A 230,009-nucleotide genomic window follows, 5' to 3' on the forward strand; every position below is an offset into this window, starting at 1 on the left:
ATCCATCTCTTTTCCTACTCAGGACAGCCCCTGCAGATCTTCGCCGGGAGGTTCTCCCAATCGAAGATCGGGGTGGAGGATGTAGCGATCCATGGGCGTCAGGGCCAGATACTTCCCCGCGCTCGTGAGCTATCGATGTCTCGGTAGACCACCGCCGTCGCAGCATCCAATGCGGGCAGTGCCGCTCTGTAGAGGGAAGCAAGGTCGACGTTCGAGCAATTTTCCGTTCGTTACGCGAAGCACTCGCTCTCGGGCGCGCGCGCTCCAGTCACGATGTCGATTGGCAATCTCTGACTATAATGAACGGGCCAAAGGACACCGGCGCTGGAGAAGCACCGCTGGTTAACGGTTGCTCCAGGATGTGTCGCCCGGCCTCCACAACGGCGCGCCGCGGCTTTCACGCAGCGAGGGGATAGTCCGCCCGTTCCTATCGGTCACGCCATATTCGGCGGCGAGTTCGGCATTTATGAAAGTTCCGCCCGATTTCGACCTGCTCGCCGGATCCATCGCCAGTGCCGCAATCACCCGTCCCGGGAACTCGGGGAGGAGCCGACCGCGCTGTTGAGCTGGTTCGCCATGCCCGGAACCGACTTGAGGTTCTCGGTGGCGCGCTCGGTATAGGTGAATCCCTGCCAGAGGGAGATCGCGCTGACGCCCGTGTCGCGAAGCTCGTGGGCCATGTCGCGCATCATCCGGTCGGTCGCGGTCTTGGTCGTCCCGAAGACCACGTCGTACGTGTAGGTCACGCCTACGTAGCCGGATAGCGCGGCGATCAGCCCGGAGCCCTGCGGCACCATGATTCGTGCCGCATGCCATGCCGCGACGTAGGCGGCACGCAGGCCGGTGTTCCAGATCTGCCATTCCTCATCGAGCGGCTTGTCCCAGAATCCGGTGCGTTGGGTCATGCTCTCGGGAATGGCCATGGCGTTGTTCACCAGCAGGTCGAGGCGCCCTTCGTCGCGCGCGACCTGTTCGAACACCGTGCGGATCTGCGCATCATCGAGCAAGTCCAGCGCGAGAGCGACGCCGCGTCCGCCGCGCGCGTTCACTTCGGCGACCGTTTCCTCCAGCGAACCGGGCAAGGCGTGCCCCCGGCGGATCGGGTACGGCCAGTAACGTAGACCGTCGCCCCTTGCTCCGCGAGCGCGCAGGCCACGCCCTTGCCGATGCCGCGCGTGGCCCCGGTGACGAGTGCGACCTTGCCCGAAAGCCCGCTCATGACGATTTGGCGGGATTGGCCGGCTGGCGCAGGTTGACGAGTGGACGGCGATAGGACGGATCGCTGCCGTTGCGGGCCGATACGCCGTTCAGCGCAATGTCGGGCACGTCGGCGAACGGGATTGGCATCGGCGGCGGCATGAAGCCCCACTCGATCACGTTCGTGCGCAGGGCGATCCTCCATTCGCCGTCCCGCCGCTCCAGCCGGTCGACATAGCGCCCGCCCGCGACCCAAAGGCTTTCATCGCGGTTGCGGCCGACGAACTGGTAGTAGGTCTCGGCATGGGCGATGTCGCCATCGAGATCGATGTTGGATTGCAGCAGCGCATGGTGCGTGACGATCTGCCCAGCCTCGTGCATCGGGATCGCCCAGTCCCAGCAGTCTGCGGCGCTGCCCACGAAAGGCCCCGCCGCCGTTTCGGCATCGTCCCAGAAGGCCGACAGGTAGATGGCGCGGTCGAACCGGTCCATGCCCCGGGAGAAGCGCTCCAGGCATTCGCGGATCTCGTGCTTGTCGAGCATCGCGGCGATGCGCCCGTCACGATCATTTGCCACGATAGTCAACCTCCGAGATGGGCTTCCATATCGGCGATCCCCGGGTCGCGCGTGCCGATGCGATGACGCTGCCGTCCACGTCGGTCAGGCCGTATTCCTGCGCCAGCTCTGCGGTGATGAATTCGCCCCCGGAGCGCTTCATGACCTCTGGATCGGCGGCGAGCGCGGCGACCACGCGCCCCGGATGCTCGACGGAACTGCCCTGCATCGAAGTGATGGACGTGGTCATCCTGTCCCCCATCTTTGCGAGGTTGTCCCGCGCCTTCTCGGTCAGGGTCAGCCCTTGCCACAGGGTCAGCGAGGCGACGCCGTGGGGTTCCAGTTCGATCGCCATGTCACGCGCCATGCGGTCCACTGCGGACTTGGAGGTGCCGAAGATCACGCCATATGTATAAGTCACTGCCGCAAAGCCCGAGATCGCGACGATGAGCCCCGACTTCTGCGGCGTCATGATCTTCGCCGCGTGCCAGGCCGCTACGTAGTTCGACTTTACCCCGACATCCCACATCTCCAGATTGGAGAGCGGCTTTTCCCAGAAGCCCTTGGGCTCCAGCAGGTCGTCGGAAAGCGTGAAGGCGTTGTTGACCAGAATGTCGAGGCGGCCCTGTTCCGATGCGATCCGGGCGAACAGCGCGGCCACGGCCTCGTCGTCGCCATGGTCGCAGGCGACGGCTATGCCGCCGCCGCCGCTCTTGCGTCCGCGCGCGTCGCATTCGGCGGCGGTCCCGCCGACCGTGCCGGGCAGGTAGTAGTCACCCTCGTTGACGGTGCGGCCGGTGACGTAGACCGTGGCGCCCTGCTCGGCGAGCACGAGCGCTATGCCCTTGCCGATGCCCCGGCTGGCGCCGGTGACCAGCGCGACCTTGCCCGCAAGCGGGGCGCTCATGCTGCAGTTCCCGCGAACCAGCTTTCGCTGTAGTCGGCTTTTGCGCGGCCGGGGAAATGGTCGGCAGTGAAGGGGTAGCCCATCACGCCCCTGGACCAGTCCGCAGCGGCGCCCCAGTCCTGTTCCCAGTCATAGAGCATCACGCGGTCGGCAATGCGCCACTCGGGCTCGCCCGATGCGCCGGGCCGCTTCTCGAAGGTGTCGAGGTAACGACCGCCGATGCAGGTGTCGCGATCGCCTTCGCCCATGTCGATCCGGTGGTACGAGAACACATGGGTCTCAGCCCGTGCCGTCGCCCCCGCCAATTCGATGTGCGACTGGCCGAGCATATGCTGGGTGTCCTTGATCGCGTCGGCACCGGGCACCACCCATGCCAGGTAGGCGTCGAAGGAGCCGTTGTGCACGCCGTAGTCGAAGCGCGCGTCAGGCCACCAGCATGAACGGATCAGTTCCGCGCTGCGCCGGTCCTCGCCGCGCGCCAACCGCGCCACGCAGGTTCGGATCGCCTCCCGGTCGATCATCTCGCGCAAAGCCTGCTCCATCCTCGTTCCCTTCCGGCGAGCCTTTGCGGCCCTTGGTTGCCAAGTATCACGGAAGAGGCCGACGTGATCGACCGGATCGTCTCTTCCAACCCCGGTTCAATGCCGCAAAAGCCCCGCCGCGACTTGACCAATGTGGCCAATCAGGGCGCCGAAGCGCCCTGGTCCAAGGCGGATATGGACCGGAAAGCCCGGATAGCCGGGCTTCACGTCCAGAGCTCAGGCTTTGCGTGACGGTATTGATCGCCTATGCGGAGTTTGGATGAACCTGGTATCTGCCGCTGCATCGTTCGTTGCCGCGGGTTCCTTCAGGCGCCGAACCCGCCGTCTATGGTATGGAGCGCGCCGGTGACGACACCTGCTTCGGGGCCGGCCAGATAGGCGACCATGCCGGCGATTTCTTCGGGCCGGGCGTGGCGCTTGATGGCCATGAACGTGTGCATGAAATCCTTCATGGGGCCGTCGCCGGGGTTCATGTCCGTATCGGTCGGGCCAGGCTGGACGGCGTTGACGGTGATGCCCCTCGCGCCGAAGTCACGGGCCAGGCCGCGCGTCAGCCCCTGGATCGCGGACTTGGTGAGCGCATAGGCCGCGCCGCCCGCGAACGGAATGCGATCTCCGTTGGTCGATCCGATGAAGATGATCCGGCCGTTGTCCGGCATGCGCCGGGCTGCTTCCACCGCGGCATGGTAGGGCGCACGGATATTCACGTCCAACATGCGGTCGACGGCATCCGCATCCTGTTCCAGCGGATCGCCGAGCACGAGAACGCCGGCGTTGACGACAAGGATGTCGAGCGGTCCTGCCTCCGCGACGAGATCGATCACCGCATCGCGGTCTGCCGCGTCCGACCGGACTGCCTTTCCGCCGGTTTCGGCCGCAAGTGCCTGGGCGGCCTCCGCTGCTCCGGCGTAGGAGAAGGTCACGGCGGCCCCGCCGGCGGCCAGGCGCCGGACGATCGCGGCGCCGATGCCCCGGCTGCCGCCGATGACGAGTGCTGTTTTGGCTGAGAAGTCGGTCATTTGTACTGCTCCGTCTTGTGTCGGACTTGCCTGCTTCCGATAGTTCGAACAGGCATCTGCCGCTTGCTTCCTCCCGCACGCTGCGGGCTGTCGACCGCAAGATGAATTCAGGCCATCGTGCGCACTAGCCGCCAAATTCCGGAATAGGCTTTCGGGAATGCCGAACGATGATGAAACTTGAAGGAGTGGCCGCGTTCGTTGCCGTGGCCGAAGCAGGATCGATAAGTGAGGCGGCGCGACGCCTGGGCCTCGCCAAATCGGTCGTGAGCGAGCGCGTCGCGGAACTCGAAAGACTGCTGGGGGCCAGCCTGATGCAGCGCACGACCCGCAAGTTGTCCCTCACCGGCGAGGGTGAAATGTTTCTTGAACGGGCGCGCCGGATCATCCGCGAAACGGTCGAGGCACAGGCGGAGATAGCGGAGAGGCGAGGCTCCCTGTCCGGACCACTGCGCCTGGCCGGGCCGATTGGGTTCGGTACGCTGCACCTCGGGCGAATGCTGAATGCATTCCTGGCCGTACATCCGGACATCGACCTCAGCATCGATCTCGACGACAAGTTCGTGGACGTCGCCGCCGACGGGTATGACGCGGTGATCCGTCACGGTCCGATCCAGGACACACGCCTGATCGCAAAGCGCCTGGCCTCAAGCAGACGCCTCCTGGTCGCCGCACCATCCTATCTGGAAAAGCACGGTATGCCCGCCTCGCTGGAGGAACTGGATCGGGCCCGCGCGATCCTCTACTCCAACCGCTCCGCAGACTGGCGGTTCAATGCCGGTGAACGCGAAACCATCCTGCGGCCGCGCGCCTGCCTGCGCGTCAACAACGGCATCGTGATGCGCGACGCCGCACTCGCGGGTCTCGGCATCGCACTGCTCCCTACGTTTTTCACGTATCGACAACTGGAAGATGGCACGCTGCGGCAAATCGACGTGGGGGCGCAAGCAGAGGGAGCGGAACTCTACATCGCCTATACGCGCAACCGCAGCGCCTCGGCGAAGCTGGCGGCACTGACGGAATGGCTGCGGGCGGAGATTGGGACGCCTGCGTATTGGGAGAAGCAAGAAACCTGAATCTTGTCCCGCGCCCAAGTATGCGTGGAATAAGCCGGGGAGCGGGAGAGAACTTCCCGGCGGAAAGGTTGACCGCTCATTCGGCGGCCTCGCGTAGCGGAGCTTCCGCCCTCCTTGCCAGTTCTTCGGGCGCGAAGTCGTCCACGGCGATTACTTCGGCCACGGCAGCATCGGCCTCGCGCAACTGCTTGCGTTCTTCGGCGGAGATCAGCCCCGCCGTCAGCGCCTCGTCGGCGTTGAGGACATGGGCCTGTTTCATCCGGTCATGAATCGGCTGGGTGGTTACGGTCTTGCGGAATGCTTCGGTCAGCCGGGCAACCGCTTCGTCCTGGCCGCCGATATAGACATTTTCGACCAGCCGGTCGCGCGCGGGGCAAGGCTCGAGCAGGATCGCGGCAGCACGGCGGACGGTGCGATCGGTGGGACCGTTGCGGCGTCTACCATAAGGCATGATGAACAGGCGCAGCATCCAGCCGACTGGACGCACAGGGAAATTCTCGATGATTTGCGCGAAACTCTGCTCAATGCTTGCGAAACCGCTCTGCACGCACCAGTCGAGGAGAGGCAGATCGTCGTCCTGCCGGCCTTCGTCCTCCCAGCGCTTGAGTGCGCCCGAGAGCATGTAGAGTTCGGACAGGACGTCACCGAGCCGCGCCGAGAGCAGTTCACGCCGCTTGAGTTCGCCGCCCAGCGTCAGGAACGCGATGTCCGAGCAAAACGCGAAGGCGGCGGCGTAGCGGCTCATCTGGCGGTAGTATCGCGTGGCTTTCCCCGCCTTGGGCGCAGGCGCGAAGACGCCGCCACTCCAACTTCGCACGAAGGCGCGGATCGCGGTCTTGAGCGCGTGGCCGACATGCTTCCATAGCACTTTGTCGAAATCTGCCAGCGCCTGCGTGCGATCGGTGCCGCCCACCGCGCGGATCTCGTCGAGCAGGTAGGGATGCGAGCGGATCGCGCCCTGCCCGAAGACCATCAGGCTGCGCGTCAGGATGTTCGCGCCTTCGACGGTGATGCCGACCGGGATCGCGCGATAATGGCTGGCCATGTAGTTGCGCGGCCCATCGATTACCGCCTTGCCGCCGTGGACGTCCATCGCATCGTTGATGACCACGCGCATCCGCTCCGTTGCGTGCAGCTTGAGGATGGAGGAGATCACGGCGGGATGGTTGCCCTGGTCGAGCCCCGCGCATGTCAGCCGCCGCGCTCCGTCGAGCAGGTAGGCGTTGCCCGCTATCCGGGCGAGGCGTTCCTGGATGCCTTCGAACTTGCCGATCGGCAGGTTGAACTGCGAGCGCACCCGCGCATAGGCGCCGGTCGTGTGCGCGGCGAAGGCGCCTGCCGCCGCAGAGAGCGAAGGCAGAGAGATGCCGCGTCCGGCGGCCAGCGCGCTCATCAGCATCTTCCAGCCATGGCCGACACGCTCGGGGCCGCCGATTACGTTATCGAGCGGGATGAAGACATCCTTGCCTTCGTTGGGACCGTTCTGGAAGGTCTGCATCGAGGGGATATGTCGCCGCCCGATGGTGACGCCGGGCAGATCGGTGGGCACCAGCGCCACGGTGATGCCGATCTCGTCCTGCCCTCCAAGCAGGTGCTCGGGATCGCGCAGCTTGAACGCGAGGCCGAGGATTGTCGCGACAGGGCCTAGCGTAATGTACCGCTTGTGCCAGTTGAGCCGGATGCCGAGCACGTCTTCGCCCTGCCAATCGCCCCGGCAAACCACGCCTTCATCGATCATTGCGGCGGCATCCGATCCCGCCTCCGGGCTGGTGAGGCCGAAGGCGGGAATCTCGCGCCCGTCGGCGAGGCGGGGAGCCAATGCTCCTGCTGCGTCTCGGTGCCGAAGCGCAGGATCAGTTCGCCCGGTCCCAAAGAGTTGGGGACCATTGCCGTCACCGCCCCGGAGACCGAGCGGGTGGCGATCTTCCTCACGATCTCGCTATGCGCGAAATTCGAGAAGCCGAGGCCGCCATGTTCCTTTGGAATGATGATGCCGAAGAATTTCTCGGACTTGAGGTACGCCCATGCTTCGGGCGACAGGTCGTGGGTTTCCCAGGTCATGCGCCAATCATCGATCATCTCGCACAACGTCTCGACCGGCCCTGTCATGAAGGCCTGCTCTTCCGCATTGAGCGTGGCAGGCGGGAATGCGAGCAAAGCTTCCCAATCGGGATTGCCGGTGAACAGGGCGGCATCCCACCAGGTGTTACCCGCATCGATCGCTTCGTTCTCGGTGGCGGATAATGCTGGCAGCGCGGACTGCACGAGCGACAGCACAGGGCGCGTCAGGACTTTGCGGCGGGCGGCAGTAACAAACGACATCATCAGGTTCCTTCTCCGCAAGATCAACGCATGGGCGGGGCGCATGATCCTGATGTCGTTCAGGCAATTAACCGGGATGCGTATGCCTTACGGTTCGTCAGCGCCAAGGTCGCTGCGCATCTGGCCATGCGCGAGTACCGCGAACAGGCCGGTGCCGCCTATGATGTTGCCAGCCAGCGCTGGAAGCGTGAATTCGATCCAGGCTTCGCCGAAACCGATGGAGCCGCTCAGCCATAGAAAGCTCGCCTGCGACGATCCGGTGACGACATGCGCGAAGCCGCCCAGTGCAATGACGTAGGTAAGGGCGAAGATCACCCAGAATTCGCTGCCGCGTGCATTCGGGAGGACCCAGGCGATGGCTGCCATGATGAATCCGGCTGGAATCCCGAGCGTCAGCGTGCGCGTCCAGTGCTGGAGTTCTAGTTTGCCCAGAATGTCGAGCGCGACCATCCGTTGCTCGTGCGTAATGATGATCTCGCCCGCCATCAGCGCACTGACGAGCGTGACGCCGACAAGGTTTCCTACAAGGACGCATGCCCATAGGCGGGCCAGCCGCCTGAAGCTGTGGAGGGAAGGAGAAGTCGCGACGGGCAGCACTGCAGTTACCGTACTTTCGGTGAAGAGCTGAAGGCGGCCCATGACGACGATCAGGTAACCGATGGGATAGCCCAGGAAATAGACGAGGGGTGCCCAGTCTGTGTCGGGGAGGTGACTGCGCAGGAACAGCTCGCACAGCAGCGATAGCGCGATCGCCAGCCCGGCCGCGATGCCGGACAGGATCAGGGCAAGGGCGGGGCGCCGCAGTTCCTCCTCGCCCTGCAGGCGCACGACCTCGTGCACGATCTTGGAAGAACCTGCCCGCCGCTCCTCCACCTCCTGCACTTCGGCGGTGTCGAGCGCTTTGTCCGGCTGCTCTTCGGTCTCGTCATCGATGGTCTCTCCCCGCGCGCGGTATCCAGCTTTGCGTCGGCAGCATGGGCATCGGGAAAGGTCATCGCGCGGCTCCTTTGACTGTCCACAACCCGCGAACGGGTCAGGAGTTCATCTCGGTGCGCTGGCCAGGTTCGCGTCCGACCGGGCCGAATTGCAAGATAGTGCGAAACGAAGCGCTGCAGCGTGCATTGATGCTGATATTATCCCTGTCAGGAATGCGCGATGGCCGATTTCGATTTGTATTACTGGCCGGTTCCGTTCCGGGGGCAGTTCCTTCGCGGTATCCTTGCCTATGCGGGCGCGAATTGGGCAGAGCATGGCAGTGACGAGATCGGGGAGATCATGGGGCGACATCCATCGGGTCAGCCTATTCCCTTCATGGGGCCGCCGGTACTCGTCGATAATGCCAACGGCTTTTCCATCGCGCAGATGCCTGCGATAGCATGGTATCTGGGTGAAAAACTCGACCTTCTGCCGCAGTCGCTAGAAGCGCGGGCGCAGACTATGAAGGTCGTCAACGATGCCAACGACGTTCTCGATGAAATCACCCTCGACGGCGGCCGGGAAATGTGGACCGGTGAAAAATGGCGCGGGTTCATGCCACGTCTGAGACGGTGGATGGAAATATGGGAGGCGACTGGTCGCGCCGGTGGCCTCGTGTCTGATGGGGGCACCTTGTTCGGCACCCGGGATCCGGGCTTGGCAGATATCGTGACCGCCACTCTCTGGTCTACGATAAGCGAACGCTTTGCCGTGATTGCTACGGTTTTGGCCGAGACTGCGCCGCAAGTCGACGCGCTTGTCAGGCGAATGCAGGCGACACCTGGTCTGGCACTATTGGCGCAAGTGTCCCGCACCAGATACGGGGATGCCTATTGCGGGGGCGAGATCGAAAAGTCCCTGCGCGCGGTGGCGTCGTAGTAATCGTGAGAACGCATCCGCTGGATCGTCGTTCGCTCGCCCTCGCGGCGCTGTCCACCGTAGTCGAATGGTATGATTTCACCTTGTTCCTCTACATGGCAACAGTGCTTTCGCGCGTGTTCTTTCCGGGCGAGACACCAGACGCGGCGATTCTTACTGCGCTTCTGGGCTTTGCCGTGGCCTATCTCATGCGGCCGGCTGGTGCGCTGGTATTCGGCCATTTCGGGGATCGCCATGGGCGCCGCGCGACATTGCTCGCCTCCATGGGCCTGATGACCGGCGCAATGCTGCTGACCGCCATGCTGCCCACTGCCGCGCAGGCCGGGCCGCTGGCTGGCGCGGCGCTGCTGGGTCTCCGCTGCGTCATGGGGTTCGCTGTCGGCGGCGAATATACCGGGGTCGTCGCTTATCTTCTCGAGGGCGCGCCAAGGCATCGGCGTGGTCTGGTCACTTCGCTCGCTGCCGCGACGAGCGAGGTTGGCGGGCTGCTGGCAGCCGGTGTCGCGGCGCTGACGGTCAGCCTGCTACCAGCAGCGCAGCTGGACGGCTGGGGCTGGCGCATTCCGTTCTTTGTCGGCGCGGCGCTGGCCGGACTGATCCTTCTGGCCCGCTCGGCCATGGCGGAATCGCCTGAATTCGCTGCGAACCGCGATGCCGGAACCTTGCCGCGCCGACCCCTCGTTCACGCGTTGACGCACCATCGGGCGGGTGTGTTGCGTGGTTTCGCAATCTCGGCGCTGGGTTCGATCACATATTATGTCGGCATAACCTATGTGCCGGTATTCCTGACTTCGTCCGGACGGCTCAGCGAAGCCCAGTCGCTGCAACTGGCGACGATCGCCGCGCTAGCGGTCATCGTGGTGACTCCTTTCGTTGGCCTTGTCTCTGATCGCTTTGGACGCCGCGCGGTACTGGTGTCGCTCGCAATACTGGGCGCGACGGTGCCTTATTTCCTCTTCGGTCTTCTCGCCGGAGCGTCGCGAAGCGAGGCGATGATGGCTGCGGTGCTGTTGGCTGTGCTGGCAGGCGGCGTAAGTGCAGTGGGGGCCGTCGCCACTGCTGAGCAGGTGCCTGCCGAGGGGCGTCTCAGCGGCCTGGCGTTGGGCGCCACCAGCGCCACAGCGCTGTTTGGCGGCCTCACCCCGTGGCTGGCACAGGTCTTGATTGCGAGGACCGGCGCGGAAACGGCTCCCGGCATCATGATCGCTGTGGTGGCGCTTTGCGTTCTGCCAATCCTGGCAGCGATGCGCGATGTGCCCGAAGAGACCTAGATCCAGCCTCGCTTCTTGAACCAGACGTAGGGTAGGACCCCGGACAAGACGCATAGGCCAAGGGCCAGCGGGTAGCCAAAAGGCCAATTCAGTTCGGGCATGACGTGGAAGTTCATTCCGTACACGCCGACCACAAGTACAGGCGGGATGCCGACCACCGACGCTACGGTGAGCACTTTCACCACGTCGTTCTGTTCGATGTTGAGGAACGCGCTTGCCGCGTCCTGGAGAAGTTGAATGCGTCCTTCGAGGCTCGTCTCGAATTCGTCGAGTGACGTGATGTCGTGGCGGACGGCTTCCAGTCTGTCCTGCATCTCCTGATCCAGCTTGGGCGTGCACCGATCGAGGATGAAGTTCACCAGCCGCCCGATACTCAGGAACGTGTAGCGCACGCGCGACGCCCGGTCGCTTGCCTGGCCCATATTCCGCATGATCTCGCGGATCTTGCGGGTTTCCGTATTAAGTCCCGGCCGGGATGTCTCTTCGAAGAACAGTGATTGGGAAGCTCCGGCAACGATTTCCGAGGCATGCTCGAGGTGATCCGCCGCGCGGTCCACGACGTCTTCAAGTAAAGTTGCAAGCACGGAAACGGGTGTCATTTGCGCCGGGTTGGTAAAGGTGCCAGCGACAGCCTCGAAGGACGCGATTTCGGTATATCGCACCGTAAGGAGCACGTCCGGCGTAAGAATGAAGCCGGTCGGCGAAAATCGCCAACGATCAGTGCCGGCACCGGTAATCAAGGGAGCGCTCATATAAAGCACGTTTCCATCCATGCGCAGCCGGCTTGACGTCTCAATCTCGCGCAGGGCGTCGATATCGGGAATGTGCACGCCATAGCGCTTCTCGATCGTTGCCTTTTCGGCGTCATCGGGCGAACATAGATCGAGCCATAGCGTTTTTGTTCCATCCGGCTGTGAAGGGAACGATCTCAACATGATGGCCTCTTTTCCGTTCTGCCGACGTTTTGGCCAAGGTGTAACGGTGGCAGGGAGCTGGTGGTTGCTAAGCGCCGTGGACGAATTTGAGCCGGTATCTGACGGTGGCGATATGGATCATGCTCATGAAGTTGCTTGCAAGCTGATCATAGCGGGCGGCGCTGGCCCGGTTGATTTTTAAACGGCTAACCATGCGCTCGATGCAGTTGCGTTGCCTGTAGAGCGTACGGTCATGTTCAATCTTTACGCGGCGGTTGATCAGAATACGTCATTCCGCTTCGCTCAGATCACCTCGGCGCCAACCTGCCTTCAAAGGGCAGCTTTGGATCAACCGGTACGCCCTACGTCGACCAATTCGTCCACGCCGCCTAGAATCCGAGGTCGCCCAGGCCCGTATGCTCGTCGGGACGCCGGCCGAGCGGCCAGTGAAAGCGCCGGTCTTCCACCGCGATCGGCGTGTCGTTGATCGAGGCGAGGCGCCTTTGCATCAGTCCGTTCTCGTCGAACTCCCAGTTCTCGTTGCCATAGGAGCGGAACCAGTTGCCGCTGTCGTCATGCCATTCGTATGCGAAGCGCACGGCGATGCGGTTGTCCCGAAAGGCCCACAGTTCCTTGATCAGCCGGTAATCCAGTTCCCGCTGCCACTTGCGCGTCAGGAACGCGATGATGGCGGGGCGGCCGTTCAGGAATTCGCCGCGATTGCGCCACTGGCTGTCCGGCGTATAAGCCAGCGCGACCTTCTCGGGATCGCGGCTGTTCCAGCCATCCTCGGCAAGGCGGACCTTCTCGGCCGCCGTCTCCAGCGTGAAGGGCGGCAAAGGCGGGCGCGGACTTTCCATCATGCTTCTCCTCGTTTTTCGAGTCGGAGGCGCAGGGCTGCGTTCTCCGCTTCCAGTTCGGCCATTCGTTCGTGCAGCGGACGCACCGCCTGTTCGATCTCCCGCTCGGTGAAGCGGGGGTGATGTGCTGGGGGCAGTTCCAGTCGAACGCCTTCAACCGGAACCGGAAGATGCGCTCGGGCCGCGCCTTGTAGCCCTTGTCCATGACGCGTTCGGTCAGTGCCGGGTCCTCGTCAAGCGGCAGCTTGTCGACATGGGCATAGATCTTGAGCCGCATGCGACGCGGATAGTCCATCAGGAACAGCGAGGCCCGGTCGTTCGCGGCCAGATTGCCGGTGCTGATGTACTGGCGGTTGCCGCGATAGTCGGCGAAGGCCAGCGTGCGCTCGTCGACCATCTTGAGGAACCCGGCGGGGCCGCCGCGGTGCTGGACATAAGGCCAGCCGTCTTCCGAGACGGACCCCATGTAGAAGCTGTCGCGCGCGGCGATGAAGGCGGCCTCGTTCGCGGTGAACCGGTCGAATGCGCGGTCCCCCTCGAAATGGGCCCACTGCCTGTCCGCGCCCATCTCCGCCTGCGCCGCGCGGACGCTGGGGGTCATGGCGATATCGAGAAATCCGTAAGACATAGCGTATCTTCCGATTTGAGGCGGGGGCAGTTCGCGACTGCCCCCGCCCTCGTTCAGCGCGGCGCGACCTTGCGATCGAGGAAATCCCGGATCAGCGGCGCCATCTCGTCCAGCTTGTCCTCGAGCGCGAAATGCCCGGTATCGAGGATGTGGAGTTCGGCCTCGGGCAGATCCCGCAGGTACGGGTGCGCGCCGGGCTCGGGGAAGATCGTGTCGTTCTTGCCCCACAGGATGATCGTCGGCGGCTTGCGCTCGCGGAAGAACTGCTGGAACTGCGGGTAGAGCGGCACATTGGTGCGATAGTCGTAGAACAGGTCGAGCTGGATCTCGCTGTTGCCCGGCCGGTCGAGCAGCGCCTGGTCGTGGACCCAGTTGTCCGGGCTGATCCGCGATACGTCACGGACGCCGTCGGTGTACTGGAACTTGGTCGCCTTTGGCGTCACCAGCCAAGCCTGCGCTGCCCGGTCCTTGGCCGATCCGCTCTTCCAGTAGGTCTTGATCGGGTCCCAGAACGCGCCGAGCCCTTCGTCATAGGCGTTGCCGTTCTGGACGATCAGCCCGCTCACCCGCTCGGGGTGCTTGAGCGCCAGCCGGTAGCCCACGGGCGCGCCGTAATCCATGACGTACATCGCATAGCGCTGGGCACCGATCTGGCCCATCAGCGCATCGACCATGTCGGCATAGTGCGCGAAGCTGTAAGCGAACTGCTTGTGATCGGGCGCATCGCTCTCGCCGAAGCCGGGATAGTCCGGCGCGATCACGTGATAGCGATCTGCCAGCAGCGGGATCAGGTTGCGGAACATGTGCGAGGATGTGGGAAAGCCGTGCAGCAACAGCACCACCGGGCCATCGGCCGGGCCGGCTTCGCGGTAGGCCATCTTCACGCCCTCGATGGTCGCGGTGCGGTAGTGAACGGTCGCCGGCGCCGTGCTGGACGCGGTGATCTGCTGCGTAGGAGCCGCCATCGCACCGCTAGGAGCCGCGATGGCCGCGCCCGCGAGCATCAGGGACAGGATCAGTTGCTTGGTCATTTTTTCCACCCTCGTCGAAACCGCTGAGCGATCTGCGTCAGCTTCTGGAGGGAGATATAATTCTTACCGATCGAAGCGATAATTCGGCAATTTTGAAAGTCATTGTTCCGATAATTGGAATTATCGCGCGATGGTCGCTATTGAAGAAGGGGATTGTTTCGCAGCGTTTCAACGGCGAGATCGACGAACGCGCGTACTTTGGCGGTCGCCCGTCGGCCCTCGCCATGGACCACGTGTATCGGCATCGGGCTTTCCGCATGATCGTCGAGCACGGACTGGAGGCGGCCCTGCGCCAGTGCCGGATCGATCTGGTAGGACAGCACGCGGGTGATGCCCCAGCCCTGTTCGGCTGCGGCTATGGCGGCCTGGTTGGTGTTGCACAGCAGGCGCGGGTGAACGGTGACGCTGCTGCGCGAATCCGGGCCGAAATGCCACTCGGGCGAAACCCAGGCGCCGGTCGGCATGATGACGCGGTGCTCCGCAAGATCGGCAGGGGACCGGGGAACGCCATGCTCGGCAAAATAGGAAGGCGCGCCGCAGATCATCCGGCGCACCCAGCCCACGCGCGTGGCGGTCAGGCCCGACGGCGGCAGGTTGCCGATCCTGATCGCGACATCGATCCCTTCCTCGATGATGTTCACGCTGCGGTCGAGGAACAGGCTTCGACCGGTCACGCGCGGGTAGAGATCGAGATATTCCAGCAGGATGGGAAGCACGTGCATCTGCCCGAACATGACCGGCGCGGTGACGACGAGCGTGCCTGCGGGGTTGCCGTGCGATCCCGCCGCCGAAGCCTCGGCCTCCGCGATATCGGCCAGGATGCGCCTGCAGTCGTCGAAATAGCGCTGCCCGGCCTCGGTCATCTTCACCGACCGGGTGGTGCGAGCAAGGAGCCGCACGCCGATCTCGTCTTCCAGACAGGATATCGCGCGCGTGACGGCCGGTGGACTGATGTGCATTTGCCTTGCCGTCTCGGCGAAGCTTGCGGTCTCTGCCACCCGGACGAAAATCCTCATGGCTTGCCACCGATCCAAGTCCACGTCCCCCGTCAGCACAGTGTTCCTGCTGGAGATGCGCGGAAACAGTGGTTTAGGTCAATGATTGCGATCCGATGCCACAACCGGCATCAATCGTTAATTGGCGACGAGATTGGCAAAGGCACGGAAACCTGAAGCTGGCTGTCTCCCGGTGACAGCGGGGAGACAGAACCTTTCGGCAACCGCTACGCGCCCATTTCAGCCACTCGAAAGCTCCAATCGCCGTCCTGAAACGTGGCGTTCGCTGATGAATAATCTCTGGCTGGATGGTGATTGAGCCGAGCCACGACCATGTTGGCATTCAAACATAGAATGCCGATTGCGCTTCCTCCCGTTCAATTGTTCTGGGGGCTGATGACCAGGTTCTGTTCGCGTGCCTGGAACACGCGGCTGAACGGTGGCACGTCGTGGGTCAGCCAGACGTTGCCGCCGATTTCCGATCCCGTGCCGACCGTGACCCGGCCCAGGATCGTGGCTCCTGCATAGATCACCACGTCGTTCTCGATGATCGGATGGCGCGGGATGGCCTTGATGAGCATTCCCGTATCCCCCACCGGAAAGTTCTTCGCTCCGAGCGTGACGCCTTGGTAGAGCCGCACGTTGTCGCCGATGATCGCGGTTTCGCCGATCACGACGCCGGTGCCGTGGTCTATGAAGAAGCCTCGGCCGACCTGTGCACCGGGGTGGATGTCGATCCCGGTGCGGCTATGCGAGATTTCCGAGATGATACGCGCGATCAGCGGGGCGCCTTCCAGATGCAGCGTATGGGCCAGCCGGTGATGGATAATGGCCAGCAGCCCGGGATAGCAGATCAGCACTTCATCCAGGCTGCGCGCGGACGGGTCGCCGCTGAATGCAGCTTCGATGTCGATATCCAGCAGCCGGCGGATTTCCGGCAACTGGTGCGAGAGCGCAAGGACGATGCGGGTGGCGCCGTCGTCGATGGCCTGTCCGTCACTCGGTTCGAGAGTATAGGTCAGTTCCAGCCGCAGCTGCGCGTGAAGGCGGCTCAGCGCGATCTGGAGCGTCTGCGTGACGAAGACGTCCTCGTTGTGCAGGCGCACGAAGTCCGGGCCAAGGCGCAAGGGGAACAGCGCGCCGCACAATTCGTCCATCACTTTGGCCATGCGGACCCGGGAGGGAAGCTCTCCACGCCGTATTCGGCATGGTGCGTATTCGTCTGCCGCCAGTTGTGCCGGATCTGCGCGAGTTCCTGCACCACGCCGGCCACATCCCAGAAGTCGGCGGCATTGCCGACTGCAGCGAGGTTCGTGGAAGAGGTCGGCTCTGTGGTCATGAGGATACTTGCCCGGTAACTGCCACGCTCTCCGGATGAAGAACGCTTTCGCGAGCAGGATGCCTCTCGCGGATAATCTCAACTAAAATTGTAGATAAACGGGGTCAAGGTGTGCCGCGGCGGCGGCGTCCAAGAAAACATGCTCGGCAGTGAAGATCGTCTTCGCGGTGAATACGGTGTCCTCGGCACAACATGAAGGGGGTGCTTTCCCCGATGCTGCAATGGCAGCAGCCTATCGATTTTTGCGCAGGTTCCATGGTTGAGTATAAGCAAAATTTCTCCGCAAATCACGGAAATCCAAGAAGAAATCGTACTGGCACGGTTCTTGTTAATGGATTTCCCCGAGCAACCTGCAGGGGGATCAATGACCAAGTTTCTGAGTGCCGTAGCCGCTGTCACGCTGGGCAGCTTTCTCGTTCCCGGTTTCGCGGCGCCTGCTCTTGCGGCGGACGATGCCGCTGCCGATACGGCTTCCGGGTCCGAGATCGTCGTCACTTCGCTCAAGCGCGAAGTCCGGTTGCAGGATGCACCGGCCAGCATCACCTCGATCTCGGACGATACGCTGCGTGCGGCGAGCCTCGATTCCGCCAACGACCTCGCGCGCGCGGTGCCCAGCCTGACGATCACCGATGCCGGGCCGGGCCAGCGGCGCATTACCCTTCGCGGCATCCGCAGTGCCGGGGATGCGCAAGTCGGCATCTATTATGACGAGACGCCGGTAGCCGGGCCGCCGGGAACCACCAGCGATCCGGGCGGCAGCCAGTCCGACTTCAAGCTGTTCGACCTCGAGCGCGTCGAGGTGCTGCGCGGGCCGCAGGGCACCCTCTACGGTGCGGGCGCGGTCGGCGGCACGATCCGCCTCGTCACCCGCAAGCCCGATTTTGAGTTCGGTGGCCGGATCGACGTCGGAGCCACCACCACCGAGGGCGGCGGCGAGGGCTACCAGATCAACGCCGCCGTGAACGTGCCGATCGTGAAGGACGTGCTGGCCGTGCGCGGCGTCTACTTCCGGCGGCAGAACGACGGCTGGGTGGACAATCCGGGGCTGGGGCTGACCGGCATCAATTCCGAACGCAGCGACGGAGGGCGCATCCTGGTGCGCTTTATCCCGGCGTCGTGGCTCACCATCGATGGTGCGGCGCACTTCCTCTACACCGAGGGCGGAGCCAGCACCTGGTCGCCGAGCGCGGGCAAATACAATGCCGTCAACGCCTCGCAGGTGCCCTACGAGGACAAGCAGCGGCTCTACAGCCTGTCCGCCCACGCCGAACTGGGCTTTGCCGACCTTGTCGCGACGACCAGCTATCAGGACCGCGACACGCTGGTGACGCGCGATCCGACCCCGCTGTTCAACAGCTTCCGCACCGCCTCCGGCTGCGCGACGCACTTCACCGCAGCGACTTGCGCCACGCCCGCGGGGTTCGCGGCCTACAACAGCTATGTCGATAGCCTTACGCCGGTGATCTACTACCAGCCGCAGTCGGTGACGGACTGGACCAGCGAACTGCGTCTGCAGTCGAACAATTCGTCGTGGTTCCAGTGGACCGTCGGCGGTTTCTACGAGGACCGCGATGCCAAGGTGCTTTCGGAAGCGCGCCGCACCAATGCCTCCGACGGGTCGCAGGTCGTCGGCGCGACGCCGCTGCTGCAGCGCCACGTGGTCGATTACCTCAAGCAGAAGGCAGCCTTCGGCGAGATCGCCGTCACCCCGGTTGAGGGGCTGACGGTCACCGGTGGCCTGCGCTACTACAGCTACGACAAGACCGTGGGCGGCGACACCACCATCGGTCTCGACATCCTGCGCACGCGCGTCACGCCCTGGGCGCTGTACAAGACGAAGAACACCGGCTGGCTCTACAAGGCCAATGTCAGTTGGAAGGCGGCCGACAACGTGCTCGTCTACGGGCAGGTGGCGACCGGCTACCGTCCGGGCGGCGTCAATCAGGTGCTCGGACTGGCGCAGGCGCTCGCCTATAGCCCGGACAAGCTGACGACTTACGAAGGCGGCATCAAGACCTCGTTCGGCGGCGATGCGTTGATCCTCAATCTGGGCGGCTACATCACCGACTGGTCCGACATGCAGGTCAGCATCAACAGCGGCAGCTTCGTCTATCTCGGCAATGCGGGCGCGGCGCGCATCAAGGGTGTGGAGGCCGAAGCCACGCTCAACCCGGCGCGCGGCCTGACCTTCACCGTCAACGCCGCCTTCACCGATGCAAAGCTGACCCAGGATCAGGTGCCGGACGGGGTGACCCCGCTCGCCACGACGGCGCGCAAGGGCGACAAGATCCCGTTCATCGCGCCGCAGACCATCGGCATTGCGGGGCAGTACGAATGGGCGCTCGGTTCGGGCGGGTGGAGCGCGCTGTTGCGCGGCGATCTCGGCTACGTCGGCGGATCGCGCGCGGACTTCCGGCCCAATGCGTTGGGCTATCGCAAGGTGGGCGACTACACGCTCGCCAATGCGCGGATCGGCGTGAAGAACGATCGCTACGGCATCTACTTCTACGTCAACAACCTGACGAACACCGTCGCGCGCCAGTCCGCCGGCAACACGCTGGGCGGCACCACCGAGACCGTCACCACGCTGCCGCCGCGCACTTACGGCATCAACCTGACCGGCTCGTTCTGATCGACATGAAAGGCCTCCCCATGAAGCATGACCACCTGATCCACGCCGCCCTGGGCGTTCTGGCACTCGCCCTGGCCCCCTCGGCGCGGGCCGAGACCCTGTCGGACAAGGACAGCGCCGTGATCCTCGCGGGGATCGACGCGCGTAAACCCCAGCTGACCGCCAACGCCCGCAAGATCTGGGAGTGGGCCGAAGTCGGCTTCCACGAGGACCAGAGTTCGGCGCTGCTTCAGCAGCAGCTCAAGGCCGCAGGCTTCCGTGTCGAGGCTGGGACGGATGGCATTCCTACCGCCTTTACCGCGACTTACGGCAATTCCGGGCCGGTCCTCGCGCTCCTTTCGGAATACGACGCGCTGCCCGGTCTCTCGCAGGTGGACCAGCCGGTCGAACAATCGCGCGGCGGGCTGGCGGGCCATGCCTGCGGCCACAACCTGCTCGGCACCGCCTCGGTGGAGGCGGCGATCGCGCTGGCCAAGTGGCTCAAGGCGAGCGGCACGCCGGGTACCGTGCGCCTTTACGGCACGCCGGCCGAGGAGGGCGGCTTCGCCAAGGCCTATCTCGTGCGCGACGGGTTCTTCAAGGACGTGGACGCGGTGCTGAGCTGGCACCCGAGCAGTTCCAACGGCGCTTCCCAGGGGCAACTTTTGTCGATGGTGACGGCCAAGTTCCGCTTTACCGGCATCGCCTCGCACGCGGCAGCGGCGCCCGAACGGGGGCGGTCGGCGCTCGATGGCGTGGAGATCCAGAACGTCGCGGTGAACTACTTGCGCGAGCATATCCCTTCCGATGCGCGGGTGCATTACACGATCACCGACGGCGGCGACCAGCCCAACATCGTGCCCGCGCATGCGGAGAGCTTCTACTACGTGCGCCACTACGATCCCGAAGTCGTGCGCGACGTGTTCGACCGTGTGGTCAAGGCGGGCGAGGGCGCCGCGCTCGCGACCGACACCAAGTTCGAATACGAGATCATCGGCGGCAGCTTCGGCACGCTGCCGAACGACACGCTTGGCCGGGTGGTGGACGCCAGCCTGCGCAAGGTCGGCGGTTACAGCTACACGCCCGAGCAGCAGCGCTTCGCCGACGAGATCGCCAGGACGCTGCCCAAGGGTGCTGCCAAGGGCGGGCCTTCGGCGATCGGTACCTATGATTTCGGGCGCAAGGGTTCGGCGTCGTCGGACGTCGGCGACATCAGCTGGGTCGTGCCGACCGCCAGCCTCGGCACCGCGACCTGGGTGCCCGGCACCGCGCCGCACAGCTGGCAGGCGGCGGCCGCCAGCGGCACCTCGATCGGTGTCGAGGGCGCGGAAGTGGCAGCCAAGACGCTGGCGCTGTCCGGCGCGCAACTGTTCCTCCAGCCCGACAAGCTGCGGGACGCCAAAGCCGAACTGCAGCGCAGCCAGGGCGCGGGGTTCAAGTACGAACCGCTGGTTGGCAATCGCAAGCCGCCGCTGGATTACGCGCGCAGCAGCCTGCCGCGGGGGCGCAAGTAACGGCTGGTTTCCCGCCACCTCGAAAAGGTGGCGGGAATTGCAAGGACGAGCCGGTCAGCCGCGGCCCAACCGGTCGTAAGCGGCCGCGAGCGGGCGCGGATCGACCCAGTCGGCCAGCGGGAAATCGCGCTCCAGGAAGCCGAACAGGCCCAGCGCCTTCTTCTGCTGGTCGAACAGGGCAAGGCGCTCGGCATCCAGCGTGGGATGCAGCGTCTTGTGGAAGTCCGCGCCATAAGCCTGCGTCACCGCTTCCACGCTGCCGCGCGTTTCGAACTGCAGGATCTCGTGCACTTTCGCGATATTCTGCGCGGCCCAGTCGGCGGCGCGCAGGGTCACTTCGAGGAAGCGGACGAGATGGTCGAAGTGATCGTCGATCAGGCTCTGGTGGACCGTGATCGGACGCGGCGTGCCGTTGTTCACGCGCGAGGCCTTGTTCGGCAGTGCATCGAGGTCGATGCCGACGACGACGCCAGCCTCGCGCGCGCCGTCGAGAGCCGAGGCGCCCTTGACGTAGACTGCGTCCACATCGCCGTTCGCCAGCGCATCGATGGCCCAGAGCCGGTTAATGGTGCCGCGCCCCGGCTGACTGTCGCGTCCGGCGCCGCCGATGTTGCGGATGGTGCCGTCCACTTCGATGAGATCGACGTCGTCGAAAGTCAGGCCGCCCGCGTGCAGCGCGCCCTTGTAGCCGAGCAGCGACATGCCTCGCCCGATGCTGGTGCCGCGCAAGTGGCTGGGAATCTCGTGGTCGGTCCAGCTGGGCAGGGCAAGGCGCTTGCCCTTGAGGTGCGCGGGCTGGGTGATGCCGGAATCGGGGCGGACGAGGATGACCTGGCTTTCCTCGATCCAGGTCAGGCCGACGAGCTTGGTCGGCTCGCCCTGTGCGCGTGCGGCGAAAGCGAGGATGTTGCCGCCCTCGCGGATCAGCGTGGGCAGGCGGTGGTCGTAGTGCCGCAGCGCGATCTCGGGCGTCGATTCCTGAAGCGTGCGCACCGGGATGCCTTCGCTTGCGAATTCCTCGGTCAGCCAGCCCAGCTTGTAGGCGAGCCCGGTCGCTGTCGGCACCGGGCAGCGGGTGAACCAGATTTCATCGGGCGCGGTGGATGCATGCGTAGCAGTCTGCGTGGCCATGTCGGTTTCCTTTTATGGGAGCGCGGGATCAGAAGGTCACCGAAACGGCGCCGCCCCACACGCGGGGCTCGATGATGTATTTGATGTAGCCAAAGTTCGCCGAAGGGATGATCGTCGAGGCTGCGTGGCTGTTGGTCACGTTGCGCGCGAAGACGGAGACCCTGATGTCGCTCGGCAGCTGCCAGGCCAGCGAGGCATTTCCCAGCCACTTGGGATCCTGCTCCAGCGGCGCGGCCTGCGTGCCGGCGTTGAAGTAGAGGTGCGAGCGATAGGACCAGTTGGTCTCCGCGACGATCCTATGGCCGCCGCCTACATCGAAGGTGTATTCGCCGCTGACGCTGGCGGTCACGTGCGGCGCGCGGACGAACTGGTTGCCCGAGCAATCGACGCCCGCCTTGCAGTTCGGGAACTCGGTGTACTTGGTGTCGAGCAGGCCGAGCGTGCCAGACAGGCGCAGCGCATCGAACGGCCGCGCGGTCAGGACCGCTTCGGCGCCCTTCGACCAGCCCTTGCCCGCGTTCGACAGCTGGCTGAGCGGCAACTGGATCACCGTGACCTGGATGTTGCTGTAGTCGTTGTAGAACGCCGCGAGATTGGCGGTCAGGCGACCGCCCAGCCATTCGGACTTCAGGCCGACCTCATAGCTCTTGACGTATTCGGGGTTCACCGTCGCCACCTGCGTCTGCAGCGTCGCGCCCGGGTTGAACCCGCCCGAGCGGAAGCCCTTGGCGTAGCGGGCATAGACGTTGAGGCCCGGCGTGAAGTTGTACTTCGCGGTGGCATCATACGTGAACGCGCGCCAGTTGCGCTTTTCGTCCTGCACCGCGCGGGTGGCGATGCGGGTGCCGGTCACCGAATTGCGCGACCAGAACGCCACGGTGTCGAGGAAGGTCAGCGTGCCGGCGCCGCCGGTCGCGGTGCCGATGGTGTCGAGGTCGATCGCCTTGTCTTCCCAAGTGTAACGCCCGCCCAGGATGATCTCGAGATTGTCGAGCGGCTCGTACGTGACATTGGCGAAGAGGCCGTAGCTGTTATTGCTCTGGGTGAACTGCGTGTTCGTCCAGGCTGGGGCGAGGCCAACGGTGTTGGGAAGCACTGCGGTGACCGCCTCGGAATCCAGCTTCTCGTAATAGTAGTGCGCGCCGACGATCCACTTCAGGCGGCCCTCGTCCGGTGAAGCAAGGCGCAGTTCCTGATTGAAGATCTTCGCGTTCAGGCTGCTGTAGGTGTGTGTGCCTTCGTGCGGCACCTGCGTGCCGAGTTCGGAGCGGTGCTTGAACTCGTTGTAGCCGGTGATCGAGGTCAGGTGCAGATCGCCCACGTCCCAGTCGAGGTTGAGCTGGGTGCCGCGCTGGCGCAGATCCTGCCCGCTGTTCCCGAACGAGGAGTTGTTCCTGTAGCCCTGCGCGATCGGGAAACCGGCAGGGTCGGTGGTGCCGAGGCCCTGGTAGATGATGTCGCCGACGTTCTTGTAGTCGCGGTACTGCACGCGCAGCAGGGCCTCGAACGTATCGGTCGGCTTGACGAGCACGGAGAAACGGGCCGCGGCCTCGCGGTTCTTGCCCATCGGGGTGCCGTCGTGCCGGTTCTTCGCGAAGCCGTCGTCATCGCGGAAGTGACCGGCGAAACGCACCGCCACCTTGTCGCTGAGCGGGCCGCCCCATGCCCCTTCGAGCAGCGTGGAGCCATAGCTGCCATATTCGGCGCGGGCATAGCCGCTGGCATCGAAGGCGGGCTTGCGCGAGATGAAGTTGACCGCGCCCGCCGTGGTGTTCTTGCCCCATAGCGTGCCTTGCGGGCCGCTCAGCACCTCTACGCGCTCGAGGTCGAAGATCGGGAAGGCCTGCGCGACGGGAATGCCGACGTAGACTTCGTCCTGATAGATACCGACCGGGCTGGTCTGGCCGTTTCCGGGCACCGAATTGCCGATGCCGCGCAGATACCAGCGCGGCGTCAGGTTGCCGACCGAGGTGTCCGCACTGAAGCTGGGCACGAAGCGCGAGATGTCGCTGGCGCGGGTGATGAGCCGGTCGCGCAGGGCATCGCCGCCCAGTGCCACCACCGATGCGGGCACGTCCTGCACGCTCTGGCTGCGCTTCTGCGCGGTGACGAGGATGACGTCGCTGCCGGATCCGCCCGCGTCCGCTTCCTCGGCATGGGCCGCGCCGGAAAGCGACAGGGCCAGCGAGAGGGCAAGGGCCGATGCACCGGCGCTGCCGGTGCCGCGCGGGGAAGTGAAGGTCTTGGGGCCCCTGGATGCCATGGCGTGCATTGTCCTTGTCTGCGAACCGGAAACGATGTGTTCGCGGACAGGCAGAGCAAACGGCGTGCCAAGGACGCAAAATGCCGTTCTGTCAGGGGTTTGATACGGCCGGACGGCAGCCGATGTTCAGATCGACGCACCGGCTGCGCGAATTTCGATGCGGGAATGCGCCATTGGGCGCAGGTTTCAGATGAGGCCGAAGTTCTTCAGGTGCGTGCGCAGCACGCTGCGGGTCACGCCCAGCGCGGCGGCGGTGCGGATCTGGTTGCCCTCGTACCGCGAGAAGGCGGTGCGCACGACGCTCTCGATCGTGCGGTCGAGCAGGGCGCCCTGCTTCTCCTCGAGAAAGCGCGCGACCAGCGGGGTAAGGCGATCTTCCATGATGGCCTGGTCGGCCGCCGCCGCAGGCAATTCTGCGGACGGTTCCTCAGGGGCGACGCGGATCGTCTGCGGCCGGGCATCGAGGGCATGGAGCGCGAGGTCATCGGCGGTGATCTGGCCGTCGATGCAGGTCAGGGTCGCGCGCAGGATCGCGTTTTCCAGCTCGCGGATGTTACCGGGCCAGGGATGGGAGAACAGTGCTTCCTCTGCCCCGGCGGTCAGTTCCAGTCGCCCCGCGCCGATCTTTGTCCCGTACAGTTCGAGGAAGTGCCGGGCCAGTGGCAGGATGTCCGCCCGCCGTTCACGCAAGGGCAGGATCGGCAGGGCGACGACGTTGAGACGATAGAACAGGTCTTCGCGGAAACGCCCTTCGGAGACGGCGCGGGCGAGGTCCAGGTTGGTCGCCGCGATCAGCCGCACGTCGAGCGCGACGGGTTTGCGCGAGCCGAGCCGGACCACCTCGCGCTCCTGCAGGATGCGCAGCAGCTTGACCTGCAGCGACTGCGGCAGGTCGCCTACTTCGTCGAGGAACAGGGTGCCGCCGTTCGCCGCCTCGAACCAGCCGGGGCGGGCGTCCATGGCGCCGGTGAAGGCGCCGCGTTCATGCCCGAACAGTTCCGATCTCGATCAGGCTTTCGGAGAAGGCGCCGCAATTGACGGCGATGAAAGGGCCGCTGCGGCGATCGCTCAGCGCATGAACGTAGCGGGCGACCAGTTCCTTGCCGGTGCCGGTTTCCCCGGTGACGAGCACGGTGGCCTCGCTGGGCGCGGTGCGCTCGATCAGCGGCACCATCGCCCGCGAGCGAGGATCGGAAAACACGAAAGCCCGCGCGCGGATCGCCGGGATCGCAGGATTCGCGGAGTCGAGCGACAGGATCGTCCTGCCGCTGCCTCGCCCTGCCGGAGCTTCCGACCGGTGTTTCGCTAACGCCATGGTTCGTGCCTCCTCGCCGCGCACTGTGCCATCGACTCATTGTCTATAGAAATAGTAGAGAATACGACCGACTGGCAAGCGTTACCTTCAGGCGGCGCGGTCGAGCGCCCTCAGCGCCAGTGCGGCGGCGAGCGGGCGGGCGTCCACCCAGGCATCGACGTCCACCGAATTTTCGAGGAAGCCGTGCAGTCGCAGGAAGCGCTCCTGCACGCGCAGCATGTCGATCCGCTCGGCGGAAAGGTCGGGGTGCAGCGCGCGGTGGAAGCCGTCGCGATAGGCGGCCTCGACGCCGACCGGCCCCGCGAAAGTCTCGCGCTCCAGGATGTGCTTCAGTTCCACCGGATGCCCGGCGGCCCAGTCGGCGGCGCGCAGCGTCTGGTGAAGGAAGCGCACCACGAGGTCGAAATGCGCCTCGATCATGTGGCGATGGGTGACGATCGGACGCGGGGTGCCGTTGTTCACCCGCGTCATGCGGCTGGGATAGGCGTCGAGGTCGATGCCCACTTCGAGCCCTAGCGCCATCGCGGCTTCGGCGGCGGCGGCGCCCTTGACGTAGACCGCGTCCACCCGCCCTTCGGCCAGCGCCTGAAGGCCCGACCACATGCGCTGCATCATCTGCGGTTCGGAGAAGTCCACTTGCGGCGTCGGCACGTCCACCAGCGTCACGTCCTCCAGTTCGAGCCCGGCCAGCCGCAGCGCGTTCTTGATCCCGTGCAGCGACATGCCGCGCACGACCGAGGCGCCCCGCGTCGAGACGTAGCCCGGCAGGGCGAAACGCAGCCCCTTGAGGTGCGCGGGATCGAGCACCTGTTCGCCGGGGCGCACCATGATCGCCTGTCGCTCGTCGATCCAGGTCAGGCCGATCACCCGCGTTTCCGCGCCCAGCGCCCGCGCCGCGAGGGCGGGGATGTTGCCGCCCTCGCGAAACAGCGCCCGCGTCATGTCGTGATGGTCATGCTCGACCACGCGCAGACGGTCCTCGCGCAGCCAGTTCACGGCGATGCCGTCCCGTCCGAAATCGGCGTCGAGCCAGCCCAGCGACCAGGCGATGCTCGATGCGGCGGGCACCGGCGAGCGCACCAGCCAGATCCGATTGAGTTCCCCAGTCCCCGTCACGCTCACCGCACCGCATCTCCGTTCGTTCGCCGGCCTGAAAGCAAAGGCCGTGCCAGCGCCGGGCCATGGCGCGATTGAGCGGTTCCGGCCGCTCGCGTGTCCAGATCGCGACGCTGCGCTGCGCAGAATTGCGCAGCAGGGCGGCACGCAGGAACCGAGGCGCGGGAAGCGCCGTGGTTTGCCGAGCATGGCACGGTCCATGCTTCGGAGAAACCGCAATATCTCGATCGAAGGGAGCCACCGATGGCACTGCGTTTCTACTGGCACTTGTCGAGCACTGCGGCGGCCGACCGCCGCCGCGCCGAATGGGGCGATGGTGACCGGCCCTGGGTTCCGGCCCGTGATGCCGGCAGCCGCCGCCTCCAGATCAATCACTACGACTATCTCACGCAGGTTGCGCGCGCGGCGGAGCTGACCGGCTTCGACGGTATCGTCATCCCCGACGAGCCCGAGGGCGAAGAGCCGTGGATCGTCACCGGCAACCTGCTGCGGGAGACGCGGCGGGTGCAACTGGTCACTGCCGTCGCGCCGGGGTCTGCCTCGGGTGTCTACCACGCCAAGATGGCGGCGAGCGTGCAGCGCTTCTCGGGCGACCGGCAGGGCTGGCTGATCGACCCGCGCCAGGGGCCGGAAGCCGGGGACGCCATCGACGAGGCCGAAGTGCCCGCGCGCGCCGGCGAACTGTTGACGCTGCTGGACGGCGTCTGGGGCGACGGCCCGTTCGATCAGGAGGGCCGCCACTTCGTCGTCGAGAAGGGTGGTTTCGGCGATCTCGTACGAGGGCGGCGGCGCCCACCGGTATGGCTGCGCGCATCGCAGGCGCCCGATGCGGACCTGCTCGCCCATGCCGAAGTGCTGCTGCTCGATACACGCCTGTCGATCGAGGCACTTGGCGATTTCGTGTCGGGCGCGCGTGATGCCTACCCGAACTTGCGCATCGCCGCGCGGATACCGCTGCTCGCCCGCGCTGAAGCGGCCGACGTCGCGGTGGAGCGCGGGCGGACGGCGCCCTCGGCCGATACGCTGGTCGGCACGTACGATGAGGTCGCCGCGACGCTCGCGGACCTCGAACGGGCGGGCCTCGATATCGCCGTGCTGTCGGCCACCAACCAGATTCACGAAGTCCACGTCGCGGGCGAGCAGGTCATCGGCCGCGTGCGGGCAGCGGCGATCGCCGCCTGAAGGAAAGGGCAACGACATGAGCATCGATTTCTACTGGCGCATCCCCACGCATGGATGCAGCAGCTCGATCCGCGAGCGCAGCTTCAACCGGGGAGACTGGTCGCCGCTGGCCCCCGGCAACCAGACGCCGGGGCTGGTGGACGGCGGGCCCGACGGGACCAGCTACCTCGACCACATGGCCGAGATCGCGCGCGCGGCGGAGATTTCCGGTTTCGTCGGCGGGCTGCTGCCCTCGTTCCCGATGACCGACGACCCCTGGGTGATCTCAGCCGCGCTTGCGCGGGCGACCAAGGCCTTCCGCTTCATGATCGCGTTCCAGCCGGGATTCCTCAGCCCCGTGCGCGCCGCGCGCATGTCCGCCAGCCTGCAACGGGCGACCAATGGGCGGGTGGTCTACAACATCATCACCGGTGGCGGCGGTCCGGCGCAGCGCTGGTGGGGCGACCCCTTCGACCACGACGATCGCTACGGCCGCACCACCGAGTTCCTCGACGTGATGAAGGGCGTGTGGAAGGACGGCCCCTATACGCACAAGGGCCGCTTCTACGAGGTCGACAACGGCGCCCTGCCGCCGGCGCTGGCGCAGGAGGATCTGCCGACGATCTACTTCTCCGGTTCGTCCGAGGCGGCGTTGCAGTCGGCCGCGCGCCACGCCGATTATTACCTCTCGTGGCTGGAGCCGTTCGGGCAACTGGCGCAGAAGTTCGATCAGGTGAAGGCGCGCACCGCCGAACTCGGCCGCGCCATCAAGTGCGCGATCCGCGTCGAAGTCGTCGCCCGGCCCACCGAAGAGGAAGCCTGGCGCGAGATCGAACTGGGCTTCGCCAATGTAAAGGCCGCCAGCCGTAACGAGTTCGGCGAGCGGCGCGGGGACTCGGTGGGCGTGCAGCGCCTGGCCGGGCTGGGCGTGGCCGACGCGCGGGACTGGCGCGACCTTATCGTCTCGCCCAATGTCTGGGGCGGGTTCAGCCTGCTGCGCCCCGGTCCGGCGCTGGGCATCGTCGGCAGTTACGAGAACGTCGCGGCGCGGCTGGACGAACTGATCGGGCTGGGCGCGGATTCCTTCATCCTCGCCGCCACGCCGCATCTGGAAGAGGCTTACCGGGTGGGCGAGGAAGTGCTGCCGTTGCTGGGGCACCGGGCGGTGCAGCGGCTGGAGGCGGCGGAGTAGGCGAAAAAGAGCCCGGCGATTTTCGCCGGGCCTTGTTGTGTGTCACCCTCGTCATTGCGAGCGAAGCAATCCAGGGCGGTTTAATGCTGCCTTGGATTGCTTCGCTTCGCTCGCAATGACGAACGGGGCCTCAGCGCGGCTCGGTCCACCAGCCTTCGAGCTTCAGGTCGCGGATCGCCTTGTCGACATAGCTACGGTCGATCAGGTGCGAGACGTCCACCTTGCTGCGCGTCAGCCCGGTCTGCGCGGCGTAGTCAGCCACGAAGTCGAAGTGATCCTGTATTTCGCGGCCCGGCAGCGGGGAATAGCGCTGGCGCCACGGAAGCTGGTTGTTTTCGGCGTCCCGGATGACCGCTTTGAGCGGTGTGCCGCCCAGCGTTCCCCACGACAGCACGGTATCGCGGTGCTTCTCCTCGCTCGACCAGCGTGCCTGCCGCACGAAGGCATTGACGACGATCTGGACGATGTCGGGGTGCGCGTCGATGAAGTCCTTTCGCGCGAACGTTCCGGCGACCATCTTCCAGCTTTCCGGTGCATCCTTGGTGGACCACAGGACGCGGGCGAGGCCCTTTTCCTCCAGCACGTAGGGTTCGGCCTGAATCAGCACGATGGCATCGACTTTGCCGCCGGTCAGCGCGGCCTGTCCGGCGACGGCATTGACGTTGATGATCTTGAAGTCATCCAGCGTCATGCCCTGCGACTGGACGTAGCGCGCGAAGCCCGCCTCCCATGGCCGTCCGCGATGGAGCGCGATGCGCTTGCCCTTGAGGTCACGCAAGGTGCGTGCGGGCGAGTCCCGGCCCACCGCGAGGTAGATGTTCGAACCCGCGCGGCTGGGGACCACCAGCTTGAGGTTCACGCCGCCCGCCATCGCGATCACCGAGGGTAGGTCGCCATAGGCCGCCATGTCGATGGTCCTCGCCGCGAAGCCCTCGTTCACCACCGGCCCGCCGACGGAAGGCGGCACCGGCACCCAGCGGGCCTTCCAGCCCTTCTTCGCCAGTTCGGCGTCGAGCCAGCCGTCCTTCTGGATCTGGGCGAGGCCGCCGATGAATTCGTTCGCGCCGTTCTTCGGCGAGACGATTCCGGCGATGTCGACGACTTTTTCCGCCGGCTCGCCGCTTTCGGAGGAGCAGGCGCCCAGCAATGCGAGGGCGGGTAGCAGCAGGGCCAGGAACGTGCGGCCTTTGGTCATGGATAACTCCGGGTCAGGGTGGTGCGGGATCCTTCGACAAGCTCAGGATGAGCGGAGGTGGGGTAAACTTCCCAATTCCGCTCAGGCTGAGCTTGTCGAAGCCCAATGGCCATCAGCTACGGGTTCGCGCCGGGAACGAGACGAGCGTGCCGTCCTCCTCGCGCGGTTCGCGGGTGAGTTCGCCGAGGATCTCGTCCTTGAGGCGGTGCAGCAGGGGCGAGGCGCGGTCGCGCGGGTGGGGCAGGTCGACGTCCACCACGCGGGCGATGCGGCCCGGGCGCGGCGACATGACGACCACCCGGTCGCCGAGGAACAGCGCCTCGTCGACGTCGTGCGTCACCATGATCATGGTGGTGCCCGCCTCCATCCAGATGCGCTGAAGTTCGGCCTGGACCTTGACGCGGGTGAGTGCGTCGAGCGCGCCCAGCGGCTCGTCCAGCGCCAGCACCCTGGGTTCGTTGACCAGCGCGCGGGCGATCGCGGCGCGCTGGGCCATGCCGCCCGAAAGCTGGTGCGGATAGGCCTCGCCGAAGTCGGACAGGCCGACCAGCGCGAGGTGCTCGGCGATCAGGCGCTCGCGCCGTTCCTTCGGCAGTTTCTGCTTGAGCAGCGCCACCTCAACGTTCTTTGACACCGTCATCCACGGGAACAGGCGGTGGTCCTGGAACACGAGGCCGCGTTCCAGCCCGGTGCCCGCGACGCGGGTGTCGTCCAGCCGGATTTCGCCGTCGTAGTCGGTGTCGAGGCCGACGATCAGGCGCAGCAGCGTGGACTTGCCGCAGCCGGAGGGGCCGACGATGCTGACGAATTCGCCGGGCCGGATCGACAGGTTGATATCGTCCAGCACGGTCATCGATTTGCCTGACATCGCGTAGCGCTTGGACAGGCCGGTGATGCGCACGGCGCCGGTGCGGGATGGTCCGGTGGTCCCGGCTGGTTCGCGCAAGTGTCGAGGGTCGGTCATGGCTTGTCCTAGTTTCCGGGGCGGGCTGCCAGCGCAGCAGGCGGGCGCGCAGCAGGGCGAACAGCTGGTTGAGGGCAAAGCCCATCACGCCGACACAGGCGACGCAGACGAGCACCACGTCGGTCCGCGCGGCGACCTGCGCGGCCATCATCTCGGTGCCGAGGCCAGCGGTGGCGCTGAACAGCAACTCGACGCCGATCGTGGCGATCCACGCGAAGGCCAGCGCCTGCGAAATGCCGGTGAAGACCAGCGGCAGCGCGCTGGGCCAGGCGATCAGGCGCAGCGACTGCAGGCGGGTGAAGCCGTAGAGGCGGCCCACTTCGGCCAGCTTGCCCTCGACCGCCTGCATGCCCTTCTGGGTGTTGAGGACGGTCGGATAGAAGGCCGAGAGCGAGACGAGCAGCAGTTTGGCGCCGTCGCCGTTGCCGAACCACAGCGCCACCAGCGGCAGCCAGCCGAGGATCGGCACCTGCCGCATGGTCGTCACGATCGGCCCGGCGGTTCGGTCGAACGGCCGCCACAGGCCCATGGCTATCCCGGTGGCGATGCCGATCGAGCCGCCGATCAGCAGCGCCGTCAGCGCGCGCTGGAGGCTGGCCCCGGCGTGAAGCAGCAACCGCCCATCGAGCAGCATCTCCACCAAGCTGCGCGCGACCTGTTCCAGCGGTGCGAAGGCATAAGCATGGCCCGCGCCCTGCCGCGATTCCCACTCCCACCAGCCGAGCACCAGCGCCGGGAACAGCAGGGCGAGCGAAACGGATCGCAGGCGCAGGCTCATGTCGCGGTTCTCCAGCGGCTCAGGTGGCGTTCGAGCCGGACCATCGAAGCGTCGAGCAGGAAGCCGATCAGCCCGGCGACGATGACGCCGCACAGCACGACGTCGATCTGGAACAGCTGGCGGCCCATCTCCATCATCTGGCCGAGCCCGCTGTCGGCCGCGAGCAGTTCGGCGGCGACCAGCGAAAGCCAGCCGCGCGTCAGGCCCAGTCGCAGTCCGGTAAGTACTTGCGGCATCGTCGCGGGCAGGATCACCCGGGCGAGGAAGGGGGCCAGCGGCATGCGATAGAGCCGGGCGACTTCGCGGTGGCTGGCGGGAATGTCGCGCACCGCGTCATGCGTGGCGAGGGCGGAGGGGAAGAAGCTCGCCACCGCGACGATGACGATCTTGAAGCTGTCCTCCACGTCGAAGAACAGGATCAGCAGCGGGATGAAGGCGATCGTCGGCACCTGCCGAATGCAGGTGAACGTGGGCCAGAGCAGGCGGTGCACATTGCGCGAAAGCGCCATCGCGACGCCGGTGGAAACGCCGACGACGCTACCCGTCAGGAACCCGCAGCCGAGGCGGTAGAGGCTGGCCGAAAGGTGGCGTTCCAGCTCGCCGCTGGATGCCATCGCCAGCAGGGTGGCGCCGATCTGTTCGAGCGGGACGAGCACTTGCCTGGGCCAGATGCCGGTCAACGCGGCGATTTCCCATAGAACCAGCAGGCCGAGCACCGGCGCCAGTCTGATTGCGGCTTTCCCTGGGCTTGGTCTGTGCACTGCGAAAGGTACTCCCGGTGCCGGTGCGGCGCTTGTTCACTTCCGGTCCCATTCAGCAAGGTCCATGCCAGACACCGCAAACCGGCTGTGCGGGCGGACCTGAATGGTGGAGCACGGCCATGCTGTCGAAATCTGCGCAGCGGCTGCATCGAAACCGCCAGAGCCGGGGCAATCAGGTTGTCAGCACGCGCCGGGGGCATAGGCCCGCAGGCATGAACTGGCTCTACCTTGTCGGCGCCATCGGCTTCGAAATCATCGCCACGTCCGCGCTCAAGGCGACGGATGGCTTCACCCGCGTGGTGCCCACCGCCGTGACGGTGGCATGCTACGTCGCGGCGTTCTTCTGTCTTTCGGTGGCGCTGCGCACGATCCCGATGGGGGTGGCCTATGCGATCTGGTCGGGCGTGGGGATCGTCGCGATCTCGGTGATCGGGCTGGTGGTCTACCGCCAGCAGCTGGACGCCCCGGCGCTGGCGGGGATCGCGCTGATCCTGGCGGGCACGCTCGTCATCAACCTGTTTTCAAAAGCGGCCGGGCACTGAAAGTTTGATCGACTGACGTGGATGCGGCACCGGCCGCTGCTTCTGCGGGGCAGAAGCAAGCCCGCACCCGCGCAAGTCTGCGCGGGTGCGGCGGAACGCATCGCTCAATCCTCGATCCGCCCGTGCGAGTCCGCTTCGCCCTTGCGCCAGTAGCCGGCGGCCTTCGACCATTCGCGCGGGTGGCCGCGTTCGGTGACGAGGTGGTCGCGCACCGCGCGCGCCACGGTGGTTTCCCCTGCGATCCAGACGAAGCCATCGCCCTCGGGCAGCGCGATGTTGCGCAGCACGGCGAGCAGCGCGGCGGGATCATCGGCGCTTCGTGCGGGACGGTGAGCCCAGATCGGCACGAGCCGGGCGGCGGTCTCGAAGTGCTGTTCCTCCTCGGGGCCGGTCACCGCGACGACGCTGATGACGTGCGCGCCTTCGGGCAGTTCCTCGATCCGGCGGCCGATCGCCGGAAGCGCCGTCTCGTCGCCGACGAGAAGCCACCAGTCGAAAGTGGGCGACATCACGGCCGAACCGCGCGGCCCGCCGATTTCGAGGGCATCGCCGGGTTCCGCGTCGATCGCCCAGCGGGTTGCCGGGCCGGCGTCGTGGACGGCGAAATCGAGTGTGAGGGTGCGTGCCTCGCGATCGTAGGCGCGCGGGGTGTAGTCGCGCCGCTGCTCGCCGCCGTCTCCGGCAGGGAGGAACAGCTTGACGTGGTCGTCTGCGCCGAGGCTGACGAAATCGGCGAGGTCCTCGCCTTCCACGACGATCCGGATCATGTTCGGCGTGATGCTGGTCTTGTCGCGCACGGTGAGGTGGCGACGGCGCGTTTCGTGCCGGTGGCGGGTGATTTCATGCTTCATCGGGATAGCTCCTGGATTCAGGCGGGCGCATAGCGGCTGACTTCGATCCCGGTGCCCACGGGCAGCAGGATGCTCGTCACGCCGGGTTTGGCGCGCACGGCCTCGACATAGGCGCGGGCGTTATCGCCGCCCGGCCGGATGATGTTGTCGGCGACGATCACCGCGCCCGGCGCCAGCCTGGGATAGAAGGCGTCGAGGGCGGGTACGTAGAGGTCTTTCCACAAGTCGAGCAGGACGAAGTCGATCGGTTCGTCGATCGCCGCGATCAGTTGCAGTGCGTCGCCGACGCGGAAGTCGATGTATTCGGCAAGTCCCGCCGCCGCCGCCTGCTCGCGGGCGTGGGCGGACTTGTAGTCCTGCAGTTCCAGCGTGATGACCTTGCCGCCCGAGGCGCGCGCCGCCTCGGCCAGCCAGATGCCGGAATAGCCGTAGGACGTGCCGATCTCCAGGATCGTGGGCGCATCGAGGCTGCGCGCGATCAGGTTGATGAGCCGCCCGGTGTCCGGCCCGACGGCGAGAAGCCGGTCGTCCCTGGACCCGGGCGTGAAGGGCTGCGTGCGTTCGTGCGCGATGCGGGCGTGATAGCCTTCCAGCACCGCGCTGACTTTATCGTCCATGTCCTGTCCTTGATCGACGGCGTCCCGTTTCATGTCCGGGGACTCGGTGAGTGCCTTGCCGTCTCAGGATAAGGATGGATAAGCGTCAATCAAGATATATCTTAAAAGTAATTTGTATCGCTTGGTATCACGCCCGTCCCGCTACCGGGACGGGGCGTTTCGCCGTCAGAAGTTGAAGCCGAACTGCGCCGTGATCGAGCGCCCGCGCGTGGGCTGCAGGAAGGTGTTGGTCGAGCCTGTCAGGCCGCTCACGAAGTTCAGCTGGTCGGTCAGGTTCTGCACCTGGATCTGCGCGTTCCAGCGCGGCTGGCGGTAGAACAGGCCAAGGTCGAGGTTGTAGCTGGTGGGGATGCGCACCGTCTTGCTGAGGTTGAGATACCACGGGCTCGTCAGCCAGCCCGACAGTTCCGCGCCGAAGCCCGAAGGGTGGCGCCAGTCGAGGTAGCCGCTGAGGTTGTACTTGGGGATCTGCACCGCGTCGAAGCGGCCCGCCGGCAGTTGGTTGAGGACGTTGCTGTCGCTGAACACCGTTCCGTTGTCCGCCACGAAGCCGCGTGGGGCGAAACCGGCCTGCGAGGTGTATTCGTTGTAGGCGGACAGGTAGTTGAAGTTCAGCCCGGTGCGCCAGGCTTCGCTCGGCTGGTAGCGCAGGGTGGTCTCGATGCCCTTCACCTTGAGGCGGGCGATGTTGTTGAACTGGTCGGGGCTCTGGTCGCGCGCCTGCTTGAAGCCGGAGAGGGTCACGAACAGCTGGCCCGCGATCGGCTCGGCCTTGATGCCGACTTCGTAAAGTTCGCTCAGGCTTTTGAACTGCAACGGGTTGAGCAGGTTCGCCGCCGCGCCGCTGCCCCAGGTGAGCCCGTTGGAGAACAGGCCGGTGTTGATCGCGATCGAGCGGTCGTACGTGAAGTAGATCGTCGAGCTTGCGGTCGGCTTGACGTAAGGGCTGACCTGCACCGAATAGAGCGTGTAGTCGCCGTCGTCCTTGCGCTCGCTGGCGCCGGGCAGCGGGAAGGGGTTCCTGATCGAGGCATCGACCCAGCTGCGGCTGCCGCCCACGTTCAGCCCCGCGAAGTCGCCGAACTTGAGGTTGTGCTGGGTGAAGGCGGTGATCGTCGTCCAGGCCGTCTGCGAGGTATAGGCGGCGACCGATTCCGCGTAGAGACCGTTGCCTGCGTAATACATCGGCGGCAGGCTCAGCCAGCCGAAGTAGTTGGAATACTGCGGCTGGCCCGCCGTGCCGATCCACGCCGCGTTGCCGCCGTTGGGATTGGCGGTGGTTATGCCCAGCAGGTCGCCCGGGTTCTTGGTCGAGGGATCGAGCGTCAGGTCGTAGGCGTAGATGCTCGTGCCGAAGCTGTTGTTCGCCGAGATCGAGCGGTTGGTCTCGCGCCGGTAGATCACGCCGGTATTGCTGTCGTCGACGATGCCGCCGCCGAACTCGAAGCTGTGGCGCACCTCGAGGCGGTTGTCGAAGATTCGGTCGCGCGACTGCACCTGGAACGATCCGGTGGCGTCGGTGGTGTCGCTGGAGCGCTCGTAGAACGTGCTGTTGACCAAGCTGGTGTGCTCGCCGACGTCCCAGTTCAGCTTGAGCTGCGCGGTAAAGCGCCTGGAGGTGTTCTGGTCCTCCGCGCGCTGCGAGCGCTGGCGGGAGATCTTCGTCAGTTCGTTGCCTTCCAGCGTCGGGTCGTAGACCCAGCCGCGCACGGTGCCGGGGCTCGTCTGGGTGTTGGGCGAGGCGGTCTGGAACGTGCCATCGACGACCACGTACTGGCCCGCGGAATTGCGCGCGCGCTGCACCCAGCCGGTGGTGGCGGAATTCGCGTCACCCGAGGCGAAGACCGGCGACCAATAGGTCGAGCCGTTCTGGATGATCGGCGTCGCCCGGCCCGCGTAATAGAGGCCGTCGTCCACCAGCGACTGCGTCGCGCGGTTCCAGCCGTGCGTGACGTTCCAGTCGTAATAGTTGTCGTAAGAGGCGTTGAGGTCGGCGCGGAAGTTGCTGGCGGGCTTCCATGCCAGCGCGCCGTAAAAGGCGTAGAAGTTGTTCTTCACTTTGTCGTAGTAGTCGTCCTGCTTCTGCACCGTGATGCTGGTGCGGTAAGCCAGGGTGTCGCTGATCGGTGCGGTATCGTCGCCGGTCACGGTGAAGCCGAACTTCGACTTGCCGTCCGGAATGATCGAGCCGATGCGCGTCGTCAGGCTGGAGCGGCGCTGGTCGAAGTCCGGCTTCTTGGTCAGGTAGTTGATATAGCCGCCGCTGCCCGTCACCGAACCGAAGATCACCGAAGAGGGACCGGCGACGATGTCCGCGCCTTCGTAGGCGTTGAAGTTCGCCGGGTGGCGTACAGCATAGCCGCGCTGGCCGTCCTGGAACACTTCGGAGCCTTGCGCGCGCAAGGTCGGAACGATCCCTGCGTTCTGCCCGCCGCCGCGCGTGATGCCCGGCGCGTACTTGGCGAGATCGTCGGAGCTGGTGATGATGTCCTTGGTGAGCTGCTCGGTATTGATCTGGGTGACCGAGCGCGGCGTGTTCAGCAGCGTCTCGCCGGTGCCGTAGATCGAAGTCGGCGCGCGGCTCGAAAGGATCGAGGTTTCCTTGTTCAGGCGCTCGCCGTTGACGGTGATCGCGTCCCCGTCCCTGTCTGCGGTTTCGGCGGCCGCCTCCTCGGCGGTCTCGGCATGGGCGGTGGCGGTGAACGCCAGCGACAGGGCGCTGGCGGCGATAAGGTACTTGGTGACGCGCATGGGATGCTCCTGCTTCGACCCGGCAATTCGGTCTCTTGCGGCCGGTGTCTTCAAGGCGGAGCCGAAACCCTCATGCGGACCCCCGGTGCGGCCGCTCCACCCTTACAGGCTGCTAAGCAAAGCGCGTGCCATTGATATTTATGCAGATATTTCAATGTTATAGTATTGTCGGGTGGTGGTGGAATTTGTGCAGCGTTGTGGGGCTTTGAACAGTCCGGAACACTGCTGTCGGCGTGGGATGCAGGGGCTTCGACAAGCTCAGCCTGAGCGGGTTCCGGGGGAAATCCTCTCGACACCGCTCAGGCTGAGCTTATCGAAGCCCCTGCCGCTCAAGCACCACCGCCGGTAATGGTGATTTCGCAGCATGGCATTACCGCACACCCAGAATATATCGCTGAAATACCACAATAACCCGCGATGGCCCGAAACTTGCTTCCTCGCTTCAAGCACAACAGCGAAAGGTCGAGGCATATGGCAGTCAAGCTACTCTGGTATCTCACCGCACCGGACGGCGTGGTCCCTTGGGAGGAAAAGGGCCGCTGGGACACCGGCTTCGACCACCTTCAGCAACTGGCCGCGACGATCGATAAGCTGGGCTTCTACGGCGCCCTCCTGGCGACCGGCTATGGCGGTAATGACGTCCTGACTGTGGCCGCCGCGACGCTTTCGGTGACGAAGCGCATGACGTTCCTGGGCGCGATCCATCCGGGCCTGCTCTCGCCCGCCAAGCTGGCGCAGATCGCGCTGACTATCAACAATTTCTCGGGCGGACGTCTGGCGCTGAACGCGGTGAACGGCAACGATGCGACGCAGCAGGCTTACGGCATGTTCCTCGAACATGACGAGCGCTACGACTACAGCCTCGAATACTGGCGCGCCTTCAAGCATGCCTATTCGGGCGATCCGGAGGGCTTCCACGGCAAGTATATCCAGCTTACCCCGCCGCCCGCGCGCGGCTATCGCCCGGCCCACGAAGGGGCGGAGCGTCCGTCCGTCCCGCTGTGGGGCGCGGGCACGTCCGCGCCCGGGGTGGCCCATTCGGTGCAGCTGCTCGATACGTACCTGAGCTTCGCCGACACCCCGCCGCGCCTCGGCGACAAGTTCCGCCGGGTCGGCGCGGAGGCCGCGAAGCTGGGCCGCACGCTGGATTACGGCACCCGCCTCCAGATCATCGTGCGCGAGACCGAGGAAGAGGCCTGGGACTACGCGCAGTGGCTGATCGACCAGACCTCGCTCGATTATGCATACCAGGGCCTCAAGCGCTTCCTGCCGCCGGGCGAGACGCTGGAGACCTACCGCAGCGCCGATCCGCAAGTGAACCGCAACCTCGACACCTTGCGCAGCGGGCGGTGGCCCAAGGCCCGCGACTTCGAGATATACCCGAACATCTGGACCGGCCCAGCGCTGCACGGCTTCGGCATCCTCGGCCCGGGCGCGGGCACCACGCTGGTCGGCAGCGCCGAGAACGTCGCCGCCCGCATCCGCGAGTTCGAGGCACGGGGGCGAAATCGTTCATCCTGTCGGGCTGGCCGCTGATCGAGGAAGCGCACCGCGTGGCGCACCTGCTGTTCCCGCTGCTCGACCTCGACCACGGGTTCGAGGTGCCGCTGCTCAATGCCCGGCGCACCCGGCCGCTGCTGTCGGTCGCCTGAGGAGATAGCGCATGACCACCACGATTTTGCCCGTAACATCGCTCGACCAGATCTTCGGCAATGCCCGCAGCAACCACCGCTACCAGCCGCGCGCCGTCGGGGAGGAGACGGTGCGCGAACTCTACGAATTGACCAAGCTGGCGCCCACCGGCTTCAATTCGCAGCCCGCGCGCTTCGTCTTCATCCGGTCGGCCGAGGCGCGTGAGCGGCTGGGCGCGGTGCTGTCCAGCAGCAACCGCGACAAGGCGCTGGCGGCGCCGCTCAACGCTATCGTCGCATGGGACAGCGCGTTTCCCGAGCGCCTGCCGCAGATCCATCCGGGCCGCGATCTCAGTGGCTTCTTCACCGATCCTGCGAAGCGGGAGTCGGCGGGCGTGTTCAACACCGCGCTGCAGGCGGGCTTCCTGATCGTGGCGGCGCGCTCGCTGGGTCTGGATGCGGGGCCGATGACCGGCTTCGACGCGGCGGCGCTGGACCGCGCGTTCTTCCCCGACGGGCGTTATCGCTCGCTACTGGTGCTCAACCTTGGCTACGGTGATCGCAGCCAGATTTCCGAACGCGGCGTGCGGCTGTCGTTCGAGGATGCGGTGCAGGTGCTCTGAGCTCCTTCGTCATTGCGAGCGCAGCGAAGCAATCCAGGGCCGCGTAAACCGCCCTGGATTGCTTCGCTGCGCTCGCAATGACGGAATTTGGTGATGAACCGAGTTTAACCGACAGGAAGGGCCGCCGGGGTCGCAAGCGGCGGCCCTTCCTGCGGGCACCGGCCGTTGCCCCCTCAGGCCGGTGCGAATTCGCGGGTGAACGAGCGGCCCTTTTCGAGCAGCCCGGTGCGCTTCCACTGCAGGTCGAGCGCACCTTCGGTATAGACCTGCGCCCCGCCGATCTGCGCGGCGATGGCCTGAAGGCGGGCGGATTCCTCGATCAGCAGGACAAGCTGCGCTGTATCGACGATGCCCTTGCCCCAGAAGTTCGCGCCGCCGTTGCTTTCCAGCAGGCCCGGTGGCGGTGCGAGGTCGGGGTAGGTGTCCAGCCGCTCGCGGATCGTCTCCAGCACGCTGACACGGCGCTCCAGATGGTTGGGAATCTCGCGCGCGAGCAGGTGGCGCTGGGCCGCGACGTAGAGGATCGGGAACGGCTTGTGCGCCAGCGACCATGCGGCAAGGTGCGGCGTATGGGCGTGGATCAGCGTATCCGCGCCCAGCCGTGCCTCGTTCAGCACGGAGTCCTTCGCGTCCGAGAAGCGCGAGACGGTGACTTTCACCTCCCTGTCGCGCGACCACGGCGAGGGAAAGCGGAACGCGAGCAGGACGTCGCGATCGGGCACCTTGTGCGCGACGTTGAAGATCAGGCTGGCGGTCAGCGTGCCGCTGTCCTTGAGGAACCGGAAGGCGTGCGCTGCCTCGTCGCGGGCCCTGGCGATATAGTCGGCCAGTTCGATGTCGATGCTGTCGGTCATGGCTTGCTCTCCTTATTCGGCGGCGACACGGCTTTCGGCGGCGATCAGGGTGCGCGCCTCGATCAGCGGGCCGCGATCGATCCACGCGGCGACGTCGAAGTCCGCCTCCAGAAAGCCCCAGTCGCGCAGGAAGTCCTTCTGCGCCGAGAGGCCCGCCACATAGTCCTCGGTCAGGCGCGGGTGGAGGCTGGTGGCGTAGCGCGGGAAGGTGGCGGCGATCGTCTCGCGGTCCGAACGGCCGTCTTCGGCGGTCAGGGCATCGAGCGCGGCTTCCGGATTGGCCTCGGCCCATTCGGCTGCGCGCAGCAGCGCGGCGATGTAGCGCACCACGAGGTTGCGGTTCTGCTCCAGGAAGCTGCGGTGGACGGTCAGCGGACGCGGGGTGCCGTTGTTGATGCGGTGGAGCGGATTGGGCTCGTCGGTCAGGCGCACGAGTTCGTGCAGGGCCGTGCCATGTTCGCGCAGCAGGCGCAGGCCGGAGGACTGGCGCAGGAACACGGCGTCCACGCGCCCGTCGAACAGCGCGTCCAGTTCCGCCGCCCCCGATCCCCGCCCGTTGGCGCCGTAGACGTTGCGCTCCACCGGCACGTCCACGAAAGTCACGTCGTCGCGGGTGAGGCCCGCGACCGCCAGCCCGTTGGCGAGCCCGTGGAAGTTGGCGCCGCGCTGGAAGTCGATCGAGATGCCGGCATAGAGCGGCACCGCCAGCCGCTTGCCCCTGAGGTCCGCCAGCGTGCGGATGTCGCTGTCGGCGCGGGTGACGATGGACTGGAATTCGTCCACCCAGCTGATCGCCAGCACCACCGTGTCCGCGCCCTTCGCGCGGGCCCAGATGGGAGGAATGTTGCCGCCTTCGCGGAACATCGAGGGGATCGAGTGATCGAAGTGGCTCTCGCGCACCGCCGCGTCGCCCGATTCCTGCAGCGAGCGCAAGGTGACGTCATCGCCGAACTCGTCGTGCAGGAAGCCCTGCTGGATCGCGATGGTGGAGGCAGTGGCGCCGCCGCAGCGGGTGAACAGGATTTCCGTATCGCTCATGATCGTATCCTTTACGGGGTCTGAAGTGGATGGCCTCGGTTCCTTCCTTTCGTCATTGCGAGCGGCGCAGCCGCGCGGCAATCAACAGCGGCGTCAACTGCCCTGGATTGCTTCGCTTCGCTCGCAATGACGGACGGGTAGGGGCAAAGTGGAGTGCTCCGTAGAGTGATGGTCAGGTCAGGCGCGCCGCCAAAGCGCGTCGGTGCGCCAGGCGGAAAAGGCGGTGCGGTCGGGCGTGACGCCGCCGATGGCATTGGCGGCGGCGTCCTGGTTGTTGGAAAAGCCCCAGATCAGCAGACCGCCCTTGTCGTGCTGGATGCGCTGCGCCGCGCTGACGAGGGCCTTGCGCTTCTCGACATCGGGCTGGGCTGCGGCCTGCGTGACGAGGCGGGTGAACTGTGCATCGTCGAAATGCGTTTTGTTGCCCGCCGAGCGCGGCCCGTCATGCTGCTGCAGCGTGAGCAGGAACGGGCGGGACACGCCCGACACGGTGCTGAAGGTCCAGTGGTTCTTGTCCGGCCCGGCGAAGATGGAATCGTCCACCAACCTGATCTTCACCGTGACGCCGGCTTCTCGGGCCTGCTCGGCGAACACGATCGCGGCATTGCCGCCCGCACCTGCCGTCGTCACCAGTTCCACCGTCAGCCTGCTGCCATGTCCAGCCGAGCGCAGCAGGCTGCGCGCTTCGGCGATGTCGCGCCGGCGCTGCGGGATGGTGTGGTCGAACGTCGGGTCGCTGGGCGAATAGAGGTCGTTCGCCACGCGGCCCTGGCCGTGCAGCACGCGCTTCACCAGTTCCTCGCGGTCGGCGATCAGACGGAAGGCCTTCGCCACGCGCGGATCGTCGAATGGCGCTTTGCTCAGGTTCATCGCGAAGCCCTGCCAGCCATCGGTCTCGGAGGAGACGAGCTGGAACTGGTCGGAGGACTTGAAGAAGGCGAGTTGCTCGAAGCCGATCGTCGGCGCCACGTCCACCTGCCCGGTCTGCATCGCCTGCAGCCGCGCGATCGGGTCCTTGAAGTCGATGATCTCGACCTCGTCCAGCCAGGGCTGTTCCGGCTTGTAGTAGTTCTCGAACCGGCTGAAGACCGAACGCTGGCCGGGCGTGAAGCTCTTGAGGCGGTAAGGCCCGGCGCCGACCGGGTTCTTCACCGGATCGTAGTCGGTCGGCACGATGCCGCCCCAGCTCATCCACAGTTCGGGCAGGGCGGCAAGGCCGTGGCCCGGTTCGAACGGGATGGTGACGGTCAGCGGATCGAGCGCCCTGATCCCGTCGCGCTGCAATCCGGGGATGTAGGAACCGTAGGGCGACGCCAGCGCCGGGTCGGTCAGGCGGCGCAGGGAGTAGATGACGTCTTCGGCGCGGATCGATTTGCCGTGGTGGAATTCCAGCCCTTTCCTGAGGCGGATGGTCCACTGCGTCGCGTCGTCATTGACATCGGCGAACTCGGCGAGCGCCAGTTCGGGGTTGGCCTGGCGGTTCCATTCCCACAGCTTGCTGTAAAGCGCCCAGCCCCGGAACGAGCCGGTGCCGAGCGGCTTGTGCGCGTCGAGATTGCCGGTCTGCGCGCCCGAGATGATGGCGATGCGGGCCTTGCCGCCGCGCTGCGGCCTGCCGCGGGCGGCGGTAGCGGGCGCGTCCTTGCCGCAGGCTGACAGCAGCCCGGTCCCCAGCGCCAGTCCCCCCGACAGCAAGGCGCCCCGGGCAAGAAATGCGCGGCGCGACCGGTCAGTCATGTCGCGCGGTCCTTGCGGAAACGGATCGGCCGGAGGGGTGGGACTGGGGCACGCATGCTCTCCTTGCGGGAATGGGCAAGCCGTTCAGCAAGGCGCATGCCAACCGCGCGATTCCGGGGAAGCGAGGCATGGGGAGGCCGGATGGCTGCACAGTTCGCAGCGCTGCTGTGGGATTTGAAGCAGACGGCATCTTGACATTTATAACCACATGGGTTATATGGTCCAGCATCCGATCCGGCGATGATCACGCCGGAAAGGTGTATCGGGTCGGCGTCGTGGGCCGGGATGCGGTTTCAGCCGCGATCGTGCAACCCACGCGCCCAACGAAGACCCGGACCGTCCTCTCGGCTCTGGAAACGTCCTTCGAACCGCTTTGTCCTTCTGGACAGACAACGCGCAGGCTATCCCGGATGACCCATGACCGCCAACGACGCGAACCCTAACGTCGGTCATACGGGACGGCTCCGATGGAATACTCAGGTCGAGCCGGGCTGACCACCGCTACCCGGCCGCTCGTCAGAGCAGGTGGAACACAAACCCCCGCGTCCCAGCTTGGACGCTCCCGGCGCCGACCCGATGTTCTCGGATGCGTTGATCTTCCCCCGGCGTTAGGCCCGCACTCGCCAGCGGGTATTTTCGTATGACCTCACCGCACCTCGTCATTGCGAGCGTAGCGAAGCAATGACGAATGAGGGGCCCCTGAGGCAAAAGTGGCGCGCGCCGCACGGGCTTCGACAAGCTCAGCCTGAGCGGGGCTGAGAGGTTTACGCTACCTCCGCTCACCCTGAGCTTGTCGAAGGGTCAGGCCCAGATCGTCGAAGCCCCCGCGACCACGGATGCGCAGAACCCGTCATCGGCGGTGCTGTTTTCTCCACACTTGCGGGAGCGCGCGCCCGGCTTCTCCCGCGCTTTCCCCCATTGGCACGGATGCTGCTTTGCGGTTCCCACATCTGTGGAGCACTGCCCATGACCATCGAGTTCTTCGCCCGCCTGCCGCTGCACGGCGAGACCCAGTATATCCCCGGAGACAACCGCAATCGCGGCGACTGGAACCGCCAGCCTCACGCCAGCACCGGCGCGGTATCGTCGGGCGAGGACGGCGACTTCGCCTACATCGACTATCTCTCGCAGGTCGCCCGCGCCGCCGAGATCAACGGGTTCTCCGGCGCGCTGCTGGTCAATGCGCCGTTCGGGGACGAGCCGTGGATCGTCTCCGCCGCCCTTGCGCGCGAGACGAAGCGGCTGCGCTTCGTCGATGCCTTCCATCCCGGCCACTTCAGCCCCTGGCAGGCGACGCAGATGGCGGCGAGCTTCCAGCGCGTCAGCGGCGGGCGCCTCGTCTGGAATATCATTCAGGGCGGCTCCGACGGTCTGCTGCGCGCCAATGGAGAGCCGCTGCCGCATGACGAGCGCTATGCCCGCGCGATCGAGTTCCTCGATCTGGTCAAGGGCTTCTGGAGCAACGAGAGCTTCCATTACGAGGGCCGATACTACCGCGCCGACGGCGGCGGCTTGCGCGGCCCGCTGGCGCGTGCGCCGATCCCGACGATCTGCTCGGCGGGCACTTCCGAAGGCGCCAAGGAACTGGCCGCGAAGCATTCGGACTATTATCTCGTCCTCGCGGAATCGCCCGAGCATGTCGCCCGCAACATCGCCGACGTGAAGGCGCGCGCGGCGAAGTACGGCCGCGCCGACCACATCCGCTTCGGCGTCTCGGTGGACGCCATCGCCCGCGAGACCGACGAACTCGCTTATGCCGAGGCCAGGCGCTTCTTCGACGAAGGCGTGCGCGCGGGCACCGTGAAGGCCGCCGCCGAACGCTCTGCCCACATGTCCGACACCAACCGCGAGCGGTTCGAGCGCTACAACGGGCGCCCGGTCAATGACTTCGACGACCTGTTCGTGGAGCCGCACTTGTGGGGCGGCTTCGGCTACATCGGCATCCCGCCGGGCTTCGCCTTCGTCGGCAGCTACGAGAATGTCGCCGCCAAGATCCGCCAGTTCGCCGACCTCGGCCTCTCGTGGTTCTTCATCAACGGTTACCCGCATCTGGAGGAAATCTACCGTCTCGGGGAGCATGTGCTGCCCCGCTTCCGCGCGCCGCGACTGGCGGCAGTAGAGGACGAGCAACCGGTGCCGCTCGTCTCGGGCGGTGGCCTTGCCGCGCGCGGGAACGGCTGATGGCGGCGGACCTTTCCCGGCGCGGCCTGATCGGCGGCGCGGCCGGTGCGGCGCTGCTGCTCTCGGGCTGCGGCAAGAGCGGCGAGGCGGGCAGCACCGCGCCAGCCAAGCCCCGGCGCGGCGGCACGCTGAAGCTGGGCATCGTCGATGGCGAGCGCTCGGGCAACCTCGACGCGCACAAGCCGCTCGGCCTTGGCAGCACGATCCGCGGCTTCGCGATGTACGCGAAGCTGTGGGAGTGGGACGACACCATGCAGCCCAAGCTGGCGCTGGCGGAATCGGTGGAGCCCAACGCCAATGCCAGCGCCTGGGACATCCGCCTGAAGCCCGGGCTGGAGTTCCACAACGGCAAGAGCATCACGGCGGACGACGTGCTGTTCTCGATCCGGCGCATCACCGATCCGAAGCTGGCCTCGCCTTATGGAGCGCTGGTTTCGCCGGTGGACCGCGACGGGGTGCGCAAGCTCGATGAGCGCACCGTGCGCATCCCGATCCGCGAAGGGCGCGGCTTCGTGGCGCTGCCCGAGACTTGGACCAACTTCGGCGGCATCGTCCCGGTGGACTACGATCCGGTGACCAACCCGGTCGGCGCCGGGCCTTACCGGATCGACAAGTTCGAGCCCGGTCAGCGCGCGACGTTCACGCGCTTCGACAATTACTTCAAGCCGAACCGCCCTTATCCCGATGCGCTCGAGATTCTCGAGTTCAAGGACCAGACCGCCCGCATCGGCGCGCTGCTGGCGGGGCAGATCGACCTTGCCAACGCGATCCTGCCCGAGCAGGCCGGGCTGATCCGCAGCGACCGCCGCGCGCGCATTCTCACCTCGCCGACCAACGGCTGGCAGTCCTTCGACATGAACACGAAGGACGGCCCCTTCGCCGACGTGCGGGTGCGGCAGGCCTTCCGCCTGCTCGTCGACCGCGACGAACTGGTGCGCCGCGCGCTGCAGGGCGAAGGGCGCATCGCCAACGACCTCTACGCGCCGCAGGACCCGACGTTCGACCGGAGCATCGCCCAGCGCCGTCAGGATCTCGATCAGGCGAAAAGCCTGCTGCGGCAGGCCGGGCAGGAGGGGCTCCGCACCGAACTGGTGGTCGGCCCGGCCAACGTCGCCGCCGCGCTGGTGCTGGTCGAGCAGGCGAAACAGGCCGGGGTGGAAGTAAAGCTGCGGCAGGTCGATGCGGCGACGTTCGCGGGACCGGCGCGGCGCGACTGGCAGGTCAGCACCGGCGGGACGCTGGGGGTGCCGTGGCTGTCCACCGCGCTGCATATCGACGCGCCGAGCGCGGTGGCGAACAAGACCAACTTCCACGACCCGCGCTTCACCGCGCTGTTCGATCAGGCGCTGGCCCAGCCCGATCTCGCCGCGCGCTCGGAGCTGGTCCACCGGATGCAGCGCATCCAGCACGACGAGGGCGGCCTGCTGATCTGGGGCTTCGCCAATACGCTCGACGGCGTCGGCCCGCGCGTCGGGGGGATCACGGCGGAGCGCTCGCACTTCCCGACCTGGCGCTTCGACCGGATGTGGGTGTGAGCATAACCGGGCAGCGGCGGGGCAGGGCGCTGGTGAAATCTGCGCACCTGCCTCTCAGCCATAGCTCGAAACGGCGCAAGTGCGCGGTTGGCACGGCCTTTGCTCTCATCGTCGGCATAGTGGAGTTCCAATGACCGACAATATTCACACCATCGGCGAGGCGACGGCGGCAGGGCGGCTGGACCGCATACTGTTCACCCGCTGCCCGGTGCCGACCGCCTCGGGCATCGCCCATTCTCTGGGCTGGCTGGGCGAGGAGTTCGGCCGCGACGGCCTGCGCGTCGAGGCGCTGCAGGACAAGCCCCGCGCCATGCGCGCGCATCACAATGAGCACGACCTTCCCGGCCTGTTCCGCGAGGGCGGCAACATCCCCGCGCTCGCCACCAAGGCGAAGGGCGCGCCGACGCGGGTGATCGGCCTGACCTGGATCGACGAGTGGCAGGCTGTGCTGGTCCGCCCCGAGACCGGCCCGATCGCACCCGCGCAGCTGGGGGCCTGCGCGTGGCGCTGCCCGCCTGGCGCGAGACGCGCGGGTCCAGCATCGCGCGCGGCATGTCGCTGGCGGGGATCAAGGGCGCGCTCGGCATCGCCGGGCTGACGCTGGAGGACGTGACTTTCGTGGACGTGGCGCTGGCTCCGGCCTCCGAGGATTCCGCCTTCAACCTCGACAACATGTGGTCGGGGATCGAGGCGCTGGCGGCAGGCACGGTCGATGCGGTCTACGTCAAGGGCGCATCGGCGGTGGACGCGGCGAAGCGTGCAGGCGTGGTCGTCGGCATCGATCTCGACGGCTATCCCAGCCGCCATACCCGCGTGAACAACGGCACCCCGCGCCCGATCACGGTGAGCCAGGACCTGCTCGACGATCATTTCGACCTCGTCGTGCGCTTCCTTGAACAGACCCTGCGCGCGGCCGACTGGGCGGTGCACAACCTGCCCGCCGTGCGTGCAATCCTGCAGACGGAAACCCATGCCGGTGCGGCCGGGGTGGAGGCGGCGTACCGCAACAACTTCCACCGCTCGCTCCATCCCGACTTGTCCGACGAGCGCATCGCGCTGCTCAGGCGGCAGGCCAATTTCCTGTGGCTCCACGGCTTCCTCGAGCACGACGTCGATGTCGACGCCTGGATCGATCCCCGCCCGCTGGCAGCCGCCATCGAACGTCGTGCGCAGAACCGCGCCGCCTGAATCACCCGCCTAATGAACTGAGGAGAACGACCATGGCTACCGCAGTCCAGACATCCGAGCTGAATTCCACCGTCCTCGACTTCGCGAACGACGTCGTGCGCCAGTCCGCCGAAATCTTCCGCGCCTACCGCGAGACCGGCACCATCACCGCCAACGGCACCGTCGGCTTCATCGAGCGCGTGCCCGGCGAGGACAAGATCGTCTCGGTCAATCTGCCGCACCCCTTCGACCGCAGCACCTACAGCAACGAGCCGCTGAACTTCACTGTCACCGGGCTGGACGGCACCGCCTTCAAGGGCCGGGCGAACGGGCGCTACCTCAAGGTGTTCAACGCCAATCCCACCGTCACCTCGCTCAGCCACGTCCACTCGCCCAACCTCGGCGCCTGGGCGCAGACGCACCGCACGCTGCCGATCAGCTACGTCCCCGTACAGCGCTTCCACCTCGCCCGCGAACTGCCGGTTTACATCGACCGCCGCCAGGACGAGGCCGAGTTCATCAACGAGAAGCTGGCCGAGAATCCCTTCACCCCGGCGATCATCGAGGCCAACGGCGGCGCCACCGTCTGGGGCTGGAAGGGCCTGCGCGACCTCGCCGAATTCATCCTGCTGCTGGAGGAAGGCGCCGACATCCAGATCAAGGCGCAGGCGCTCGGCGGCTCGCGCACCTATGGCCCCGGCGTCCTTCGCCAGCAGTGGAAGATGAGCAAGCGCTACGAAGAAGCGCTCGGCCTCGGCCTGCTGCCCGTCACCGACGTCGACTAACGCGGGAGCACGAACCCATGACCCGTCCCGTGAAGCTGCTGTGGTATCTGACCGCGCCTGACGGCCCTTATCCCTGGGCGCCGGAAGGGCGCTGGCAGACCGGCTTCGACCACCTCGAACAGCTTGCCCGCACCATCGACAAGCTGGGCTTCTACGGGGCGCTGCTGGGGTCGAGCGCATACGAGAGCCTCGCCGTCGCCGCCGCGATGATCCCGGCGACCGAGCGGATGAAATTCCTCGTCGCGCAGCACCCCGGCGAGCTTTCGCCGGCGGTGCTGGCGAAGTACGCGCAGACGTTCGACCATTTCTCGAACGGGCGGCTGCTGTTCAACGTGGTCAACGGCAACGATGCCGGCCTTGCGGCGCTGGGCGTGCATTACCCGCATGACGAGCGCTACGATTTCAGCTTCGAATACTGGGACGCCTTCCGCAAGGTCTACGGCGGCGACCGTAGCGGCTACGAAGGCGACTTCGTGAAGCTGGCGCCGCGCGGCGAGGGCGGCGCCCCCATGAGCGTATGGTCCGGGCCTTATCAGCCGGGCGGCGTTCCCTTGTGGGGCGCGGGCACTTCGGGGCCGGGCGTGGCGCATTCGGTGAAGCTGCTCGACGTCTATCTCAGCTTCGCCAACACTCCGCCGCTGCTGGGCGACAAGTTCCGCCGCGTCGGCGCGGAGGCGGCGAAGATCGGCCGCACGCTGGAATACGGCACCCGCCTGCAGGTCATCGTGCGCGAGACCGAGGAGGAAGCCTGGGCCTATGCCGACTGGCTGCTCGAACGTTCCTCGGTGGAACACGCCGAGCGCTCGATCCGGATGCGCCTGCCGCCCGGCGAGACGATCGAGAGCTATCGCAGCCCGGACCCGCAGATCCAGCGCAACATCGACACCGTCAAGTCCGGCCGCCTGCCCAGCGCGCGCGACCTTGAGGTCTATCCCAACGTCTGGGTCGGCCCGGCGTGGTTCGGCTTCGACATCATGGGGCCGTCAGCAGGCACCACGCTGGTCGGTTCGGCGCAGAATGTCGCCGCGCGCATCCGCGAATATGCGGAGCAGGGTGTGGGCGCCTTCATCCTGTCGGGCTTCCCGCTGATCTCCGAAGCGCACCGCGTAGCCGAACTGCTGTTCCCGCTGCTCGACCTCGACCACGGTTTCGACGTGCCCTCGCTGCGGGTGGGCGAGGCCCGCAAGGCGCCCGTGCGAGAGCCGGAGCGCGCGCTGGCCTGACGACCCACCTCGTCATTGCGAGCGAAGCGAAGCAATCCAGCGCGGTGCGGCGCCGCTCTGGCCACTATGCTCTGGATCGCCGCGGACCTGCGGTCCTCGCGATGACGAAACAGCTCCAATCTGCAACGGCAAGGATGCAAGATGGCGACGATCTATTCCGAGCAGAAACCCCCGGCGGCCAGCCCTCCGTGGGCCGACGAGAACGCGGCAGACGAGGGCGCACGGTCCGAACGCACGCGCCTGAGGCTGCCCGCTTGGCTGCCGTGGCTCGGCGGGCGCGTGCTGTCGGGGCTGGCGACGGCGTTCGTCATCTCGATCCTGGTCTTCGCCGCGACGCAGGCGCTGCCGTCCGATCCGGCGCGGGTGATCCTCGGCCCCGACGCGACCGAGGCGAGCATCCGTACGCTGCAGGCGCAACTGGGGCTCGATCAGCCGATCCTGGTCCAGTACGCGAAGTGGGCCGGACGCGCGCTGACCGGTGAGTTCGGCGTCTCGCTCGATTCCAGCGTTCCGGCCGGGCAGATCGTGGCGGATCGCTTCGGCAACTCGGCGGCGCTGATGGCGGTGGTGCTCGCGATCGCGGTGCCGCTGGCCTTCCTCGGCGGCGTGGCGCTGGCGATCCGTCGTGACAGCCGGGCCGACAACTGGGCGATGAACGCCATCATCCTGTTCAAGGCGCTCCCCGCCTTCGTGCTCGCGATCGGGCTGATCCTGCTGCTTTCGACCACGGTGTTTCCGATTCTGCCGGCGGTCTCGCTGCTCGATCCCGAAGTCTCGCCGCTGCTCCAGCCGGTCTATCTGGTGCTGCCCGCGCTGACCCTGATCCTTACCGTGGCGCCGTTCCTGCTGCGTCTGGTGCGCTCGGCGATGATCGAGACGCTGGAGGCGGACTATGTCGCCGCCGCGCGCCTTCGCGGCATCCCGGAGCGCCGGATCGTCTGGGCGCATGCCGTGCCCAATGCGCTGGTGCCGGTGATCCAGGGCATCGCGCTCACCAGCCGCCTGCTGCTGGGCGGCGGGCTGATCGTCGAGGTGGTGTTCAGCTACCCCGGCATCGGCAATGCGCTGAACGCCGCGATCGAGGTGCGCGACGTGCCGGTGATCCAGGCGATCACCCTGACGATGGCGGTGGGCGTGGTGCTCATCAACCTGCTCGCCGACGTGGCGACGGTGCTGGTGACGCCGAAGCTGCGCACCTCCTCGCGCCCCCGGCTGCGCAACGGCACGCGCGCCAAACTCAAGCTGAAGGCAGGCGGAGTATGACCACGAAACTGTCCGCATTGCGCCGCGATCCGCAGGCGCGCCTCGGCCTCGTCTTCGCCGGGAGCGTGCTGGCGATGGCTCTGCTCGGCCCCGCGATAGCGCCGCAATCGCCGCTGGCGCTGGTCGGGCCGACGTATGGGCTGCCGGGTGATCCGGGCGCCCTGCTGGGCTACGACTACCTCGGCCGCGACGTGCTTTCGCGGTTGCTGGCGGGCGGCCGCTCGGTGCTGTGGATGAGCTTCGCGGCCAGCGCCATCGCGCTGGCGCTGGGGGCGGTGATCGGCATCGCGGCGGGACTGTCGAAGCGCTGGATCGACCACGCGGTCGTCTGGGGCACCGACGTGCTGCTGGCCTTTCCGGACCTGATCCTGGTGCTGCTGGTCGTCTCGATGCTGGGGCGCGAGCCCTGGCTCATCGTGCTGACCGTGGCGGTATCCTTCGTGCCCGGCGTGATCCGGCTGGCGCGCGGCGTGACGCTGGGCGTCGTCTCGCAGGAATACGTCGAGGCGGCGCGGCTGATGGGCTATCCGTGGTGGCGCGTGGTGCTGCTGGAGATCCTGCCCAACATCGCGACGCCGCTGCTGGTCCATCTGGGCATCATGCTGACCTGGGCGGTCGGCGTGCTCTCGGGCCTCAGTTTCCTCGGCTACGGCGTGGCGCCGCCCGCCGCCGACTGGGGGCTGATGATAAACGAGAACCGCGCGGGCCTGATGATCCAGCCCTGGGCCGTACTCGCCCCGGTGGCGATGATCGGCCTGTTCGCTCTGGGCACCAACCTGCTGGCCGAGAGCATCTCGCGCGCGGGTTCCCGCATCGGCGTGCGGCGCGGCGTCAAGTCACGGGCGCGCACGCAGATGCGCGGCAAGAAGCGCCGCCAGCGGGAGAATCAGGCATGAGCGTCGTCCCCTTCGTCAACGCCCTGCTGCAGGTGCGCGACCTTTCCGTCGCGATCGAGGACGGGCCAGAGATCGTCGGCGAAGTCAGTTTCTCGGTGCTGCCCGGCGAGATCGTCGGCGTGGTGGGCGAGAGCGGCTGCGGCAAGACCAGCATCGCCACCGCGCTGCTCGGCGACAGCCGCGCCGGGGCGGTGATCTCCGGCGGATCGGTGTTCCTCGACGGGCGCGACATCCTCGCGCTGACCGAGGCAGAGCGGCAGAAAGTGCGCGGCGCGGTGATTTCCCACGTCGCGCAGGATCCGGCGCTTGCGCTCAACCCGATGCGGCGGATCGGCTCGCTGCTGGCCGAAGTGCTGCGCGTCCACCTGCCCGATCTGGGCAAGCCCGCCCGCGAAGCCCGCATCGCCGAGGCGGCCGCCGATGTCGGCCTGCCTGCGACGCGCGAATTCCTGCGCCGCTTTCCGCACCAGCTCTCGGGCGGCCAGCAGCAGCGCGTGCTCCTCGCCCTTGCGGTGCTGCTGCGTCCGCGCCTGATCGTGCTCGACGAGCCGACCACCGCGCTGGACGTGACCACGCAGGCGCGGGTGCTGGCGACCTTGCGCGACTTGTGCCGGACACGCGGCATCGGCGCGGTCTATGTCTCGCACGATCTGGCGGTGGTGCGCGAACTCGTCGACCGGGTGGTGGTGCTCTATGCCGGGCACATCGTCGAAAGCGGCGGGCGCGACCAGATCTTCGAAAGCCCCGCGCATCCCTACACGCGCGGCCTGCTCGATGCCGTGCCTGACATCGCCGGGCGCCACGCGGTTCGGCCCATCCGCGGCCATGCACCCGCCTTGCAGGACCGTCCGGACGGCTGCCGCTTCGCGCCGCGCTGCGCACTCGCCAGCGCCAGTTGTGCGCAGCGGCCCGGCCTGCGGGAAACGGGGCGCGACTTCGGCGACCGGCGCCTCGTTGCCTGCCATCATCCGATCCGGGACCGCCGCGACGACACACCGATCGCCTCGCGCCTCATCTCTGCCGCCGCCGTGCAGCCGCTTGCCGTGCTGGAGGGGTCTCGGCCAGCTACGGCGACAGTCAGGTGCTGTTCGACGTCGGGCTCGAACTGCCCAAGGGCTACTGCACCGCGCTGGTGGGCGAGAGCGGATCGGGCAAGACCACCTTCAGCCGCGCGCTGGTGGGCGCGGTGGAGGACGTGGAGGGCACGTTCGACTACGATGGCCGCCGCGTCCGGCTGTCGGGAGAGCGCGACATCGATCTGCGGCGGCGCATCCAGTACATCTTCCAGAACCCGTTCCGTGCGCTCAATCCCCGCCAGACGGTGGGGCAGATCCTGCGCACGGCGGCGCTGCATTTCTTCCCGATCCGCTCCGCCGATGCCGACAGGGAAGTCGCCGAGGTGCTGGAGCGGGTCGCGCTCGCGCCCGAACTGGCGCGGCGCTATCCGCGAGACTTGTCGGGCGGCGAACGCCAGCGCGTCGCCATCGCCCGCGCGCTCATCTGCAAGCCCGAACTGCTGATCTGCGACGAGATCACCTCGGCGCTCGACGTGTCGGTGCAGGCGGCGATCATCGACCTGCTCAGGCAGCTCCAGCGCGAGATCCGGGCTGACGATCCTGTTCGTCACGCATGACCTCGGCGTCGTGCGCGCGGTGGCGGATTTCGTGGCAGTGCTGCAGCATGGACGGATCGTCGAGCACGGCCCGGCCGATCGCCTGCTCGACCGTCCCGAACATCCCTACACCCGGGCGCCGATAGCGGATTCGCCGCGTCTGCGCGCTACCGCCGGGTGAGTTTGCGGCGCGCTTCAAAGCGCCGGGGATTTTACTCCGTTCGTCATTGCGAGCGCAGCGAAGCAATCCAGGGCAGTTTTGCGCCGCCCTGGATTGCTTCGCTGCGCTCGCAATGACGAAAACCATCGCGGCTAAAGGTCAGCTTCGCCGCCGCGAAGGATTCCCAACTGCATTGGTAGACAAATGGTGGTACAGTCGTTTTCGATAAGAGGAAGCGGACCACCGCACCGGCTGCAGGGCGCACCGGAATCATCCGGGGCGAATAAGGCACGGGGGCTTCACATGCGCGACACCATCCTGAAATTCGAGGTTTCGGCCCTGGCGATCCGGGCTCGGACTTTCATCTTCTCCGACCCGCGATCGAAGGCGCTGCTGCCGCTGATCGCGCGCACCGCGCCCAGCGACGCGACGGTGATGATTACCGGCGAGACCGGCACCGGCAAGGAACTGGTGGCGCGCTACGTCCATCAGCAGAGCGGCCGGGCGGACCGTCCGTTCGTGGCGGTCAACTGCGGCGCCTTTTCCGAGACGCTGGCGGAGAGCGAACTGTTCGGCCACGAGCGCGGCTCCTTCACCGGCGCCACCAACGCCCGCGAAGGCTGGTTCGAGGCGGCCAACGGCGGCACCCTGTTCCTCGACGAAGTGGGGGACCTGCCGCATTCGCTGCAGGTGAAGCTGCTGCGCGTGCTGCAGGAACGCGAGGTGGTGCGCATCGGCGCGCGGCGGCCGGTCAGCCTCGACTTCCGCCTGATCGCGGCGACCAACGTGGACTTGCGCGCGGCGGTCGAGGCGGGGAAGTTCCGCGAGGACCTGTTCTACCGCCTCGGCGTGGTCACCCTGCCGCTGCTGCCATTGCGCGAGCGACCGGCGGACATCCTCCCGCTCGCGCGGCATTTCCTTGGCGTCTACGGCGAGAAATCGGGCGCGTCGGCGATCTCGCTCAGCCCGGATGCCGAGGACGCGGTGTTCCACCATGCCTGGCCGGGCAATATCCGCGAGCTTGAGAACGTGATCCAGCGCGCCACGCTGGTGGCGCCGGGCAAGTTCATCGAGCCCGAGCATCTCGGTCTCGCAGCGGCTGTTCCGGGCGCGCGGACGGCGGGTCCGGCGCCCGTCGCGGATGCGCAAGGTCTCGATGATATTCGCTCGGCGCTGTCCAGGCTGATCTCGTTCGGAGAGCCGCAGTTGCTGGATCGCCTGATCGATCTGGCGGTGCGCGAGGCTTATGCGCTCTCCAACGAGAACCAGGTCCGCACCGCGCAGGCGCTGGGCGTGACCCGCAACGTGATCCGGACTTATCTCAAGAACGCGGGACTGATCGGGGACTGATGCCGCCCACCGTCTCGTCATTGCGAGCGTAGCGAAGCAATCCAGGGCCACGTAAACCGCCCTGGATTGCTTCGCTACGCTCGCAATGACGAGGATGGTGGGGTTACCGTCGGGGGTGTGTCAGCGGGCGGCGCGCAAGCTGCGGGATCGCTTTTACACACCGCCCGCCCTTTCACGCCGTCACGGCAGCCCGCTCACCCAGGCGGGCATAGGCGGCTTCCAGCGGGCGGCGGTCCACCCAGTCGGCCAGATCGAAGTCGCGGTCGAGCAGGTTGTGCACGAACATGAACCGCTTCTGCTGCTCGAACAGCGCGAGCCGTTCGTCCGAGAGGTCCGGGTGGAGATCGGCCAGCGTCTCGTCGCTGTAGGCGCGCGCCACGCCCTCGGCCCCGGCGCGGGTTTCGCCCTGCAGCACCTCGCGCACCTTCGACTGGTTCGTCTTCGCCCATTCGGCCGCCGCCAGCGTGCGCTCCAGGAAGCGGACGACGAGGTCGAAGTGATTGTCGATCAGATCCTGATGCACCGTGATCGGGCGCGGCGTGCCGTTGTTCACGCGCCAGCGCCGGTCGGGCAGGGCGTCGAGGTCGATGCCGACTTCGACGCCGAGGCGCTGCGCGGCGTCGATCGCCGAGGCCCCCTTGACGTAGGCGGCATCGACCCGGCCGTCGACGAGGTCGGGCAGCCCGGTCCACAGCGACTGGAGCTGCGCGCGCGGATCGCCCTCTTCGCGCGGGCGCTGGCCGACTTCCACGAACGTCACGTCGTCGAAGGTCAGCCCGGCATAGGCGAGCGCGCCCTTGATGCCGTGCTGGCTCATCCCGCGCGCGATGCTGGAGCCGCGCACATGCGCGGCGTCGGGCTTTTCGGACCAGCCCGGCAAGGCGATGCGCTTGCCCTTGAGGTGCTCCGGCCGGGTGATGCCCGAACCGGGGCGCACGAGGATCGCCTGCGCCTCGTCGATCCAGGTCAGGCCGATCAACCGGCTCGGCGCGCCCTGCGCCCGTGCGGCGATGGCGAGCAGGTTGCCGCCCTCGCGGATCAGCGAGGGCAGCTGGTGGTCGTAGTGGTGGCGGCCTAGATCCCGGTTGTCCTGCAGGGTGGCGACCTTGATGCCGTCGGGCGCGAATTCCTCGTCCAGCCAGCCCAGCTTGTAGGCAAGGCCGGTCGCGGTGGGCACAGGGCAGCGGGTGAACCAGATCGTGTCTATGGTATCGGTCATTGGAAAGTCTCCTGCGTTTACCAGCGGTAGGAAAGGGTGGCGGAGTAGAAGCCGCCGAGCGGATTGACGGGGCTGTCCTGCACGTAGGCGACCGAGGAGAACGGCCAGCGCGAGGTGGCGTTCTTCGGCACTTGCGCGGGCCTGGTGTCGAACAGGTTGTTGACGTTGAAGCGCAGGCCGAGCCGTTCGGTGAATTCGTAGCCCGCTTCGAGGTCGGCGATGAAGATCCTGCCGACATCGACCAGTTCGATGGTGTTCGGTCCGCTCGCATGCGTGAGCGTGTAGGATCGGTTGATCTTGCCGTAGTACGTCCCGCGCAGGCCCAGCGAGAACGGGCCGGATTCCCAGTTCACCGAAGCGATGCCCTTGAGGCGCGGGGCGCGGTAGAGCACTTGCGCCTGCGTGCTGGTGGAGATCATCACGATGTTGAACTGCTGCAGCACCGCCGGGCTCTCGGCCACGTTCAGGAACTTCGTCTTGTTGTAGTTGCCCGCAAGGCTCCAGCGCAGCGCGCCGGGGCCGACGTCGAACTTTCCGTCGAGCACCACGTCGACGCCGCGCGTGCGCGTAGTGCCGGCGTTGACGAGGTACGAGATGCTGTCGTCCGGGCCGAAGGTGGGTGAGGCGGCCTGTACCAGCACGCCCGAGCCGGGATGGGTGGATTCGCGAAACGCGCCGATCTGAGAGATACGGTCGCGCACGCGCACCTGATAGGCATCGACCGAGAGGTTCACGCCGCTCACCGGCTGCACCACGAAGCCCGCGCTGAAGTTGGTCGAACGTTCGGGCTTGAGCGGTTTCGCGCCCAGCGCCTGCGCCTCGGGCGAGTTGACCGCGAGGATGTGGTTGGTCTGGTTCACCGTCACCCCGGTCTGGCGGAAGGTCAGCGCGGCCAGCGCCGGGGCCTGGAAGCCGGTGCTGGCAGTGCCGCGCAGCGCGAATCCGGGGGCGATCTCGTAACGGCCGGAGATGCGCCCGGTGACGACGTCGCCCGCGCCCTGATACCGCTCGTAGCGGGCGGCGAGGTCGAGCGTCACCGCCGTGCCGGGCCGCAGCGAAAGCCCGGCGTAGAGCGCGTAGGAATTGCGGTCGTCGCTCGCCGCGTCTTCCGGGCGGACGCCGGTGTCGGCCTGCGATCCGGCGTCGGAGAGCGAGATCGGCTTACCCGCGTTCGGCCCGTCGAGGATGGGCTGGCCGCCGTAGCCCCACGACTGTTCGTCACCCTCGGTGCGGCGGTAGGTTTCGCGGCGGAACTCCGCGCCGAAAGACCAGTCGGTCCCGAAGCCCAGCAGTCCGTCCTCGGTGCTCCTGCGGATGTCGAGGTTGGAGGTCCAGGCGGTGTAGCGGTAATTGCCCAGGAAGAAGTCGGTCTGGCTCTGGAGCCCGTAGCTGGGGCTGATGGAATCATAGACGTAGGTGTCGATGTCGTCCTGTCCGTAGCCGCTGGACAAGTCCCAGTTCCAGCCCTCGCCGATCTCGCCGCGCAGGCCGAGCAGGGCGGAGAAGTTGTTCTCGACGATGCCGCTGTAGGGGGTGAACCCGTCGGGCCAGATCGCGCGCACGTTCTGGTCGCGCGAGGGGAAGCGGAAATGCTGCGGCGAGCGGCCCTTGCGCCACGAATAGTCGCCGAAGCCGTAAAGCTCCAGACCGTCGCCCAGCGGCACGCCGAGGTCGGCCGTGAACGAGGCGACCTGCGCGCGCGGCACGCCGCCTGCCGCGCCGAAGATCTTGTGGCGATCCACCGTCGCCTCGCGCGGGTCGGGCGTCGCTCCGGCGGGGAGCGTGGGGGCGGTGGAGGCGTTGCCCGCAGGCAGCACCGGGTTGCCGCTCGCGTCGCGCGGGAAGTAGAAGAGGATATTGTCGGGGACGTCGCCGTCGCCGAACAGCGCCTTCTGGTCGACGTACTGGCCCGAGACGTAGAGATGCCCGCCGTCGCCGATCCCGAGGCCCGCGCCCGCGTTGTACTGCTGCAGCCAGCCGCCGCCCTGATAATACTGCCCGGCCCGCGCGCTGACTTCGCCGCCTTCGGAGGACTTGCGGGTGATGACGTTGATGACCCCCGCGATCGCATCCGAGCCGTAGATCGCCGAGGCACCATCGCGCAGGACTTCGACCCGCTCGATGGTGCCCAGCGGGATCAGGCCGAGGTCCACCGCCGCCACGCCCACGTCATTGACGCCGAGGCGCGCGGTGACGTGGCGGCGCTTGCCGTTGACGAGGACCAGCGTGTGCCCGCTGCTCAGCCCGCGCAGCTGTCCGGCGCGGATGAAGGTGTTGATGCCGTAGCTGGGCATGTTGGGCACGTTGAACGAGGGGAGGGTGTCGTTCAGCGTCTGCAGCAGGCTGGCCTGGTTGGCTTGCTGTAGCGTCCTGGCGGGAAGGACGTCGATCGGTGTCGGGCTGTTCTCGACCGTGCGCCCGGCGCTGCGCGCGCCGGTGACGACGATGTTGTCCGCTGCCTCCGCTTCCGTGGCCGCGTCCGCCAGCGCTGCCGCTTCGGCCCGGGCGATGCCGGGGGAAAGCAGGGCGACGGCGGCGGCCCCCTGTGCGAGATAAGTCCTGAATGTCATGTGTCGTCGCTCCGAAACCGTTTGTCGCTATTCGTTTCGGCGGTCCGCCCCGGCATTGCCGTGCGCGGTTTGCCCCCGCAGGAGCATGGTTTGCAAAGACCGGGCCAAATGACGTTTCGATGAGATTTCGGGGCCTTTGTTGCACTCTGGAAATATAACTGCGCTGCGATCAGCAGGTGATGCTGGTTTGTCAGCAGAGTATTCAGAGTGCAGTCGGCTTATTTACTGACGTCATTGCGAGCGTAGCGAAGCAATCCAGGGCGCCGCTGAACTGCCCTGGATTGCTTCGCTACGCTCGCAATGACGATGTGGTGGGAAGTATCAGGCGGCCCCGCCGATCTCGACCAGACGCTCTACCGTGACTTCGGGCAGGGCACCGCTCTGGCGTTCGTAGGCTTCGTAAAGCGCAGCATAAGCGCCGCCGAGTGCGGTCAGTTCGCCGTGGCTGCCGAGTTCGATCACCTGCCCCTCGCGGATAACCGCGATCCGGTCGGCGTCGCGGATGGTGGCGAGGCGGTGGGCGATGATGATCGCGGTGCGCCCTTCACACAGTCGCCGCAGCGCGCGCTGGATCATCCGCTCGGTATGGACGTCGACTGCTGACGTGGCTTCGTCCAGCACCAGCACCGCCGGGTCGGTGAGGTAGGCGCGCACGAGGCACACGAGCTGGCGCTGCCCGTGGCTGAGGTTCGCGCCCAGCGGCCCGACCTGTGTGTGATAGCCTTGCGAGAGGCGCCCCAGCACTTCGTCGGCATCGAGCGCGCGGGCGGCCTCGATCAGTTCCTCGTCGCCGGCTTCGGGGCGGGCCTGCCGCAAGTTGTCGAGCACCGAGCCGCTGAACAGCACGTTGTCCTGCAGCACCACGCCAACCTGCCGCCGCAGGTCCGACTGGCGCATATGCTTGACGTCGATCCCGTCGATCAGCACGGCACCGCTCTGTGCCTCATAGAAGCGGGTGAGCAGCTGGACCAGCGTGGACTTGCCGTGCCCGGTGGCGCCCACCACCGCGACGACTTCGCCCGCATGGATGTGCAGCGAAAGGTCGTGCAGCACTTGCGGCAGCACGCCGGGCGCATAGGAGAAGCCGACCGACCGGAACTCCACCTCGCCGCGCAGCGCGAAGACGGGCACCGGCTCCTCGGCGTCGAGGATCTCCGGTCTGGTATCCAGCAGCAGGAACACCCGCTGGGCCGAGGCGGAGCCGGAGGCGTAGCGTTCGAACAGGTCGTTGAAATCCTGCAGCGGGCCGAGGAAGAGCATGACGTAGAACAGGCTCTGCGCTAGTTCGCCCAAGGTCAGCTGGCCTTGCGCAAGGCCATAGCTGCCGACCAGCAGGATCATCGCCATGCCCGCCGCGTTGAGCAGGCCGCTGAGCGGCGCGAACCAGCCCGAGCGCATGTTGCCGCGCACCAGCGCCCCGTCGAAGTCCTTGAGGAGTACACGGTAGCGCGCCCGGTTGGGCTCCTCGCGCACCAGTTGCTGGATCATCCGCACGCCCGACACCGTCTCGACGAGGTGCGAAGTGAAGCGGCTGCGGTTCTCGGCGACGACGGCCCAGCTTTTCTGCGACACCCGCTTGAACAGCCAGGTTCCGAGGATCAGGAACGGCACCACGGTGGCGAGCGCGCCGAGCAGCAGCGGCGAGAGCAGCCACAGCATCACCGCCGCCCCGGCGAAGCGCAGCACGGCCGAGAGGATGTCCGGCGGGCCTTGCACCAACAGCGCCTCCAGCGCATCGACGTCACGGTCGGCGCGGGAAAGGATGCGGCCCGCTTTGGTGCGATCGAAGTAGCCGACGCTGAGCGCCTGGATGTGTTCGAAGATGCGGATGCGCAGGTCGTTCAGCACGCGCAGTGCGGCGGCGCCCGCCAGATAGCTGGAGACGCCTGCGAACAGGAACCGCGCCAGCCAGGTCACGGCAAGGCCGAGGCCCAGCCAGGCCAGCAGCCGCTCGTCCAGCGTCCACCCGGCCGCGCCCTTGACCAGTCCGTGATCGAGCAACTGGCCGATGAACCATGGCCGGACGAAGACGATGCCGACCAGCAGCGTCTCCAGCGCGATGACCGCCGCCACCTGCCCGCGCACCGGGCCGAGCAGGGGCAGCAGGCGGCGGAACATGCTGCGGTCCAGCGCATGACGCGCCAGCATTTCCTCGATCTCGATGTCGCTGAGGACGCGCTTGTTGTCAGGCTGCGGCACGGTCGATTCCCAGAAGGTCGCGGTAAAGCGGATCGAGCAGGAGGTCCTCGTGCGCGCCGCTGGCGACGATGCGCCCCGCGCCGAGCACGAGGGTGCGGTCGGCAAGCAGCACGGACGAGAGCTTGCTGGTGATGAGCAGTACCGTCATGCGCCCGCCGTGCTGCGAGCGCAGGCCCCGGATGTTGCGCAGCACGGTGCGTTCGGTAACGGCGTCGAGCGCGCTGGTGGCATCGTCGAGGACGAGGATGTCGGGCGCGGCCAGCAGCGCGCGGGCAAGGCACAGGCGCTGGCGCTGGCCGCCGGAAAGAGTGACGCCCCGGTCCCCGATACGGGTTTCGAGGCCGTCGGGCAGGCGGGCCAGAACTTCCTCCGCCCCGGCTAGGCGCAATGCCTCGACCAGCGCGGCCTCGTCCGCATCGGGCGCGGCGGCGCGCAAGTTGGCGGCCAGCGTGTCGGAAAACAGGAAGATGTCCTGCGGCACGACATGGACGCGGCGGCGCAGTTCGCCGAGGCGCAGGCCGCGTACGTCGTGCCAGCCAGCCGCGTCGGAGCCGACCGCCACCGACCCGCCATCGACGTCGGCAAGGCGCGGCAGGAGCGAGGCGAGCGAGCTTTTGCCCGACCCTGTCGCACCCACCAGCGCGACGATGCCGCCGGGCTCGACGGTCAGGTTGCAGGCGTCCAGCACCAGCGTCTGCCCGCCCGGCGCGAGCAGGCGCACGGCATCGAGCCGCAGGCCGAGCGCGCCTGTGGGGAGGGCGCCGGTGCCCGAATGAATCTCGGGCTGTTCGTCCAGCAAGTCCCAGATGCGCGCGGCCGAGGCGCGGGCATCGGCGAAGATGCGCATCACGCGGCCCACCGTCTCGACACGGAACACCAGCGTCGTCGCGATCAGCAGGGCGGAGACCAGTTCGCCCACGCCCAGCTTTCCGGCGACGACGAGGTGCGCGCCGTAGACCATGATCCACACATGGCCGAGCGCCACCACCGCCTGCGGTATGGGAATGCGCGAACTGCACCAGGCCAGCGCATGGCGCGACTGGTCGAGGAAGAAGCCGACGTGGCCCCGGAACTTGCGGATGCGGCCCTGTTCCAGCCGGAACGACTTGATGACGCGCACGCCGCCGATGCCCTCGGCCAGATCCTGATTGACCTGATCGTAGGCGTCGCTGACGTTGCGGTCGAGCACCACCAGCGTGTTGGTCTGGCGTACGAAGATCCAGAAGCCCAGCAGCGTCAGCGCGAACGGCACCGCGCCCAGCGCCCGGTCGTACCAGAACAGCAGCCCCATCGCGGCGGTGACGACCAGCGCCGTCTCCACCGTCTGGCGCCAGAACGCGACGAGGGCATCGCGCAGCTTGTCGGCATCGCGGGTGGTGCGGGTTATCATCTCGCCCATGCCGTGCTGCCAGTGGTAGCCCAGATGCAGCGCCTGCACCTTGACGAGGATCTTCTCGCGCAGGGTCGAGAGCAGCGACTGGCTGGCCCGAATGCTGCACAGGCCCGAGAAGTACTGCAGCACGCCCCGCGTCGCGGCGAGGCTGACGAGCAGGATCGCCCAGTGCCCGGCGACGGTGAGGTCGATCGTGCCGTCGGCGAGGCGAGTAGCCGCCTTGCCCGAGTTCACCGCATCGAGCGCACGCCCGACCAGCCATTGTTGCAGGGCAAGGCTGAGGTGCACCACTGTGAACAGCGCGAAGGTCACGCTGAACAGCACCGGGATCGTGCGGTAGAGCGCAAGGCTGCGCAGCAGGGGATAGGCCTTGAGAGGCGAAGGGCGCTGTGCGCTCGCAGCGAGGGAAGCGTCGGTCATAAGCGCGCGGTCAGGCCTCGGCGGGGCGGCGGATCGCGGCTGCCGAGTATTCGTGCGGCGGCGTGCCGTTGAGGTAGTAGTCGCCTACGTGATGCAGGCGCCAGCGGATCGGATCATGCGTGGTGTGGACGCGAACGTCGGCCCAGAAGCGGTCGAGGTTGAACTTGCGGTACGAGGAACTGGCCCCCAGCAGCGAGAACATGTCGCTGGAGATCAGCAGCGCCGCCTCGTCGGTCTTCACGCGCGCGGCGGCGACGGCGAGGATGAGTTCGTCGTCGAGGTCGCTCGGGCGCCCTTTCGCGTTGTATGCATCGTAGAGTTCGGCCGCATCGCGCAGCAGCGATTCCGCCACGCGCAGCGCCACCGCATAGTCGCCGATGGCGGCGGCTTCGTGCGCGGCGGCGATGGCGTCGGCTTCGTCGGCGAAGCGCGGGGCGGGAAGCGGCTCGCGGTCGAGCAGTTCGGTGGCGGGCTCTATGCTCACAGCGCGTTCTCCTTGGTTGCGGCGTTCGTCGCGATGGCGATCTCTTGCTGGCGCAGCCTTGCCGCGCGGCCGTATTCGTCGGGCGGGACGCCGTTCAGGTAGTAGTTGCCGATGTGATAGATCCGCCAGCGGATCGGATCGTGCGTGGTGTGGACGCGGGCATCGGCCCAGTACCGCTGCAGGTTCCAGCGATCGAGCGTGGAGTTGGCCCCCGTCAGCGCGAACAGGTCACTGCCGATGAAGATCGAGGCTTCGTCCGACTGCGCGCGCGCGGTGGCGGTGGCGAGGATCAGTTCGTCCTCCAGCGCGCGATTGCCGGGATCGGCCTTGAACCGGTCGAAGGTGCGAGCCGCATACCGCAGCGCCGATTCCGCCGCGCGCACGGCGACGGCATATTCGCCGATCCGCTTGATCGTGTGCTGCTCGTCGGCGGCGCGGGCCAGACCGGATTCGGGCCAGGCCCGCATATTGTCGCGGATGTAGGCGGTCGCCGCTTCGAGCGCGCCGCGCGCGATGCCGGTGTCGATCGCGGCGTGGAGGATCTGCGGCCAGGTCAGGCCGGTGCGCGGCATGAAGTCCGGCGCGCCGCCGCCCACCTGAGCCTTGGGGGCGAAGCGGGGATCGACCTCGATGTTGTCGAAGCGGACGCTGCCGCTGACCGAATGCTGCTGGCCAAAGGCATGCCAGTCGTCCTCCAGCGTCAGCCCCGGCGCATCGCGGTGAAGCAGCACGCCGACCGGGCCTTGGTCGCTGGTGGCGGAGATCGAGATCCACTCGGCGAGGTAACACCCGGTGGCGAAGGTCTTGCGGCCGTTGAGACGCCAGATGCCCTGTTCGTCCAGCGTCAGCCGGGTGCCACCGCCCTTGCCCTTGCCTTTCCCTTCGGCCAGCGCGTTGCCGAAGCGCTTGCCGGCGAAGATGTCCGCCACCAGCCGGGCGCGGAACGCATCGTCGGGGCGCGAGAAAACGCCGCGGATCATCACGTTGTGGATCTGCAGGATCTGCCCGACCCCGCCGTCCGCCGCCGAGATGATCCGCACCGTCTCCACCACCGTCTCGATCGAGGCGCCGAGGCCGCCGAACTCGCGGGGTACGTAGATGCTGGTTACGCCCGAGGCGGAGAGGATCTCTGCGGCCTCATGCGGCACCTTGTCGTTCAGCGAGGCATCGCGGGCGAGCAGGGCGATCTTCGCTGCGGCGGCGTGCGCGGCGGCGATGGCTTCGGCCTCGGAGGCGAGCCGGGGGGCTTCGTGGTCATCCCTTGAGGCTCCGGTCAGGCGGTCTGGAGGGCGGGAGCGCCGGTCTTCGCAGCCGTTTCCTCGCGGCGGCGCACTTCCTCGCGCACGGCGGGGATGATGTAGCGGCCGTAGTCCACGGCGTCGTAGATCGGCTCGTAGCCGCGATTGAGGAAAGTGGTGACGCCGATGTCGTAGTAGTCGAGCAGCGCCTCCACGATCTGGTCGGGGGTGCCGACGAGCGAGGTGGAATCGTGCGTCGCGCCAACGGCGGTGGCGGTGCCGAACCAGAGGTACTTGTCATGGCGATCGCCGCGTTCGGCAGCAGCGAGGAGGCGCTTGGTGCCGGTGCCCTGGACGCCGTGGAACAGCGGGTTGGGGGCGGCGTTGCGGCGGTTGCTGGCGAGCTTCTCGGCGGTTTCATGCGCCTTCTCCCACGCCTGCGCCTCGGTCTTGCCGATGATGAGGCGAGCCGAGAGGCTGACGCGCGGGGTGGGCTTGCCGATCGCGGCGGCGGCGGCCTTCAGCTTGCCGATCTGTTCCTTGACGTCGGACAGAGGCTCGGCCCAGAGCGCGTAGAGATCGCAGTGCCGCGCGGCGACGTGATAGGCCGCGTCCGACGATCCACCGAAGGACACCGGCGGATGCGGCTGCTGATACGGCTTGATCGGCGAGTAGACGTTCCTGAGCTGGTAGTACTTGCCGTCATGGTCGAACGGCGCGTCCGAGGTCCAGGCCTGGCGCAGCACGTCGAGGTATTCGCTGGTGCGCGCGTAGCGTTCGTCCTTGTCGGTGAGGAAATCGCCGAGGCCCGGTTCGGCGGTGATGCCGGTGATGGCATGGACCCGGATGCGGCCCTTGGTTACGTGATCCAGCGCGGCGAGCGCCTTGGCACCGTGCAGCGGCGAGAGCGGGCCGGGCCGGAACGGGATCATGAAGCCGAGCCGCTCGGTGACCGAGGCGGCGAACCCGGTGGCGACGATGGACTCCCCGCCCGCCAGCATCAGCACCCGGTCGAAGCCGGCGTTTTCATGCACGCGGGCAAGGTCGCGCAAGTATTCAAGGTCGATATGCTGGCCGCCGCTCGGCGGGCCAAGGAACTGGTTCTGGGCGGCAAGTGCTCCGACGAATTCAACTGGCATAATCACCCCTGCAATGGCGCGCAGCGCGCTTATGCCGGGGCACTAATCAAGAGCCGTGCCAGTTTGCGCTGATCGCACGGTATGCGCGGGTTGAGCGGCTGCGTGCGAACGCTTGCCGGGGCGACCGTTCAAAATGCAGCAGCCGGGCGATGTTCGGATGGTCAAAAACGAACAGCTGCGGCGTGCCAAGCGCGGCTAGGGCGCAGGCAAAGAAATCTTGCCGTTGACTTGGACCCTGCCGGGCATAGTCTCGAGCTTGCCTGAACAGCTGATACCTCCGCTTTTCCAGGCCTCGACGGCGGGCCGCGCGCGCGGCGCTATTCTTTCGCGCCTCATCGCGCCGATGCCCGGACGACAGCGTCAGGCACCGCACTCTCTCCTCATCACGCCGCCTTGCGGGATGTCTCGCGGGGCGCCGCAACCCGATCCCGCAGGCCTCTGCGCGGCCCCGCTCCGAAAGGTTTCCACCGATGTCTCTCAAGCTCTCCGACACCGTGCCCGATTTCACCCAGGATCTCGACCGAGGGGTCGCTGGGCTTCTACGACTGGGCGGGTGACAGCTGGGTAGTCCTGTTCTCCCATCCGAAGGATTTCACCCCGGTCTGCACGACTGAACTGGGCACCGTCGCGCGCCTCAAGCCCGAGTTCGAGCGGCGCGGGGTGAAGGTCATCGGCCTCTCCGTCGACGGCGCCGACAGCCATGAGGAATGGTCGAAGGACATCGCCGAAACGCAGGGCACCGCGCTCAACTTCCCGCTGATCGCGGACCATGACCGCAAGGTGTCCGCACTGCTCGACCTGATCCATCCCAATGCCTCGGACACGACCACGGTGCGCACCGTGCTGGTCATCGACCCGGCGAAGAAGCTGCGCCTGACGCTGACCTATCCGGCCTCCACCGGCCGCAACTTCGCCGAGATCCTGCGTACGATCGACAGCCTGCAACTGACCGACAAGCACAAGGTCGCGACCCCGGCGGACTGGCAGCAGGGCGGCGAGGTCATCATCGTTCCCTCGCTGGGCGAAGCGGAGGCCAGGGCGCTGTTTCCTAACGGCTGGACGGAACAGAAGCCGTACCTGCGCCTCATCCCCCAGCCGGCCTGAAGCCGGCCTGCGAAGAAAGCCCGCCATGATCGACCTCTATTACTGGACTACCGCGAACGGTCACAAGATCACGATCTTCCTTGAGGAGACGGGGCTTCCTTACCAGATCACCCCGGTCGACATCGGCCGGGGCGAGCAGTTCCTGCCGTATTTCCTGTCCATCGCCCCGAACAACCGCATCCCCGCGATCGTGGACGACGATCCGGCGGATGGCGGGCCGCCGCTGTCGGTCTTCGAGATCCGGTGCGATCCTGCTCTACCTTGCGGAGAAGACCGGCAGGCTGATCCCGCAGGACCTGCGCGTTCGGAGCGAAGCAGTGCAATGGGTGTTCTGGCAGATGGGCGGTCTCGGCCCGATGGCGGGGCAGAACCACCATTTCCGCCATGCCGCCCCCGAGCAGATTGCCTATGCGGTCGAGCGCTACACCAACGAGACCAACCGGCTCTACGGTGTTCTGAACAAGCGCCTCGCCGACCGGGAGTACCTCGCCGGGCCGGACTATTCGATCGCCGACATCGCCAGCTATCCCCGGATCGTGCCATGGCAGCGGCATGGGCAGTCGCTCGACGACTTCCCCCACCTGCGCCGCTGGTTCGAGGCTATCGGCGAACGCGAAGCGGTGGCGCGCGCCTATGCGCTTGTCGCCGAGATCAACCCCGATGCCAACGCCCCTCAAGGCGAAGAAGCAAAGCGCATTCTCTACGGGCAGACGGCTTCGACGGTGAGCGCAAGGTAATGCCGTGGAGCCGGAAGGTAGGGAACAATGACGGCTTGACAGATATTCTCAATTAAATAACTTGAGAATTGTCGAGATCGACATCCGATCCATGCCAGGGATCGGTATGCCGATCGAAAATATGAGAAAGGGCGCCAGGATGACTCAGTCCCGCAACGATTTCCATGTTTTCCGCCGCGGTCTGGAATGGGCCGTGACGCTCCATGGAATTGCACTCGATGTCTTCGCCAGTCAGAAGGCGGCGCTGAACCGCGCCATCGACGCCGCGCATCAGATCGGCATGCAGGGCCGCGACGCGCAAGTCCTGCTGGTCGAGGACAATGCCGCGCCCCGCCTGCAGTGGGTCTTCGGTCATCATCCCTATCCCCCGACCGCCTGAGCGGGCGAGGTCAAACCGCATCTTGTTGTAACGAAAGACCTGCAGGAGGCTCGAATGCTGGGTGTACTCCATGCTGATAACGCTGCGACGAGCGATGCCGTCGCTGATTTTTCTGAGCGCAAGGGGCCGTCATTTCGCCGGGCCCGCGATATTCTACGGCAAAAGAGCCAACTCACCCTCGACCAGTTTCACGAACTGGATAAACTCTTTGCCGATATATCTCCCGCTCAGTTCACCAACTTGATGACAGATGATCAGCATCTGCAACAAATCCGACAATACGAAATCTTGGCGTGGCGCCATCCGCGGGCTGCAGGCCCCATTGTCGCAGTTCTGCTGCTGGCCATAGCCTTCTCCGCAGTTGTAGCACTATGGGGAATATGATGCGTTGATCTCAGACATGCTGATCACGCGATTATTATAATATTTCGCTGATTCCGTGTTGCCTCGTATCCGCGCGGTATTGTCGCTCCGTCCCGAAAATCCAGGCCGCTCCTGACCCGAGGGCGCTTGCGGTGATCGGATTTGCCCGATCCTCTACAGCGTCGATGATGTGACTGGAAGCGACGTCCTGGTGGACGATGGATGGCGTGCTAAGCGGCCCGCTTGTCGATCAGCGTGGCGGCGAGTGCCTTCCAGAACGTTTCGGGGATCGGTGTGGCGGCGAGGGTTACGGCGCTTGCCAGTTCGTCGGGAGAGGCGATGCCCGGGATCACCGCCTCGACCACCGGATGCCGGACGGGGAATTGCAACGCCGCGGCGGCAAGCGGTATGCCGTGTTGCGCGCAGAGGTCCTCGATCACCCCGACCCGTGCGACCACGTTCGGCGGGGGCGCTCCGTATTCGTACTGGGCGGGCGCATGATGCCGCACCCCGCGTGCGAGAATGCCCGAATTGAACGGCGCACCGGCGACCACTTGCACGCCGCGCCGCGCGCAGAGCGGGAACAGTCCGTCCAGCGGCGCTTGTTCCAGCAAGGTGTAGCGGCCTGCCAGCAGGATCACGTCGAGGTCGGCGTGGCCCAGCACCTCCTCGCACACCGCCGTTTCGTTGACGCCCAGCCCGATCGCGCGGACCGCGCCGCTCGTTCGCAATTCCTGCATCGCGCGCAGGCCGCCGCCGAGGAATTCGCGCATCCGATCCTCGTGTGCGTCCCCGTGGGCATAACGGCCGATGTCGTGTGCCAGCAGTATGTCGATGCGGTCGCGGCGCAGGCGCTTCAGGCTGGCTTCGTACGAGCGCATGACCGCGTCGTAGCCGTAGTCGAACACGCTCTCGAACGGCTCGGGGAGACGAAGCCCTGCCGGGCGGCGGAAAGATCGGCGTGGGGGCGGGATCGAGTTTTCGGCCGATCTTGGTCGAGATCACGGCCTCGCCTGCCGGGTCGAGCGCCGCCAGCGCTGCTCCCAGACGCTTTTCGCTGAGGCCGAAGCCGTAGTGAGGCGCGGTGTCGAAGTAGCGCAGCCCTGCAGCCCAGGCGGCTTCGATCACGGCGAAGGCCTCGGCGTCGGTGACGGGGCGATAGAGGTTGCCGATGGCGGCCGAGCCGAAGCCCAGCGCTCCGGCGAAAAGAGGGGTCATGCGTGCTCCAGTCCGTAGAATTCGCGGGCCGCGCCTTCGAACAGGCGGGGGAGATCGGTATCGTCGTCGAATGCGCCGACGAGCATTAGCGTGTCGCGCAGCCAGTCGGCATAACTGTCGGCCATGTGGCGCAAAACCGGCCAGTCGGAGCCCCACATCGTGCGTGGTCCGAAGCAGGCCAGCACATGCGCTGCGTAAGGCGCCAGCGCGGTGGCCTCCTGCCCCGGCGCCTGCTGCGTCCGCAGGCCCGAGAGTTTGCACCATACGTTCGGCAACTGGGCCAGGGCCGCAAGATCGTCGCGCCAGGGATCGAGGGCGTCGTTTGCCGCGTCGGGCTTTCCGGCATGGTCGATGACGATGGGCAGCGCCGGCCAGCGCCGCGCGAAGCGGGCCAGGGCGGGCAGGTGGCGCGGCTCCACCAGTGCGTCGAAGCGCAGGCCATGCGTGATCATCGCGGTGATGGCGGGTGCGACGGCGTCGCTCAGGATCCACTCGCTGTCGGCGATGCCCTGCAGCATCGGGCGCAGGCCCCGGCACTTGGGCTCGCGCCCGAGTTTGGCGACGCGCGCCGGTGCGTCCGCCGTGTCGAGCGCGGCCCAGGCGACGACGCCCAGTACCGTCGGTTCGGTCGCGGCAAGGGCGAGGAGCCAGTCAGTGTCGCGATTGTCGGGCTGCGACTGGACGAGGATGGTGCCCGTCAGCATGATGCCCGCCGTTTCCGCAGCGAGATCGGGCGGCAGGAAATCGCGATGGAGCAGGGGCCAGTCGGTATTCGGCCAGGCGCATTCCGGAGCATTCACGCGCCAGAAATGCTGATGGGAATCGAGGACGCGCAAATCCATCGGCGCACCTTGCGGCCTTGCATCGGAGCTAAACATACTACATCATACAACATGATATGCGGCTGTCCATGCCGCGTTGGGATGATGCAGAAAGGAAGTTCCGAATGAAACTGTGCCGCGTTGGGGAAGCCGGCCAAGAGCGCCCCGCGATGATCGATGCCGAGGGCGGCATCCGCGACCTTTCCGGCCATGTCGCCGACATCGGACCCGATGCGATCGGTGCCGAGGGGCTGGCGCGCCTTGCCGCGATCGATCCGGCCTCGCTGCCGCTGATCGACGGGGCGGTGCGCTATGGCCCCTGCGTCGGGGGCACGCGGCAGTTCGTGGCGATCGGCCTCAACTATGCCGACCACGCCGCCGAATCGAACCTGCCGATCCCCGAGGAGCCGGTGGTCTTCAACAAGTGGGTCAGTTGCATCCAGGGTCCGAACGATCCCGTCCCCGTCCCGCCCGGCTCGCGCAAGACCGACTGGGAAGTGGAACTGGGCGTCGTCATCGGCACCGAGGCCTATCAGGTGGATGAAGCCGCCGCGCTCGATCACGTCGCGGGCTACTGCGTCATCAACGACGTGTCGGAGCGCGAGTGGCAGCAGGAACGCGGCGCCACCTGGGACAAGGGCAAGGGCTTCCCCGGCTTCGGCCCGATCGGCCCCTGGCTGGTGACGGCCGACGAAGTGGGCGATCCGCAGGTGCTGGCGATGTGGCTGGAGGTCAACGGCAAGCGGGTGCAGGACGGTAGTTCCGCGACGATGATCTTCACCGTTGCGCAGATCGTCTCTTACCTCAGCCGGTTCATGCGTCTGCTGCCGGGCGACGTCATCACCACCGGCACGCCGCCGGGCGTCGGCCTCGGCCAGAAGCCGGAGCCCTGGTATCTGAAAAGCGGCGACCTGGTGACGCTCGGCATCGAGAAACTCGGCAGCCAGCGGCAGGAGTTCGTCTCCGCCGATTGACACCGCGCGCACCATGCGCTTAAATCATCATACGTATTATGTAATGATGGAGAGAGGGCATGGGGCGTTTGGCGGGCAAGACCGCGCTGGTCACGGCGGCCGGGCAGGGCATCGGCCGGGCCAGCGCGGAAGCGTTCCTGCGCGAAGGCGCGCGGGTGATCGCGACCGACATCCGCGAGGACGTGCTGGCGGACTTCGCCGGGGCCGAAACGCGGGTGCTCGACGTGACCGACCCTGCAGCGATCAGGGCGATCGCTGCCGCGCATCCCGAGATCGACGTGCTGTTCAACTGCGCGGGCTTCGTCCATGCGGGCACGATCCTCGACTGCGACGAGGAGGCGCTGGATTTCTCCACCGCGCTCAACGTCACCGCGCAGTACCGCATGATCCGCGCGCTGCTGCCGAACATGATCGCGCGGGGCGGCGGATCGATCATCAACATGTCCTCGGTCGCCTCCAGCGTGAAGGCGGTGCCCAACCGCTTCGCCTATTCGACGACCAAGGCCGCGGTGATCGGCCTGACCAAGTCGGTCGCAGTGGACTTCGTGACGCAGGGCGTGCGTTGCAATGCGATCTGCCCTGGAACGGTGGAGACGCCCTCGCTGATCCAGCGCCTGCACGACACCGGCGATTTCGAGCGGGCCTATGCCGATTTCACCGCGAGGCAGCCGATGGGCCGCTTCGGCAGCGCGGCGGAACTGGCGGCGCTGGCGGTCTACCTCGCATCCGACGAGTCCGCCTTCACCACCGGGGCGATCCACGTCATCGACGGTGGCTGGACGAGCTGAAAAAACGACGCTGAAAAAACGACAGGGAGAGTGATATGAACAAGGCCCGCCGCATCGCGCGCCATCTGGCCGTTCTGGCCGCGAGCGTCAGCGCCCTGCCGGCGATGGCGCAGGAGCGGGCCGTCGAGGTCCACGTCTCCCCCGCGGGTGACGATCGCAACCCCGGCACCCAGGCGCGGCCCGTGCGCTCGCTTACCCGTGCGCAGGCGCTGGTGAGACGCAGCAATGCCGGTGCCGACGTGACGGTCCTGCTGGGCGACGGCGCGTACCGGCTCGACGCGCCGCTGGCGTTCCGCCGCGCCGATGGCGGGCAGGGTGGCCACAGCGTGACGTGGAAGGCAGCGGCAGGCGCACATCCGGTGATCTCGGGCGGAATGACGGTGACGGGCTTTAAGCCCTACGACGCGGAGCGGCGCGTGTTCGTGGCGGACGTGCCCAAGGGCCTCGACAGCCGCCAGCTCTGGATCGACGGCACCTTGGGCGAACGGCCCTGGGTGGAACTGCGCGCCGCCGACGTGACCTTCGATGCGACCGGCTTCACGGTGGTGAACCCGAAGCTGGACTGGCTCTCCACACTGGCGCGGCCCGACCGGGTGGAACTGGAGGCGACCGGCTTCTTCACTGACCGTGTCTCTCCGGTGAAGGGTATTGCGGGAAGCAAGGTCACGATGCAGCAGCCCGCCTGGGACAACAACACCTGGGGCTACGACACGATATCGAAGCCGATCTTCCCCGACGACAGCCGCCTGTTCCTCGTCGGCGCGCCGGAGTTCATCGGCAAGGCGAACGACTGGCATTCGCGCCCCTACCAGTGGGCGATCGACCCGCAGGCGGGCAAGCTCTACCTGCGGGTCGGGCTGGACGAGGACATCGCAGGCCGTGAGGTCGTGGTGCCCCGGCTGGAGGCGCTCGTCTCCATTGCCGGCACGCCCGAGGCCCCGGTGGAGCACCTGCGGTTCGAGGGGCTGCGCTTCTCGCACACCAGCTGGCTCGGCCCTTCGCGCCCGACCGGCTACGCCAACCAGCAGAGCGGCGCGTTCCTCTACGAGACCTCGCCGATCCGTCCGGCGGACGCCTGGAAGACCTGCGGCTGGGGCTGCACCGAGTTCGAATCGATGCGCCAGAAGTGGCACCAGATGCCCGCCGCCGTGCAAGTGGCCGCCGCGCGCGACGTGACTTTCGCGGGCAATACCTTCTCGCAGTTGGGGCAGGTGGCGCTGGGCATCGGCAACGACGCCAACGCCAACCTTTCGGGCGTGGGGCTGGCGACACAGGGGGTGCGGGTGACGCACAACCGCTTCGCCGTGCTTTCGGGCAGCGCGATCATGGCGGGCGGCGTGCGGATCGAGGCGCACCATCCGGAGAACGCGAACCTCGTGAACCGCGACCTCGCGATCGAGGACAATACCGTCGCCACCGTTTCGCAGGACTACCGCGACAATGCCGCGATCCTGACGACCTACATCTCCGGTGCGCGCATCGCCCACAACGACATCACCGACGCGCCTTACGACGGCATCGCGGTGGGCTGGGGCTGGGGCTACAACGATGCGGGCGGCAACCCGAACTACGATGAGAACGCCAAGGGCTACGTCCACAACACCAGGTTCACCACGCCCACCACGCTGCGCGACACCGTGATCGAGGGCAACCGCATCCACGGCGTGAAGACCTGGTTCATGGACGGCGGGGCTATCTACAACCTCTCCGCCAATCCCGGCGCGGTGATCCGGGGCAACCATATCTTCGACATCGGCAACAAGATCGCGATCTATCTGGACGAGGGATCGAAGCACTTCCGCGTCACCGGCAACGTCGTCGAGACCGGGGGCAAGTGGCTGAACATCAACACGGCGGGCGCGATGTACAAGCGGCGCATCTCCACCGACAACGTGGCGAGCGGCAACTGGCACACCGTCAACACCACCGGCGGCCGCTGGCTGGAAGAGATCGGCAACACCGCGAAGGACAACACGCTGGTCCCCGATCGCAACTGGCCCGCAGCGGCGCAGGCGGTGATCGACAGCGCGGGAGTACGCAAGTGACGGCGTTGGACCGCCGCGCGCTGCTCAAGGGCGCGGGTGCGCTGGGGGCAACCGTAGGCGTGCCGCTGCATGGTGCGCTGGCGCAGGATGCGGCGGCCTTGCGCATCGTCGATCTGCGCGCCGAGGGGCTGGTCGATCCCATCGGCCTCGACATGCAGGACGTGCGCTTGTCGTGGCGGCTGGAAAGCGAACGGCGCGGGGTGGAGCAAGTCCGCTGCGAAGTGCAGGCCGCCTCCACCCGCGCGCTGCTGGAAGCGGGCACGCCGGACTTGTGGCACGCGGGCGAAGTGCTCACCCGGCGCAGCATGGACATGGGCTGGCTCGGCGCGTCGCTGAAGTCGCGCCAGAAGGTCTACTGGCGCGTGCTGGTGCGCGACGACGCGGGCAAGCGCGCCGCCAGCCCGGTCGCCAGCTTCGAGATGGGTCTTCTCGACAAGGCGGACTGGCAGGCGCAGTGGATCGAGGCGCAGACAGACCTCGAACGCGCCGACCGCGCCGCGGGGCTCGTCTGGATGCGCGGGGACCGCACTGCGGACGACAGCCCGCGCTTCTTCCGCATGGTCTTCGACCTCGGCAAGGCGGGGGAGGTGACGCTGTTCACCGGGGCCAACTTCAAGTCCACGCTCTGGCTCGACGGGGAGCAGGTGCAAGTGCCGCTGGGCTTCAAGCGCTTCGGCATCGACCCGGTGGAGGCGACCACGCGCCAGCTTGCGGCAGGCCGCCACGTCCTCGGCTTCCGGGTGGAGAACCCGCGCGGCTTCAACGGCCCGAAGATCCACGAGATCGCCGCCACCGCCATGATCCGCAGCCCCGCGCGCCGCATCACCAGCGAAGGCATGCGCACCGCGCTTCATGCGGGCGAGGGCTGGTCGACGGTCGGCTTCGACGACAGCCGCTGGGACAAGGCCGCCCGCTCGGCCCAGCAGCCGCAGGGTTTTCCGCGCAGCGGCGCGTACATGCTGCGCCGCGAGTTCAGGCTGGGTAAGCCGGTGCGGCAGGCGCGCCTGCGCATGACCGCGCTGGGTGCCTACGTGGCCGAGATCAACGGGCAGCGGATCAGCGACGTGTGCCTCGCACCCGAAAGCAGCGACTTCCGGTTCACCGCGCTCTACCGCACTTATGATGTCACCGCGCTGCTGCTCCCGGGCGCCAACGCCATCGGCGCGATGCTGGGCGAGGGGTGGTATGGCAGCTATCACGCCCCCGCCGGTCGCTATGCCTTCGGCGACCCGCCGCTCCGCCTCTTCGCGCAGATGGAGGTGGAGCACACCGACGGCACCCGCTCCATCGTGGCGACGGACAAGGATTGGCAACTGCGCCCCGAAAGCCCGGTGACGCAGGCCGAGATCTACTACGGCGAGGACTACGATGCGCGGCTCGAACAGCCGGGCTGGTCGAAGACAGGTTTCCGGGGTGCGGGCTGGGTGCCCGCGCGCATCGGCAGGACACCGCCCTGTGCGCTCGTCTCCCATGTCGGACCGCCGCTCAGGCCGATCGAGCGGATGGCGGCGAAGTCGATCACCAGCCCGGGCGGGGACCGGCACGTCGTCGATTTCGGGCAGAACTTCGCGGGCTGGGTGGAACTGAAGACCAGTGGCCGGGCGGGGCAGCAGATCTCGCTCAAGTTCGCGGAGATCCTCGGGGCCGATGGCGCGGTCGATCAGGCCAACTTGCGATCGGCGCGCTGTTCCTGCCTCTACACCCTGCGCGGCGATCCGGCGGGCGAGACTTATCAGCCGCATTTCACCTACTTCGGCTTCCGCTATGTCGAGGTCAGCGGCCTCGGCCGCGCGCCGACGGAGGAGGAGATCGCCGGGATCGTCGTCTCCAGCGCCTTGCCTGAAACCGGCCGCCCGCTGATCGGGAACCGGATCATCCAGGGCCTGTGGCAGAACAGCCGCTGGAGCCAGCGCTCCAACTTCTTCGGTGTCCCCACCGACTGCCCCCAGCGCGACGAGCGGCTGGGCTGGACCGGCGACGCCAACGTGTTCTGGGACGCGGCGGCCTTCACCATGGACGTAGGCCCCTTCACCCGCCGCTTCATGGGCGACATGCGCGATGCGCAGGGGCCGCGCGGGGAATTCCCGGACTATGCGCCCTCGGGCTGGCAGGACCAGTTGCTCGGCGCCTCGCCGGGCTGGGCGGATGCGGGGGTGATCCTGCCGTGGACGGTGTGGCAGCGCTATGGCGACACCGCGATCGTCGATCGCAACTGGTCGGCGATGACGCGCTACATGACGTTCATCGCGCAGAACAATCCCGACAAGGTCTGGCGGACCTTGCGCGGCTACGACTACGGCGACTGGGTGGCGCTCGACGCGAAGGAACCGGGCGACGAGACGACACCCAAGGATCTGATCGCCACCGCCATGTGGAAGCGCTCGGCGGACGCCATGGCGGACATGGCCAAAGGCTCGAAGCGCCAGCCGGAGGCTGAGCGCTACGTGCAGTTGTCGAAGGATATTGCTGCAGCATTCGGTGCAGCATTCGTCAGGCCGGACGGCAGCGTGGGCAACGGTTCGCAGTGCGGCTACATCCTTGCGCTGCGTTTCGGGCTGGTGCCGGAAGCCTTGCGCGTGGCGGCGACGGCCAGACTGGTGGCCGACATCCGGCGGCGCGGCACGCTGCTGTCCACGGGCTTCCTCGGCACCCCCTTCAGCCTCGACGCGCTGGCCGATCAGGGCGAGCATGCGCTGGTCTACGACCTGCTGCTACGCACCGCGTTCCCCTCGTGGGGCTATATGATCGCCAAGGGCGCGACGACGATCTGGGAGCGCTGGAACGCCGACATGGCGGACGCGTCGATGAATTCGTACAACCATTATGCGCTGGGGGCGGTGACGGGCTTCGTGTTCCGCCGTATCGCCGGGATTGACCCGCTGGATGCGGGCTTCCTCAAGTGGCGCTTCGACCCGGTGCTGGACCCGCGCCTGCCGCGCGGCGGAGCGAGCTACGACAGCGTGCTGGGGCGCATCGTGACGGACTGGACTTATGCGCCGGAGCGATCCGACGCGCGGTTCGAGGCGCGGATCGTGGTGCCTGCGAATTCGCGCGCCGAGGTATGTTTGCCCGCACGCTCGGTGGATGCCGTTCGCGAGGGCGGGCGGCCGGTTTCCGGGGTGCAGCGGGGGGACCGCGTGGTCGTGGAAGTGGGTTCGGGGAGTATCGCTTCACGGCGGCGTGATTCGTCGTCCCGGACCTGATCCGGGACCAAGTTGGACTCAAACCCTCTTCGTCATTGCGAGCGCAGCGAAGCAATCCAGGGCGTGCGTAAACCGCCCTGGATTGCTTCGCTGCGCTCGCAATGACGAAGGGCGAGGGCGTCCTAAGGCCGCGTATCCCAGCGCCACTCCACCGTATCCGCCAGCGCCCCCGACCGCGCCTCCACCCGGTTCGCACCCGGCGCGAGGTCCAGCGGCCACGCCGCGATGTGGTCCGTCACCGGCACTTTCGTCCAGGCGCCGCCGTTGAGGCGCATCTCCACCTCGCTCTGGTTGGTGAAGGCCTGCGCCGTCACCCGCTGCGTCCGCTTGTGCAGGTCGCGGCGGCTGGCGATGTGCAGCATCGGCGTGTCCGACCAGTTCGCCTGATACCAGTACCAGGCGTCCTTGCGCACCTTGCGGTCCTCGGTGACGAGGCCCTTGTCGTTGATCGCGGGGCGGTCGCCCTCGTTGCGCTTGAACGAGGGGAAGTCGATCCCCACCCACACGAAAGTGGACCACAGGAACGGCCGCTTCTTCATTTCGCGCCAGTGCTTGACGTGGAAGTCGGTCTGCCACTGCTCGGGGTGCCAGTAGCCGTTCGATTCCGGGCGCTTGAGCACCGGGTCTTCCTGCTGCAGCACGCTTGCCCCGGCGCCGTATTCGCTGACGCCGATGGGACGGCCGGGCAGTTTGGCGTGGAGTTCGTCGGCCCATGGCCCGATGTCTTCCGCCTGCGTCCAGTACCACCCGAAATAGCGGTTGTAGGACACCGTGTCGCTGTGCTGCGCGATGGGATCGTCGTCGGCGAGGCAGCAGTGCGCGTATGTCGTCGGCCGGGTGGGATCGAGCGTCTTGGCGGTTGCCTGCAGTTCGGCGAGGATGCGGTTGGAGGCCGCGTCCGACTTGCGGATTTCGTTGCCGATGCCCCACAGCGCTACAGAAGGGTGGTTGCCGGTCTGCGCGATCAGCTCGCGCATCTGCTGGACGAGGTTTTCGCGGAAGGCGTCGGAAGGATCGTGGTCGTCGATCAGCGGCACTTCGGTCAGCACCAGCAGGCCCAGTTCGTCGGCACGTTCGTATACCCGCTGCGGATGCTGCATATGCGCGAGCCGCAGGCCTGTCGCGCCCATCTCGGCGAAGAGGTTCAGATCCTCGTCGATCTGTGCCGAAGTCATCACCGGGCCGCGCCCGAAGCGGGTGGGCAGTTGCAGGTTCACCCCGCGCAAGGGATAAGGCGCGCCGTTGAGCAGGAACGTGCCGTCCGGCTTCACCGCGACCGTGCGAACGCCCAGCGGCGCGCTCTGGCTGTCGATGACATTGCCGCCCTCGGTGATTTCGGTGACGACGCGGTAGAGGTAGGGAGCCTTGATGCCCTGCCACAGCCGCGCATTGTGCAGGGCCAGCGACTGGTCGAGGTTCTGCCGCGAGCCTGCGCCGAGCGCCACCGCGCGCGATGCTTTCGCCACCACTTTGCCGCCCGCGTCGAGCACACGGCTGTTCAGGGTGAAGCGCGCGGGAGCGGTGCGGTCGTTGCGCAGCAGGACGGTGAGGCCGACGGTCGCCTCGCGGCCCTTCAGCGCGGTGGTGCGCACGGCAAGGCCCGGCCCTGCATGGTCGAGCCGGTCGAAGGCCAGCGCGTCGCTCTCGATCAGCGTGACCGGGCGGGCGAGGCCGCCGAAGACGTTGAAGTCGCCGTTCAGCGGCGCGATCGTGGTGTCTCGCGCGTTGTCCACGCGCACTGCCAGCACGTTGGCGCCGTCGCGCAGGGCCCCGGTCGCGTCGAGGCGGAAGGCGCCGTAGCCGCCCTTGTGCGCGCCCAGTCGCTTGCCGTTGAGCCAGACTTCGGCCTTGAGCGAAACGCCCGCGAACTCCAGCAGCGTGCGCTTGCCGGGCGCGGGCCGGGCCTCGAAGTTCAGGCGATACCAGGCGGGGCCGCGATAGTAGACGCCCTCGGGCTCGCCGCGCGCCTTGGCGCCGCCGATGCCGGAATCGCCCGCGTTGTAGGTGTGGGGGACGGAGACGGTCTGCCATGCGCGGTCGTCGAAGGCGGGCGCCTCGGCCCCGGCGGCGTCGGTCTTGAGGAAGTGCCAGCCCTCGGCCAACGGGCGCTCGCTGGCGGCGAGGACCGGCAATGGCGCGGAAGCGAGCAGGGCGGTGAGAAGAGGGCGCAGAAGCATCGTCAGTCCTTCAGGAGAGTTTCGCCACATCGCCGATCGCGATGTCACTGCTGGCGGCGCTGCGCACCGCGCGGGCGGACTCGTGCGGGGAGCGCAGGCCATCCACCAGCGCGCCCGCCACGTCGTCGAACACTACGGCGGGCCGCGCGTCGGGCGCGTCCACCGCGAAGGTCACGTCCTTGAGCATCACGTTGCGGGCATGGCGCACATAGAGGCCGTGCGCGGGGAACGTGCCCATGAAGCTGGGTTCCAGGCTGGAGGCGGGCCGCTCGGGAATGGTCCGGCCTGCATCCTCACCCGTGCCGCCGCCGGCCGAGCGGACGTGGACATCCACGAAAGTCACATCCTCTATCGGCGCGCCGGGATTGCCGACCACGCCGCAGGCGTAAGGACCAGGCGCGCCCGAGACGTTGATGCCGGAAAACCGCACGCGCCGCACTTTCGAGGGGCCATTGCCCAGAGGCGCGCGGTTGCGGGCGGCTAGGCGCACGAAGATCGGGTGGTTCACCGGATTGCGCAAGTTGATGTCGCGGAAGGTCACGTCCTCCAGAACGCCGCCGTCGATCGCGCCCAGTTGCAGTCCGCGCGTGTTCTCGCAGGTGCAGTCGGCGATCAGGATATTGCGGAAGCCCGTGGCGGAATCGGTGCCCAGCTTGATCCGCCCGAGCACGCCGACGTCGTCCACGGAACGGTAGGTGGAGGGCCGATAGCTGCCGTCCACCAGCGCGCCCAGGTCGTAGCCGCTGGTCTTGCAGCCGATCACGGATACCTCCTCGCAGAACACCGGCTCGTTCAGGGCATAGCTGCTCTTGAGGACGATGGCGTCGTCCTTGGGGGCGTTCACCACGCATTTAGTGACGCGCACGTCGCGGCAGCAGTCGATGTCGATGCCGTCGCGGTCGGTGTCGACGGTCAGGTTGTCGATGGTGACATTGCGCGATCCCAGCACGTAGCAGGCGAAGTGGCCGCCCTGCAGGATCGTGAAGTCGCGCAGCAGGACACCCCGGCAACGCTTGAGCGCCACCGCCTTGTTGCCGCGCCCTTCGTAGGCCATCTCGCGCGGGATGGCGCGGCGGGCGGCATCGGGCGAGAGGCCGAGTTCCTTCGGCGACTTCCACCCCTCGATCCCGTGCCAGCGCGGGGCGGGGCCCTCGCGGTCGAGGCCGAGGCCGTGGATCAGCCCGCGCCCGATGATCGCCACGTCGGTCAGGTCGATGCCCGAGATCAGCGCATTGCGGAAATGGGCGACGCCGTAATCGACATACTGTTCCTCGTAGACGCCCTCGGGCAAGTCGTAGGCGCCCTTGTGGCGGCGCGGGTCGGCGGCCTCGATCACGCTGCCGGGCATCAGCAGCAGGGTGACATGGCTGCGCAGGCGGATCGAGAAGCACAGGTAATGGCCCGGAGGGACGACCACGGTGCCGCCGCCCGCATCGCTCGCGGCGGCGATGGCGCGGTTGAAGGCATCGGAATCGATCGCGGCGCCGTCGCCCTTCGCGCCGTGGTTGCGAACGTCGTGGAAGCCGGTCAAGGCCCCTGTGGCGCGCACCGGCGCCGCGCTCATCGCGAAGGCCGCGCCCATGCCTAGCGTCACGGCGCGGCGGCTGAACTCCGCCCGTTCGATCACGCGGTCCACGTCCTGCTCCCTCAAAGTTATGTTGTATGATGTATTACATAATGGATGAGGGGTGCCAAGCCGTTGCGAAGGGAATTTACTCGCGGAAGGGCGCGCGAACCGCCGAATTTGAGATCAAAATCGTCCTGTCATTGCGAGCGCAGCGAAGCAATTCAGGGCAGTCTAGTGCGCCCTGGATTGCTTCGCTGCGCTCGCAATGACGAGGTGGGGGCTTATACCAGCATGTCGCGCCCGATCGCATCCACCGAGGTCACCCCGCTCAGCGCCATGGTCAGCTTCATGCCCTGCGCGATGAGGTCGAGCAGCTTGGCCACCCCGGCCTCTCCGCCTGCCGCCAGCGCGTAGATGTAGGCGCGGCCCAGCAGCACGCCGTCCGCGCCCAGCGCCAGCATCCGCACCACGTCGAGCCCGGTGCGCACGCCGCCGTCCACCAGCACGGTCAGCTTGTCGCCCACCGCGTCGGCGATGGCGGGCAGGGCTTCGGCGGTGGAGAGGGCGCCGTCGAGCTGGCGGCCGCCGTGGTTGGAGACGATCACCCCGTCCGCACCCAGCCGCACCGCGTCGCGCGCATCCTCGGGGTCGAGCACGCCCTTGACGATCATCTCGCCCTGCCAGAACTCGCGAATCCATTCGAGGTCGGACCAGGTGATCGACGGGTCGAAATTGGCGCCCAGCCAGCCGATGTAGTCGGCAAGGTCGGTCGGCTTGCCGCGATAGTCGGAGACGTTGCCGAGGTCATGCGGGCGGCCGAGCAGCCCCACGTCCCAGGCCCAGCGCGGGTGAGTGATGGCCTGCAGCATCCGCCGCAGCGGGGCGGCCGGGCCGCTCATGCCCGAGTGGGCATCACGGTAGCGCGCGCCGGGCAGCGGCATGTCGACGGTGAAGACCAGCTTGGTCACGCCCATCGCCTGCGCCCGCTCCAGCGCATGCCGCATGAAGCCCCGGTCCTTGAGCACGTAGAGCTGGAACCAGATCGGCGCGCCGCTGGCGGCGATCACGTCGGCCAGCGGGCAGACGCTGACGGTGGAGAGGATGTAGGGCACGTTCGCGGCGCGGGCGGCGCGCGCCACCTGCAACTCGCCGCGCCGCCGCATCATGCCGCCAAGGCCGATCGGCGCGAGCAGCACCGGCATCGCCAGCTTCTCGCCCAGCAGCGTGGTTTCGAGGCTGAGCGCGGACACATCGCGCAGCACGCGCTGGCGCGGGCGCACGGATTTCAGCGCGGTGCGGTTGGCCTCCATCGTCTCTTCCGAGAAGGCCCCGCCGTCGAGGTAGTGGAACAGGAACGGCGGCAGGCGGCGGCGCGCGGCCTCGCGGAAGTCGAGCGGGGAGGAGACGATCATGCGGGTTCCCTGAGGGTGCGGTCGGGTGCGAGGTGCAGCACGAGGTCAGCGCGGCCGGGCATCTCGGCAAGGATATGGCGGGTCAGGCGCTCGTAATGCTGCACGAAACGGTCGAGCTGCGGGGCGTCCATGACGCGGGCCGCGCTGTCGCAAGTGCGTGCGCGCAACGCGTCTTCCTGCTGGCCGCGCCAGCCGCGCACGACCTCGAAGCCCGGCGCGGCGAGCAGGACGAGGCGGTCGATCCGGGCGAACAGGTCTGCGTAGGGGCCGGACAGCGCGGCATTGACGGCGGTGCGCCAGACCGCCTGCGGGTCTTCCTCGCGTTCGAGGGCGTTGACCGGGGCGGCCAGCGCGGCGCTGTCCTGCGGGCGGGCGCCGACGCACCAGCCCTCGAAGATCAGCAGGTCGAGGGCGGCGGGCACGCTCTGGCCTTCGGGGGCAGGCTCGTCGTGCGCCTTGTCGAAGCGGGGAGGGTTACGGGTGCGGCGGCCAGCACCGCATCGAGCAGGGCGATCCCTTGCGCCACGTCATGCGTGCCGGGCACCCCGCGCGTCGCGAACAGCGGATGGACGTCGCGCGCCAATTGCGCGCGCGCCGCGCGGCCGAGGTAGAGATCGTCGAGCGAGAGGATCGCCACGCGATGTCCTTGCGCGTCCAGCGCGGCCTTGAGCGCCTCGGCCGCCGTTGATTTGCCCGAGCCTTGCGAACCGCACAGGCCGAGGATCAGCGGGCCGTCGCGGCGTTGCTCCAGCCATTCGCGGACGGCGGCCAGGATGCGCTCAGAGGACGGGGTCAAGCAGCGGTTCCCCGGCGAAGAAGCGGTCGAGGTTGTCGGCGACTTTCATGCCCATCGCCGTGCGCGCCTCGATCGTGGCGCTGCCCAGATGGGGCAGCAACACGACGTTGGGCAGGTCGACCAGCGCGGGATGCACGTTCGGCTCGGCCTCGTAGACGTCGAGCCCGGCGGCGGCGATGCGGCGCGCGGCCAGAGCCTCGGCCAGCGCCGCCTCGTCGATCAGGGTGCCGCGCCCGGTGTTCACCAGCACCGCATGGGCGGGCATCCGGGCGAGCAGCGCGGCATCGACCATATGCCGCGTCTCCGGCCCGCCGGGCGCATGGAGCGAGAGCATGTCGGCCTGCGCCGCAAGGTCGCCAAGGTCCGCGAAGTAGGCTTCGGGCGGCATGTCGGGGGCGGGGCGGCGGCTGTGGTAGGCGATGCGCATGCCGAACGCCTCGGCCCGCTTGGCAGTGGCGCGCGCGATCCGCCCGAAGCCGACGAGGCCGAGCAGCTTTCCCGAAAGCGATTGCCCGACAAGGTGCGTCGGCCGCCAGCCGGTCCATGCCCCGCTGCGCAATTCGCGCTCGCCTTCGCCCGCGCGGCGGCTGGCCATGAGGAGCAGGGTCAGGGCGATGTCGGCAGTGGCCTCGGTCAGCACGTCGGGGGTGTTGGTGACGGCGATGCCCTGCTCGCGCGCGGCGGCAAGGTCGATGTGTTCGAAGCCGGCGCCGTAGTTGCCGACGATCGCGGCGCGGCGTCCCTCGACGGTCAGCACCGCGCGCGTCACCTTGTCCGTCACGGTGGGGCATACCGCGTCGTAGTCGCGCATGGCCTGTGCCAGTTCGGCTTCGCTAAGGGGCGTGTCGGTGCCGTTGAGTGCCGTTGTGTACCGCGCCTGCAACCGTGCCTCGACGGCTTCGGGCCAGCGGCGGGTAAGCAGGATCCTGGGCCTGTCGCTCACAGCAGTCCGCGCCTCGCAAGATTGCGCATCAGCGCGCCGGGACCGAAAGTCCAGGGTTCGCAGGCACTTGTGGACGCCACGCGATTGACCAGCGTGCCCAGCTGCGCACAGCCGATCCGCACCACGTCGCCGGGCTTGTGCGTGAACCCGCGCCCCGGCTCGTCGCGGTCCTGAGTCGGCGCGAACAGGGTGCCGAGGAACAGCACCAGCCCGTCCGGATAGCGGTGGTGCGCGTTGAGCGCCTGCGCCGCGAGATCCGCCGGAGGGCGGCTGATCTCGCGCATTTCCGAGCGTCCCTGCATGTCGAAGCCGTCTTCTCCGATTACCGTGAGCGTGAGGCTTAGGGTCTCCACCGATGCGAGGTCAAACCCCCGTCGAACAGGCGCACGAAAGGCCCCAGCGCAGCGGCGGCGTTGTTGTCCTTGGCCTTGCCGAGCAGCAGCGCGGAGCGCCCCTCGACGTCGCGCAAGTTGACGTCGTTGCCCAGCGTAGCCCCCAGAATCCGGCCGTTCGAGGCGATAACGAGGACGACTTCGGGCTCGGGATTGTTCCAGGTGGAAGCGGGGTGGACGCCGATTTCCGACCCCGCGCCGACGCTGGCCATGGGCTGCGCCTTGGTGAAGATCTCGGCGTCCGGCCCGATGCCGACTTCGAGGTACTGGCTCCATGCCCCCGCCGCGATCAGCGCCTGCTTGAGCGTCTCGGCCTCGGCCGAACCGGGGCGCAGGGCGCGCAGGTCGTCGCCGACGAGGTCGCGGACTTGCGCGCGGATACCGGCGGCGGCCTCGGGATTTCCGCGGGCGCGCTCCTCGATCACCCGCTCCAGCATGGAGGTGACGAACGTGACGCCCGCCGCCTTCACGGCCTGCAGGTCGACCGGCGCGAGCAGCCAGGGCCGCGCGGGATCGCGCACCGCCGGGTCGGTGTTGGCGAGGATCGCGGCGAGGGGGCCGATGTCCTCGCCTTCGGCGGCGCGCAGGGCTGCTGCGGGATCAGGTGCCTCGCACAAGTCGCGGGCGGTGGGGAAGGCGCGGGTCACGTCGGTCAGGCGCTCGCCATCGACACGGACCAGCGAAGGGCCGCTCACATCGGGGCGCCAGACGCGGCCGAACAGCAGGGCTTCGGGATCGGCGGGAAGGATCCCGGCGGGGGAGAGGTCCATGGCTCAGCGCCTCCGGAACACGGGCGCGCGGCGCTCGGCGAAGGCGGCGCGGCCCTCTGCGGCGTCGGCGGTGGCGAAGCAGATGGCCTGCAGGTCGCGCTCGTACTCGATGGCCTTTTCGTAAGGCATCTGGTGCGCGGCGCGCAAGTTGAGCTTGGCGGTTTCTGCCGCGATCGGGGCGCGGGCGGCGATCTGTGAGGCGATCTCACGGGCGCGGGGAGCAGCGCGGCGGACTCGGTCACTTCGCTGACGAGGCCCCAGGCGGCGGCCTGCGCGGCGTCGATCATCTCGCCGGTGTAGAGCATCAGCGCGGCGTTCGACATGCCGATGGAATGCGACAGGCCCACCGCCATGCCGCCGCCGCCGATCCAGCCCAGCTTGATTTCGGGCGCCGCGAAGCGGGCGTTGGCGGAGGCGATGCGGATGTCGCAGGCCATTGCCGTCTCCAGCCCGCCGCCCAGCGCATAGCCGTTGATCGCGGCGATCACCGGCTTGCGGCAGGCGCGCAGGGCATCGCAATAGTCCTGCCGGTTGCGGAAGTCCCAGGGCGTCGCGTAGGCATCGAGCCCCGAGATGTCGGAGCCCGCGCTGAACGCCTTCTCGCCGGCGCCGGTGACGATGACCACGCGCACGTCGTCCGAGGTGTTGCAGGTGGCAACGGCGGCGACCAGCGCCTCGGCCATGTCCGGGGTCATGGCGTTGAGCTTTTCCGGGCGGTCCAGCACGATGGTGGCGACGTGGGCGGCGATGTCGAAGCGCAAGTTGGCGCTCATGTCTCGGTTCCTCGGGTGTGATGGCGGGTATAGGCGGCTTCGATCCCGGCGAGGACGGTGGCGGCGGCCTCTTGGGCCAGGAGACTTTCGCGCAGACGGGCGGAAGCCTCGGTCTGGAAGGCGATGGCGCCGTCGTGGCGCGGACGCAGCGAGGCCGCTTCCAGCGTGGCGCGGGTGCTGGAGTAGAACCCGTTCCATGCGGCATCGACTTGCCTGTCGGCCCAGGCTGCGCGCAGTGCGGGCTGGCCTTCGTGAGCGGGGATGAACGCCGTCTGGGCCTCCTCGCTCATGAGCCAAAGCAGATGCGCGCGCAGTTCGTCGGTCACCGCGCAGCGGCGCGAGACGGCGATGCCGGTGCCGCCGAGGATCGAGCCGATCGCTGCCGCTCCGCGCGGCGCATCGGCGAAGGCGACGCCGGACCTCGCATAGTTCACATAGCCGTAGACCAGCGGCACCAGCGCAATGTCTTCCCCGTTCGACAGTGCTTCGAGCAGCGCGATGGGGTTCTGGTCGATGCGGGCGCGCGTGGCATCGCCGGTCAGCCGGGCCATGAGTTCATAAGCCTCGCGGCCCGTGTGGGGATCGACGAAGCGTCCCTCCGGCCTGCCTCCCGCGTGCAGCGAGGCGACGATGGACTGGAAGGTCAGCGCCGCATGCGGGCCGGAGAGCGAAAGCGCCACCGGCTCGCGGGGGGCGAGGGCGGTCACTTCCTCCCAGGTCTGGGGCGGGGTTCCCACGCGCGCCGGGGCATAGGCCATGACCTGGCTGGCCGCGTCGAGCGGCAAGGCCCAGTGCTGGCCTCCATAGCGATAGCTGACCAATGATGGGCCGATGGCTGCCGGTTCCAGCGCCGCCACGGCATCGGTGCCGATCACCTGTTCCATCGGAAGCAGGCAATCGTGCGCCACTGCCTCGCCGACGTGGGGATGGTCTAGGACGATGAGGTCGTAGCGCTGCGCAAGATCAGCGATCGGGTGGGACTCGAAGCCTTCCAGCGGATGGCGATCCCACGCGATCGACAGGCCATGCGTGGGCGCGACGATAGCGGCAGCGGCCTCCAACGCGCGGTAGCCGCGCGGGTGGTCCCAGGTGAGGCCGCGATAGGCGGGCGTGCTCATGCGTGCTGGCGCACTACGCCGGATTCGATGAGCCGGGCGATGTCCTCTGCCCCGAGGCCGGCTTCGCGCAGGATGGCCTCGCTGTGCTCGCCAACCAGCGGTGCGCCGCGCGTGATGGCGCTGGGCGTGCGGGAGAAGCGGATCGGGAAGCCGGGCACTTTAACGCGGCCTTCGGTGGGGTGGTCGTACTCGACGAAGGTGCCGTTATGCTTGATCTGCGGGTCGTCGACGAGGTCGGCGTAGCCATAGACCGGCCCGCACCAGATGTCGGCGGCGCGGAACTTGCCCAGCCAGTGCGCGGTGGGCTGGCGGATCAGGTGTTCGCGCAGGCGGGCGAAGATCTCGTCGCGCCGGGTCCAGCCTTCGCGTTCCTCCTCCATGTCGGCAAAGAACGGGTCGTCGAGTTCGCGCGCCAGCGTGTCGAAGCGGGCCATCGCCAGCGTCATGTAGCCGTCCGCCGTCTGGAACACGCCGTAGGGCGAGCGGATGTAGCTGTGCGCGTGAGGCTCGGCCGAGCGGGCCTGCGGCTTGTTGCCCACGGTGAAGACCGACAGTTCCTGCATCTGGATGGTGGTTATCGCGTCGAGCATGTTGACTTGCACCAGCTGCCCCTCACCGGTGCGCTCGCGGTGGAACAGCGCGGCCAGTGCGCCCTCGAAGGCGCTGTAGGCGGCGATCGCATCGACGAGGTATTGCCCAGCGGGCGAGGGCGGCGTGCCTTCGCTTCCGGCCGAGAGCATTGCGCCCGACATGCCCTGCAGCAGCAGATCCTGCCCCGGCAGCATGCGGTACGGCCCGTCCTCTCCGTAGCCCGACATCGAGATGTAGACGAGGCGCGGGTTGATGGCGGAAAGCGTCGCGTAGTCCACGCCGAGGCGCTCGGCCACGCCCGGGCGGTAGTTCTGGAGGAAGACGTCCGCGTCCTTCACCAGATCGAGCAGCACCGCCTTCCCCTCGGGCGCCTTGAGGTCGATCGCCAGCGAGCGCTTGTTGCGGTTGAGCGAGAGGAACGAGACGTTGATCTTGTTGCCCGTCGCCCCGCCCGCGGAGGCATGGCGCTGCCATTCGCCGCTGGTGGGCTCCACCTTGACCACGTCGGCGCCCATGTCGCCGAGGCGCTGGGCGGCGAAGGGACCGGCCATGGCGATCGAGCAGTCGAGAACGCGGATACCTTTGAGGATTGTCATGTCGATCGTGTCCTTCAGGACATGGTCCAGCCGCCGTTGACGTGCAGCGTCTGTCCGGTGATGAAGCCCGCCTCGTCGGCGGCGAAGAAGGCGATGGCGTGGGCGATGTCGGACGCGGTGCCGCGCCGCTTGATCGCCTGGGCGTCCAGCACCATGCGGTTGTAGCCCTCGGGATCGGGGTGGATCGTCTCGGCGTCGGTGGGGAAGGCGCCGGGGGCGATGGCGTTGACGGTGACGCCCCATTCGCCGAACTCGCGCGCCCATGCCCGCGTCAGGCCGACCAGCGCGGCCTTGGAGGCGACGTAGGGAGACAGGTTCGCCCACCCGCCCGAGATCGTGATGCTCGATACGTTGACGATCCGGCCGAAGCCCTTCGCGCGCATCCCAGGCAGCGCCGCCTGCACCGCGACGATCCCGGCGTCGACGTTGATGCGCTGGACCCGCTGGTGCTCCTCGATGGTATAGTCCTCGAAGGGTTTGGAGGGGTAGATCGCGGCGTTGTTGATGACGACGTCGATGCCTCCGTGCTCCCGCGCCAGAGCGTCCAGGATGGTGCGCAGCGCGGCGAGATCGGACAGATCGGTGCGCGAGACCGTGAGCTGTCCCGGCCCCTTGCCGGCAGCGGCGGCGGAGAGGCGGGCGATCTTCGCATCGTCGTTGTCGAGCGCGATGACATGCGCGCCGCGCTCGATCAGCAGCAGCGTGGTATCGAGCCCGAGCCCGCCCGCCGCGCCGGTGTAGAGGACGGTGCGGCCTTTCATGCGCGGCCTCCGATCACGGGGTAATTGCCGGTGGGCGCGGGATATTCTTCCTGCGGCTGCAGCATGACGCCCTCGATCCGCGCCACGGCGGCGGAGACGGCGGCGCTGTCCGGCAAGACCTGCAGCACCGTGTCGTAGCGGCGCTCCTCGCCGTGTTCGAGCAGGATCAGCTCGCCGCGTTCGCGGGCGAAATCCTTGCCGAGGACGTGGTTGGTCGAGGGCTCGATCCCCACCGCATAGTGGCCCGCGTGGAGGTTCTGCCACTCGAACATGCAGGGGAACTGGTCCTTGCGGGTCGTTACGGAGAAGCCGAAGCCCAGCGCCTCGTTCACCAGCGCGACCTCGACGCGGCCCTTCGCATCGGGGGCCATGTCGTGCTGCCAGACCTGTTCGTGGAAGTTGACGATCGGCGCGGGCAGGGTGCGATAACCGACGCCCTGTTTCTGATAGTCGTCCGCGTGGGCGGCCCAGAGCACCTCGCGCACCGGGGCGACGTAGCGCGCGCCTTCCGCCACCACCGGATGCCCAACGTTGATGTGGTAGCAGTACATGTGCGGCGTCGTGTAGAAGCCGTGGTTCACCACCCGGTCGGTCATGCGGATTTCGTTGCCGCCGAGGTCCGCCTCGATGCGGCGGATGAGGTGCAGGTCTTCCCCGAAGACGGTGGACTGGCGCACGATGCCCTCGGCCCAGAAGATGCAGGCATCGCCCTCCCAGCGCTCGCCGTAGCCGGTCAGTTGCGCCGGGATCGTGCCGACGCGCCCGTGGAGCGAGGAGGAGACGACTTCGCGCGGGCCGTAGTTGTAGTGGCCCGCCGGGTCGTCATGCATGAACAGGATGTGGTCGAGGCCGCAGGTGATGTTCAGCCCCGACATCGAGCGGAACCAGCCGAGCCCGCCTTCGCCCTCGTAGTCGTGCAGCGCCGGGTTGCGGAAGCCGGACGGCGAGTGCCAGCCCACCGCACGCCCGGCGTGGTCGCACTCGGCGATGTCCATGGCGCGGTCCACCAGCACGGTAAAGCGCAGGCCCGAGCCGGTGCGGAATTCCAGCAGGCGCACGCCGCGCTCGACTCCGTCGCCCAGCGTCATCAGCCGGACCCCGGCGAACTGCGACAATGATCCGGTGCGCTCGGCGATGTGTCTTTTCGACCGCTCGGCGCCATACAGCAAGGCCATGCCTGCCCTCTCCATCTTGTAAGACGTATGATGAATACGTAAGGAGAGGATGGGCGTCAACCGGGAGAGTGGAATGACTGAAATCGTGCGCAGATGCTTCGCGGTGGACCTTGTCGATGAGCCGGAGATGATCGCGCGCTACCGGGAATGGCACGCGCCGGGCGGCCCTCCGGCGGCGGTGACCGAGGCGATCTCGCGCCGATGGTGTGCGCGATCTGCAGATCTGGCTGGTGGGCGACCGGATGTTCATGGTGATGGAGCAGGACGCCGCGCTGGCCGCCGATCCGCAAGGCAAGGCGGCGCGCGATGCGGCCAACCCGGACGTGCAGGCGTGGGACGCGCTGATGCGCACGTTCCAGCGCCCGCTACCCTTCGCGCCGGATACCACGTGGGTAGAGATGGAACGGATCTATGCGCTGTCGGAGCAGGACTAGGAGATACGCCCGTCGTCCCGGATCAAGTCCGGGATGGCGTCACTGCGCCCCGTTCGCCCTGCGCCGGGCCCACGACGACTCGATATGGTCGCGCATTGCCTTGGCCGCGGCTTCGGCATCGCCGTCGACGATGGCCTGATAGACCTTGCGATGCGCGGCGTGAGTCTCGCGCACGTGCTCGACGTTGAGCGTGCCCGAATAGCCGTGGGTGTTGAGCGCGCGCGACTGGATGCTGTCGATGATCGCCTTGCTCAGCCGTGCGCCCGACATGCGCATGATGACGTCGTGGAAGTTCACGTCCTCATGCACGTAAGCGGCAGGCATCTCGACCAGCGCCTCCAGCTTGTCGATCTGGGTCTTCAGTTCCGCGCGGGTTTCCGGCGTCGCGCGCCGGGCGGCCTTGGCGGCCATCGAGGCCTCCAGCGAGGAGCGGATTTCCAGCAGGTTGTCGAGATAGGCCAGCCCGTCCTCGCGCCGGAACAGCGCCGCCAGAATCATAGGGTCGAGAAGGTTCCAGTCACCCTGCTCGCGCACGATGGTGCCGCGCCCCTGCAGCGAGACGACGAGGCCCTTTTCGGTGAGTGCGGTAGTCGCCTCGCGCACGACGGTGCGGCTGACGCCGAAGTGGTCGCACAGCATGTTCTCGGGAGGAAGTGCGCTGCCGGCCGGATAGACTTCGGTGACGATGGCGTTGACCAGTTCCTCCACCACCGCTTCGGCCAGGCGCGGACGCCGCCGTGTCTTAGCGGGCGCTCCGAGGCCGACTACCTTGTCCTGCATGCTTTTTGACGCCTTGTGAAATCATGGTGACGCGCATCGTTCGCGCCTGATTCACGCTGAACCGACTTGACGGAGCACGTCAAGGCTTGTCAAACGACATAGATCATACATAATACGAATTACAAACAGGGCTTGGGGCAGAGGAAACCCGGATGAAGATCACAGGCTACCGCAGCCTTACCGCCTTTCACGACTGGCAGCGGCCTGTCGGCGACGTCAATGGGATCGTCGAATCGGGCATTACCGAAGTGCCGGTGTTGCTGCTGGAGACGGACGGCGGGCTCACCGGCATCGGCCTGGGCTTGCACCGCGAGATCGACCGGTTGTTCCCCGCCGTCGAGGGCGCGGACCCGCGCGGCGTTGCGACGCTCTATGACGCGATGCTCTCGCATGTGTTCAAGAGCGGCCATGCCGGGGCAACCTTCGGCACGATCGCGGCGGTCGACATGGCGCTGTGGGATCTGAAAGCGAAGATGGCCGAGGAACCGCTGTGGCGTACGCTGGGCGCGGGCGACCGGTTCGTATCGGGCTATGCCTCGGGCCTGTGCTACGGTCTCGACGATGCCGCCTTCGCTGCGCACTACGGACAGTGGGCGGAGCGCGGCTTTACCGCCGCCAAGATCAAGGGCGGGCGCGATCTCGACCGCGACATCGCGCGGCTGGAAACGGCGCGCGAGATTCTCTCGCGCAATACCAGCCGGCCCGCACTGATGCTCGACGTCAACGAGGCGTGGAACACCAAGCAGGCGATCCGCCACCTTGCCGAGATCGCGAAGCACGTGGACCTGACCTGGATCGAGGAACCGGTCCGTCGGTGGGATTCGGCGGGCCATGCCCGCATCGCCCGCGCCGCGAAGACAGCGGTGGCGACCGGCGAGAACCTGACCGGGCTGGAGCAGTACGCGCCGTTGTTCGATGCGGGCGCGGTCGATATCGTGCAGGCGGGTAGCGTCTGGGGGATCACCCATTTCCTGCGCGTGGCCATGGCCGCGCATTCGCGGGGCTGCCGGTCTCGCCGGTCGCCTACAACGCCAACCCGGTGGCGCACGCGGCGGCGGCGGTGCCGAACATGATCGGGATCGAGGTGCAGGACTTCGCCTTTCCCGCCGGGTTCGACGTGGACCAGCAGATCGCCGAGGGCGGCATCGTGCTGGGCGACCGTCCGGGTCTTGGCATAGAGATCGACGAGGCCGCGGTCGCCAGTGCAGTCGCCGCCATCGGCTGGGGTGAGCGCGGCGGGCCGCATCGCCGCCCGGCGGACGCGGGGCTGCGGCTGGTGCCGGAAATGCGGCGGGCTGCAGAGTGATGCACGGCGACGTTTCCGATCCTGCCTGGGTTGAGGGTCGCGCGCGCTGGCGCTTGCAACTCTCTCTGATGGTCAACTTCTTCCTGCTGATGGCGCTCTACAGCGGCGTTCTGGGGGTCTTGCTGCCCAACCAGATTGCCGAGCTTTCGCCGGGCTCGAAGGAGAACAACCTGGCGCTGCTCTTTGCGATCACTTCCATCTTCTCGACTCTGGCAACGCCCATCGCGGGAGCCCTGTCGGACCGTACGCGCAGCCGCTGGGGACGGCGCTCGCCGTGGATCGCGATCGGTTCGCTGGTCGGATCGGCGTGCCTGTTCGGGGTGTCGTGGACGACCGGGTTCTGGTCGCTGATGGTCCTGTGGGTCATGGCGGCGGTTGCCTACAATTCGATGCAGCCTGCGATGACGACGCTGATCGCCGACCGCTTCGCGCCCGAGACGCGCGGCGGTGTCTCCGGCATCGTCGGCGCGGGGATGACCGCCGGGCTGACTGCGGGCACTGTCGTCGCGGGCTACCTCGCGTCGGAGCGGCTGCTGGCCTATGGCCTGTTCGCAGGCGCCATCGCCGCCTCGTGCGTGGCTTTCGTGGCGCTCAACCGCGAGCCGCCCAGCGACACCCAGCCGCACCGTCCGGTGCACTGGGGCGCGTTCCTGAAGAGCTTCTGGATCAGTCCGCGCGAACATCCCGACTTCGCCTGGGCCTTCGCCAGCCGCTTCACGATCTACATGGGCTATCAGGCCGTCGCCGCCTACCTGCTCTACATCCTGCGCGATTACATCGGGCTGGCAGATGGCGCCTCCAACCTCGCGATCGCCAATATGGCGATGGTGACGCTGTTGTGCCTGGTGGTGTCCTCGCTCGTATCGGGCTGGCTTTCGGACCGCTGGCAGCGGCGCAAGCCCTTCGTCATCGGCGGCAGCCTCATCATGGGCGCGGCAATGGTGGCGCCGCTGGTCGCGCCCTCGATGGCGGGGATGTGGGTATACGCGGCCGTCATCGGCGTGGGCTACGGCATGTTCATGTCGATCGACATGGCCCTGATGACGCAAGTGTTGCCCAAGGCGGCGCTGGGTGACGAGGGCAAGGACCTCGGCGTGCTCACCACTGCCGTCAACATACCCCAGATCATCAGCCCGGTCATGGCGGCGGCGCTGCTCGGCGTGTTCGGCGGGGACTACCGCGCGATCTTCATCGCCGCCGTCGTCTTCGTGTTCGCCTCGGCGCTCTGCGTACTGCCGATCCGCTCGGTGCGATAATTCATAATACGTATGATGTAGTTTGACACATGATCTTTGGCAGGTCATAACGCCTGCAAAGAATTTCGAGGGAGAGTCGAAATGTCCAAGGAGGGAAGGCTTCGCAGCGCGGCCACGACGGCGCTGCTTTTTTCAGCTGCATCGGTGCTAGCGCTGGCAACCAGCGCGCAGGCTCAAGAAGCTGCGGCTGATACCGGGGCATCGGAGGCAGTCGATGCGGAGAACGTCATCATCGTCGCGGGCATCCGCGCCAGCCAGAAGGCTTCGATCGACATCAAGCGCGATTCCATTGCGGTGGTGGACTCGATCGTCGCCGAGGACCTGGGCAAGCTGCCGGACCAGAACGTCGCGGAATCGCTTCAGCGCATCGCCGGCGTCACCATCGAGCGCAACCGGGGCGAGGGACGCTACATCACCGTTCGCGGCTTCGGGCCGAAGTTCAACGCGGTGACCGTCAACGGCCGCACGCTGGCGACCGACAACAATGGCCGCGAGTTCTCGTTCGACGTCATGCCGTCCGAGATCATCGCCGGGGCCGACGTCTACAAATCACCGCAGGCCAACATCAACGGCGCCTCGATCGGCGCGACGGTGGACGTCAAGACCCTGCGCGCGATCGACCAGAAGGACGAATTCTCGTTCGCCGGATCGGCGGGGCAGATGTGGGCGGAGCTGGCCGACAAGTTCAATCCGGAAATCTCGGGCGTCGCCTCCTGGCGCAATGCGGAGAAGACGCTCGGCATCTCGCTCTCGGCGGTCTACACCGAGCGCCAGACCCGCAACGACGAATTCACCATCGGCGCGGGCCACGTCTATCGTTCCAGCACCGATTCCTACTACAATGCAGGCGGCGTTCCCGGCGCGCGCATCGGCCCGGACGTGGCACCGTTCACGCGGGTCTCGATGCCTTCGAACTTGTCGCCGTTCTTCTTCGAGCGCAACCTTAAGCGCTACGGCTTCTCTGGTTCGCTGCAGTTCCGCCCGACCGAGACGCTGACCGTCTCGCTCGACGGGCTCTATTCGAAGGCTGACTTTAAGGAGCAGCAGACCGGTCTCGCCTACGACTTCTCCGGCGGTACTCTGGTGGAGCAGGTGGTCGAAGGCCAGGAGGCGGTCTATCAGCGCTATCAGGGCGGCTTCGTCGACCAGATCCTGCAGTACGACCACCGCAAGGTCATGACCAACCAGTTCGGTGCCAACGTCGAATGGAAGCCGACCGAGACGCTCAAGATGCGCTTCGACGCCTCGCGCTCGAAGGCGGAACGGCGCGGCAAGGAAGACAACCTCTTCACCACGATCCGGCGCAAGAACATCGACCTCTGGTTCGATCGCCGCTCCGGCAGCCCGATCTACGAATATGGCTTCTCGAGTCCGAACTACCCCAACGCCGCGACCAGCCCCGACGGCATCACCGCGCACTATTACATCTGGGGCGGCGGCACCGATGTCGACGACAAGATCGAGGAATACCGCTTCGACAACGAATGGGAGGCGACGTCCAACCTGACGCTCTTCGCCGGCGGCATGTACTCGCGCCGCACCAAGACGCTGACCGGGGACGAGATGCCCTTCGGTGAGCAGTGCGCCTACTGCGGCTCTGACCGTGTGCTTCCGGGCTATCTGTTCCAGCCCACCAACCGCAACTTCTTCCAGGGTGGCGGCCCTTCGAACATCATTCGCGACTGGGTGATCTACAGCCCGCAGCAGCTGGTGAGCGTGATCGACCAGTTCGCGGCGGAGGACGGCATTGCGTTCAACCCGGCGGTCTTCTCGCCTTCAGCCTCTTCGGTGGTCGATGAGAAGGTGAAGATCGGCTACGTCATGGCCAACTTCCGCACCTCGCTGGGCTCGATGCCGCTGACGATCAACGCGGGTCTTCGCTATGAGGGGACGACGTATACCTCGACCGGCGCATCGCGCACGGTCCTCAGCGCGCAGCCGAACGGGCAGGGGCAGAACATCATCGTCGTCTCGCCGGTCGTTCCGGTGGGCTTCAAGGGCAAGTACAACGACTGGCTGCCCTCGGTGAACATCAAGCTGGAGGCGACCAACGACCTCATCCTGCGCCTCGCCGCCTCGAAGGTGATGACGCGCCCGACGCTGACGGACCTGTCGCCGCGCCAGTCGATCCAGACCAACCCCGGCAACGAGACGATCAGCCGCGGCAACCCCGACCTGCAGCCGTTCCGCGCCAAGCAGATCGAGGCCGGCGTGGAGTGGTACTTCAACGCGAGTTCGCTGCTGTCGGCGGCCGCGTTCTACAAGAAGATCGACTCCTTCGTGACCCTGGTGACGACGCCGCAACTGGTCGATCAGGTGACGTTCCAGGTCACCGTGCCCGACAACGGCAAGGGTGCGACGGTGAAGGGCTTCGAGCTTGGCTATCGTCAGGCCTTCACCGGCCTTCCCGCGCCGTTCGACGGTCTGGGTGTGCAGACCAGCTTCAACTACACCAAGTCGAATGCTAACTACACCAACCAGGTCGCGGGCGTGTCCTACGGGCTGGAGGGCCTGTCGAAGACCTCCTACAGCCTCGTCGGGTTCTACGAGAAGTACGGCCTGCAGGCGCGCGTGGCCTATACCTGGCGCGACAACTTCCTGCAGGTGGCCTCCGGCCGCAACGGCGAGCCGGAATACTTCGCCGCCTATGGCCAGCTCGATGCCGGGCTGTCCTATGAAGTGACGCCGCAGTTCACGATCTTCGCGGACGCGCTCAACCTCAATGACGCCAAGGAGTTCATCTACTCCGTCAGCGAGGACCGCACCAAGGAGTATCGCAGGACTGGCCGCCGCTTCTCCGGCGGTGTGCGCGTCCGCTTCTGACCATCGATGGAAGGGACCGGGTCGCGATACCCGGTCCCTTCCCGGCATTCGGGATGACATATGGTGATGAAGCGCCTTGCTCCGGTTCTGCTCGCAGCCGCAGCGCTCGGGTTGCCGGGGCTGGCAAAAGCCGCTCCGGTGTCCCGCGTCGCGGAAGCCGGAAAGCCGCGCGTGATCGTCCTGACGGACATCGGCTCGGACCCGGACGACATGGAATCGATGGTGCGGTTCCTGCTGTACACCAACGAATTCGAGGTCGAGGCGCTGGTGCCATCGACCTCGCGGCATCTGCAGGATTCGGTTCATCCCGAGCAGATCCTGAAGCGCATCGACGCTTACGAACAGGTGCTGCCCAACTTGCGTGCCCATGCGCAGGGTTGGCCCTCGGCCGCGCAATTGCGCGCGCGGGTGAGGCCGGGGCGGCCCGAATACGGGATGCTCGGCGTCGGCGCGGGGAAGGATACCGAGGGATCGCGCGCCATCGTCGCCGCGCTCGACAAGGCGGACCCGCGCCCGGTGTGGATCTGCGTCTGGGGCGGGGCGGTCGATCTGGCGCAGGCGCTGTGGTCGCTGCGCGAGACACGCCCGGCAGAGGACGTGGCGCGCCTTGCGGCGAAGCTGCGCGTCTACTCGATCTCCGATCAGGACAACGCGGGGCCATGGGTCCGGCGGCAGTTCCCGGACGTGTTCTGGATCGTCAGTCTCACGGCGCACCGGCACTACAACCTGTCGACCTGGGGCGGCATCTCGGGCGACCGGATGTACTATTTCGACGGACCGGACTTCACCACCGTCTCGAAGGAGTGGCTGCGCGAGAATGTGCAGATCGGCCCGCTCGGCTCGCTATATCCGAACTACGAGTTCATCATGGAGGGGACACGCCCAGCTTCCTCTACCTGGTTCCCAACGGCCTCGGCGATCCCGAGCATCCCGACTACGGGAACTGGGGCGGGCGTTACGGCAAGGTGTCCGAATGGGACGGCATCTGGACCGACACGAGCGACCTCGTCACCGGGGCCGACGGCAAAGTCCACCAGACCAATAAGGCGACGATCTGGCGCTGGCGCGAGGCGTTCCAGAACGACTTTGCGGCGCGCATCCAGTGGACGCTGCAGGGCGCGTTCAAGGGCGCAAATCACACACCAAGACTGGCACTCAACGGCACTCAGGGTGTCACAGCAGTGACAATGACTGCCCTTCCGGGCGAAACCGTGCGCCTTTCCGCAGCCAGTTCGCACGATCCGGACGGGGACCTGGTGGACTACACCTGGTGGCAGTATCGCGAGGCCGAGGCGGTCAACCGCAGCCCGCGCGTCGAACTCCAGCGCGGCGACCCTCTGGAGACCCGTTTCGTGGTGCCCGAGGTGACCGAGCCGACCCGCTTCCACATCATTCTGGAAGCGCGCGACCGGGGCACGCCGGCGCTGATCAGCTATCGCCGTGCGATCGTCTCGGTGGAGCCGCGGCGCTAATCGGGGAAATGGCGGGTACCTCTCGTCATGCGCCCGATCGTTCCTATCTGTCCGACGGTACGCCGATGCAGCCGATTGAAGGAACGCCTGAACATGCCGCAGCACCTCAAGATCGATTTCGTGTCCGATGTCGCCTGCCCCTGGTGCGTCATCGGTCTGAAGAGCTTGGAAGCAGCGCTTGAACGGCTTGAGGGAGATGTCTCGGCAGACATTCATTTCCAGCCGTTCGAACTGAACCCGAACATGCAGAACGAAGGGCAAAACCTGCGCGAGCACATTGCGCGGAAGTACGGCACCACGCCGGAACAGTCGGCCGCGAGCAGGGCGGCGATCCAGGAGCGGGCCGCAGGTGTCGGCTTCACGATTGCGATGAACGACGAGAGCCGTATCTACAATACGTTCGACGCACATAGGCTGTTGCATTGGGCGGGAGAACAGGGCCGCCAATCCGAACTCAAGCACGCGCTGTTCGAGGCGTATTTCACGCAAGGCGTCAATGTCTCGCTCCATGAGGTTCTGCTGGATGTGGTGGCAGCTGCGGGCCTCGATATGTCGCGTGCGGCGGAAGTCCTTGCCGGAGATGAGTACGCTGCGACAGTCCGTGATGACGAGGAAATCTGGCGTTCGCGAGGGATCTCGAGCGTCCCGGCGATCATCATCGACGAGAAGTACCTTGTGTCCGGTGGCCAGCCGGTCGAGGTGTTCGAGGACGTGCTGAAGAAAATTGCCGCCGAGCGGGCGGCATTGGCTCAATAGTTCTGACTGCGTCCCGCGACGGGCGCATGAGACCTCTGATGAAGTAAGGCAAAATGCGCTCGTCGTACAAAGCCTTGCCAACGCTTGCTGCAGAAGGTTGCTCCCTTCGATCAGCGGATGCGTTGAACGGACCAATCCTCGTTTTCAGGCAACCACTACCTCGATCCCAGCATCCTCCAACATTTCCAAAGCCTGTCGATCAACGCCCTTGTCAGTAATCACCACGTCGACTTCGCTAAGATCGCAGACGATGGAACCCGAGATCGAAACAAATTTGCTGCTGTCGATCAACAGGATGAGTGTCTCCGCGCGCTTGATGAAGCTGCGTTCGGCGGCGACAAGGATAATATCCTGCTGCATCACGCCTTGCGGGCCAATCGCGGCCGCTCCCATGAATAGCTTGGGAGCGTGAAAGCGCGGCATCGATTCTTCTCCTGCCGGCGCCAGGACAATGTTCTGTTCGCGAAATACGGTGCCTGAAGGAAGCAATACCCGCGTACCCTCCTGCGGCAAGAGCGCATCGACGATATGCAGCGAGTTGGTAAGCACTTGGCAATCGAGCCCAGCCAGATGCGGGCACATTTGCAAGGTCGTGGTTCCCCCGTCGATCATGATGCCTTCGCCGGGGAGGCACAGCGCTGCCGCAGCACGACCAATCGCCTGCTTGGCAGGCAGGTTTTGCAAGATCGACTGGGCGAACGGCGTACCTGAAAGCCCGCTTTCGCGTTCCTCCTTCTGATCTTGCGGCGCTTTTGCGCCGCCGTGTACGCGCACGATCAGGCCCTCTTCCTCCAAACGGGTGAGGTCACGCCGGATCGTCGCCGGCGAGGCTTCGAGAAGTGCCTCGAGTGCGCGATACGTCACGAACCCGGTGGCCGCCACCGCTTCGAGGATCAGGCTTTCACGCTGCGTAGAGTGCATTGGCTACCTTATGTCGCTTTATGTCGGTCCATGCGCGGGCTTATGACGGACTTTTCGATCATGAGCCATCATTTCTGCTCACGGGGTCATCCCCGCCTCGATCATGTTGCCCGCCCCGATGATCACCGTCGAGCCGACGAGCAGGCTTATCCCGGTCCAGACCAGCGTGCGCGTACGAAGGCTGGCGCCCTTCCACTCCTTCAGCGCAAAGCCCCAGAGCGTCGAGAACAGGATGATGGAAGCCATGTGCAGCGTCCACGAGGAGAAGCCGTAGCGTCCCATCTGGCTCTCGCCCATCGTGTAGAAGAAGAACTGGAAGTACCACAAGGTGCCGCCCAGCGCCGCCAGCAGGTAATTGACCAGAAGCCTGGGCTTTTCCCCGGTCGGCACTCGGCCGAGAAACTGGCCGAAGCTGCGGTTGCGGCGGATGAGGATCGCGCACCAGATCGCATTGGTGGTGAGGCCGCCCGCAAGCACCACGCACAGCACCGGAAGCCCCTGGCTCAACGGATCGGTCCCGGCCGCCAGCGTCAGGTCGCGGATCGGCTGTCCGGCATCGAGGCCCCAGGCGAAACAGCCCGACATGACGCCCGAGAACACCGCGATCAACAGGCCTTTGCGAAGGTCGAACTCGGCCACGCCCTCGGAAATCTTGCCGCCCAGGTCCTTGTCCTTGGCGCTGCCCGCCCGCGCGACGACGACGATCCCCGCCAGCGTCACCAGAATGCCCAGCAGCGTCAGTTGTCCGCTGGGGCGTGAGGCGATCTCGCCGATGGTGCCGTGGAAGATCGGCGGTCCCATCGTGCCGATCACCGTGGTCAGTCCTAGCGCCACGGCCATGCCCAGAGAGAGCCCGAGATAGCGCATCGTCAGCCCGAAGGTCAGCCCGCCGAAGCCCCACATCGCACCCCAGAACCAACACCACAGCAGGGTCCGCGAAGGCGTGGCGGCCAATACGCCGAGCAGGTCCTCGGTGCGCAGCGAGGCGAAGAGCCAGGGCGCGATGGCCCAGGAGAAGATGCCGCCCGCAAGCCAGAATATCTCCCACGACCACAGCTGGATGCGCTTGTAGGGGACGTAGAAGCTGGCGGAGGCGAAGCCGCCAAGCCAGTGAAACAGGACGCCCAGCGGCGGATTGCCTCCCATGATTTTCGTGATCCTCTCTTGATGTATGTTATCGGGTGGCCGCCAGGCAGTTGCGGTCGATCTGGTCGATGCGGGTGGTGCCGGTGAGCGCCATGGCAACGCGCATTTCGGCCTCGATCAGCTTGAGCATCTTCGTGACGCCTGCCTCGCCGCCGGCTGCGAGCGCCCAGGCCCAGGCGCGGCCCAGCAGCACGCCCTTGGCGCCCAGCGCCAGCATCCGCACCACGTCGAGGCCGGAGCGGATGCCGCCGTCGGCCAGCACGGTCAGGCGGTCTCCCACTGCATCGACGATCGGAGGCAGGGCGCGGGCGCTGGAAAGCACGCCGTCGAGCTGCCGCCCGCCGTGGTTGGAGACGACGATGCCGTCCGCGCCCAGCTCTGCGGCTTCGCGCGCGTCATCCGGGTCGAGAATACCCTTGATGATCAGCGGCCCCTTCCATTCGGAGCGAATGAAATCGAGATCGCGCCAGTTGATCGAGGGGTCGAAGTTGTTTCGCATCCAGGCGAAGAAGTCCTCGATCCCGGTCCTGCCCTGTAGCACCGGGGCGACGTTGCCGAGCGTGTGCGGGCGTCCGTTGATGCCGACATCCCATGCCCAGCCGGGCCGGGCGGCCGCCTGCGCGAAGCGCCAGAGCGCGCCCTTGATGCCGCCGGATCCGGCAAGGCCGGTGTGGTAATCGCGATAGCGGCTGCCGGGGACCGGCATGTCGACGGTGAAGACGAGGGTGGAGCAGCCCGCCTCGACCGCCTGCGCCAGCAGGTCCTTCATGAAGGCGCGGTCGCGGATCATGTAGAGCTGGAACCAGAACGGCCGGTCCGCAGCCCTGGCGACTTCGCCGATGGTGCAGGCGCCCACCGTGGAGAGCGTGAAGGGAACGCCGGCGTTCTGCGCCGCCCGCACCGCCTGCGTCTCGCCGCGCCGGGCGTAGAGGCCGGCCAGCCCGATCGGCGCCAATGCAAGGGGCAGGGCCAGCTTCTGGCCGAACAGCTGCGTCGACAGGTCCAGCGCCGAGACGTCGCGCAGCACGCGCTGGCGCAGGGCGAGTTCGGCAAGGTCGGAGACGTTGCGACGCAGCGTCGCCTCGGCATAGGAGCCGCCGTCGATGTATTCGAACAGGAAGCGTGGCAGCGTGCGGCGTGCGGCTTCGCGAAAGTCGGGGATCGAGGCGGTGATCATGCGGTCAGTCCTGCGGGAGCCTTCGCCACGGCTTCGCGCCAGGCGTCGCGATAGCCGAAGAGGTCGCCTTCCAGCGGTTCGACGCAGATAAGTTCGCCGCCCGCTTCGAGCGACGGGTCGATCAGGCGCAGCGCGCCGAACGAGACGTCGTTATGGGCATTGGCGAGGAAGACCCGGGTGTCCGGCCGCAGCGCGGCGAGCGCGCGCACGAAGACCTCGGCCTCGGAAAAGCGCCCCTCGATCAGCAGCCGGTCCTTCGAACCGATCAGGTCGAGCGCGGTATCCGCCACCAGCGCGGCATAAAGGCAGATTGCCGCGCGTCGGGCGTACCAGGTTCCCTGCCACTCGACCGGCGCGTTGACCCAGCGCGCCTCGCCGTCGGGATAGGGGCCGAAGCCGGGCGCGAGCGTGGGCATCATCATCGTGCGGCGGCGCAGCAGCGCCGGGACTTCGGCCATCAGGCGGGGCTGGTCGGGCTTGATGTCGATGCGGCGGGTGTCGAGCTGGATGACCGTCTCGATCTCGCGCCCGCCCATGAAACGGGCCGAGGGCACGGGCGCGCCATAGGCATCGACGTTGACCAGCGTGTCGCGCCCTTCGGGCAGCGAGGCGATGGCGAAAGGTCCGGCGGCAAGGCGCATGGCGATGAACCATGTGCCGGTGGAAAGGATCGTCGCCTCCTGCCGCGCGATCTGCGCGAAGCCGCGCGCGGCGAGCAGCGCGGCGTTGGAATCGTGAAGTCCGGCAAGCACTTGCGCACTCGCGGGCAAGCCCGTCTCGGCCGCGAGTTCGGGGCGCAGGGTGCCCACGACCTCGCCTGCGCCGACCACGGGGGCAAAGCGCTCGGCCCAGCCGAGGCGCTCGGCCATCGGGGAGAAGCGCGCTTCGCCGGGTGCCCAGAGGTCCGAGTGGCAGCCGAGGCTGGTCACTTCGCTGACCGCCCGGCCGGCGAGGAACCAGGCCCAGTACTGCGCCCAGGGCACCAGCGTCGCCCGCGCCATCGCCTCGGGGTGGCGCTGCGCCATCCACCAGATCTGCGCGCCCATGTTGAGGCCGTCGGGCAGGGCGGGGAGCCCGTCACGGCCAGCGCGTCGCGCTCGGCCCGGTAGGCGGCCATGACGTCGCCCGGGATCGGCTGTTCGTAGTCGAGCGGGGCGAATAGCAGCCCGTCTTCTCCGATCGCGGCGAAGGCGGCGCCATGGGCCACGGGGATGATCGCCTCGACCGGATGGCCTGCCCATTCACGCAAGGTGGCGCGCAGCCATTCGCCGATTCCCTCGGCGTCGAGGCGGCGAATCCCGTCGATTTCATGGGTCGGGTTGGGGCGCACCTGGCGGCACACAAGGGTACCATAACGGCACCACAGCGACACCTTGCTGAGGGTCTTGCCAATATCGACGACGATGTAAGCGCCTGTTCCTGCCATTCTCTCCGCCGCCATTTTCAACCAGGCAGCGATCTGCCTGAACATGGTGTTGATTGATTGCTTATGAGCGATTAGTATCGAGTCAGATTGAACATGAAAAGAGGAAATGTCAGAGGGTGCCCATGGATACGATCACTGCCCCCGCCGCCCCGTTGAAATCCGCCCCCGCGCTCACTTTCGCCGTGCCGACCAGCCGGTGGGACGACTCGGTCGCGGCGTCTCTTTCTCCTGCCCAACTGCTGCTCTACCGCTCCAACCTGCTGGGTTCCGACCTGACTGTCACCAACTTCGGCGGCGGCAACACCTCCGCCAAGCTGCAGGAGGTCGATCCGCTGACCGGAGAGACGGTGGAAGTGCTGTGGGTGAAGGGCTCGGGCGGCGACATCGGCTCGATGAAGCTCGATGGATTCGCGACGCTCTATCAGGACAAGCTGCTTGGCCTCGAACAGCACTACGGCGGCCCGGACGACGACGACAAGATGGTCGGCTACCTGCCGCACTGCACTTTCAACCTGAACGGCCGCGCGGCGTCGATCGACACGCCGCTCCATTCGCTGCTGCCTTTCGCGCATGTCGATCACGTCCACCCGGACGCGATCATCGCGCTTGCCGCCAGCTCCGGCGGGGAGGCGGCGACGCAGGCGATCTGGGGCGGCCGGATCGGCTGGCTGGCGTGGAAGCGCCCCGGCTATACGCTGGGCGTGCAACTGCGTGACTTCGTGGCGGCCAACCCCGGCGTCGAAGGCGTAATGCTCGCGGGCCACGGCATCATCTGCTGGGCGGACAGCGCGAAGGCCTGCTACGAACACACCGTCGAACTGATCGCCGACGCTGCCGCCTACCTCAATGCGGGCCTTGCCGGTAAGCCCGCGTTCGGCGGCGCGGCTTATGAAACCGCCGGGGACCGCGCGGCAATCGCGGCCGATCTCATGCCCCGCCTACGTGGCCTGATGACCGGAGCGCGGCGCAAGGTCGGCCACTATTCCGACGATGCCGAAGCGCTCGAGTTCGTGAATTCGGCCGACTTCCAGCGTCTCGCTGACCTCGGGACCTCGTGCCCCGATCACTTCCTGCGTACCAAGATCGCGCCATTGACGCTCGACCCGGCGCGGTTGCAGGATGACGCCTACCTGGCGCAGAAGATCGCCGATTACCGCGACCTCTATGCTGCCTATTACGAGCGCTGCAAGCGTCCGAACTCGCCCGCGATGCGCGATGCCAATCCGGTCGTGGTGCTGGTGCCGGGCGTCGGGCGCATCACGTTCGCCACCGACAAGACCACCGCGCGCCTCGCCGGCGAGTTCTACGGCAACGCCATCAATGTCATGCGCGGGGCCGAGGCGATCGGCGACTATATCGCGCTCGATGAACAGGAAGCCTTCGACATCGAGTACTGGTTGCTCGAGGAAGCCAAGCTGCAGCGCATGCCCGCGCTCAAGCCCCTGGTCGGCCGCGTCGTGCTGGTGACCGGCGGGGCGGGCGGCATCGGCGCGGCTAGCGCGGCGCGGCTGATGGCCGAGGGCGCCTGCGTGGTTCTCGCCGACCGCGACGGCGCCGTCGTCGAGGACGTGCGCGCCGGTTTCGCCAGGCAGTTCGGCAAGGACGTGGTGCGTTCGGTGGTGTGCGACGTGACGGATGAAGCGCAAGTCGCCGAGGCCTTCGCCGTCGCCGCGCGCGAGTTCGGCGGCCTCGACATCCTCGTCGCCAATGCGGGCATCGCCTCCTCGGCGCCGATCGAGGAGACCACCATCGCGCTATGGAACCGCAACTACGACGTTCTGGCGCAGGGCTATTTCCTGACCAGCCGGGCCGCGTGGCCGCTACTGAAGGCGATGAAGGAACAGGGCGGCACCAGCGTCGTGTTCATCGGCTCGAAGAACGGCGTCGCCGCTGCTACCAATGCCAGCGCCTATGCCTCGGCCAAGGCGGCGGCCAACCACCTTGCGCGCTGTCTGGCGCTGGAGGGGCGCCGCACGGCATCCGCGTCAACGTCGTCAACCCCGATGCCGTCATCAAGGGCAGCCGCATCTGGGACGGCGACTGGCGCAAGGAGCGCGCGGGCGCCCACGGTATCGACACCGGCAAGGAACTGGAGGAACATTACCGCCAGCGCTCCATGCTCAAGCGCGACGTGCTGCCCGGTGACATTGCCGAGGCGGTGTACTTCCTGGCGGGCGACCAGTCCGCCAAGTCCACCGGCAACATGATCAACGTCGATGCGGGCAATGCCCAGGCGTTCACGCGCTGATCACGACGGGAAGAGGATAAGAGACAATGACGAACCTGCCGATTTCCGCCGAACTGATCGCGGAAGCCAATGCCCGCGCCGCCGAGGCGCTGGAAGACGACTACGCCTCGCTGGGCCGCAAGCTGGAGCGTTCGGGCATCGCCATCGATGCGATCAGGGACAAGGTTGCGGGCTTCTCCGTGGCGGTGCCGACATGGGGCGCGGGGCGCGGCGGCACCCGTTTCGCCAAGTTCCCCATCCCCGGCGAGCCCACCAATATCCACGAGAAGCTGGAGGACTGCGCGGTCATCAACCAGCTCTCGCGCCTGACCCCGCGCGTCAGCCCGCATTTCCCGTGGGACAAGGTCAGCGACTACAAGGGGCTGCGCGAGGAGGCGGCGAGCCTCGGCCTGGGCTTCGATGCGGTGAACTCGAACACGTTCCAGGACCAGAAGGGGCAGGCGCAGACGTATGCCACCGGCTCGCTCTCCTCGACCATCGAGGCGACGCGGGCGCAGGCGGTGGAGCACAACATCGAGTGCATCGAGATCGGCCGCCAGCTCGGCTCCACCGACCTGACGGTCTGGGTGGGCGACGGCACCAACTTTCCCGGCCAGCAGGACCTCGGCCGCAGCCTCGACCGCTATCTCGACGCTGCGAGCGAGGTCTACGCCGCGCTGCCGGACGACTGGCGGATGTTGCTGGAGCACAAGATGTTCGAGCCCGCGTTCTACTCCACCGTCATCAGCGACTGGGGTTCCTCGATCCTTGCCGCGCAGGAGCTTGGCCCCAAGGCCAAGTGCCTCGTCGATCTTGGCCACCATGCGCCCAACGTCAACATCGAGCAGATCGTGGCGCGCCTGCACCGGTTCGGCAAGCTCGGCGGCTTCCACTTCAACGACAGCAAGTACGGCGACGACGACCTCGATTCCGGCTCGATCAATCCGCACCAGCTGTTCCTGGTGTTCAACGAACTGGTCGAGGCCGAACTGGCCCCGCGTGATGGCTTCAACCCCAGCTACATGATCGACCAGTCGCACAACGTCACCGACCCGATCGAATCCATGCTGTCTTCGGCCGAGGCGATCGGATCGTGCTACGCCAAGGCACTGCTGGTCGACCGAGAGGCGTTGCATCTGGCGCAGGAAGCGAACGACACGATGATGGCCTTCCAGGCCCTGCGTCGGGCCTACAACGTGGACGTTTCTCCGATTCTCGCGAAGGCACGCATCGATGCGGGCGGCGCGGCGGACGTGCTGGGCGTCTATCGCGAAAGCCGCTGGCGCGACCGCAAGGCGCAGGAACGCGCGGCGGTAGGGCTGGGGGCCGGAATTGTCTGAGAATTCGCAATGAATTCCGAGCAAATCGTCGGCCGCGCGGTGGGAAAGGCATCCTGCTCCTCAGACGCGCAAAGACGTTGATTATGAAGCAGGGCTCCGGCGGGGTTCGTGGTGATCGGGGTCTGTCGATCTGCCGGACCTGCCGGTTTCCGAAAGATGGACGCTTCGATGCCCCTCACCAAATCCCGCCGCTATCCCTCTATCAAATATGACAATTTCTGCCGGGCACGGTAGATGCGTGTCTCGACGGCCTTGCGGCTGATGCCGAGTATCGCAGCCGCTTCGTCCTGAGCCAGACCCTCGATCGCGCAGAGCAGCATCGGCTCTTTCAGGGTATCGGGGAGCGCGGCCAGGGCGGCATGAATGCGATCGACCTCGCGGCGCGACGCCAGCGCTGCTTCAGGTTCTTGTGCGGTATCGGCGACTGCCAGGGCATGCTCCATCGGCAGGGCGAGGGACAGGAACCGCCGTACCGCTCGCCGCCGTGCCCAGTCGCGGCACTTGTTGAGGGCGATCCGCAGTACCCATGCCCGGAACGACCGCGCCGGATCATAGCGGCGCAGCGCGAGGAAGGCTGCGACGAAGCTCTCCTGCGTGACGTCGAGGGCATCGGCATCATTGCCCACATGGCCACGCACCACGCGGAACACGGCGCTGCGGTGCGCAGCCATCAGCGTATCGAACCCGGCCTGCCCACCGGCAAGCGCGAGCGCGACGGCGCGGGACTCGTCTCCCTTCGCGTCGCCGCGTGCATCAATGCGGCTCTGTCGTGCGCCGGTCACTGGCAGATCAGTCCTGCGGCGGGGACGTCAGCGCCTCTGCCACTGCCGTATCGAAACGGCCGGTCTGGTCGGCGCGCAGGACGGCGCGCATCGCGAAGATGTGCTGCAATGTTGCCTTCTGAAGTTCGCCCATCGCCACGTGAGAGTGATCAACCGCTTTCTCGACATCCGGACCATAGGCGTGTTCGTGTGCGATAGCGGCCGCGAGATCGGAATTGGCCGCCAGCAATTCCGTTTCGAGGCGCGCCCGCCGGGAGGCGAAGCCCTTCTCCAGCAGTTCGATACGCTCCATCTGAGCTGGATCGAGATTCAGTTCGCGATGAAGAACCACATGAATCCGGCTCTCTTGCGGTTCCGGTTCCCGCAGCCGCTGCCCCAGCCAGAGCGCACCGAGTGCGACAAGGAATGCCAGCAACGCGACCAGACAATAGCGGGAGACGTTTCCCATCCCTCAGGACACCAGCAAGTGCGAAGGCGCCGCAGCGGGCAGGCCAAGCAGTGTGTCCGCGTGGACGTAGGCATGCTCACGCGCACCATCCGGTCCGGCACTGCCCGAAAGGCCGCCCCACAAACCGACTCCGCCGGCGACAACGCAGGCAAGCAGGAGGGATCTGTGAAGCGCCCATCGCTCGCGCCCTGCCGCCAGCCCGGCCATGACTTTGCCATCGAGCGTGCCAAGGGCCATTGGCACGGGTTCGTCGCGCAGTTGTGCAAACATGCGATCCAGATCGTCCAAGCCTTCGCTCCTTTCACACGTCCACACGCCGTCGGGCTCACTGCTCATACGCGGCAAATCGCCGCATCCCTCGCCCCGTAAAAATTTCGCGACGCATGAGAGGGATCGCGCCGGACCTTGCGTATGACCTCATGTAAATCCGGACAAGCTGGTTCGTCCGGATCGAATGAGGAAACCTTGCGATGCGCCTTGCTGTCCCTGCGGCCGCCATCGGCCTGTCCATGGCAGTCCTGCCCGCCGCGGCGTTCGCCCATCCCGAGCTGTTGAGCGCGACCCCGGCGGCGAAATCCGCCGTGACCAGGCCGACCTCGATCGTCCTCAACTTCTCCGAAGACCTCGTTGCGCCGCTGTCAGGGTTCGATCTTGTCATGACCGGTATGCCCGGAATGGCCGATCATAAACCGATGCCGATCAAAGGCATCGTCGCCAGGGCCAAGGGCAGGGCCGTGACGGCGGCACTGCCGCGCCCCCTTCCGACCGGCACATCCTGACCTGGCACGCGGCCGGCGCCGACCAGCACCGCATCGAGGGCAGCTACGGCTTCACCGTCCGCTGATGCATGAATGAGAGCGATTTCCGCTTCATTTCCATGGCGCCTGTGCCTGGATGATCGCTTTATGGCGCGCCGTGTGGCCTCGCTGCGTGCCTGAAGCACCGCGACCATAAGTGGTCACGGTGCTTGCATGGCTCAGGAACGGATGCCGGCTGCGATCATCGGGCTACGTCCCATGCGGATGCGTCGTGCCGTCAGGACCAGCCGTCCTGCGCTTCGAGGCTGGCGGCCAGTTCGCCGATCACGCGGTAGCAGTCGAGCACCTTGCCGACCGACGAGTTCGGCTCGCGCCCTTCGCGGATCGCGGCGATGAATTCGCGGTCCTGCAGTTCGATGCCGTTGTTCGAAACGGTGACGCCGGTCAGGTCGATCGGTTCTTCCTTGCCGTTCACGAGATCGTCGTAGCGCGCGATATACGTGCCGTTATCGCCGATGTAGCGGAAGAAGGTGCCCAGCGGGCCGTCGTTGTTGAACGACAGCGAAAGGGTGCAGATCGCACCGGTTTCCGCCTTGAGCTGGATCGACATGTCCAGAGCGATGCCCAGTTCGGGGTGCTTCGGCCCCTGCAGCACGTTGGCGGCGACGATCTTGCCCGACTGGTAGGCGAACAGGTCGATCGTGTGCGCGGCGTGGTGCCACAGCAGGTGGTCGGTCCAGGAACGCGGCTGGCCCTTGGCGTTGATGTTCTTGCGGCGGAAGAAGTAGGTCTGCACGTCAAGCTGCTGCAGCGTCAGTTCGCCGGCGGCGATCTTGTTGTGCACGTACTGGTGCGAAGGGTTGAAGCGGCGGGTATGGCCGACCATGCAGACTAGGCCGGTTTCCTGCTGCTTGGCGACGACCGCTTCGGCATCGGCCCAGCTGTCCGACAGCGGGATTTCCACCTGAACGTGCTTGCCCGCGTTCATGCAGGCAATCGCCTGTTCGGCGTGCATCTGGGTGGGAGTGCACAGGATCACCGCGTCCACATCGGGCAGGTCCAGTGCTTCGGCCAGATCGGTGCCGGAATGCGGCGCGCCGTACTTGGCGGCGACTTCGGCGGCCTGCTCGGCGGAGCGGCTGATGACCGAGGCGATTTCCACGCCGTCGATGTTCTTGAGGCCGTCGAGGTGCTTTTCACCGAAAGCACCGGCGCCCACGAGGGCTATGCGCATGGTATTCTCCCAAGGAATGGATGAAATGTAACGAACGAAATTCAGATCGCGGATTGGGCTGCCGCGTTGTTGCCTTCCAGCGTCGGGCTGGGCGGCACCGTGCCATCCACCGGTTCGAGCACGAGGTGCCCGATCGCGGTATTGGAGCACGGTACGTGGTAATGGCGGTGCAGCGCCCTGGTTTCGCGGCCCAGCGCGCCGCGCATGATCAGCCACATCACCATCTCGATACCTTCGGAGCCGGTTTCACGCAGGTATTCGATGTGCGGGATCGTGCGCAGCTTCTGCGTGGAGCCCACCATGCCGTCGAGGAACATGTTGTCCCATTCGGCATTGATCAGCCCGGCGCGCGGCCCCTGAAGCTGGTGGCTCATGCCGCCGGTGCCCCAGATCTGGACGTTGAGATCCTCACCCTCGAAAGACTGCACCGCGCGGGCGATCGCCTCGCCCAGTGCCCAGCAGCGGTTGCCCGAGGGCGGCGGATACGTAACCACGTTGACGGCCAGCGGGATGACCTTGGCGGGCCAGTTCTCGGGCGCGCCGTACATCATCGTCAGGGGCACGGTCAGGCCATGATCGACGTCCATCTCGTTGATGATCGTCATGTCGAATTCGTCGAGGATCAGGCTCTGCGCGATGTGCCAGGCGAGGTCCGGGTGGCCTTCGACGTCCGGCACCTTGCGCGGTCCCCAGCCTTCGTCGGCGGGCTTGTAGCGTTCGCCGCAGCCGATCGCGAAAGTCGGGATGATCTTCATGTCGAACGCCGATGCGTGGTCGTTGTAGACCAGGATCACGACGTCGGGCTTGTTCTCGGGCTTCGCGATCCACTCTCGCGTCCAGTCGTAGCCTGCGAAGATCGGGCCGAAATAGGCGTCCCGGTCCTTGCCGGTATCGGCGGCGACACCCAGAAGCGGCACATGGCTGGAGGCGATGCCTGCGGTTATGCGGGCCATTTCAACAGTTTCCTTTGATCGAGCGTACGCCTTCGGGCGAACGGCCGCCGGCATCCATCATGGCTTTGTATTCATCGACGCTCATACCGGTCATCGTCGAGACCGCCTGCAGGAAGCTGAGGCCGTCGGTCGAGAAGACCTTGGACAGGAAGTAGATGTTGCCGCCAAGATCGAGCAACCGGTTGTAGTCGCGGGCGAGCACGGCTTCCTTCTGGTCGTCGGTCATCGGCCATTCGTTCAGGTAGGCGCGCTCGTCCGCCAGCCAGCGGGTGCGGTTCTCTGCTTTCATCAGGCTCATCGCGAACTGGTTCAGATGGTAGCCCTGCCGGGCGCGCGCGGCAGTGTAGACGCGCGTACCGGGGATATCGTCGAACTCGCTAAGATATTCGTGAATGTCCCGTGGGCCGATCACAGCCTTTTCGGTCACAGGCCGCGTTCCTTCAGCTTCGCGTCGAGGCGCGGGAAGACCTTGCGGGTGTTGCCTTCGAAGATCGCGTGACGCTCCTCGTCGCTGATGTCGAGCGCATCGACATAGCGCTTGGTGTCGTCGAAATAGTGGCCCGTCTGCGGATCGATGCCGCGCACCGCGCCGACCATCTCCGAGCCGAACAGGATGTTCTTGTTGGCGATCACGTCGGCCAGCAGGTCGATGCCGGGCTGGTGGTAGACGCACGTGTCGAAGAACACGTTGTTCATGATGTACTCGTCAAGGCTGGGCTTCTTCAGCATGTCGGCCAGTCCGCGATAGCGGCCCCAGTGGTAGGGCACCGCGCCGCCGCCGTGCGGGATGATGAAGCGCAGCTTCGGGAACTTCGCGAAGAGGTCGCCCTGCATCAGCTGCATGAAGGCTACGGTGTCCGCCGCGATGTAGAAGCCGCCGGTCGCGTGCATCGCCGGGTTGCACGAACCCGAAACGTGGATCATCGCCGGTACATCCAGTTCCGACATGACCTCGTAGATCGGGAACCAGTATTCGTCGGTCAGCGGCGGGTGCTCGAAATGGCCGCCGCCCGGATCGGGGTTGAGATTGCAGCCGATGAAGCCCAGTTCCTCCACGCAGCGGCGCAGTTCCTTGATCGAGGCGGTGAGGTCCGCCTTGGGCGACTGAGGCAGCATGCAGACGCCCACGAACGTCTCGGGGAACATCGCGACCACGCGGGCGATCAGGTTGTTGCAGTGGAAGGCCCACTCCTCGGAAATCGCCTGATCGCCGACATGGTGCGCCATGGCCGATGCGCGGGGGAGAAGATCGTCAGATCCGCACCGCGTTCCTTGATCAGCTTCAGCTGGTTCTGCTCGATCGTCTCGCGGATTTCCTCGTCGGAAATCTCGGGGTAGGGCGGGATCGGCTCGCCGGCCTTGAACGCGGCGATCTGGGCCTCGCGCCAGGCGTCGTGCGCTTTGGGCAGGACGGTGTAGTGACCGTGACAGTCGATGACGAGCGACATGGCTCAGTTCTCTCCCTTAGGTGTGGCGGTAATGGCCGCAAGCTTCGCGGTGAAGCCTTCCGGCAGCGATTCGATGGTGAATTCAGCCCCGACGTCTCCCAGCGCCTGCTGGCGGGTGACGGTGCCCTGGGTCATGAGCGGATCGATGCCCAGATCGCGCAGCATCTGCGCGGCCTCGGCCATCTCTGCGGCGCGGCGGCGGCCGTGGACGAGCATGCGGTCGAGATTGTAGTCGGCGCGTGTCGCCCAGGAAATCGTCTTCTCGCTGGCGTCGAGCGAGGCGAGCACGGCCTCGGCCACATCCTCGGCATGGGCGGCCAGCATCATCTCGGCGGTGAGCGCTTCCAGCCCCTTGACCATGACCGAGCGCACCAGCTTGATCGCGGAGGCCCGGCCGATGGCATCGCCGACGACAGTGGTTCTGGTAAAGCCCGCGTCGCGCAAGCGGCTTTCAGCCTCCTGCGCATCGGGGCCGGAGATGTTCAGCGGCACGGCCATGCGGGCCGGGTCGACCGGGGCCATCACTGCGACATCGACATAGCGCCTGCCCGCGTCCGCGAAAGCGCGCGCGGCTTCCCGCTTGGTGCCGGGAGCGATGGAGTTCATGTCGCAGAAGAGAGCTTCTGGCGCGATGAGCCCGGCGCATTCCCGCGCGACTTGCAGCGCCTGGTCGGCGGTGACGAGTGAAAGGACGATGGCTGCCCCCGTCACGGCCTCGCCCATGTCCCGGCACGGCATGACGCCAAGCCCGGTCATGGTGGCCAATCGGGACTTAGCAATATCGAATACGCGCGCGCGTTCCTGCCATGACGCTGCTTTGGCGAACGTCGCCCCGGCTTCGCCAAACCCGATGATGCCTATGGTGCCTCTCATGGCGGCTTAAGTGCCGTTGAGTGCCGTTCGGTCGCAAATCGGAACTCGCGAAGAGTTATAACACTGCGCTAAGTCTGTGTAAGTCCGCAATCGCGTGCGGCGGCTTCGAGATCGGCAAAAAACTCCGACTGGACCTCGGTGGGAAGGAGGGAGGCGCGGGTCGTCATGCCGATTGTACGGGCGAATCGTTCGGGCAGGCGCGCCAGCGGGCGCAGCCATCCGGCCTCGACTTCCACGGATACCTGATCGGGGGAAAGCAGGGTGATGAAGTCGGTGCCCATCAGGACCTGCCGGATCATCATCACCGATCCCGATCTGATCGGAACCGGCGGCAGGGGCAGGCCGAGGTCCGTGAAATAGCCTTCGAAACTGTCGCGCAGCGGGGTTCCGCGCGGGGCCAGTGTGAAGGGGAACCGCGCCATGTCCGCGCCGGTCGGGTCGGTGTCCGCCAGGGGATGGCCGTGCCTTGCGTAGAAGGCCGGAACGTCGTCGAACAGGCGATGCTGGGCGAGGTCAGGCTCGGTCAGCGGTTCGCGCAGGGCGCCCACCATGAGGTCGATCACGCCGCTGCGCAGCGGTTCGACCAGTTCGGCGCGCGATCCTTCGACGATGGTGAGGCGAACCTGTGGCCTTCGCGCAAGAAAGCGGGCGACGGCGGCAGGCAGGATGCGCGCGCGGGACAGCGGCATGGCGCCGATGGCGATGCGCCGTGTTTCGTGCCCGCGCAGGGCCATGACTTCGGACAGTCCCGCTTCCAGTTCGACCTGAGCCAGGCGAAACTCGCGCGCCAGTTGATTGCCTGCATCGGTCGTGATCGCGAACTTGCCCCGGCGGCTCACCAGCGTGCGGCGCAGCGCCAGCGACAGATCGCTGACGGCGCGGTGGATCGATGGGATCGATAGCCCGGTCGCCTGGCTGGCGCCGGTGTAGCTGCCCGTCTCCGCCACTGCCAGCATCGCGCGCATCCGCGACATGGTGACGTGCGGGCTCCGTATATGAGCCAGCGCGGCGGCGATGCGGGGGCAAGGATCTCGCCCGCGCGGGTCGGGATCATGCCGTCATGGCGACGCTCGAACAGTGGCAGGCCCAGCGTGTCCTCCAGCCGGCCCAGCGCCTGTGTTATTGCGGGCTGGCTTAGGTTGACCGCGCTGGCGGCGGCATTGACCGTTCCCAACCGGGCAATTCGCTCCACCGCATGAAGGTGCCGAAGGTTCAGCGTCCAGATGTCCATGCGGTCACTCTTAGCCAAATCCAATCGCACTTTCCAAAGTTCTCTTTCCGTTGCGACGGCGGCTTCGCCATCTCGGTGCAAAACTAGGAGTGCATGTCATGAGTGGTATCGTCGTCCAGAACATCGAGCGCGCTGACCCGGCCGTGATCGACGGTCTCGCCAGGTGCGGCGTGGCAACCGTTCACGAAGCGCAGGGCCGCACGGGTCTGCTCGCCAGCTATATGCGGCCGATCTACAATGGCGCGCGCATCGCCGGCTCGGCGGTGACTATCAGTGCGGCACCGGGCGACAACTGGATGGTCCATGTCGCCATCGAGCAGCTCAAGGACGGCGACATTCTGCTCCTCGCCCCGACCAGCCCTTGCGAGGACGGCTATTTCGGCGACCTTCTCGCCACCAGCGCGCAGGCGCGCGGCTGCCGTGGCCTGATCATCGACGCCGGCGTGCGCGATGTGCGCGACCTGACGGAGATGAACTTCCCCGTCTGGTCCAAGGCGGTCTATGCGCAGGGCACCGTCAAGAACACGCTGGGCTCGGTCAACGTGCCCGTGGTCTGCGCCAATGCCGCCGTGCAGCCGGGTGACGTGATCGTGGCCGACGACGACGGCGTCTGCGTCGTCCCGCGTGAAAAGGCAGCCGAAGTTCTGGCCGCCGCGCAGGCCCGCGAAGCCAATGAAGGCGAAAAGCGCGAGAAGCTGGCCAGCGGCGTCCTTGGCCTCGACATGTACAAGATGCGGGAGCGTCTGGAGAAGGAAGGTCTGAAGTATGTCTGACCCTTCCGTCAGCGCTCCCTGCATGTGGATGCGCGGGGGCACGTCCAAGGGCGGGTACTTCCTGAAGGACGACCTGCCCGCCGAACCGTCCGCGCGCGATGCCTTCCTGCTGGGCGTGATGGGCTCGCCCGATCCGCGCCAGATCGACGGCATGGGCGGTGCCGATCCGCTGACCAGCAAGGTGGCGGTCGTCGCGAAATCCGCACGGGACGGGATCGACGTCGATTACCTGTTCCTGCAGGTCTTCGTCGACAAGGCGGTCGTGACCGACGCGCAGAACTGCGGCAACATTCTGGCCGGGATCGGCCCTTTCGCGATCGAACGCGGGCTGGTGGCCGCCACTGGCGATGAGACGCCGGTGGCGATCTATATGGAGAACACCGGGCAGGTCGCCGTCGCTACCGTACAAACGCCGGGGGCAAGGTCACCTACAAGGGCGAAGCCGCGATCGACGGGGTGCCCGGCACGCATGCTCCGGTGCCGCTGGAGTTTCGCGACACCGCCGGTTCATCGTGCGGCGCGCTGTTGCCTACCGGCAATGCGGTCGACGTGGTGAACGGCGTGCCGGTAACCCTGATCGACAACGGCATGCCCTGCGTGGTGCTCAAGGCGAAGGACGTGGGGATCACCGGTTATGAGGATCGCGACACGCTGGATGCCGACACGCAGCTCAAGGCGCGGATCGAGGCGATCCGGCTTGCCGTGGGCGAGCGGATGAATCTGGGCGACGTAACCGACAAGTCCGTACCCAAGATGATGCTCGTCGCGCCGCCAAGGAACGGCGGGGCGGTCACCGTCCGCAGCTTCATCCCGCACCGTGCCCATGCCACGATCGGCGTGCTGGGGGCGGTGTCGGTGGCGACCGCGTGCCTGCTTGAAGGCTCGCCCGCCGCCGAGGTCGCGGCGACGCCGGCAGGCGCACGCAAGACCCTCTCGGTCGAGCACCCCACCGGCGAGATGACCTGCGTACTTGAAACCGACGAAAGCGGCGCCGTCGTCAGTGCGGCCCTGCTGCGCACTGCGCGCAAGCTGATGGATGGGATTGTCTATGTCTGATCGTATCGTTTCCTGGCACGGCGCGCCCTCGAAGCCGCTCTACACTCCGCCCGCAGGCGCGATCGACGCGCATTGCCATGTCTTCGGACCGATGGCGCAGTTCCCGTTCAGCGCCAAGGCGAAGTATCTGCCCGAGGACGCCGGGCCGGATATGCTGTTCGCCTTGCGCGATCATCTGGGTTTTGCGCGCAACGTGATCGTTCAGGCAAGCTGCCACGGCACGGACAATGCAGCCACGCTCGACGCCATCGTGAAGAGCAATGGCAAGGCCCGCGGGGTCGCGGTGGTCGATCCGGCGATTTCTGAGGCAGACCTTGCCGCGCTGCACGAAGGTGGCATTCGCGGCATTCGGTTCAACTTCCTCAAGCGTCTTGTCGATGACGCGCCCAAGGACAAGTTCCTCGAAGTGGCCGGGCGCCTTCCCGAAGGCTGGCATGTCGTAATCTACTTCGAGGCCGACATTCTTGAGGAACTGCGCCCCTTCATGGATGCGCTTCCGGTGCCGCTGGTGATCGATCACATGGGCCGTCCTGATGTCCGGCAAGGGCCGCACGGTGCTGACATGAAAGCCTTTCGCGCCTTGCTCGATAGCCGTGACGATATCTGGTTCAAGGCGACCTGTCCGGACCGCCTCGACCCGGCCGGCGATCCGTGGAACGCCTTTGCGGATGCCGTGGCGCCGCTGGTCTCGGATTATCAGGATCGCGTGCTCTGGGGCACCGACTGGCCCCACCCCAACATGCAGGATGCTATCCCGGACGACGGGAATCTGGTCGACATGATCCCGCGCATCGCCCCGACACTGGAATTGCAGCACAAGCTGCTGGTGACCAATCCCATGCGGCTTTACTGGCCCGGAGAACTTTGACGGTATCGCCCGCCGGAGTGATCCGGCGGGTATAACCAAATGCTATGAAAGACGGCTCCGCAACCGCTTAAAGTCATGCCCTGCTGCGCAGATATGGAGTACACCATGTCCAGCGGAGCATCCGATGCACAATGCCATTGCCACCGTGTCGCTGCGCGGCACCCTTGAAGAAAAGCTGGCCGCTGCCGCGCAAGCGGGTTTCCAGAGCGTCGAGATATTCGAGAACGACCTGATAGGTTCTGCGCTGCGTCCGCAGCAGGTCCGCAGGCTGATGGAGGATGCCGGGCTGTCCTGTTCGCTCTATCAGCCGTTCCGGGATTTCGAAGGCATGCCCGGTGCCCTGCGGCAGCGGGCGCTGGACCGTGCGGAACGCAAGTTCGACGTGATGGAGGCACTGGGCACGGATCGCATCCTGGTGTGCTCGAACTGCTCGCCCGCCTCGCTCGGCGATCGGCAGCGCATCGTCGATGATTTCCGCGAACTGGGCGAGCGGGCCGCCCGGCGCGGCATCCTCGTCGGCTACGAAGCGCTGGCCTGGGGGCGGCACGTCAACGATCATCGCGATGTATGGTCGATCGTGAAGGAGGTGGATCACCCCTCGATCGGCATCATTCTTGACAGCTTCCACTCGCTGTCGCGCGGCATTCCCAATGACAGCATCCGCGACATCGCGGGCGACAAGATCGTCTATGTCCAGTTGGCCGACGCGCCGCTGCTGGACATGGACCTGCTCTACTGGAGCCGCCATTTCCGCAATCTTCCGGGGCAGGGCGGTTTCGACCTGACCAACTACGTCGCGGAGATTCTGCGCACCGGCTATGAAGGGCCGCTGTCGCTGGAGATATTCAACGACCGCTTCCGTTCGATCTCCACCAGGCTGATCGCGCAAGACGGGCATCGCTCGCTCGAATATGTCCGCGACGCCGCCCTTCGCGTATTGGGCCGTCCGACGGCGATGCCCGCCGCCCAGGCACCGATGCGGGCCGAGTTCGTGGAATTCACCGCCGGGTCGGAAGACGTGGCACGGCTGGGCGAAACCTTCGCCGAACTGGGCTTCGCAAGGAGGGGCACGCACCGCACCAAGAAGGTGACGCGATGGCGTCAGGGTGAGGTCAATCTGGTCGTCAATGCCGAGCCGAAGGGCTTCGCACAGTCCTATCGAATCGTGCACGGCACCTCGATCTGCGCGATCGGCGTGCGGGTGAACGACGCGCAGGCGGTGATGGATCGCGCCGCCGCTCTGGGCATTCGCGCCTATAAACCGGAAGGCCGTCCGGGGCGCATGGCGATGCCCGCCTTGCGAGGCGTCGGCGGCAGCCTTGTCTACCTTGTCGAGGACGCCGGCGCTGAGGCGCTGTGGGCGCGGGAGTTCGAGTCGGCGGATGTCTCCGCCGCGCAGGGTGACACGGCGGTGCGGGACATCGATCACCTCGCAGCGGTCGTCCACAATGACGAGTTCCTGTCCTGGCAGCTCTATTGGCGCGCCCTGTTCGGGCTGGAAGGCCGTGATGCGCAGGACGTCATCGATCCGGCCGGACTGGTCCACAGTCAGGCCCTGCAGTCGCCCGACGGCGCCTTCCGCCTGACCCTCAATGCCTCCGATGCGCGCGAGACGCTCTCGTCGCGTTTCCTGGCGCAGGGGCTAGGCGGCGGCTTCCAGCACGTTGCCCTGACCAGCGACGATCTGTGCGCCACCGCCCAGGCGCTTCAGGCACGCGGCGCTGCGATGCTTGATATTCCGGCGAACTATTATGACGATCTGGCCGCCCGCTTCGGACTGACGGACGAAGTGCTGGCAGGGATGGTGCAGGCCGGGATGCTTTACGACGAGGATCTGGAAGGCAATGCATACCGGCAGTTGTACAGCCGGGCTTTTGACAAGCTGTTCTTCTTCGAGTTCGTCGAACGGGCACCTGCCTATGTCGGGTACGGAGCGCCCAATGCCGGTGTCCGGCTTGCCGCGCAAAACCGCTATCGCGCGGCGACAGCAGGGGCGGAGTAAATAGGCAAGAGCCCCGTCCGCCGTTTGGCAGATGGGGCTCTTGTTTTTCAGTTCAGCGCTGGCCGGGCAGGCGGATCAGCGAGGCGCAGAAGCCCGCCAGCACGACCGGTACTGCAAACACCGTGAAGATGACGGGAAGGGAGACCTTCTCTGCCAGCAGAAACCCTCCCAGCATCGGGCCGATCACGGCGCCGATGCGGCCTATGCCCATGGCCCAGCCGATGCCGGTGCTGCGTGCCTCGGCTGGATAGAGGCTGGTCGCCAGCGGATAGCAGCCGTTGAACCCTCCCTGCACGAAGACGCCGATGAGGAATGCGGTCAGCAGCGTCGCGGCCAGCGGCATCGACACGGCGCCGAACACTACCAGGGCAACCGCCGCCAGCAACATGTAACCCAGGATGAGGCGGCGCAGGTCGAAGCGCATGGCTACGTAGCTCAGCAGCGAAATGCCGACGAAGGCGCCGATGTTGAAGATGGCCCCGGCATAGATCGCGTCCTTGGCCGGGAGGCCCGCTTCGACGGCGAGCTTGGGGATCCAGCTGATGACGAAATAGAGCGTCATGAAGCTGAACGTGATCGCCAGCCACAACAGCATGGTGCTCGCCGCGCGCCCTCGCTGAGGAGGCCGCGCAGCCCGACGTGCTCGGCCTGGGCGCTCTTGCGCTCCGGCAGGGCTTCAAGCGGAGCGCGGCCGATGACGACGAGCAGGCGATTGGCCCGCTGCAGTGCGTTCGCAGGCTGCCGGGAGAGCAGGAACTCCACCGATTCCGGCAGGAAGGCAAAGACGAGCGGGATCGACAGCAGGCACAGCGTCGCCGCGCCCAGCAGCATGGCCTGCCACCCGTGCGCCTCGATGTGCTGGGCGACGAGAAAGCCCGTCAGGGTCGCGCCGACGGGGTATCCGGCCTGCAGGAAGCCCACGGCGAAGGTGCGGTGACGGGCGGGAGCATATTCGGCCGTCAGGGCCGCCATGCTGGCGAGGACGGTGCCGATGCCGATGCCGACGATGAAGCGGCTAATCAGCAGTTCGGTGATCGAGCTTGCCAACCCCGAGCCGAACATGGCGGCGGCCATCATGACCAGCGAGGCAAGGATAAGCTTGCGCCGCCCGAACCTGTCGGCCAGCGGAGCCACCAGCAGGCCGCCGGCGGCCATGCCTGCGAGGCTTGCGCTGAAGACGACGCCGAGGCTCTCGGGGCTGATCCGCCAGTCCACAGACAATGCGGGTGCGATGTACGACAGGATCAGCACGTCCATGCCGTCCAGCATGTTGAGCATGAAGCAGATCGCCACGATGAGCACCTGCCGGGCAGACCATCGGTCGTCGCCGGACAGTTCCTTCACGCTTGAGGACTGGCCCTGCACGGTGACGTAGGGGCGGACGGAAACCGACCCCGAGGCGGAATAACTTGCCATGGTAACGCTCTTTTCCATCCTCTTCACGGCGCTTGCTTTGCGCCTGTGCTCGCCCGGTCATTGAACAGCGTCAGTCGGGCCTTACCGATCATGTCGTAACGGCAACAGCGTAATTCTCGCACACCACGCAACGATGTTCGGCATGCCCTTATGTTATGGGTGGGAATGCGTCGCAGATCGCGGCAAAGCCAGGAGAATGTTGCGCGCGATCTCTTCGAACGTTTCGCCAACCAGCGTCCGTGCCGTTTCCAGATTTCGGCTTATGTAGACGGGCAGGGTGCCGGGATGCTCGAATTCCAGGAAGCGTACGGTGTCGGCATGGGGCTGCATCGCGGTGAAGCTGTCAACCAGCGCTACCCCCATGCCGTTGGCGACGAAGGCTACGGCCGTCTCGGCGAAGCGCACGTAAGTCGCCACGTCCAATACCTCGCCCGCTTCTTCGTACATTCGAGCGATGATCTGGCCGTGCGGCGTTTCCTTGCGGAAGGACTGGATTCGTTCGCCGTGCATATCGGCAAGGGCGATATGGCTCCGGTCCGCAAGCCGGTGCCCCGCCGGGACGGCGCAGACCATGCGGCCGCTGCCGATGCGGCTGGACAGCACGTTGGGATGGTCGATGGGAAAGACGCTCAAGGCATAGTCGCCGCGCTGCAGGGCCAGCCAGTCGACCGCCTGCTCCACCGAAAGCACGTCGAACTGGATGGTGACGTCGGGGTAGTTGCCCGTCAGCCGCGAAAGCATCTGCGGCACCACCGAATGCCCAAGCGAGGGCGATGCACCGACCCGGAACGTCCGGTCGACACCCTTGGCCAGCCGCTGCACCACGTGTTCGAGGTCGCTGAAGCCCTTGAAGACCTGCTCCACTTCCCGGAACAGCGCCTGCGCTTCGGGGGTGGGCAGCAGGCGGCCGCGCGTACGGTCGAACAGGCGGAAGCGCAGCTTGTCTTCCATGTGCCCGATCATGCGGCTCAGCCCTGGCTGCGACGTGCCCAGCATTCGCGCTGCGCCGCTCACCGTCTTGGTGATCATCACGGCGTGGAAGATTTCTATCTGCCGGATCGTCAGCATAGGCCTGCATATCCGATTGCCGCGCCAGGGGACAATAGCGATCCGCTCGGCGCAATGCACCGGCCCGCGTCGGACCGCACGTGAAAAAGTGGAACGAGGAGACTTCCCATCAGGTTATGTACCATTTAGTACACACGAATGCCGACCACAAGATCGGTTCATGACACTTGCGGAGATTGAATATGCCTTTGATGCGGCGCCGCCAGGCTCTTGCCCTTGGTGCAGCGGCAGGAATCCTGCCCACTATCGGCGCTACGGCGATGGCCGCGGCTCCTGCTCCGAAAGCACCGAATCAGCTCCGGCCGATACGGATTCGTGACGTGGAGATCGGAGCCGGTCGTACCAAGACCATTGTGTCGCTGATCGAAACTACACCCGATGCGGTGCTGTCGCGGGCGCGCCTGCTGGGCAGCATGAGCGAGGTCGACGTCGTGGAATACCGGGTCGACTTTCTGGATGCCACCCTCGATCCGCAGGCGGTCGCGGCAACGATGCGCCCGGTGGCCGATGCCATCAAGGGCAAGCCGCTGGTGGTGACGTTCAGAACCAAGGCCGAAGGCGGGCAGAAGGCCATCACTCCGGCCGAGTACGCGGCCATCTATCAGGCGGTTCTGAAAAGCGGTGCAGGCGACCTGATCGACATCGAAGCCGCCTTGTTGTCCGATCCGGCAGTGGCCAGGCTCAAGTCCGATGTGCAGGCGATGGGACGCCATGTGATCCTGTCGCACCACGATTTTGCGGTCACGCCTTCGGTTGAGGTCATGGTTACGCTGCTGCGCCGGCAGCAGGCGCTCGGGGCGGATATCTGCAAGCTGGCGGTAATGCCGCATGATGCCGGCGACCTGCTGCGGCTGCTGGAAGCGACCTGGATCATGCGTCGCGACCACGGCGATCGGCCGCTGGTAACGATGGCGATGGGTGGTATCGGCGCCGTGTCGCGACTGGCGGGGAAGCGTTCGGTTCCGCGCTGAGCTTCGGCGCCCTGGGTGATCCGTCCGCGCCGGGGCAGGTGAAGGTTGCCCAACTGCGGGATACCCTGGCCATCGTGCACGACGCCATAGCGGGGTAAATCGAGTTTGATCCCGCCGGATCGATCGGGCGGGGCTTTTTCTTGGCGCGTCAGACCGGGAGGCCAACGTAGTTTTCCGCGATGACGCGCTGCGCTGCATCGCTCGATGCGATATAGTCCAGCTCCGCAAGCTGGATGCGGCGTTCGAAGGCGCCGTCATCGGGGAAGCGATGCATCAGCTTGGTCAGCGACCAGCTGAAACGCTCTGCCTTCCAGACGCGGGCGAGGGCTTTCTCGGAATATCCGGTGATCGCATCGCCATCGTTGCTCTTGAAGAACGCCAGCAGCGCCTCTGATGCATAGTGAACGTCGCTGGCTGCAAGGTTTAGTCCCTTGGCGCCGGTGGGCGGCACGATATGTGCAGCGTCGCCGCACAGGAGCAGGCTGCCATGGCGCATCGGTTCGAACACGAAGGACCGTAGCGGCGCGATCGATTTCTCGATGGAGGCGCCGCGCGTGATGTGTGCGGCCGCTTCGGGCCCCAGGCGGATGCTGAGTTCATCCCAGATGCGTTCGTCGCTCCAGTCCTCGACCCTCTCGGTTACCGGAACGTCGATGTAATAACGGCTGCGCACGTTGCTGCGCTGGGAGGCGAGTGCAAAACCTCGATCATGGTTCGCGTAAATCAGTTCATGGTTACACGGAGGCACGTCGGCCAGAATACCAAGCCAGCCGAAAGGATAGACCCGTTCGAAAGTCCGGCCCACAGACGCGGGAATCGTCTGACGTGATGGGCCGTGGAAGCCGTCGCATCCAATGATGAAGCGGGCATCGACCCGGTGCTCGGCGCCATTCTTGGTGTAGGTCACGAAAGGGGCGTCGCTTTCGATATGATGCAGGGCGACGTCGGCGGCCTCGTAGATTATCTCCAGGCCGCGCGGTTCGGCGGCTTCCATCAGGTCGCGGGTCAGCTCGGTCTGGCCATAGACCATGACCTGCTTGCCTGTCAGGGCCTTGATGTCGATGCGGATCAGCCGTTCGCCGTCGGCCAGGTTGAAGCCGTCATGCGGCAGGCCTTCCGCTTTCATGCGCGCATCGAGGCCAAGGCGTTCCATAAGGCCGACGGTGACCCGTTCCAGCACACCGGCGCGGATGCGCGACAGGATGTAAGGCCCGGTCTGGCGTTCAAGCACGATGCAATCCACGCCTTCGGCTTTTAGAAGGTGTGCCAGCAATAGACCCGCAGGTCCTGCCCCAATAATTGCAACCTGTGTCTTCATCGCGCAATCTCCACGGGCGGCGCGCTCTGGTTCGGCGCGTTCGCATAGCCATCGATTGACAGCGGCGGACCTCTGCTGGAAGAGACGGCAAGGTCATATGACAGGTACTTTTGGGACAGGGCGATGCAGCATAGTTCTATTCCCAGCTTCGTCCTGTATGGCGAGAAGTCGGGCGATAATGTCCCGGAATTCGCGCATATAGAAACGATAGCGACGCGCAGCGCCTTGTACGATTGGGAGATTTCGCCGCATCGCCATCTGCGCAGCGTGCAGGCCCTGCTGTTATCCAACGGACAGGTTGAGTTCCGCTGCGATGATCTGGTGCGCCATCTTTGCGCCCCCTGTTACATGATCGTGCCGATCGGCAGCGTGCACGGATTCCGCTTTACGCCGGAGACATCCGGGCATGTGATGACGCTCTCGGCGGGATTTACCTCGCGCGCGACAGGTAGCAACGATCCTCTGCTGCGCTTGCTTACCCAAGGTGCCTGCGGAACCGTACCGGAGGCTAACGTCGCGCGGGTGTCCTGGTTGTGTGACGAACTGCTCAATTGTCAGGCAGACTGGCGCGCACCGCAACCGATGTTCATGGCTCTGGCCGAAGCGCTCGTCAGGTCTCTGCCTTTACCCATTCAAGACGAGACGCTCGACGAAGAACGCCTTGTGGCGTTCCGTCGGCTAATTGAAACTCACCTGCGAGAGCATTGCAGCGTTTCCTGGTATGCACGGCGACTGGGTATCACCGCGAAGACCCTTAATCGGACATGTCAGCGCAGCTTGGGTTGTACGCCGACGGAGCTTATCCATGCCCGCCTGATTCTGGAGGCTCGGCGGCTTCTGGCGTTCACAAATGCGACTATTGCGCAGGTATCCGAAGATCTTGGTTTTTCGGACGCATCATATTTTTCCAGATTTTACGCCAGGCTCACTGGAAACCGGCCGCGATGTGATCGTATGCCCAACGACGGACACTCCTTGCGTGCATGGGCCATGCCCAGGCCATGATCGCCGCTCTGGCGGAGGGACATTGCCACGAGCATTCGCATCGCCGATGACTTTGCCATCGCATAACCAGTAGCTGCCTTCGCCTTTGTGAAATCCCTTGCCGGCGCGGGCGCCGAACGGCACTCCATCAACATGAAGGTATCGATCCGGCAACTTCAGGTTTTTGATGCGGTTGCGGCAACCGGCAGCGTGACCGCTGCGGCAAACCGCCTGAACATGAGCCAGAGCGCGGCAAGCAGCGCCTTGACCGATCTGCAGATCATCCTTGGCCGGCAACTCTTTGCTCATGCCAAGGGGCGGCCGCTTCAGATCACCGACGAAGGAAAACGGCTGCGTTCCACCATTCGTTCGGTCCTTTGCACGATCGAGGATATCGAAGGAGATCGGGACGATGCCCCGTTGAACGGGCAACTCGTACTGGGCGCGACTCCAATGGTGGCGGAGACGATTCTGCCTCAACTTTGCGTCGGCTTCATGCGCAACCATCCCGAGGTGCAGATCCGCGTCGAATCCCAGTCCACCATGGACCTCTTCGAGCGGCTCAGCCGGTTCGAGCTCGAGACTGCGGTGATCGAGAACTTCCCCGATGTTCCCGGTGTCGAGTTGACTCCCTGGCGCACCGACGAGATGGTGCTCATCGTCGCCCCTGACCATCGGCTGGCGAGAAGGCAGGGTCTGGCGATCGGTGATCTGGCGGGAGAGCGATGGTGCTTGCGCGAAGCGGCCTCGTCTGAATGCGCGCGCCTGCGCTACCTGATGCACGAGCAGATCGGTCAACTGCGTGTCGCTTTCGAATCCACCAGCAACTGGGGCATTCGTGATGCAGTGGTCGCCGGTGGTGGTATCGGTTGCCTGTCACACGAAGTGGTGAGGACCGACCTGGAGCAAGGGCGGCTCGTGCAACTGGCTGTATCCGGCTTTTCCTATACTCGCGCGCTCAGCCTCGCCCGGCCGCGGAACATATCTCGGGGGCGTTTGGTCGCCGCTTTCGACCGATACCTTATCGAAAATGCCTGACCCATCGGTTACGTCGATAGGGGTGTTCCGAATTTCGCAGCTATCCCGGTGACCGCTCCCGGTCTAATTCTCGGCGTATACAAGGCAGCAGGCCGCGCGGAGCAAGCAGATAGGGCAGGGAGAGGTGCATTTGCCGGGGATTACCCGGTGCGTGCAGTCGCGCCTGCATCATCAGCGGGTTTTCGGAAAAGGGAATAGCCAGCGCGGCCGCTTTCGGGAGAGGGCGGGATGACTTTCGTATTCAGCGCCGACGGACATTTCGTCGAGCCATCGGATCTGTTCAGCGAAGGGCTGCCGCCCTCGTTGCGCACTTTCGGTCTTCATGCGGTGAAGCAGGATGATTTCATCCTGTCGATGGCGGGTGACAAGGTCCTGCAGAAAACCCCCATCGAGCGTGGGCCGCCACGCCTGGGGGCTGACGGGGAACCGTTCGGCCGCCCGGACCGGCGCGGCAACCGGGAAGTCGAGTTCCGTCTGCAGGACATGGCCCTCGACGGTGTCGATGCCGAGATCGTGTTCCCCAGCCTCGGCCTGACCGCCTACATGATCGAGAACGCGGAGGCGGAACTGGCCACGGCGCAAGTCTACAACGACTGGCTGCACGGTCTGCTCAAGGACCATACGCGCTCGTTCGTGCGCTGCGGCATCCTGCCGGTGCGCGACTTTCGCAATACGATCGCTGAGATGGAGCGCCTTGCCGCGCTCGGCTTCACGTCCGCCATGCTGCCCAGCCTGATCGAGCGCGATTCCGGCATTCCGCAATATACCAGCGAGGCATGGGATCCGGTCTTCGATGCCGCGCAGCGCCTTGGCATCGTCTTCGCGCTGCACACCGGGACCGGCCGCAACGACGTGCGCAGTTTTCGCGGCGCGGGCGGCGCGGTGATGAACTACATGATCCAGGCGACGGACGGCATGATCACAATCGGCGCCATGGTCGCGGGCGGGCTGCTCGATCGCTTCCCCGGCGCCAAGGTCTGCGTGATCGAGGGCGGCGCGAGCTGGCTGGCGGCCCTCGCGGAGCGGATGGACGAGGTCTACGACGCGCACCAGTCCTTCGTGCGGCCCAAGCTGTCGCTGACCCCGCGCGAGATCATCGCCCGGCAGGTCGCCTGCTCGTTCCAGACGGATCGTGCCGGGATCATGTCGCGTTCTGTCACCGGGACGGCGGCCTTGCTGTGGGGCGCGGACTATCCGCACCACGAAGGCACGTTCCCCCGGTCCCGGCAGGTCATCGCCGAACTGTTCGAGGGCATCGACATCTCCGAGGCGGACAAGGCGGCCATCGTCGGCGGCAATGCGGCGCGGCTATTCCGGCTCGACCGCCCGGAGTTCGCGGCCGGATGATCGCGGATCCGCAAGCAAAGATCGCGTGGCGGCCGGTGACCCGGAAAGATCGGGAAGCGCTGGAGGCGGCCCGATCGCGCACGATGTGGCAGGTCTTGAGCGACGCCGCCGCACGCGACCCCGACCGTGACGCGCTGGTTGCGGCCGACGATGCGGGCGCGGTTACGCGACTGACGTATGCCCAACTTCTGGATAGGGTGCGCGATCTGTCGGCGGGCCTCGCCAGCATCGGCGTCACGCGCGGCGACCGGATCGTGCTGTGGATGACCAACCGGCTGGAATGGATCGTCTCGTTCTTCGCGGCGGCCCGGATCGGGGCCGCGGTGGTGCCGATCAACACGTTCCTGAAAGCGCCGGAAATCGCCTATTGCATACGGCAGTCGGGGGCGCGCCACCTGATCATGCTCGATCGCTTCCGCAAGCTCGACATGCCAGCGATCCTTGCTGAAATCTGTCCCGAATTCGCCGAGGCGCAGGTGCCCGGCGCATTGTGCTCGCGCGCGATGCCGGACTTGCGCAACGTGGTCCTGTTCGCCCGCGAAGGCACGTCCCACCGCGCCGCTTTCGACTGGACGGTGCTTGAGGCGGTCGGCCGCGAAGGCCATGGCGACTGGCTGGCCGTTGCCGACCGGATGGCCGAGGCGGTGACGCCGCAGGACGTCTTCGTGGTCAAGTATACCTCGGGCAGCACCGGCTTTCCCAAGGGCGTGATGCTGCAGCAAGGCGGTTTCGCGGCGAATGGTATCCTACATGCCGGTCGCACGGGCATGCGGCGGGACGACGTTTATTTCTCGATGATGCCGCTGTTTCATGCAGGCGGCAGCATCTATGGCCTGATGAGCATGCTGCCGCAGGGCGGCACGCTGGTCTTCACCGAGGCTTTCAGCGTCGATCTGGCCGTGCGGCTTATCGTCGAGGAACAGGCGACGATCTTCGTCAGCGTGCTCGGCAAGGAAGCGGTGATGGAGGCGCAGGCGCGCGCGATCACGTTCCCGAGGCTGCGCATGGCGCCGCTCCACAACGATGCGGCGCGTGCGGTGATGCCCAACGTCACCTTCGCGTTCTCTCCCTACGGGCTGACCGAGACTTATGGCCCTTGCGCTATCACCGGCCCCAACGATGATCCCGCAAAGATGCTGTCGACCGGCGGAAGGCCGCTGCCCGGCAACGAGATAAGGGTGGTTGATCCCGAAACCGGACGCGATCTCGGCCCCGGCCAGACCGGCGAGGCGTGGATCCGCGGCAACACCATGATCGGCTACTGGAACCAGCCCGAGGAGACGGCGAGGGCGATCGATGCCGAGGGCTGGGTGCACAGCGAAGACCTCGTGAGCATCGATGAGGACGGCTACGTCACGTATCGCGGCCGCATCAAGCTGATGGCCAAGGTCGGTGGCGAGAACGTCAGCCTCGAGGAGGTCGAGCGCTGCCTTGTCGGCCACGAGGACGTGACGCACTGCGCCGCCGTAAGTGTTGCGGATCCGCGCAAGGTCGAAGTGCTGCGGGTCTACGTCGTGCGGCGTCCGGCAAGCGCGGTCAGCCCCGAGGATCTGCACGCCTGGCTGAAGCCGCGCCTCGCGCATTTCAAGCTGCCTCGCGACATCGTCTTCGTCGATGACCTGCCGCGGCTGGGCAGCGGCAAGCTCGACAGGATCGCGCTGGCGGCATGGGCGAGGGCGGCCGTCGCAATCTGAACACGAAAAATCAAAAATAACGAGGGAGGAACGGATGACGAGCTTGAAGGAAACGGCCATCGCGGGAGCAAGCTTGCTTGCCCTGTGTGCGGCGTCGCAGGTGCAGCAAGCCGCCGCGCAGGAAGCCCAGTCGCAGCAGGCGACCGACATCAGCGCGGACATCATCGTCACGGCCCGCCGCCGCGAAGAGTCGCTGCAGGACGTGCCGCTGACCGTGCAGGCGGTGACCGGGCAGGAGATCCAGAAACTCAACCTGCGTGAATTCCGTGAGATCCAAGCGCTCGTGCCCGGGCTGTCTCTGGGGCAGGAGCCCAATGGCGTCGCCACCCGCGCTACGCTGCGCGGCGTTGCCTTTGACGTGAACGCTAGCGGCAACAACGGCACCATCGAATTCTACATGAACGATGCGCCGATCACGGCGGCGATCCTGTTCCAGTCGATGTTCGACGTCGGCCAGATCGAGGTGCTGCGCGGCCCGCAGGGGACGTTGCGCGGCCGCGCCTCGCCATCGGGATCGATCACCGTGACCACCCACAAGCCCGAATTGTCCGAAGTCGGTGCGACGATGATCGCCACGGTGAACACATGGGGCGACGTCAACGGGCAGGCGGCGCTCAACATCCCGCTGGTTCAGGACCGTCTGGCGATCCGCCTTGCGGGGGTCATGGACGAGACCGACGACAACCGCATCCACAGCATCAACGACGATGCGAAGCCCAGCCGCCGCACGCAGGGAGGGCGCCTGTCCGTCCGCGCGGAGCCGATCGACGGGCTGACGCTTGACGGCAGCTACACCCAGACCATCCGCAAGGCCGTCTCTTTCCTGCCGGCGGAATCGCTCGACTACATCGACCCGGCCGCACCTGCGGCGCCGGTTGCGCTGACGCCGGACGATCGCACCTCGGTCATGTATACGCCCTACACCTATCGTCAGAGCTTCACGGTCTGGAACTGGGCCGCCCACTGGCAGATATTCGGGCAGTCGCTGAACTATCTCGGCTCGCACAACAAGCAGAAGTACCGATCGCTGCAGCCCAACGACCTCGGCGCCGCGCTGCCTGCGACGGCACCGGAGGATTTTCTCGGCGCCGGTCAGAATTCCAGCACCAATGCGAAGCAGACCAACCATGAACTGCGGCTGTCGTCGGACCAGCGCGTTCTCGGCATCTTCGACTACGTCGTCGGGGCCTTGTGGAACAAGCTCTACAATCCGACGAACCTCGAGGTTCAGACGCCTGTTTTCGCCGGGAGCACGGCGCGGCCTCTTCTGCTGAACCGCACTCCGGTCGAGCGCGTCGGCAGTTCGTTCGAGCGATCCTTCTTCGGCAACGTGACTGCGCATCTGGGCGAGGGCACCGAGGTTTCAGGGGGCATCCGCCGCATCCGCTATCATTCCGAGGGAAGCCTCGTGACCCGGGGCGTGCCGGTTCCCGCGGCTGACGAAGACCGCACTCTGCACGCGACGATCTATTCGGCATCGATCAAGCACAACTTCACCCGTGACCTGATGGCCTATGCCAGCTTCGGCACATCCTGGCGGCCGGGCTCCGGGTCCAATCCCGTGCAATTGCGCGATCAGTCGCAACCTTACGGGCTGCTCGCCAGCCTGTATTATCCGGATCCGGAGAAGTCCAAGTCCTACGAACTGGGCGTGAAATCGCAGTGGCTGGGCGGTCGTCTGCGGATCAATGCAACGGTGTTCCACCAGACCTTCGACAACTTCGCCTATGCGGCGCCGAGCATCTTCTACATCGCCGATGTCGGCGGTTCCGTCGGTGTACGCCAGATCACCGCGCTGACGGTGGGCGTTCCGGCCAAGGTCAACGGCGCCGAACTGGAAGTGTCCGGCACCCCCATGCGCGGCTGGGACATCGGCGCGACGATGAGCTACGCCAAGGGCACGATCGACAACGCGACGATCCCCTGCAATCCCTATGCGGGCGTCCCCACGGCGGCGCAGATTCTCGATGCTTCGGGTGGTGAGCAGGTCTCCGTCTGTCAGGTCGACGGGCTGCGAGCCGGGCCGAACGCGCCGTTCACGGCCACCGTGCAGTCCGAGTATATCGCGCCGATCGGTTCCGGAATCGATGGTTATCTCCGTGGCCTTGCCAGCTTCTACGGCAAGTCGCGCAACGATCCGGTGAACCCGATCGACGACATTTCGGCCTACGCGCTCGTCAATTTCTACGCCGGTGTACGCGCGGACGATGGTGCATGGGACGTAGGCTTCTACGCCAAGAACCTGTTCGATACCGACAAGGTGCTTTCGCGAGGGGCCACGGCTCCGGTGAGCGGAGCGTCGGTGGTAGGCGGTGTCACTCCGGCAAGCCGCTACCGCATCATCTCCCTGACTCCGCAGCGCGAGATCGGCCTGACCGCCCGCTTCGCCATCGGCAGCCGCTGATGGAGGCGGTGCCCGCAAGCTACTTCGGCGAGATCCGGCGCAATGCCCGATCGCTGGCGGCCGCCGCCCTGGGGTCGGGCGGCGGGCTCATGCTGATGAGCTATACCACGACGATCTTCGGGCCATATCTGGTCCGCACGTTCGGCTGGTCGCGATCACAGTTCGCGCTGATCGGGCTGGCGATGTTCTCGACGCTGATCGCGTTGCCGTTCATCGGCCGCCTGACCGACCGCTTCGGCGTGCGGCGCACCGCGCTGGTGGGCGTGCTGGGCATCCCTGCCTGCCTGAGCGCCTACAGCTTCATGAGCGGCAGCTTCCCCACCTACTTCGCAATATCCTGCATGATCCTGGCGCTGGGCAGCTTTACCAGCCCGGTGGTCTACACCCGCCTGATCGCGGCCGATTTCGACAAGGCGCGCGGCCTCGCGCTGACGTTCGTGACGATCGCGCCCGCCTTGCTTGGGGCGATCGCCGCCCCCTTGCTGACGGCGGTGATCGACGCCTGGGGGTGGCGGGTCGGCTATCGCACGCTGGCGGTGTTCGTACTGGTCTGCGGACTGACGGCGCTGGCGCTCGTGCCGCCTCACGACCGGGACGGTGTTGCAGGTGCGCGTGTCCACGTCGCCACGGTGCGGGCGGACTACGGGGCGATCCTGCGCAGTGGTCCGTTCTGGATGATCTTCGTCGCGATGCTGCTGTGTACCCTGCAGACGCCGCTGCACAGTTCGCAGATGGCGCTGATGCTGCACGACAATCATCTCGGCAGCGGAGTGGTGGCGGGGATGATCTCGATCTACGGGCTTGGCACCGTGATCGGGCGGGTCGGCTGCGGACTGGCGCTGGACCGGTTCTCGGCCCCGGTCGTCGCGGCGATCTCGATGCTGCCGCCGGCGCTGGGATATGCGTTGTTGGCCAGTTCTGTGGACACCACCGTCGTGATCGGAGCGGCGATGTTCATGGTGGGCTTCGCGGTCGGCGCCGAAGGCGATCTCCAGTCGTTCCTCGTCGCGCGGTATTTCCCGCTAAGGATATTCAGCACGACGCTCAGCCTCGTCTACTGCGGGGTTTTCGCGGCCTCCGCGCTCGGGGCCTTGCTGTTGAGCGTGCTGCTGCGCACCAGTGACAGCTTCGCGCCGTTCCTGATGGTCGTGGCCTGCGCGATCGCTCTGGGCAGCCTCGTGTTCCTGATGCTGCCGCGCGGGAGGACGGCGCCCGGCAGTCATGCCGGGGACGATCCCTCGTCCCGCACGGTGCCTGCTCTGGAGATGCAGTGACATGGGCAGGAAAGCGCAATCCGCGATCGTCGGCAGCGGGGCGACGCCCTACTATTTCCGCGGCGAGAGCGCGCCGCAGACGGTGCTGGAACTGATCGACAAGGCGGTGCTGGCCGCCGTAGCCGATGCCGGGCTGCACATCGACGATGTCGACGGTCTGGCTTTCTTCGCTTTCGGTTTCGACACCGGCATGATCATCGAGCAACTGGGCCTGAAGAACGTGACCTTCGCGCATTGCGTCTCCGCGTTCGGCGGCGGCATGGCGGGGATGCTCGACCTTGCCGACATGGCCGTCTCGACGGGCCGGGCGCGCAACGTGGTGTGCATCGGGGCGACGCAGCAGGTCGGGCGGCGGGTCGGCCAGGCGCTCGGCAACTTCGCGGCGAGCCCGGACAACATCTTCCACCGTATCGCCGGTCTGAACGGCCCCGGTCAGGCGCTCGCGCTGTCGGCAAGGCGGCACATGCACGAGTTCGGCACCCGGCGCGAGGCTTTCGCTGAAGTCGTCATGGCGTCCCGCGCGGCGGCCGCGACCCGCGAGACCGCGTTCCGCCGCAAGCCGCTCTCGATGGACGAGTACATGGCAGCGCCGATGCTGGCCGATCCGATGTGCAAGTTCGACTTCTGCCTCGAGACCGATGGCGCGCTGGCCTTCGTCGTCACCGCAGCCGATCGGGCACGCGACCGGCCGCAACCGCCGGTCTACATCGCCGGGGCCGCGCAGCATGGCAGCTGCGACTGGGGCAGGGCCTTCTTCTGGCTGGGACAGACGCCTGAGGCTTTCGTCTCGGCGGGCGGCGTGAAGGTGGCCGAGCGGCTCTACCAGCTTACCGGCATGACGCCTGCGGACATCGACGTGGCCTGCCTCTACGACCATTTCTCGCCGCTGGTGATTATGCAGCTTGAGGATTTCGGGTTCTGCGCCAGAGGCGAGGGCGGGCCGTTCGTCGAAAGCGGCGCGATCCGGCTTGACGGGGCGATCCCGGTGAACCCGCACGGCGGCCACCTGTCGGAAGCCTACGTCGTGGGCATGACGCATATCCGCGAGGCGGTGGAGCAGTTGCGCGGCACGGCGGTGAACCAGGTGCAGGGTGCGCGCACGGCGCTCGTCACCGGTGGTCCCGCGCCGACGCCGATGACCGCCGCGATCCTGAGGAGCGAACCATGAGGCTCAGCATCACGCCCGATTTCGCGGCGCTGGAGATTGCTCGCGATGCCTGGTCAGAACCGTTCTGGCAGTGGGGGGAGCAGGGCGAGGTGCGGATGCCCGCTTGCCTCCATTGCGGCGCCTTCCGTTGGCCCGCCGGGCCTTTCTGCCCGAGCTGTCGCACACAAGAGGTCGAATGGAGGCCGACCGGACAGGCGCGGATCCATACCTTCACTATTCTGCCGATCTCCGGGGAGGCGACGAAGGTGCGGATGCCGACGCTCGTGGAGTTCGACGACGCGCCCGGTGTGCGTCTCGTTTCCGTCCTCGTCGATGCCGATCCGGATACGGTCGCAATCGGCATGCCGGTCGCCATCGACTGGATCGCCGCGAGCAATGGCAAAGTGGCGGTCTTTCGCACGGAGGCTACCGGTGACCGAGCCTGACGACCCTGCGGTCTTTGCGTATTTCCACGACGTCCATGTCGACCGGGACAACATCGCGCATTATCGCGGGCTGATGCGCAGCCGGTTGCTGGTCAATCGCTGCAACGAGTGCGGCCACTGGATCTACCCTCACCGCCCCCTCTGTCCGGAATGCCTCAGCTTCTCGGTGGAGCCTGCGGAGGTGAGCGGGCTCGGCAGGCTCTACATGTGGACGCTGATCCACCAGTCGCGTGATCCAGACAAGCCGTTGGCGACCCCGTTGCTGGCCGCGGCGATCGAACTCGTAGAGCAACCCGGCCTGCGCTATCTTTCGCGCGTGGTCGGGTGCCCGCCCGAACGGCTGCGGCACGACATGCCGGTGCAGCTCACCTGGATCGAGGAGGAGGGCCGTCGCTGGCCCGCCTTCACGCCGCTGGACATGGGCTGACGCGATGGCGCGTAATCCGCTCAGGGACAAAGTGGCGATCGTCGGCATCGGCTCGACCCGGTACGGGCGCGACCTCGGACGCAGCGAACTGGCGCTGGGGCTGGAGGCGGCCGTCGCCGCCATCCGCGACGCTGGAATAAGCCCCGGGGAGGTCGACGGCATTTGCGGCACCGGCATGACTCCGCTGGCGATGGGAGGCGCGGGCTTCCTCAGCCTGCAGGGCGCGTTGGGGATCGAACGCTGCACATGGGGCAAGAACGGCTGGCTCGGATCGGCGCTGGTCTTCACCGTGGAGGCCGTGTTTTCCGGCCTTTGCGACATGGCGCTGCTGGTCCAGGCGAACGTGCGCGGCGCGAACATGTCCCGCTCCGCCGCGCGCGACCCGTACCGGGCAAGGGCGGCGCGGTATGCCGACGTCGGCGGCGATGTCGGGCTCGGCGACTTCGCCAAGCGCTGGATTCATTCGGGCGAGCCCTATGCCGCGATCATGCGCCGGTACATGCACGATTTTGGCGTGGGCAAGAACGCATTCGCGATGATGGCGGTGAACTGCCGCACTCAAGGGACGGCCAACCCCGAGGCGATACTGAGACATCCGCTGTCGCTGGCCGACTACGAGGCGAGCCGCACGATCTGGGATCCGATGCAGATCGCCGACATGGACGTGCCGTGCGACTGCGCCGAGGCGCTGGTCATAACCACTGCGGAGCGTGCCCGCGACTTGCGCAGGAAGCCGGTTTATGTCCACGCCATGTCGCTTGGTGGCACCCGGATCGGTGAATATTACGAGAATTTCGCGGGCTGGCGCGACAATTCGTTTCAGGTCGCCCATCGCGGACTGTGGGAGCGCAGCGAACTCTCGCTCGCCGACATCGACCTGTTCTACCCCTACGACGGGTACACGATGGACGCGGTCGCGATCACCGAGGCGGCGGGATATTGCGGCATCGGAGAGGCGACAGACCTTTTCCGGTCCTCGTGGGATGCCTCGCGCAACCTGCTGATGCTGGACGGCCGCGTGCCGGTCATGACCGGCGGTGGCGGACTTTCGCATGGCCGGGCGGGCGGCGCCAATCTCTATGCGGAGGCTGCACGGCAACTGCGCGGCGATCTGGGCGAAAGGCAGGTGCCCGGGGCAAGCGCAGCGCTGATCTCCATCGGCAGCTTCTTCCATGACCCCTCCGCCGTCGTCCTGCGCGCCTGACGATGGGGCGGCAGACGAATTGCAGGTGTGGTTGGACGTCCGGCACGGCGGGTTTGTTGGACCGTCCGGACTGAAGTGGCCTAGTCCGGCCTTAACGATCGGGAGCGGTGTTTCGACATGAAGACCAACAAAGGACACATGAAGCTGGGCGCCTTCTGCGGGGGCAGCTACCATCAGGCGGGATGGCGCCATCCGGATGCCGACAATGCGTTCGGCCATGACTTCTCCCGCTGGGTCGAGCTTGCGCGCAAGCTGGAGGCGGCGAAATTCGACATGATGTTCATCGCCGACACCGCCTCGCCCAGCGACGCGGAAAACCCGGATGTCTTCCGGTACATCAGCGGCGGCGACAATTTCGAGCCGATGACCTTGCTGGCGGCGCTGTCTGCGCACACCACGCACCTGGGCCTCGCAGCGACGATCGCCACGTCCTATCGTCCGCCTTACGATGCGGCGCGCGAAATCCTTTCGCTCGACCGGATCAGCGGCGGCCGCGTGGGCTGGAACATCGTTACCGGCATTTCTCCCGACGATGCCGCGCAATATGCCGACCAAACTTTCGTGCCGCAGGAGCAGCGCTACGCTCGGGGCGAGGAATTCGTCGACGTCGTGCTCAAGCTCTGGGACAGCGTGGAGCCGGGCGCCTATCCGCGCGACAAGGAGGGCGGTGCCTACAAGGACCTCGACCGCATCCACCTGATCAACCACGTCGGCCGGCATTATCGGGTGCGGGGGCCGCTCAAGGGCGTCGCCTCGGCGCAGGGCCGACCGCTGCTGATCCAGGCGGGTCAGTCCGAGGAAGGGCGGGCGATGGCCTCGCGCGTGGCGGAAGCTATCTTCACCGCGCAATCGACGTTCGAGCAGGCGCAAGCGTTTCGCGACGACATCCGCCGCCGCGCGGCTGCCTGGGGCCGCAACCCGGACCACGTCAAGGTCATGCCCGGTGCGCTCGTCGTGGTCGGCGAAACGCGCGAGGAAGCGCAGGACAAGTGGGCGGAACTCGACACCCGCATCGATCTGCGTGCGGCACGAGCAAGACTCCAGCTGGCCCTGAAGGCCTATGATCTGAGCGGCCACGATCTCGATGCACCGTTCCCCGATGTTCCGCCGGAATCGGTCATCAGCCGGGGACGGCATCACGTCGAGGCCGCAAAGCGGGAGGGCCTGACCTTGCGGGAGGTGCTTATCCGCTCTTCCGCCTCCAACGCGCATTTTGCGGTGATCGGAACGGTCAAGGATGTCACCGACGAACTGCAGCACTGGTTCGAGGGTGGCGCGTGCGATGGCTTCAACATCATGCCGGCGGTCAATCCGGTGTCTTTCGAGGAATTTATTGAAAGGGTCGTTCCCGAACTCCAGCGACGAGGGTTGTTTCGTACCGAATACGAAGGGCGCACGTTGCGTGAAAACTTGCAGGTGCCGGCCGATCTACTGCCTTTGCTGGATGATGACGTGCACGAAGCAACATCGCTGGCGGGCTGAGAGGTCGCGCCTTTTGCTTTCACATTAATGGCATTCCTGGGGAGGAATCGGCTCGTCGCATCGCTGATCGGCGAGCCGTCTTTTCCTATGAAACTGGAGATTTCATGGACTATATCAGATGTTTAGTCCTTGCGGCGGGCATCCTTACCGCCCTGTTTTCTAACGTGTCATCAGCTACGCCCGGGCATGCCGCTTCCGCATCCCCTGAGCCATGTAAACTCACGGGCGAACTGAGGCCTTATTGCGGCGTTCCTTTCCCCGAGGATCTTGAGCCTATCCCCGGGACGCACAGTGTAATTGCCAGCGACATGCACCTGAAGGCTGGGCCCACGGGCATAGAGCCGCAGCCGGGTGTATTGAAGCTGGTCGATCTTGAGAACGGTATGGTCACGCCGCTCTATCCTGCTGCCTCGACGGCTCGAGGGCGGCTGGGCTGGGGTGATCCGGCGTGTACGCAGGAAATCGGGAAGGCGTTGCTGCCCCACGGTATCCACCTCTCGCGTCGGCAGGACGGCGCGTGGCAGCTTCTCGTCGTCAATCACGGAAGCCGGGAGTCGGTGGAGTTCCTGGAACTTCTGCCGAGGGGCAAGCGATGGTTCGCGCGGTGGCGTGGCTGCGTCGTCGCGCCCGCTTCCAGCCATCTGAATGACGTTGCGGCCCTGCCGGGCGGAGGGTTTCTCGTATCGACGATGCACATGGGCAACAGCGCGGCGACGCGCGAGGCCGCCAGTCGTGCCGCCAAAGGCGAGAACACAGGTTTTCTGTGGCGTTGGTCACCGGGCAGCATGATCGCGCGCCAGCCTGGAAGCGATACTCCGATGCCTAACGGAGTGCAGGTCGATCATGCCGGCCGATACGCCTATATCAATACGGCAAGCCAGGGCGGTGACGTGCGCAAACTCGACCTCGCCAGCGGACAGGTGGTCGCGACTGTGGCGGTGCCGAACCCCGATAACGCATCATGGACGATGGCCGGGCGCTTGCTTGTGGGAGGTGTTGCGGCCGGACCGAAGCCGATGGCGTGCTTCGTTGATCCTGCAGCGCCCTGCCCGGTGCCCTCGGAAGTCTACGAGATCGATGTAAAGGCGATGACGGCGCAACGCATCTTTGCTCACACCGGCGCGCCGCTCAATGCTGCTACGGTGGCGGTGCAGGCTGACGACGACCTGCTGATCGGCAGCTGCTTCGGGGACAGTTTTGTCGCAGTCAAAGGCGTCTTCCGGGCCGATGAATGATGCTAGGGTTCAGGAGAACAAACCTGACCAAATCAAGATTGCACTTGAAACCCTCCGGATTGCGTACCGTGCAGCGACTGATGCGAGACCGTCAGATACCGTAGCGACGTTTGATTGCACGGTAGCGATCACGCCGCATCTTCTCGCGCTCGGCGGGAGTGACGTGTGCTGTATCGCCGGGAAGGTGGTCCAACAGGTTTTCGCGTGCGACGAGCTTTGTACGAAACTGCGCAGCGTCCTGCGTAAGCAGGTTGCGGTACGTCAGGTTGCCCTCGCGGAAGCCCTGGGTGTCCAGCCAGTTATGGACGCCCGGATCGTCGTGAGCGAGCACCAGGCGCACAACTCCGTCGGTATCGATGTGCGTGCGGCCGGGCGTGTAGCTGACCGGCCGGTACAGGAAATCCATCGAGCCCATGAAGGCGCCCCCCATGCCGAAAATCCAGAAGCCGGGGTGCATGTCCATCTCGACGATAAGCGCTTCGTCCGGTTCCAGTTTCCAGACCATGTGCGCGGCCATGCGCCCGCGCTTCACGTCAGTAGCATCGTTGGCGATCCGGCCTGAAGGAAACGCATTGAGCGCGTTTGGATCGCATACCCCGTGCGATGTTTGCCATGCATGTTCGGGCCAGTCGCGCATCACGCCATTGATGAACGTTCCAGCCCATTCCATCGCCTCGATCATACGCCCCGGCGTGGGGAGCGGCCTTGCCCCTGCCATGTCGAGGGCTTCGATGGTGAGGGTTGTGGGCGTTTCGTCCCAGTCGTCGAAAGCCTCGCGAATGAACAACTTGCGACTGCCGGCAGTGGTGGGGAGCCAATTGCATGGCCGTGGAGCACCGCCAACGAACAGTTCGAAGTCGCCCTGGGCATCGCCTTTGATCTGTGACCCAAGGATGTTGCATTGGGGAATGTCGCCGAAGGGCTCGTGAAGTGATGGCCAGTCAGTATCGGGGATCGTGGCCGGGCGAGGGCCTTGGACGGTCACGTTGAGCCAGCGTGCGCTGCCCTTGCGGCCGGTGATGCGATAGGTCCGGCTTCCGTCGATCCATGCCTGACGATAGGTGAAGTCGGCAAGGTCGCCGCCAAGCTTTCGGGTCGGCGTGACGAAGGGGTGAATCTGAGGGAATGCGGGGTCGCGGGTTTCCAGCGCAAGATCGAAGGCCTGGCCCAGGTTCTGTGTCAGGAAACGGAAGGCATCGGCCCGCTGCAGCGGATCGGCGGGATTGGCATTCTTGAATGTCGCGAGCCCCGCGTCCTTGAGGTCGTTGCAGAACTTCTCCCATGCCACACGCAATGATGTGTCGTCCGGTCCATCGCCACAGGCCATTTCAGGCTCCAAGTTTATCGAGCAGGTCAGAAAGATAGTGGGCGGCACGCGCACAGGCTTCGCGCGCACCCTCGGCCGCGATGCGTGGACCGACCAGTTCGAGGTCGAACAGGCCGGAGTATCCGAGATCCAGCACATCGCGCAGAATGGCCTCGAGCGGGATTGAGCCGTCTCCCGGCACCGCGCGGCAGGGCGTGCTACGATCGCCGAGAACGTAGTCGCTGACCTGGACGAGCGCAGTCAGAGGCATGGCCCGGGCAAGGTTGCCGTGCAAGTCGGCTTCGGTCCAACATGCATGCAGTTCCGCGCAGATGCCGATACCCGCGATTTGGGCAAGGCGGGTCGCATCGGGCAGGGTATGGGCCATGTGAATGTCCGCATTGAGCGCGGAGCTATTCTCAACCAGCAGGCGAATGCCGGCATTTCTCGCAGCATCGCGGCAGGGCGCCAGCAGGTCGGCGAAGCGCATTGCGCCCTCGTCCCAGGACAATGTGCCGCGTCCTCCGGTAAGAAGATAGATCGCAGGCGCGCCAAGTTCGCTTGCGATCTCGATGCTGTCGAGGAGCTTTTCGGCGGCGGTGCCGTCATCGCTTTCGAGGTTCGGGTGTACCGCGAAGAGATGGTTGATGCAGCCGACTTTCACTGGGCTCTGTTTGATGCTCGATCGGCTTTCCTTCGTCTGCATGCAAGGCGCGGCCAGAGTGCAGTGCTGCACGCCGATGCTGCAGCAGAAATCAAGGAATACCGCCGTGGGGTCGGCGATGAAAGCCACCTGATGCAGACTGATGCGGGGATGCACCGGCCTTATCCGCGCACTTCGACGGGAACGCCGAATCGCTCGCGGAACGGGGCGAACTCGGCATTGAGATCGCCGATCGCATAGCCGGCATCGACAAGAACCTGTGTAGAGTAGTGGAACTTGCCGTGGCGATCGCCACGGTTATCGGCAAGGTAGGCGCGCATGGCCTGTTCTTGCCGCGCGCCGAATTCGCGTTTCGCGAAGCCGTAGTACCCACGCAAGGTGCCGATGGGGTCTGCGACGAAATCGGTGTAACGGACGTGATGGATGCGGGGGTCGTTTACCAGCGGATCACTCATGGTATGGCCGATTGACCAGCGCACACGTTCGAGGTGTGCCTGAGCTTCCTTTACCAAATCAATCTGGCCGACGATGCCTTCCATGATGTCCGCCATCATCATCGTCGAACTGGCGGCAACCATCACCGGGTCGCGGTGCAGCCAGACCAGCGTGGCATCGGGATAAGTGTCGAAAAATGCCTTGAGGCGGGTGGTGTGAAAACCCTTGAGCACCCAGTATTTCGGCTGGCGACGGTACTGGAAAGCCTGCAACATGGCCTTGTGGATGCGGTACTGCGCCGGTGCATCGGTCGGGAGACCCATGGCCAAGTTTTGCATCGGCACACGCCACCAGGCGGTCGGCGTCATGACGCGAAAATCGAAGGCCCAGGTCCGCTCGTCCTCAGGCAGGCCGTTGCCGAGCATGTCGTTATAAGGGTGGCAGTGTAGCCACTTGGCCATCTTGGCATTGATCTCCCGCCATTCGGCGTCGGCAAGGAGATAGCGCGCATCTGCTCCCTCTATTGTTCCCGGTGGTGGCGAGGGGTGCATGACTTCGGCGAAGCGCAATGCCCGGGCATCGGGGTCGACCGACATGAGCGCGTGCATAAGCGTGGTCCCCGATCGCGGCTCGCCACTGGTGAACATCGGGCGCTCGATCACTTCGGCGGCCAGCGGAAACCTGTTGCGGTCATCGAAGAAGCGCAGGCGGTCGGTAAGCAGCCAGCGGATATTTTCTGCCGCCGCCTGCCGTCCGGGCTCGTCCATCGGAATGGATTGTATATGCGCAACGGCAAGCGTGAAGCGCTCCTGGAAGCTGTCGTCTGCCCAGTCGGACAGGCCAGTTTCAGCCATCGCATTTTCCAGCAATTGCTGCGCGTCGAGCCGGGCCACCGTTCAGCCTTCCACCAGTCGGGCGATCTCGTCCTCGGTCTCACGGACTTTGGCGGCGGAACTCGCGGCGAATTTCATGCCGCCCATCGCGCCGTACTCCATCAATTTGTAGACGCGCATCCCGGCATCGGCGAAGCCCTTGACCCTCAATGCGACTTCCTTCGGTGTACCGACAGGCAGGATGTCGCGGATGGCCTGCGGGTTCATCTCGTCGCAGAATTTCAACATGGCTTTGCGGCTGAGCTTTACGGGGTCGAAATCCATGATGCCGCGCCAGTCCGGCCCCATCGGGTGATCGTGGCCAAACTGCGCCAGATCCTTTGCGGTAATCATGAGCACGATCGATTTGACCATCGGCGCGCGCAACATTTCGTCGATCTCATCGGGCTCGCCGATTAGCGCCATCTGGGTGATCGCCGGGGTGAACTGGCTCATGTCCCGCCCTGCCGCCTCGCCTGCGTCAAGGATTAGCTTGAGCTTGGCCGCATAGTCCTCGGGCGTCCAGGAGCCTGCTGGCCACCAGCCGTCCGCCTCGCGCCCGGTGATGCCAAGCATTCTCGGCCCTGCGGCTCCCAGCCAGATCGGCGGCGGCTTACCTTCGTAAAGCTCGGTGTCCATCCGCGCGTGGTGGAGGTGGAAGAAGTCGCCTTCGAAATCGACTGGTCCATCCGAGTGCCACAGCAGCTTGATGACCTTGATAGCCTCTTCCAGCCTGCCGACCGGCTTCGCGAAATCGAAACCATAGGGCACGATGTTTTCCAACTCGCCCGAGCCGAGCCCAAGGATAAACCGGCCTTTCGACAGATGGCTTACGGTCAGGGCAGATTGCGCCAGGAGCGAAGGATGTCTGCGTACCGTATCGACCACCGTAGTCGCGATCGGGGTGTTCCGCGTCAGCACGGCGGTGGCCGCACTGACCGCGATACCGTCCAGATGTCGGTGCGGGCTGGGCGAGGAGATCGCGAGATCGGTGAACTCCGGCGTCCAGATCGAATCTGGCCAGAAGCTGACCATGTGATCGGGCAGCCAGATCGAATGGTAGCGACCCGAATCGTACTCGCCCGCCATGTCGATGCCGAGCGGCAGGGTCGTGCGCAGGAAGGCGGCGGGCCGGACTTTCATCGGATAGTCACATTCATCGGCTCATCCTCTTGCGGTGCATCGTGGGTACGATGCGTGCCTTTCGGCCCTTTGTTCGATGACCATGGGTGGTCTAGGCACCGGGTGAAGCAAATTCCCATTTGGGGATGAGGCGATGCCCGGAGAGAGCCTGACGATCGAACATCTGATCGCCCCGCTGATCGGCGGGCTGGTGGAATATCCGCCCTGGCGCGCGTTCCTCGACGTCTTGCGGGCGGAGGTTGCGGGTGATTATGCCAGCCTCGTATTCCGTCCGCTGCCGCTGGGGACGCCTGAGGCGCGGGTGATCCACCTCTATTCCGGCGCGCCATCGCCAGCGCCGGTTTCGCGTCTGTATCGCGAGGACCTCTATCTGCGCGATCCGATGCCTTATCACGAGATGGTGGAGGGGCGCACGTACCGGCTCGATCAATTGTTGCATTTCGGGGAGCCGGCGCATGACGCCTATCTCACCCAGTTGCTGGTACCTTCCGGCATGAATCATATGCGCATGATCCGCTTTGCCGCACGTGAGGGCACTAGCAGCTGGATCACGGTGACCCGGCGCAATAGGGAGTTCGAAGCAGAAGTCGATCGTCTGCTCGAAGCGATGGCGCCGTATATGCGTGCCGCGCTTGGCAGCTTCGTGGCGTTGGAGCGTGAGCGGATGACCGCGACCGTCACGCAAGAAGCGGTTCGTCGGATGAGTTTTGGGTGGCTCACCCTTGACGGAGAAGGGCGCGTTCTCGATGCCGATGCGCATGGTTCGCGCATGCTGGACGCGGGTAATCGCATAGCGCGGGGCAGGGACGGCAAGCTGACGGCCCATGACACGGCGCTGCGTCGCCAACTACTTGCCGCGGTGCGCGAACTGGCGGTTGACCCACAAGCGCCGCCACAGGCGATCGTGCTTGCGCGTGAACCGTGGCTCGACCTGCTTATGCTTCCGTCCGGGCAGCGGACGGGAACGACACAGGCGGCGCCGGCGATCGTGTGCTACCTCCATGCCGACAACTGGTCCTCGACCGACTGCTGCAATCAACTAGCCCAACTGTTCGACCTCACCCCGAGTGAGGCGCGGCTGGCGTTGGCGTTGAGTCGCGGCATGTCGATTGCAGAGGCCGCCGGACAAGTGGGCCTGACGGTTGAATCGGCGCGCACCTATTCCAAGCGGATTTACGCCAAGACCGGCGCGCGAAGTCATGCAGACCTCGTGCGGTTCATTCATCGCTCGGTACTGGTCATCGCGTGAAACGGCATGGAACCGTGCAGCTAAATTTCACCGATCATTTTTCAGATAAAATCTTTTATCAAAAAATTGATTTTTCTGCTTAAATACATCTTATTATCTCAATGCGAAGGCGTCGAACCATCGAGATCCTCGATCGAGGATCTCGATGGCTTGATATGACATCATGACAACTCAATTGATGTTCTTCCGCTACGATAGCGCGACGGCGTTTCCCCGCAGAACTTTAGGAATGCCCTGTTGAAGCTGCTCTGGCTGCCGAAGCCCAGCAGTTCCGCGATCACGTTCATCGGCGCATCGGACTGTGCCAGCATCTGCTGCGCGCGCTCCAGCCGGGTCTTGAGCACGAACTGGTGCGGCGTCATGTTGGTCGCCTTGCGGAATACGCGGCACAAGTGGGAAGGCGTGATTCCGGCGTCGGCGGCCATCTTCTCCAGGCTGTGCTCCGCCTCGGGATGGCGGCGGATGGTATCCATCATGTGGTGGATGCGGTAGGAGGAGAACGCCGAAACCGGGAAATCGGCCGCCGTCGTGCGCGCCGGGCCGCGCAGCATGTGCGCCTTCAGCGCGTCGATCAGCGAGGCGACGTAGATGTCACGGGCGCCCGATTCTGGTTCGTAAAGCTCGGCCAGGATCTGTCGCGAGAGGGCGGAGCCGAGCGGATCGTTGAAGGCGAAGCGCATGCGCGAGAACTGGTCGAGCACCGAGGCCGAGCGCAGTTCGTCGGAATCGATGCTGAGCGTGATGACGTCCAGTTCGCCGTCGACCAGCCAGCGCGTCTGCATCGTCGCGGGCACGATGGTCGCCGCGCCGGGATAGGCGGCATCGTCGCTCCAGCCGTCGCGGTCCCAGGTGCGCACGTTGGCCTTGCCCGCAAGCTGCACCACGAACAGCGGATCGGGCAGACCGGGCAGGGCATAGCTGCCCACGAACTGGCGCCAGCGGCTGAAACGCCAGCGTCCGTCGCTTGATTCCAGGCTGACCTCGGGGCCGCGCCGCAAGGTGTCGGCAATGATTGCCTCGCCGTGCCATGTGCTGGGCGAGGCGATGTCGCATGCGGCGATCATCGCGGCGCACCCTGGGCGGTGGCTCGCGATCGCTGCATGGAGACGATCGTGGCGATTGCGTCCATTGTCATCCTTTTCCCGGTCCGGCAGGCTGTGCTGCTCTTCGATCGGGACAGGGTAACGCAAAATCCGCGCAATGCCTTGTCGAAAATGCGCATCGATTTTGACGTTTCTTGATCTGCCGGACTACGGCACTCCCCGTTCGTCCAGCCCCATGCCGCGTGCGATGATCTCAAGCATGATCTCGTTCGATCCGGCGAAGATGCGGCTGATGCGCGCGTCGGTGTACATGCGGCTGATGCGGTACTCGTCCATGTAGCCCGCGCCGCCGTGGAGCTGGACCCCCAGGTCGGCGGCCTCGCCCTCCAGTTCGCTGGCCACCAGCTTGGCCGCCGCCGCGTCCTCGGGCGTCAGGCGCGCGGCATTGGCGAGGAGCACCAGCTGGTCGATCCACGCCTGCGCCGCGTCGATCCGGCTGCGCAGCGCGGCAAGGCGGAAACGGTTGTGCTGGAACAGGCCGACGGGGCGTCCGAAAGCGGTGCGCGTCGCCGCGAAGTCCAGCGTCAGCGCCAGCGCGGTCTGTGCCGCCGCGATGCTGGCGATGGCTGCGATCAGCCGCTCGGTGGCAAGGAAGCGCATCAGCGCGGGCAGGCCCGCCTCGGGGTCGCCGAGCACGTTGTCACCGGGCACTTGTACGTCGTTGAAGAACAGCTCGGCGGTATCCTGCGCTGCGAGGCCCATCTTGCCCAGCTTCCCGCCCCGCTCGAAGCCCTCCATGCCGCGTTCGACGATGAAGAGGCCCAGCGTCTTCTCTCCCGTGCGCGCGGCGACGACCACCGCGTCGGCAAGGATGCCGTTGGAGATGTAGGTCTTGGCGCCGGTCAGCCGCCAGCCGTCGCCCTCCCGGACGGCGCGGGTGCGGATCGCCCGCAGGTCGCTGCCGCCGCCTGCCTCGGTCATCGCGATGGCCAGGATCGTCTCGCCCGAGACTACGCGCGGCATCAGCCGGCCCTGCAGGGCCGGCGTGCCCAGCGCGGCGATGTAGGGGGCGACGAGATTGCTGTGCAGGTGCAGGTAGAACCCCGGCTCGCCGCCGCGCACGTTCTCCTCAATGACGATCTGGTCGAAGCGCAGGTCCGCCACGCCCGCGCCGCCGTGGGCGGGGTCGGCCCAGAGACACAGCAGTCCGACGGCCCCCGCCTTGCGGTACACCTCGCGCTCGACGATGCCTTCGCGCCGCCAGCGCTCGGCGTGGGGAGCGACTTCGGCGGCCATGAACCGCGCGGCCGAGGCGCGGAACAGGTCGTGCTCCTCTTCGAAGATCAGGCGTTGCACGGTCAGCGGGCCTTGAATTCGTCGATCAGCTTGCGCTTCATGAGCTTTCCGGTGGGTTCGCGCGGAAGTTCGTCGCGGAATTCGAACGTCTTCGGCGTCTTCACGCTGCCCAGCGCGGCGCGGACGAAGGCGCCAAGTTCCTCCGCAAGCGCAGGGCCGGCGGTTGCCCCTCGGCGGCGCGAACGACGGCGAGCACGCATTCGCCCATCTCCTCGTGCGGGACGCCGATCACCGCCACGTCGGCGACCTTGGGGTGGGTGATGAGGTGGTTTTCGATCTCTTGCGGGTAGATGTTCACCCCGCCCGAGATGATCATGAAACTGCGCCGGTCGGTGAGGAACAGATAGCCATCCGCATCGACGTGGCCGACGTCGCCCAGCGTCGCCCAGCCCCGGTCGTTGTGGGCTGTAGCGGTCTTCTGTGGATCGTTGTGGTAGACGAACGATGGCCCATCGGCGAAATAGACGTCGCCGGTCTCCCCGGGGGCAGTTCGCGGCCTTCGGGGTCCAGCACCTTCACTTTGCCCAGCACCGCCTTGCCGACCGAGCCGGGCCGCTCCAGCCACTCGGCCGAGGACAGCGCGGTGATCCCGCAGCATTCGGTGCCCGAGTAGTACTCGTGGACGATCGGCCCCCACCAGTCGATCATCGCCTGCTTGACCGGCACCGGGCAGGGCGCGGCGGCGTGGATCACCGCTCGCAGCGAGGAATGATCGCGCCGCGCGCGCGCTTCGGGCGGGAGTTTCAGTAACCGCACGAAGTGCGTGGGCACCCATGTCGCGTGGGTGATGCTGTGGCTCTCGATGAGCGCGAGCGCTTCCTCGGCATCGAAGCGCTCCATGATGACCACGGTGCCGCCGAGCCGATGGATCGTCATCGCCCAGCGCAGCGGCGCTGCGTGGTAGAGCGGCGAGGTGGAGAGGTACACGGTGTCCTCGCCCATGCCGTAGAGCGCGGTGCCCATCGTTTCCAGCGGCGTCGTCTCGTCCAGCGGGCCTTGCGGCAGCGGCGGCTGCACGCCCTTGGGACGGCCCGTGGTGCCCGAGGAATAGAGCATGTCGGTGCCCGCGCTTTCGTCCGCCACTGGGGTTTCGGGATAGTGCGCGATCGCGCTGCGCCAGCGGCCGGCATCGTAGCTTTCCACCCCGGGCGCATCGCGCAGGGCCTCGGCGGCGAGGGGGCGAGGCGGTCGGAGTGGACCAGCAGCCGTGCTCCGGAATCGCGCAGGATATAGGCGATGTCCGCCGCGCCCAGCTTGGTCGAGATGCTGGTGAGGTAGAGCCCGGTGCGCTGCGCGGCCCAGGCGACGTCGAAGATCGCGCTTTCGTTGTCCATCAGCAGGGCCACGACGTCGCCGCGCCGCGCGCCGAGGTGGCGCAGCAGGTGGGCGCCGCGATTGGCGGCGGCTTCCAGTTCGCCGTAGCTGACCGTCTCTCCCGTCGCCGGAATGACGAGGGCGGGGCGCTGCGCATCGCTGAAGGCGAAGGGCCTGGGGTGCATCGATGAAACCTCTCTCGGGCAAGTTCGGGCGCGGACTCTGTCGATCCGCCGTCTCCGCGACATTGGGGCGCAAGAGGGCGAGGGCTCAAGGCGAGCGCAAGAAATGACAAAAACGGGATCAAGCCCGGTTAAAGCCATGGAGGCCCGCAGCGGCTAGTCATGGGGCAACCCGACGAAGCCCCTGAGATGAAAAACGGGGCGAGGGAGGAGAGGTGCACATGAACATCACCAAGGCTGGAATCGCGTCCGTCATCCTGAGCTGCGGCGTTTCCAACATCGCGCTCGCGCAAGAGGCGACGCAGGCTCCGCAGGGCAGCGACGCCGTTGCCGGAGACATCATCGTCACCGCGCAGCGCCGTTCGCAGTCGCTGCTCGACGTGCCGCTGGCGATCTCTGCATTGGGCGGTGACGCACTGGAATCAAAGGGAATTACCAACTCCGCCTCACTCGCGACGGCGGTGCCGAACCTGCAGGTCAGCAGCTCGTTCGGGCGCACCCAGCCCAACTTCTCGCTGCGCGGCATCAGCGTGGCGAACGAGTTCAACTCCAACCAGGCATCGCCGGTCGGCGTCTACATCGACGACGTCTACATCGCCGCGCGCACCAGCCATGGCATGGGCCTGTTCGACCTCGACCGCGTGGAAGTGCTGCGCGGCCCGCAAGGCACGCTTTTCGGCCGGAATACGACCGGCGGCGCCATCAATTTCATCACGCGGCAACCGGCACTCAACGGCACTCAAGGCTACCTTCAGGCGGGCTACGGCAACTACAACACGTTCAAGGCGCAGGGCGCGGTAGAGACAACCATGGTCGAGGATGAACTCGGCCTGCGCATCGCCGCGAACTACGAAAAGGGCGACGGACAGATCCGCAACGTCTACCCCGGCGGCCGCGATGCCAACAGCGTGGACTCGCTGCAGGGCCGCGTCGCCCTGCGCGCCAAGCCCGGCAACGGCGCCGTCGACATCAAGATCCGCGCCTATGCCGGACGCGATCGCGGCACGCAGGCGACCCCGCTCGGCATCCCGAGCGAACGCGCCGCATCGAACCTCGGCTTCTTCGAGATCAACGAGAACCGCGTCGGCCTCAGCCGCACCGACGCATGGGGCATCGCGGGCAACGTCTCGGTGGAGTTGAGCCCCACCGTCACCTTCACCTCGATCACATCGTATGACGGCGGCAAGCTCGATCTCGATCAGGCGGCTGATGGATCGCCCAACGACGTGCTCGACATCACGTGGCAGTCCGGATTCCGCCAGTTCAGCGAGGAAGCGCGGATCAATTACGAAGGCGATGCGCTGAAACTCGTCGGCGGCCTGTTCTATGGCTGGGACCGCACCGTCACCGACAACCGCTTCAACATCGGCAGCGCGCTGGGCGCGGGCGTCGACGGCGGGTTCTTCCAGCACTACCGCCAGAGCCGCCGCTCCTACGCCGCGTTCCTTCAGGGCGACTACGACCTGACCGACAAGCTCGTCCTGACGCTGGGCGCGCGCTACACCTGGGATCGCGGCCAGTACCGCGACGGCTATGCCTTCCTGTTCGCGGGCGGCGTGGACGATGCGATGACGCCGATCGCCTCCACCGTGCCGTGCAGCGGCGCGCCGGGCACTTGCGCCTACGACCCCAACGCGCGTTTCAACCTCGACGGCAAGAACAACGCGCTCACCGGCCGCGCTGCGCTGAGCTATACCTTCGACAACGGGTTGCTGGTCTACGCCAGCTACAGCCGCGGCTATCGTTCGGGCGCGTTCAACGGCGGCAGCTACACCTCCTCGGCAGGCGTCAACTACGTCGAGCCCGAGCGCGTCAATGCCTACGAGGCGGGCGTGAAGGGCCGCCTGCTGGGCAACATGTTGACGCTGTCGGCGGCGGGGTTCTACTACGACTACACCAACCAGCAGGTGCAGGACTTGCGCGCCGGTCCGGTCAACTTCCTCGTCAACGCACCCAAGGCCGAAGTCTACGGCGGCGAGATCGAGGCCACCTTGCGCCCCGCGCCCGGCTTCACGATCAACGCCTCGGGCGGCTATCTCCACGCGACCTACAAGGAACTGTCGCTGCAGGGCGTCGACCTGTCCGGCAACGCGCTGCCCTTCGCTCCGCGCTGGACCGCGCAGTTCGGAGTGGACTGGAAGGTGTTCGACACCGGGCGCGACAGCGTGACTTTCTCGCCCTCGGTCAACTACTTCAGCCGCCAGTACTTCTCGCCCTTCAACACGACCGACGTGGCGGGCACCGGACAAGTCAATTCCGAACTGCAGCAGGGTGCCTATGCCAAGGTCGATGCGGCGCTCGCCTGGCAGCATGACAACATCGAGCTGCGCGGCTGGATCAACAACGCATTCAACCGCAAGGTGCTGGCCTACGGCCTCGACCTGCGCGGTGCGGGCTTCAACTACAACCTGCTCGTCCCCGCCGCGCCGCGTACCTACGGCGTGACCGCGCGCGTCAGCTTTTGAGCGGAGGGAACGCCATGAGCCCGACCCTGACTCGACCGGACCTCAAAGATCCCGACCTCTACCTCGACCGCGCGCCGCATGACGTGTTCGAAATGCTGCGCAGCATGGAGCCGGTCTACTGGAACCCGGAAAGCGACGGGGCGGGCTTCTGGTCGCTCACCCGCTATGCCGATATCGTCGAGGTATCGCGCAATCCGGCGCTGTTCTCCTCGGCCAGCGAAAACGGCGGCCACCGCATCTTCAACGAGAATGAGGTGGGACTGACGGGCGCGGGGGAATCGGCGATCGGGGTGCCGTTCATCTCGATCGACCCGCCCACGCATACCCAGTACCGCAAGTTCATCATGCCTGCCGTAGCCCCGGGTCGCCTTGCCGGGATCGAGGAGCGCATCCGCGAACGCTGCCTTGCGCTGGTGGACAAGATCCCGCTCGGCGAGCCTGTGAACATCGTGCCGCTGCTGTCCGCGCCGCTGCCGCTGCTGACCTTGTGCGAGCTGTTCGACCTGCCCGCGGACATGTGGGTGAAGCTCTACGACTGGACCAACGCCTTCGTCGGCGAGGACGACCCGGACTTCCGCCAGAGCCCCGAGGCGATGGCGACGATCCTCGGCGAATTCATGGCCTTCTGCGGTCAGCTGTTCGAGGAACGCCGCGCCGCGCCGGGGCAGGATCTTGCCACCTTGCTGGCGACGATGGAGGTGAACGGTAGCCCTGTCACCTTGCGCGAATTCACCGGCAACATGATCCTCGCGCTGGTCGGCGCCAATGAGACGACACGCAATTCGCTGAGCCACAGCATAGTCGCCTTCGCCGAGAACCCCGATCAGTGGGACCGCATCCGCGCCGAGCCTGACCTTCTGAAGAACGCCGTGCGCGAGATGGTACGGTACGCCAGCCCGGTCATGCATATGCGCCGCACCGCCATGGCGGATACCGAGATCGGCGGGCAGGCGATCCGCAAGGGCGACAAGGTCGTGATGTGGTATATCGCCGCCAACCGCGACGAAAGCGTGTTCCCCGATCCGCACCGCTTCGACGTAGGGCGCGGCAATATCCAGCACTTGGGCTTCGGCACCGGGCAGCATGTCTGCGTCGGCTCGCGGCTGGCGGAGATGCAACTGCGCGTCGCTTTCGGCATCCTGGCCGAGCGGGTGGCGGGCTTTACGGTCCAGTCGCCTCCGCGCCGGTTCCGGTCCAATTTCATCAACGGCCTCAAGAACCTCGACGTAGTGCTGGCCCCGGCGTGACAGGAGACACGACTTTGCTTGGTTTCGACGGTCTGGAACTTCCCTATCTGGCGCTGACGGCGGGCGGGGACCGGCTGGCCACGGCGGCGACGCTGCCCGATGTGGACCCGTGCTCGGAAACCACTTTCGCGGAAATCCCGGTGGCCTCCGCCTCCGACGTCGATCAGGTGGTGGAGGCGGCATGGCAGGCTTTCCGCGCGCCTCAATGGCGCGGCCTTGCCCTGCTGGCGCGCGAGCGGCTGCTGCACAAGCTGGCCGATGCGATGGAAGCCGACCTGCCGCGCCTCGCCGCGCTGGAGGCGCTCGATACCGGCAAGCCCGTCAGCATTGTCGAGGCAGTGGACATTCCCGCCGCGATTTCCTGGCTGCGCGCCTATGCGGGCTGGCCTTCGAAGCTGGCGGGCCGGGCGGGGACGCTTTCCGCGACGCCGGGCGACTATCACGTCTATTCGCGGCGTGAGCCGATCGGCGTCGTCGCGGCGATCACGCCGTGGAATTTCCCGCTGGTGCTGGCGATGTGGAAGGTCGCACCGGCGCTGGCGGCGGGCTGCACCGTCGTCCTGAAGCCCGCGCCGGAGACCCCGCTCAGCGCGCTGCGGCTGGTCGAACTGGCGCGCATCGCGGGGCTTCCCGAAGGCGTGCTCGGCGTTGTCACCGGAGACGGCGCGACCGGCGCGGCGCTGGCCGCGCACCCGCGCATCGTCAAGGTGGCCTTCACCGGCTCCACCGCGACCGGGCAGGCGATCCTCGCCGCCTCGGTGCCGGACCTCAAGCGCGTGACGCTGGAACTGGGCGGCAAGTCGCCCTCGATCATCTGCGCCGATGCCGATCTTGCTTCCGCCATCCCGCAGGCGGCGATGGGGTGCTTCTTCAACTCAGGCCAGGTCTGCTACGCGGGCACGCGGCTCTACGTGCACAGCTCGGTCTACGACGAAGTGCTCGAAGGCATCGCCGCCGTCGGCAGTGCGCAGAAGCTGGGGCCAAGTGCAGACCGCGCCAGCCAGCTCGGCCCGCTCATCAGCGCCCGCCAGCACGCGCGCGTCACGGGCTTCGTCGAGCGGGCAAGGGCAGCCGGGATCGAGGTCATGCCGTCCGCCGCCGCGTTGCCCGAGCGCGGCTTCTACCACGCTCCCACGGTGCTGCGAAACGTCCCCGCCGCCGCCGAAGTGATGCGCGACGAGGTGTTCGGCCCGGTCCTCGCCACCGCGCCGTTCGACGATATCGAGGAAGCCATCGCGCTCGCCAACGACAGCGCCTTCGGCCTTGCCGCGCATGTCTTCACCCGCGATCTGGCCACCGCGCACCGGGCCTCCGCCGCGCTGGAGGCGGGCACCGTTTTCGTCAACTGCGTGATGCTGGCCGACCCGGCCTTCCCCTTCGGCGGCATGAAGATGTCCGGCATCGGGCGCGAAAGCGGCAGCGAAGTGCTCGACGCCTATCTGGAACCCAAGTCGGTGGTGATGGCCCTATGACGCAGGAAACCCATTCCGGCGGCTGCCTCTGCGGGCAGGTCCGCTATGCTTTCGAGGGCGAGCCGCTGCTCGCCGCAGTATGCCACTGCCGCCATTGCCAGCGACAGTCCGGCAGCGCCTTTTCGCTGGTCATCGCGGTGACCGACGCGGCCTTCTCCCGGCAGGGCGAGACGCGGGTGTTCGAGGATGTGGGCGACAGCGGCCAGCCCGTTTCGCGCCACTTCTGCCGCACTTGCGGCTCGCCCATCGTCTCGATCGCGGGCGCGCTGCCGGGGCTGACGCTCATCAAGGGCGGCACCCTCGACGAACCGGGGCGCTGGACGCCCGCCCTCGAAGCCTACTGCGATGGCAGCCTGCCATGGCTCCCTCCCGTGGCCGCCGAGCGCCACGCCCGTTCCAATATCGGAGAATGACCATGCCGAGTGCCCTGTTCGACCTGACCGGCAAGACCTGCTGGATCACCGGCGCCGCCTCGGGCATCGGCCGGGAGACGGCGCTGACGCTCGCCCGCCAGGGTGCTAGCGTAATCGCCAGCGACCTCAACCTCGACGGTGCGCGCGACACGGCGGCAGCCTGCGGCGATGCGCTGGCATTGGCGCACGACGTCAGCGACGAGGCCGCCTGGGCGACCTGCGCCGCCGCCGTTAAGGAGCGCTTCGGCAAGCTCGACGTGCTGGTGAACAACGCCGGCATCATGATCTCGCGCCCATTCTCCGAGGCCCCGGTGGAGATTCTGCGCCGCCAGAGCCGCATCAACGTCGAAAGCGTCTACATCGGCATGCAGACCGCCGAGCCGCTGATGAAGGCCGCCATCGCAGGGGGCGCCGCAGGGGCCTCGATCATCAACCTGGCCTCGATTTACGGCAAGGTCGCGGGTGCGCAGTTCGCCGCCTACAGCGCCACCAAGGGCGCGGTGCGGGCGCTCAGCAAGGCGGTCGCCTACGAGTGGGCGAGCGCGGGCATCCGCGTGAACTGCGTGCTGCCCGGTCCGGTCCAGACCAACCTCGGCGCCGACTGGGAGCCGCCGGTGGATGCACAGGGCAATCCGATCCCGCCCGAAGTCGCGCTGGCGGCCTGGGCGTCGCTGATCCCGATGAAGCGCCTCGGCGTGGCGAGCGACATCGCGCCGATGATCGCATACCTTGCCAGCGACGCTGCCGCTTTCGTGACCGGCGCCGAATTCACCGCCGACGGCGGCTACACCGCAGCCTGAGGAGAGCCCCCATGCACACCACCGCCGCCATCGCGCGCGAGGCCCACGGTGACTTCACCGTCGAGCCGGTCGACCTTGCCGAGCCCCGCGCGGGTGAGGTGCGGGTGCGGATCGCGGGCGTCGGCCTGTGCCACACCGACCTCATCGCGCGCGACCAGTTCATCCCGATCCCGCTGCCCGCCGTGCTCGGCCACGAAGGCGCCGGGTTCGTCGAGGCCGTGGGCGAAGGCGTGACCAAGGTCGCGGTCGGCGACCGGGTGGTGCTGGGATTCTCCAGTTGCGGCCACTGCCCCCGCTGCGAAGAACACCTGCCCTCCTACTGCCGCGAATTCCCGGTGCTGAACTACGCAGGCGCGCGGGGCGACGGCAGCACCGCGATCAGCATCGACGGCGTGCCGGTCTCGGCCAACTTCTTCGGCCAGTCCTCCTTCGCCGCCCATGCCGTGACGCACGAACGCAACCTCGTGAGGATCGAGGCCGAGGACGTGCCGCTCGAACTGCTGGGGCCCTTGGGCTGCGGATTCCAGACTGGCGCGGGCGGCGTGATACGCTCGCTGGCGTGCCCGGCGGGATCGAGCATCGCGATCTTCGGCGGCGGCCCGGTGGGGCTGGCGGCGGTCATGGGCGCGGTGGTGCAGGAATGCGCGACGATCATCCTCGTCGAACCCTTCGCCACCCGCCGCGCCATGGCGCTGGACCTTGGCGCAACCCACGTCATCGATCCGGCTGAGGGCGATGTCGGCGCCGCGATCCGGGCGATCCTCCCCGATGGCGTGGAGTTCGCCTTCGAGACGAGCGGGCGCGAGGCTGTCGTCGAAACCGCGCTGGCATCGTTGTCCAGCCACGGCCTGCTGGGCCTTGTCGGCGTGCCCCCTCGGCCCGAGAGCAGCCTGTCGATCAACCTCGCCTCGCTCATCACTTACGGCCACCGCATCCACGGCATCGTCGAGGGCGACAGCGACCTCCAGACTTTCATCCCGCAGTTGGTCGAGCTTTACCGCGAAGGCCGCTTCCCGTTCGACAAGCTGATCCGCACTTACCCCCTCGCGCAGATCAACGAGGCGGTCGCCGCGCAACTGAGCGGTGAGTGCATCAAGGCAGTGCTGGTCCCCTAGAGAGCACGATGTCTCTGCACCCTTTCGTCATTGCGAGCGTAGCGAAGCAACCCAGGGCCGCGCAAACCGCCCTGGATTGCTTCGCTGCGCTCGCAATGACGAGGGTGGGGTAATGCGCAGGGCGTCACCCCGCGGCGCGAGGCCCCGGACCAGCACGTCGACCATCGTGGCGGCCAGTTCCTCGGCGCTCTGTCCGCCTTGGGCCGCGTACCATTGTCCTGGCCAGTTGAGCGCGCCCGCCAGCGTGAACGCGGTCATCCGCACATCGAGCGGTGCGATCGAGCCGTCCTCGACGCCCGCCGCCACCAGATCGCGCATCGCCTGGTCGATCCGCCGCTTGAGCGCCCGGAAATGCGCGCGGCCTTCTTCGGACAGCACGTTGTCGTCGGTGCGCACCACGCAGCGGCCGAAATCGTCCATGTTGATCTCGGCATAGCGGCGCAGGAAATGCGTGAGGCGCGTCAGCCCGTTGCCCGGTTCGCGCTCGGCCTCCGCCGCCGCCTCGCGCAGCAGGTCGAGGCCGCGGCTGATGCACTCCAGCAGCACCTGCTCCTTGTTGCCGAGGTAGCGGTAGATCGTCGGCTTGCTGATGCGCAGGCTGGCGGCGACCTCGTCCAGCGAGGCGGCCTGAAAGCCGCGCGCGTTGAAGGCGCGCACGGCCGCAAGCAGCACGGCCTCGCGCTTCTGGTCCTTCTCGCGAAGGCGGTCCTCGGGCGAACGGAACGGGGAATCGATGAAGTCTTGCTCAGGTGTCGTCACGGCTTTTCCTTGTTGGGCGACATTGACAAGAAACGCGTCGTTATGCAACGTACTCACGAGTACATAAGAAACCAATGAGTTTCATGAGCCCACCGGAGACGCGATCTGCGCTGGTCCGGCGGGCGGTTTGGAAAGGGATTCCTGATGAAGATCGAAGGCATGGCGGCAATCGTGACCGGCGGCGCATCCGGCCTTGGCGCGGGCACCGCGCGGCGGCTGGCGGCCGCGGGGGCCAAGGTGACCCTGTTCGACCTCAACGCCGAACTGGGCGCGGCGACAGCACGCGAGATCGGCGGGCACTTCGTATCGGTCAACGTGACCGACGAGGCCGCCGTCGAGACCGCGCTGGAAGAGGCTGAGGCGCTGAACGGCAAGGCGCGAATCCTCGTCAACTGCGCCGGGATCGGCCCTCCCGCCAAAGTGATCGGGCGCGACGGCAAGGCGATCCCGCTGGCGGATTTCTCGAAGATCGTGACGATCAACCTGATCGGCAGCTTCAACGTCCTGTCGAAGTTCGCCGCCCGCCTGCACGATGCCGATCCCATCGGCGAGGAGCGCGGGGTGATCGTCAACACCGCCTCGGTCGCGGCCTATGACGGGCAGATCGGGCAGGCGGCCTATGCGGCGTCGAAGGGCGGCATCGTCGGCCTGACGTTGCCGGTGGCGCGTGAATTCGCCCGCTACGGCATCCGCGTGATGACGATCGCGCCGGGCATCTTCTGGACCCCGCTGCTGGCGACGCTGCCGCAGGAGGCGCAGGATCTGCTGGGCAAGCAGGTGCCGTTCCCCAGCCGTCTGGGCCAGCCCGACGAATATGCGCAGCTGGTCGAGAGCATCGTCACCAACCCGATGCTCAATGGTGAGACGATCCGTCTTGACGGCGCCATTCGGATGGCGCCGAAGTGAGCGGCTCGGGGAAGGTGCCGGTCCCGAACTGACCGCTGAGATCGCCGCGAAAGTCGAAGCCTTCGTGCGCGATGTCGTCGCGCCTTACGAGAAGGACCCGCGCCGCGATCACCACGATTGCCCGAGCGAGGAACTGGTCGCCGAACTGAAGGACAAGGCGCGCGCCGCCGGGGTGCTGACGCCGCATATCCTGCCCGACGGCCGCCACCTGACCCAGCGCGAGACGGCGGTGGTGCTGCGCGCCTCGGGCCTGTCGCCGCTCGGGCCGCTGGCGCTCAACACCGCTGCGCCGGACGAGGGCAATATGTACCTGCTCGGCAAGGTGGGAAGTGCGGCGATCAAGGAGCGGTTCCTGAAGCCGCTGGTGGAAGGGCGCGCGCGCTCGGCCTTCTTCATGACCGAACCGGCGGACGAGAACGGCGCCGGTTCCGACCCTTCGATGATGCTGACGACCTGCCATCTCGACGGCAATCACTGGGTCATCAACGGGCGCAAGGCGTTCATCACCGGGGCGGAAGGCGCGCAAGTGGGCATCGTCATGGCGAAGTCCGAGGACGGGGCCTGCATGTTCCTGGTCGATCTGCCCGATCCGGCGATCCGCATTGAGCATGTGCCCAACACCATCGATTCCTCGATGCCCGGCGGCCATGCCGTCGTCGCCATCGAGAACTTGCGCGTGCCTGCCGACCAGATGCTGGGGCAGTCGGGCGAGGGGTTCCGTTATGCGCAAGTGCGGCTCGCGCCCGCGCGGCTGTCGCACTGCATGCGCTGGCTGGGCGCCTGCATCCGCGCCAACGAGATCGCCACCGACTACGCAAACCGCCGCATGGCCTTCGGCAAGGCGCTGATCGACCATGAAGGCGTCGGCTTCATGCTGGCCGAAAACCTGATCGACCTGAAGCAGAGCGAACTGATCATCGACTGGTGCGCGGACGTGCTCGACGCGGGCGAAGCGGGCGGCACCGAAAGCTCGATGGCCAAGGTCGCGGTGTCCGAGGCGCTGATGCGGGTGGCGGATCGCTGCGTGCAGATGATGGGCGGGCAGGGCGTGACCGCCAACACCATCGTCGAGCAGGTGTTCCGCGAGATCCGCGCCTTCCGCATCTACGACGGTCCCACCGAAGTCCACAAGTGGAGCCTCGCCAAGAAGATCAAGCGCGACTGGAAGGCGGCTCATGAGCAGCACTGACGCCGCCGCCAATGCCGGCACCGGCGCGGTGCGCGAGGGCTATCGCTTCGACGAGGCCCGGCTGGAGGCGTGGATGGACGCGCATGTCGAGGGCTTCGCCGGGCCGCTCACGGTCGAGCAGTTCAAGGGCGGGCAGTCCAATCCGACCTACAAGCTGGTGACGCCAGGCCGCGCCTACGTCCTGCGCCGCAAGCCGCCGGGGCAGGTGCTGAAAGGCGCCCACGCGGTCGAGCGCGAGGCGCGGGTGCTGTCGGCGCTAGGGGCGACGGGTTTCCCGGTGGCGCATGTCCATGGCCTGTGTCTGGACGAGAGCGTCATCGGCAGTTGGTTCTACGTGATGGAGATGGTCGAGGGGCGCATCTTCTGGGACGCGACGTTCCCTGATGTCCCGCGTGAGGAGCGCGCCGCCTACTTCGCCGCGATGAACGAGACGATCGCCGCGCTGCACCGGATCGAGCCGGACGCGGTGGGGCTGGGCGACTACGGCAAGCCGGGCAATTACTTCGAGCGCCAGATCGCCCGCTGGTCGCGCCAGTATCTGGAGGACACCGAGGCGGGCCGCGATCCGGGCATGGACCGGCTGATCGAATGGCTCCCCACGGCGATCCCGGCGGGCGACGAGACGCGCATCGTGCACGGCGACTTCCGCTGCGACAACATGATATTCCACCCCACCGAGCCGCGCGTGCTGGCGGTTCTGGACTGGGAGCTTTCGACGCTGGGGCACCCCTTGGCCGACTTTGCGTATCACGCGATGATGTTCCGCATGCCGCCCGATATCGTGGCGGGGCTGGGCGGGGCCGACATCACGGCGCTCGGCATCCCGAGCGAGGCCGAATACCTTGCCGCCTATTGTCGCAACGTCGGCCGCCCGCCGATCTCGGAGCAGGACTATGCGTTCTGCATCGCGTTCAACTACTTCCGGCTGGCGGCGATCTTCCATGGCATCAAGGGGCGCGTGATCCGGGGCACGGCGGCGTCCGAACACGCCCGTGAACGCGCTGCCAGCCTGCCGCGCATCGTCGCGCTGGCGGTGGAAAGCATGGAGGCCTGCCTGTGAGTGAAGCACCTGTCGTCCTGTTCGAGGTGACCGAGGGCGTGGCCCGCGTCACCCTCAACCGGCCCGAGGCGGGCAATGCCATCGACCTCGCCATGGCCCGCGCGCTGGCCGAGATCGCCATCCGCTGCGAGACGGACACCACGATCCGCTGCGTGGTCCTCACCGGCGCGGGGCGGCTGTTCTGCGCGGGCGGCGACGTGGGGCTGTTCAAGTCCTCGGGCGATCATGTCGATGCACTGCTGAGCGAACTGGCGGGCACGCTGCACATGGCGCTCACCCGCTTCGCGCGCATGGCCAAGCCGCTCTTGGTGCTGGTCAACGGCCCGGCGGCGGGGGCGGGCCTAAGCCTCGCGATCGGCGGTGACGTGGTGCTCTGCGCGCGATCCGCGCACTTCACCGCCGCTTACGGCACGCTCGGCCTGACGCCCGACGGCGGCATGAGCTGGTGGCTGCCGCGCCTCGTGGGCCTCCGCAAGGCGCAGGAGATCATCCTCACCAACCGCCGCATCAAGGCCGACGAAGCCGAGGCGATCGGCATGGTCACCCGCACCGTCGATGACGAGGCGCTGGCGGCCGAAGGCGATGCGCTCGCCGCCCGCCTTGCCGATGCCGCCGTGGGTGCGCTCGGCGCGGCGCGGGGACTGCTGCGGCAGAGTCTCGAAACCAGCCTCGACGCGCAGCTGGAACGCGAAGTCGCGGCGATCACCCGATCGGGCGCCTCACCCGAATGCCGCGAGGGCCTTGCCGCCTACTTCGAAAAGCGCTCTCCCAACTTCAAGGATCTGTGACCATGGCCGAAGCCTATATCGTCGAAGCCGTCCGCACCGCAGGTGGGCGCCGCAACGGCAAGCTCGCGGGATGGCACCCTGCCGACATGGCGGGCGAGGTGCTCAACGCGCTGGTGGACCGCGCCGGGCTGGACCCGGCGGTGGTCGAGGACGTCATCCTCGGCTGCGTGACGCAGGCGGGCGAACAGGCCTTCGCCTTCGCGCGCAATGCGGTGCTGGCCTCGAAGCTGCCGGTCAGCGTGCCCGCCGTCACCATCGACCGGCAGTGCGGCTCCTCGCAGCAGTCGGTGCAGTTCGCGGCGCAGGCGGTCATGTCCGGCATGCAGGACGTGGTGATCGCGGCGGGCGCGGAGAGCATGACGCGCGTGCCGATGTTCTCCAACACCGCCTATCACGCCAAGGAAGGCGTCGGCATCGGCCCGTTCAGCCCGCGCATCCAGCAGCGCTTCGGGGTGGAGGGCTTCAGCCAGTTCGGCGGAGCGGAGATGATCGCCGCCAAGTACGGCTTCGACCGCGAGACGCTCGACCGCTTCGCGCTGGAAAGCCACCGCCGCGCCGCCGCCGCCACGAAGGCCGGCGCGTTCGAGCGCGAGATCGTGCCGCTGGATGTGGACGGCGTGCCCCACGTCACCGACGAGGGCATCCGCTACGACGCGACGCTGGAAAGCATCGGCTCGGTCAGGCTGCTGCAGGAGGGCGGGGTGATTTCCGCCGCCAACGCCAGCCAGATCTGCGACGGTGCCTCGGGCGCGCTGGTGGTGTCGGAGCGGGCGCTCAAGGACTACGGCCTTACCCCGATCGCGCGGATCGTCGACATGGTGGTGACGGCGGGCGATCCGGTCATCATGCTGGAGGAACCGATCCCGGCGACGCAAAAGGCGCTCAAGCGCGCCGGACTGCGGATCGAGGATATCGACCTCTACGAAGTGAACGAGGCCTTCGCGCCGGTGCCGCTGGCCTGGCTTCAGGCGCTGGGCGGCGATCCTGAAAAGCTCAACGTCAACGGCGGCGCCATCGCGCTGGGCCATCCGCTGGGCGCCAGCGGCACTAAGCTGATGGCCACGCTCGTCCACGCCCTGAAGGCGCGCGGCAAGCGCTATGGCCTGCAGACCATGTGCGAAGGCGGCGGCATCGCCAACGTCACCATTCTGGAGGCGCTGTAATGACCTTGCGCACGCGCTTCACCGACCTCGTCGGCATCGAGCATCCGATCGTTCAGGGCGGGATGATGTGGGTGGGCCGCGCCGAACTGGCGGCGGCGGTCTCCAACGCGGGCGGGCTCGGCATCCTGACCGCGCTGACCCAGCCCACGCCCGACGACCTGCGCCGCGAGATCGAGCGCTGCCGGACCCTGACCGACAAGCCCTTCGGCGTGAACCTGACGATCCTGCCCTCGGTTTCGCCGCCGCCTTATGCCGAGTATCGCAAGGCCATCATCGACAGCGGCGTCACCATCGTCGAAACCGCAGGCCACCGCCCGCAGGAGCATGTCGAGGATTTCAAGGCCCACGGCGTCACCGTGATCCACAAGTGCACGGCCGTCCGCCACGCCCTGTCGGCCGAGCGGATGGGCGTGGACGCGATCTCGATCGATGGCTTCGAGTGCGCGGGCCATCCGGGCGAGGACGATATTCCGGGCCTCATCCTGATCCCGGCGGCGGCGGACAAGCTGACGATCCCGATGATCGCCAGCGGCGGCTTCGGCGACGGGCGCGGCCTCGCCGCCGCTCTGGCGCTGGGGGCGGACGGCATCAACATGGGCACCCGCTTCTGCGCCACGGTGGAAGCGCCAATCCACGAGCGGGTGAAGCAGTTCATCGTCGACAACGACGAGCGCGGCACCAACCTCATCTTCCGCAAGTTCCACAATACCGGCCGCGTCGCCAAGAACAGCGTGTCCGATCAGGTGGTGGAGATTTCCGCCCGCGACGGCGCGGTGTTCGAGGACATCCGCCCGCTGGTCTCGGGCGCGAAGGGGCGCACGGCGCTGGAGACGGGCGATCTCGACGCCGGGCTCGTCTGGGCCGGGCAAGTGCAGGGGCTGATCCACGACATTCCGACATGCGCCGAACTGGTCGGCCGGATCGTGCACGATGCGGAAAGCATCATCGTCTCGCGGCTGGCGGGCATGGTCGCGGAGCAGGTGACGGCATGAGCGAACTCGTCATCGTCACGCGCGAAGGGCCGCTGACGATCATCACCATCAACCGGCCCGAGGCGAGCAATGCCCTGAATGCCGACGCGCAAGTCGCGATGGACGCGGCCTTCGATGCCTTCGCGGCGGATGACGACCAGTGGGTCGCCATCGTCACCGGGGCGGGGCCGAAGGCGTTCTGCGCCGGGCACGATCTCAAGCAGCAGGCGGCGGGCGGGGAACTGGTGTCGCCGCCCAACGGCTTCGGCGGGCTGACCGGGCGCAAGGGGCTGACCAAGCCGGTGATTGCCGCCGTCAACGGCGTGGCGATGGGTGGCGGCTTCGAACTGGCGCTGGCCTGCGACATCGTGGTTGCAGCGGCCCACGCGGCTTTCGCGCTGCCCGAGGTCCGCGTCGGGCTGGCGGCGCTGGGCGGCGGTATCCAGATCCTGCCGCAAGTGGTCGGGGCCAAGCACGCGATGGGAATGCTGCTGACCGGACGGCGCGTATCTGCGCAGGAGGGCCACGCGCTCGGCTTCGTCAACGAGGTGGCCGAAGGCGATGTGCTGGAAGCGGCCCGGCGCTGGGCGGAGCAGATCCTCGGCGGCAGCCCGATGGCGGTGCGCGCCACCAAGGAAGCGGTCGGGCTCGGCCTGTCCACGCCTTACGACCAGGCTTTCGCCGAGCAGTGGAGCTACCCTGCGATGCAGGCGATGCTGTCGTCCGAGGATTACGTCGAAGGTCCGCGCGCCTTCGCCGAGAAGCGCAAGCCGGAGTGGAAGGGACGCTGATCTTCCCTTCGTCATTGCGAGCGTAGCGAAGCAATCCAGGGCAGTTGAGCGCCGCCCTGGATTGCTTCGCTACGCTCGCCGGCTCACCCTGCGCGGCTCGGTTGGGTATGCGGACTCGAAGATCAAGGACTTCGCCGGGTACGACGCCTTCAACACTCCCGTGGACCTCAGCGGCAAGTCGTTCAACTTCTCGCCCAAGTGGACCGCCAACGCGGATGTCGAATATCGTTTCCCGGTCGGGAGCATGGAGGCCTTCGTCGGCGGCGACATGTCGTACAACGGCGCGACATATGCCGACCTTGCGCAGACGTCCTCGCTGCGGATCGATCCCTATACGATCTACGGCGTACGGGCGGGCGTCGGCGCGCCCGATCGCAGCTGGACGGCGACCGTTTGGGGCAAGAACGTGTCCAACAAGTATTACTGGTACAACGTGCAGGTCGGTTACGACACGATCTGGCGGCTGACCGGAATGCCCGCGACGTACGGCGCGACACTGTCGTTCAGGATGTAGGTGACTCTCCGACTGGCCCCGCCTGCGTCCGGCACGAAGGCGGGGCTCGTTTGAGGGCAGGATACGTCCGCAAAGACGGCGGTAATGGGAGAGCAGCATGGCCACCCGACTGACTGAAGGCACGAGCGGTGATCTTCGCGCCGCAGGGCCCAGGATCGTATCGAGCATACCCCCGATCCCGCCGCGCGAGCGCGCGCACGGCCCGCTGACGACGCGGCGGCTGCGGCGTTTCTACCTTGGCCTTGCGGTGGTCTTCGCGCTGGCGGTGCTGCCGGTTGTGCTGGGCATGAGCGCGCAGTGGAAGGCCTTCGGGCTGGGGCTGATCTTCCCCGGCGGCGGGTTCCTCTATGCGGGCGGCGTGATCGGCGTGCTGGGCGCGCTGGCCTCGATCGCGGCCTTTGCGGTGATCCTGTTCATCTGGTGGGCGCGCGGCCCGATCATCGCGCCGCCCGGCGTGCTGATCGGCACCGCGCTGCTCTCCGCCGCGTGGATCGAGGGCCGCGAAGGCGTCGCCTTCGTCGAATATGCGCTGCCGGCGGGCGTGCTGGCGGCGTTCGGCATCATGGCGCTGAAGCGCCGCACGCACTTCGCCCGCCAGCAGGCGCGGGGGAGGAACTCAACCGCGTGATCGCCCGGGCCGAGCCGATCCTGCGCGATGCGCCGGTAGAGGCCGGGCCGGAGATGCCCGAGGGCCAGATCGGCGAGTACCGCCGCATGCTCGACCTCGCGCTGCAGCCGGTGGACAGCTGGACCGGGTTCTCGACTGGCGACACCTGGCAGGACGGCGCGCTGCGCTATCAGATCTGCACGATGTCGTGGAATCTCGCCTTCGGGCAGTACACGCAGTTGCCCGCGTTCCACGGCTACCTGAACACCGCGCAGGAAAACCTGATCCGCAAGCACGTGGACCGCAAGACGTGGAACTACTGGTTCTGGGAAAGCCTGTGGGGCAACCTGAAGCTGGAGAAGAACCCCGTCGCCACCGACAACATCATGCTGTCGGGTTTTATGGGCGTCTCGCTCGGCCTGTTCGAGACGGCCAGCGGCACCTCGCCCTTCGCGGGCAAGGACGCGCTGACCTTCCGCTGGGACGAGAAGACCGCGTTCCCCTACAGCCACGAAACGCTGATGGACGAAGTGGTGAAGAACTTCCGCCGCTACGACATCGGCTGGTTCCCGTGCGAGCCGCGCTGGATCTATTCGATGTGCAACCTCGTGGGCCGCACCGCGCTGGCGCTGCACGATGCGCGCAACGGCACCGACATGATCGGCAAGGTCGGCGACCGCTTCGAGCAGGCGATGGAGCAGGAAATGATGATGGCCGACGGGCGGGTGAAGGTCTGCACCTCGTCGCCCTTCGGCTTCACCGTGCCCAGTCTTTCGGGCCTGTTCGGCGAGACATGGGGCATCCGCTTCCTCACCCCGCACGCGCCCGATCAGGCGGAGCGGCTGTGGCAGGTGCTCAAGCAGGACTTTATCGCCCGCCGCCCTGACGGTACGCTCGATTTCAAGCTGCTGCCGCTGGGCTGGGACACGCGCAAGCCCGCCAACTTCTCGTTCGCGCAGTGGCCCGAACTGAACCCGCTGACGATGGTGCTGTGGGCCGCGCTGGAGATGGGCGACGAGGAGATCATCGCCGCCACCCGCGAGAGCATCGACGCACAGTACAGTCCCGGCATGGCCGATGCGCTGACCTGGACCCGCCGCAACACCGTGCGCGACATGGTCAACAAGGGCCTGCCGGAAGCGTGGAAGACCGGCCCGCTGCTGGTCGAGGCGTGCTATCCCGAAACCATCGTCACCCGCGCGGTCAGTGACGGGCGCGACTTGTCGCTGGTGCTGCGGGCGGGGAAGGCCCGGCGCGTGTCAGCCTCGGCTTCGCGCGGCTGGTGCCGGGTACGCGCTACCGCGTGGTGCAGACCGGGCAGGAGCTGCAGGCCGGGCCGGACGGCAAGGCCGCGCTGGCGTTCGACCTCGACATGCGTAGCGAACTGCATCTGGTTTCGGTAAGCTGACGCGCCATGTCCTGCTGTATCCTCGCCGCTTTGCTGATCGCCCATATTATGGCGGTGCTGCGGCGCTGGGCGGTGTTCCTGGGGCTGGTCCCGCCCCGTGAGTACGACGATGCCGACACGCTGCCCGGCCGAATGCGGGCGTGGTCGGCAAGGCCCAAGGTGCGGGCGACACTGGGCGTGCTCGTGGCCGTGGAGCTTCTGGCGGGCGGCACCTGGATCTACGCGGAGCATGGCACGCACCTCTATCGCCTTGGCGACCAGGCCTATTCGGCGATGCGCGGAGAGCGGGTCATCTATAGCGAGGACTGCGGCAAGCCCGGAGAGCGCTATGCCTTGCGCATGGTAATCGACGAAAGCGGCAGGGTGATCCGGAACGAGCGGGTGTCGGCGCAGTCATGACCGGGGAATTGGCTGGCCGCGTGGCCTGAGTTGACACCAGGTTCGCCGCTCCATAATGGCGATTGATAATCGTTCGCAAAAAAATTTGAAATTTATGACGAGTTCCACGATCCGCGCCTGGTATCTGATCCATAAGTGGACCAGCCTCGTCTGCACGATGTTTCTTCTCATGCTCTGTATCACGGGGCTGCCGCTGATCTTTCACGACGAGATCGACCGGCTGGCCGGGGATGCAAGCGCTTATGGGCAGCCGGGCGTAGGTTCCTCGGGGAACGCGCCGGGCCTGCTTCCGCTCGACGAGATGATGCGCCGGGCGCTGGCTGCGCGTCCGGGAGAAGTCCCGCTGTTCATGGCGTTCGATAACGATCAGCCCGCGATGACGATCACCACCGGCCCAAGGGCGGACTCGCCCGGAGCGGAGATGACCATGCAGGTCTTTGACCGTTCCACCGGCCGCAAGATCGGGCAGGAAGACGAGAGCGGCGTGATGCACTTCCTGCTCCAGTTGCACACCGACATGTTCCTCGGGCTGCCCGGCATGCTTTTCCTTGGCGCCATGGGGCTGCTGTTCACGGCGTCGCTGGTGTCCGGAGTGGTGCTGTATGCGCCGTTCATGCGCAAGCTTGCCTTCGGAACCTTGCGCACGTCGCGCAGTTCGCGGCTGAAATGGCTCGATTATCATAATCTCATCGGAATCGTGGCGTTTGCATGGATGACGGTGGTGGGCGTCACGGGCGTCATCAACACGCTTGAAAATCCGATCAACAAGCTATGGCAGCGTAATGAACTGGCGGCCATGACCCGCGAATACGCGGGCAAGGGCGCGCTTGCACCATCTCGCTATGGTTCGCTGGACAAGGCGATGGCCGAGGCCCGGCAGGCATTGCCCGGCAACAATCCGCAGTTCATCGGTTTTCCCGGCGGGAGTTTCAGTTCGAAGCACCACTATGCCGTCTTCTTCCAGGGCGACACGCCGCTGACCGAGCACCTGCTGACACCGGCCCTCATTGATGCGGAGACCGGCACTTTCACGGCCGCGCGCACGATGCCGTGGTACAACAAGTCGCTTTCGCTCTCGCGCCCGCTGCATTTCGGCGACTACGGGGGCTTCCGCTCAAGATCCTGTGGGCGGTGCTGGACCTCTTCACGATCGTGGCGCTGGCGAGCGGCATCTACCTCTGGCTCGGCAAGCGCCGCGCCTCGGCATCCGCACATGTGCGCGAGGTCGAGTCAGGCGGCATCGCGGTGCCTGCGGCATGAAACGGGCGCGCCGGACATTGTGGGTGATCTTCGCCGTGCCTCTGGCGATCGGCTTTGTGAGTTGCGCCGCGCTCGTCCTTGCCCTGACAGGAGACGGATGGCGGGACACGGTGTCATGGGCCGGGCTGGCCGTGCCCGTCCTTGCGGTGGCCTGGGCAATGAAGGCCCGCCGTTCCTGAACGTCCCGCGCAGGTTCAAGCTGTCGGCTTCGATCCCTGCAAGGAACATCGCCATGGCCCGCTATGGAGCGATGCCGGGCCGAAATGTGCCTCTAGCGAACGATGCATACGTTTGTGCTGGGGAGGAGGGGCGACGGGATGGTTGCCATGGCCCCTTCCGCCTGGCTAATCCGCCGTGATGAACGACAGTTCGCATGGAGGCCGCTGAGCCATGTTGCGTCCCTGGCAGATCAGTCTCAGCCAGCGCATCGACGCTGCGCGTTCCGAGCCTGTCTACATGCAGATCATCCAGGCGGTGATCCGCGACATCGAAAGCGGGCGGCTGACTTCCGGCAGCTACCTGCCGAGCAGCCGTGAACTCGCGGCAGGGCTCGGCGTCAACCGCAAGACGGTGGTTCTCGCCTACGAGGATCTTATCGCACAAGGGTGGCTGTCGTCGGCAGGCACGCGCGGCACGATGGTCTCGACCGCGCTTCCCGATCCTGCGGGCACCGTGGCTCCGGAAGGGTCCGAGGCATCCGGCCAGGCCGAGTATCGCTTCATCCCCGGGCCCGAGCACCCGCTGGCGCTGCCGGAGGGGCGGGGCGTCAAGCTCGACGAGGGGGCACCGGACGGGCGGTTGTTCCCGGTGGAATTGCTGTCCCGCGCCTATCGCGGCGCCGCCCAGCGGCTCACGCGGGCCAACGGCTTGCAGTACCGCGATCCGCGCGGCGCCCCGGCCCTGCGTAAGAGTGTGGCGGCAATGCTCAAGAGCCAGCGCGGCCTGCCGGTGACGGCGGACAACATCTGCATTACGCGCGGCAGCCAGAACAGCATCTTCCTCGCCGCCAGCCTGCTCATCCGGCCCGGCGACGCGGTGATCGTCGAGGAACTGACGTACGAACCTGCCGTCGCTGCCTTCGCTGCGCGCGGGGCGAAGATCGTGCCCGTCGGGCTCGACCATGATGGCATTTGCCTTGAAGACGTGGAAGCCGCCTGCCGCCGCAACCGGGTGGCGGCGGTGTTCGTGACGCCGCACCACCAGTTTCCTACCACGGTCGCGCTGCGGCCCGAGCGACGCCTGCGCCTGCTCGACCTTGCGCGCCAGTTCGGCTTCGCGGTGATCGAGGACGATTACGATCACGAGTTCCATTTCGCCTCGCAGCCGCTGCTGCCGATGGCGGCTTATGCGCCCGGACGGGTGATCTACGCCGGATCGCTATCCAAGCTGCTGCTGCCCGCCCTGCGCATCGGCTATATCGCCGCGCCGGTCGAAGTGATCGAGGCGCTGGCGCACATCGTCTCGCTGGTCGACGGCATGGGCAATACGCTGACCGAGCATGCCGCCGCCGAACTGATCGACAGCGGCGAACTCAGCCGCCATGCCCGCAAGGTGCGCCAGATCTACGCCGGACGCCGCACCGCCTTCGCGCAGGTGCTCGACGACACGCTCGGTGACAGGGTGAAGTACGAGATGCCGCCGGGCGGCCTCGCGTTCTGGCTACGTTTTGCATCCGACGAAATTCTCGACCGGATCGAGGCCGGGGCGGCGGGCGCGGGCCTGCGCTTCGCTTCGTCGCGCTCGTTCCAGACCCGCGCGGACGCGCCGCGCGGATTACGGATCGGCTTTGCCAGCCTCGACGAACGCGAAGCGCGCGGGGCGCTGGAAGCGCTGCGCCAGTTACTGGATTGACCCTGCTGGATTAACGAGGCTCGTTGGCTTCGCGCATCGCTGCCGTCAATTCCGGGTCGGCATGCCCCGCGAGGATCTGTGCCAGGCTCTCCGGCCGCTCGTCCTGACCCAGCTTGAACGTCGCGTCGCACGACAACACCCTGGCCCTGAAGGCGATGATGTGGCGGCTCATCGGCTCGTAGCGTTCGCCCATGGCGGCCACGGTCCAGCGGTCCGGGCGATCACCTTCCATGTGCGCGATCAGGCGGTCGAGCGCCTCGCCGTTCTGGTCGGCCGCGAATTCCACTTCCACCTCGAGCCGGGCGACCGCATAGTTCCATGTCGGTGCCCATTGCGGCTGGGTGACCAGTTCGGGGGAGATGTAGCCTTCCGCCCCCTGGAACAGCACCAGCGCGCGGGGGTGTGCCTTCAGCGCCTCGACTTGCGGGTTGCGCAGCGCGAAGTGGCCGACAAGGGCCGCGACGCCGCCCTCGTCGTCGAGATCGGCGACCAGCGGCAGCGGCGTCGCATGGAACGAGGGCGCTCCGGAAACCACCCATGCAAGGGGATGATGAGCGACGAGGGCCGCCACTTCGGCGGCGTTTCGCGGGGACCAGGCGGTCATGCCGAAGCCGCCGTGAAGCGCTCGCGGCCGCCCACGAAGGTGCGCAGCACCTCGACCTTGGGCAGCTTTTCCGGATCGATCGCAGTCGGGTCGGCGTCGAGCACGGCAATGTCGGCGAGGAAACCGGGCGCGATCCGGCCCAGCCGGTCCTCCTGGAAGCCCGCATAAGCATTGGCCACCGTGTAGGCGTGCAGCGACTGCTCCACCGTCACTTTCTGATCGGGCAGCCAGCCTTGCGGGTTCGCGCCGTCGATGGTCTCGCGCATGACGGCGGCATAGATGCCCTCCATCGCGCTAAGCGGCGCTACCGGCCAGTCCGAGCCGAACGTCACCGTCGCGCCGCTGCGCATCAGAGAGCGGAAGGCGTAGGTGCCGTTCAACCGCTTCTCGCCGATACGCTTGACCGCCCAGCGGCCGTCATCGACCGCGTGATAGGGCTGGACCGAGGCGATCACGTTCTGCTTCGCGAAGCGCGGGATCGTGGTGGGCGCGATGTGCTGGGCGTGCTCCACCCGGAAGCGGCGATCGCGCTTGCCGTTCAGGCGCTCGGTCTCGGCATAGACGTCGAGGATATCGTCGTTCGCCTCGTCGCCGATGGCATGGACGGTAACGTGCAGGCCGGCGCGGTCGGCTGCGATCACCTTCTCGCGCAGTTCGGCCAGCGGCATCGCGCGCACGCCGCGGGTGTGCGGGTCGTCGGTGTAGGGATCGTGGAACAGCGCCGTACGCGCGCCGAGCGAGCCGTCCACCAGCGCCTTGACGGCGCCCCAGCGCAGCCAGTCGTCGCCGCGCCCTTCGTCCTTCACCAGCGCCGCCATCTTCTCCCAGTCACGCAGCGGCACGAAGCTGTAGAAGCGCATGTCCGTCTCGCCCTTGGCGCGCAGGCGGCGCAGGCCCTCGAAACAGTCCCAGTCGAAGGGATCGGGTACGTGGACCTGCGCGAAGCCGTGCTTCAGGCCGTGGGCGATGCCGCCGCGCAGCGAGGCTTCGACCTGCTCGGGCGTCAGCGGCGGGATCACGCGGTTCACCAGCGCCTTGGCGTTGTCCTTGACCACGCCGGTCGGCTCACCCTTCGCGTCGCGCACGATCACGCCGCCTTCCGGGTCCGGCGTGTCACGGGTGATGCCTGCCAGCCTCAGTGCCATCGAGTTGCACAAGTAGCTGTGCAGGTCGGTGCGGGGCACCGCGATGGGCGTATCCGGGCTGACCGCATCGATCCATTCGCGCGTGGGAAGCTGACCGCCGAGGCGCTGTTCGTCCCACGATCCGCCAAGTAGCCACTGGCCGGGCGCGGCCTTCACGGCGGCAGCGATCCGGGCGACGAACTCGGCGCGATCCTTCACGCTGAGCAGGTCCGGCCGGGTGAGGGCGTTGGAGCCCATAAGGAAGTGGGTGTGATTGTCGGTGAACGCCGGCAGGGCGAAGGCGCCGTTGAGGTCGATCACCCGCGTCGAGCGCGCCATGCGTGCCCTGACCGCGTCGGCTCCCACCGCGACGATGCGGTCTCCGACAATGCCGATGGCGTCGGAGCGCCCGCCCGCGCCCCCGGTCCAGACCGAACCGCCGACCAGCGCGACGTCGAGCTGCCCGGCATTGCGTGCGGCACCGGCAGCGAAGGCATGGCGCGCGAACGCGGCTGACCCCAGCAGAGCCGCGCCCGAACCCAGAAATCGACGACGATCGAACATGACGCTCCCCTTGCCTGTGCGTGTTGCCTGTGCGTGCAGATGCCCCATTCGCCTGCACGCCCGGTCCCGCCAACATCCAATACCACACACGACCAAGGGACCAATGCGCGGGCTGGCCCCTTCCACTGGTCCCCGCATCGCTGCCGGGCATTGGTCCCCTCGACTTCCTCAAAGTGGATGTTCCTCCCGGACCGCGCATGCGCTTCACCCATTTTCAGCCGCGAGGCCCAGCCTCGTAGCATTGTCAGATCGTCCCCGAGGGCGACCGCGAACAGGGATACATTGATGGAACAGATTTTCCGCGCACGCCGCCGGTCGATTCTGGCGGGCACCGCGCTTGTCGCACTGAGCATTTCGGCCGGTCCGGCGCTCGCCCAGACTGCTGCCCAGTCAGGCGACGACAGCGCTGCATCTCCGCAGGGCGACATCGTCGTCACCGGATCGCGCATCGACCGCCCCGGCTACGAATCGCCGACGCCGCTGCTGCACATGTCGCAGGAAGACCTGCAGGTCGTGAGCCGCACCAACATCGGCGCGGCGCTGGCCGACCTGCCGCAGTTCAAGGCATCGCAGTCGCCGCAGACCTCGGGCACCAATGCGCAGGCGGGCCGCTTCCCGGTCAACATCCGCGGCCTTGGCGAGACGCGCTCGCTGGTCCTCGTCGACGGACGTCGTCTGGTCAGCGACAACGATCTCAACACCGTGCCCTCGATCATGGTCAAGAGCGTGGACATCGTCACCGGCGGCGCTTCGGCGGCGTGGGGTTCGGACGCGGTCGCGGGCGTTGTCAACATGATCGTCGACGGCGAATACGAAGGCGTGCGCCTCGGTGCCGAAGGCGGCATCTCGTCGCGCGGTGACGCGGGCCAAGTCAAGTTCGAGGGCAAGTACGGCACCAGCTTCGCAGGAGGCCGGGGCCACTTCGTGATCGGGGGCGAATACCTCGACAACAAGGGCATCCCGCGCAAGACCGACCGCGAGAACACCGGCCGCTTCGCCATCATCAACAACACGCTGACTTCGGACGTCGGTTCGGCCACGCGCCTTGTCGGCGGCTATGTCACCTCGGGTCCGGCAGGCCTTCGCGGCATGGGCTTCAACCCCGATGGCAGCCTGCGCACGCCCGACATGGGCACCATCGTCGGCACCAACATGGTCGGCGGCGAAAGCACCTCCGACGACGACCGCAGCCCGCTGATCACGCCGCAGAAGCGCTACACGGCGATGGCCAAGGCGTCTTACGAGCTGACCGATACGCTCAAGCTGAGCGCTGACCTGCGCTATTCGCGGTACTACAACAGCTATACGTGGTTCGGCGATCACACCAGCAGCGTGACCATCCGGGCCGACAACGCCTTCCTGAACGACGACGTCAGGCAGATCCTTGCCGATGCGAACGCCAGCAGCTTCACGATGGCGCGCTATAACGCGGACCTTTCGTACAGCACCATCAACCTCGACCGCCGCAGCATCCAGGGCACGCTTGCCCTCGACGGCAGCTTCGGTGACGGGCGCTGGCGCTACACGGCCTATTACAGCCACGGCCAGTACCGCAACAAGATGGACACGCCCGGCTTCCTGATCGCGAGCAACTTCGCCAATGCGGTGGATGCGGTGATCGATCCGGCGACGGGTCAGGCGGTGTGCCGTTCGGGCGCGGCAGGCTGCGTGCCGCTCAACCTGTTCGGCGAAGGCGCGCCCTCGCAAGAGGCGATCGACTACGTCACCGGCACCCCGCGCTCCAACAGCGTGAACCGGCTCGACACTTACGGCGTCTCGCTGCGCGGCGAGCCGTTCGAGTTGCCCGCAGGCCCCGTGTCGATTGCGATCGGTGCGGAAGGGCGCAATCTGGAAACCAGCTCGACGATCGGCGAACTGGATGCCGCCCGCGCTTTCTCGACGTTCTACTTTACGTCGCTGCAGGGCAAGTACGACGTGAAGGAAGCGTTCGGCGAAGTGGTCGTGCCGGTGATCCGCGACGTGCCGCTGCTGCGCAAGCTTGAGCTGAACGGCGCCGTGCGCGTGTCGGACTACAGCACCACCGGCAGCGTCTGGTCGTGGAAGCTGGGCGCGACGAACGAGTTCCTGCCCGGCGTCATCGGCCGCGTCACCCGTTCGCGCGACATCCGCGCGCCCAACATCAGCGAACTCTACTCCAACCGCACGGTCAGCTATGTCGGCGTGATCGATCCGCAGTACAACGGCGATGGCAGCCGCAGCATTCTGGTCTACGGCGGCGGCAATGCCTCGCTCCGCCCGGAAAAGGCGGATACGTGGACGGCGGGCATCACTGCCGCTCCGCTGCGCGGCCTGACCGCCTCGATCGACTACTTCAATATCGCGATCAAGGACGTCATCACCAGCATCGGCGCGCAGGTTCTGGTCGATCGCTGCAACAGCGGTAACGCCAGCCTGTGCGATTATATCACGCGCGGCAGCGACGGCAGGATCGTCAGCGTCGCCTCGTCCTCGGTCAACCTGTCGGAGTTCAAGTCCGACGGTATCGATGCCGAAGTGGCCTATACGATGCCGGTGAACAACGACGCCAACGGGCGGGTCACCTTCCGCCTCGTCGGCACCTGGGTGAACCGCTTCACCACCGACGACGGCGTCACCAAGGTCGACTACGTGAAGTCGCAAGGCTATGCCTTCGTCAACGGCGTGCCGCGCATCCGCGCCAATGCCTCGGTCGGCTATGCCAGCGACGGCTTCAGCGGTCTGGTGCGTGCACGCTACACTTCTGCGGGTCTGTGGGACGGTACGCGCCCGACGATCACCAACGGGCGCATCCCGGCCTATACCTACATCGATCTGCAGCTCAGCCAGAAGGTGCCCTTCGGTGACGGCCAGCACTTCGAGCTTTACGGCAATGTGTCGAACCTGTTCGACAAGAACCCGCCGCTCTACTCGAACTTCTCGCCGTACTACGACGTCATCGGTCGCTACATGACAGTGGGCGCGCGTCTGGAGTTCTGACGCGGGGGCCTGAGGGCGCACGGAAAAGGCGGCGGGTTTGGCACCCGCCGCCTTTTTCATGCCCGCAGTTCGCGAAGAGCCTTTACCACCCACCCTTTCGTCATTGCGAGCGCAGCGAAGCAATCCAGGGCGGCTCAAGGCTGCCCTGGATTGCTTCGCTGCGCTCGCAATGACGAGGTTGCGTGCCCCGCGCCGCGTCAGTACTCGAACGACGCGGCGTTGCCCTGCTTCTCCTCGAAGGCCGCCGCGGTGCTGATCGCGTGGGCGACCTCGCGCTTCGACATGCCCTCGAACCACTGGGCGTCGCGGCTCTGCACGCGCGGCCACTGCTCGTTGAGGGTCGCGGCTTCGTAGAGGCGGCCGTTCTGCATCACCAGCGAGAGCGAGCGGGTGTTGCGGATGTCCGCCAGCGGATCGCGGTCCAGCACCAGCAGGTCGGCCAGCTTGCCCGGCTCGATCGAGCCGAGATCGAGCGCTCGGCCGATCACCTCGGCCGAGCCGATCGTCGCCGCCCGCAGGATCTGCGCCGCGCTGGCCCCGCCCGATGCCATAGCCTCCAGTTCCCAGTGGTAGGACAACCCCTGCACGACGCTGTGCGAGCCGACGCCCAGCAGGCCGCCCGCCTGTCCGACATCGCTCGCCTGCTTTGCGAACAGAGCGAAGCCTTGCCCATCGGCGCGGTTCCACTGCGCCGAATCGCGCTTGCCCGCGAAGACGAATTCGGGAACGAAACGGCTCAGCTTTCCGTCGAAGTCCTCCTGATGACCCGCCGCCATCGCGCCCAGCGGCCCCGGCGCGCCGTAGAGCACCAGCATCGTCGGCACCGTCGAGATGCGCGATCGCACCAGCATCTGCTTCACGTCGTCATGCAGCGGCGCGATCGGCAGGCTGTGTTCGTTGCCCGCGTAGCCGTCGAGCATCTGCGTCAGGTCCAGCCGGTAGTCGCTGGCGCCTTCGGTCGTGGGCATCAATCCCAGCGCCTGCGCGCCTTCGATCAGGTGCCGCCGCTCTGCCCGGTCGCCGACCATGTACTCCTTGATGTTGGGGGTGCGGTAATAATCCGAATAGCGCCGCAGCGTGGCGATCGCCTCTTCGCGACTGGCCATCGGGCTGTTGCGGAACACGCCCTCGCCGGTGGAGAACGCGCGCTCACCCACCATCAGACCGGCGTCGATCATGTCGGCATAGCCGAACACGTCCGGATCGAACGTCTGGACGTCCAGCCCGGCGGTCACCCCGTAGGCTAGGTTGGCGGAGAAATCCCAGTGCCCGATGTCGAGGATGCGGCGCCGCGTCTCGAACCAGTGGGCATGGGCGTCGATGAAGCCGGGCAGGATGACCTTGCCCGTCATGTCGCGGACTTGCGTGCCTGCGGGTATCTTCAGCGTGCCGCGCGGCCCGACCCCGGCGATGCGGTTGTCGACGATCAGGACGTCGGCATCGTCGATGACCTGATCGGCCTTCATGGTGATGACCTTCGCCCCGCGCAGCAGCAGCTTGCCCCGGGGCACGTCGCGCGGGAGCACGACGTCCATCGCGATGCCGCCCGCCCGCTTCTCGATCGCGGCAGGGGCACCGTCCTGCGCGGCGGTTACCGGCAATTGCCGCAAGGTCGAGCCGACCGACCACACGAGCGAGCGCATGTCGGGCGCCCAGTCCATATAGTCCGCGCCGATGGCAGTGATACGCCGCGCTTGCGCAGCCGCATCGGTGACGGTGATGGTCGGCGCCGCGTCGTCCTTCGCTTGCGGCACCGGCACGAGGTAGAGCTGCGAGGCCAGCCTCACCAGCGCGGTGCGGCCATCGGCGCTCAGCTGCGCGTTTTTGAGCGGGGCGGGCGTGTCGAAATACTGGCTGTCGGGGCGAGCGATCAGCTTGACCAGATGCCTTGCCGGTTCCTCGGCATCGACCGCGTGCGAGGAAATCCAGCCATCGGCGTAATAGCGCACGCGCGCCGGATCGGGATCGCGCCGCAAGTCCATCGCCGCGCCTACCTCGCCAAGCGAGTGCATCGGCCCGCCGTCCACGGGTATCCGCACCAGCGTCGAGGGCATCGGCCCAAGGCTTTCGGCCGAACGGTAGAGCCGGTCATGCTGACTGGCAGAGAACGCGACCACGTCCTTGCCGCCGGCAAGGAACAGTGGTTCCGAATAGAAGGCTGTCTGCGTCGTGACCCGGCGCGGCGCGGTCTTGCCGTCCGCAGCCGCTATCCAGACGTGGCCGCCTTCCTTTGCGGTCCAGGTGACGTAAGTGACGAAGCGCCCGTCGTCCGACCAGCTCGGCTGCCATGCGGCGCCCGGGACGTCGAGGCGGCGGGGCGTCGCGCCTTTGCGGTTGGCTGTGATATAGATACGGCCCACGGCGCCGAAGACCACCTGCCTGCCGTCCGGAGACAGGCGCGGGGTCTGGATCACGCGAACATGGACGGGGCCGGTATCGACCCGGTGCTGGCGGCGAAGCGGCGGCGGCATCTCGTGTCGCACATGCGCCTCGAACGGAATGTCGACGAGTGCGCCTCCAGCAAGGTCGATGCGCTTCAGACCACCGCCGAGCCCGAGATAGATGCTGCGGTCATCGGCGGAAAACACCATGCGCGGCATCACGTCGACGTAATAGCCGCCGGACTGCCCATCCGGATCGAGCGGGGCATGGATCGGCCGGTCGCTCCCGTCGGTCAGGTCGTGCAGGCGCAGCACTGTCCGCTCGTTTTCCCGCGTCACATAGGCGAGCAGGCGGCCGTCGTGCGACAGTACCGGCCGCATCCCGCCGCCGGGTGTGGTCAGGACTTCGTGCTGAGTCCGGGTGGCGAGGTCGAAGCGCGCGATCGTCCAGTGCGGCAGGGGGCCACTGGACCAGGTCGTGCCCGCCTTGGTCGCATAGTACAGGCTCTTGCCGTCGGGGGAGGCGACCACGCCCATCGCGTTGCGCCGCTGCGGATGCGGATCGTCACCATGGGGCTGGGCCTTCACCAGCACGTCCGCCTTGCCGCTCGCGGCGTCGAAGGACCACAGTTCGAACGCCAGCAGGCCCCAGATCATGCGCGAGACGTAGAGCGTGTGGCCATCGGGCGACCAGGCGGGAGAACCGTAGTGCGGCGCGCCGCTATTCTCCTGCGAAACGCGGCGGGCGTTGCTGCCGTCCGCATCGGCGATCCACAGGTTCTCCCGCCCGTCGCGGTCGCTCACGAAAGCGATGTGGCGGCCGTCGGGGAGAATACGGGCTGGGTGTCGAATGCCGCGCCCGTCATCACCGGACTGGCTTTTCCGCCTGCGGAGGGCAGGGCGTAGATGTCGCCGAGCAGGTCGAACAGGATGGTGTTCCCGTCCGGCGAGAGGTCCAGCGCGGGCCACGTGACTTCCCGGGTGTCGTACTCGATGATCCGCCCGGCGAGCGGCGGCAGCGTATCCGCCCAGACCGAAGGCGCCACCGCCATTGCCGCGCATGCCAGAACCGCCGAACCTGCCAGCCACTTGTTCACTGCGTCACCTTTCCGCGATTATCCATGACACGGTTGCATCGCCTTTCGTCGCCTTGCGCGAAACATCCAGTTTCCGCAGCGGGACGGGTCCACCGGGCGGATGCTTGCGCCGCTCGCGTCAGACCGTGCTCAGCAGCAGGCTGGTTTCGCTGTTCAGCACCCCGTCGATCATGCGCACCTGTCGCAGCACCCGGTCGAATTCCGAGAGGCTGCCGGTACGAATGTCGGCGACGAGGTCCCAGTTGCCGTTGGTGGTGTGCAGCGCATGGATCTCGACCATGCCCCGCAGCTTCTGGATCACCTGCGTGGTCGACTTGCCGGTGATCTCGATCATCATCACCGCGCGCACGGAAAGATCCTCGTAGTCGTCGCGGACCCGGATCGTGAAGCCCAGCAGCGTTCCGGTATCGATCAGGCGGTCCAGCCTGCTCTGCACGGTGCCGCGCGCCACGCCCAGCGCGTCGGCCAGTTTCGACAGCGAAGCGCGCCCGTCTGCGCGAAGGTGGCCGATGATACGGCGGTCGAGGTCGTCAGGGATGAACTTGGCGGAAGATGACAAGAGTTGATGGCCTGAAATCGAGCATATTGTATAAATGCGCTGATAAAATTGTCCAAAGTTCATCGGTTTGCAAGGCGGTATGGCAATTTTTACCAGCAGGGCCTCGCTCTACGATCGTCCTGCCCATTCACCATCAGGATACGAAACCATGGCGCCGCAGCCTTCCCCGCTTGCCTTCATCCCCTTCGTCAGCGTCGAAAACATGATGCGCCTCGTCCATCATTTCGGGATCGAGACGGTGCTGCATGAACTGACCGATGCGATAGAGGCCGACTATTTGCGCTGGTCCCTGTTCGAGAAAGCGCCGCGGCTGGCCTCGCACTCGCAAGAGGGCGTGATCGAACTGATGCCCACGTCCGACGGCGAGGCCTATGCCTTCAAGTACGTTAACGGCCATCCCAGCAACACCGCGAAGGGTTTGCAGACGGTTGCAGCCTTTGGGCTGCTGGCGCGCGTGGATACCGGCTATCCGCTGCTGCTGACCGAGATGACGCTGCTGACGGCGCTGCGTACTGCGGCGACGTCCGCGATGGTGGCGCGCCGCCTCGCCCCGGCGGACGCGCGGGTCATGGCGATGATAGGCAACGGCGCGCAGGCGGAATTCCAGGCGATCGCGATGAAGGCCATCGTCGGCATCGAGGAAGTGCGCCTCTACGACCTCGATCCCGAGGCCATCCGCAAGGCCGCGCGCAATCTGCAGGGCAGCGGCCTCCGGGTCGTGGCCTGCGAAACCTCGCAGGATGCGATCGAGGGCGCGCAGATCATCACCACCTGCACGGCAGACAAGGCCTATGCCACCATCCTGTCCGACAACATGGTCGGCTCCGGCATCCATATCAACGCGATCGGCGGCGACTGCCCGGGCAAGACGGAACTGCACCGCGACATTCTCGACCGCGCGGCCACTTTCGTCGAATTCGAGCCGCAGACCCGCATCGAGGGCGAGATCCAGCAGATGGAGGCGTCCTATCCGGTGACCGAATTCTGGAAGGTTCTGAGCGGCGAGGCCGAAGGCCGCACCGACGCGCGCCAGATCACGCTGTTCGACAGCGTCGGCTTCGCGATCGAGGATTTCTCGGCGCTGCGCTACCTGCTGGGCAAGCTGGACGACACCGCGTTCTTCCAGCAGCTCGACATCATCGCCGATCCCGACGATCCGCGCGACCTGTTCGGCATGCTGCAGCGGGCGGCCTGATCGGGCTTCGGCTCGACCCCGGGACTACGTGACTTGCGGCGGGGGAGTGGTCCCGCGCCGCAAGTCATCTTGGACCTTTACCATCGGGTGGTCGCCGTGAAGAAGCGGGCAGATTGGCAAATGGAGATGAAGACGATGGGCGAAGCGACCCTTGACGGTACGACGGCGACCCGCCGAACCGTGCTGACCGGCGCAGCCACGGCACTGGGCACCATGGCGGCACCGGCGCTCGCACGGGTCGCCGAACGGCGTGGGACGGGATCGAACGAGATCGTGATGATGAATGCGACCGACCTGTCGGCCGCGATCCATCGCCGCGACTTGTCCAGCCGCGAGGTGATGACCGCCCATCTGGCGCAGATCGACCGCCTGAACCCCCGCTTCAACGCCATCGTTTCGCGCGTGGACGGTGATGCGCTGCTGCGACAGGCTGCCGCCATGGACGAGGACGCGGCGGCGAACCGTTTCCACGGGCCGCTCCATGGCTTTCCCCATGCGGTGAAGGACACTGCCCCGGTCAAGGGCATTGCCAGCACGCAGGGTTCGCCGATCCTGCGGGACAACATTCCTGCAGCCGACAGCCTCGTGGTGTCGCGCATGCGCAAGGCCGGTGCGATCTTCCTCGGCAAGAGCAACGTACCCGAGTTCGCGCTGGGATCGCACAGTTACAATCCGGTGTTCGGAACGACGCACAACGCCTATGCCTACGGCCGCGCAGCGGGCGGCAGCACCGGCGGCGGCGCGGTCGCGCTGGCGCTGCGGATGGTGCCGGTGGCGGACGGCAGCGACTTCGGCGGGTCGCTCCGCAACCCGCCCGGCTGGAACAACGTCTTCGGACTGCGTCCCTCGTTCGGCCGGGTTCCTTCGGTGCCCAACACCGACCTGTTCTGGCAGAACTTCGCCACGTCGGGGCCGCTCGGCCGAACCGTGAGTGATCTTGCGATGCTGTTTTCGGTGCAGGCGGGCGGCGATGCGCGCGCACCGTTCTCTCTCGGCGATGATCCGGCGATGTTCGCGCGTCCGCTCGATCGCGACTGGAAGGGCGGCAGGGTCGGCTGGTTGGGTGATCTCGGCGGTGCGCTGCCGATGGAGGCCGGCATCATGGAAACCTGCACGAAAGCGCTCAAGGCATTCGAGGCGATCGGCATGACCGTCGAGGAAGCGACCCTGGCCGAACCTGCTTCCGAGATGTGGCGTACGGCAGTGGCGCTGCGGCACTGGTCGGTCGGCGCCGATCTCCAGGGATTCTACGACGATCCCGCCAAGCGGGCGCTGATGAAGCCCGAAGCGATCTGGGAAGTCGAGGGCGGCATGAAGCTGACCGGGCCGCAGCTTGCCAAGGCGTCGGAAGGCCGCACCCGCATCTACAATGCGTTCGCCGCAGCCTTCGAGAAATTCGATTTCCTGGTGCTGCCCAGCGCGCAGGTCTTCCCGTTCGATGCCAGCGAGCACTGGCCGACCGAGATCGCCGGAAAGGCCATGAACAGCTATCACCGCTGGATGGAAGTTACCCTTCCCGCGACGATGGCGGGCCTGCCTGCTCTGGCGGTTCCGGCCGGCTTCGGCGGTGCGCGCAAGCTTCCCATCGGTCTTCAGATCATCGGCAGGCGCCATGCGGATCTGGCGGTGCTGCAAGTCGGCCATGCTTACGAGAAGGCATCGCCGTGGATCGCCGCGAGCCTGCCATCCGCCCTGCAGGGACTGCGCTGAACGATAATTCCGTCGATCCGCGTGCCGCCATGCGGGTCGGCGGCGCGTTTCAGCGCGCCGCTTCCCACTGGTAGGCGGACACGGTCTCTCCGCGAGGTTGGTAGCGCAGATGCAGTTCCTCCCCGGCGCGCTTCACGTCGAGGGAGAGGAAAGCCTGCTGGTCGCCCTGCAAGCCGTCCTGTGAGAACGTGTTGAGTATCTCGTCGCCTTCGCGCAGTCCGGCGGCTTCGGCATTCGAGCCGGGAATGATGCCCTTCACGATCTTCGGGCGTGCCAGCAGCGAGGCCGGGTCGAAGCCGAGGTCGAAGCGGCGCAGCGGCTTCTCGATGCGGCGGAACTGCGGGCCGAAGGTGTCCGACGGCGGCAGCACGACGCCGCCCTTGAGCATCGCCTCGAACGCGGCGATGCCCGTGTCGCCGAGGTCGGCTTTCAGCAGGCGGCGGTACAGCGCTTCGTCCATAGGCCGCCCGGCGCGGCGCTCGGCCAGCATCGTGCGCACCAGATCGTCGAGCGAGCGTTTGCCCCCGACGCCTGGCGGATCGCCGCGTCGGTGGCGGCGAAGTAGAGCGAGCCGCGATCGTAGGGCAGCACGCGGATCCGCGTGTCGCGCCAGAAGCCCGCCGGGATATCGGCGTTGGGCACACCGATCTTGATGTTGGTGTAGTAGCGCGCCGCCGTCTCGTTGAGGTCGGCGAGGAAATCCTCGGCCGAGATCAGGCCCGCGCGGTAGGGCAGCAGGCGCTGGTAGTGAACCGCCAGCCCCTCGCCGAACCACGAGCGGTCGAGCCCGCCCGCCGCATCCATCGAGGCGTCGAGCGAATTGACCCAGGCATGGAGCATCTCGTGCGCCAGCAGCGAGCGCAAGTCGGCGGGTTTGGAGGTGTGGTTGAAGGTAAAGGCGAAGCTGTCCTTCAGGCCGATGCCGCTGCCCGGGTTGCGCTGGTTGGTCCGGCCGAACACGCCGAAGCTGGGCGGGGTATAGCCGAAGAACGCGCCATAATGGCGGTGCAGGTCGCCGGCCCATGTCATCAGCGGCGCCATCGGGAAGGGCGGAATGCCCTGCCATGCGGCGAAGAAGCCGTCGTTCGCGGGCGGAAACACGCCGGGCTGGCCGCCCATGTAGTACATGTGCGCCAGTTCCGAAGCGGGCATCGCCTTGCGCGCCGTCGCGTTGCCGACCCCGAGGCTGGAGACGCCCTTGCCGTTCGGGCCGTAGGCGGCGAAGTTCCACGTCACACTGGCACGGCGCGGCGTCTCGTCATCGGGCAGGATCAGGAAGGCGTTGCCCGCCGCCGAGAAGCCGCCCAGTTCGGTGCGCATCTCGTACTGCGGCAGGGCAAGCGGCGGCGCGGCGGCGTCGATCGGCACGCGGTAATGCACCTTCAGCGCGCCCTCGACGGCACGCGGCGCGCGCCACAGGCGGGTGCGGTTGGAGCCGTCCTCCTCGACGTCCTCGACACGCGTGGTAAGCGCGCCGCGCCGGTCGCGGACGGTGAGGCCGGTGATCGCAGCGCCGCTGGTGACCACGGTGTTGGCGACGAGCGGCAGGCGCAGCAACGGTGCACCCTCGGCGCGGGACATGCCGTCTGCCACCACTGTCACGTCAACATAGGGCACGTGCTGCTCGGCGTCGGGCTTTGCTGGCGCGAGCGTGACGCGCAGCGCAGGCTCGGCGGCGGCCCCGGCGGCAGGCGCACAGGCCAGCGCGGCCAGCAGGGGTAGGGCGATACGGCGATCGGGCATGGTGTGCTCCTTCTGCCGGTCAGTCTATCGGCCCGCGGCAGCGAAAGTTTCGCATAGATGGGCGCCCGATTGCCTCGCGAAACATCATTTATGCACAGGGTCGGGGCATGAAGTCGAAAACCACTTCGTCATTGCGAGCGTAGCGAAGCAATCCAAGGCAGTCTTGAGCCGCCCTGGATTGCTTCGCTACGCTCGCAATGACGACAGGGAGCGGATCTCAGGACGCCGACGGCAGCGGCAGTCGGTGGGTGCACTTCATCTCCGACAGCGTCGCGGTGGAGCGGATGTCCTCTACCCCCGGCAGGCGCAGCAGGCGGCGAAAGGTGAAGTTCTGATACCACGCCATGCTCGGCGCCAGCACCTTCAGCATCACGTCCATCTCGCCGAACAGGGTATAGGCCTCAGTGATCTCGGGGATGTCCTCGACCGCGCGGATGAAGCTTTCGCGCGCCTCGTCGCTGAGGCGGCCCATCTTGAGCTGGGCGAAGATGTACATGCTTTCGCCGAACTTCTCGCGGTCCAGCACGGCGACCTGCGCCTTGATGTAGCCTTCCTCCTTCAGCCGCTGGATGCGCCGCCAGCAGGGCGATTGCGACAGGCCGACGCGCTCGGCGATCTCGCTCGACGATTCCGAGGCGTCGATCTGCAGCCGGTCGAGGATCTTGAGGTCGAGCCGGTCGAGTGCTTCCGCCATGATTATGCGCCATCCCTGTCATTGATGCATTGAATTGCCATCGAGCCTAGGCAAATGCGCGAAGTCGGGCAAGCATTACGCTGGAACGGCGGCTAGCGTGTGCGCACAGGGAATTGAAAGGACGGCACCGATGAAACGCGACGAGCTGACGATCTTCGACAGCGAGGCGGTGCGCGAGAAGCTGTCCTATCCCGATTGCATCCGCGTCGTGCGCGAGGCGATGATGGCGCTGTCTTCGGGCGAGACGCGCCAGCTGCTGCGCACGATGCTGTCGCTGGGCCCGGGTCGCACCTTCGCCCAGATGCCCGGAGCGCTTGGCGAGCGCGACATGTTCGGCACCAAGACCATCAGCGTCTTCGCCGATCCGCGTTCGCCGGGCCTCCGGCGTCACCGGGGTCTCGTCGTGCTGTTCGAGCCCGAGGAAGGCCGCCCGGTCTGCGTGGCCGATGCCGAGGAGATCACCCATATCCGCACCGCCGCCGCCACCGCCGTGGCGACCGACGCGCTGGCGCGGCCGGACGCGCGCACGCTGCTGATCGTCGGCACCGGCGGGCAGGCGCATACGCATCTCAAGGCCCTGCCGCTGGTGCGCGATTTCGAGCGCGTGCTGATCTGGGGCCGCACACCCGACAAGGCCGAGGCTCTGGCGGCGCAGTACGCCCACCTCAGGGCAGAGGCCGTGACCGACCTGCCCACGGCGGCGGGCGAGGCGGACGTCATCTGCACCCTGACCACTGCTTCCGAGCCGGTGCTGAACGGCGAGTGGCTGAAGCCCGGCGTCCATGTGAACCTCGTCGGCTCCAGCGGTCCCGGCCCGGTCGAGGTCGACAGCGCGCTCGTCGTCAACAGCCGCTATATCGCCGACAGCCGCGCTTCCGCGCTCGATGCGGCGGCCGAATTCATTGTCGCGCGGGAGAAGGGCCTGATCGACGACGCCCACATCGTCGCGGAGATCGGCGAAGTGCTGCTCGGCCGCGTGGAGGGGCGCCGCTCCGAATGGGATATCACCGTCTACAAGTCGCTCGGCCATGCGGTGCAGGACCTTGCCGCCGCCGCTCACCTCTACCGGAGTTCGATCGCCTGATGTTCCGCATGCCCTTGCGCGCCGCGCTGTTCGCCTCGACCCTGCTGGTAACGGTCCCCGCCCACGCAGAGCACCTGCGCTACAGCGTCGTCTCCAACGGCGAGAAGGTCGGCTTCGTAGACGCCGACGTGCAGGGCAATCGCGTCGCCATCGAGTACGACGTCAAGAACAACGGCCGCGGCCCGACCATGCGAGAAACCGTCGAACTCGGCCGCGACGAACTGCCCACGCGCTGGGAACTGGACGGCAAGGCAACGTTCGGCGGCGACGTTCACGAACGCTTCGCGCGCGAAGGCAGCACGGTGCGCTGGACAGACTCGATGGGCGAGAAGCAGGCGGTCGCCAGCGGCCCTGCGCTCTACGTCGGGCAGAACGCCAGCCCCTGGGCGCTGGGGCTTTACGCCCGCGCGCTGCTCAAGGATGCGGACGGGCGCATGGCGGCGTTCCCCGGCGGCGAACTCGCCATCGAGAAGCTCGGCCCGGCCATCATCGGCAAGGTCCGGTATCAGGCCTACTCGATCAGCGGCATCGACCTTTCGCCCGAGATGATCCTGCTTGACGGCAAGGGCGAACTCTTCGCCACGCTCGACAGCGGTGGCGGCACCGTGCGCGAGGGGCATGAGGGCGAAGTGGCCGCCCTCAACGAACTCGGCACCCGGCTGACCGCCGCGCGCTATGCCGCGCTTCAGAAGCGCTTCGCCCATACCATCGACGCGCCGGTGCGCATCCGCAACGTGCGGGTGTTCGATCCTGCCAGCGGCACGCTGGGCGATCCGGTCTCGGTGGTCTTCGCGCACGGCCGCATCACCGGCATCCAGCCGCTCGACGAGCCCGCTACGCCGGGCGAGGCGTTGATCGACGGCAAGGGCGGCACGCTGCTGGCGGGTCTGCACGACATGCACGCGCATATCGGGCTGGAATCGGCGATGCTCTACATCGCCGCCGGGGTCACCTCGGTGCGCGACATGGGCAACCACAACGACTTCCTGCCCGGCCTGATCGACCGCATCGGCAAGGGCGAGGTGGCCGGGCCGCGCATCACCGCCAACGGCTTCCTTGAAGGCCGCAGCCCGTATTCGGCGCGCCACGGTATCGTCGTGGACAGCGAGGCGGCGGCGCTCGATGCGGTGCGCTGGTACGCCGCGCGCGGCTACTGGCAGATCAAGATCTACAACAGCATGAACCCGGCATGGGTGCCCGCCATCGCACGCGAGGCCAAGCGGCTGGGCATGGGGCTGACCGGGCACATTCCCGCCTTCACCAATGCCGATGCGATGATCGCGGCGGGCTATGACGAGATCACCCACGTCAACCAACTGATGCTGGGTTGGGTGCTCGACATCAAGGAGGACACCCGCACCCCGCTGCGCCTCACCGCAATGCGGCGCACGGCGGGGCTGGACCTCGATGCCCCGCGCGTGAAGACGACGCTGGATACGATGGTCGCGAAGCACATCGCGCTTGATCCGACGGCGGTGACGCTGGAACTGCTGATGCTCAGCCGCGACGGCAAGCCGTCTCCGGCGGTAGCGAGCTATATCGACCACCTGCCGATCGGCCTCCAGCGCCGCCGTCGCCAGGCCATCGCGCCGCTGAGCGAGCCGGGCGACGATGCCGCCTATCTGGGCGCCTTCGATGCGGTGAAGCGCGTGGTAAAGCGCCTGCACGACCGGGGCGTCACGCTGCTGCCCGGCACCGACGACGGCACCGGCCTGTCGGTGCACCGCGAACTGGAGATCTACGGCGAGGCGGGCATACCCGCCGCCGACGTGCTGCGCATCGGCACGCTTGGGCCGGAGCGCTACATGGGCAACGATCAGGAACTCGGCTCGATCGCGCGGGGCAAGCGGGCGGATTTCCTGCTGCTGCCCGGCAATCCGCTGGCGGACCTGCGCGAACTGCACCGGATCGCCATGGTGGTGAAGGACGGGACGATCTATTTCCCGTCCGAGATCTACCCCGCGTTCGGCGTGAAGCCTTTCGCAGAAGCGCCCGCAATCGCGCTTCCCAGCGGCAAGCCGGCGCCCGCCACGACCAGCGGCGGCGACAGCCACGACGCCGCCGACGAGTTTCTCTAGAGCCGGATGACGTTGCCTTGGATCGTCATCGCGAGGGAGAGGGGACTAAGGGCGGGTCAATCCGATCTCATCCCACTCCAAAGTGCGCAATGAAATCGCGGTCTTTACTACGCAACCTCGCTTTTCATTGCGCGTAGCCCGTGCGATCTGCGGTCGGGATGAATGATTCACGACTCACCCTGATGGAAGCGATCGCGACGCGACGGTTCGTCACTGCGCGCTACAACGGCAATACGATCACGCTTGCGCCGCACTTGCTGTTCGAGCGGCATGGCGACCTTGTCGTCAGCGCCATGAATCCCGGCAAGGCGCGCCGCAGTGACGAGGAGCCCGGCCTCGGCCAGTTCAAGCTGGCGGGCCTCTCCGCGCTGGAACTGATGGACGAGCATTTCGAGCCGCTGGCGTCCTACGACGGCTCGCCCCCGCGCAGCGACGATGTGCTGATCCTGTCGGTCTGACGGCGGCCGCTGCGGCCCTCAGACCCGCTCGACCGCTAGCGCCAGCCCCATGCCGACACCGATGCACAGCGTGGCGAGGCCACGCCTGCCGCCGGTCTTCTCCAGCTGGTGCACGAGGCTCATGGCGATGCGCGCGCCCGACATGCCGAGCGGATGGCCCAGCGCGATGGCGCCGCCGTTGGGGTTCACATGCGGCGCATCGTCCGGCAGGCCGAGGCCGCGCATGACGGCAAGGCCCTGACTGGCGAAGGCTTCGTTCAGCTCGATCGCGTCGAAGTCGCTGATGGTCAGGCCAAGCCGCTCCATCAGCTTGAGCGTCGCGGGCAGGGGGCCGATCCCCATGACGCGCGGCTCGACGCCGACCGACGCCATGCCAAGGATGCGCGCGCGCGGCGTCAGCCCATGTGCCTTGGCCGCCGCCTCGCTTGCGACGAACATCGCCGCCGCGCCGTCGTTGATGCCGGACGCATTGCCCGCCGTGACGGTGCCTTCGGGACCGAACAAGGGCTTCAGCTTGGTCAGCGTCTCGATCGTGGTGTCGGCGCGGGGGTGTTCGTCGATCGACACCTCCAGCGTCTCGCCGCGCTTCTTCCCCGGCACGGTGACGGGGACGATTTCCTCCGCGAAGAAGCCGGCGCCTTGTGCAGCGGCGGCGCGCTGCTGGCTGCGCAGGGCGAAGGCGTCTTGATCGGCGCGGCTGATGCCGAAGTCCTCGGCAACGTTCTCGCCGGTGCGCGGCATCGTCTCGGTGCCGTAAAGCGCATCGAGCGCCGGGTTGACGAAGCGCCAGCCCATCGTCGTGTCCTCCAGCTTCTGCGCGCGGCCGAAGGCGCTGTCGGACTTGCCCATGACGAAGGGCGCGCGCGTCATGCTCTCGACGCCGCCCGCGATGGCGAGCGCCATCTCGTCATTACGGATCGCCCGCGCCGCAGTGCCGACCGCTTCGAGGCCCGAAGCGCACAGGCGATTGAGGGTGACGCCGGGGACGGTGTGCGGCAGGCCCGCCAGCAGCAGGCTCATGCGCGCGACGTTGCGGTTGTCTTCACCGGACTGGTTGGCGCAACCGTAGAAGACCTCCTCAATGGCGGCCGGGTCGAGCGAGGGGTTGCGCGCGATCAGCGCGCGCATCGGCACGGCGCCGAGGTCGTCGGCGCGGATCTTCGAGAGGCCGCCCGCGTAGCGGCCGATGGGTGTGCGTATGGTATCGCAGATGAAGGCTTCGGTCATCGTGTGGTCGTCCTTTGCACCCTTGTGGGCGTCTTAAGTGCCGCTTGGTCAGACGGGCTCGGCGGCTTTCGTGAAGGCCAGGTCGAGGCCGGTGATGCGGCGCAATTCCTCTATGTCGAGGCCCTCGACCATCTCCACCACGCGCGCGCCGGAGGGGCCGAGGTCGAACACCGCAAGGTCGGTGTAGACCCGCGACACGCAGCCGAGGCCGGTCAGGGGGTAGGTGCAGTTTTCGACCAGCTTGCTCTCGCCCTGCTTGGTCAGAAGTTCCATCATCACAAAGGTTTGCTTGGCACCGATGGCAAGGTCCATCGCACCGCCGACCGCGGGAATCGCGTCAGGCTCGCCGGTGTGCCAGTTGGCGAGGTCGCCGTGCACCGAAACCTGGAAAGCGCCGAGCACGCAGATGTCCAGATGGCCGCCGCGCATCATCGCGAAGCTGTCGGCATGGTGGAAGAAGCAGCCGCCGGTCAGCAGGGTAACTGCCTGTTTTCCAGCATTAATCAGCTCCCAGTCTTCCTCCCCGGAGCGGGCGCAGGCCCCATTCCGAGCAGGCCGTTCTCGCTCTGCATGAAAATCTCGCGCTCCGCAGGAAGGTAGTTGGCGACCTTGGTGGGCAGGCCGATGCCGAGGTTGACGTAGGCACCTTCGGGAATGTCGCGGGCGACGCGGGCGGCCATCTGGTCGCCGTTGAGGCGGTTCATGGTATCCTCTCCTTTCAGGCCGCTACGGCGATTTGCGCGGGCGCGATCGCGACGACGCGCTGGACGAAGATGCCCGGCGTCACCACCACTTCGGGATCGATCTCGCCCAGCGGCACGATCGCACTGACCTGCGCGATGGTGGTCTTCGCCGCCATCGCCATGATCGGCCCGAAATTGCGCGCGGTCTTGCGGAACACGAGGTTCCCCAGCGGTCGCCCTTGTGCGCCTTGATCAGCGCGAAGTCGGCCTGGATCGGGTATTCGAGCACGTAGTATTTGCCGTCGATCTCGCGCACTTCCTTGCCTTCGGCCAGCAGCGTGCCGTAGCCGGTGGGCGTGAAGATCGCGCCGAGGCCGGAGCCCGCAGCCTGGATACGCGCGGCCAGATTGCCTTGCGGAACCAGCTCCAGCTCGATCTTTCCGGCGCGGTAGGCGGCGTCGAAATGGTGCGAATCCGACTGGCGCGGGAACGAGCAGACGATCTTGTGCACCCGCCCTTCGCGGATCAGCGCGGCGACACCGTGCTCGCCGTTGCCGGCATTGTTGTTGATGATGGTGAGGTCGCCCACCCCGCGTGCGATCAGCGCGTCGATCAGTTCGTCGGGCATGCCGGCGGTGCCGAAACCGCCGATCATCACCGATGCGCCGTCATGAATATCCGCGACGGCCGCAGCGGCGCCGTCGATGGCCTTGTCGATCATCCGACTCTCCAAAGGCTTTATGTTGAATGCTGACCTCGCGTGTCTGCCTCTGGGTAGGTTGCGTCAATCGGTAAACGTGATATTGTCCGGTAATCGGTTGTTTAGGTGTGCGCATGCAGGATTTCGGGCAATTGGACGCGAAAGGCGATCCCGAATTCATGACCTCGCTGGCACGGGGACTGGCGGTTCTGCGCTGTTTTGCGGACAGCGAACGGCCGATGACGATCGCACAGGCGGCCCGCTTGACGGGGCTGAGTCGTCCGGCGGTGAAGCGCTGCCTGCATACGCTCGTCAGGCTCGGCTACGCGGTGCAGGACGGCACGCTCTATGCGCTGCGCCCCAAGGTTCTGGCGCTCGGTTTCGCGTATCTTTCGTCAAGCAGCCTGGCGATGCGGGCGCAGCCCCTGCTCGACCAGTTGCGCGACGATCTGCACGAATCCTGCTCCCTCGGCGTGATCGAGGAGGATGAGGTCTATTACGTAGCGCGCGCGGAAGTGTCGCGGATCATGTCGATCGCGCTGCGGGTGGGTAGCCGCCTGCCGCTTTACTGCACCTCGATGGGGCGGGTGATGCTGGCCGGTCTCGACCGGGCCGCACAGCAGGCGTACCTGCGGCGTACCGAACTGACCGCGCGCACCGACCGGACGGTGACGGAACCCCTGGCATTGCTGGAGATCCTCGATCACGTCGCGCAGGAAGGCTACGCGATCATGGATCAGGAACTGGAGCGCGGGCTGCGCTCGGTGGCGGTTCCGGTGATCGTCGATGGCCGCGTGATCGCCGCCGTCAACATCGGCACCCAGGCGGACCGGGTGTCGATGGCCGACCTGCACTCACGCTACTTGCCTGCGCTCAGGCGAGTGGCGCGCGATCTGGCGGCCTTGCGGCCGGTCTGACGGGTCAGTGCGTGGTCGCGATGGTTTCCGCCGAACTGCGCAGACGATCGAGATAGCGGTCGATCGCCACGGTCTCCTTCATGGCCGAGGCGAAATAGGTCATCGTCAGGACGTTCTCGACCCCGCCATCGCGCATGATCGGGATCGCGAGCGAAGCGGTCTTGCCGTTCTTTTCGTAGACAGATGGGCGCCACGCGTAGCCCCTGCTGCGCACTTGTTCCAGCGAACGTAGCAGTTCCTCCACGTCGAACATGTCGTTGCGGGTGTCGGGGTCCATCTCGCCGCGCAGCAGGTCGTGGGCGCAGTTTTCGGACTGATAGGCCAGCCACGCCATGCCGGTGACGCTGCCGAGCACCGGAAACGTGCTGCCGGGCTTCCAGTTGAAGAAGGTCAGCGTGGTTTCATGGTGGGTCGATGCACGGATCACGAAACGGCGGCCGACGCGCTCGGACAGGAACACCGGCCAGCCGATTTCGCGCGTCAGGTCGCTCATCAGCGGCTGCGCGGCGGTGCGCAGCTTCTGACCCTCGTAGCCGCTGGCGAGCGACTGGACGAGCGCGGTCGGACGGTAGCGCTTGCTGCGGTCCTCACGCTCGATCATGCCTTCGTGAAGCAGCGTCTGCATGATGCGGAACGCCGTGGGATAGGGCAGATTCTCGTGCCGCGCGATCTCCGACATAGAGACGCTGCCGAACTCGTTGATCGTTCGAAGTACACCCAAAGTCCGGCTTACGGAGCGAATGGGAACGCCGCTTTCCATCATCTGCCTTGCCCCTTTATCAGGCTCATCCGACCGGCTATAACCCTCATGCCGGCGGTATGGCGTGACTGTCTGCGGGCGATGACACGACAGTTTTTTGAAATCACTGACGACGAATTCAAATCTATCCGCCTGTCGGAGATTTAAGGGCCGATCCCGGCATGGGGCGGTTGGCCATGACGATTGCCGACCATGATAACCCTTTTCATGCAGATACTTGCTCTGAAGTTTTCGGCTAACGAATAACTCGTTCGGTTCTTCGTGACCGGCGCTGACCCTGCGTCAATCATCTCCGGCGAAGACAAATGGGCGACTGCCGGTCACTCGGCGCCGCGCCCGTCAGGAGTTTACGCGATGATCGATGCTGCGGACGTATGCGAAGGAACGCTGGCGAAGTGGCTGGCGCCCGAACTGATCGAGCATACCCGGCAAGGCGAGATGCTGGTGCATCGGGACCGGGCGGACCGGATCATGGACAAGTACGGGCTGGACGGGCTCGTCGCCGCGCTGCCCAGCAATATCTACTACCTCTCCAGCCATCTCGGCATTTCGGCGATGATGGGCCGCCATTATTCGAGCTTCGCCGTGCTGCCGCGCAATCGGGAGGCTCCGGCCTCGCTGATCGTCAACGGGTCGATGGTCTATCATCTCGACTACCGCCCGACGTGGATGCCCAGCGTGGAGGTCTTCAGCTACCCGATCGGCACCGACGCGGCAGGGCGGGCCATTCCCGAACCGTTGCCGAGCCCGTGGGCCAGGGCCATCCGCGAGGACAGCATGACCGATCGCGACCGGCTGCTGATGGCGCTTTACGCCGAGTATGAAGGCAAGACCGGCGCCTCGGCAGGCGGATCGCTGGCGAATGCGCTGGCGAAGGCCGGGTTGACGCGTGGAACGCTCGGGTTCGACGATATGCGCGTACCCGGCGTTCTGGGCGCGGACTTCCATGGCAAGGCGGTCGATGCGCTCAACATCTTCCGCGAGATCCGCATGGTGAAGTCCGAGCCCGAGATCGCCATTCTGCGTCAGGCGGCGATCCGCAACGAAGCCGCGCTGGATGCGGCGATCGCGACCATGCATATCGGCCAGCCGCTGCAGGACATCGACATCGGCCACCAGCGCAAGTGGGGCGAGCTTGGCGGCAAGTCGCTGTGGCTCATCGTCAACCAGCGCGGTCTCAATTCGGGCATGGTGGAGAAGGACGAGCCGACCAAGATCGACAGCGTCGGCGAATATCTGGGCTACAAGGGCGACGTCGGCCGGACCATCGTGGTCGGTACGCCGCCTGACGAAGTCGCGCGCCGGGCGGAGGCGAACAGCGCCGCGCTTGCGGTGTTCTATGCGGAAGTGCGGCCGGGGATGACCTATGCGCGCGGCTCGGAGATCATCCGCGACGTACTGCGGCAGCACGGCTTCGAACGCGGGCTGGGCGGGGCGCACCCGGTCGGTCTGGAGCACACCGACCAGCCCTGGCCGGTCGGCGGCGAGCCCGATCCGGCGTACTTCGAGGACGTCATGGTGTTCGAGGAAGGCACCGTGTTCACCATGGACATGCCTTATCACGAGATCGGCTACGGCACTTCGCATGTCGAGGACATGATGGTCGTGCGCGCTGACGGCGCGGAAGCGCTGTCGTCCGGTGACACCTCGCTGCGCATCCTCCCGGCATGAGTATCGACGCTGCCGAAGAAGCCTATCCGAGCCGGTTCAGGGCTTGGTGGGTCGTCGCGGCGATGTTCGCGGCGTCGATCGTCTCGGTGATCGACCGGGGTATCCTGACCTTGGTGGTCGATCCGGTGCGGCGCGACCTTGGCATCTCGGACGTGCAGATCAGCCTGCTGCTCGGGCTGGCTTTCGGGCTGTTCTATGCCGTGGCCGGCATTCCGCTAGGGCTGATGGCGGACAGGTTTTCGCGGCGGCGGCTGCTGATCGTGGGCATCGCGGTGTGGAGTGCGGCGACGTTCCTCGGCGGTCTGGCGGGCTCGTTCGGGGAACTGTTCACGGCGCGCCTGCTCGTCGGACTAGGCGAGGCGGCGCTGGCCCCTTGCGCGGTCTCGATGATCGGCGACATGTTTCCGCCGGATCAGCGCGGCAAGCCGATCAGCATCTATCTGCTCGGGCAATCCTTCGCTGGGGGCTGTCGATCATGCTGACCGGCGCGATCGTCAGCGCGGTTCCGGCGGGCCGCTTCGCGTGGATCGGGCTGCTCGACGGGATGAGTGCGTGGCGCGTCGCCTTCGTGTTCTCCGGGCTGCTGGGTATTCCGGTGATCCTGCTGCTGCTCACCTTTCGTGAGCCGGTGCGCCGGGGACAGCCAGCGCCGTCGCGCGCGTGCCGTTTCCCGAAGTGCTGGCCTATCTCGGGCGCAACTGGACGGTATTCGTGCCGTTCTACGGCGGGTTCGCGATGCTGGTGATGATGACCTACAGCATCAACGCATGGGGCGCGACGTACCTTATGCGCCGCTTCGCGATGATCCCGGCCGAGGTCGGGCAGTGGCAGGGCTCGGTCGGCATGGTGCTGGGCACGCTCGGCGCGCTGCTGGCGGGGGTGATCGTGGACGGGGTTTCGCGCCACGGACACCCGGGCGGCAAGTTCCTCTACCTCTTCGCGGTTTCGGCGATGCTGTTCCCGGCAACGCTGATGGTGTTCATGCCGACGCCCGCGACCGCGATCATGACGCTGGGGCTGGTCAGCTTCTTCATGCCGATGATCGGCACCGGCATGGTGACCGGCGTGCAGGAACTGGTGCCGGGCAACATGCGCGGCATCTGCGTCTCGCTGTTCGGGCTGTTCAACACCATCACCGGGCAGACGCTCGGGCCTTATCTCGTCGCGGCGGTACGGGGGCGGTGCGGAGGACGGCCATGCGCTGGGCCTCGCTCTGACGCAGATCTGCCTGCCCGCGCTGACCTGCGCGGCCTTGCTCTACCTCGTGGGCTACTTCGCCTATCGTGCGCGGCTGCCCGACATCCAATCTCGACAGGGGATCGACCATGCGTTTCCATCGTAAACTGGCGCTCGCGATCGGTGCGCTGGCGGCGTCGGGCGGGCTGTTCGCCGCTCACGGCTACAGCAAGGCCAGTGAGGCCGCCGAAGTCCAGCGTATCATCTGGGCCAAGGAAATGGCCATTTACCAGGGGCGCAGCAAAGGCATGGTGGACTTCTACGTTGACAATGCCTCGCCCAATTTCCTCGCCTGGACGGCCGGTACGCCCGCGCCGTTCCGCATCGACAAGTTGCGCGCGGGCAAGCAGGCGATGCGCGGGCGCGACAAGGAAGTAATCGAGACGACCTTCCGCGATTTCAGCCTCTCGGGCGACACCGCGGTGATCTATTACCAGAACCACCGCACGCGGATGCCCGATGGCACCGTGGTCGACCAGACGTACGACAACATCCACGTCTGGCAGAAGACCGACGGCGAGTGGAAAGTGCTGGCGAGCATGTCCCGCCCGATGCACAGCTGCCCGCTGAGCTGATCCTTTCAATCCCGAACAACCTTCGTCATTGCGAGCGTAGCGAAGCAATGCAGGGCCGCGTAAACCGCCCTGCATTGCTTCGCTGCGCTCGCAATGACGATTGAGGGTAAAGTCATCGCGCTGCGGCTCGGCGCCTTGTCATATTCGGCATTCGCGGGCTGCGGACGCAGATATGCGCGGCAAGTATCCACGATAAGAATATCTCGATGCGAACGAGTTGGCGGTTCGCGCCCCTCGGGTGAACTTCTCTCCCGTATCCCGCAGCAGGCGCCGTCGCCCTGGCCGGGGACGACCGACACGTCGGTCCATAACAATCATATCTACAAGGGGGCTGAATCCATGAAGAAGTACGCCATCATGCGCGCGGCGAGCGTCATCGCCCTCGCCCATGCCTATACGGGAACCGCATTCGCAGAGGACGGCGGTTCCGCGCCGAGAGCCGAGGAGGGCGGCCAGCTGACCGAGATCACCGTCACCGCACGCCGCCGCGAGGAGACGCTGCAGTCGGTGCCGCTGACGGTGCAGGCGTTCGGCGCCGATGCGATCGAGAACAAGGGCATCCGCGACATGGCCGACGTCGTGAAGCAGACGCCCGGCATCTTCATGGACAAGGGTTTCGTCCAGCAGGACGTGCGCCCGAACATCCGCGGCCTTCCCGCCACGCGCGGTCGTCCGCCGGTGGGAATCCTGCTCGACGGGATCGACATTTCCTCGGAGTCCATCGCCTCGGCCGGTGGCGGCAACCTCGCGAACATGAAGCTGGTCGATCTGGAGCGGATCGAGGTGGTGAAGGGGCCGCAGTCGGCGCTCTATGGCCGCGTGGCTTTCGGCGGCGCGATCAACTACATCAGCAAGGAGCCGACCAGCGACCGGGTCGAAGGCTACGTGAGCGGCGAAGTCGCGACCTACAGTCAGGCCGAGTTGCGCGGCGCGATCAACCTGCCCGCCACGGATACACTGTCGTTCCGCTTCAACGGGGCCTATTCCTACTTCGACGGGTTCTACGACAACGACGTCACCGGCAAGCGCATCGGCGGCTACGAGTCCAAGGGCGGCGCGGTGGCCGCGAAGTTTCAGCCGTCCAGCGACGTGAAGCTCGTCGCCCGCGCGAGCTATTCGGACGACACCTACGAAGTGCGCCCGCAATACTATATCGGCGGTGCGCCCGAGGTGAATATGCGTGAGGCTATCGCGCTGCCCTCGGACGTGGCCGGGCAGCAGGTCGGCATCATCGGTGCGCCGCAGACGACGATCGGCTCCACCGCCTATGTCGCGCAGCGCGGCAAGATCGGCAAGGGCATCGGGCGGGTGATGCTGTCCGCCGATCCGGCGACCGGGGAGGATTTCCCAGGCACGCACGTCAAGACGTTCCTCTCCAGCCTGCGCGGCGAATTCGCCGTAAGCGACAACATCACGGTCTCTACCTGGACCGGTTTCACCCGCTCGCGGTCGCGTCAGCGGCAGGATGCGGACTTCTTCGGCCGTCCCTTGACGTCCTATACGCAGGCCGGCGTGACGCAGCTTGCCGAAGTGCCCGAAGGCGGCATCGCGACCGGCTTCTTCTTCTTCGACGCCGCGACACTGACCAAGCAGTTCAGCCAGGAAGTGCGCATCGGCGACCAGACCAGCAGCGGCTTCCGCTGGGCCGTAGGCGGCCTCTACTGGTGGGAGGACGTGAAGCAGAAGCTGGGCAGCATCTCCAACGCCGGGTTCAGTGCGGGCGGGCAGCCGGTCAACATCTATTCCAACCTCGCGCTGCTGGGAGGCTATGGCCCGGCGCAGGATCAGGGCCGCACGACCGAGCACTATTCCGCCTACGCCCTCGCCGAATACGACCTGACCGACCAGTTGACGGTCTCCGCCGAAGGCCGTTACGGCAAGGAGAAGTACGACTATCTCTTCGCGCGCAGCATCGCCATCTCGACGACGGCGGTGAACGGGGTCTATCCCTTCGCGCTGACCGGCAGCGTGTTCGAGGCGAGCACTTCGACCAACTACTTCGCGCCCAAGGTGGGACTGACCTACAAGGTCAATCCGGACCTCATGTTCTACGGTTCGTTCTCGCGCGGGATCAAGCCGGCGGGCATGTCGCAGGTGCAGACGCCGAACCCGGACGATGCGGCGTTCGGCACCGAAAAGCTCAACAACTACGAGATCGGCTTCAAGTCGAGCCTGTTCAACCGGCGGCTGCGTTTCAACGCCTCGATCTTCCGGATGGACTACAAGGACAAGCAGGAATCGACGCTGGTGCCGGTGGATTTCAGCGTCAACCCGCAGGGCAACGTCAGCCTCGTGCAGAACGTCGGCGGCGCGCGGATCGACGGCGCCGAAGTGGAACTGGCGGGCGTCATCGCGCCGGGCCTGACGTTCTCTGTCGGGTATACGTATCTCGATGCGCGCTACACCGATTACGACCTGCCCTCGACCAGCCCGATCACGATCGCGCTGGCGGGCGGCTGCACCATCCGCACCGAGGGCAATCTGAAAGGTTGCTTCGTCAACCTCGACGGCAAGCGGCTGGAAGCATCGGCGCGTCACTCGGCCGTGGGCAGCCTGAACTATCGCGCGCCGCTGACGGGCGATCTCGACCTGCTGCTGGAGAGCGACATCCAGTATCGCAGCCGTCGTTACCAGGACAATACCAATAGCTACTGGTACGCGCCTTATGCCAATGTCGATCTGCGGGCGGGCGTGGAGAACGATCGGTACTCGGTCATCTTCTTCGTGACCAACCTGTTCGACAATCGCTCCATCCAGTCGGCGCAGTCGGGCGGCGATACGCAGGCGCTGCCGTCGGGTGGCCTGTCGATGGCGGCATTCGCTGCCGACAAGCGCCAGTTCGGCCTGCGCGGCCGGTTCAACTTCTGAGTATCGGCGACACCGGCCCGGAATTGCCTCGGGCCGGTGTCGCACTTGAACGAGACAGATCATGGCGCTTTCCAGCACTCACGTCACCATCGGCGGCCGGCCGGTCGACCCCGGCTTCCTTGCGACCGCGAGTTGGGACCATGTCATCGTTGGAGGCGGCTCGGCCGGTTGCGTTCTGGCCCGGCGGCTGTCCGAGGATGGCGACCGGCGGGTACTATTGCTGGAGGCAGGGAATGAGGCGGAGGATCCCGCGATCTGGTCCCCGCCTGCCTGGCCCGGCCTTGCGGGTGGGGCCAACGACTGGAACTACGCCTCGACACCGCAGCCCGGTCTTCTGGGCAGAAGCGTCGCGCAGCCGCGCGGCAAAGGGCTTGGCGGCTCGACGCTGATCAATGCGCTGGGTTTCCAGCGCGGGCCTTTGCGCGCCTACGACCGATGGGCGCAAGCGACCGGCGATCCGGGGTGGGGGAGACGGTCTGTTGCCCTACTTCCGCCGATTGGAAGCGGCGTCCTCGGGCGATCCTGAATACCGCGGGCAGGACGGCCCGCTGAGCGTGCTTCGCATAAGCGACGTGGCGGAGCGCAACCCCTCTCGACTGCGATCCATGAGGCGGGCGTCTCGGCCGGTCATGGTGCCAATCCCGATTGGAACGCGGAGCGGTGCGACGGCACGGTCTGGACCCAGCTTACTGTCCGCGATGGTCGCCGTGATACCGCAGTGAGTGCCTTTGTGGACCCGGTAAGGCACCGCCCCAATCTGTGCATCGCGACCGGAATTGCCGTGCGGCGGATCGTGTTCGATGGCAGGGTCTGTACGGGAATAGAGGCGCTGACTTCGGCCGGACCCGTTATGATCGGCAAGGTCGCCGAAGTGATCCTGAGTGCAGGGGCGATCGACACGCCGCGCCTGCTGATGCTTTCGGGCCTGGGTGATCCCTCGATGCTGGCGGCACAGGACATTCCGGTGGTGCTGGACAGCCCCGAAGTCGGCCGTAACCTGCAGGATCATCCGCTGGTGCCCGGGCTGCTCTTGCGCGCGCGCCACCCCGTTCCGGCATCCCGCTTCAACCACTGTGAGTCGCTGATCATCGCAGGCAGTCGCTTCATGGACGAAGTGCCCGACCTGCAGATCATGGGGCTGACGGTGCCGTTCCTCAGCCCTGAGCTGGGCGCACCGCCACCGGACAGCTTTTCCTTCGTGCCCGCGCTGATGGCGCCGATTTCGGTCGGGTCGTTGACGCTGGGAGACGGAAAGGCGCTGCGGATCGACCCAAACTATCTGGCCGAGGCGCAGGACGTCGAGGCTCTGGTCGATGCCTTCGAAATCAGCCGCGAGATCCTGTCGCAACCGGCGCTGCGCGAATGGGTCGCGGCGGAAGTCCATCCCGGCCCCGGCATACGGGATCGCAAGGCGCTGGCGGAGCACATTCGCCGCACCGCGTCGCCGTTCTTCCATCCCGTCTCGACCTGCCGCATGGGTCGCGACGACCTTGCGGTTACCGATCCGCAATGCCGGGTACGTGGCATGGAGGGGCTGCGGATCGTCGATGCCTCGATCATGCCCTCGATCCCGCAGGCCATGACCAATGCGGCGGTGCTGGCTCTGGCCGAGCGGGCCTCAGATAGTATTCGTGGCCTCAGGGGGCAGCCGACCCCGGCGTGATCCGCGCCATTCCGGCGAAGACGTGCCACTTGCCGTCCTCGCGCAGCCAGGTGTGCGTCGTGTCGAAGTGTTCGTCGCACGGCGTGCCGTCCGCGCGGCGCGTACGGTGGGTGTTGTAGTAGATGACCGCCGTGTTCCCATTCATCGAGAAGTCTACGAATGTCATTTCCAGCTTCTCCTGCGATGTGTGGGTCGCCGCTGCGCTGGCCTTCAGTGTCGTCGTGCCCAGCGGCTTCGCGGAGACCGGCGGCCATGCGAGGTAGCCCTTCGCCAGATTGTCGGCATAGCTGCTGAGGTCGCCCTTTGCGCGACCGGCATAGATCGAGCGTTCCAATGCCCAGATCTCATCCTTGGCCTTAGCGATCTCGGCGACGCTCTGGGCGTGCAGGGCGCAGGGAGCAAAAGCGGCCGCAAAAGTGAGTGCGATCATCATACGCTTCATGGACGGTGGACCTCGTTCTGATGGGAATGGGCCAGTCGGCCTTGCCATGAACATGGTGCACGGCCCGCCCCGGAGAAACGCCGTATTGGCGGCCTTTTCACCAGCCGAAAGAGCGGCGAGACTGCAGAGGTGGACTTTCGCCTGACGAAAACCGGACACGGTCGCAAGCGACGGGTTTGGAGCGGGGGGATAGTATCGGCCGATCCTGTTTCACCAATGACGGAGCCGGGGCGATGAATACGCCGACGAACACCGCGTCGAACCTGAATTCCAGCACCATCACACAGCGCAGCCGTGCGGGTCTCGACGCTCTGGCGGCTATGCTGAAGTATTCCTCCACCAGCCTGCGCTCGGTCGCCCGGGAGGACTTTCTCGCAACCGAGCAGGGCGCGCAGCTGGCCCGCGAGCACGAAGATGGAGCCACCGGGGCCGAAGAGGTCGCCGCCCGCGTCGACAGCGCGATCAAGGTGGCGTCAGCCCTCCCGGTGCATCGCATGGAGCGCTTCGTCCAGCGCTACGTCGCCGAGGAGATGATGAGTCGCAACGTCGTCTCGGTCGAGGAGATGCGCGATTTTCACGTGATGCAGGATGCCGCTCCGGTCCAGGGCGCGGGCGGTACGCTCGAACTCGACGGGGATGCGCCGCTGCCCGCTTACTACGAAGGCGTTCACTACCACCTCTCGCCGCATGGGGCGGAGGACTACGATCTCGGTGCTAAGGGCGGCGGGATCGGCCGGGTGTTCCGCTACGGCGGTTTCGCGGCGGTGCCTCCGAGTTCCAACATCGGCTCGCAGCGCATCGATGTGGTGCGCCAGTTCCGGCAGTCCGACCTGAGGCGTATCCTCGAGATTGGCTGCGGCGGGGTCTTCACGCTCATGGCGATCCACCGCGTCTTTCCGGAGGCCGAATTGATCGGCTGCGATCTCAATGGCCAGACTTTGGCGGAGGGGTTCAGGATCGCCGAGCGCATGGGGATGAAAGTGACGCTGCGGCAGCGCGACGCGCGCGATACGGGCGAGGCGGCCGGCAGCATCGACGGCGTCTTCAGCTATGCGCTGCATCACGAGGCACCCGTGGAGGTCAACCGCGAGATGTTCCGCGAGGTGTTCCGCGTGCTGCGCTCCGGCGGCGAGATCGTGATCTCCGATCCCCCGCCGTTCCGCGGGGTCGATATCTTCGACGCGGTTTTGCTGGAGTGGGACAACGACCACCGCGAAGAGCCCTATTTCCGCGAAACCTGCCTTGCCAACTGGGAGGACGAACTGCGCGCGATCGGCTTCGTGGATGTCGAAGGTTACGCACTGGGGGATCACGGCTATCCGTGGGTGACGCGGGCCGTGAAACCCTGAGGCTTATCGCGTACGAAAAAGGGGCGGGCCGGAGAACGGTCCGCCCCTTTTGATTCAGGCAGGGCGGGAGTATCCTGCGCGGGCGAGCATCTGGTCAACGTGGCGCTCGCGCGCACCCAGCGGCGCGCCCAGGACGGAGCCGACCATCTGGTCGCGCAGCGTCTCGACACGATCGGCCTGTTCCGCCGGCCAGTCGAAGGCGTCGATCGTCGCGCTGTCGAGGATGCCTTGCCGGGACAACAGTTCCTCCATCACCAGCATGCGGTCGCGCATGATCCACATCTCGGACAGCAGGGTCGTGACCATGCGGCCGAGATCATCGACGTTGGTTTCATCAAGATAGACGTTCGCCATCGGGCGGATTCCTCCGTTTCGAAAAGATGGGTTCAGCGCGCGGCGCGCTGGAGAAGGCGGCGTTCGATGATCGCATGGCGGCGCCGGTCGATCGGGAAGTTCCAGATGATCAGCCCGCCGCCGATCTTGAGGATCGCGGGCAACACCGCGACGGTGAAGAGGATGCCGAAAGCGGCGGTCCCCGTGTTCACCGCACCGGCCGAGGCGTCGTAGCCGAATGCGCTCAACAGCAGGAAAGCCATCCCTGCGCCGATGGCCGTCGCGATCTTGCTGGTCAGCATGTAGAACGCATAGTAGCTGCCGGTGCGTTGTTCGCGCGTGCGCAGGCGGCCATAGTCCACCACGTCGGCCAGGATCGCGGGCGACAGGACCATGACCGCGCTCGCCCCCATGCCGATGAAGAACACGATCACCATGCTGACCGAAACGATGAACTCCTGCGTCAGCGTGTCGGGATCGAGGAACCAGTAGCCTTGCGTCGCAAGGCTGACGATCACGACGGACACCACGTAGGCGCGGTGCTTGCCGATGCGGCGGGCCATCCATGACCATAGCGGCGTCGTGCCCGCCATTGTGATCGCGAAGACCGTCATGAGGTAGGGGTACCAGGAGCCCAGTCGCAGGTAGCCGTCGTAGAACGTGAACATGATCTGCAGCGTACCGAGCCCCATTCCGCCGAGACAGAACGCCGCAAGGTACAGCCAGAGCGGCCGGTTGCCGCGCACGCTGCGCACGAAGGTCCAGAACGGAGGGCGCTCAAGCGGCGGCGCGGTGCCCTGCGGCGCGCGGGCGAGGCTGATCGCGGTGGTCAGCGGAATGACGATCACCGCGACGACGAAGAAATATCCCAGTACCGGGATCGAATAGGCGGACGTCGCCACCAGCCCGGCCCATGCCAGGATGATCGGCAGGGCATCGTTGCACAAGTTGCCGATCTGGCTGATCAGCCCCCGCATGCCGGTGATCCGGGAGCGGGTATCGTAGTTGCTGGAAAGCTCGGCGCCCCATGACGTGTAGTTGATGTCGCCGAGGGTATAGGCGAAATCGTAGAGTATCTTCCACCCGACCAGATAGGCGAGGCTTGCCATCGGCGGTGGGCGCAGCAGGAAGAACGCCGCGACGAGGACCAGCGCGGCGCCGATCGCTATGGCGGGCTTGCGGGCGCCCCAGCGGGTGCGGGTCCGGTCGGAGACGTATCCGATCACCTGGTCGGTAAAGGCATTGACGATGCGCAGGACCACCAGCGCCGATCCCAGCGCGGCAAGGCTGATGCCGAACTCCTTGGCGTAGATCTGCGGAACATAGAGCGTCATCGGATTGAGAAGCAGGCCGGGGCCGAAAGCGGCCAGCCCGTAGGCGACGAGGTCGGCGCGGCTGAGCTGGACCGGCCCTGTGTCGTCGCGCCGGTGCACCGGGGCATCGGCAACTGCGGGCGGGGGCGTCGCTTCCAGTACGAGTTCGGCCGCGTCGCTCATTCGCTTCTCCATCGGTCAGGCGCGGATCAGGCGCTCGATCGCAGCTCAAGTCGAATGGCGTTTGGCAGGCTTTTCACCTGCCGAAATTGCTGCGGAGATTTACCGCAGGGTGCTCTGCGGGGCGACGACCGGAAACAGGCATGCCGCAACGAGAGTACCGGCGAACATCGCCGCGCCCCACAGGAGCGGGGCTGGCGGTCCCAGCAGATCGTAGAGCGGTCCGGCCATCAACGGTCCGAACACGCGCCCCAGCGAATTGGCCGCCTGCATGAGGCCGAGGCCCATGCCTTGCGCACTAGGGGGTGTGGCAAGTGAAGTCAGGCCGGAGAGCGCGGGATTGAGCAGCCCGAAGCCGAGCGAGGTGAAGGTCAGCCCGATTCCCGCGACCAACACGTCATGCGCACAGCCGAGCACCAGCATTCCGATGCCGATGGTGGCCAGTGCCGCCTGCATCGTCCCGCGATCCCCGAGCCGCCGCGATGTCGGTCCGGTGAGCGTCAGCTGGGTTATGGTGGTGACCACGCCCATCCCTCCGAACATGAGCCCGATGCGCAAGGGATCGAGCCCCAGCACGTCATCGGCGAAAAGCCCGAGGATCGCCTCCAGCTTCGAGAACGCCGCCGAGGCAAGGAAGGAAATGAACGTCAGCGTGGCGAAGGCGGGCAGGCGCAGCAGCGCGACACTGCCGATTGCAGGCGCCGCGCTCACCGGGTCGTGCATCGTTGCGGTCTCGGGCAGGAGGAACCACGTCACTGCGGCCGCCAGCAGGCCCATCGCGGCGCCGACCAGCGATACGAGCGTGAAGGCATGGTCCTGCCCGGTAATGCTGGACGCGAACCCGCCGATGGCGGGGCCGAAGATGAAACCCAGAGAGAAACCCGAACTGACGATGCCCATGTCCCGCGTGCGCGTCTCGCGCGTCGAAATGTCGGAGGCGACGGCGAACGTGATCGAAAAGCAGCCGTTGGTCAGCCCGCTGATGAAGCGCACGACCAGCAGCGACGCAGGCGTCGTCGCGTAGATATGCAGGACGTAGACCAGCGCTCCGATGGCCAGCCCCGCGAACATCACGTTCCGGCGCCCGTAGCGGTCGGAGAGGCGGCCCCAGATCGGGCTGGACAGGAAGCCGCCAAAGGAGAATGCGGCGACCGTACCGGCGATCTCGATCCCGCTCGCGCCGATCTGCCGTCCGTAGACGGCGAAGACCGGGAACATCAAGCCAAACCCTGCCAGCGAGACGAAGTTGACCAGCGTGATCGTGAAGAGGGCTCGGCCGCGCGAGGCGGCGGTCAGGGGGCTGTCGGTCATGGAGTCCGGGTCTCAGTCGGCGCCGATGCCGCCTACGGCATTCACCACTTGCGCGACGAGGCGCTGGCCCATTGCGTTGAGCCTCGCCTGGAACTCCGCATCGGGCTGGAAGGCGTCGATTTCGGCGCGAATGTCGATGCCGCGACGAGCGAGCACTTCCTCGGTCACGGCCATGCGGTCGGCCAGCACCCAGACCTCGCGCGTCAGGGCGATCAGCCCGGCGGCGAGATGCCCGCTGTCCGCCTCGGTCAGCGTGTGGCGTTCGGGGTGGTTATAGCTCTTGGGGTCGGCGTCGATCATAGCGGCCTGCGGCCCTGGACAACGTGAGGATAGGCGCGCGGACCGAGGCCCACGGCGTTGACATCGACGAAGCCCGCCTGACGGGCGACTTCGGCAAGGTCGAGGCTGGCGGCTTCGCGCCAGTGAGGTTCACCGCCGTAACGGGCGCCGCTGTCAGCTCGCCAGACGCCGAGCTTGTCCATGTCGGCGTAGCGGGTAACGTCGCTCATGATCATGTCGCCGCCCGGCTCCAGCACCCGGAAGGCTTCGGCGAACACGGCGCGGATCGCTTCGGCTGGGAGTTCGTGAAGCAGGATGTAGGACGCGACGAGGTCGAACGAAGCCTCGGCAAAGCCGGTGCGCTCGGCCGGACGCTGATAGAGGCGCCATCCCCAGCCATGCGCATTGGCGACCCGCTGCGCGTGCTCTAGTGCGCGCAGGGACAGGTCCACTCCGGTGATTTGCGCCGAAGGGTAGGTTTCCTGCAGTGCGGCGGTGAAGTGGCCTGTCGATGCGCCCATGTCGAGGATGCGCGCATAGTCGTCACGCGGAGGCATCCCGGCGATCGCGCGGCGCTGGAGGAAAATGCCGCCGGGGAACATCGCCTCGACCAGTCGGCGATGGACGATTTCGCCGTGGATGTATCCCTGCAGGGGGTGATCGTCCCACCCGCCAGCAGTGCGGTGGAAGTTTACGCCTTGCCAATAGAACGGCGCGGCCTCGTCCGGAGCAGCAGGTTCGAGCGTGGCCGGGCCATTTGTCTGGAAGTGGGTAATCACGGGTTGGAGGTCGGGCAGGATTTCCTCGAAAGCCTCGCGTGCGATCAGCCCGTGCATCGTGGAATGCCATTCGCCCACCGCCTGAGATACGCGCCAGGGGCGGCTCGCGGCCATGGCGTCTTCCATCCACCGGCCGCGCTCGTCGAGGTCGTCAGGGAGCGAGGAGGGGTCTGGAACGGCGGCGGCAATTTCGCGATCGCCTTGCGCGCGCACGGCCTGCGATCCGCGCCCGAAATGCACGAGGAAATCGACCGAGGCACGGCCCCGCTGTTTCAGAACGGGGGTGAGCGAAGTGTTCATGCCTTCTGGCTGTCGTGTCATCTGGCCTCCAGGCCGCAGGATTGACGCCAAGCCGGTAAAATGGCGCGCGTTATGATCGTGTCTGTTCAGCAGATGAATAGTGATGGGAGCAGGCATTCGCCGGAGCCCTCCGTCGCGGCAGTGTGCAGCCTTCGCCTTGGGGAAATCCGCGATGAGACTTGCGTTGCCTGCCACTCTGCTGTCCAGCATGGCGGCTTTATGCCTGACGGGGTGCGCCTTGACTTCTCGCCCGTCTCCCAAGACGGCTGCGGAGATGTCCCCTCGGGACGCGGAGGCGCTCTACATGCGGCGTTATCAGCAGTACGTGACCGGAGAAACGGGGATAGCGGCCTACGATACGCTGGGGCCGCTGGACGGTGTCCGCAAATGGCGCCCGCTACCAGCGGGGCACTCCATTGCACCTGCCGCACTGGCGAAGGCGAGGGATTATGCTGCATCGGGCAACAGTTCGGCGTTCATGGTCTGGCACAAGGGCGCTCTGGTCGAGCAGGACTATTTCGGCGATACGCATGAAGATACGCCGATCATCTCCAAGTCGCTGTCCAAGCCTCTGGCGGTCATCGCCGTTGGGCGGGCCATCGTGGCCGGCAAGATCGCGTCGCTCGACCAGCCGATGGCGGACTTCATTACCGAATGGCAGGGGACACCGCGCGCGGCGATCACCATCCGGCAAGTGCTCGGGATGCGATCGGGCCTGCTTCCGCAAGGTGCCGCGCCCAATCCCGGCGACATCCTCAACCGTGCCTACCTTCACCCCTATCACGATCGCATCATCATCGACGAGTACCCGCTCGTCGATGTGCCGGAGAACCGCTACGAATACTCCAACGCCAACGGCGAACTCGTCGCTCCCCTGATCGAGCGGGCTACCGGCATTCCGTTCGAGCAATGGATCGCGCGCGAAGTGCTGGCACCGATCGGCGCGCGGGGCGGACGGATCTGGATGAACCGCCCGGACGGCACGCCGCATTCTGGCTGCTGCGCCTTGCTGCCTGCCGAGAGCTATCTGCGGCTGGGTATCCTGCTCGTCCGCGACGGGGTTTGGGAAGGCAGGCGGCTTTTGCCGGAGGGTTTCGTCAAGGCCATGGTCACGCCGACGGAGCAGAACCCGCACGCGGGGCTCGGCGGCTATATCGGCAGTCCTTATGTCGAATGGCGAGGGCCGGCCAACCCGCAAGTCCCTTTCGGTCGGTCCTATCACTCCGCGCCTTATGCGGCTGCGGACCTGTTCCTGTTCGACGGCAATGGCAATCAGGTGGTCTACATTGTACCATCGCACCAGCTGGTGATCCTGCGCACTGGCGAACGTCCGCCCGCAAAGCCGGTCTGGGACAATGCGATGCTGCCCAATATCGTGCTTGAGGCGATCGATGGAGGTGGTCAGGAAGGCTCCACCGGGAAATAACGCGCAAGCACGTCGCGCGGCTTGCCCTTGCGGCGGTCACGGATCTTGCGCGGCGTCAGCCACGTGAAGATCCGGCCGTTGCGGGTGTTCGTATCGACAATGCGGGCGGCCCACCGGCCGATCGTCTCCGGGTGGTCGGCAATGAGATTTACCCAGTCACGACGGGCGCGCGCGCCCTCGGCATCCAGCTTTGCGTGTTCGCGCAGGAAGCCCTCCGTGATGACGAGGCCGGGGCTGATTGCGCCGACGACGATGGGGTGGGCGAGGCTTGGGCTATGCTTCATCTCCTCGGCCAGAGAGCGGGTAAGGTAGGTAACGGCGGCCTTGGTGGTGGCATAGCCGTTCATGAAGGGCATCAGCGTGCCGTCCGCCCCTGCCCCCAGCATGTTGTAGAGCGCCCCCTGCCTGCCGGCTGCGCGCCATCCGCGGATCGCCGTCTGGCAGCCATGCACCAGTCCCATGACGTTGATGTCGAGCATTCGGCTCACTTCGGTTTCGGGCATGTCGACCAGCCCGCCGCCGAGCGCCAGCCCGGCATTGTTGATCCAGATATCGATACCGCCGAACCGTTCGCAGGCATCGTCCCATGCCGCGCGTACCGCATCGGCACTCGTGACATCGCAGGCGCCGCCTTCGGCGCGGGCGCGATCCTGGTGCAGGTGCCGGGCCGTGTGGCGGGCATCCTCGCCATCGGAAGAGGATACGTAGACGTTGATACCCCGGTCGAGCAGCGCTTGCGCCAGCGCCTTCCCGATCCCTCTCGAACTGCCGGTGACGAACGCGGTCCGAAGGGCAGTGGTATCGTGAGCGGGCATGGTCTTTACGTCCCCATCGCGGCAGGCCTTTGCTTCGAGGCTAGCGCCCGGCCGCGCATGCTTGACCCGCTTCGTTCGTGAATGTTCGCGCAGTGAATTTTCCGGGCAGGCGGCGATGTTCGTCTGTTGAAAAGGCGCGAAGAGGGGGCAGGACAGGGAGCGCCTTGCTTCTCCATTCGTGATCGGGCCGCTTGCACATCCTCATGGGCAAGCCCTTCTCGCGGACAGGTTTCGATCATGAGCGACGCAATGCACTTTCCCATCGTCATCGTCGGCGCCGGCGGCACCGGCCTGACCGCCGCGCTCGCTGCGCACGACGCCGGGAGCGAGGTCCTCGTGCTGGAGCGCGACGCCTCGCCTTCGGGCTCCACCGCGATGTCGACGGGCCTGATCCCGGCCAGCGGCACGCCCGAGCAGGAAACCGCAGGGATCGTCGATACGCCCGAAATCTTCGCCGCCGACATGGTGGCCAAGACCAAGGGACGCGTGGATGGCGAACTCGCGCTGCACGTCGCAAGGGAATCGGTCGAGACGATCGCGTGGCTGCGCGATTGTCATGGAGTGCCGCTCGATCTCGTCGACGGGTTTCTCTACCCCGGGCATAGCGTGCGCCGCATGTACGGCACGCCGAACCGGACGGGGGGCGAGTTGATGGCGGCGCTCGAAGCGGCTTGTGGGGAGGCGCAGATACCCATCCTCACCGAAGCGACCGTGGAAGAATTGCTGCATGACGGCGACCGCGTCACCGCGGTGCGCTACACACGCCCCGACGGCAGCGCGGAAATCGTCACCTGCGATGCACTTATCCTCGCCTGTTCGGGCTTCGCGGGCAATGCGGAGATGGTCGCGCGGTTCATCCCCGACATGGCGGAGGCGACGTTCCACGGCCATCCCGGCAACAAGGGCGATGCCATCCGCTGGGGGCTGGAGATGGGCGCCGCGGTAGCCGACATGACCGCGTACCAAGGCCATGGCGGACTGGCAGTGGGCCATGCTGTGCCGATCCTGTGGCCGCTGATCATGGAAGGTGGCTTTCAGGTCAACGTCGAGGGGCGCCGCTTCTCCGACGAGATCCGCCGGCTATTCCGAACAGGCGGCCAAACTCAATGCGCAGCCGGGGCGTGTCGGCTGGTCGATCTTCGACGAGCGGCTGCATGTATTGATGAGTGATTTCGACGATTACCGGGACGCTTTGCGCGCCGGTGCGGTGGTGAGCGCACCCACCCTGCCTGCGCTGGCCGAGGCGATCAGGGTGCCCGTCGCAGCACTGGAGGGCACTTGTGCCGAGGTCGCGGCGATCGCGCGGGGCGAGCGGGAGGACGCCTTCGGGCGATCGTTCGCCGCTTCGCAGGTTCTGGCGGGTCCATACTATGCTGCCAAAGTGACGGGCGCGCTGTTTCACACCCAGGGTGGGCTGGTGATCGACAGCCGGACGCGCGTGCTGCACGAGGACGGGACGGCGTTTCCCAACCTCTTCGCAGGCGGAGGCGCGGCGCGGGGCCTGTCCGGCGACGCGTCCTATGGCTACCTTGCCGGTAACGGTCTGCTTGCGGCCACGACGCTTGGCAAGATGGCGGGCCGTGCTGCCGCAGCCTTATCCGTTCAGACGCTTTCTTTCACGGCAGCCCCTGACTCCAACCTGTAATAATATCGCTTCCCACTTCGCGTCGAAGCGCCTAAGGCGCGCTCCATCCCCGGGGGCCGCTCATGCGCGGCTGAGAGGTGGTCAGCAGACCACGACCCGCTGAACCTGATCCGGTTGACACCGGCGTAGGGAGGGTTGGCGGCAAGTCCGTTATCCCTCCGAGTGGAGTGGACGCGAGACTATGACGGGCAATTTTTCGTATCTCTGTGGCGCGGCGCTGGCATTCCCGGCCCTGTTCGCGGCGGCTCCGGCGCTGGCTGACGAGGCCGATGCCTCGCCGATCCAGGTCATCGGTCATGCCGACCCCGAGGGCCTGCTGCCCGACCAGACCGAACCCAAGGCGGTCAGCGCGATCTCGTCCGAGTTCATCGTCAAGCAGGCACCGACATTCAACGCCTTCCAGTTGGTGAACCTGCTACCCGGCGCCAATGTATCGATGAGCGACCCTTACGGGCTCTCGGCCAGTTCCAGCCTGACACTGCGCGGGCTGGGGCAGGACCAGATCGGCGTGCTGATGGAAGGGGCGCCGCAGAACGACATCGGCTATTACAACGCCTATCCTTCGCAGTTCGCCGATGCCGAGAACGTGCGTCAGGTCAGGCTCGTGCAGGGCGGGGCGGACATCGATGCGCCGGTCGTCGCGGCGGCAGGCGGCCTGTTGTCGCTGACGCTGGATGACCCGAAGGAGCGCATGGGCGGACTGGTCAACCTGTCGATCGGCTCGTTCGACGAGCGGCGCGCTTTCGTGCGCTTCGATACCGGCGAGATCGGCAATACCGGGCTCAAGGCCTTCGTGTCGTACTCCAACAACCGCGCCGACAACTGGCGGGGGCCAGGCTTCGACAAGCGCCAGCACATCGACGCCAAGCTGCTCGCCGAATGGGGCGAGGGCAACCGCGCCAGTCTGGCCCTGTCGTTCAACGAGGCCGAGACTTCGGGCTATCCGGCGCCGACGCTGGCCGATTGGCGCGCTTACGGTCGCGGTTTCAATTACAGCACGAAGTATACCGAAGGCGATACCGGGTACTGGCGCCTTTACCGCGCGCCGTTCCGTAACCTCTACGCCTCCGCGCCGGTGCATCTGAACTTCGGCAGCGGTCTGACGCTCGACAGCACCACGTATCTCCAGTTCGGCTACGGCAACGCGCCTTACGGGACGCAGTTGACCACGACCGGCAATTACCTCGGCACCGAGGAACTGACGCAGCCGGTGGAACTGCCGGGAGCGGTGGACGGCCTACGCACGGTGATGGGGAACTGGACCGGCAAGCAGATGCGCACTGGCAACGTCAGCAAGCTGACGCTGGAGGCCGGCGCGCACACGATCACGGCGGGGCTCTGGTTCGACTACGGCACCGACCGGGTACAGCAGACCTACACCTCGATCGGCGCGGAGGGGCAGCCCTTCGACAAGTGGGGCTATCCGAGCAAGGCGATCCGCACTGCGGACGGCCGCCTGCTCGCTTACGAGAACGCGCGTACGGTCACGGTGACCAAGGGCTTCTTCGTCGCCGACAGCGTGACCGTCACGCCGCGCCTGACCGTCGATGTGGGCTTCAAGGGCGTGGATTTGCTGCGCAATGGCCGCAACCATCTGCCGGGGCCGCAGGACAAGGTGCATACCGACAGCTTCGCGGCGCTCCCGCGCGCGTCGGTGCACTACAAGCTGGACGAGCGGCAGCAGCTGTTCGCCAACGTGACCACGAACTTCCGCACGCCTAACGAGTTCGCGCTCTACAACAGCTACTACGGCGGCGAGGTGGTGCAGCAGGGGACTTCGAACCTCAAGAACGAGTACTCGGTTTCCGAGGAACTGGGCTATCGCTATATCGGGCCGAGCCTGTCGTTCTCGCTGACCGCGTTCCATTATCACTTCCGCAACCGGCAGGTGGCGACGGTGATCAATAGCGGCGGGGCGCTGGTCAATTCTACGGTCAATGGCGGCAGTCAGACCAGCTACGGCCTCGATGCCGAGATCGACTATCGCCCGGCCAAGGGCGTCAGCATCTACGCCTCGGGCGAATATCTGCACACGCGGCAGGACGACGACCTGGCCATCGGCGGCGACTATCTGCCGACGAAGGGCAAGCGCGCGGTTTCGAGCCCCGAGTTCCAGTTTGCCGTGGGCAGCACCTATGACGACGGGCGCCTGTTCGGCAGCACCGCGCTCAAGTACGTTGGGCGGCAATATTCGTCGTTCATGAACGACGAGAGCATCAAGGGCTATGCGACGCTCGACCTAGCGATCGGTGTGCATCTGGCCGGGCTGATCGATGCGCAGCGCATGGACTTGCGGGTCAACGCGATAAACGTGACCAATCCGCGCGTGCTTTCGGGCGTGTACTCGGTCAGCAGCAACACGCAGGACACGGTGGGTCGGGGCGGCACGGTGATCTCCGGCTCTGCACCCGCCTATTACATCGGCGGCGGCCGGGCGGTGGTGGCGACGCTGTCGCGCGCGTTCTGACATGAGCGGCGCGGTGTCTCGGGCGGACCATCTCGTGCACGGGATGGGTACGGAGCTTGAGGCGGCCGTCTGGCCCGCGATAACGGAGGCCGAGGCGGAAGGCGTTCTCGCGCACTTCCCGAAAGTCGGGCGACTGGAAGCGCTGCGCTGGCATTCCCCTCGTCCGTTCTCGGCCGCGACGCTGGTGGAAGCGGGCGGGGAAACGCTGTTCCTCAAGCGCCACCACCGCGCGGTGCGCTCCCCGCCGCGCTGGGCGAGGAGCACGCCTTCATGGCACATCTGCGGGCGAAAGGGCTGAGCGTGCCCGAGGTCATGGTGACGTCGGACGGCGGCGGAGCGGTGGCGCAGGGGGAATGGACGTACGAACTCCATCGCCGGGTGCCGGGCATCGATCTCTACCGCGAGCGGCAGTCGTGGACGCCCTTCCTCTCGCATGATCATGCTTTCGAGGCTGGCGTCGCGCTGGCCCGGCTGCATGCGGCTTCGCGTGATTTCGCAGCCGAGGCGCGAGAGGATCGTCCGCTGGTCGCCAGCTTCACCATCGTGCCTTCGTCCGACCCGCTCGCGGCGGCCGAGGCTTATGTGGCAGCACGGCCGGCTCTCGACGCCTACCTCGATGGCAAGTCATGGCGCCGTGAACTGGCTCGACTGTTCGATGCGCTGGGCGAGGGAATTGTGGACCGGATCAAGGGTCGGCCTACCCTATGGACGCACAACGACTGGCACCCTTCCAACCTCTTATGGTCCGTTAGGGGCACTGTGAGTGCCGTTATCGATTTCGGTCTCGCGACCCGGACTTGCGCTATCCACGACCTCGCCACGGCGATCGAGCGAACGGCCATTCCCTGGCTGGAAATCGGCGGAAATGCGGGCGATCCGCAGGCGGCTCGGGCAGTGATCGCGGGCTACCGGACGGTCCTCCCGCTGACCGGCGCGGATGTTCGGACGATCGCCTGTCTCGCTGCCGCTGGTGCATGTCGAATTCGCTTTGTCGGAAGTTGATTATTTCGCAGGAATCCTCGCTGATCGCGGTCAGGCCGACCTCGCGTGGCAGGGCTATCTCATCGGGCACGCCGAGTGGTTCCTGTCCCCGCCGGGACGCGATTTCCTGAGCCGGTTGGAGGCCGCAGCCTGATGTCGATACTGGAGATTGTCGCCGTCGTCGTCAGCTTCCTCGGCATCTGGTTCACTGCCCGCCGCTGGATGCTGTGCTGGCCGGTCAACCTGTTGGCCTGCGCCTTGTATTTCAAGGTTTTCCTCGACGTGCGCCTCTATTCCGACATGGTGCTGCAGGCGCTGTTCGGCGTCGCGATCCTCTACGGCTGGGCGTCCTGGGGGCGCGGGAAGGCCGATAGCGGCGACATCGTCGTCAAGCCGCTATCGCTGCTCGGCGCTGCGGTGGGCCTCGGCGCCGGGGCGATCGGTGCGGCCGCGATAGGCTGGCTCGCCAGCCGTTACACCGACGCCGCCTTGCCGTGGATGGACGCGGGGCTGAGCAGCTTCAGCCTCGTCGCCCAGTACTGGACGGCGCGGCGGCAGTCGGCCAACTGGCTGCTGTGGATCGCGGTGGACGTGCTCTACGTCGGCATGTTCGCGTTCAAGGACTTGTGGCTGACGGCGGGGCTCTACGCCGCGATGGTCGCTCTTGCCGTGCTCGGCTACCGGCGCTGGCGGGCAGCGGCGGCACGGCAAGGGCAGACCGCCGCCTTATAGGCGCGCCGTCACCGCCTTGGTCTCGAGATAGCCGTCGAGGCCCTCCTGACCGAACTCGCGGCCCCAGCCGGACTGGCCGTAGCCGCCGAACGGAATATTCGTACCCACCGCGCCGTGGCAGTTGATCGAGACATGCCCCGAACGCACCCGCTTCACCAGCCGGTGCGCCGCCGCCATGTCCCGCGTCCAGACGCTGCCCGACAGGCCGTAAGGCGTGTCGTTGGCAAGCCGCGCCAGTTCGTCGAGGTCGGTCGTCGCGACCTTCTGCACTGCCATGACGGGGCCGAAAATCTCCTCGCGCATGACCGCCATGTCGGGCGTGCAGTCGGTGAAGATCGTGGGCTGGACGAAGTCGCCCGGCCGCGCCAGCTTTTCGCCGCCGGTGACGAGCCGGGCTCCGGCTGCTTTGGCGGCCTCGATATGCGCCATGACCTTGGCGCAGTGCGCCTCGGAAATCAGCGGCCCCTGCATCGTCGCGGGATCGAGCCCGTGGCCCAGCGTCATGCCCGAGGCGAACTGCACCAGCCCCTCGATCAGCGCGTCATGGATGTCCTCATGCGCGAAGATGCGGGTTCCGGCCATGCAGTTCTGGCCCTGCAGGAAGAACGTCGCCATCGCGACGCCAGGCACGGCGAGGGCGAGGTCGGCGTCGGGCATGACGATGACCGGGCTCTTGCCGCCGAGTTCGAGGCTGACCTTCTTGAGGTTCCCCATCGCCGCCATGACGATGCGCCGCCCGGTCGCGGTCGATCCGGTGAACGAGACCTTGTCCACGTCCGGGTGCTCCGCCAGCGCTTGTCCGGCAGTCGCGCCGAAGCCGTTGACGATGTTCACCACGCCCGCCGGGAAGCCCGCCTCGCCGATCATGTCGGCCAGTGCCAGCAAGGAAAGCGGGGTTTCCTCCGATGGCTTGACGACGACCGTGCAGCCCGCCGCCAGCGCCGGGGCGAGCTTGAGGATCGCGGTTGACAGCGGCACGTTCCACGGCACGATCTGGCCGACGACGCCGACCGGTTCGCGCAAGGTGTAAGTCAGCGCTTCGGCCTCGGCGGAGACATGGCGCGGCGGGGTGGTGGTGGTGCCCTCGATACGCAGGATCGCGCCTGCATAGTAGTCCACCATCTCGACGCAGTTGGCGGTGGTGAGCCCGGCGATGAAGCGCGGCATGCCGTTGTCGATCACGTCGAGTTCGGTCAGCAGCGTCGCGTTCGCCTCCATGATCCGCGCGAGGCGCTGCAGGATCGCGGTGCGCTCGGCGGCGGCCATGCGGCCCCACGGACCTTCGAAAGCACGACGCGCGGCGTCGACGGCGCTGCCGATCTGCGTCTTGCCGCCGACATGGAAGCGGGCGAGCACAAGGCCGGTCGCCGGATCGCGGGTTTCGTGGAAGGCCTCGCCCTCGACCCGCTCACCATTGATGAGAAGGCGCATGTCGTTATCGAGGAAAGCGAGGGTTTCAGGAGAGAGTGTGTGTCCGTCAAAGGGCTGGGTCATCGTCATACTTCCACCGTGCGGCAATCGTACTGGAACAGGCCGAGCGATTCCTCGTCCTTCATCTCGCCAAGACCGAAGAGGGCGGCATCCTGCCCCTGCATGCGGTCGGCATTGGCGTTGGATTCCGCCTGGATGAAACTCGCGCGTTCATGGCGTGCGGCCTGATAGCGGGCAAGCCCCCACCGATCGTGTTCGAGGCCCGGAGTGCGCGGGCGAGCACCACGCCATCCTCGATCCCGCAGGCGGCGCCGTGGCCGAGGAATGGGGTCATGGCGTGCGCGGCGTCGCCGATCAGCGTCACGTTGTCGTCGATGATCCAGTTGGGCAGGGCGCTGCGGGCATTGATCGCCCACTTGAACAGGGGCTGGGCGCAAGCCGCATCGACCAGCTTCTGTGTATCGTCGCACCAGCCAGCGTAGATGCCGTGCAGTTCGGCGGGGTCGGCGGGGAGCATCCAGCCTTCCTCGTTCCACCCGGCCTGCCTGGCGAAGAACACGAGGTTCATCACTTTCGATCCGCGCACGTTGTAGCGGTTGAGCATTGCGCCGGGGCCGATGAAGATGCCGGGGAAGTCCGAAAGTTCCTGCAATTCCGGCGTCACCGGCACCAGCGCGCGCCATGCGACGTGGCCTGTGAAGTGCGCGGCCGTCGTTTCGAAGCGCTGGCGGATGACGGACTTCACGCCGTCCGCGCCGACCAGCAGGTCGCCGCCGATGCGCTCTCCGCCCGCAAGGATCGCCTCGGGGCCTTCGCTGCCGACCACGGCTGCGCCGCAGCGGACCTCGACGCCTGCATCGAGGGCTGCGGCAGTCAGGACTTCATGCAGGTCGGCGCGGTGGATGGTGACGTAAGGCGCGCCGTACTTGGCGCGCTGTGTGGAACGGTCCATCTGCACCAGCGTGCGGCCGTCCTGCCAGTGCTGGATGCGCTGGCGGGTAGGCTCGACGCCGACCGCTGCCGCCTTCTCGCAGACGCCGAGGAAATCGAGGCCCTTCATGGCGTTGGGCGACAGGGTCACACCCGCGCCGATCTCTCCGAGTTGCGGCGCGGATTCGAGCAGCGTGACGCGGAAGTCCTGCTGTGCCAGCGCGGCAGCTGCGGTCATTCCGGCGATGCCGCCGCCGACGATTACGATGTGCTTGCTCATGGCATTCTACTCCAATCAGGCCGCATCGTTCAGCGAGACGATGACCTTGCCGAACGCGCCCGATGCGGTGCGGGTGTAGGCGGCTTCCGCTTCCTCGAAGGGGAACACCCGGTCGATGACGGGACGCAGGCTGTTGTCTTCCATGAAGGCCACCAGCGCTTCCTGATCGGCGCGCGAGCCGACCAGTACCGCACTGACGCGCAATGCCGCGAAGATCATCGGCATCGCGGGAATGTCGCCTCCGAAACCGTCGAGCGCGCCAATCAGGGCAAGGTGGCCATCGAGGCCGAGGCTGGCGATCGACTTGCCTATGGTGCCGCTGCCGCCCAGTTCGACCACCTGATTGACGCCCGCGCCGCCGGTGATGGCGCGCACCGCGTCGGCCCACTCGGGCGTGGTGACGTAGTTGACGCCGGAGTGGGCGCCCATCGCCTTGACCGTCTCGATCTTCTCGTCGCTGGAGGAGAGCACGATCGCCTTCGCGCCTGCTGCAACCGCGATCTGCAAAGCGAACAACGCCACGCCGCCGGTGCCGATGATCAGGACCCAGTCATCCTTCTCCAGCTTGCCGAGCGTCATCAAGGCGCGCCATGCGGTGACGCCGGCGCAGGGCAGGGCGGCTGCTTCCTCCCAACTCCAGCCCTCGGGAATGCGGGTGATGCCGGAGGCCGAAAGCACGACATAGTCCGCGAAGACGCCCGGCCCACCGCCACCGAGGGACGAGACCGCAGCGGGCAGGGTCAGGCGGCCATCCGCCCAGTTTTGACAGAACGTCGAGGCGACCCGGTCGCCCACCTGCCAGCGTTCGACGCCCGCGCCAAGCGCGACGATTTCGCCTGCTGCATCGGACAACGGCGTGAAGTTGTCGGCACCGTTCACCGGGTAGCTGAGGTCGCGGATGCTGACGTCGCGGCGGTTGATCGAAACCGCGTGGACCCGCACGACCACTTCGCCCTGCGCGGGCGAAGGAACCTGCGTGTCGGCGCGTACGAGGTCATACCCGGTGTCGCCCTGCTTCAGTGCGTAGCGCTTGTTTGCCATGGTCTTGTCCGTTGCGTGAGGAGGCTGGATGAAGTCGAGAACTGCGCGAGCGAACTGGCCCGCCTGGCGTTCCGGCGTGGCGAGGAAGGCCGGGCCGGTCGGATGGAAGGGCACGGCGGGGAAGTCTTCGCGGAACCGCGCCAGCATTCCCCCGAGGGTGAGTGGATCGTCGGCTGCCTGCACGATCTGCACCGGGCAGCGGACCTCGCGGAACACCGCGCCGAAATCCTGCGCGAAGATCGCGTCGAAGGCTTGGTCACGCGCCTCCATGGCGGTGAGCGCGCCGAGCGTCTCCGCATGAACGAGCGGGCCGTCGTAGTCGAGGAACAGGCTTTTCATCAGGTCCCAGCAATCGGAGACGTGCGAGCCGTCACGCGCGATCGGCGCGGCGTTGCCGATGTCGGCGCGCATCTTGGCGCGATCTTCCTCGGGCGCATAAAGAACGCCGGAAAGGGTTAGCGACTGCGCCCGCTCCGGCGCGAGCCGGGCCATTTCCGCGGCGAAATGCGTGCCGGTGTGATGCGCGGCGAGGTGGAATGTCCCGATGCCGAGAGCGTCGAGCGCCTCCAGCAGCCAGCGGCCATAGTCCTCGGTCGAGGGGCTCCCGTCGGGCCGGAAGGATTGCCCGAAGCCGGGGGTGTCGAGCGCCACGGCGGCATGGTGGCCGTCGAGATAATCCAGTATCGCGTCGAAGCTGGAAGACGACACCGGCGTGCGGTGCAGGAGGATCAGCGGGATACCCGGTCCGTCGACCGAACGGAAATGGATTTGCCCCGCACGCGTGTGTGCGTAGCCCTTGGTCTGACCGGCCATGCGAATTCCCTTGCCGCTTGCGGCCGCAGCACGGCCTCATCGCTTCCCGCGGCAAAGTCTACGGCCGGCGAAATGGCGCGACCAGCAACTCGGGAGAATTTACGACAACTGTTGGTTGTCGTCCTCATGCATTCCGAGATAGGCCTTCACGATGTCGCAATAGGCGGTGACGACCGGAGTAGGCCGGGCGTGGCGCCGGGTCGCCATGACAAGCTCCCATCCCGCGTCCTCCGGCTCGACTGGAAGCACGGCGAGCAGGCCATCGCGCATGTGGGGGCGGGCCTGCCGAAGAGGCGCGATCCACCAGAAGTCGCTGCGACGCAGCCACGCCATTGCGAAGTCGATCGAGGCTGCCTTCAGCATCGGTCGCGGTGCCGGCGACCCGGCGAAGATCCGTTCTAGATAGCTCTCGCCGCGCGGGTAATTGTGGATCGCCAGCATGGGATAGTGCGCAAGCATTGCCGTGGAGACGGTGTCCGCCTGTGCGAGAGGATGATCCTTGCGCACAACCACCACGTTGCGGTCGCGGGCGATGACGCTGGTGGTAACGAGATGCCGGGGGATCTGCTCGGGGCTGGAGCAGAGGATCAGGTCGAGATCACCCTGCAGCATCGTGTCGCGCAGCAGCGGGAAGTCGCCGCGATCCACGGAGAGGCGCGCTTCTGGATAGCGCTCGTGGAAAATCCGGAGCGTGTCGGGAATGGCCTCGCTCAGAAGGTTCGGCGTCGCGCCGATGCGCAGGTGGCCGTGCTTGCGGCCCATGGTATCGGCAAGGGCGTCGTCGAAGCGGCGCACGTCGGCAAGGATGTCGCGCGCGTAGGCCAGCAGTTGCCGCCCTTCCTCGGTCAGCAGCACCGCCTGTCGCCCGCGTTCGAACAGGCTGATGGACAGGCTGCGCTCCAGTTGAAGGATGCTCTTGCTGACGGCTTGCTGGGACAGGTTGACGCGCTCGGCGGCGAGCCGGAAGTTGCGCGCCTCGGCGACCGCGAGGAAGTGTCTCAGCTGGCGGATTTCCATCGAGGGCTGCGTACTTCATCGCGAGGGGGTCCGCCAGCCTGATCAGGCTGCGACAGCTTTTTCAGGAGCGCTCACGGCAGAGATGACGGTGGCGCATACGAGGTCGCCGATGACGTTGAGGGTCGTGCGGCACATGTCGAGGAAGCGATCGACGCCGATGATGAGGCCGATGCCCTCGGGCGGGACGCCGACGCTGCCGAGTATCAAGGCCACCACCGGCAGCGACCCCGCCGGGACGCCCGCCGTGCCGATCCCGGCGAGGATGCAGATCACCATCACGTAGAGCTGCTGGCCCAGGCTCAGCTCCACGCCGAAGAACTGCGCGAGGAACAGCACCGTCACGCCCTCGAACATGGCGGTGCCGTTCTGGTTGGCGGTAGCGCCGATCGTGAGCACGAAGCGGGCTACCTTGTTGGGCAGGTGGAGTTCCTCGTCGGCGACGCGCAGCGAGGTGGGCAGGGTGGCGTTGGAACTCGCGGTCGAGAACGCCAGCAGGCTGACTTCGCGGGTCGAGCGGAAGAAGGCGATCGGATTCCTGCGCGCAACGAAAGCCAGGAGCAGGGGATAGACGCCGAACATCTGCAGGCCCAGCGCCAGCAGCACGACCCCCGCGAAGGCCGCGAGCTTGCCCAGCAGGTCCCATCCGAACTGCGCCGAGAGATTGAACATGAAGCAGAAGATCGCGATCGGCGCGAGTTGGATGACGATGCCGATCAGTTTCATCGCAACCTCGAAGACGCCTTCGATGGCATCCTTGAGCGTCTCCGTGCGCGGGCTCTGCACCAGCAGCAGCCCGATGCCGAAGAACAGTGCGAAGAACATGACGGCGAGGATATCGTTCTCGCTCATCGCGGTGATCACGTTGGAGGGCACCAGCGCCAGCACGGCATCGACGCCGGTGGTCGATTTTGCCGAAGTCTGCAGGATGCTGCCGGCCGAATCCGCACCCTTGGCGAGCAGTTCCTGCGCTGCCTGCCGGTCCACGCCGTCCCCCGGCCTCAGGACATTGACGAGGGCGAGGCTGATGGCAACCGCGATCCCCGAGACGATCAGGGTATAGACCAGCGTGGCTAACCCGACGTTCCGCAAGGCGCGGATCTCGCCCATCTCCGCAATGCCGATGACGAGCGCGGAGAACAGCAGCGGCAGCACCAGCATGAACAGCAGCCGCAGGAAAATCTGCCCGATGGGCATCGTGACATATTCGACGAGGGGCGCGATCCATGGCGCGTCGGGGGCGAGCGTGTACGTCAGCAGTCCTGCACCGAGACCAAGCACGAAGCCTGCAAGAATGCGAAGCTGCAGCCGCTTGTGCCTTGCACGGCCGGGCGCGCTGTCGGAGGTTTCGCTAGCCTGATCCATGCCTACGGTCGGTTCCCTGACTTCGCGTGCCTGTGGAAGACAAAGTCCGAGCGGGGCAAACGTTGCCTCAGTGCGGGAACATCACCGTCGGGGTTTCAGGCGCCCACGGCGGCACGCGCACCATCGCGGCGTCGAACAGCGGTGATGAGAGGTGCCGGGAGAGCCAGTCTTGCACGTGGGACGGTGCATGCGCAGCGAACCATTCGCTGTCCACGGCCGCGAACTGACGCACGAAGGGCATGACTGCGGCGTCCGACAGTCCCCGCGCTTCGCCCGAGAGGTTGGCGGTTCGTGTCAGTCGCGCGTCCAGTTCGCGCACGAAATCGAGACCGCTCGAACGGTGCAGCAATGGGTCTCCATCGTGACGCTCGGGATACTTGTAGCGGTCGAGGTCGTGCTTGAAAGATCCGTCGTTGACGGCGATGAGCGCGGGATCGTCACGATCGAGCCAGCCTTCGGGATCATTTGCGGCGAGCACCCGGCGCATGATGTCGATGCTCTGGTCGATCACCTCGCCGTCCGGCATGACCATCACCGGAACAGTGCCTTTGGGAGACACCGCCAGCATGGCCCGGGGCTTGGCGGAGAGTTTGACCTCCCGCAGTTCGCAGCGCATTTCGCTTACGATCACTGCCAGCCTTGCCCGCATCGCGTAAGGGCAGCGGCGAAAGCTGTAGAGGATCGGCGCAGTCAAGTCTTCAGTCGCCGGACAGAAGGCGATAGGCGGCGGTCATCAGTCGATCGACATCCTCGCTGCTCAGCACGTATTGCGGCTCGTACTCCAGCCCTACGCGGCGCGCTCGGCGCCACTGGTCGGCGTAGAGGCCCTTGTCCTGGCCGAAGACTGAATGAACGTGCCGCGCGAGTTCCGGGTGGCAATCGGCCGAACGGGCAAGCCCGAAGATGGCGACGTCGACGACGTGGGCGCCGACCATGATCCAAACATGCCCATTCCATGTAGGCTTGTCCTCGCCGAATACCTGCGCCCCGTCGAATGGCTCGCAGTCGCCGCGTACAGGCGTGCCGTCGATGCTCAGCGTACCGGCCACCAGATGCACGGGGGCATTGAGATGGCGTTCCAGTTGCACGGCAAGCGCAGCGCTGAGCAGCATTCCGGTTCCGGGCTGCTGCGGGAACACTTTCAGAAGATCGGCGGCGCAGGCGGCGATGCGCGCCTGGTCGGCCTCGGTCCATGCGTAAGCCTTGAATGCCTTGGCGGCGGCCCAGCCATGGGTGGCGGCGACGCGCTGGCCAAGTTGGACGAGGTCTTTCACGGGAGGCATGGCATTCTCGGCAGGAGAGGACGGGGCTTGGCCCATAGGCCAGTCAAGCCGCCCGGCTCAAGCCCGTCCGGCGTAGATCATCCGTCCCTTGCCGAGAAACCGGAAGACATCGTCGAGCTTGTTCTCACCCACCGCGAAACAACCCTGGCTGCGCCCGAGCTTGCCGTGCGCGCGGATCATGTCGTCATTCGCATACCACGCGCTATGGATCACGACCGCGCGATCCAGCGCATTGTTGTTGGTCGTATCGAGCCCGATCAGGCGCTGCGAACGGCCATGCTTGCCGACGTAATAGTCGTCGGTGAGAAAGGCGCCCTCGCTCGACGCATTGGACCCGAAGGCGTTCGAAAACCGCTCGGCAAAGCCGGTATGGTGCGGGTCGGAACCCGAGCCGTGAGCGACCAGCAGCTTCGAGGCCTTGCCATCGATAACGTCGAGAAAATGCATGCGCATCTCGGAAGATGGCGCGTCGAAATCGACTATCGCGATGCGATCATGGGCCTTGATCAGCTTCGAATGCCGATCGAGCCAGGCGAGCGCCTTGCGCAGCAGCTTGGGATCGACGGTGGAGAATGTCGAACGCGGAGCGGCGGGACGCGCTTCGACCAGCTTCGGCGGTGCCGGAATACGCACGGGCGCTGGCGGCGCCAACGGCCCGAGCGATCTCGAGGTAGACTGCGCCAGCGCGCCGATTCCAACGGCCGCGCTTCCGGCCATGAACATGCGCCTGCTCAATCGGGAGGATTCTTCCGTCATGAGCCCGATATGGGGATTCTCGAGGAAACTTCAAATCGGACCATATCCGTTACGGATATGCCTTGGGGCATTTTCGCAAGGGCTTTTCAGATCGAGCGGCGCGGATCGGAGCCGTCCCAGGCCGCCGCCGCGCCCTTGATCATGGCGAACAGCTCGACCATCGGCGGCAGCGGTGCGATGACCTCGATCAGAGGGCTGAGGCCGTCGCGAGCCGTGTCCAGATAGGCGAAGCGCGACAGCGGCAGGCGGCCTTCCAGCAGCACGGGCACGCCGTCCGCCCGTGCCTGTGCCAGCGTGGCCTCGTAGTCGTCGATCCAGGTGCCGTAGTGATGCACGCCGCTTTTGCCGCTTTCCAGGAAATCGCGGTAGGTGGACGGCGCCGCGCCGGGCTGGATCAGTTCGATCATCGTGTCGCCGCTGTAGCTGATCGAGACGCCTCCGAAGATCGGTTCGTCCAGCGGCGCCGGGCTGTCGGCGACGGAAAGTTCCTCGAAGGGAAGGGGAATCGGGAAGTCGTAGAAGGGTCCGACTCCCATCGATTTCGTCCAGTGCTCGACCGCTTCGTCAAGGTCGGGGACGACGTAGGCGATCTGGAAAATCCTGCCATAGATGCGGCTCATCTCGGTCACTCTCCCGCTATGCCGCGTTCCCGCGTCCGGTCGGCACGGGTGGTCGCGATCCTTCTTGAAAAACATTCATGACTGTTTTCTACTGAATGTCCACCCCGAGGGTGAGTCGGACATGAGAGACGGCCGCCCGGTGGATCCCAGAGGAGAGGGATGACCATGATGAAGCTCGATTTCGACGACTGGAACATCCACGTCGGCACGCCGCATCCGTTCAACGCGCGGGTGTCGCCCGCGATCGACAACGGCACCGGGCGGCCCGACCCGTGCCGCTACCACGACCGCGCCTTCATGCGCGAGGAGTGGGAGAAGGTCTTCGCGAAGAGCTGGCTGCTCGCCGGACCTGCTTCCGACATTCCGGAGTCGGGGGACTTCTTCACTTTCGATGTCGGTCCCGAGAGCTTCATCGTCGTGCGCGGCGACGACGGCGCGATCCATGCGCACTACAACGTCTGTCCGCATCGGGGCAGCCGTCTGGTGACTGCAGACTTCGGCTCGCTCGACCGCTTCACCTGCCCGTTCCATTCGTGGAAGTTCGACCTCGAGGGCCGTAACGTCGCGGTCACCGATCCGGAGACGTTCCGGCCCGAAGTGCTTTGCCACGACCGCAATCTCACTTCGGTACGCTGCGAGGTGGCGGTGGGGCTGGTGTTCATCTGCATGGACCCGCAGATCGAGCCGCTGAAGCAATGGCTGGCGCCGATCCTGCCGCATCTGGAACTCTACGACATCGATCGGATGTACGTGGTGCAGCACCGCCGCTCGGACTGGGGCGCGAACTGGAAGGGCGGGGTGGATGCCTTCGCCGAGATCTACCACCTCCATGCCGTCCACCCGCAGACGCAGTGCCTGATGGACGACCGCACCCAGATCGACCTCTGGCCTGGCGGTCTCTCGAGGCAGTTCGTGCCTTTCGCGCAGCCTGCCGCGCGCTACGGCGATCAGGAGACGGTTAACCCCGGCATCCAGTCGATGCTGCGCGATGCAGGTATCGATCCCGAGACTTACAACGGCACCGCCGCAGAGACGCGCCGCGCGGTGCAGGTGGCCAAGCGCCGCCGTTCCGCAGACCTCGGGCTCGGCTATGAGCGGTTCAGCGACAGCCAGCTCAGCGATTCCGTGGTCTATGGCCTGTTTCCCAATGCCCAGATCGGCTGCCACCCGGAGGCGATCTTCCTCCACCGCTTCCTCCCGCACGCGAGCGATCCGAACCAGTTCACGTACGACACCTGCATCCTCTACCGCCACGTCGATGCGCCCGGTTACAGCGCTCCGGCATGGATGGGGCTGGGCGAGGACACCGACCTTTCCGGCGCCACCCGGCCCGAGATCGTCCACACGGGCCTCGGCGAGCCGCCGGGGCTTGGCGAAGTGCTGGACCAGGACTCTGATCTGCTGCCCATCGTGCAGGCGGGCGCCCGCTCGCGTGGTTTCCGGGGGCCGCTGTGGAGCGAGCAGGAAGGCCGCCTGCGCCACTTCCACGCCGAACTCGACCGCCGGATGGAGGCAGGCGTATGAACTACGATCCGCGCAGCTGGACTGTCCACAAGGGCTCCGATCACCCCTTCGACCAGCCCGCCCCGGCGATCGACAACGGCACCGCGCGCCCTGATCCCGCGCGCTACACCTCGCCCGAATTCTTCGCCCGCGAATGGGATGAGGTCTTCGCCCGCACCTGGCTGCTCGCCGCGCCGTCCAGCGACATTCCCGAGCCCGGCGACTGGGTGAAGTTCGATACCGGCCCGGAGAGCTTCATTGTCGTTCGGCAGACGGACGGCTCGGTCGCGGCGCACTACAACGTGTGCCCGCACCGGGGCAGCCGCCTCGTCACCGGAGAGATGGGAAGCCAGGACAGCTTCACCTGTCCGTTTCACTCGTGGCGTTACGGGATCGACGGGCACAACCAGAAGGTGACCGACGCCGAGACCTTCCGCCCCGAAGTGCTTTGCCATGGCACCGACCTGACCTCGGTTCGCGCGGAGGAAGCGGCGGGCCTCGTCTTCATCAACATGGACGAGGGCGCGCGGCCGCTGGCCGAGTTTCTCGCACCGATCCTGCCGATGCTGGAGACTTACGGCATGGACCGGATGCACGTCGTCCAGCATCGCCGGTCGGACTGGGCGGCGAACTGGAAGGGCGGGATCGACGCTTTCTACGAGAGCTATCACCTCCACGCGATCCATCCGCAGACGATGGGAGTGATCGACGACCGCACGCATATCGACCTCTTCCCGCACGGCCTCTCGCGCCAGTTCGTGCCGATGGCCCAGCCCAACTCGCACTTCCCGGATCAGGAGAGGATCAATCCCGGCATCGCCATGCTGCTGGCCGACGCGGGCGTCGATCCGGACAGCTTCACCGGCACCGCCATGGAAAGCCGCGCCGCGGTGGCCCATGCCAAGCGGGAGCGGGCGGCGCGGATCGGGCTGGACTATTCGCACTTCTCCGATGCGCAACTGACCGATGCGACGATCTTCGGGATATTTCCCAATACCCAGATCGGCTGCCACCCCGAAGCGGTGTTCCTCCATCGCTTCAAGCCGCACGCCGGCGATCCGGAGCAGTTCACCTACGAAACCACCATCCTTTACCGCCACGTCGATGCCCCCGGCTATGGCGCGCCGGGCTGGATGGGGCTGGGCGCGGAGGTCGACGTGACGGGCGCGACGCGGCCCGAAGTGGTCCATACCGGGCTCGGCGAACCGCCGGGTATGGGCGAGGTTCTGGATCAGGACTCCGACCTGCTGCCGATCGTTCAGGCGGGCGCGCGTTCGCGGGGGTTCCGTGGTCCTTTATGGGGTGAGCAGGAAGCTAGGCTGAGGCACTTCCACGTCGAACTGGACCGTTGGCTGGAAGGTTAGATGGCACAAATGTTCCGGTTATGATCCTCTGACGGATTGACACCCGGCGCGGCGGCGGCAAGGAGGCGCGGATGGAACAGCCTCTCTATCGCCGCACGATGCCGTCGCCGGTGGGCGAACTCACGCTGGTGGGCGGCGACGCCGGGCTGGTCGCGGTGTTGTGGGAGAATGATCGGCCGGACCGGGTTCCCCTCGGCCCGCTGATCGATGAGGAGCATCCGGTTCTAGCGGCCACGCAGACACAGCTGCGCGAATACTTCGCGGACGGGCGACGCGTGTTCGACCTGCCGCTGGATTTCCGGGGCACGGAATTCCAGCGCAAAGTCTGGGCCGCGCTGCTGGAAATTCCCTTCGGCGAAACGCGAAGCTACGGCGAGATCGCGCGCGGGTTCGGCACTCCGGGTGCAAGCCGCGCGGTCGGCGCGGCGAACGGGCGCAACCCCATCTCGATCATCGCGCCGTGCCACCGGGTGATCGGCAAGAGCGGCAACCTCACCGGTTTCGCCGGCGGCATCGAGGCGAAAGCCTGGCTGCTGGCGATGGAGGAAGGGCAGCCGCTCCTGCTCTGACCGGTCAGAACGGCCTGATCGTCACGCCGTTGTCGATGACAAGCTCCGCGCCGGTGATGAAGCGGGATTCGTCCGAGGCGAGAAACAGCACCAGCGCCGCGACGTCCTTGGGATGGCCCGGCGTGCCCGGAGGCAGGACGCCGTCCGGGATTTCCTTGGGCTTGTCGAGGCGGCCTTCGGCGGTTTGCACCATCGGCGTCTCGATCGCACCGGGGTGCACCGAGTTGCAGCGGATCTTGTAGCCCTTTTCCTGGCACATCACCGCGACCGACTTGGTCATCGCCCGCACCGCGCCCTTGGCGGCGGAATAGGCGAAGAAGATCGGATAGCCGAGCAGGGCGCCGGTCGAACTCATGTTGACGATGGAGCCGCCGCTCCCTTGTTCATCAGCGGAATCGCATGTTTGCAGCCCAGGAACACGCCGTCGGTCATGATCGCGCTGACCCAGCGGAACTGTTCGAGCGTGGTATCCTCGACATCGGCGTTGAGCACCACGCCCGCATTGTTCACCAGCACGTCGAGCCTGCCGAAGCGCGCCTCGATCTCCTGCATGACGGCGATCCACTGCCCTTCGTCCGCCACGTCGAGCGCCATCGCCAGTGCGCCGCCACCGATGCGGTCGGCTACGGCGAGCGCGGTCTCCAGCTTCACGTCGGTGACGACCACGGTGGCGCCTTCACGGGCGAGCGCCTCGCAGTCCGCCGCTCCCAGCCCCGAGCCGCCGCCGGTGACCAGCGCAACCTTGCCTTCAACCCGGCCCATGTCTCTCTCCATCCGTTGTTTTCTAAAAACAGAGCAGTCATTCCCGCGAAGGCGGGAACCCATCTCCTGACGATGCCTGTTGCACGCTCATCAGTTGGGTCCCCGCCTTCGCGGGGATGACGGGAAGAGGGAGCAGGGCTACGCCGCCCCGTCCTCGCTGAAATATTCCGGCATTCCGGCAGGCCAGATCACGCCCCACTGGGCCTGCCCGCCGTCCATGATGATGAGGTCGCCATTGATGAACCGCGCCGCCGGGGAGGCCAGGTAGGCGATCGCCTCGGCCACGTCCCAGGCGTTGCCGCGCATCCGCATCGGGTTGGCCTTGTGGAAGCGCTTGAGCGCTTCTTCCGGGTACATGCGGAAGCCCTCGGTCTCGATTACGCCGGGGCCGATGCAGTTGACGCGGATGTTCCACTGCGACCACTCGGTGGCAAGCGTCTTGGAGAGGTAGATCACCCCCGCGCGCGCCGCGCAGGTGTGCGCCGCCTGCGGCATGCCGCGCTCGACGTTGGCGACGATGTTGACGATGTTGCCCGGCTTGCCGTCCTCGCGCCAGCGCTTGGCGGCTTCCTGCATCATCCACCAGGTCCCGTTGAGGTTGGTGTCGATCACCGCCAGCCAGCCCTTGCGGGTGAAGTCTATGGCGTCCTGTGGGAACTGCCCGCCCGCGTTGTTGACCAGCGTATCGAGCCCGCCGAAGTGGTCATGGACCGTGCCGATCAGCGCCTCGACGCCTTCGGGATCGCGGATGTTGGTCGATACGGCGAGGACTTCGCTGCCGACCTCCTCGCGCACGAGGTCCACGGTGGTCTGCAGCTTGTCCATATCGCGCCCGCAGATCGCGACGTTGGCGCCCAGCCTGGCCGCCAGGAACGCCGCCGCCTTGCCCATGCCGCTGCCCGCGCCCGTAATCAGTACCGTCTGCCCGGCGAGCATGTCGTCACGGTAGATCGTGGACTGCTGGCGCAGCGCCTCTTCGTCGA

Annotated in this window: 182 protein-coding genes, 31 pseudogenes and 1 riboswitch (1 of these 214 running past the window's edge); of the genes and pseudogenes, 103 read left to right on the forward strand and 110 right to left on the reverse strand. The window is 66.3% G+C overall.

The window, feature by feature from the left end; genetic code table 11:
* Window positions 1-342 precede the first annotated feature (342 nt).
* From KZO24_RS18355 to KZO24_RS18370, 4 genes and pseudogenes are all read right to left on the reverse strand, one after another.
* Window positions 343-1,219, reverse strand: a pseudogene (locus tag KZO24_RS18355) (SDR family NAD(P)-dependent oxidoreductase).
* A complete protein-coding gene (locus tag KZO24_RS18360; protein ID WP_486487721.1) occupies window positions 1,216-1,740 on the reverse strand; it encodes a nuclear transport factor 2 family protein in 525 nt (174 codons plus the stop codon). The pseudogene KZO24_RS18355 and the gene KZO24_RS18360 overlap by 4 nt, the downstream one beginning before the upstream one ends.
* A 22-nt stretch (window positions 1,741-1,762) precedes the next feature.
* Window positions 1,763-2,659 carry an SDR family NAD(P)-dependent oxidoreductase gene (locus KZO24_RS18365; protein WP_271183117.1) on the reverse strand — a complete coding sequence of 299 codons (897 nt, stop codon included), beginning with the start codon at window positions 2,657-2,659 and terminating at the stop codon, window positions 1,763-1,765.
* Window positions 2,656-3,201: a nuclear transport factor 2 family protein gene (locus KZO24_RS18370; protein WP_271183116.1), complete on the reverse strand. Its 546-nt coding sequence runs from the start codon at window positions 3,199-3,201 to the stop codon at window positions 2,656-2,658. The genes KZO24_RS18365 and KZO24_RS18370 overlap by 4 nt, the downstream gene beginning before the upstream one ends.
* A gap of 63 nt (window positions 3,202-3,264) precedes the next feature.
* On the opposite strand from KZO24_RS18370, the gene KZO24_RS18375 reads away from it, so the two are divergent.
* Window positions 3,265-3,432 (forward strand): hypothetical protein, encoded by a 168-nt coding sequence (locus tag KZO24_RS18375; RefSeq protein ID WP_271183115.1) that lies wholly within the window; start codon window positions 3,265-3,267, stop codon window positions 3,430-3,432.
* 74 nt (window positions 3,433-3,506) lie between these two features.
* Here the strand turns inward: KZO24_RS18375 and bdcA are convergent, their stop codons facing one another.
* Window positions 3,507-4,220, reverse strand: a complete 714-nt coding sequence (gene bdcA / locus KZO24_RS18380; RefSeq protein ID WP_271183114.1) for an SDR family oxidoreductase — start codon at window positions 4,218-4,220, stop codon at window positions 3,507-3,509.
* Window positions 4,221-4,387: 167 nt separating this feature from the next.
* Here bdcA and KZO24_RS18385 point away from each other — a divergent pair, with 167 nt between their 5' ends.
* Entirely contained in the window at window positions 4,388-5,293 is a 906-nt protein-coding gene (locus KZO24_RS18385; RefSeq protein WP_271183113.1) for a LysR family transcriptional regulator, read from the forward strand.
* Window positions 5,294-5,369: 76 nt separating this feature from the next.
* On the opposite strand, the pseudogene KZO24_RS18390 reads toward KZO24_RS18385, so the two are convergent.
* Together KZO24_RS18390 and KZO24_RS18395 are read right to left on the reverse strand one after the other, a co-directional pair.
* Window positions 5,370-7,615, reverse strand: a pseudogene (locus tag KZO24_RS18390) (acyl-CoA dehydrogenase).
* A gap of 87 nt (window positions 7,616-7,702) precedes the next feature.
* Window positions 7,703-8,497, reverse strand: coding sequence for a formate/nitrite transporter family protein (locus KZO24_RS18395; protein ID WP_486487524.1), 795 nt, complete (start codon window positions 8,495-8,497; stop codon window positions 7,703-7,705).
* A 273-nt stretch (window positions 8,498-8,770) separates the two neighbouring features.
* Between KZO24_RS18395 and KZO24_RS18400 the strand changes: the two genes are divergently transcribed.
* Complete coding sequence (locus KZO24_RS18400; RefSeq protein ID WP_271183110.1) at window positions 8,771-9,469, forward strand: glutathione S-transferase; 699 nt, start codon at window positions 8,771-8,773, stop codon at window positions 9,467-9,469.
* Between the two features lie 5 nt (window positions 9,470-9,474).
* Entirely contained in the window at window positions 9,475-10,740 is a 1,266-nt protein-coding gene (locus KZO24_RS18405) for an MFS transporter (RefSeq protein WP_430099244.1), read from the forward strand.
* Here the strand turns inward: KZO24_RS18405 and KZO24_RS18410 are convergent.
* From KZO24_RS18410 to epsC, 7 genes and pseudogenes are all read right to left on the reverse strand, one after another.
* Window positions 10,737-11,675 (reverse strand): magnesium transporter CorA family protein, encoded by a 939-nt coding sequence (locus KZO24_RS18410; RefSeq protein WP_271183109.1) that lies wholly within the window; start codon window positions 11,673-11,675, stop codon window positions 10,737-10,739. The two genes, KZO24_RS18405 and KZO24_RS18410, sit on opposite strands and share 4 nt — an antisense overlap.
* A gap of 67 nt (window positions 11,676-11,742) precedes the next feature.
* A pseudogene (locus KZO24_RS18415) lies at window positions 11,743-11,931 on the reverse strand (IS5/IS1182 family transposase); the annotation flags it as partial.
* A 112-nt stretch (window positions 11,932-12,043) separates the two neighbouring features.
* Window positions 12,044-12,514: a nuclear transport factor 2 family protein gene (locus tag KZO24_RS18420; protein ID WP_271183108.1), complete on the reverse strand. Its 471-nt coding sequence runs from the start codon at window positions 12,512-12,514 to the stop codon at window positions 12,044-12,046.
* A pseudogene (locus tag KZO24_RS18425) lies at window positions 12,514-13,142 on the reverse strand (pyridoxamine 5'-phosphate oxidase family protein). Before KZO24_RS18425 ends, KZO24_RS18420 begins: the two are co-directional and overlap by 1 nt.
* Window positions 13,143-13,195: 53 nt before the next feature.
* Entirely contained in the window at window positions 13,196-14,173 is a 978-nt protein-coding gene (locus tag KZO24_RS18430; protein WP_271183107.1) for an alpha/beta fold hydrolase, read from the reverse strand.
* A 137-nt stretch (window positions 14,174-14,310) separates the two neighbouring features.
* Window positions 14,311-15,207: a LysR family transcriptional regulator gene (locus KZO24_RS18435; protein WP_271183106.1), complete on the reverse strand. Its 897-nt coding sequence runs from the start codon at window positions 15,205-15,207 to the stop codon at window positions 14,311-14,313.
* 338 nt (window positions 15,208-15,545) lie between these two features.
* A pseudogene (gene epsC / locus KZO24_RS18440) lies at window positions 15,546-16,507 on the reverse strand (serine O-acetyltransferase EpsC).
* A gap of 364 nt (window positions 16,508-16,871) precedes the next feature.
* Here epsC and KZO24_RS18445 point away from each other — a divergent pair.
* Entirely contained in the window at window positions 16,872-19,139 is a 2,268-nt protein-coding gene (locus KZO24_RS18445; RefSeq protein WP_271183104.1) for a TonB-dependent receptor, read from the forward strand.
* A 20-nt stretch (window positions 19,140-19,159) separates the two neighbouring features.
* Complete coding sequence (locus tag KZO24_RS18450) at window positions 19,160-20,632, forward strand: amidohydrolase (protein ID WP_271183103.1); 1,473 nt, start codon at window positions 19,160-19,162, stop codon at window positions 20,630-20,632.
* Between the two features lie 54 nt (window positions 20,633-20,686).
* Here the strand turns inward: KZO24_RS18450 and KZO24_RS18455 are convergent, their stop codons facing one another.
* The 4 genes and pseudogenes from KZO24_RS18455 to KZO24_RS18470 all read right to left on the reverse strand — a co-directional run bounded on the left by KZO24_RS18455 (window position 20,687) and on the right by KZO24_RS18470 (window position 26,463).
* Window positions 20,687-21,763 (reverse strand): ABC transporter substrate-binding protein, encoded by a 1,077-nt coding sequence (locus KZO24_RS18455; protein WP_271183102.1) that lies wholly within the window; start codon window positions 21,761-21,763, stop codon window positions 20,687-20,689.
* Window positions 21,764-21,791: 28 nt separating this feature from the next.
* Window positions 21,792-24,026, reverse strand: a complete 2,235-nt coding sequence (locus KZO24_RS18460; RefSeq protein ID WP_271183101.1) for a TonB-dependent receptor — start codon at window positions 24,024-24,026, stop codon at window positions 21,792-21,794.
* 186 nt (window positions 24,027-24,212) lie between these two features.
* Window positions 24,213-25,341, reverse strand: a pseudogene (locus tag KZO24_RS18465) (sigma-54 interaction domain-containing protein).
* Between the two features lie 87 nt (window positions 25,342-25,428).
* Complete coding sequence (locus KZO24_RS18470) at window positions 25,429-26,463, reverse strand: ABC transporter substrate-binding protein (protein ID WP_370424457.1); 1,035 nt, start codon at window positions 26,461-26,463, stop codon at window positions 25,429-25,431.
* Window positions 26,464-26,700: 237 nt separating this feature from the next.
* On the opposite strand from KZO24_RS18470, the gene KZO24_RS18475 reads away from it, so the two are divergent.
* Both KZO24_RS18475 and KZO24_RS18480 read left to right on the forward strand, forming a co-directional pair.
* The gene (locus tag KZO24_RS18475; RefSeq protein ID WP_271183098.1) at window positions 26,701-27,639 is read left to right on the forward strand and encodes an LLM class flavin-dependent oxidoreductase; all 939 of its coding nucleotides are present in this window, start codon (window positions 26,701-26,703) and stop codon (window positions 27,637-27,639) included.
* Between the two features lie 16 nt (window positions 27,640-27,655).
* Window positions 27,656-28,810 (forward strand): LLM class flavin-dependent oxidoreductase, encoded by a 1,155-nt coding sequence (locus KZO24_RS18480; protein ID WP_271183097.1) that lies wholly within the window; start codon window positions 27,656-27,658, stop codon window positions 28,808-28,810.
* Between the two features lie 130 nt (window positions 28,811-28,940).
* On the opposite strand, the gene KZO24_RS18485 is transcribed toward KZO24_RS18480, so the two are convergent.
* The 4 genes and pseudogenes from KZO24_RS18485 to KZO24_RS18500 form a co-directional block, all read right to left on the reverse strand.
* Window positions 28,941-30,005 carry an ABC transporter substrate-binding protein gene (locus KZO24_RS18485; protein WP_271183096.1) on the reverse strand — a complete coding sequence of 355 codons (1,065 nt, stop codon included), beginning with the start codon at window positions 30,003-30,005 and terminating at the stop codon, window positions 28,941-28,943.
* Between the two features lie 112 nt (window positions 30,006-30,117).
* Window positions 30,118-30,969, reverse strand: a complete 852-nt coding sequence (locus KZO24_RS18490; protein WP_271183095.1) for an ABC transporter ATP-binding protein — start codon at window positions 30,967-30,969, stop codon at window positions 30,118-30,120.
* A gap of 49 nt (window positions 30,970-31,018) precedes the next feature.
* Window positions 31,019-31,747 (reverse strand): annotated as a pseudogene (locus KZO24_RS18495) (ABC transporter permease); the annotation flags it as partial.
* Window positions 31,744-32,508, reverse strand: a complete 765-nt coding sequence (locus KZO24_RS18500) for an ABC transporter permease (protein ID WP_486487525.1) — start codon at window positions 32,506-32,508, stop codon at window positions 31,744-31,746. The gene KZO24_RS18500 and the pseudogene KZO24_RS18495, both read right to left, overlap by 4 nt.
* A 212-nt stretch (window positions 32,509-32,720) precedes the next feature.
* Between KZO24_RS18500 and KZO24_RS18505 the strand changes: the two genes are divergently transcribed.
* Window positions 32,721-33,050: a DMT family transporter gene (locus KZO24_RS18505; RefSeq protein WP_271183091.1), complete on the forward strand. Its 330-nt coding sequence runs from the start codon at window positions 32,721-32,723 to the stop codon at window positions 33,048-33,050.
* 104 nt (window positions 33,051-33,154) lie between these two features.
* Here KZO24_RS18505 and KZO24_RS18510 read toward each other — a convergent pair whose 3' ends face one another.
* The 3 genes from KZO24_RS18510 to KZO24_RS18520 all read right to left on the reverse strand — a co-directional run bounded on the left by KZO24_RS18510 (window position 33,155) and on the right by KZO24_RS18520 (window position 37,269).
* Window positions 33,155-33,901, reverse strand: a complete 747-nt coding sequence (locus KZO24_RS18510; RefSeq protein ID WP_271183090.1) for a siderophore-interacting protein — start codon at window positions 33,899-33,901, stop codon at window positions 33,155-33,157.
* A gap of 17 nt (window positions 33,902-33,918) precedes the next feature.
* Window positions 33,919-34,518, reverse strand: coding sequence for an O-methyltransferase (locus KZO24_RS18515; RefSeq protein WP_271183089.1), 600 nt, complete (start codon window positions 34,516-34,518; stop codon window positions 33,919-33,921).
* A 165-nt stretch (window positions 34,519-34,683) separates the two neighbouring features.
* Window positions 34,684-37,269 carry a TonB-dependent receptor gene (locus KZO24_RS18520; protein WP_271183088.1) on the reverse strand — a complete coding sequence of 862 codons (2,586 nt, stop codon included), beginning with the start codon at window positions 37,267-37,269 and terminating at the stop codon, window positions 34,684-34,686.
* Between the two features lie 471 nt (window positions 37,270-37,740).
* Between KZO24_RS18520 and KZO24_RS18525 the strand changes: the two are divergent.
* Both KZO24_RS18525 and KZO24_RS18530 read left to right on the forward strand, forming a co-directional pair.
* Window positions 37,741-38,921 (forward strand): annotated as a pseudogene (locus KZO24_RS18525) (LLM class flavin-dependent oxidoreductase).
* Window positions 38,922-38,932: 11 nt separating this feature from the next.
* A complete protein-coding gene (locus tag KZO24_RS18530) occupies window positions 38,933-39,523 on the forward strand; it encodes a malonic semialdehyde reductase (protein WP_271183086.1) in 591 nt (196 codons plus the stop codon).
* 173 nt (window positions 39,524-39,696) lie between these two features.
* Here KZO24_RS18530 and KZO24_RS18535 read toward each other — a convergent pair whose 3' ends face one another.
* From KZO24_RS18535 to KZO24_RS18545, 3 genes are all read right to left on the reverse strand, one after another.
* A complete protein-coding gene (locus tag KZO24_RS18535) occupies window positions 39,697-40,377 on the reverse strand; it encodes a class II aldolase/adducin family protein (RefSeq protein WP_271183085.1) in 681 nt (226 codons plus the stop codon).
* Window positions 40,378-40,389: 12 nt separating this feature from the next.
* Window positions 40,390-41,415, reverse strand: coding sequence for an ABC transporter substrate-binding protein (locus tag KZO24_RS18540; RefSeq protein WP_271183084.1), 1,026 nt, complete (start codon window positions 41,413-41,415; stop codon window positions 40,390-40,392).
* Window positions 41,416-41,592: 177 nt separating this feature from the next.
* A complete protein-coding gene (locus tag KZO24_RS18545; RefSeq protein WP_271183083.1) occupies window positions 41,593-43,152 on the reverse strand; it encodes an ABC transporter substrate-binding protein in 1,560 nt (519 codons plus the stop codon).
* 966 nt (window positions 43,153-44,118) lie between these two features.
* On the opposite strand from KZO24_RS18545, the gene KZO24_RS18550 reads away from it, so the two are divergent.
* From KZO24_RS18550 to KZO24_RS18595, 10 genes and pseudogenes are all read left to right on the forward strand, one after another.
* Complete coding sequence (locus tag KZO24_RS18550; RefSeq protein ID WP_271183082.1) at window positions 44,119-45,333, forward strand: LLM class flavin-dependent oxidoreductase; 1,215 nt, start codon at window positions 44,119-44,121, stop codon at window positions 45,331-45,333.
* Complete coding sequence (locus KZO24_RS18555; protein ID WP_486487526.1) at window positions 45,333-46,868, forward strand: ABC transporter substrate-binding protein; 1,536 nt, start codon at window positions 45,333-45,335, stop codon at window positions 46,866-46,868. Before KZO24_RS18550 ends, KZO24_RS18555 begins: the two co-directional genes overlap by 1 nt.
* Before the next feature lie 130 nt (window positions 46,869-46,998).
* Window positions 46,999-48,056, forward strand: a pseudogene (locus tag KZO24_RS18560) (ABC transporter substrate-binding protein).
* Between the two features lie 32 nt (window positions 48,057-48,088).
* Window positions 48,089-48,820, forward strand: a complete 732-nt coding sequence (locus KZO24_RS18565; protein ID WP_271183079.1) for a class II aldolase/adducin family protein — start codon at window positions 48,089-48,091, stop codon at window positions 48,818-48,820.
* 17 nt (window positions 48,821-48,837) lie between these two features.
* Window positions 48,838-50,043, forward strand: coding sequence for an LLM class flavin-dependent oxidoreductase (locus tag KZO24_RS18570; RefSeq protein ID WP_271183078.1), 1,206 nt, complete (start codon window positions 48,838-48,840; stop codon window positions 50,041-50,043).
* Window positions 50,044-50,184: 141 nt separating this feature from the next.
* Window positions 50,185-51,306, forward strand: coding sequence for an ABC transporter permease (locus KZO24_RS18575; RefSeq protein WP_271183077.1), 1,122 nt, complete (start codon window positions 50,185-50,187; stop codon window positions 51,304-51,306).
* Window positions 51,303-52,202: an ABC transporter permease gene (locus KZO24_RS18580; RefSeq protein WP_271183076.1), complete on the forward strand. Its 900-nt coding sequence runs from the start codon at window positions 51,303-51,305 to the stop codon at window positions 52,200-52,202. The genes KZO24_RS18575 and KZO24_RS18580 overlap by 4 nt, the downstream gene beginning before the upstream one ends.
* Window positions 52,199-53,068 (forward strand): annotated as a pseudogene (locus tag KZO24_RS18585) (ABC transporter ATP-binding protein); the annotation flags it as partial. The gene KZO24_RS18580 and the pseudogene KZO24_RS18585, both read left to right, overlap by 4 nt.
* A 215-nt stretch (window positions 53,069-53,283) precedes the next feature.
* Window positions 53,284-53,835 carry an ATP-binding cassette domain-containing protein gene (locus KZO24_RS18590; RefSeq protein WP_486487527.1) on the forward strand — a complete coding sequence of 184 codons (552 nt, stop codon included), beginning with the start codon at window positions 53,284-53,286 and terminating at the stop codon, window positions 53,833-53,835.
* A gap of 31 nt (window positions 53,836-53,866) precedes the next feature.
* Window positions 53,867-53,995, forward strand: coding sequence for a hypothetical protein (locus KZO24_RS18595; protein WP_486487528.1), 129 nt, complete (start codon window positions 53,867-53,869; stop codon window positions 53,993-53,995).
* A gap of 43 nt (window positions 53,996-54,038) precedes the next feature.
* Here KZO24_RS18595 and KZO24_RS18600 read toward each other — a convergent pair whose 3' ends face one another.
* A complete protein-coding gene (locus tag KZO24_RS18600; RefSeq protein WP_486487529.1) occupies window positions 54,039-54,266 on the reverse strand; it encodes a hypothetical protein in 228 nt (75 codons plus the stop codon).
* A gap of 11 nt (window positions 54,267-54,277) precedes the next feature.
* On the opposite strand from KZO24_RS18600, the gene KZO24_RS18605 reads away from it, so the two are divergent.
* Window positions 54,278-55,324 (forward strand): sigma-54 interaction domain-containing protein, encoded by a 1,047-nt coding sequence (locus tag KZO24_RS18605; RefSeq protein WP_271183074.1) that lies wholly within the window; start codon window positions 54,278-54,280, stop codon window positions 55,322-55,324.
* A gap of 172 nt (window positions 55,325-55,496) precedes the next feature.
* Here KZO24_RS18605 and KZO24_RS18610 read toward each other — a convergent pair whose 3' ends face one another.
* The 7 genes and pseudogenes from KZO24_RS18610 to KZO24_RS18640 all read right to left on the reverse strand — a co-directional run bounded on the left by KZO24_RS18610 (window position 55,497) and on the right by KZO24_RS18640 (window position 65,986).
* The gene (locus KZO24_RS18610) at window positions 55,497-56,543 is read right to left on the reverse strand and encodes an ABC transporter substrate-binding protein (protein ID WP_271183073.1); all 1,047 of its coding nucleotides are present in this window, start codon (window positions 56,541-56,543) and stop codon (window positions 55,497-55,499) included.
* A 17-nt stretch (window positions 56,544-56,560) separates the two neighbouring features.
* The gene (locus KZO24_RS18615) at window positions 56,561-59,113 is read right to left on the reverse strand and encodes a TonB-dependent receptor plug domain-containing protein (RefSeq protein ID WP_271183072.1); all 2,553 of its coding nucleotides are present in this window, start codon (window positions 59,111-59,113) and stop codon (window positions 56,561-56,563) included.
* Window positions 59,114-59,434: 321 nt separating this feature from the next.
* Window positions 59,435-61,261, reverse strand: coding sequence for an ABC transporter ATP-binding protein (locus tag KZO24_RS18620; protein WP_486487722.1), 1,827 nt, complete (start codon window positions 61,259-61,261; stop codon window positions 59,435-59,437).
* A gap of 37 nt (window positions 61,262-61,298) precedes the next feature.
* Window positions 61,299-63,125, reverse strand: coding sequence for an ABC transporter ATP-binding protein (locus tag KZO24_RS18625; protein WP_271183070.1), 1,827 nt, complete (start codon window positions 63,123-63,125; stop codon window positions 61,299-61,301).
* Window positions 63,126-63,135: 10 nt separating this feature from the next.
* A pseudogene (locus KZO24_RS18630) lies at window positions 63,136-63,519 on the reverse strand (acyl-CoA dehydrogenase family protein); the annotation flags it as partial.
* Between the two features lie 86 nt (window positions 63,520-63,605).
* A complete protein-coding gene (locus tag KZO24_RS18635) occupies window positions 63,606-64,886 on the reverse strand; it encodes an acyl-CoA dehydrogenase family protein (protein ID WP_486487723.1) in 1,281 nt (426 codons plus the stop codon).
* Window positions 64,883-65,986, reverse strand: a complete 1,104-nt coding sequence (locus tag KZO24_RS18640) for an LLM class flavin-dependent oxidoreductase (RefSeq protein ID WP_271183067.1) — start codon at window positions 65,984-65,986, stop codon at window positions 64,883-64,885. Before KZO24_RS18640 ends, KZO24_RS18635 begins: the two co-directional genes overlap by 4 nt.
* Before the next feature lie 470 nt (window positions 65,987-66,456).
* Here KZO24_RS18640 and KZO24_RS18645 point away from each other — a divergent pair.
* Both KZO24_RS18645 and KZO24_RS18650 read left to right on the forward strand, forming a co-directional pair.
* Window positions 66,457-67,090 (forward strand): annotated as a pseudogene (locus KZO24_RS18645) (peroxiredoxin).
* Between the two features lie 25 nt (window positions 67,091-67,115).
* A pseudogene (locus tag KZO24_RS18650) lies at window positions 67,116-67,827 on the forward strand (glutathione binding-like protein).
* A 52-nt stretch (window positions 67,828-67,879) separates the two neighbouring features.
* Here KZO24_RS18650 and KZO24_RS18655 read toward each other — a convergent pair.
* Entirely contained in the window at window positions 67,880-68,278 is a 399-nt protein-coding gene (locus KZO24_RS18655; protein ID WP_486487530.1) for a hypothetical protein, read from the reverse strand.
* Here KZO24_RS18655 and KZO24_RS18660 point away from each other — a divergent pair.
* Complete coding sequence (locus tag KZO24_RS18660; RefSeq protein WP_271183063.1) at window positions 68,261-68,590, forward strand: hypothetical protein; 330 nt, start codon at window positions 68,261-68,263, stop codon at window positions 68,588-68,590. The genes KZO24_RS18655 and KZO24_RS18660 overlap by 18 nt on opposite strands.
* Window positions 68,591-68,799: 209 nt before the next feature.
* Here KZO24_RS18660 and KZO24_RS18665 read toward each other — a convergent pair whose 3' ends face one another.
* The 3 genes and pseudogenes from KZO24_RS18665 to KZO24_RS18675 all read right to left on the reverse strand — a co-directional run bounded on the left by KZO24_RS18665 (window position 68,800) and on the right by KZO24_RS18675 (window position 70,629).
* Window positions 68,800-69,477: an aldo/keto reductase gene (locus KZO24_RS18665; RefSeq protein ID WP_486487531.1), complete on the reverse strand. Its 678-nt coding sequence runs from the start codon at window positions 69,475-69,477 to the stop codon at window positions 68,800-68,802.
* A gap of 130 nt (window positions 69,478-69,607) precedes the next feature.
* Window positions 69,608-69,787, reverse strand: a pseudogene (locus KZO24_RS18670) (aldo/keto reductase); the annotation flags it as partial.
* Window positions 69,784-70,629: an amidohydrolase family protein gene (locus KZO24_RS18675; RefSeq protein WP_486487532.1), complete on the reverse strand. Its 846-nt coding sequence runs from the start codon at window positions 70,627-70,629 to the stop codon at window positions 69,784-69,786. The gene KZO24_RS18675 and the pseudogene KZO24_RS18670, both read right to left, overlap by 4 nt.
* 104 nt (window positions 70,630-70,733) lie before the next feature.
* Here KZO24_RS18675 and KZO24_RS18680 point away from each other — a divergent pair, with 104 nt between their 5' ends.
* Genes KZO24_RS18680 through KZO24_RS18695 form a run of 4 tightly spaced genes read left to right on the forward strand, consistent with a single transcriptional unit; the run spans window position 70,734 to window position 77,618 of the window.
* On the forward strand, window positions 70,734-71,582 hold the full coding sequence (locus tag KZO24_RS18680) for a fumarylacetoacetate hydrolase family protein (protein ID WP_271183060.1): 849 nt from the start codon (window positions 70,734-70,736) through the stop codon (window positions 71,580-71,582).
* 59 nt (window positions 71,583-71,641) lie between these two features.
* Entirely contained in the window at window positions 71,642-72,370 is a 729-nt protein-coding gene (locus tag KZO24_RS18685; protein WP_271183059.1) for an SDR family oxidoreductase, read from the forward strand.
* A 35-nt stretch (window positions 72,371-72,405) separates the two neighbouring features.
* Window positions 72,406-74,415, forward strand: a complete 2,010-nt coding sequence (locus KZO24_RS18690; protein WP_271183058.1) for a right-handed parallel beta-helix repeat-containing protein — start codon at window positions 72,406-72,408, stop codon at window positions 74,413-74,415.
* Window positions 74,412-77,618: an alpha-L-rhamnosidase gene (locus KZO24_RS18695; RefSeq protein ID WP_486487533.1), complete on the forward strand. Its 3,207-nt coding sequence runs from the start codon at window positions 74,412-74,414 to the stop codon at window positions 77,616-77,618. The genes KZO24_RS18690 and KZO24_RS18695 overlap by 4 nt, the downstream gene beginning before the upstream one ends.
* A 122-nt stretch (window positions 77,619-77,740) precedes the next feature.
* Here the strand turns inward: KZO24_RS18695 and KZO24_RS18700 are convergent, their stop codons facing one another.
* From KZO24_RS18700 to KZO24_RS18750, 11 genes and pseudogenes are all read right to left on the reverse strand, one after another.
* Entirely contained in the window at window positions 77,741-79,795 is a 2,055-nt protein-coding gene (locus tag KZO24_RS18700) for a glycoside hydrolase family 2 protein (RefSeq protein ID WP_271183056.1), read from the reverse strand.
* Between the two features lie 10 nt (window positions 79,796-79,805).
* Complete coding sequence (locus KZO24_RS18705) at window positions 79,806-81,431, reverse strand: rhamnogalacturonidase (protein WP_271183055.1); 1,626 nt, start codon at window positions 81,429-81,431, stop codon at window positions 79,806-79,808.
* 212 nt (window positions 81,432-81,643) lie between these two features.
* Complete coding sequence (gene lldD / locus KZO24_RS18710; protein ID WP_271183054.1) at window positions 81,644-82,774, reverse strand: FMN-dependent L-lactate dehydrogenase LldD; 1,131 nt, start codon at window positions 82,772-82,774, stop codon at window positions 81,644-81,646.
* Window positions 82,771-83,570: pseudogene (locus KZO24_RS18715) on the reverse strand (kinase). Before KZO24_RS18715 ends, lldD (KZO24_RS18710) begins: the two are co-directional and overlap by 4 nt.
* Window positions 83,554-84,513, reverse strand: a complete 960-nt coding sequence (locus KZO24_RS18720; RefSeq protein WP_271183052.1) for a 2-hydroxyacid dehydrogenase — start codon at window positions 84,511-84,513, stop codon at window positions 83,554-83,556. The pseudogene KZO24_RS18715 and the gene KZO24_RS18720 overlap by 17 nt, the downstream one beginning before the upstream one ends.
* A pseudogene (locus KZO24_RS18725) lies at window positions 84,510-85,675 on the reverse strand (fumarylacetoacetate hydrolase family protein). The gene KZO24_RS18720 and the pseudogene KZO24_RS18725 overlap by 4 nt, the downstream one beginning before the upstream one ends.
* Window positions 85,676-85,678: 3 nt before the next feature.
* Window positions 85,679-86,448 (reverse strand): annotated as a pseudogene (locus KZO24_RS18730) (enoyl-CoA hydratase/isomerase family protein).
* Entirely contained in the window at window positions 86,445-87,566 is a 1,122-nt protein-coding gene (locus KZO24_RS18735) for an extracellular solute-binding protein (RefSeq protein ID WP_271183049.1), read from the reverse strand. Before KZO24_RS18735 ends, KZO24_RS18730 begins: the two are co-directional and overlap by 4 nt.
* Complete coding sequence (locus KZO24_RS18740; protein ID WP_271183048.1) at window positions 87,563-88,753, reverse strand: CaiB/BaiF CoA transferase family protein; 1,191 nt, start codon at window positions 88,751-88,753, stop codon at window positions 87,563-87,565. The genes KZO24_RS18735 and KZO24_RS18740 overlap by 4 nt, the downstream gene beginning before the upstream one ends.
* 14 nt (window positions 88,754-88,767) lie before the next feature.
* The gene (locus tag KZO24_RS18745; RefSeq protein WP_271183047.1) at window positions 88,768-89,514 is read right to left on the reverse strand and encodes an SDR family NAD(P)-dependent oxidoreductase; all 747 of its coding nucleotides are present in this window, start codon (window positions 89,512-89,514) and stop codon (window positions 88,768-88,770) included.
* Complete coding sequence (locus KZO24_RS18750) at window positions 89,511-90,689, reverse strand: aldose 1-epimerase family protein (RefSeq protein WP_271183046.1); 1,179 nt, start codon at window positions 90,687-90,689, stop codon at window positions 89,511-89,513. Before KZO24_RS18750 ends, KZO24_RS18745 begins: the two co-directional genes overlap by 4 nt.
* 206 nt (window positions 90,690-90,895) lie before the next feature.
* Here KZO24_RS18750 and KZO24_RS18755 point away from each other — a divergent pair, with 206 nt between their 5' ends.
* Window positions 90,896-91,123 (forward strand): L-rhamnose mutarotase, encoded by a 228-nt coding sequence (locus KZO24_RS18755; RefSeq protein ID WP_486487534.1) that lies wholly within the window; start codon window positions 90,896-90,898, stop codon window positions 91,121-91,123.
* Window positions 91,124-91,162: 39 nt separating this feature from the next.
* Here KZO24_RS18755 and KZO24_RS18760 read toward each other — a convergent pair whose 3' ends face one another.
* Window positions 91,163-91,903, reverse strand: a complete 741-nt coding sequence (locus KZO24_RS18760; RefSeq protein WP_271183044.1) for a FadR/GntR family transcriptional regulator — start codon at window positions 91,901-91,903, stop codon at window positions 91,163-91,165.
* A 152-nt stretch (window positions 91,904-92,055) separates the two neighbouring features.
* Between KZO24_RS18760 and KZO24_RS18765 the strand changes: the two are divergent.
* The 6 genes and pseudogenes from KZO24_RS18765 to KZO24_RS18790 all read left to right on the forward strand — a co-directional run bounded on the left by KZO24_RS18765 (window position 92,056) and on the right by KZO24_RS18790 (window position 99,516).
* Window positions 92,056-93,209 (forward strand): annotated as a pseudogene (locus KZO24_RS18765) (mandelate racemase/muconate lactonizing enzyme family protein).
* Between the two features lie 53 nt (window positions 93,210-93,262).
* Window positions 93,263-94,465 carry an MFS transporter gene (locus KZO24_RS18770; RefSeq protein ID WP_430099217.1) on the forward strand — a complete coding sequence of 401 codons (1,203 nt, stop codon included), beginning with the start codon at window positions 93,263-93,265 and terminating at the stop codon, window positions 94,463-94,465.
* Window positions 94,466-94,546: 81 nt separating this feature from the next.
* A complete protein-coding gene (locus KZO24_RS18775) occupies window positions 94,547-97,288 on the forward strand; it encodes a TonB-dependent receptor (protein ID WP_271183041.1) in 2,742 nt (913 codons plus the stop codon).
* Between the two features lie 219 nt (window positions 97,289-97,507).
* A pseudogene (locus KZO24_RS18780) lies at window positions 97,508-98,187 on the forward strand (DUF1593 domain-containing protein); the annotation flags it as partial.
* 288 nt (window positions 98,188-98,475) lie between these two features.
* Window positions 98,476-98,760 (forward strand): hypothetical protein, encoded by a 285-nt coding sequence (locus KZO24_RS18785; RefSeq protein WP_486487724.1) that lies wholly within the window; start codon window positions 98,476-98,478, stop codon window positions 98,758-98,760.
* Window positions 98,761-98,853: 93 nt separating this feature from the next.
* Window positions 98,854-99,516 carry a DsbA family oxidoreductase gene (locus tag KZO24_RS18790; RefSeq protein ID WP_271183039.1) on the forward strand — a complete coding sequence of 221 codons (663 nt, stop codon included), beginning with the start codon at window positions 98,854-98,856 and terminating at the stop codon, window positions 99,514-99,516.
* Window positions 99,517-99,660: 144 nt separating this feature from the next.
* Here the strand turns inward: KZO24_RS18790 and KZO24_RS18795 are convergent, their stop codons facing one another.
* The 5 genes from KZO24_RS18795 to KZO24_RS18815 form a co-directional block, all read right to left on the reverse strand.
* Entirely contained in the window at window positions 99,661-100,437 is a 777-nt protein-coding gene (locus KZO24_RS18795; protein ID WP_271183038.1) for a DeoR/GlpR family DNA-binding transcription regulator, read from the reverse strand.
* A gap of 78 nt (window positions 100,438-100,515) precedes the next feature.
* Entirely contained in the window at window positions 100,516-101,583 is a 1,068-nt protein-coding gene (gene rhaT, locus KZO24_RS18800; RefSeq protein ID WP_271183037.1) for an L-rhamnose/proton symporter RhaT, read from the reverse strand.
* A 28-nt stretch (window positions 101,584-101,611) separates the two neighbouring features.
* The gene (gene lldD / locus KZO24_RS18805; RefSeq protein ID WP_211150810.1) at window positions 101,612-102,760 is read right to left on the reverse strand and encodes an FMN-dependent L-lactate dehydrogenase LldD; all 1,149 of its coding nucleotides are present in this window, start codon (window positions 102,758-102,760) and stop codon (window positions 101,612-101,614) included.
* Window positions 102,757-103,785, reverse strand: coding sequence for a carbohydrate kinase (locus tag KZO24_RS18810; protein WP_486487725.1), 1,029 nt, complete (start codon window positions 103,783-103,785; stop codon window positions 102,757-102,759). The genes lldD (KZO24_RS18805) and KZO24_RS18810 overlap by 4 nt, the downstream gene beginning before the upstream one ends.
* Window positions 103,686-104,186, reverse strand: a complete 501-nt coding sequence (locus KZO24_RS18815; RefSeq protein ID WP_486487535.1) for a hypothetical protein — start codon at window positions 104,184-104,186, stop codon at window positions 103,686-103,688. The genes KZO24_RS18810 and KZO24_RS18815 overlap by 100 nt, the downstream gene beginning before the upstream one ends.
* A 122-nt stretch (window positions 104,187-104,308) precedes the next feature.
* Between KZO24_RS18815 and KZO24_RS18820 the strand changes: the two are divergent.
* Window positions 104,309-106,434: pseudogene (locus KZO24_RS18820) on the forward strand (bifunctional rhamnulose-1-phosphate aldolase/short-chain dehydrogenase).
* A 26-nt stretch (window positions 106,435-106,460) separates the two neighbouring features.
* Window positions 106,461-107,753 (forward strand): sugar isomerase, encoded by a 1,293-nt coding sequence (locus tag KZO24_RS18825; RefSeq protein WP_008832079.1) that lies wholly within the window; start codon window positions 106,461-106,463, stop codon window positions 107,751-107,753.
* Window positions 107,754-107,944: 191 nt separating this feature from the next.
* On the opposite strand, the gene KZO24_RS18830 is transcribed toward KZO24_RS18825, so the two are convergent.
* Genes KZO24_RS18830 through KZO24_RS18840 form a run of 3 tightly spaced genes read right to left on the reverse strand, consistent with a single transcriptional unit; the run spans window position 107,945 to window position 109,271 of the window.
* Window positions 107,945-108,535 carry an RNA polymerase sigma factor gene (locus tag KZO24_RS18830; protein ID WP_271183034.1) on the reverse strand — a complete coding sequence of 197 codons (591 nt, stop codon included), beginning with the start codon at window positions 108,533-108,535 and terminating at the stop codon, window positions 107,945-107,947.
* A gap of 7 nt (window positions 108,536-108,542) precedes the next feature.
* Complete coding sequence (locus KZO24_RS18835) at window positions 108,543-108,983, reverse strand: periplasmic heavy metal sensor (RefSeq protein ID WP_271183033.1); 441 nt, start codon at window positions 108,981-108,983, stop codon at window positions 108,543-108,545.
* Between the two features lie 3 nt (window positions 108,984-108,986).
* Entirely contained in the window at window positions 108,987-109,271 is a 285-nt protein-coding gene (locus KZO24_RS18840) for a hypothetical protein (protein ID WP_486487536.1), read from the reverse strand.
* Window positions 109,272-109,453: 182 nt separating this feature from the next.
* On the opposite strand from KZO24_RS18840, the gene KZO24_RS18845 reads away from it, so the two are divergent.
* Together KZO24_RS18845 and KZO24_RS18850 are read left to right on the forward strand one after the other, a co-directional pair.
* Window positions 109,454-109,762, forward strand: a complete 309-nt coding sequence (locus KZO24_RS18845) for a copper resistance protein CopC (protein WP_370424298.1) — start codon at window positions 109,454-109,456, stop codon at window positions 109,760-109,762.
* Window positions 109,759-109,827, forward strand: coding sequence for a hypothetical protein (locus KZO24_RS18850; RefSeq protein WP_370424341.1), 69 nt, complete (start codon window positions 109,759-109,761; stop codon window positions 109,825-109,827). The genes KZO24_RS18845 and KZO24_RS18850 overlap by 4 nt, the downstream gene beginning before the upstream one ends.
* Window positions 109,828-110,018: 191 nt before the next feature.
* Here the strand turns inward: KZO24_RS18850 and KZO24_RS18855 are convergent, their stop codons facing one another.
* The 7 genes and pseudogenes from KZO24_RS18855 to KZO24_RS18885 form a co-directional block, all read right to left on the reverse strand.
* Window positions 110,019-110,975 carry a Gfo/Idh/MocA family oxidoreductase gene (locus tag KZO24_RS18855; RefSeq protein ID WP_271183031.1) on the reverse strand — a complete coding sequence of 319 codons (957 nt, stop codon included), beginning with the start codon at window positions 110,973-110,975 and terminating at the stop codon, window positions 110,019-110,021.
* A 41-nt stretch (window positions 110,976-111,016) separates the two neighbouring features.
* Window positions 111,017-111,928, reverse strand: a complete 912-nt coding sequence (locus KZO24_RS18860; RefSeq protein ID WP_271183030.1) for a class III extradiol dioxygenase subunit beta — start codon at window positions 111,926-111,928, stop codon at window positions 111,017-111,019.
* Between the two features lies 1 nt (window position 111,929).
* Window positions 111,930-112,340 carry a protocatechuate 4,5-dioxygenase subunit alpha gene (gene ligA, locus KZO24_RS18865; protein ID WP_271183154.1) on the reverse strand — a complete coding sequence of 137 codons (411 nt, stop codon included), beginning with the start codon at window positions 112,338-112,340 and terminating at the stop codon, window positions 111,930-111,932.
* An 11-nt stretch (window positions 112,341-112,351) separates the two neighbouring features.
* Window positions 112,352-113,376 (reverse strand): annotated as a pseudogene (locus KZO24_RS18870) (amidohydrolase family protein).
* A gap of 3 nt (window positions 113,377-113,379) precedes the next feature.
* Window positions 113,380-114,249 carry an NAD(P)-dependent oxidoreductase gene (locus KZO24_RS18875; protein WP_271183028.1) on the reverse strand — a complete coding sequence of 290 codons (870 nt, stop codon included), beginning with the start codon at window positions 114,247-114,249 and terminating at the stop codon, window positions 113,380-113,382.
* A 68-nt stretch (window positions 114,250-114,317) separates the two neighbouring features.
* On the reverse strand, window positions 114,318-115,223 hold the full coding sequence (locus KZO24_RS18880; RefSeq protein ID WP_486487537.1) for a LysR substrate-binding domain-containing protein: 906 nt from the start codon (window positions 115,221-115,223) through the stop codon (window positions 114,318-114,320).
* Window positions 115,224-115,339: 116 nt separating this feature from the next.
* A pseudogene (locus tag KZO24_RS18885) lies at window positions 115,340-115,480 on the reverse strand (helix-turn-helix domain-containing protein); the annotation flags it as partial.
* A 98-nt stretch (window positions 115,481-115,578) separates the two neighbouring features.
* Here KZO24_RS18885 and ligK point away from each other — a divergent pair.
* The 4 genes and pseudogenes from ligK (at window position 115,579) to KZO24_RS18905 (ending at window position 120,179) form a co-directional block, all read left to right on the forward strand.
* Window positions 115,579-116,253 (forward strand): 4-carboxy-4-hydroxy-2-oxoadipate aldolase/oxaloacetate decarboxylase, encoded by a 675-nt coding sequence (ligK, locus tag KZO24_RS18890; protein ID WP_271183026.1) that lies wholly within the window; start codon window positions 115,579-115,581, stop codon window positions 116,251-116,253.
* Window positions 116,246-117,309, forward strand: a pseudogene (locus tag KZO24_RS18895) (4-oxalomesaconate tautomerase). The gene ligK and the pseudogene KZO24_RS18895 overlap by 8 nt, the downstream one beginning before the upstream one ends.
* Window positions 117,302-118,177 (forward strand): amidohydrolase family protein, encoded by an 876-nt coding sequence (locus KZO24_RS18900; RefSeq protein ID WP_370424302.1) that lies wholly within the window; start codon window positions 117,302-117,304, stop codon window positions 118,175-118,177. Before KZO24_RS18895 ends, KZO24_RS18900 begins: the two are co-directional and overlap by 8 nt.
* 124 nt (window positions 118,178-118,301) lie before the next feature.
* Window positions 118,302-120,179, forward strand: coding sequence for a bifunctional sugar phosphate isomerase/epimerase/4-hydroxyphenylpyruvate dioxygenase family protein (locus KZO24_RS18905; RefSeq protein WP_486487538.1), 1,878 nt, complete (start codon window positions 118,302-118,304; stop codon window positions 120,177-120,179).
* Between the two features lie 52 nt (window positions 120,180-120,231).
* On the opposite strand, the gene KZO24_RS18910 is transcribed toward KZO24_RS18905, so the two are convergent.
* The 3 genes from KZO24_RS18910 to KZO24_RS18920 form a co-directional block, all read right to left on the reverse strand.
* Complete coding sequence (locus KZO24_RS18910; RefSeq protein ID WP_486487539.1) at window positions 120,232-120,774, reverse strand: MFS transporter; 543 nt, start codon at window positions 120,772-120,774, stop codon at window positions 120,232-120,234.
* A complete protein-coding gene (locus tag KZO24_RS18915) occupies window positions 120,738-121,595 on the reverse strand; it encodes an MFS transporter (RefSeq protein ID WP_486487540.1) in 858 nt (285 codons plus the stop codon). The genes KZO24_RS18910 and KZO24_RS18915 overlap by 37 nt, the downstream gene beginning before the upstream one ends.
* A gap of 153 nt (window positions 121,596-121,748) precedes the next feature.
* Entirely contained in the window at window positions 121,749-122,663 is a 915-nt protein-coding gene (locus KZO24_RS18920) for a LysR family transcriptional regulator (protein WP_271183021.1), read from the reverse strand.
* Between the two features lie 260 nt (window positions 122,664-122,923).
* Here KZO24_RS18920 and aroD point away from each other — a divergent pair.
* Window positions 122,924-123,732 (forward strand): annotated as a pseudogene (gene aroD, locus KZO24_RS18925) (type I 3-dehydroquinate dehydratase).
* A 50-nt stretch (window positions 123,733-123,782) separates the two neighbouring features.
* On the opposite strand, the gene pobA reads toward aroD, so the two are convergent.
* Entirely contained in the window at window positions 123,783-124,952 is a 1,170-nt protein-coding gene (gene pobA, locus KZO24_RS18930; RefSeq protein WP_271183019.1) for a 4-hydroxybenzoate 3-monooxygenase, read from the reverse strand.
* Window positions 124,953-125,075: 123 nt separating this feature from the next.
* Between pobA and KZO24_RS18935 the strand changes: the two genes are divergently transcribed.
* From KZO24_RS18935 to KZO24_RS18990, 12 genes are all read left to right on the forward strand, one after another.
* The gene (locus KZO24_RS18935) at window positions 125,076-125,957 is read left to right on the forward strand and encodes a helix-turn-helix domain-containing protein (protein ID WP_271183018.1); all 882 of its coding nucleotides are present in this window, start codon (window positions 125,076-125,078) and stop codon (window positions 125,955-125,957) included.
* An 87-nt stretch (window positions 125,958-126,044) separates the two neighbouring features.
* Window positions 126,045-126,974: a LysR family transcriptional regulator gene (locus KZO24_RS18940; RefSeq protein ID WP_271183017.1), complete on the forward strand. Its 930-nt coding sequence runs from the start codon at window positions 126,045-126,047 to the stop codon at window positions 126,972-126,974.
* Between the two features lie 228 nt (window positions 126,975-127,202).
* A complete protein-coding gene (locus tag KZO24_RS18945) occupies window positions 127,203-128,321 on the forward strand; it encodes an amidohydrolase family protein (protein WP_271183016.1) in 1,119 nt (372 codons plus the stop codon).
* A gap of 35 nt (window positions 128,322-128,356) precedes the next feature.
* Entirely contained in the window at window positions 128,357-130,015 is a 1,659-nt protein-coding gene (locus KZO24_RS18950; protein ID WP_271183015.1) for a class I adenylate-forming enzyme family protein, read from the forward strand.
* A gap of 34 nt (window positions 130,016-130,049) precedes the next feature.
* The gene (locus KZO24_RS18955) at window positions 130,050-132,419 is read left to right on the forward strand and encodes a TonB-dependent receptor (RefSeq protein WP_271183014.1); all 2,370 of its coding nucleotides are present in this window, start codon (window positions 130,050-130,052) and stop codon (window positions 132,417-132,419) included.
* On the forward strand, window positions 132,419-133,693 hold the full coding sequence (locus KZO24_RS18960) for an MFS transporter (protein WP_271183013.1): 1,275 nt from the start codon (window positions 132,419-132,421) through the stop codon (window positions 133,691-133,693). The genes KZO24_RS18955 and KZO24_RS18960 overlap by 1 nt, the downstream gene beginning before the upstream one ends.
* A gap of 1 nt (window position 133,694) precedes the next feature.
* On the forward strand, window positions 133,695-134,861 hold the full coding sequence (locus KZO24_RS18965; RefSeq protein ID WP_486487541.1) for a thiolase C-terminal domain-containing protein: 1,167 nt from the start codon (window positions 133,695-133,697) through the stop codon (window positions 134,859-134,861).
* Window positions 134,858-135,286: a Zn-ribbon domain-containing OB-fold protein gene (locus tag KZO24_RS18970; protein WP_271183011.1), complete on the forward strand. Its 429-nt coding sequence runs from the start codon at window positions 134,858-134,860 to the stop codon at window positions 135,284-135,286. The genes KZO24_RS18965 and KZO24_RS18970 overlap by 4 nt, the downstream gene beginning before the upstream one ends.
* The gene (locus KZO24_RS18975; RefSeq protein WP_486487542.1) at window positions 135,273-135,713 is read left to right on the forward strand and encodes a Zn-ribbon domain-containing OB-fold protein; all 441 of its coding nucleotides are present in this window, start codon (window positions 135,273-135,275) and stop codon (window positions 135,711-135,713) included. Before KZO24_RS18970 ends, KZO24_RS18975 begins: the two co-directional genes overlap by 14 nt.
* A 4-nt stretch (window positions 135,714-135,717) precedes the next feature.
* Window positions 135,718-136,917, forward strand: a complete 1,200-nt coding sequence (locus KZO24_RS18980) for a thiolase family protein (RefSeq protein ID WP_271183009.1) — start codon at window positions 135,718-135,720, stop codon at window positions 136,915-136,917.
* A gap of 117 nt (window positions 136,918-137,034) precedes the next feature.
* A complete protein-coding gene (locus KZO24_RS18985) occupies window positions 137,035-138,399 on the forward strand; it encodes an LLM class flavin-dependent oxidoreductase (RefSeq protein WP_271183008.1) in 1,365 nt (454 codons plus the stop codon).
* 104 nt (window positions 138,400-138,503) lie between these two features.
* Window positions 138,504-139,634 carry an SMP-30/gluconolactonase/LRE family protein gene (locus KZO24_RS18990; protein ID WP_430099199.1) on the forward strand — a complete coding sequence of 377 codons (1,131 nt, stop codon included), beginning with the start codon at window positions 138,504-138,506 and terminating at the stop codon, window positions 139,632-139,634.
* Between the two features lie 91 nt (window positions 139,635-139,725).
* Here KZO24_RS18990 and KZO24_RS18995 read toward each other — a convergent pair whose 3' ends face one another.
* The 4 genes from KZO24_RS18995 to KZO24_RS19010 are packed head-to-tail and all read right to left on the reverse strand — an operon-like array spanning window position 139,726 to window position 144,054.
* Window positions 139,726-140,961: a DUF1214 domain-containing protein gene (locus KZO24_RS18995; RefSeq protein ID WP_486487543.1), complete on the reverse strand. Its 1,236-nt coding sequence runs from the start codon at window positions 140,959-140,961 to the stop codon at window positions 139,726-139,728.
* A 1-nt stretch (window position 140,962) separates the two neighbouring features.
* Window positions 140,963-141,760: a sugar phosphate isomerase/epimerase family protein gene (locus KZO24_RS19000; RefSeq protein ID WP_285019901.1), complete on the reverse strand. Its 798-nt coding sequence runs from the start codon at window positions 141,758-141,760 to the stop codon at window positions 140,963-140,965.
* 5 nt (window positions 141,761-141,765) lie between these two features.
* Window positions 141,766-142,893 (reverse strand): sulfotransferase family protein, encoded by a 1,128-nt coding sequence (locus KZO24_RS19005; protein WP_486487726.1) that lies wholly within the window; start codon window positions 142,891-142,893, stop codon window positions 141,766-141,768.
* A 42-nt stretch (window positions 142,894-142,935) separates the two neighbouring features.
* Window positions 142,936-144,054, reverse strand: coding sequence for an LLM class flavin-dependent oxidoreductase (locus tag KZO24_RS19010; protein WP_271183003.1), 1,119 nt, complete (start codon window positions 144,052-144,054; stop codon window positions 142,936-142,938).
* A 190-nt stretch (window positions 144,055-144,244) separates the two neighbouring features.
* Between KZO24_RS19010 and KZO24_RS19015 the strand changes: the two genes are divergently transcribed.
* On the forward strand, window positions 144,245-145,303 hold the full coding sequence (locus KZO24_RS19015; protein ID WP_486487544.1) for a helix-turn-helix transcriptional regulator: 1,059 nt from the start codon (window positions 144,245-144,247) through the stop codon (window positions 145,301-145,303).
* Window positions 145,304-145,464: 161 nt separating this feature from the next.
* Here the strand turns inward: KZO24_RS19015 and KZO24_RS19020 are convergent, their stop codons facing one another.
* Window positions 145,465-146,367: a helix-turn-helix domain-containing protein gene (locus KZO24_RS19020; protein WP_486487545.1), complete on the reverse strand. Its 903-nt coding sequence runs from the start codon at window positions 146,365-146,367 to the stop codon at window positions 145,465-145,467.
* Window positions 146,368-146,403: 36 nt separating this feature from the next.
* Between KZO24_RS19020 and KZO24_RS19025 the strand changes: the two genes are divergently transcribed.
* Entirely contained in the window at window positions 146,404-146,544 is a 141-nt protein-coding gene (locus tag KZO24_RS19025; RefSeq protein ID WP_271183000.1) for a hypothetical protein, read from the forward strand.
* A 9-nt stretch (window positions 146,545-146,553) separates the two neighbouring features.
* Here the strand turns inward: KZO24_RS19025 and KZO24_RS19030 are convergent, their stop codons facing one another.
* Both KZO24_RS19030 and KZO24_RS19035 read right to left on the reverse strand, forming a co-directional pair.
* On the reverse strand, window positions 146,554-147,702 hold the full coding sequence (locus KZO24_RS19030) for an acyl-CoA dehydrogenase family protein (RefSeq protein ID WP_271182999.1): 1,149 nt from the start codon (window positions 147,700-147,702) through the stop codon (window positions 146,554-146,556).
* A 2-nt stretch (window positions 147,703-147,704) separates the two neighbouring features.
* Window positions 147,705-149,201, reverse strand: a pseudogene (locus tag KZO24_RS19035) (acyl-CoA synthetase).
* Between the two features lie 218 nt (window positions 149,202-149,419).
* Between KZO24_RS19035 and KZO24_RS19040 the strand changes: the two are divergent.
* The 6 genes from KZO24_RS19040 to KZO24_RS19065 are packed head-to-tail and all read left to right on the forward strand — an operon-like array spanning window position 149,420 to window position 156,710.
* On the forward strand, window positions 149,420-151,663 hold the full coding sequence (locus KZO24_RS19040; protein ID WP_271182997.1) for a TonB-dependent receptor: 2,244 nt from the start codon (window positions 149,420-149,422) through the stop codon (window positions 151,661-151,663).
* Window positions 151,664-151,677: 14 nt separating this feature from the next.
* Window positions 151,678-152,910 (forward strand): cytochrome P450, encoded by a 1,233-nt coding sequence (locus tag KZO24_RS19045; protein WP_271182996.1) that lies wholly within the window; start codon window positions 151,678-151,680, stop codon window positions 152,908-152,910.
* A gap of 14 nt (window positions 152,911-152,924) precedes the next feature.
* A complete protein-coding gene (locus KZO24_RS19050; protein ID WP_271182995.1) occupies window positions 152,925-154,382 on the forward strand; it encodes an aldehyde dehydrogenase family protein in 1,458 nt (485 codons plus the stop codon).
* A complete protein-coding gene (locus tag KZO24_RS19055; protein ID WP_486487546.1) occupies window positions 154,379-154,795 on the forward strand; it encodes a GFA family protein in 417 nt (138 codons plus the stop codon). The genes KZO24_RS19050 and KZO24_RS19055 overlap by 4 nt, the downstream gene beginning before the upstream one ends.
* Window positions 154,796-154,797: 2 nt before the next feature.
* Window positions 154,798-155,595: an SDR family NAD(P)-dependent oxidoreductase gene (locus KZO24_RS19060; RefSeq protein ID WP_430099190.1), complete on the forward strand. Its 798-nt coding sequence runs from the start codon at window positions 154,798-154,800 to the stop codon at window positions 155,593-155,595.
* An 11-nt stretch (window positions 155,596-155,606) separates the two neighbouring features.
* Window positions 155,607-156,710, forward strand: coding sequence for an NAD(P)-dependent alcohol dehydrogenase (locus tag KZO24_RS19065; RefSeq protein WP_271182992.1), 1,104 nt, complete (start codon window positions 155,607-155,609; stop codon window positions 156,708-156,710).
* A 27-nt stretch (window positions 156,711-156,737) separates the two neighbouring features.
* Here KZO24_RS19065 and KZO24_RS19070 read toward each other — a convergent pair whose 3' ends face one another.
* Window positions 156,738-157,469, reverse strand: a complete 732-nt coding sequence (locus KZO24_RS19070) for a TetR/AcrR family transcriptional regulator (RefSeq protein WP_486487547.1) — start codon at window positions 157,467-157,469, stop codon at window positions 156,738-156,740.
* A 144-nt stretch (window positions 157,470-157,613) separates the two neighbouring features.
* On the opposite strand from KZO24_RS19070, the gene KZO24_RS19075 reads away from it, so the two are divergent.
* The 14 genes and pseudogenes from KZO24_RS19075 (at window position 157,614) to pdxR (ending at window position 170,376) form a co-directional block, all read left to right on the forward strand.
* Window positions 157,614-158,375, forward strand: a complete 762-nt coding sequence (locus KZO24_RS19075) for an SDR family NAD(P)-dependent oxidoreductase (RefSeq protein ID WP_486487548.1) — start codon at window positions 157,614-157,616, stop codon at window positions 158,373-158,375.
* 28 nt (window positions 158,376-158,403) lie between these two features.
* A complete protein-coding gene (locus tag KZO24_RS19080) occupies window positions 158,404-159,564 on the forward strand; it encodes an acyl-CoA dehydrogenase family protein (protein ID WP_486487727.1) in 1,161 nt (386 codons plus the stop codon).
* Window positions 159,551-160,624, forward strand: coding sequence for a phosphotransferase (locus tag KZO24_RS19085; RefSeq protein WP_271182988.1), 1,074 nt, complete (start codon window positions 159,551-159,553; stop codon window positions 160,622-160,624). Before KZO24_RS19080 ends, KZO24_RS19085 begins: the two co-directional genes overlap by 14 nt.
* The gene (locus KZO24_RS19090) at window positions 160,621-161,412 is read left to right on the forward strand and encodes an enoyl-CoA hydratase/isomerase family protein (RefSeq protein ID WP_271182987.1); all 792 of its coding nucleotides are present in this window, start codon (window positions 160,621-160,623) and stop codon (window positions 161,410-161,412) included. The genes KZO24_RS19085 and KZO24_RS19090 overlap by 4 nt, the downstream gene beginning before the upstream one ends.
* 2 nt (window positions 161,413-161,414) lie before the next feature.
* Entirely contained in the window at window positions 161,415-162,575 is a 1,161-nt protein-coding gene (locus KZO24_RS19095) for an acetyl-CoA C-acetyltransferase (RefSeq protein ID WP_271182986.1), read from the forward strand.
* Window positions 162,575-163,567 (forward strand): NAD(P)H-dependent flavin oxidoreductase, encoded by a 993-nt coding sequence (locus KZO24_RS19100; protein ID WP_271182985.1) that lies wholly within the window; start codon window positions 162,575-162,577, stop codon window positions 163,565-163,567. The genes KZO24_RS19095 and KZO24_RS19100 overlap by 1 nt, the downstream gene beginning before the upstream one ends.
* Entirely contained in the window at window positions 163,564-164,337 is a 774-nt protein-coding gene (locus KZO24_RS19105; protein WP_271182984.1) for an enoyl-CoA hydratase-related protein, read from the forward strand. The genes KZO24_RS19100 and KZO24_RS19105 overlap by 4 nt, the downstream gene beginning before the upstream one ends.
* 61 nt (window positions 164,338-164,398) lie before the next feature.
* Window positions 164,399-164,851 (forward strand): TonB-dependent receptor domain-containing protein, encoded by a 453-nt coding sequence (locus KZO24_RS19110; RefSeq protein WP_271182983.1) that lies wholly within the window; start codon window positions 164,399-164,401, stop codon window positions 164,849-164,851.
* A 97-nt stretch (window positions 164,852-164,948) separates the two neighbouring features.
* Window positions 164,949-165,479, forward strand: a complete 531-nt coding sequence (locus KZO24_RS19115) for a hypothetical protein (protein ID WP_486487549.1) — start codon at window positions 164,949-164,951, stop codon at window positions 165,477-165,479.
* The gene (locus tag KZO24_RS19120; RefSeq protein WP_486487550.1) at window positions 165,476-166,861 is read left to right on the forward strand and encodes a linalool dehydratase/isomerase domain-containing protein; all 1,386 of its coding nucleotides are present in this window, start codon (window positions 165,476-165,478) and stop codon (window positions 166,859-166,861) included. The genes KZO24_RS19115 and KZO24_RS19120 overlap by 4 nt, the downstream gene beginning before the upstream one ends.
* Before the next feature lie 11 nt (window positions 166,862-166,872).
* Complete coding sequence (locus KZO24_RS19125; protein ID WP_271182981.1) at window positions 166,873-167,265, forward strand: hypothetical protein; 393 nt, start codon at window positions 166,873-166,875, stop codon at window positions 167,263-167,265.
* Between the two features lie 94 nt (window positions 167,266-167,359).
* A pseudogene (locus tag KZO24_RS19130) lies at window positions 167,360-168,525 on the forward strand (PepSY-associated TM helix domain-containing protein).
* The gene (locus KZO24_RS19135) at window positions 168,522-168,704 is read left to right on the forward strand and encodes a hypothetical protein (RefSeq protein WP_271182979.1); all 183 of its coding nucleotides are present in this window, start codon (window positions 168,522-168,524) and stop codon (window positions 168,702-168,704) included. The pseudogene KZO24_RS19130 and the gene KZO24_RS19135 overlap by 4 nt, the downstream one beginning before the upstream one ends.
* 211 nt (window positions 168,705-168,915) lie before the next feature.
* Window positions 168,916-170,376, forward strand: a complete 1,461-nt coding sequence (pdxR, locus tag KZO24_RS19140) for a MocR-like pyridoxine biosynthesis transcription factor PdxR (RefSeq protein ID WP_271182978.1) — start codon at window positions 168,916-168,918, stop codon at window positions 170,374-170,376.
* A gap of 10 nt (window positions 170,377-170,386) precedes the next feature.
* On the opposite strand, the gene KZO24_RS19145 is transcribed toward pdxR, so the two are convergent.
* A complete protein-coding gene (locus KZO24_RS19145; protein ID WP_271182977.1) occupies window positions 170,387-170,980 on the reverse strand; it encodes an FMN-binding negative transcriptional regulator in 594 nt (197 codons plus the stop codon).
* Window positions 170,977-172,668 (reverse strand): amidohydrolase, encoded by a 1,692-nt coding sequence (locus KZO24_RS19150; RefSeq protein ID WP_271182976.1) that lies wholly within the window; start codon window positions 172,666-172,668, stop codon window positions 170,977-170,979. Before KZO24_RS19150 ends, KZO24_RS19145 begins: the two co-directional genes overlap by 4 nt.
* 285 nt (window positions 172,669-172,953) lie before the next feature.
* Here KZO24_RS19150 and KZO24_RS19155 point away from each other — a divergent pair, with 285 nt between their 5' ends.
* Window positions 172,954-175,644, forward strand: a complete 2,691-nt coding sequence (locus KZO24_RS19155) for a TonB-dependent receptor domain-containing protein (protein ID WP_271182975.1) — start codon at window positions 172,954-172,956, stop codon at window positions 175,642-175,644.
* 197 nt (window positions 175,645-175,841) lie between these two features.
* Here the strand turns inward: KZO24_RS19155 and KZO24_RS19160 are convergent, their stop codons facing one another.
* From KZO24_RS19160 to KZO24_RS19170, 3 genes are all read right to left on the reverse strand, one after another.
* On the reverse strand, window positions 175,842-178,829 hold the full coding sequence (locus KZO24_RS19160; protein WP_486487551.1) for an amidohydrolase family protein: 2,988 nt from the start codon (window positions 178,827-178,829) through the stop codon (window positions 175,842-175,844).
* A complete protein-coding gene (locus tag KZO24_RS19165; protein WP_486487552.1) occupies window positions 178,826-179,122 on the reverse strand; it encodes a hypothetical protein in 297 nt (98 codons plus the stop codon). Before KZO24_RS19165 ends, KZO24_RS19160 begins: the two co-directional genes overlap by 4 nt.
* Before the next feature lie 118 nt (window positions 179,123-179,240).
* Window positions 179,241-179,681: an Lrp/AsnC family transcriptional regulator gene (locus KZO24_RS19170; protein WP_271182973.1), complete on the reverse strand. Its 441-nt coding sequence runs from the start codon at window positions 179,679-179,681 to the stop codon at window positions 179,241-179,243.
* A 148-nt stretch (window positions 179,682-179,829) separates the two neighbouring features.
* Here KZO24_RS19170 and KZO24_RS19175 point away from each other — a divergent pair, with 148 nt between their 5' ends.
* Window positions 179,830-180,876: an ornithine cyclodeaminase gene (locus KZO24_RS19175; protein ID WP_271182972.1), complete on the forward strand. Its 1,047-nt coding sequence runs from the start codon at window positions 179,830-179,832 to the stop codon at window positions 180,874-180,876.
* Window positions 180,877-181,089: 213 nt separating this feature from the next.
* Entirely contained in the window at window positions 181,090-182,586 is a 1,497-nt protein-coding gene (locus KZO24_RS19180; RefSeq protein ID WP_486487728.1) for an amidase, read from the forward strand.
* A 49-nt stretch (window positions 182,587-182,635) separates the two neighbouring features.
* On the opposite strand, the gene KZO24_RS19185 is transcribed toward KZO24_RS19180, so the two are convergent.
* From KZO24_RS19185 to KZO24_RS19195, 3 genes are all read right to left on the reverse strand, one after another.
* Window positions 182,636-183,046 (reverse strand): hypothetical protein, encoded by a 411-nt coding sequence (locus KZO24_RS19185; RefSeq protein ID WP_486487553.1) that lies wholly within the window; start codon window positions 183,044-183,046, stop codon window positions 182,636-182,638.
* The gene (locus tag KZO24_RS19190; protein ID WP_486487554.1) at window positions 183,016-184,329 is read right to left on the reverse strand and encodes a M61 family metallopeptidase; all 1,314 of its coding nucleotides are present in this window, start codon (window positions 184,327-184,329) and stop codon (window positions 183,016-183,018) included. Before KZO24_RS19190 ends, KZO24_RS19185 begins: the two co-directional genes overlap by 31 nt.
* Before the next feature lie 217 nt (window positions 184,330-184,546).
* Window positions 184,547-185,023 carry an Lrp/AsnC family transcriptional regulator gene (locus tag KZO24_RS19195; RefSeq protein ID WP_271182969.1) on the reverse strand — a complete coding sequence of 159 codons (477 nt, stop codon included), beginning with the start codon at window positions 185,021-185,023 and terminating at the stop codon, window positions 184,547-184,549.
* 130 nt (window positions 185,024-185,153) lie between these two features.
* Between KZO24_RS19195 and KZO24_RS19200 the strand changes: the two genes are divergently transcribed.
* The 3 genes from KZO24_RS19200 to KZO24_RS19210 all read left to right on the forward strand — a co-directional run bounded on the left by KZO24_RS19200 (window position 185,154) and on the right by KZO24_RS19210 (window position 188,643).
* Entirely contained in the window at window positions 185,154-186,107 is a 954-nt protein-coding gene (locus KZO24_RS19200; RefSeq protein ID WP_271182968.1) for an ornithine cyclodeaminase family protein, read from the forward strand.
* A complete protein-coding gene (locus tag KZO24_RS19205) occupies window positions 186,107-188,185 on the forward strand; it encodes an amidohydrolase family protein (protein WP_271182967.1) in 2,079 nt (692 codons plus the stop codon). Before KZO24_RS19200 ends, KZO24_RS19205 begins: the two co-directional genes overlap by 1 nt.
* A 182-nt stretch (window positions 188,186-188,367) precedes the next feature.
* Complete coding sequence (locus KZO24_RS19210) at window positions 188,368-188,643, forward strand: hypothetical protein (protein WP_285017436.1); 276 nt, start codon at window positions 188,368-188,370, stop codon at window positions 188,641-188,643.
* 18 nt (window positions 188,644-188,661) lie between these two features.
* Here KZO24_RS19210 and pcaF read toward each other — a convergent pair whose 3' ends face one another.
* The 3 genes and pseudogenes from pcaF to KZO24_RS19225 form a co-directional block, all read right to left on the reverse strand.
* On the reverse strand, window positions 188,662-189,870 hold the full coding sequence (gene pcaF, locus KZO24_RS19215) for a 3-oxoadipyl-CoA thiolase (protein WP_271182965.1): 1,209 nt from the start codon (window positions 189,868-189,870) through the stop codon (window positions 188,662-188,664).
* Window positions 189,871-189,918: 48 nt separating this feature from the next.
* Window positions 189,919-190,574, reverse strand: a pseudogene (locus KZO24_RS19220) (3-oxoacid CoA-transferase subunit B).
* A 14-nt stretch (window positions 190,575-190,588) separates the two neighbouring features.
* Window positions 190,589-191,274: pseudogene (locus KZO24_RS19225) on the reverse strand (3-oxoacid CoA-transferase subunit A).
* A 113-nt stretch (window positions 191,275-191,387) separates the two neighbouring features.
* Here KZO24_RS19225 and KZO24_RS19230 point away from each other — a divergent pair.
* Entirely contained in the window at window positions 191,388-192,170 is a 783-nt protein-coding gene (locus KZO24_RS19230) for an IclR family transcriptional regulator domain-containing protein (RefSeq protein WP_285017440.1), read from the forward strand.
* 4 nt (window positions 192,171-192,174) lie between these two features.
* On the opposite strand, the gene KZO24_RS19235 is transcribed toward KZO24_RS19230, so the two are convergent.
* Entirely contained in the window at window positions 192,175-192,933 is a 759-nt protein-coding gene (locus KZO24_RS19235; RefSeq protein ID WP_350224231.1) for an IclR family transcriptional regulator domain-containing protein, read from the reverse strand.
* Between the two features lie 351 nt (window positions 192,934-193,284).
* Here KZO24_RS19235 and KZO24_RS19240 point away from each other — a divergent pair, with 351 nt between their 5' ends.
* The 3 genes from KZO24_RS19240 to KZO24_RS19250 are packed head-to-tail and all read left to right on the forward strand — an operon-like array spanning window position 193,285 to window position 195,346.
* Complete coding sequence (locus tag KZO24_RS19240; protein ID WP_271182961.1) at window positions 193,285-194,601, forward strand: M24 family metallopeptidase; 1,317 nt, start codon at window positions 193,285-193,287, stop codon at window positions 194,599-194,601.
* A complete protein-coding gene (locus KZO24_RS19245; RefSeq protein WP_486487555.1) occupies window positions 194,598-195,083 on the forward strand; it encodes an MFS transporter in 486 nt (161 codons plus the stop codon). The genes KZO24_RS19240 and KZO24_RS19245 overlap by 4 nt, the downstream gene beginning before the upstream one ends.
* Window positions 195,077-195,346 carry a hypothetical protein gene (locus KZO24_RS19250; protein WP_486487556.1) on the forward strand — a complete coding sequence of 90 codons (270 nt, stop codon included), beginning with the start codon at window positions 195,077-195,079 and terminating at the stop codon, window positions 195,344-195,346. Before KZO24_RS19245 ends, KZO24_RS19250 begins: the two co-directional genes overlap by 7 nt.
* Before the next feature lie 184 nt (window positions 195,347-195,530).
* Here KZO24_RS19250 and KZO24_RS19255 read toward each other — a convergent pair whose 3' ends face one another.
* Window positions 195,531-195,701: a hypothetical protein gene (locus KZO24_RS19255; RefSeq protein ID WP_486487557.1), complete on the reverse strand. Its 171-nt coding sequence runs from the start codon at window positions 195,699-195,701 to the stop codon at window positions 195,531-195,533.
* A gap of 225 nt (window positions 195,702-195,926) precedes the next feature.
* Between KZO24_RS19255 and KZO24_RS19260 the strand changes: the two genes are divergently transcribed.
* The 4 genes and pseudogenes from KZO24_RS19260 (at window position 195,927) to KZO24_RS19275 (ending at window position 200,943) form a co-directional block, all read left to right on the forward strand.
* Window positions 195,927-196,412, forward strand: a complete 486-nt coding sequence (locus KZO24_RS19260; RefSeq protein WP_271182959.1) for a nuclear transport factor 2 family protein — start codon at window positions 195,927-195,929, stop codon at window positions 196,410-196,412.
* A gap of 339 nt (window positions 196,413-196,751) precedes the next feature.
* Window positions 196,752-199,280 carry a TonB-dependent receptor gene (locus tag KZO24_RS19265; protein WP_486487558.1) on the forward strand — a complete coding sequence of 843 codons (2,529 nt, stop codon included), beginning with the start codon at window positions 196,752-196,754 and terminating at the stop codon, window positions 199,278-199,280.
* A 61-nt stretch (window positions 199,281-199,341) separates the two neighbouring features.
* A pseudogene (locus KZO24_RS19270) lies at window positions 199,342-200,280 on the forward strand (GMC family oxidoreductase); the annotation flags it as partial.
* 210 nt (window positions 200,281-200,490) lie between these two features.
* Window positions 200,491-200,943, forward strand: coding sequence for a GMC oxidoreductase (locus KZO24_RS19275; RefSeq protein ID WP_486487729.1), 453 nt, complete (start codon window positions 200,491-200,493; stop codon window positions 200,941-200,943).
* On the opposite strand, the gene KZO24_RS19280 is transcribed toward KZO24_RS19275, so the two are convergent.
* A complete protein-coding gene (locus KZO24_RS19280; protein WP_271182956.1) occupies window positions 200,918-201,385 on the reverse strand; it encodes a nuclear transport factor 2 family protein in 468 nt (155 codons plus the stop codon). The two genes, KZO24_RS19275 and KZO24_RS19280, sit on opposite strands and share 26 nt — an antisense overlap.
* A 233-nt stretch (window positions 201,386-201,618) precedes the next feature.
* Here KZO24_RS19280 and KZO24_RS19285 point away from each other — a divergent pair, with 233 nt between their 5' ends.
* Window positions 201,619-202,734 carry a class I SAM-dependent methyltransferase gene (locus tag KZO24_RS19285; RefSeq protein WP_271182955.1) on the forward strand — a complete coding sequence of 372 codons (1,116 nt, stop codon included), beginning with the start codon at window positions 201,619-201,621 and terminating at the stop codon, window positions 202,732-202,734.
* A gap of 54 nt (window positions 202,735-202,788) precedes the next feature.
* Here KZO24_RS19285 and KZO24_RS19290 read toward each other — a convergent pair whose 3' ends face one another.
* From KZO24_RS19290 to KZO24_RS19310, 5 genes are all read right to left on the reverse strand, one after another.
* Complete coding sequence (locus KZO24_RS19290) at window positions 202,789-203,088, reverse strand: hypothetical protein (protein WP_271182954.1); 300 nt, start codon at window positions 203,086-203,088, stop codon at window positions 202,789-202,791.
* A 32-nt stretch (window positions 203,089-203,120) separates the two neighbouring features.
* Entirely contained in the window at window positions 203,121-204,563 is a 1,443-nt protein-coding gene (locus tag KZO24_RS19295) for an MFS transporter (RefSeq protein WP_271182953.1), read from the reverse strand.
* Window positions 204,564-204,662: 99 nt separating this feature from the next.
* Window positions 204,663-205,871, reverse strand: coding sequence for an MFS transporter (locus tag KZO24_RS19300; RefSeq protein ID WP_271182952.1), 1,209 nt, complete (start codon window positions 205,869-205,871; stop codon window positions 204,663-204,665).
* Between the two features lie 12 nt (window positions 205,872-205,883).
* Window positions 205,884-206,171, reverse strand: a complete 288-nt coding sequence (locus tag KZO24_RS19305) for a hypothetical protein (protein ID WP_271182951.1) — start codon at window positions 206,169-206,171, stop codon at window positions 205,884-205,886.
* Window positions 206,168-207,250 carry a class I SAM-dependent methyltransferase gene (locus KZO24_RS19310; RefSeq protein WP_271182950.1) on the reverse strand — a complete coding sequence of 361 codons (1,083 nt, stop codon included), beginning with the start codon at window positions 207,248-207,250 and terminating at the stop codon, window positions 206,168-206,170. Before KZO24_RS19310 ends, KZO24_RS19305 begins: the two co-directional genes overlap by 4 nt.
* A gap of 283 nt (window positions 207,251-207,533) precedes the next feature.
* Here KZO24_RS19310 and KZO24_RS19315 point away from each other — a divergent pair, with 283 nt between their 5' ends.
* On the forward strand, window positions 207,534-208,655 hold the full coding sequence (locus tag KZO24_RS19315; RefSeq protein WP_486487559.1) for a serine hydrolase domain-containing protein: 1,122 nt from the start codon (window positions 207,534-207,536) through the stop codon (window positions 208,653-208,655).
* On the opposite strand, the gene KZO24_RS19320 is transcribed toward KZO24_RS19315, so the two are convergent.
* Window positions 208,631-209,470, reverse strand: coding sequence for an SDR family oxidoreductase (locus KZO24_RS19320; protein WP_271182948.1), 840 nt, complete (start codon window positions 209,468-209,470; stop codon window positions 208,631-208,633). The genes KZO24_RS19315 and KZO24_RS19320 overlap by 25 nt on opposite strands.
* Window positions 209,471-209,707: 237 nt before the next feature.
* Between KZO24_RS19320 and KZO24_RS19325 the strand changes: the two genes are divergently transcribed.
* The 5 genes and pseudogenes from KZO24_RS19325 to pnuC all read left to right on the forward strand — a co-directional run bounded on the left by KZO24_RS19325 (window position 209,708) and on the right by pnuC (window position 215,295).
* Window positions 209,708-210,640, forward strand: coding sequence for an FAD-dependent oxidoreductase (locus KZO24_RS19325; RefSeq protein WP_486487560.1), 933 nt, complete (start codon window positions 209,708-209,710; stop codon window positions 210,638-210,640).
* The gene (locus tag KZO24_RS19330; RefSeq protein ID WP_486487561.1) at window positions 210,633-211,115 is read left to right on the forward strand and encodes an FAD-binding protein; all 483 of its coding nucleotides are present in this window, start codon (window positions 210,633-210,635) and stop codon (window positions 211,113-211,115) included. The genes KZO24_RS19325 and KZO24_RS19330 overlap by 8 nt, the downstream gene beginning before the upstream one ends.
* Before the next feature lie 40 nt (window positions 211,116-211,155).
* Window positions 211,156-211,264: riboswitch (TPP riboswitch) on the forward strand.
* Between the two features lie 32 nt (window positions 211,265-211,296).
* Entirely contained in the window at window positions 211,297-213,582 is a 2,286-nt protein-coding gene (locus KZO24_RS19335; RefSeq protein ID WP_486487562.1) for a TonB-dependent receptor, read from the forward strand.
* A 1-nt stretch (window position 213,583) separates the two neighbouring features.
* Window positions 213,584-214,717 (forward strand): annotated as a pseudogene (locus KZO24_RS19340) (phosphotransferase enzyme family protein).
* A complete protein-coding gene (pnuC, locus tag KZO24_RS19345) occupies window positions 214,717-215,295 on the forward strand; it encodes a nicotinamide riboside transporter PnuC (protein ID WP_271182944.1) in 579 nt (192 codons plus the stop codon). The pseudogene KZO24_RS19340 and the gene pnuC overlap by 1 nt, the downstream one beginning before the upstream one ends.
* Here pnuC and KZO24_RS19350 read toward each other — a convergent pair.
* The 9 genes from KZO24_RS19350 to KZO24_RS19390 form a co-directional block, all read right to left on the reverse strand.
* Window positions 215,290-216,789 (reverse strand): aldehyde dehydrogenase family protein, encoded by a 1,500-nt coding sequence (locus tag KZO24_RS19350; RefSeq protein WP_271182943.1) that lies wholly within the window; start codon window positions 216,787-216,789, stop codon window positions 215,290-215,292. The two genes, pnuC and KZO24_RS19350, sit on opposite strands and share 6 nt — an antisense overlap.
* A gap of 58 nt (window positions 216,790-216,847) precedes the next feature.
* Complete coding sequence (locus KZO24_RS19355; RefSeq protein ID WP_486487563.1) at window positions 216,848-217,936, reverse strand: FAD-dependent oxidoreductase; 1,089 nt, start codon at window positions 217,934-217,936, stop codon at window positions 216,848-216,850.
* Window positions 217,937-217,951: 15 nt separating this feature from the next.
* Window positions 217,952-219,790, reverse strand: a complete 1,839-nt coding sequence (locus KZO24_RS19360; RefSeq protein WP_271182941.1) for an alpha/beta fold hydrolase — start codon at window positions 219,788-219,790, stop codon at window positions 217,952-217,954.
* A 99-nt stretch (window positions 219,791-219,889) separates the two neighbouring features.
* On the reverse strand, window positions 219,890-220,807 hold the full coding sequence (locus tag KZO24_RS19365) for a LysR family transcriptional regulator (RefSeq protein ID WP_271182940.1): 918 nt from the start codon (window positions 220,805-220,807) through the stop codon (window positions 219,890-219,892).
* A 42-nt stretch (window positions 220,808-220,849) separates the two neighbouring features.
* A complete protein-coding gene (locus tag KZO24_RS19370; protein ID WP_271182939.1) occupies window positions 220,850-222,169 on the reverse strand; it encodes a dicarboxylate/amino acid:cation symporter in 1,320 nt (439 codons plus the stop codon).
* Window positions 222,170-222,236: 67 nt separating this feature from the next.
* Window positions 222,237-222,863, reverse strand: coding sequence for a glutathione S-transferase (locus KZO24_RS19375; protein ID WP_271182938.1), 627 nt, complete (start codon window positions 222,861-222,863; stop codon window positions 222,237-222,239).
* A 4-nt stretch (window positions 222,864-222,867) separates the two neighbouring features.
* Entirely contained in the window at window positions 222,868-223,452 is a 585-nt protein-coding gene (locus KZO24_RS19380) for a hypothetical protein (RefSeq protein WP_271182937.1), read from the reverse strand.
* A gap of 57 nt (window positions 223,453-223,509) precedes the next feature.
* Window positions 223,510-224,175, reverse strand: coding sequence for a murein L,D-transpeptidase catalytic domain family protein (locus tag KZO24_RS19385; RefSeq protein WP_271182936.1), 666 nt, complete (start codon window positions 224,173-224,175; stop codon window positions 223,510-223,512).
* A gap of 119 nt (window positions 224,176-224,294) precedes the next feature.
* A complete protein-coding gene (locus KZO24_RS19390; RefSeq protein WP_271182935.1) occupies window positions 224,295-224,828 on the reverse strand; it encodes a VOC family protein in 534 nt (177 codons plus the stop codon).
* Between the two features lie 168 nt (window positions 224,829-224,996).
* Here KZO24_RS19390 and KZO24_RS19395 point away from each other — a divergent pair, with 168 nt between their 5' ends.
* From KZO24_RS19395 to KZO24_RS19405, 3 genes are all read left to right on the forward strand, one after another.
* Window positions 224,997-226,352: an aromatic ring-hydroxylating oxygenase subunit alpha gene (locus KZO24_RS19395; RefSeq protein ID WP_271183152.1), complete on the forward strand. Its 1,356-nt coding sequence runs from the start codon at window positions 224,997-224,999 to the stop codon at window positions 226,350-226,352.
* On the forward strand, window positions 226,349-227,695 hold the full coding sequence (locus KZO24_RS19400; protein ID WP_271182934.1) for an aromatic ring-hydroxylating oxygenase subunit alpha: 1,347 nt from the start codon (window positions 226,349-226,351) through the stop codon (window positions 227,693-227,695). The genes KZO24_RS19395 and KZO24_RS19400 overlap by 4 nt, the downstream gene beginning before the upstream one ends.
* A gap of 71 nt (window positions 227,696-227,766) precedes the next feature.
* Window positions 227,767-228,264 (forward strand): methylated-DNA--[protein]-cysteine S-methyltransferase, encoded by a 498-nt coding sequence (locus tag KZO24_RS19405; RefSeq protein WP_008830387.1) that lies wholly within the window; start codon window positions 227,767-227,769, stop codon window positions 228,262-228,264.
* Between the two features lie 4 nt (window positions 228,265-228,268).
* On the opposite strand, the pseudogene KZO24_RS19410 reads toward KZO24_RS19405, so the two are convergent.
* Window positions 228,269-229,026 (reverse strand): annotated as a pseudogene (locus tag KZO24_RS19410) (SDR family oxidoreductase).
* A gap of 138 nt (window positions 229,027-229,164) precedes the next feature.
* Window positions 229,165-230,009: the 3' portion of an SDR family oxidoreductase gene (locus KZO24_RS19415; protein WP_271182932.1), read on the reverse strand. Its footprint extends 76 nt past the window's final position; 845 of the gene's 921 nt are visible here — the last part of the coding sequence; its start codon lies beyond the right edge, outside the window; its stop codon occupies window positions 229,165-229,167.

The sequence above is a fragment of the Novosphingobium sp. NFX11 genome (genome assembly GCF_057376415.1).

Bases quoted from the DNA above. Each gene is read 5' to 3' on its own strand.
- KZO24_RS18745 (WP_271183047.1), bottom strand. From the start codon at position 89,514: ATGAAAGGCCGCACCGTCCTCTACACCGGCGCGGCGGGCGGGCTCGGG.
- KZO24_RS19330 (WP_486487561.1), top strand. From the start codon at position 210,633: ATGAGTGATTTCGACGATTACCGGGACGCTTTGCGCGCCGGTGCGGTG.
- pobA (WP_271183019.1), bottom strand. From the start codon at position 124,952: ATGAAGACACAGGTTGCAATTATTGGGGCAGGACCTGCGGGTCTATTG.
- KZO24_RS19395 (WP_271183152.1), top strand. From the start codon at position 224,997: ATGAAGCTCGATTTCGACGACTGGAACATCCACGTCGGCACGCCGCAT.
- KZO24_RS18955 (WP_271183014.1), top strand. From the start codon at position 130,050: ATGACGAGCTTGAAGGAAACGGCCATCGCGGGAGCAAGCTTGCTTGCC.
- KZO24_RS18685 (WP_271183059.1), top strand. From the start codon at position 71,642: ATGGGGCGTTTGGCGGGCAAGACCGCGCTGGTCACGGCGGCCGGGCAG.
- KZO24_RS19125 (WP_271182981.1), top strand. From the start codon at position 166,873: ATGTCCTGCTGTATCCTCGCCGCTTTGCTGATCGCCCATATTATGGCG.
- KZO24_RS19230 (WP_285017440.1), top strand. From the start codon at position 191,388: ATGCAGGATTTCGGGCAATTGGACGCGAAAGGCGATCCCGAATTCATG.
- KZO24_RS18740 (WP_271183048.1), bottom strand. From the start codon at position 88,753: ATGACAATCCTCAAAGGTATCCGCGTTCTCGACTGCTCGATCGCCATG.
- KZO24_RS19320 (WP_271182948.1), bottom strand. From the start codon at position 209,470: ATGCCCGCTCACGATACCACTGCCCTTCGGACCGCGTTCGTCACCGGC.
- pdxR (WP_271182978.1), top strand. From the start codon at position 168,916: ATGTTGCGTCCCTGGCAGATCAGTCTCAGCCAGCGCATCGACGCTGCG.
- KZO24_RS19305 (WP_271182951.1), bottom strand. From the start codon at position 206,171: ATGATCGACGCCGACCCCAAGAGCTATAACCACCCCGAACGCCACACG.
- KZO24_RS19100 (WP_271182985.1), top strand. From the start codon at position 162,575: ATGACCTTGCGCACGCGCTTCACCGACCTCGTCGGCATCGAGCATCCG.
- KZO24_RS19150 (WP_271182976.1), bottom strand. From the start codon at position 172,668: ATGTTCGATCGTCGTCGATTTCTGGGTTCGGGCGCGGCTCTGCTGGGG.
- KZO24_RS19280 (WP_271182956.1), bottom strand. From the start codon at position 201,385: ATGAAGCGTATGATGATCGCACTCACTTTTGCGGCCGCTTTTGCTCCC.
- KZO24_RS18775 (WP_271183041.1), top strand. From the start codon at position 94,547: ATGTCCAAGGAGGGAAGGCTTCGCAGCGCGGCCACGACGGCGCTGCTT.
- KZO24_RS18385 (WP_271183113.1), top strand. From the start codon at position 4,388: ATGATGAAACTTGAAGGAGTGGCCGCGTTCGTTGCCGTGGCCGAAGCA.
- KZO24_RS18855 (WP_271183031.1), bottom strand. From the start codon at position 110,975: ATGCGCATAGCCCTCGTGGGCGCCGGTGCTTTCGGTGAAAAGCACCTC.
- KZO24_RS18785 (WP_486487724.1), top strand. From the start codon at position 98,476: ATGACTGCCCTTCCGGGCGAAACCGTGCGCCTTTCCGCAGCCAGTTCG.
- KZO24_RS18445 (WP_271183104.1), top strand. From the start codon at position 16,872: ATGACCAAGTTTCTGAGTGCCGTAGCCGCTGTCACGCTGGGCAGCTTT.
- KZO24_RS18680 (WP_271183060.1), top strand. From the start codon at position 70,734: ATGAAACTGTGCCGCGTTGGGGAAGCCGGCCAAGAGCGCCCCGCGATG.
- KZO24_RS18825 (WP_008832079.1), top strand. From the start codon at position 106,461: ATGACGAACCTGCCGATTTCCGCCGAACTGATCGCGGAAGCCAATGCC.
- KZO24_RS19135 (WP_271182979.1), top strand. From the start codon at position 168,522: ATGAAACGGGCGCGCCGGACATTGTGGGTGATCTTCGCCGTGCCTCTG.
- KZO24_RS18570 (WP_271183078.1), top strand. From the start codon at position 48,838: ATGACCCGTCCCGTGAAGCTGCTGTGGTATCTGACCGCGCCTGACGGC.
- KZO24_RS19025 (WP_271183000.1), top strand. From the start codon at position 146,404: ATGGAGACGATCGTGGCGATTGCGTCCATTGTCATCCTTTTCCCGGTC.
- KZO24_RS18545 (WP_271183083.1), bottom strand. From the start codon at position 43,152: ATGACTGACCGGTCGCGCCGCGCATTTCTTGCCCGGGGCGCCTTGCTG.
- KZO24_RS18905 (WP_486487538.1), top strand. From the start codon at position 118,302: ATGCACAATGCCATTGCCACCGTGTCGCTGCGCGGCACCCTTGAAGAA.
- KZO24_RS18760 (WP_271183044.1), bottom strand. From the start codon at position 91,903: ATGCAGGACAAGGTAGTCGGCCTCGGAGCGCCCGCTAAGACACGGCGG.
- KZO24_RS19020 (WP_486487545.1), bottom strand. From the start codon at position 146,367: ATGATCGCCGCATGCGACATCGCCTCGCCCAGCACATGGCACGGCGAG.
- KZO24_RS18900 (WP_370424302.1), top strand. From the start codon at position 117,302: ATGTCTGATCGTATCGTTTCCTGGCACGGCGCGCCCTCGAAGCCGCTC.
- KZO24_RS18860 (WP_271183030.1), bottom strand. From the start codon at position 111,928: ATGGCCCGCATAACCGCAGGCATCGCCTCCAGCCATGTGCCGCTTCTG.
- KZO24_RS18915 (WP_486487540.1), bottom strand. From the start codon at position 121,595: ATGGCAAGTTATTCCGCCTCGGGGTCGGTTTCCGTCCGCCCCTACGTC.
- KZO24_RS18945 (WP_271183016.1), top strand. From the start codon at position 127,203: ATGACTTTCGTATTCAGCGCCGACGGACATTTCGTCGAGCCATCGGAT.
- KZO24_RS19295 (WP_271182953.1), bottom strand. From the start codon at position 204,563: ATGAGCGACGCGGCCGAACTCGTACTGGAAGCGACGCCCCCGCCCGCA.
- KZO24_RS18485 (WP_271183096.1), bottom strand. From the start codon at position 30,005: ATGACCAAAGGCCGCACGTTCCTGGCCCTGCTGCTACCCGCCCTCGCA.
- KZO24_RS19235 (WP_350224231.1), bottom strand. From the start codon at position 192,933: ATGATGGAAAGCGGCGTTCCCATTCGCTCCGTAAGCCGGACTTTGGGT.
- KZO24_RS19085 (WP_271182988.1), top strand. From the start codon at position 159,551: ATGAGCAGCACTGACGCCGCCGCCAATGCCGGCACCGGCGCGGTGCGC.
- lldD (WP_211150810.1), bottom strand. From the start codon at position 102,760: ATGATCACCGCCTCGATCCCCGACTTTCGCGAAGCCGCACGCCGCACG.
- KZO24_RS19145 (WP_271182977.1), bottom strand. From the start codon at position 170,980: ATGACCGCCTGGTCCCCGCGAAACGCCGCCGAAGTGGCGGCCCTCGTC.
- KZO24_RS19190 (WP_486487554.1), bottom strand. From the start codon at position 184,329: ATGCCCGATCGCCGTATCGCCCTACCCCTGCTGGCCGCGCTGGCCTGT.
- KZO24_RS18735 (WP_271183049.1), bottom strand. From the start codon at position 87,566: ATGAGCACGCCCGCCTATCGCGGCCTCACCTGGGACCACCCGCGCGGC.
- KZO24_RS18615 (WP_271183072.1), bottom strand. From the start codon at position 59,113: ATGACATTCAGGACTTATCTCGCACAGGGGGCCGCCGCCGTCGCCCTG.
- KZO24_RS18605 (WP_271183074.1), top strand. From the start codon at position 54,278: ATGCGCGACACCATCCTGAAATTCGAGGTTTCGGCCCTGGCGATCCGG.
- KZO24_RS19240 (WP_271182961.1), top strand. From the start codon at position 193,285: ATGATCGATGCTGCGGACGTATGCGAAGGAACGCTGGCGAAGTGGCTG.
- KZO24_RS18625 (WP_271183070.1), bottom strand. From the start codon at position 63,125: ATGACCGACGCTTCCCTCGCTGCGAGCGCACAGCGCCCTTCGCCTCTC.
- KZO24_RS19210 (WP_285017436.1), top strand. From the start codon at position 188,368: ATGGAAGCGATCGCGACGCGACGGTTCGTCACTGCGCGCTACAACGGC.
- KZO24_RS18640 (WP_271183067.1), bottom strand. From the start codon at position 65,986: ATGCCAGTTGAATTCGTCGGAGCACTTGCCGCCCAGAACCAGTTCCTT.
- KZO24_RS18450 (WP_271183103.1), top strand. From the start codon at position 19,160: ATGAAGCATGACCACCTGATCCACGCCGCCCTGGGCGTTCTGGCACTC.
- KZO24_RS19405 (WP_008830387.1), top strand. From the start codon at position 227,767: ATGGAACAGCCTCTCTATCGCCGCACGATGCCGTCGCCGGTGGGCGAA.
- KZO24_RS18750 (WP_271183046.1), bottom strand. From the start codon at position 90,689: ATGGCCTTGCTGTATGGCGCCGAGCGGTCGAAAAGACACATCGCCGAG.
- KZO24_RS18490 (WP_271183095.1), bottom strand. From the start codon at position 30,969: ATGACCGACCCTCGACACTTGCGCGAACCAGCCGGGACCACCGGACCA.
- KZO24_RS19400 (WP_271182934.1), top strand. From the start codon at position 226,349: ATGAACTACGATCCGCGCAGCTGGACTGTCCACAAGGGCTCCGATCAC.
- KZO24_RS19335 (WP_486487562.1), top strand. From the start codon at position 211,297: ATGACGGGCAATTTTTCGTATCTCTGTGGCGCGGCGCTGGCATTCCCG.
- KZO24_RS18430 (WP_271183107.1), bottom strand. From the start codon at position 14,173: ATGACCAAGCAACTGATCCTGTCCCTGATGCTCGCGGGCGCGGCCATC.
- KZO24_RS18875 (WP_271183028.1), bottom strand. From the start codon at position 114,249: ATGAGAGGCACCATAGGCATCATCGGGTTTGGCGAAGCCGGGGCGACG.
- KZO24_RS18965 (WP_486487541.1), top strand. From the start codon at position 133,695: ATGGGCAGGAAAGCGCAATCCGCGATCGTCGGCAGCGGGGCGACGCCC.
- rhaT (WP_271183037.1), bottom strand. From the start codon at position 101,583: ATGGGAGGCAATCCGCCGCTGGGCGTCCTGTTTCACTGGCTTGGCGGC.
- KZO24_RS18880 (WP_486487537.1), bottom strand. From the start codon at position 115,223: ATGTCGCGGATGCGCGCGATGCTGGCAGTGGCGGAGACGGGCAGCTAC.
- KZO24_RS18660 (WP_271183063.1), top strand. From the start codon at position 68,261: ATGCTGGGTGTACTCCATGCTGATAACGCTGCGACGAGCGATGCCGTC.
- KZO24_RS19195 (WP_271182969.1), bottom strand. From the start codon at position 185,023: ATGGCGGAAGCACTCGACCGGCTCGACCTCAAGATCCTCGACCGGCTG.
- KZO24_RS18510 (WP_271183090.1), bottom strand. From the start codon at position 33,901: ATGAAGCATGAAATCACCCGCCACCGGCACGAAACGCGCCGTCGCCAC.
- KZO24_RS19260 (WP_271182959.1), top strand. From the start codon at position 195,927: ATGCGTTTCCATCGTAAACTGGCGCTCGCGATCGGTGCGCTGGCGGCG.
- KZO24_RS18540 (WP_271183084.1), bottom strand. From the start codon at position 41,415: ATGAGCGATACGGAAATCCTGTTCACCCGCTGCGGCGGCGCCACTGCC.
- KZO24_RS19350 (WP_271182943.1), bottom strand. From the start codon at position 216,789: ATGACCCAGCCCTTTGACGGACACACACTCTCTCCTGAAACCCTCGCT.
- KZO24_RS19045 (WP_271182996.1), top strand. From the start codon at position 151,678: ATGAGCCCGACCCTGACTCGACCGGACCTCAAAGATCCCGACCTCTAC.
- KZO24_RS18575 (WP_271183077.1), top strand. From the start codon at position 50,185: ATGGCGACGATCTATTCCGAGCAGAAACCCCCGGCGGCCAGCCCTCCG.
- KZO24_RS18920 (WP_271183021.1), bottom strand. From the start codon at position 122,663: ATGCTGACGATCCGGCAGATAGAAATCTTCCACGCCGTGATGATCACC.
- KZO24_RS19310 (WP_271182950.1), bottom strand. From the start codon at position 207,250: ATGACACGACAGCCAGAAGGCATGAACACTTCGCTCACCCCCGTTCTG.
- ligK (WP_271183026.1), top strand. From the start codon at position 115,579: ATGAGTGGTATCGTCGTCCAGAACATCGAGCGCGCTGACCCGGCCGTG.
- KZO24_RS19370 (WP_271182939.1), bottom strand. From the start codon at position 222,169: ATGGATCAGGCTAGCGAAACCTCCGACAGCGCGCCCGGCCGTGCAAGG.
- KZO24_RS18835 (WP_271183033.1), bottom strand. From the start codon at position 108,983: ATGGGAAACGTCTCCCGCTATTGTCTGGTCGCGTTGCTGGCATTCCTT.
- KZO24_RS19185 (WP_486487553.1), bottom strand. From the start codon at position 183,046: ATGGACGAAGCGCTGTACCGCCGCCTGCTGAAAGCCGACCTCGGCGAC.
- KZO24_RS18460 (WP_271183101.1), bottom strand. From the start codon at position 24,026: ATGGCATCCAGGGGCCCCAAGACCTTCACTTCCCCGCGCGGCACCGGC.
- KZO24_RS18475 (WP_271183098.1), top strand. From the start codon at position 26,701: ATGGCACTGCGTTTCTACTGGCACTTGTCGAGCACTGCGGCGGCCGAC.
- KZO24_RS19285 (WP_271182955.1), top strand. From the start codon at position 201,619: ATGAATACGCCGACGAACACCGCGTCGAACCTGAATTCCAGCACCATC.
- KZO24_RS19265 (WP_486487558.1), top strand. From the start codon at position 196,752: ATGAAGAAGTACGCCATCATGCGCGCGGCGAGCGTCATCGCCCTCGCC.
- KZO24_RS18505 (WP_271183091.1), top strand. From the start codon at position 32,721: ATGAACTGGCTCTACCTTGTCGGCGCCATCGGCTTCGAAATCATCGCC.
- KZO24_RS19040 (WP_271182997.1), top strand. From the start codon at position 149,420: ATGAACATCACCAAGGCTGGAATCGCGTCCGTCATCCTGAGCTGCGGC.
- KZO24_RS18520 (WP_271183088.1), bottom strand. From the start codon at position 37,269: ATGCGCGTCACCAAGTACCTTATCGCCGCCAGCGCCCTGTCGCTGGCG.
- KZO24_RS18400 (WP_271183110.1), top strand. From the start codon at position 8,771: ATGGCCGATTTCGATTTGTATTACTGGCCGGTTCCGTTCCGGGGGCAG.
- pcaF (WP_271182965.1), bottom strand. From the start codon at position 189,870: ATGACCGAAGCCTTCATCTGCGATACCATACGCACACCCATCGGCCGC.
- KZO24_RS18420 (WP_271183108.1), bottom strand. From the start codon at position 12,514: ATGGAAAGTCCGCGCCCGCCTTTGCCGCCCTTCACGCTGGAGACGGCG.
- KZO24_RS18565 (WP_271183079.1), top strand. From the start codon at position 48,089: ATGGCTACCGCAGTCCAGACATCCGAGCTGAATTCCACCGTCCTCGAC.
- KZO24_RS18700 (WP_271183056.1), bottom strand. From the start codon at position 79,795: ATGCTTCTGCGCCCTCTTCTCACCGCCCTGCTCGCTTCCGCGCCATTG.
- pnuC (WP_271182944.1), top strand. From the start codon at position 214,717: ATGTCGATACTGGAGATTGTCGCCGTCGTCGTCAGCTTCCTCGGCATC.
- KZO24_RS18580 (WP_271183076.1), top strand. From the start codon at position 51,303: ATGACCACGAAACTGTCCGCATTGCGCCGCGATCCGCAGGCGCGCCTC.
- KZO24_RS18980 (WP_271183009.1), top strand. From the start codon at position 135,718: ATGGCGCGTAATCCGCTCAGGGACAAAGTGGCGATCGTCGGCATCGGC.
- KZO24_RS18655 (WP_486487530.1), bottom strand. From the start codon at position 68,278: ATGGAGTACACCCAGCATTCGAGCCTCCTGCAGGTCTTTCGTTACAAC.
- KZO24_RS19325 (WP_486487560.1), top strand. From the start codon at position 209,708: ATGAGCGACGCAATGCACTTTCCCATCGTCATCGTCGGCGCCGGCGGC.
- KZO24_RS18990 (WP_430099199.1), top strand. From the start codon at position 138,504: ATGGACTATATCAGATGTTTAGTCCTTGCGGCGGGCATCCTTACCGCC.
- KZO24_RS19010 (WP_271183003.1), bottom strand. From the start codon at position 144,054: ATGAAAGTCCGGCCCGCCGCCTTCCTGCGCACGACCCTGCCGCTCGGC.
- KZO24_RS19105 (WP_271182984.1), top strand. From the start codon at position 163,564: ATGAGCGAACTCGTCATCGTCACGCGCGAAGGGCCGCTGACGATCATC.
- KZO24_RS18550 (WP_271183082.1), top strand. From the start codon at position 44,119: ATGACCATCGAGTTCTTCGCCCGCCTGCCGCTGCACGGCGAGACCCAG.
- KZO24_RS19385 (WP_271182936.1), bottom strand. From the start codon at position 224,175: ATGTTCATGGCCGGAAGCGCGGCCGTTGGAATCGGCGCGCTGGCGCAG.
- KZO24_RS18675 (WP_486487532.1), bottom strand. From the start codon at position 70,629: ATGGATTTGCGCGTCCTCGATTCCCATCAGCATTTCTGGCGCGTGAAT.
- KZO24_RS18555 (WP_486487526.1), top strand. From the start codon at position 45,333: ATGGCGGCGGACCTTTCCCGGCGCGGCCTGATCGGCGGCGCGGCCGGT.
- KZO24_RS18690 (WP_271183058.1), top strand. From the start codon at position 72,406: ATGAACAAGGCCCGCCGCATCGCGCGCCATCTGGCCGTTCTGGCCGCG.
- KZO24_RS18995 (WP_486487543.1), bottom strand. From the start codon at position 140,961: ATGGCCTGTGGCGATGGACCGGACGACACATCATTGCGTGTGGCATGG.
- KZO24_RS19155 (WP_271182975.1), top strand. From the start codon at position 172,954: ATGGAACAGATTTTCCGCGCACGCCGCCGGTCGATTCTGGCGGGCACC.
- KZO24_RS18620 (WP_486487722.1), bottom strand. From the start codon at position 61,261: ATGCTGGCGCGTCATGCGCTGGACCGCAGCATGTTCCGCCGCCTGCTG.
- KZO24_RS18410 (WP_271183109.1), bottom strand. From the start codon at position 11,675: ATGTTGAGATCGTTCCCTTCACAGCCGGATGGAACAAAAACGCTATGG.
- KZO24_RS18810 (WP_486487725.1), bottom strand. From the start codon at position 103,785: ATGGCGCAGCGCCACCCCGAGGCGATGGCGCGGGCGACGCTGGTGCCC.
- KZO24_RS19205 (WP_271182967.1), top strand. From the start codon at position 186,107: ATGTTCCGCATGCCCTTGCGCGCCGCGCTGTTCGCCTCGACCCTGCTG.
- KZO24_RS19200 (WP_271182968.1), top strand. From the start codon at position 185,154: ATGAAACGCGACGAGCTGACGATCTTCGACAGCGAGGCGGTGCGCGAG.
- KZO24_RS19065 (WP_271182992.1), top strand. From the start codon at position 155,607: ATGCACACCACCGCCGCCATCGCGCGCGAGGCCCACGGTGACTTCACC.
- KZO24_RS19175 (WP_271182972.1), top strand. From the start codon at position 179,830: ATGGCGCCGCAGCCTTCCCCGCTTGCCTTCATCCCCTTCGTCAGCGTC.
- KZO24_RS19255 (WP_486487557.1), bottom strand. From the start codon at position 195,701: ATGCCGCGCATGTTGCCCGGCACCAGTTCCTGCACGCCGGTCACCATG.
- bdcA (WP_271183114.1), bottom strand. From the start codon at position 4,220: ATGACCGACTTCTCAGCCAAAACAGCACTCGTCATCGGCGGCAGCCGG.
- KZO24_RS18910 (WP_486487539.1), bottom strand. From the start codon at position 120,774: ATGCTGTTGTGGCTGGCGATCACGTTCAGCTTCATGACGCTCTATTTC.
- KZO24_RS18790 (WP_271183039.1), top strand. From the start codon at position 98,854: ATGCCGCAGCACCTCAAGATCGATTTCGTGTCCGATGTCGCCTGCCCC.
- KZO24_RS18370 (WP_271183116.1), bottom strand. From the start codon at position 3,201: ATGGAGCAGGCTTTGCGCGAGATGATCGACCGGGAGGCGATCCGAACC.
- KZO24_RS18455 (WP_271183102.1), bottom strand. From the start codon at position 21,763: ATGGCCACGCAGACTGCTACGCATGCATCCACCGCGCCCGATGAAATC.
- KZO24_RS19365 (WP_271182940.1), bottom strand. From the start codon at position 220,807: ATGGAAATCCGCCAGCTGAGACACTTCCTCGCGGTCGCCGAGGCGCGC.
- KZO24_RS18935 (WP_271183018.1), top strand. From the start codon at position 125,076: ATGCAGCATAGTTCTATTCCCAGCTTCGTCCTGTATGGCGAGAAGTCG.
- KZO24_RS18795 (WP_271183038.1), bottom strand. From the start codon at position 100,437: ATGCACTCTACGCAGCGTGAAAGCCTGATCCTCGAAGCGGTGGCGGCC.
- KZO24_RS19180 (WP_486487728.1), top strand. From the start codon at position 181,090: ATGGCGGCACCGGCGCTCGCACGGGTCGCCGAACGGCGTGGGACGGGA.
- KZO24_RS19005 (WP_486487726.1), bottom strand. From the start codon at position 142,893: ATGGCTGAAACTGGCCTGTCCGACTGGGCAGACGACAGCTTCCAGGAG.
- KZO24_RS19075 (WP_486487548.1), top strand. From the start codon at position 157,614: ATGAAGATCGAAGGCATGGCGGCAATCGTGACCGGCGGCGCATCCGGC.
- KZO24_RS19355 (WP_486487563.1), bottom strand. From the start codon at position 217,936: ATGAGCAAGCACATCGTAATCGTCGGCGGCGGCATCGCCGGAATGACC.
- KZO24_RS18815 (WP_486487535.1), bottom strand. From the start codon at position 104,186: ATGGCAGGAACAGGCGCTTACATCGTCGTCGATATTGGCAAGACCCTC.
- KZO24_RS18970 (WP_271183011.1), top strand. From the start codon at position 134,858: ATGAGGCTCAGCATCACGCCCGATTTCGCGGCGCTGGAGATTGCTCGC.
- KZO24_RS19360 (WP_271182941.1), bottom strand. From the start codon at position 219,790: ATGGCCGGTCAGACCAAGGGCTACGCACACACGCGTGCGGGGCAAATC.
- KZO24_RS19060 (WP_430099190.1), top strand. From the start codon at position 154,798: ATGCCGAGTGCCCTGTTCGACCTGACCGGCAAGACCTGCTGGATCACC.
- KZO24_RS19300 (WP_271182952.1), bottom strand. From the start codon at position 205,871: ATGACCGACAGCCCCCTGACCGCCGCCTCGCGCGGCCGAGCCCTCTTC.
- KZO24_RS18360 (WP_486487721.1), bottom strand. From the start codon at position 1,740: ATGCTCGACAAGCACGAGATCCGCGAATGCCTGGAGCGCTTCTCCCGG.
- KZO24_RS18960 (WP_271183013.1), top strand. From the start codon at position 132,419: ATGGAGGCGGTGCCCGCAAGCTACTTCGGCGAGATCCGGCGCAATGCC.
- KZO24_RS18535 (WP_271183085.1), bottom strand. From the start codon at position 40,377: ATGACCGACAGCATCGACATCGAACTGGCCGACTATATCGCCAGGGCC.
- KZO24_RS19290 (WP_271182954.1), bottom strand. From the start codon at position 203,088: ATGGCGAACGTCTATCTTGATGAAACCAACGTCGATGATCTCGGCCGC.
- KZO24_RS18845 (WP_370424298.1), top strand. From the start codon at position 109,454: ATGCGCCTTGCTGTCCCTGCGGCCGCCATCGGCCTGTCCATGGCAGTC.
- KZO24_RS18610 (WP_271183073.1), bottom strand. From the start codon at position 56,543: ATGACCGATACCATAGACACGATCTGGTTCACCCGCTGCCCTGTGCCC.
- KZO24_RS19380 (WP_271182937.1), bottom strand. From the start codon at position 223,452: ATGCCTCCCGTGAAAGACCTCGTCCAACTTGGCCAGCGCGTCGCCGCC.
- lldD (WP_271183054.1), bottom strand. From the start codon at position 82,774: ATGATCGTCTCCTCCCCGCTCGACTTCCGCGAGGCCGCGCGCCGCCGC.
- KZO24_RS18985 (WP_271183008.1), top strand. From the start codon at position 137,035: ATGAAGACCAACAAAGGACACATGAAGCTGGGCGCCTTCTGCGGGGGC.
- KZO24_RS19095 (WP_271182986.1), top strand. From the start codon at position 161,415: ATGGCCGAAGCCTATATCGTCGAAGCCGTCCGCACCGCAGGTGGGCGC.
- KZO24_RS19315 (WP_486487559.1), top strand. From the start codon at position 207,534: ATGCGGCGTTATCAGCAGTACGTGACCGGAGAAACGGGGATAGCGGCC.
- KZO24_RS19115 (WP_486487549.1), top strand. From the start codon at position 164,949: ATGGCCACCCGACTGACTGAAGGCACGAGCGGTGATCTTCGCGCCGCA.
- KZO24_RS19245 (WP_486487555.1), top strand. From the start codon at position 194,598: ATGAGTATCGACGCTGCCGAAGAAGCCTATCCGAGCCGGTTCAGGGCT.
- KZO24_RS18365 (WP_271183117.1), bottom strand. From the start codon at position 2,659: ATGAGCGCCCCGCTTGCGGGCAAGGTCGCGCTGGTCACCGGCGCCAGC.
- KZO24_RS18530 (WP_271183086.1), top strand. From the start codon at position 38,933: ATGACCACCACGATTTTGCCCGTAACATCGCTCGACCAGATCTTCGGC.
- KZO24_RS19390 (WP_271182935.1), bottom strand. From the start codon at position 224,828: ATGAGCCGCATCTATGGCAGGATTTTCCAGATCGCCTACGTCGTCCCC.
- KZO24_RS18480 (WP_271183097.1), top strand. From the start codon at position 27,656: ATGAGCATCGATTTCTACTGGCGCATCCCCACGCATGGATGCAGCAGC.
- KZO24_RS19250 (WP_486487556.1), top strand. From the start codon at position 195,077: ATGCTGACCGGCGCGATCGTCAGCGCGGTTCCGGCGGGCCGCTTCGCG.
- KZO24_RS19275 (WP_486487729.1), top strand. From the start codon at position 200,491: ATGGCGCCGATTTCGGTCGGGTCGTTGACGCTGGGAGACGGAAAGGCG.
- KZO24_RS18515 (WP_271183089.1), bottom strand. From the start codon at position 34,518: ATGGACGATAAAGTCAGCGCGGTGCTGGAAGGCTATCACGCCCGCATC.
- KZO24_RS19055 (WP_486487546.1), top strand. From the start codon at position 154,379: ATGACGCAGGAAACCCATTCCGGCGGCTGCCTCTGCGGGCAGGTCCGC.